This is a genomic window from Caulobacter sp. HJHS_5, assembly GCF_056683955.1.
Map to the genome: position 1 here is coordinate 169,784 of NZ_JBWZNC010000004.1, position 218,462 is coordinate 388,245.

General features: G+C 69.3%; 214 protein-coding genes, 1 tRNA gene, 1 other RNA gene and 1 pseudogene (2 of these 217 running past the window's edge). 100 read left to right on the forward strand and 117 right to left on the reverse strand.

Going from position 1 to position 218,462, the window contains the following annotated elements; translation table 11 throughout:
- Window positions 1-477, forward strand: partial view of an alpha/beta fold hydrolase gene (locus tag ACFLIT_RS09130; protein WP_479910907.1) — the 3' portion only. Its footprint begins 216 nt before the window's first position; only the last 477 of its 693 coding nucleotides appear in the window; its start codon lies off the left edge, out of view; the stop codon is at window positions 475-477.
- Between the two features lie 191 nt (window positions 478-668).
- Here the strand turns inward: ACFLIT_RS09130 and rpoH are convergent, their stop codons facing one another.
- Window positions 669-1,559, reverse strand: a complete 891-nt coding sequence (gene rpoH / locus ACFLIT_RS09135; protein WP_479910908.1) for an RNA polymerase sigma factor RpoH — start codon at window positions 1,557-1,559, stop codon at window positions 669-671.
- 159 nt (window positions 1,560-1,718) lie between these two features.
- Window positions 1,719-2,018, reverse strand: coding sequence for a hypothetical protein (locus ACFLIT_RS09140; RefSeq protein ID WP_479910909.1), 300 nt, complete (start codon window positions 2,016-2,018; stop codon window positions 1,719-1,721).
- 350 nt (window positions 2,019-2,368) lie between these two features.
- Here ACFLIT_RS09140 and ACFLIT_RS09145 point away from each other — a divergent pair, with 350 nt between their 5' ends.
- The 3 genes from ACFLIT_RS09145 (at window position 2,369) to rplL (ending at window position 4,714) form a co-directional block, all read left to right on the forward strand.
- Window positions 2,369-3,439 carry an NAD(P)-dependent alcohol dehydrogenase gene (locus ACFLIT_RS09145; RefSeq protein ID WP_479910910.1) on the forward strand — a complete coding sequence of 357 codons (1,071 nt, stop codon included), beginning with the start codon at window positions 2,369-2,371 and terminating at the stop codon, window positions 3,437-3,439.
- Window positions 3,440-3,754: 315 nt separating this feature from the next.
- Window positions 3,755-4,273 (forward strand): 50S ribosomal protein L10, encoded by a 519-nt coding sequence (gene rplJ, locus ACFLIT_RS09150; RefSeq protein ID WP_479910911.1) that lies wholly within the window; start codon window positions 3,755-3,757, stop codon window positions 4,271-4,273.
- A 54-nt stretch (window positions 4,274-4,327) separates the two neighbouring features.
- The gene (rplL, locus tag ACFLIT_RS09155) at window positions 4,328-4,714 is read left to right on the forward strand and encodes a 50S ribosomal protein L7/L12 (protein ID WP_479910912.1); all 387 of its coding nucleotides are present in this window, start codon (window positions 4,328-4,330) and stop codon (window positions 4,712-4,714) included.
- A 183-nt stretch (window positions 4,715-4,897) separates the two neighbouring features.
- Here rplL and ACFLIT_RS09160 read toward each other — a convergent pair whose 3' ends face one another.
- The 4 genes from ACFLIT_RS09160 to groES all read right to left on the reverse strand — a co-directional run bounded on the left by ACFLIT_RS09160 (window position 4,898) and on the right by groES (window position 9,418).
- The gene (locus ACFLIT_RS09160) at window positions 4,898-5,845 is read right to left on the reverse strand and encodes a hypothetical protein (RefSeq protein ID WP_479910913.1); all 948 of its coding nucleotides are present in this window, start codon (window positions 5,843-5,845) and stop codon (window positions 4,898-4,900) included.
- 395 nt (window positions 5,846-6,240) lie between these two features.
- On the reverse strand, window positions 6,241-7,137 hold the full coding sequence (locus ACFLIT_RS09165; protein WP_479910914.1) for a restriction endonuclease: 897 nt from the start codon (window positions 7,135-7,137) through the stop codon (window positions 6,241-6,243).
- 301 nt (window positions 7,138-7,438) lie between these two features.
- The gene (groL, locus tag ACFLIT_RS09170) at window positions 7,439-9,076 is read right to left on the reverse strand and encodes a chaperonin GroEL (protein ID WP_479910915.1); all 1,638 of its coding nucleotides are present in this window, start codon (window positions 9,074-9,076) and stop codon (window positions 7,439-7,441) included.
- Window positions 9,077-9,130: 54 nt separating this feature from the next.
- A complete protein-coding gene (gene groES, locus ACFLIT_RS09175; protein ID WP_479910916.1) occupies window positions 9,131-9,418 on the reverse strand; it encodes a co-chaperone GroES in 288 nt (95 codons plus the stop codon).
- 241 nt (window positions 9,419-9,659) lie between these two features.
- On the opposite strand from groES, the gene ACFLIT_RS09180 reads away from it, so the two are divergent.
- From ACFLIT_RS09180 to ACFLIT_RS09190, 3 genes are read left to right on the forward strand one after another with little or no spacing between them, the layout of a single operon-like run.
- Window positions 9,660-10,085 (forward strand): DUF4345 family protein, encoded by a 426-nt coding sequence (locus ACFLIT_RS09180; protein ID WP_479910917.1) that lies wholly within the window; start codon window positions 9,660-9,662, stop codon window positions 10,083-10,085.
- Window positions 10,085-10,678 carry a GNAT family N-acetyltransferase gene (locus tag ACFLIT_RS09185; RefSeq protein WP_479910918.1) on the forward strand — a complete coding sequence of 198 codons (594 nt, stop codon included), beginning with the start codon at window positions 10,085-10,087 and terminating at the stop codon, window positions 10,676-10,678. Before ACFLIT_RS09180 ends, ACFLIT_RS09185 begins: the two co-directional genes overlap by 1 nt.
- 58 nt (window positions 10,679-10,736) lie before the next feature.
- Window positions 10,737-11,441: a glutathione S-transferase N-terminal domain-containing protein gene (locus ACFLIT_RS09190; protein WP_479910919.1), complete on the forward strand. Its 705-nt coding sequence runs from the start codon at window positions 10,737-10,739 to the stop codon at window positions 11,439-11,441.
- 3 nt (window positions 11,442-11,444) lie between these two features.
- Here ACFLIT_RS09190 and tadA read toward each other — a convergent pair whose 3' ends face one another.
- On the reverse strand, window positions 11,445-11,906 hold the full coding sequence (tadA, locus tag ACFLIT_RS09195; RefSeq protein WP_479910920.1) for a tRNA adenosine(34) deaminase TadA: 462 nt from the start codon (window positions 11,904-11,906) through the stop codon (window positions 11,445-11,447).
- Window positions 11,907-11,976: 70 nt separating this feature from the next.
- Here tadA and ACFLIT_RS09200 point away from each other — a divergent pair, with 70 nt between their 5' ends.
- The 3 genes from ACFLIT_RS09200 (at window position 11,977) to ACFLIT_RS09210 (ending at window position 15,177) form a co-directional block, all read left to right on the forward strand.
- Entirely contained in the window at window positions 11,977-13,548 is a 1,572-nt protein-coding gene (locus tag ACFLIT_RS09200) for a pseudouridine synthase (protein WP_479910921.1), read from the forward strand.
- A gap of 17 nt (window positions 13,549-13,565) precedes the next feature.
- The gene (gene rsmD / locus ACFLIT_RS09205) at window positions 13,566-14,129 is read left to right on the forward strand and encodes a 16S rRNA (guanine(966)-N(2))-methyltransferase RsmD (RefSeq protein ID WP_479910922.1); all 564 of its coding nucleotides are present in this window, start codon (window positions 13,566-13,568) and stop codon (window positions 14,127-14,129) included.
- 73 nt (window positions 14,130-14,202) lie between these two features.
- Window positions 14,203-15,177 carry a S1C family serine protease gene (locus ACFLIT_RS09210; protein WP_479910923.1) on the forward strand — a complete coding sequence of 325 codons (975 nt, stop codon included), beginning with the start codon at window positions 14,203-14,205 and terminating at the stop codon, window positions 15,175-15,177.
- A 10-nt stretch (window positions 15,178-15,187) separates the two neighbouring features.
- On the opposite strand, the gene ACFLIT_RS09215 is transcribed toward ACFLIT_RS09210, so the two are convergent.
- Complete coding sequence (locus ACFLIT_RS09215) at window positions 15,188-15,565, reverse strand: VOC family protein (protein WP_479910924.1); 378 nt, start codon at window positions 15,563-15,565, stop codon at window positions 15,188-15,190.
- Between the two features lie 139 nt (window positions 15,566-15,704).
- Here ACFLIT_RS09215 and ACFLIT_RS09220 point away from each other — a divergent pair, with 139 nt between their 5' ends.
- Complete coding sequence (locus ACFLIT_RS09220) at window positions 15,705-18,116, forward strand: TonB-dependent receptor plug domain-containing protein (protein WP_479910925.1); 2,412 nt, start codon at window positions 15,705-15,707, stop codon at window positions 18,114-18,116.
- 169 nt (window positions 18,117-18,285) lie between these two features.
- Here ACFLIT_RS09220 and ACFLIT_RS09225 read toward each other — a convergent pair whose 3' ends face one another.
- The 9 genes from ACFLIT_RS09225 to ACFLIT_RS09265 all read right to left on the reverse strand — a co-directional run bounded on the left by ACFLIT_RS09225 (window position 18,286) and on the right by ACFLIT_RS09265 (window position 27,624).
- A complete protein-coding gene (locus ACFLIT_RS09225) occupies window positions 18,286-18,561 on the reverse strand; it encodes a YjhX family toxin (RefSeq protein WP_479910926.1) in 276 nt (91 codons plus the stop codon).
- A 318-nt stretch (window positions 18,562-18,879) separates the two neighbouring features.
- The gene (locus ACFLIT_RS09230; RefSeq protein ID WP_479910927.1) at window positions 18,880-19,176 is read right to left on the reverse strand and encodes a GIY-YIG nuclease family protein; all 297 of its coding nucleotides are present in this window, start codon (window positions 19,174-19,176) and stop codon (window positions 18,880-18,882) included.
- A gap of 76 nt (window positions 19,177-19,252) precedes the next feature.
- Entirely contained in the window at window positions 19,253-20,230 is a 978-nt protein-coding gene (locus tag ACFLIT_RS09235) for a hypothetical protein (protein WP_479910928.1), read from the reverse strand.
- A gap of 244 nt (window positions 20,231-20,474) precedes the next feature.
- Window positions 20,475-22,331 (reverse strand): DNA mismatch repair endonuclease MutL, encoded by a 1,857-nt coding sequence (gene mutL / locus ACFLIT_RS09240; RefSeq protein ID WP_479910929.1) that lies wholly within the window; start codon window positions 22,329-22,331, stop codon window positions 20,475-20,477.
- Window positions 22,332-22,541: 210 nt separating this feature from the next.
- Complete coding sequence (locus ACFLIT_RS09245; protein WP_479910930.1) at window positions 22,542-23,117, reverse strand: DUF3035 domain-containing protein; 576 nt, start codon at window positions 23,115-23,117, stop codon at window positions 22,542-22,544.
- A 98-nt stretch (window positions 23,118-23,215) separates the two neighbouring features.
- The gene (lspA, locus tag ACFLIT_RS09250; protein ID WP_479910931.1) at window positions 23,216-23,719 is read right to left on the reverse strand and encodes a signal peptidase II; all 504 of its coding nucleotides are present in this window, start codon (window positions 23,717-23,719) and stop codon (window positions 23,216-23,218) included.
- A 61-nt stretch (window positions 23,720-23,780) separates the two neighbouring features.
- Entirely contained in the window at window positions 23,781-26,630 is a 2,850-nt protein-coding gene (ileS, locus tag ACFLIT_RS09255; RefSeq protein ID WP_479910932.1) for an isoleucine--tRNA ligase, read from the reverse strand.
- Window positions 26,631-26,782: 152 nt separating this feature from the next.
- A complete protein-coding gene (locus tag ACFLIT_RS09260) occupies window positions 26,783-27,100 on the reverse strand; it encodes a hypothetical protein (protein ID WP_479910933.1) in 318 nt (105 codons plus the stop codon).
- The gene (locus tag ACFLIT_RS09265) at window positions 27,097-27,624 is read right to left on the reverse strand and encodes a hypothetical protein (protein WP_479910934.1); all 528 of its coding nucleotides are present in this window, start codon (window positions 27,622-27,624) and stop codon (window positions 27,097-27,099) included. Before ACFLIT_RS09265 ends, ACFLIT_RS09260 begins: the two co-directional genes overlap by 4 nt.
- 117 nt (window positions 27,625-27,741) lie before the next feature.
- Here ACFLIT_RS09265 and ACFLIT_RS09270 point away from each other — a divergent pair, with 117 nt between their 5' ends.
- Entirely contained in the window at window positions 27,742-28,797 is a 1,056-nt protein-coding gene (locus ACFLIT_RS09270; protein ID WP_479910935.1) for a winged helix-turn-helix domain-containing protein, read from the forward strand.
- Between the two features lie 160 nt (window positions 28,798-28,957).
- On the opposite strand, the gene ACFLIT_RS09275 is transcribed toward ACFLIT_RS09270, so the two are convergent.
- The 4 genes and pseudogenes from ACFLIT_RS09275 to ACFLIT_RS09290 all read right to left on the reverse strand — a co-directional run.
- Window positions 28,958-29,896, reverse strand: coding sequence for a DUF481 domain-containing protein (locus ACFLIT_RS09275; RefSeq protein WP_479910936.1), 939 nt, complete (start codon window positions 29,894-29,896; stop codon window positions 28,958-28,960).
- A gap of 287 nt (window positions 29,897-30,183) precedes the next feature.
- Entirely contained in the window at window positions 30,184-31,113 is a 930-nt protein-coding gene (locus tag ACFLIT_RS09280; RefSeq protein WP_479910937.1) for a bifunctional riboflavin kinase/FAD synthetase, read from the reverse strand.
- The gene (locus ACFLIT_RS09285; protein WP_479911159.1) at window positions 31,110-31,529 is read right to left on the reverse strand and encodes a MaoC family dehydratase; all 420 of its coding nucleotides are present in this window, start codon (window positions 31,527-31,529) and stop codon (window positions 31,110-31,112) included. Before ACFLIT_RS09285 ends, ACFLIT_RS09280 begins: the two co-directional genes overlap by 4 nt.
- Before the next feature lie 18 nt (window positions 31,530-31,547).
- Window positions 31,548-32,432 (reverse strand): annotated as a pseudogene (locus ACFLIT_RS09290) (TIGR01459 family HAD-type hydrolase); the annotation flags it as partial.
- 259 nt (window positions 32,433-32,691) lie between these two features.
- Between ACFLIT_RS09290 and ACFLIT_RS09295 the strand changes: the two are divergent.
- Window positions 32,692-33,225, forward strand: a complete 534-nt coding sequence (locus tag ACFLIT_RS09295; RefSeq protein WP_479910938.1) for a porin family protein — start codon at window positions 32,692-32,694, stop codon at window positions 33,223-33,225.
- Window positions 33,226-33,449: 224 nt separating this feature from the next.
- Entirely contained in the window at window positions 33,450-33,842 is a 393-nt protein-coding gene (locus tag ACFLIT_RS09300; RefSeq protein WP_479910939.1) for an endonuclease domain-containing protein, read from the forward strand.
- A gap of 49 nt (window positions 33,843-33,891) precedes the next feature.
- Here the strand turns inward: ACFLIT_RS09300 and tipF are convergent, their stop codons facing one another.
- A complete protein-coding gene (tipF, locus tag ACFLIT_RS09305) occupies window positions 33,892-35,160 on the reverse strand; it encodes a flagella assembly cyclic-di-GMP phosphodiesterase TipF (protein WP_479910940.1) in 1,269 nt (422 codons plus the stop codon).
- A 226-nt stretch (window positions 35,161-35,386) separates the two neighbouring features.
- Window positions 35,387-36,265, reverse strand: coding sequence for a 3-hydroxybutyryl-CoA dehydrogenase (locus ACFLIT_RS09310; protein ID WP_479910941.1), 879 nt, complete (start codon window positions 36,263-36,265; stop codon window positions 35,387-35,389).
- Window positions 36,266-36,425: 160 nt separating this feature from the next.
- Between ACFLIT_RS09310 and ACFLIT_RS09315 the strand changes: the two genes are divergently transcribed.
- Window positions 36,426-38,288 carry a CHASE3 domain-containing protein gene (locus ACFLIT_RS09315; RefSeq protein ID WP_479910942.1) on the forward strand — a complete coding sequence of 621 codons (1,863 nt, stop codon included), beginning with the start codon at window positions 36,426-36,428 and terminating at the stop codon, window positions 38,286-38,288.
- A gap of 13 nt (window positions 38,289-38,301) precedes the next feature.
- Here the strand turns inward: ACFLIT_RS09315 and ACFLIT_RS09320 are convergent, their stop codons facing one another.
- The 3 genes from ACFLIT_RS09320 to ACFLIT_RS09330 all read right to left on the reverse strand — a co-directional run bounded on the left by ACFLIT_RS09320 (window position 38,302) and on the right by ACFLIT_RS09330 (window position 41,192).
- Window positions 38,302-39,363, reverse strand: a complete 1,062-nt coding sequence (locus tag ACFLIT_RS09320) for a hypothetical protein (RefSeq protein ID WP_479910943.1) — start codon at window positions 39,361-39,363, stop codon at window positions 38,302-38,304.
- 147 nt (window positions 39,364-39,510) lie between these two features.
- Window positions 39,511-40,443 carry an electron transfer flavoprotein subunit alpha/FixB family protein gene (locus tag ACFLIT_RS09325; RefSeq protein ID WP_479910944.1) on the reverse strand — a complete coding sequence of 311 codons (933 nt, stop codon included), beginning with the start codon at window positions 40,441-40,443 and terminating at the stop codon, window positions 39,511-39,513.
- 2 nt (window positions 40,444-40,445) lie between these two features.
- Complete coding sequence (locus tag ACFLIT_RS09330; RefSeq protein WP_479910945.1) at window positions 40,446-41,192, reverse strand: electron transfer flavoprotein subunit beta/FixA family protein; 747 nt, start codon at window positions 41,190-41,192, stop codon at window positions 40,446-40,448.
- A gap of 144 nt (window positions 41,193-41,336) precedes the next feature.
- Between ACFLIT_RS09330 and ACFLIT_RS09335 the strand changes: the two genes are divergently transcribed.
- The 3 genes from ACFLIT_RS09335 to fdhD are packed head-to-tail and all read left to right on the forward strand — an operon-like array spanning window position 41,337 to window position 44,764.
- Window positions 41,337-41,609: a hypothetical protein gene (locus ACFLIT_RS09335; protein ID WP_479910946.1), complete on the forward strand. Its 273-nt coding sequence runs from the start codon at window positions 41,337-41,339 to the stop codon at window positions 41,607-41,609.
- Between the two features lie 24 nt (window positions 41,610-41,633).
- Window positions 41,634-43,961: an FdhF/YdeP family oxidoreductase gene (locus ACFLIT_RS09340; protein ID WP_479910947.1), complete on the forward strand. Its 2,328-nt coding sequence runs from the start codon at window positions 41,634-41,636 to the stop codon at window positions 43,959-43,961.
- Complete coding sequence (gene fdhD / locus ACFLIT_RS09345) at window positions 43,958-44,764, forward strand: formate dehydrogenase accessory sulfurtransferase FdhD (RefSeq protein ID WP_479910948.1); 807 nt, start codon at window positions 43,958-43,960, stop codon at window positions 44,762-44,764. The genes ACFLIT_RS09340 and fdhD overlap by 4 nt, the downstream gene beginning before the upstream one ends.
- Window positions 44,765-44,779: 15 nt before the next feature.
- Here fdhD and ACFLIT_RS09350 read toward each other — a convergent pair whose 3' ends face one another.
- Window positions 44,780-45,334, reverse strand: coding sequence for a cob(I)yrinic acid a,c-diamide adenosyltransferase (locus tag ACFLIT_RS09350; RefSeq protein ID WP_479910949.1), 555 nt, complete (start codon window positions 45,332-45,334; stop codon window positions 44,780-44,782).
- 126 nt (window positions 45,335-45,460) lie between these two features.
- Complete coding sequence (locus ACFLIT_RS09355) at window positions 45,461-45,658, reverse strand: twin transmembrane helix small protein (RefSeq protein WP_479910950.1); 198 nt, start codon at window positions 45,656-45,658, stop codon at window positions 45,461-45,463.
- Window positions 45,659-46,041: 383 nt separating this feature from the next.
- Between ACFLIT_RS09355 and ACFLIT_RS09360 the strand changes: the two genes are divergently transcribed.
- Window positions 46,042-46,692, forward strand: coding sequence for a TetR/AcrR family transcriptional regulator (locus ACFLIT_RS09360; RefSeq protein WP_479910951.1), 651 nt, complete (start codon window positions 46,042-46,044; stop codon window positions 46,690-46,692).
- 125 nt (window positions 46,693-46,817) lie between these two features.
- Here the strand turns inward: ACFLIT_RS09360 and ACFLIT_RS09365 are convergent, their stop codons facing one another.
- Window positions 46,818-47,927, reverse strand: coding sequence for an aromatic ring-hydroxylating oxygenase subunit alpha (locus ACFLIT_RS09365; RefSeq protein ID WP_479910952.1), 1,110 nt, complete (start codon window positions 47,925-47,927; stop codon window positions 46,818-46,820).
- A gap of 107 nt (window positions 47,928-48,034) precedes the next feature.
- Here ACFLIT_RS09365 and ACFLIT_RS09370 point away from each other — a divergent pair, with 107 nt between their 5' ends.
- Both ACFLIT_RS09370 and ACFLIT_RS09375 read left to right on the forward strand, forming a co-directional pair.
- On the forward strand, window positions 48,035-48,754 hold the full coding sequence (locus tag ACFLIT_RS09370) for an extensin-like domain-containing protein (RefSeq protein WP_479910953.1): 720 nt from the start codon (window positions 48,035-48,037) through the stop codon (window positions 48,752-48,754).
- Window positions 48,755-48,795: 41 nt separating this feature from the next.
- A complete protein-coding gene (locus ACFLIT_RS09375; protein ID WP_479910954.1) occupies window positions 48,796-49,971 on the forward strand; it encodes an MFS transporter in 1,176 nt (391 codons plus the stop codon).
- Between the two features lie 25 nt (window positions 49,972-49,996).
- Here the strand turns inward: ACFLIT_RS09375 and ACFLIT_RS09380 are convergent, their stop codons facing one another.
- The 3 genes from ACFLIT_RS09380 to ACFLIT_RS09390 all read right to left on the reverse strand — a co-directional run bounded on the left by ACFLIT_RS09380 (window position 49,997) and on the right by ACFLIT_RS09390 (window position 52,657).
- Window positions 49,997-50,215 (reverse strand): hypothetical protein, encoded by a 219-nt coding sequence (locus ACFLIT_RS09380; protein ID WP_479910955.1) that lies wholly within the window; start codon window positions 50,213-50,215, stop codon window positions 49,997-49,999.
- A 247-nt stretch (window positions 50,216-50,462) separates the two neighbouring features.
- Complete coding sequence (locus tag ACFLIT_RS09385) at window positions 50,463-50,891, reverse strand: hypothetical protein (RefSeq protein ID WP_479910956.1); 429 nt, start codon at window positions 50,889-50,891, stop codon at window positions 50,463-50,465.
- 260 nt (window positions 50,892-51,151) lie between these two features.
- Window positions 51,152-52,657, reverse strand: coding sequence for a malonate--CoA ligase (locus ACFLIT_RS09390; protein WP_479910957.1), 1,506 nt, complete (start codon window positions 52,655-52,657; stop codon window positions 51,152-51,154).
- A 122-nt stretch (window positions 52,658-52,779) separates the two neighbouring features.
- On the opposite strand from ACFLIT_RS09390, the gene ACFLIT_RS09395 reads away from it, so the two are divergent.
- The 3 genes from ACFLIT_RS09395 to ACFLIT_RS09405 are packed head-to-tail and all read left to right on the forward strand — an operon-like array spanning window position 52,780 to window position 54,719.
- Window positions 52,780-54,114 (forward strand): SLC13 family permease, encoded by a 1,335-nt coding sequence (locus ACFLIT_RS09395; RefSeq protein WP_479910958.1) that lies wholly within the window; start codon window positions 52,780-52,782, stop codon window positions 54,112-54,114.
- A gap of 51 nt (window positions 54,115-54,165) precedes the next feature.
- Complete coding sequence (locus tag ACFLIT_RS09400; RefSeq protein WP_479910959.1) at window positions 54,166-54,411, forward strand: type II toxin-antitoxin system ParD family antitoxin; 246 nt, start codon at window positions 54,166-54,168, stop codon at window positions 54,409-54,411.
- Window positions 54,408-54,719: a type II toxin-antitoxin system RelE/ParE family toxin gene (locus ACFLIT_RS09405; protein ID WP_479910960.1), complete on the forward strand. Its 312-nt coding sequence runs from the start codon at window positions 54,408-54,410 to the stop codon at window positions 54,717-54,719. Before ACFLIT_RS09400 ends, ACFLIT_RS09405 begins: the two co-directional genes overlap by 4 nt.
- Before the next feature lie 66 nt (window positions 54,720-54,785).
- Here the strand turns inward: ACFLIT_RS09405 and typA are convergent, their stop codons facing one another.
- The 8 genes from typA to trmD form a co-directional block, all read right to left on the reverse strand.
- The gene (gene typA / locus ACFLIT_RS09410) at window positions 54,786-56,615 is read right to left on the reverse strand and encodes a translational GTPase TypA (RefSeq protein WP_479910961.1); all 1,830 of its coding nucleotides are present in this window, start codon (window positions 56,613-56,615) and stop codon (window positions 54,786-54,788) included.
- A gap of 240 nt (window positions 56,616-56,855) precedes the next feature.
- Window positions 56,856-57,908 carry a 3-isopropylmalate dehydrogenase gene (gene leuB, locus ACFLIT_RS09415; protein WP_479910962.1) on the reverse strand — a complete coding sequence of 351 codons (1,053 nt, stop codon included), beginning with the start codon at window positions 57,906-57,908 and terminating at the stop codon, window positions 56,856-56,858.
- A gap of 122 nt (window positions 57,909-58,030) precedes the next feature.
- Complete coding sequence (locus ACFLIT_RS09420; protein WP_479910963.1) at window positions 58,031-58,336, reverse strand: putative quinol monooxygenase; 306 nt, start codon at window positions 58,334-58,336, stop codon at window positions 58,031-58,033.
- A complete protein-coding gene (gene leuD / locus ACFLIT_RS09425) occupies window positions 58,336-58,947 on the reverse strand; it encodes a 3-isopropylmalate dehydratase small subunit (RefSeq protein WP_479910964.1) in 612 nt (203 codons plus the stop codon). The genes ACFLIT_RS09420 and leuD overlap by 1 nt, the downstream gene beginning before the upstream one ends.
- Window positions 58,947-60,362 (reverse strand): 3-isopropylmalate dehydratase large subunit, encoded by a 1,416-nt coding sequence (gene leuC / locus ACFLIT_RS09430; RefSeq protein WP_479911160.1) that lies wholly within the window; start codon window positions 60,360-60,362, stop codon window positions 58,947-58,949. The genes leuD and leuC overlap by 1 nt, the downstream gene beginning before the upstream one ends.
- A gap of 96 nt (window positions 60,363-60,458) precedes the next feature.
- Window positions 60,459-60,851 (reverse strand): hypothetical protein, encoded by a 393-nt coding sequence (locus ACFLIT_RS09435; protein ID WP_479910965.1) that lies wholly within the window; start codon window positions 60,849-60,851, stop codon window positions 60,459-60,461.
- 124 nt (window positions 60,852-60,975) lie between these two features.
- A complete protein-coding gene (gene rplS, locus ACFLIT_RS09440; RefSeq protein ID WP_479910966.1) occupies window positions 60,976-61,380 on the reverse strand; it encodes a 50S ribosomal protein L19 in 405 nt (134 codons plus the stop codon).
- A 6-nt stretch (window positions 61,381-61,386) separates the two neighbouring features.
- On the reverse strand, window positions 61,387-62,112 hold the full coding sequence (trmD, locus tag ACFLIT_RS09445; protein WP_479910967.1) for a tRNA (guanosine(37)-N1)-methyltransferase TrmD: 726 nt from the start codon (window positions 62,110-62,112) through the stop codon (window positions 61,387-61,389).
- A 107-nt stretch (window positions 62,113-62,219) separates the two neighbouring features.
- On the opposite strand from trmD, the gene ACFLIT_RS09450 reads away from it, so the two are divergent.
- The 5 genes from ACFLIT_RS09450 to ACFLIT_RS09470 all read left to right on the forward strand — a co-directional run bounded on the left by ACFLIT_RS09450 (window position 62,220) and on the right by ACFLIT_RS09470 (window position 66,731).
- Window positions 62,220-63,080 (forward strand): pirin family protein, encoded by an 861-nt coding sequence (locus ACFLIT_RS09450; RefSeq protein WP_479910968.1) that lies wholly within the window; start codon window positions 62,220-62,222, stop codon window positions 63,078-63,080.
- A 35-nt stretch (window positions 63,081-63,115) separates the two neighbouring features.
- Window positions 63,116-64,696, forward strand: a complete 1,581-nt coding sequence (locus ACFLIT_RS09455) for a lysine--tRNA ligase (RefSeq protein ID WP_479910969.1) — start codon at window positions 63,116-63,118, stop codon at window positions 64,694-64,696.
- A 5-nt stretch (window positions 64,697-64,701) separates the two neighbouring features.
- Window positions 64,702-65,145, forward strand: coding sequence for a GFA family protein (locus tag ACFLIT_RS09460; protein WP_479910970.1), 444 nt, complete (start codon window positions 64,702-64,704; stop codon window positions 65,143-65,145).
- A 77-nt stretch (window positions 65,146-65,222) separates the two neighbouring features.
- On the forward strand, window positions 65,223-66,143 hold the full coding sequence (locus ACFLIT_RS09465; protein WP_479910971.1) for a dienelactone hydrolase family protein: 921 nt from the start codon (window positions 65,223-65,225) through the stop codon (window positions 66,141-66,143).
- Between the two features lie 102 nt (window positions 66,144-66,245).
- The gene (locus tag ACFLIT_RS09470) at window positions 66,246-66,731 is read left to right on the forward strand and encodes a nuclear transport factor 2 family protein (protein WP_479910972.1); all 486 of its coding nucleotides are present in this window, start codon (window positions 66,246-66,248) and stop codon (window positions 66,729-66,731) included.
- Window positions 66,732-66,878: 147 nt separating this feature from the next.
- On the opposite strand, the gene ACFLIT_RS09475 is transcribed toward ACFLIT_RS09470, so the two are convergent.
- Window positions 66,879-68,174 carry an ammonium transporter gene (locus ACFLIT_RS09475; RefSeq protein WP_479910973.1) on the reverse strand — a complete coding sequence of 432 codons (1,296 nt, stop codon included), beginning with the start codon at window positions 68,172-68,174 and terminating at the stop codon, window positions 66,879-66,881.
- A gap of 403 nt (window positions 68,175-68,577) precedes the next feature.
- Here ACFLIT_RS09475 and ACFLIT_RS09480 point away from each other — a divergent pair, with 403 nt between their 5' ends.
- Entirely contained in the window at window positions 68,578-69,099 is a 522-nt protein-coding gene (locus ACFLIT_RS09480) for an SH3 domain-containing protein (RefSeq protein WP_479910974.1), read from the forward strand.
- A 61-nt stretch (window positions 69,100-69,160) separates the two neighbouring features.
- Here ACFLIT_RS09480 and ACFLIT_RS09485 read toward each other — a convergent pair whose 3' ends face one another.
- Both ACFLIT_RS09485 and ACFLIT_RS09490 read right to left on the reverse strand, forming a co-directional pair.
- Window positions 69,161-69,748 carry a glutathione binding-like protein gene (locus tag ACFLIT_RS09485; protein WP_479910975.1) on the reverse strand — a complete coding sequence of 196 codons (588 nt, stop codon included), beginning with the start codon at window positions 69,746-69,748 and terminating at the stop codon, window positions 69,161-69,163.
- Between the two features lie 11 nt (window positions 69,749-69,759).
- Entirely contained in the window at window positions 69,760-70,527 is a 768-nt protein-coding gene (locus tag ACFLIT_RS09490; protein WP_479910976.1) for an SDR family oxidoreductase, read from the reverse strand.
- 226 nt (window positions 70,528-70,753) lie between these two features.
- On the opposite strand from ACFLIT_RS09490, the gene ACFLIT_RS09495 reads away from it, so the two are divergent.
- On the forward strand, window positions 70,754-71,635 hold the full coding sequence (locus ACFLIT_RS09495; protein ID WP_479910977.1) for a pepsin/retropepsin-like aspartic protease family protein: 882 nt from the start codon (window positions 70,754-70,756) through the stop codon (window positions 71,633-71,635).
- 9 nt (window positions 71,636-71,644) lie between these two features.
- Here the strand turns inward: ACFLIT_RS09495 and ACFLIT_RS09500 are convergent, their stop codons facing one another.
- Genes ACFLIT_RS09500 through ACFLIT_RS09510 form a run of 3 tightly spaced genes read right to left on the reverse strand, consistent with a single transcriptional unit; the run spans window position 71,645 to window position 74,554 of the window.
- Window positions 71,645-72,610 carry a formylglycine-generating enzyme family protein gene (locus tag ACFLIT_RS09500; RefSeq protein WP_479910978.1) on the reverse strand — a complete coding sequence of 322 codons (966 nt, stop codon included), beginning with the start codon at window positions 72,608-72,610 and terminating at the stop codon, window positions 71,645-71,647.
- Entirely contained in the window at window positions 72,610-73,323 is a 714-nt protein-coding gene (locus tag ACFLIT_RS09505; protein WP_479910979.1) for a 3-keto-disaccharide hydrolase, read from the reverse strand. The genes ACFLIT_RS09500 and ACFLIT_RS09505 overlap by 1 nt, the downstream gene beginning before the upstream one ends.
- Window positions 73,324-73,354: 31 nt before the next feature.
- Window positions 73,355-74,554 (reverse strand): esterase, encoded by a 1,200-nt coding sequence (locus ACFLIT_RS09510; protein WP_479910980.1) that lies wholly within the window; start codon window positions 74,552-74,554, stop codon window positions 73,355-73,357.
- Window positions 74,555-74,795: 241 nt separating this feature from the next.
- Here ACFLIT_RS09510 and ACFLIT_RS09515 point away from each other — a divergent pair, with 241 nt between their 5' ends.
- Window positions 74,796-75,350: an SH3 domain-containing protein gene (locus ACFLIT_RS09515; RefSeq protein ID WP_479910981.1), complete on the forward strand. Its 555-nt coding sequence runs from the start codon at window positions 74,796-74,798 to the stop codon at window positions 75,348-75,350.
- A gap of 175 nt (window positions 75,351-75,525) precedes the next feature.
- Here the strand turns inward: ACFLIT_RS09515 and ACFLIT_RS09520 are convergent, their stop codons facing one another.
- The 7 genes from ACFLIT_RS09520 to ACFLIT_RS09550 all read right to left on the reverse strand — a co-directional run bounded on the left by ACFLIT_RS09520 (window position 75,526) and on the right by ACFLIT_RS09550 (window position 86,633).
- Window positions 75,526-76,524, reverse strand: coding sequence for a FecR family protein (locus ACFLIT_RS09520; protein ID WP_479910982.1), 999 nt, complete (start codon window positions 76,522-76,524; stop codon window positions 75,526-75,528).
- Window positions 76,521-77,021 carry an RNA polymerase sigma factor gene (locus ACFLIT_RS09525; RefSeq protein ID WP_479910983.1) on the reverse strand — a complete coding sequence of 167 codons (501 nt, stop codon included), beginning with the start codon at window positions 77,019-77,021 and terminating at the stop codon, window positions 76,521-76,523. The genes ACFLIT_RS09520 and ACFLIT_RS09525 overlap by 4 nt, the downstream gene beginning before the upstream one ends.
- A 105-nt stretch (window positions 77,022-77,126) precedes the next feature.
- On the reverse strand, window positions 77,127-79,886 hold the full coding sequence (locus tag ACFLIT_RS09530) for a TonB-dependent receptor domain-containing protein (RefSeq protein WP_479910984.1): 2,760 nt from the start codon (window positions 79,884-79,886) through the stop codon (window positions 77,127-77,129).
- A 351-nt stretch (window positions 79,887-80,237) separates the two neighbouring features.
- Window positions 80,238-81,764 (reverse strand): sulfatase, encoded by a 1,527-nt coding sequence (locus tag ACFLIT_RS09535; protein ID WP_479910985.1) that lies wholly within the window; start codon window positions 81,762-81,764, stop codon window positions 80,238-80,240.
- 88 nt (window positions 81,765-81,852) lie between these two features.
- Window positions 81,853-84,507 (reverse strand): TonB-dependent receptor plug domain-containing protein, encoded by a 2,655-nt coding sequence (locus tag ACFLIT_RS09540; protein ID WP_479910986.1) that lies wholly within the window; start codon window positions 84,505-84,507, stop codon window positions 81,853-81,855.
- Between the two features lie 348 nt (window positions 84,508-84,855).
- Complete coding sequence (locus tag ACFLIT_RS09545) at window positions 84,856-85,389, reverse strand: 2,4'-dihydroxyacetophenone dioxygenase family protein (RefSeq protein ID WP_479910987.1); 534 nt, start codon at window positions 85,387-85,389, stop codon at window positions 84,856-84,858.
- On the reverse strand, window positions 85,386-86,633 hold the full coding sequence (locus ACFLIT_RS09550) for an MFS transporter (RefSeq protein WP_479910988.1): 1,248 nt from the start codon (window positions 86,631-86,633) through the stop codon (window positions 85,386-85,388). The genes ACFLIT_RS09545 and ACFLIT_RS09550 overlap by 4 nt, the downstream gene beginning before the upstream one ends.
- Window positions 86,634-86,822: 189 nt before the next feature.
- Between ACFLIT_RS09550 and ACFLIT_RS09555 the strand changes: the two genes are divergently transcribed.
- Genes ACFLIT_RS09555 through ACFLIT_RS09565 form a run of 3 tightly spaced genes read left to right on the forward strand, consistent with a single transcriptional unit; the run spans window position 86,823 to window position 89,375 of the window.
- Window positions 86,823-87,725, forward strand: a complete 903-nt coding sequence (locus ACFLIT_RS09555) for a hypothetical protein (RefSeq protein WP_479910989.1) — start codon at window positions 86,823-86,825, stop codon at window positions 87,723-87,725.
- Window positions 87,726-87,757: 32 nt separating this feature from the next.
- On the forward strand, window positions 87,758-88,390 hold the full coding sequence (locus tag ACFLIT_RS09560; RefSeq protein ID WP_479910990.1) for a sigma-70 family RNA polymerase sigma factor: 633 nt from the start codon (window positions 87,758-87,760) through the stop codon (window positions 88,388-88,390).
- Window positions 88,383-89,375 (forward strand): ankyrin repeat domain-containing protein, encoded by a 993-nt coding sequence (locus tag ACFLIT_RS09565; protein ID WP_479910991.1) that lies wholly within the window; start codon window positions 88,383-88,385, stop codon window positions 89,373-89,375. Before ACFLIT_RS09560 ends, ACFLIT_RS09565 begins: the two co-directional genes overlap by 8 nt.
- A gap of 6 nt (window positions 89,376-89,381) precedes the next feature.
- Here the strand turns inward: ACFLIT_RS09565 and ACFLIT_RS09570 are convergent, their stop codons facing one another.
- Genes ACFLIT_RS09570 through ACFLIT_RS09580 form a run of 3 tightly spaced genes read right to left on the reverse strand, consistent with a single transcriptional unit; the run spans window position 89,382 to window position 93,623 of the window.
- Window positions 89,382-90,479, reverse strand: coding sequence for a sensor histidine kinase (locus ACFLIT_RS09570; protein WP_479910992.1), 1,098 nt, complete (start codon window positions 90,477-90,479; stop codon window positions 89,382-89,384).
- Window positions 90,472-91,161, reverse strand: coding sequence for a response regulator transcription factor (locus tag ACFLIT_RS09575; protein ID WP_479910993.1), 690 nt, complete (start codon window positions 91,159-91,161; stop codon window positions 90,472-90,474). The genes ACFLIT_RS09570 and ACFLIT_RS09575 overlap by 8 nt, the downstream gene beginning before the upstream one ends.
- 50 nt (window positions 91,162-91,211) lie before the next feature.
- Window positions 91,212-93,623, reverse strand: a complete 2,412-nt coding sequence (locus ACFLIT_RS09580; RefSeq protein ID WP_479910994.1) for a hypothetical protein — start codon at window positions 93,621-93,623, stop codon at window positions 91,212-91,214.
- Window positions 93,624-93,785: 162 nt separating this feature from the next.
- On the opposite strand from ACFLIT_RS09580, the gene ACFLIT_RS09585 reads away from it, so the two are divergent.
- Genes ACFLIT_RS09585 through ACFLIT_RS09595 form a run of 3 tightly spaced genes read left to right on the forward strand, consistent with a single transcriptional unit; the run spans window position 93,786 to window position 96,543 of the window.
- Window positions 93,786-94,253 (forward strand): MerR family transcriptional regulator, encoded by a 468-nt coding sequence (locus ACFLIT_RS09585; RefSeq protein ID WP_479910995.1) that lies wholly within the window; start codon window positions 93,786-93,788, stop codon window positions 94,251-94,253.
- A 38-nt stretch (window positions 94,254-94,291) separates the two neighbouring features.
- The gene (locus ACFLIT_RS09590) at window positions 94,292-96,073 is read left to right on the forward strand and encodes an acyl-CoA dehydrogenase C-terminal domain-containing protein (protein WP_479910996.1); all 1,782 of its coding nucleotides are present in this window, start codon (window positions 94,292-94,294) and stop codon (window positions 96,071-96,073) included.
- Window positions 96,073-96,543 (forward strand): OsmC family protein, encoded by a 471-nt coding sequence (locus ACFLIT_RS09595; RefSeq protein WP_479910997.1) that lies wholly within the window; start codon window positions 96,073-96,075, stop codon window positions 96,541-96,543. Before ACFLIT_RS09590 ends, ACFLIT_RS09595 begins: the two co-directional genes overlap by 1 nt.
- 2 nt (window positions 96,544-96,545) lie before the next feature.
- On the opposite strand, the gene ACFLIT_RS09600 is transcribed toward ACFLIT_RS09595, so the two are convergent.
- A complete protein-coding gene (locus tag ACFLIT_RS09600; protein ID WP_479910998.1) occupies window positions 96,546-97,445 on the reverse strand; it encodes a phytanoyl-CoA dioxygenase family protein in 900 nt (299 codons plus the stop codon).
- Window positions 97,446-97,558: 113 nt separating this feature from the next.
- Here ACFLIT_RS09600 and ACFLIT_RS09605 point away from each other — a divergent pair, with 113 nt between their 5' ends.
- A complete protein-coding gene (locus ACFLIT_RS09605) occupies window positions 97,559-98,764 on the forward strand; it encodes an acetyl-CoA C-acetyltransferase (protein ID WP_479910999.1) in 1,206 nt (401 codons plus the stop codon).
- 186 nt (window positions 98,765-98,950) lie between these two features.
- Complete coding sequence (locus tag ACFLIT_RS09610) at window positions 98,951-101,158, forward strand: 3-hydroxyacyl-CoA dehydrogenase NAD-binding domain-containing protein (RefSeq protein ID WP_479911000.1); 2,208 nt, start codon at window positions 98,951-98,953, stop codon at window positions 101,156-101,158.
- Window positions 101,159-101,287: 129 nt separating this feature from the next.
- Here the strand turns inward: ACFLIT_RS09610 and ACFLIT_RS09615 are convergent, their stop codons facing one another.
- Window positions 101,288-101,779 (reverse strand): tryptophan-rich sensory protein, encoded by a 492-nt coding sequence (locus tag ACFLIT_RS09615; protein ID WP_479911001.1) that lies wholly within the window; start codon window positions 101,777-101,779, stop codon window positions 101,288-101,290.
- Between the two features lie 99 nt (window positions 101,780-101,878).
- On the opposite strand from ACFLIT_RS09615, the gene ACFLIT_RS09620 reads away from it, so the two are divergent.
- Window positions 101,879-102,541: a retropepsin-like aspartic protease family protein gene (locus tag ACFLIT_RS09620; RefSeq protein ID WP_479911002.1), complete on the forward strand. Its 663-nt coding sequence runs from the start codon at window positions 101,879-101,881 to the stop codon at window positions 102,539-102,541.
- A gap of 23 nt (window positions 102,542-102,564) precedes the next feature.
- Here ACFLIT_RS09620 and ACFLIT_RS09625 read toward each other — a convergent pair whose 3' ends face one another.
- The gene (locus ACFLIT_RS09625; RefSeq protein ID WP_479911003.1) at window positions 102,565-103,128 is read right to left on the reverse strand and encodes a DsrE family protein; all 564 of its coding nucleotides are present in this window, start codon (window positions 103,126-103,128) and stop codon (window positions 102,565-102,567) included.
- Between the two features lie 52 nt (window positions 103,129-103,180).
- Window positions 103,181-103,375, reverse strand: coding sequence for a hypothetical protein (locus ACFLIT_RS09630; protein WP_479911004.1), 195 nt, complete (start codon window positions 103,373-103,375; stop codon window positions 103,181-103,183).
- A 196-nt stretch (window positions 103,376-103,571) separates the two neighbouring features.
- Here ACFLIT_RS09630 and ACFLIT_RS09635 point away from each other — a divergent pair, with 196 nt between their 5' ends.
- Complete coding sequence (locus ACFLIT_RS09635) at window positions 103,572-104,141, forward strand: cytochrome b (RefSeq protein WP_479911005.1); 570 nt, start codon at window positions 103,572-103,574, stop codon at window positions 104,139-104,141.
- Window positions 104,142-104,169: 28 nt separating this feature from the next.
- Window positions 104,170-104,373: a DUF2188 domain-containing protein gene (locus ACFLIT_RS09640; RefSeq protein ID WP_479911006.1), complete on the forward strand. Its 204-nt coding sequence runs from the start codon at window positions 104,170-104,172 to the stop codon at window positions 104,371-104,373.
- A 65-nt stretch (window positions 104,374-104,438) separates the two neighbouring features.
- Here ACFLIT_RS09640 and ACFLIT_RS09645 read toward each other — a convergent pair whose 3' ends face one another.
- A complete protein-coding gene (locus ACFLIT_RS09645) occupies window positions 104,439-106,184 on the reverse strand; it encodes an ATP-binding protein (RefSeq protein WP_479911007.1) in 1,746 nt (581 codons plus the stop codon).
- Between the two features lie 174 nt (window positions 106,185-106,358).
- Here ACFLIT_RS09645 and ACFLIT_RS09650 point away from each other — a divergent pair, with 174 nt between their 5' ends.
- Window positions 106,359-107,465, forward strand: coding sequence for an SMP-30/gluconolactonase/LRE family protein (locus ACFLIT_RS09650; protein WP_479911008.1), 1,107 nt, complete (start codon window positions 106,359-106,361; stop codon window positions 107,463-107,465).
- Window positions 107,466-107,474: 9 nt separating this feature from the next.
- On the opposite strand, the gene ACFLIT_RS09655 is transcribed toward ACFLIT_RS09650, so the two are convergent.
- The 3 genes from ACFLIT_RS09655 to ACFLIT_RS09665 are packed head-to-tail and all read right to left on the reverse strand — an operon-like array spanning window position 107,475 to window position 110,056.
- The gene (locus tag ACFLIT_RS09655; protein WP_479911009.1) at window positions 107,475-107,888 is read right to left on the reverse strand and encodes a very short patch repair endonuclease; all 414 of its coding nucleotides are present in this window, start codon (window positions 107,886-107,888) and stop codon (window positions 107,475-107,477) included.
- 14 nt (window positions 107,889-107,902) lie between these two features.
- Entirely contained in the window at window positions 107,903-108,889 is a 987-nt protein-coding gene (cysK, locus tag ACFLIT_RS09660) for a cysteine synthase A (protein WP_479911010.1), read from the reverse strand.
- Between the two features lie 51 nt (window positions 108,890-108,940).
- Window positions 108,941-110,056 (reverse strand): DNA cytosine methyltransferase, encoded by a 1,116-nt coding sequence (locus tag ACFLIT_RS09665; RefSeq protein WP_479911011.1) that lies wholly within the window; start codon window positions 110,054-110,056, stop codon window positions 108,941-108,943.
- A gap of 40 nt (window positions 110,057-110,096) precedes the next feature.
- Between ACFLIT_RS09665 and ACFLIT_RS09670 the strand changes: the two genes are divergently transcribed.
- Window positions 110,097-110,531, forward strand: a complete 435-nt coding sequence (locus ACFLIT_RS09670; protein WP_479911012.1) for a COG3650 family protein — start codon at window positions 110,097-110,099, stop codon at window positions 110,529-110,531.
- Here ACFLIT_RS09670 and ACFLIT_RS09675 read toward each other — a convergent pair.
- From ACFLIT_RS09675 to ACFLIT_RS09685, 3 genes are all read right to left on the reverse strand, one after another.
- Entirely contained in the window at window positions 110,528-110,662 is a 135-nt protein-coding gene (locus tag ACFLIT_RS09675; RefSeq protein ID WP_479911013.1) for a hypothetical protein, read from the reverse strand. The two genes, ACFLIT_RS09670 and ACFLIT_RS09675, sit on opposite strands and share 4 nt — an antisense overlap.
- A gap of 121 nt (window positions 110,663-110,783) precedes the next feature.
- Entirely contained in the window at window positions 110,784-111,200 is a 417-nt protein-coding gene (locus ACFLIT_RS09680) for a hypothetical protein (protein WP_479911014.1), read from the reverse strand.
- Between the two features lie 22 nt (window positions 111,201-111,222).
- Window positions 111,223-112,047, reverse strand: a complete 825-nt coding sequence (locus ACFLIT_RS09685; protein WP_479911015.1) for a tetratricopeptide repeat protein — start codon at window positions 112,045-112,047, stop codon at window positions 111,223-111,225.
- 72 nt (window positions 112,048-112,119) lie between these two features.
- On the opposite strand from ACFLIT_RS09685, the gene ACFLIT_RS09690 reads away from it, so the two are divergent.
- Window positions 112,120-113,523 (forward strand): leucyl aminopeptidase family protein, encoded by a 1,404-nt coding sequence (locus ACFLIT_RS09690; RefSeq protein ID WP_479911016.1) that lies wholly within the window; start codon window positions 112,120-112,122, stop codon window positions 113,521-113,523.
- Window positions 113,524-113,582: 59 nt separating this feature from the next.
- Here ACFLIT_RS09690 and ACFLIT_RS09695 read toward each other — a convergent pair whose 3' ends face one another.
- Window positions 113,583-114,248 (reverse strand): c-type cytochrome, encoded by a 666-nt coding sequence (locus tag ACFLIT_RS09695; protein WP_479911017.1) that lies wholly within the window; start codon window positions 114,246-114,248, stop codon window positions 113,583-113,585.
- A 157-nt stretch (window positions 114,249-114,405) separates the two neighbouring features.
- Here ACFLIT_RS09695 and ACFLIT_RS09700 point away from each other — a divergent pair, with 157 nt between their 5' ends.
- Window positions 114,406-115,152 carry a 3-deoxy-manno-octulosonate cytidylyltransferase gene (locus ACFLIT_RS09700; protein WP_479911018.1) on the forward strand — a complete coding sequence of 249 codons (747 nt, stop codon included), beginning with the start codon at window positions 114,406-114,408 and terminating at the stop codon, window positions 115,150-115,152.
- On the forward strand, window positions 115,152-115,991 hold the full coding sequence (locus tag ACFLIT_RS09705) for a prephenate dehydratase (RefSeq protein WP_479911019.1): 840 nt from the start codon (window positions 115,152-115,154) through the stop codon (window positions 115,989-115,991). Before ACFLIT_RS09700 ends, ACFLIT_RS09705 begins: the two co-directional genes overlap by 1 nt.
- Window positions 115,992-116,233: 242 nt before the next feature.
- Here ACFLIT_RS09705 and ACFLIT_RS09710 read toward each other — a convergent pair whose 3' ends face one another.
- Entirely contained in the window at window positions 116,234-116,818 is a 585-nt protein-coding gene (locus ACFLIT_RS09710; RefSeq protein ID WP_479911020.1) for a hypothetical protein, read from the reverse strand.
- A gap of 621 nt (window positions 116,819-117,439) precedes the next feature.
- Between ACFLIT_RS09710 and ACFLIT_RS09715 the strand changes: the two genes are divergently transcribed.
- The gene (locus ACFLIT_RS09715; RefSeq protein WP_479911021.1) at window positions 117,440-117,901 is read left to right on the forward strand and encodes a hypothetical protein; all 462 of its coding nucleotides are present in this window, start codon (window positions 117,440-117,442) and stop codon (window positions 117,899-117,901) included.
- Window positions 117,902-118,254: 353 nt separating this feature from the next.
- Window positions 118,255-118,593 (forward strand): hypothetical protein, encoded by a 339-nt coding sequence (locus ACFLIT_RS09720; RefSeq protein ID WP_479911022.1) that lies wholly within the window; start codon window positions 118,255-118,257, stop codon window positions 118,591-118,593.
- A 281-nt stretch (window positions 118,594-118,874) separates the two neighbouring features.
- Here the strand turns inward: ACFLIT_RS09720 and nudC are convergent, their stop codons facing one another.
- On the reverse strand, window positions 118,875-119,786 hold the full coding sequence (gene nudC / locus ACFLIT_RS09725) for an NAD(+) diphosphatase (protein WP_479911023.1): 912 nt from the start codon (window positions 119,784-119,786) through the stop codon (window positions 118,875-118,877).
- A 91-nt stretch (window positions 119,787-119,877) separates the two neighbouring features.
- Between nudC and ffs the strand changes: the two genes are divergently transcribed.
- From ffs to ACFLIT_RS09760, 7 genes are all read left to right on the forward strand, one after another.
- Window positions 119,878-119,970, forward strand: an RNA gene (gene ffs, locus ACFLIT_RS09730) — signal recognition particle sRNA small type.
- A gap of 61 nt (window positions 119,971-120,031) precedes the next feature.
- Window positions 120,032-121,933: a DNA polymerase III subunit gamma/tau gene (locus ACFLIT_RS09735; RefSeq protein WP_479911024.1), complete on the forward strand. Its 1,902-nt coding sequence runs from the start codon at window positions 120,032-120,034 to the stop codon at window positions 121,931-121,933.
- A 9-nt stretch (window positions 121,934-121,942) separates the two neighbouring features.
- Window positions 121,943-122,272: a YbaB/EbfC family nucleoid-associated protein gene (locus ACFLIT_RS09740; RefSeq protein ID WP_479911025.1), complete on the forward strand. Its 330-nt coding sequence runs from the start codon at window positions 121,943-121,945 to the stop codon at window positions 122,270-122,272.
- A gap of 1 nt (window position 122,273) precedes the next feature.
- Complete coding sequence (gene recR / locus ACFLIT_RS09745; RefSeq protein ID WP_479911026.1) at window positions 122,274-122,876, forward strand: recombination mediator RecR; 603 nt, start codon at window positions 122,274-122,276, stop codon at window positions 122,874-122,876.
- A gap of 147 nt (window positions 122,877-123,023) precedes the next feature.
- A complete protein-coding gene (locus tag ACFLIT_RS09750) occupies window positions 123,024-124,301 on the forward strand; it encodes a DNA recombination protein RmuC (RefSeq protein WP_479911027.1) in 1,278 nt (425 codons plus the stop codon).
- 17 nt (window positions 124,302-124,318) lie between these two features.
- Window positions 124,319-124,840 (forward strand): peptide deformylase, encoded by a 522-nt coding sequence (gene def, locus ACFLIT_RS09755; protein WP_479911028.1) that lies wholly within the window; start codon window positions 124,319-124,321, stop codon window positions 124,838-124,840.
- The gene (locus tag ACFLIT_RS09760) at window positions 124,837-124,971 is read left to right on the forward strand and encodes a hypothetical protein (protein ID WP_479911029.1); all 135 of its coding nucleotides are present in this window, start codon (window positions 124,837-124,839) and stop codon (window positions 124,969-124,971) included. Before def ends, ACFLIT_RS09760 begins: the two co-directional genes overlap by 4 nt.
- Window positions 124,972-124,982: 11 nt before the next feature.
- Here ACFLIT_RS09760 and ACFLIT_RS09765 read toward each other — a convergent pair whose 3' ends face one another.
- Complete coding sequence (locus ACFLIT_RS09765) at window positions 124,983-125,375, reverse strand: cell surface protein (protein ID WP_479911030.1); 393 nt, start codon at window positions 125,373-125,375, stop codon at window positions 124,983-124,985.
- Window positions 125,376-125,467: 92 nt separating this feature from the next.
- Between ACFLIT_RS09765 and fmt the strand changes: the two genes are divergently transcribed.
- Together fmt and truA are read left to right on the forward strand one after the other, a co-directional pair.
- The gene (gene fmt / locus ACFLIT_RS09770; protein WP_479911161.1) at window positions 125,468-126,385 is read left to right on the forward strand and encodes a methionyl-tRNA formyltransferase; all 918 of its coding nucleotides are present in this window, start codon (window positions 125,468-125,470) and stop codon (window positions 126,383-126,385) included.
- The gene (gene truA / locus ACFLIT_RS09775) at window positions 126,385-127,140 is read left to right on the forward strand and encodes a tRNA pseudouridine(38-40) synthase TruA (RefSeq protein ID WP_479911031.1); all 756 of its coding nucleotides are present in this window, start codon (window positions 126,385-126,387) and stop codon (window positions 127,138-127,140) included. Before fmt ends, truA begins: the two co-directional genes overlap by 1 nt.
- Here truA and dapE read toward each other — a convergent pair.
- Window positions 127,116-128,276: a succinyl-diaminopimelate desuccinylase gene (gene dapE / locus ACFLIT_RS09780; RefSeq protein ID WP_479911032.1), complete on the reverse strand. Its 1,161-nt coding sequence runs from the start codon at window positions 128,274-128,276 to the stop codon at window positions 127,116-127,118. The two genes, truA and dapE, sit on opposite strands and share 25 nt — an antisense overlap.
- Before the next feature lie 46 nt (window positions 128,277-128,322).
- On the opposite strand from dapE, the gene ACFLIT_RS09785 reads away from it, so the two are divergent.
- Window positions 128,323-128,805, forward strand: coding sequence for a cupin domain-containing protein (locus tag ACFLIT_RS09785; protein ID WP_479911033.1), 483 nt, complete (start codon window positions 128,323-128,325; stop codon window positions 128,803-128,805).
- Between the two features lie 3 nt (window positions 128,806-128,808).
- On the opposite strand, the gene thpR is transcribed toward ACFLIT_RS09785, so the two are convergent.
- Window positions 128,809-129,342, reverse strand: a complete 534-nt coding sequence (gene thpR / locus ACFLIT_RS09790) for an RNA 2',3'-cyclic phosphodiesterase (RefSeq protein ID WP_479911034.1) — start codon at window positions 129,340-129,342, stop codon at window positions 128,809-128,811.
- 64 nt (window positions 129,343-129,406) lie between these two features.
- On the opposite strand from thpR, the gene ACFLIT_RS09795 reads away from it, so the two are divergent.
- Window positions 129,407-130,243 carry a TIGR01459 family HAD-type hydrolase gene (locus ACFLIT_RS09795; RefSeq protein ID WP_479911035.1) on the forward strand — a complete coding sequence of 279 codons (837 nt, stop codon included), beginning with the start codon at window positions 129,407-129,409 and terminating at the stop codon, window positions 130,241-130,243.
- A 131-nt stretch (window positions 130,244-130,374) separates the two neighbouring features.
- Here the strand turns inward: ACFLIT_RS09795 and ACFLIT_RS09800 are convergent, their stop codons facing one another.
- From ACFLIT_RS09800 to ACFLIT_RS09820, 5 genes are all read right to left on the reverse strand, one after another.
- Window positions 130,375-131,046, reverse strand: coding sequence for a winged helix-turn-helix transcriptional regulator (locus tag ACFLIT_RS09800; protein ID WP_479911036.1), 672 nt, complete (start codon window positions 131,044-131,046; stop codon window positions 130,375-130,377).
- 58 nt (window positions 131,047-131,104) lie between these two features.
- Window positions 131,105-131,593, reverse strand: a complete 489-nt coding sequence (locus ACFLIT_RS09805) for a transcriptional repressor (RefSeq protein WP_479911037.1) — start codon at window positions 131,591-131,593, stop codon at window positions 131,105-131,107.
- A 35-nt stretch (window positions 131,594-131,628) separates the two neighbouring features.
- Window positions 131,629-131,811 carry a hypothetical protein gene (locus ACFLIT_RS09810; protein ID WP_479911038.1) on the reverse strand — a complete coding sequence of 61 codons (183 nt, stop codon included), beginning with the start codon at window positions 131,809-131,811 and terminating at the stop codon, window positions 131,629-131,631.
- A gap of 86 nt (window positions 131,812-131,897) precedes the next feature.
- The gene (locus ACFLIT_RS09815; RefSeq protein ID WP_479911039.1) at window positions 131,898-132,950 is read right to left on the reverse strand and encodes a 1,9-bis(guanidino)-5-aza-nonane synthase; all 1,053 of its coding nucleotides are present in this window, start codon (window positions 132,948-132,950) and stop codon (window positions 131,898-131,900) included.
- A 227-nt stretch (window positions 132,951-133,177) separates the two neighbouring features.
- On the reverse strand, window positions 133,178-134,452 hold the full coding sequence (locus ACFLIT_RS09820; protein ID WP_479911040.1) for a type III PLP-dependent enzyme: 1,275 nt from the start codon (window positions 134,450-134,452) through the stop codon (window positions 133,178-133,180).
- A 461-nt stretch (window positions 134,453-134,913) separates the two neighbouring features.
- On the opposite strand from ACFLIT_RS09820, the gene phnC reads away from it, so the two are divergent.
- The 6 genes from phnC to ACFLIT_RS09850 are packed head-to-tail and all read left to right on the forward strand — an operon-like array spanning window position 134,914 to window position 140,626.
- Window positions 134,914-135,705 (forward strand): phosphonate ABC transporter ATP-binding protein, encoded by a 792-nt coding sequence (phnC, locus tag ACFLIT_RS09825; protein WP_479911041.1) that lies wholly within the window; start codon window positions 134,914-134,916, stop codon window positions 135,703-135,705.
- Complete coding sequence (gene phnD, locus ACFLIT_RS09830) at window positions 135,702-136,649, forward strand: phosphate/phosphite/phosphonate ABC transporter substrate-binding protein (RefSeq protein WP_479911042.1); 948 nt, start codon at window positions 135,702-135,704, stop codon at window positions 136,647-136,649. The genes phnC and phnD overlap by 4 nt, the downstream gene beginning before the upstream one ends.
- Window position 136,650: 1 nt before the next feature.
- Entirely contained in the window at window positions 136,651-137,463 is an 813-nt protein-coding gene (phnE, locus tag ACFLIT_RS09835; protein WP_479911043.1) for a phosphonate ABC transporter, permease protein PhnE, read from the forward strand.
- A gap of 48 nt (window positions 137,464-137,511) precedes the next feature.
- Window positions 137,512-138,252 carry a glycosyltransferase family 2 protein gene (locus ACFLIT_RS09840; protein ID WP_479911044.1) on the forward strand — a complete coding sequence of 247 codons (741 nt, stop codon included), beginning with the start codon at window positions 137,512-137,514 and terminating at the stop codon, window positions 138,250-138,252.
- Entirely contained in the window at window positions 138,249-139,952 is a 1,704-nt protein-coding gene (locus ACFLIT_RS09845) for an ArnT family glycosyltransferase (RefSeq protein ID WP_479911045.1), read from the forward strand. Before ACFLIT_RS09840 ends, ACFLIT_RS09845 begins: the two co-directional genes overlap by 4 nt.
- On the forward strand, window positions 139,949-140,626 hold the full coding sequence (locus tag ACFLIT_RS09850; protein ID WP_479911046.1) for a TVP38/TMEM64 family protein: 678 nt from the start codon (window positions 139,949-139,951) through the stop codon (window positions 140,624-140,626). Before ACFLIT_RS09845 ends, ACFLIT_RS09850 begins: the two co-directional genes overlap by 4 nt.
- Window positions 140,627-140,646: 20 nt before the next feature.
- Here the strand turns inward: ACFLIT_RS09850 and ACFLIT_RS09855 are convergent, their stop codons facing one another.
- Window positions 140,647-142,647 carry a TonB-dependent receptor plug domain-containing protein gene (locus tag ACFLIT_RS09855; RefSeq protein WP_479911047.1) on the reverse strand — a complete coding sequence of 667 codons (2,001 nt, stop codon included), beginning with the start codon at window positions 142,645-142,647 and terminating at the stop codon, window positions 140,647-140,649.
- A gap of 105 nt (window positions 142,648-142,752) precedes the next feature.
- On the opposite strand from ACFLIT_RS09855, the gene ACFLIT_RS09860 reads away from it, so the two are divergent.
- Genes ACFLIT_RS09860 through ACFLIT_RS09870 form a run of 3 tightly spaced genes read left to right on the forward strand, consistent with a single transcriptional unit; the run spans window position 142,753 to window position 145,052 of the window.
- A complete protein-coding gene (locus tag ACFLIT_RS09860) occupies window positions 142,753-143,058 on the forward strand; it encodes a PepSY domain-containing protein (protein WP_479911048.1) in 306 nt (101 codons plus the stop codon).
- Window positions 143,059-143,718: a response regulator transcription factor gene (locus ACFLIT_RS09865; protein WP_479911049.1), complete on the forward strand. Its 660-nt coding sequence runs from the start codon at window positions 143,059-143,061 to the stop codon at window positions 143,716-143,718. It begins immediately after the preceding gene.
- A gap of 41 nt (window positions 143,719-143,759) precedes the next feature.
- Window positions 143,760-145,052 carry an ATP-binding protein gene (locus ACFLIT_RS09870; protein WP_479911050.1) on the forward strand — a complete coding sequence of 431 codons (1,293 nt, stop codon included), beginning with the start codon at window positions 143,760-143,762 and terminating at the stop codon, window positions 145,050-145,052.
- Here ACFLIT_RS09870 and ACFLIT_RS09875 read toward each other — a convergent pair.
- Both ACFLIT_RS09875 and ACFLIT_RS09880 read right to left on the reverse strand, forming a co-directional pair.
- Window positions 145,049-146,146, reverse strand: coding sequence for a glycosyltransferase family 4 protein (locus ACFLIT_RS09875; protein ID WP_479911051.1), 1,098 nt, complete (start codon window positions 146,144-146,146; stop codon window positions 145,049-145,051). The two genes, ACFLIT_RS09870 and ACFLIT_RS09875, sit on opposite strands and share 4 nt — an antisense overlap.
- Window positions 146,146-147,015, reverse strand: a complete 870-nt coding sequence (locus ACFLIT_RS09880; protein ID WP_479911052.1) for a UDP-2,3-diacylglucosamine diphosphatase — start codon at window positions 147,013-147,015, stop codon at window positions 146,146-146,148. Before ACFLIT_RS09880 ends, ACFLIT_RS09875 begins: the two co-directional genes overlap by 1 nt.
- 130 nt (window positions 147,016-147,145) lie before the next feature.
- Here ACFLIT_RS09880 and ACFLIT_RS09885 point away from each other — a divergent pair, with 130 nt between their 5' ends.
- From ACFLIT_RS09885 to ACFLIT_RS09895, 3 genes are all read left to right on the forward strand, one after another.
- Window positions 147,146-147,781 (forward strand): TetR/AcrR family transcriptional regulator, encoded by a 636-nt coding sequence (locus tag ACFLIT_RS09885; protein WP_479911053.1) that lies wholly within the window; start codon window positions 147,146-147,148, stop codon window positions 147,779-147,781.
- 98 nt (window positions 147,782-147,879) lie between these two features.
- A complete protein-coding gene (locus tag ACFLIT_RS09890) occupies window positions 147,880-150,132 on the forward strand; it encodes a S8 family peptidase (protein WP_479911054.1) in 2,253 nt (750 codons plus the stop codon).
- An 87-nt stretch (window positions 150,133-150,219) separates the two neighbouring features.
- Window positions 150,220-152,490, forward strand: coding sequence for a S8 family peptidase (locus tag ACFLIT_RS09895; RefSeq protein ID WP_479911055.1), 2,271 nt, complete (start codon window positions 150,220-150,222; stop codon window positions 152,488-152,490).
- 10 nt (window positions 152,491-152,500) lie between these two features.
- On the opposite strand, the gene mnmC2 is transcribed toward ACFLIT_RS09895, so the two are convergent.
- The 4 genes from mnmC2 to ACFLIT_RS09915 all read right to left on the reverse strand — a co-directional run bounded on the left by mnmC2 (window position 152,501) and on the right by ACFLIT_RS09915 (window position 156,786).
- Window positions 152,501-154,267, reverse strand: a complete 1,767-nt coding sequence (gene mnmC2, locus ACFLIT_RS09900) for a tRNA (5-methylaminomethyl-2-thiouridine)(34)-methyltransferase MnmC2 (protein WP_479911056.1) — start codon at window positions 154,265-154,267, stop codon at window positions 152,501-152,503.
- Window positions 154,248-154,568: a hypothetical protein gene (locus ACFLIT_RS09905; RefSeq protein WP_479911057.1), complete on the reverse strand. Its 321-nt coding sequence runs from the start codon at window positions 154,566-154,568 to the stop codon at window positions 154,248-154,250. Before ACFLIT_RS09905 ends, mnmC2 begins: the two co-directional genes overlap by 20 nt.
- A 4-nt stretch (window positions 154,569-154,572) precedes the next feature.
- Window positions 154,573-155,439: a flagellar motor stator protein MotA gene (motA, locus tag ACFLIT_RS09910; protein ID WP_479911058.1), complete on the reverse strand. Its 867-nt coding sequence runs from the start codon at window positions 155,437-155,439 to the stop codon at window positions 154,573-154,575.
- 81 nt (window positions 155,440-155,520) lie between these two features.
- Window positions 155,521-156,786 (reverse strand): FG-GAP repeat domain-containing protein, encoded by a 1,266-nt coding sequence (locus tag ACFLIT_RS09915; protein ID WP_479911059.1) that lies wholly within the window; start codon window positions 156,784-156,786, stop codon window positions 155,521-155,523.
- A gap of 321 nt (window positions 156,787-157,107) precedes the next feature.
- Here ACFLIT_RS09915 and ACFLIT_RS09920 point away from each other — a divergent pair, with 321 nt between their 5' ends.
- The gene (locus ACFLIT_RS09920) at window positions 157,108-157,626 is read left to right on the forward strand and encodes a response regulator (RefSeq protein WP_479911060.1); all 519 of its coding nucleotides are present in this window, start codon (window positions 157,108-157,110) and stop codon (window positions 157,624-157,626) included.
- Window positions 157,627-157,635: 9 nt separating this feature from the next.
- On the opposite strand, the gene ACFLIT_RS09925 is transcribed toward ACFLIT_RS09920, so the two are convergent.
- Entirely contained in the window at window positions 157,636-158,991 is a 1,356-nt protein-coding gene (locus tag ACFLIT_RS09925) for a lytic murein transglycosylase (RefSeq protein WP_479911162.1), read from the reverse strand.
- 188 nt (window positions 158,992-159,179) lie between these two features.
- Between ACFLIT_RS09925 and ykgO the strand changes: the two genes are divergently transcribed.
- The 4 genes from ykgO to ACFLIT_RS09945 all read left to right on the forward strand — a co-directional run bounded on the left by ykgO (window position 159,180) and on the right by ACFLIT_RS09945 (window position 160,950).
- Window positions 159,180-159,305, forward strand: a complete 126-nt coding sequence (ykgO, locus tag ACFLIT_RS09930; RefSeq protein ID WP_479911061.1) for a type B 50S ribosomal protein L36 — start codon at window positions 159,180-159,182, stop codon at window positions 159,303-159,305.
- A 159-nt stretch (window positions 159,306-159,464) separates the two neighbouring features.
- Complete coding sequence (gene gapR / locus ACFLIT_RS09935; RefSeq protein ID WP_479911062.1) at window positions 159,465-159,731, forward strand: nucleoid-associated protein GapR; 267 nt, start codon at window positions 159,465-159,467, stop codon at window positions 159,729-159,731.
- Between the two features lie 44 nt (window positions 159,732-159,775).
- Window positions 159,776-160,099 (forward strand): hypothetical protein, encoded by a 324-nt coding sequence (locus ACFLIT_RS09940; RefSeq protein ID WP_479911163.1) that lies wholly within the window; start codon window positions 159,776-159,778, stop codon window positions 160,097-160,099.
- A gap of 164 nt (window positions 160,100-160,263) precedes the next feature.
- Window positions 160,264-160,950: a peptidoglycan DD-metalloendopeptidase family protein gene (locus ACFLIT_RS09945; RefSeq protein ID WP_479911063.1), complete on the forward strand. Its 687-nt coding sequence runs from the start codon at window positions 160,264-160,266 to the stop codon at window positions 160,948-160,950.
- Here the strand turns inward: ACFLIT_RS09945 and ACFLIT_RS09950 are convergent.
- From ACFLIT_RS09950 to ACFLIT_RS09960, 3 genes are all read right to left on the reverse strand, one after another.
- Window positions 160,925-162,313, reverse strand: a complete 1,389-nt coding sequence (locus tag ACFLIT_RS09950; protein ID WP_479911064.1) for a pyridoxal-phosphate dependent enzyme — start codon at window positions 162,311-162,313, stop codon at window positions 160,925-160,927. The genes ACFLIT_RS09945 and ACFLIT_RS09950 overlap by 26 nt on opposite strands.
- A gap of 43 nt (window positions 162,314-162,356) precedes the next feature.
- Window positions 162,357-162,611, reverse strand: coding sequence for a hypothetical protein (locus tag ACFLIT_RS09955; RefSeq protein WP_479911065.1), 255 nt, complete (start codon window positions 162,609-162,611; stop codon window positions 162,357-162,359).
- Window positions 162,612-162,763: 152 nt separating this feature from the next.
- Window positions 162,764-163,408 carry a COQ9 family protein gene (locus ACFLIT_RS09960; protein ID WP_479911066.1) on the reverse strand — a complete coding sequence of 215 codons (645 nt, stop codon included), beginning with the start codon at window positions 163,406-163,408 and terminating at the stop codon, window positions 162,764-162,766.
- A 175-nt stretch (window positions 163,409-163,583) separates the two neighbouring features.
- On the opposite strand from ACFLIT_RS09960, the gene rpsU reads away from it, so the two are divergent.
- Window positions 163,584-163,820, forward strand: a complete 237-nt coding sequence (gene rpsU, locus ACFLIT_RS09965; RefSeq protein WP_479911164.1) for a 30S ribosomal protein S21 — start codon at window positions 163,584-163,586, stop codon at window positions 163,818-163,820.
- Between the two features lie 82 nt (window positions 163,821-163,902).
- Here rpsU and ACFLIT_RS09970 read toward each other — a convergent pair whose 3' ends face one another.
- From ACFLIT_RS09970 to ACFLIT_RS10000, 7 genes are all read right to left on the reverse strand, one after another.
- A complete protein-coding gene (locus tag ACFLIT_RS09970) occupies window positions 163,903-164,841 on the reverse strand; it encodes a M23 family metallopeptidase (RefSeq protein WP_479911067.1) in 939 nt (312 codons plus the stop codon).
- Between the two features lie 208 nt (window positions 164,842-165,049).
- Window positions 165,050-166,465 carry an NAD(P)(+) transhydrogenase (Re/Si-specific) subunit beta gene (locus ACFLIT_RS09975; RefSeq protein ID WP_479911068.1) on the reverse strand — a complete coding sequence of 472 codons (1,416 nt, stop codon included), beginning with the start codon at window positions 166,463-166,465 and terminating at the stop codon, window positions 165,050-165,052.
- Between the two features lie 22 nt (window positions 166,466-166,487).
- On the reverse strand, window positions 166,488-166,808 hold the full coding sequence (locus ACFLIT_RS09980) for a proton-translocating transhydrogenase family protein (protein ID WP_479911069.1): 321 nt from the start codon (window positions 166,806-166,808) through the stop codon (window positions 166,488-166,490).
- An 11-nt stretch (window positions 166,809-166,819) separates the two neighbouring features.
- On the reverse strand, window positions 166,820-167,947 hold the full coding sequence (locus ACFLIT_RS09985) for a Re/Si-specific NAD(P)(+) transhydrogenase subunit alpha (protein ID WP_479911070.1): 1,128 nt from the start codon (window positions 167,945-167,947) through the stop codon (window positions 166,820-166,822).
- Window positions 167,948-168,022: 75 nt separating this feature from the next.
- On the reverse strand, window positions 168,023-168,253 hold the full coding sequence (locus tag ACFLIT_RS09990) for an aa3-type cytochrome c oxidase subunit IV (RefSeq protein WP_479911071.1): 231 nt from the start codon (window positions 168,251-168,253) through the stop codon (window positions 168,023-168,025).
- 28 nt (window positions 168,254-168,281) lie between these two features.
- Entirely contained in the window at window positions 168,282-169,274 is a 993-nt protein-coding gene (locus tag ACFLIT_RS09995) for a glycosyltransferase family 9 protein (protein WP_479911072.1), read from the reverse strand.
- On the reverse strand, window positions 169,274-171,067 hold the full coding sequence (locus ACFLIT_RS10000) for a M3 family oligoendopeptidase (RefSeq protein ID WP_479911073.1): 1,794 nt from the start codon (window positions 171,065-171,067) through the stop codon (window positions 169,274-169,276). Before ACFLIT_RS10000 ends, ACFLIT_RS09995 begins: the two co-directional genes overlap by 1 nt.
- A 91-nt stretch (window positions 171,068-171,158) precedes the next feature.
- On the opposite strand from ACFLIT_RS10000, the gene ACFLIT_RS10005 reads away from it, so the two are divergent.
- The 3 genes from ACFLIT_RS10005 to ACFLIT_RS10015 all read left to right on the forward strand — a co-directional run bounded on the left by ACFLIT_RS10005 (window position 171,159) and on the right by ACFLIT_RS10015 (window position 174,350).
- Window positions 171,159-171,566: an META domain-containing protein gene (locus ACFLIT_RS10005; protein WP_479911074.1), complete on the forward strand. Its 408-nt coding sequence runs from the start codon at window positions 171,159-171,161 to the stop codon at window positions 171,564-171,566.
- A gap of 111 nt (window positions 171,567-171,677) precedes the next feature.
- The gene (locus ACFLIT_RS10010) at window positions 171,678-173,156 is read left to right on the forward strand and encodes a sigma-54-dependent transcriptional regulator (protein WP_479911075.1); all 1,479 of its coding nucleotides are present in this window, start codon (window positions 171,678-171,680) and stop codon (window positions 173,154-173,156) included.
- Between the two features lie 27 nt (window positions 173,157-173,183).
- A complete protein-coding gene (locus ACFLIT_RS10015) occupies window positions 173,184-174,350 on the forward strand; it encodes a cystathionine gamma-synthase (RefSeq protein WP_479911076.1) in 1,167 nt (388 codons plus the stop codon).
- Between the two features lie 159 nt (window positions 174,351-174,509).
- Here the strand turns inward: ACFLIT_RS10015 and ACFLIT_RS10020 are convergent, their stop codons facing one another.
- A complete protein-coding gene (locus ACFLIT_RS10020) occupies window positions 174,510-175,484 on the reverse strand; it encodes a mechanosensitive ion channel family protein (RefSeq protein WP_479911077.1) in 975 nt (324 codons plus the stop codon).
- Window positions 175,485-175,633: 149 nt separating this feature from the next.
- On the opposite strand from ACFLIT_RS10020, the gene ACFLIT_RS10025 reads away from it, so the two are divergent.
- Both ACFLIT_RS10025 and ACFLIT_RS10030 read left to right on the forward strand, forming a co-directional pair.
- Window positions 175,634-176,794, forward strand: coding sequence for a DegT/DnrJ/EryC1/StrS family aminotransferase (locus ACFLIT_RS10025; RefSeq protein ID WP_479911078.1), 1,161 nt, complete (start codon window positions 175,634-175,636; stop codon window positions 176,792-176,794).
- A gap of 138 nt (window positions 176,795-176,932) precedes the next feature.
- Window positions 176,933-177,715, forward strand: coding sequence for a site-2 protease family protein (locus tag ACFLIT_RS10030; protein ID WP_479911079.1), 783 nt, complete (start codon window positions 176,933-176,935; stop codon window positions 177,713-177,715).
- Here ACFLIT_RS10030 and ACFLIT_RS10035 read toward each other — a convergent pair.
- Genes ACFLIT_RS10035 through ACFLIT_RS10045 form a run of 3 tightly spaced genes read right to left on the reverse strand, consistent with a single transcriptional unit; the run spans window position 177,712 to window position 180,654 of the window.
- Entirely contained in the window at window positions 177,712-179,316 is a 1,605-nt protein-coding gene (locus tag ACFLIT_RS10035) for a cisplatin damage response ATP-dependent DNA ligase (protein ID WP_479911080.1), read from the reverse strand. The two genes, ACFLIT_RS10030 and ACFLIT_RS10035, sit on opposite strands and share 4 nt — an antisense overlap.
- A gap of 18 nt (window positions 179,317-179,334) precedes the next feature.
- Window positions 179,335-179,586: a hypothetical protein gene (locus ACFLIT_RS10040; RefSeq protein ID WP_479911081.1), complete on the reverse strand. Its 252-nt coding sequence runs from the start codon at window positions 179,584-179,586 to the stop codon at window positions 179,335-179,337.
- A gap of 6 nt (window positions 179,587-179,592) precedes the next feature.
- Window positions 179,593-180,654: a ligase-associated DNA damage response exonuclease gene (locus ACFLIT_RS10045; RefSeq protein WP_479911082.1), complete on the reverse strand. Its 1,062-nt coding sequence runs from the start codon at window positions 180,652-180,654 to the stop codon at window positions 179,593-179,595.
- A 692-nt stretch (window positions 180,655-181,346) separates the two neighbouring features.
- On the opposite strand from ACFLIT_RS10045, the gene rlmN reads away from it, so the two are divergent.
- From rlmN to ACFLIT_RS10060, 3 genes are all read left to right on the forward strand, one after another.
- Entirely contained in the window at window positions 181,347-182,543 is a 1,197-nt protein-coding gene (gene rlmN / locus ACFLIT_RS10050) for a dual-specificity RNA methyltransferase RlmN (RefSeq protein ID WP_479911083.1), read from the forward strand.
- Between the two features lie 64 nt (window positions 182,544-182,607).
- Entirely contained in the window at window positions 182,608-183,036 is a 429-nt protein-coding gene (locus ACFLIT_RS10055; protein ID WP_479911084.1) for a DUF350 domain-containing protein, read from the forward strand.
- A 62-nt stretch (window positions 183,037-183,098) separates the two neighbouring features.
- A complete protein-coding gene (locus ACFLIT_RS10060) occupies window positions 183,099-183,932 on the forward strand; it encodes a S1 family peptidase (protein ID WP_479911085.1) in 834 nt (277 codons plus the stop codon).
- Here ACFLIT_RS10060 and ACFLIT_RS10065 read toward each other — a convergent pair whose 3' ends face one another.
- Genes ACFLIT_RS10065 through ACFLIT_RS10075 form a run of 3 tightly spaced genes read right to left on the reverse strand, consistent with a single transcriptional unit; the run spans window position 183,933 to window position 188,761 of the window.
- Complete coding sequence (locus ACFLIT_RS10065; RefSeq protein WP_479911086.1) at window positions 183,933-185,642, reverse strand: AmpG family muropeptide MFS transporter; 1,710 nt, start codon at window positions 185,640-185,642, stop codon at window positions 183,933-183,935.
- 16 nt (window positions 185,643-185,658) lie between these two features.
- Window positions 185,659-187,167: a response regulator gene (locus ACFLIT_RS10070; RefSeq protein ID WP_479911087.1), complete on the reverse strand. Its 1,509-nt coding sequence runs from the start codon at window positions 187,165-187,167 to the stop codon at window positions 185,659-185,661.
- Window positions 187,168-187,210: 43 nt separating this feature from the next.
- Entirely contained in the window at window positions 187,211-188,761 is a 1,551-nt protein-coding gene (locus ACFLIT_RS10075) for a YifB family Mg chelatase-like AAA ATPase (RefSeq protein WP_479911088.1), read from the reverse strand.
- Between the two features lie 253 nt (window positions 188,762-189,014).
- Between ACFLIT_RS10075 and ACFLIT_RS10080 the strand changes: the two genes are divergently transcribed.
- A complete protein-coding gene (locus ACFLIT_RS10080) occupies window positions 189,015-190,769 on the forward strand; it encodes a tannase/feruloyl esterase family alpha/beta hydrolase (RefSeq protein WP_479911165.1) in 1,755 nt (584 codons plus the stop codon).
- A gap of 13 nt (window positions 190,770-190,782) precedes the next feature.
- On the opposite strand, the gene gshB is transcribed toward ACFLIT_RS10080, so the two are convergent.
- The 6 genes from gshB to rdgB form a co-directional block, all read right to left on the reverse strand.
- Window positions 190,783-191,733 carry a glutathione synthase gene (gene gshB, locus ACFLIT_RS10085; RefSeq protein ID WP_479911089.1) on the reverse strand — a complete coding sequence of 317 codons (951 nt, stop codon included), beginning with the start codon at window positions 191,731-191,733 and terminating at the stop codon, window positions 190,783-190,785.
- Between the two features lie 66 nt (window positions 191,734-191,799).
- Entirely contained in the window at window positions 191,800-192,615 is an 816-nt protein-coding gene (locus ACFLIT_RS10090) for a transglutaminase family protein (protein WP_479911090.1), read from the reverse strand.
- A 9-nt stretch (window positions 192,616-192,624) separates the two neighbouring features.
- The gene (locus tag ACFLIT_RS10095; protein ID WP_479911091.1) at window positions 192,625-193,029 is read right to left on the reverse strand and encodes a YraN family protein; all 405 of its coding nucleotides are present in this window, start codon (window positions 193,027-193,029) and stop codon (window positions 192,625-192,627) included.
- Window positions 193,026-193,895, reverse strand: a complete 870-nt coding sequence (gene rsmI, locus ACFLIT_RS10100; protein ID WP_479911092.1) for a 16S rRNA (cytidine(1402)-2'-O)-methyltransferase — start codon at window positions 193,893-193,895, stop codon at window positions 193,026-193,028. Before rsmI ends, ACFLIT_RS10095 begins: the two co-directional genes overlap by 4 nt.
- 26 nt (window positions 193,896-193,921) lie before the next feature.
- Window positions 193,922-195,070, reverse strand: a complete 1,149-nt coding sequence (gene hemW, locus ACFLIT_RS10105; protein WP_479911093.1) for a radical SAM family heme chaperone HemW — start codon at window positions 195,068-195,070, stop codon at window positions 193,922-193,924.
- Window positions 195,063-195,665, reverse strand: a complete 603-nt coding sequence (gene rdgB / locus ACFLIT_RS10110) for an RdgB/HAM1 family non-canonical purine NTP pyrophosphatase (RefSeq protein ID WP_479911094.1) — start codon at window positions 195,663-195,665, stop codon at window positions 195,063-195,065. Before rdgB ends, hemW begins: the two co-directional genes overlap by 8 nt.
- Window positions 195,666-195,680: 15 nt before the next feature.
- On the opposite strand from rdgB, the gene ACFLIT_RS10115 reads away from it, so the two are divergent.
- The 3 genes from ACFLIT_RS10115 (at window position 195,681) to ACFLIT_RS10125 (ending at window position 197,610) form a co-directional block, all read left to right on the forward strand.
- Complete coding sequence (locus ACFLIT_RS10115) at window positions 195,681-196,748, forward strand: NAD(P)H-dependent flavin oxidoreductase (RefSeq protein ID WP_479911095.1); 1,068 nt, start codon at window positions 195,681-195,683, stop codon at window positions 196,746-196,748.
- Window positions 196,749-196,825: 77 nt separating this feature from the next.
- Window positions 196,826-197,350, forward strand: coding sequence for a DUF2975 domain-containing protein (locus tag ACFLIT_RS10120; RefSeq protein WP_479911096.1), 525 nt, complete (start codon window positions 196,826-196,828; stop codon window positions 197,348-197,350).
- Window positions 197,351-197,364: 14 nt separating this feature from the next.
- Window positions 197,365-197,610 carry a helix-turn-helix domain-containing protein gene (locus ACFLIT_RS10125; protein ID WP_479911097.1) on the forward strand — a complete coding sequence of 82 codons (246 nt, stop codon included), beginning with the start codon at window positions 197,365-197,367 and terminating at the stop codon, window positions 197,608-197,610.
- Here ACFLIT_RS10125 and rph read toward each other — a convergent pair.
- On the reverse strand, window positions 197,607-198,320 hold the full coding sequence (gene rph, locus ACFLIT_RS10130; protein ID WP_479911098.1) for a ribonuclease PH: 714 nt from the start codon (window positions 198,318-198,320) through the stop codon (window positions 197,607-197,609). The genes ACFLIT_RS10125 and rph overlap by 4 nt on opposite strands.
- A 98-nt stretch (window positions 198,321-198,418) precedes the next feature.
- Here rph and hrcA point away from each other — a divergent pair, with 98 nt between their 5' ends.
- The 7 genes from hrcA to ACFLIT_RS10165 all read left to right on the forward strand — a co-directional run bounded on the left by hrcA (window position 198,419) and on the right by ACFLIT_RS10165 (window position 206,563).
- Window positions 198,419-199,516, forward strand: a complete 1,098-nt coding sequence (gene hrcA / locus ACFLIT_RS10135) for a heat-inducible transcriptional repressor HrcA (RefSeq protein ID WP_479911099.1) — start codon at window positions 198,419-198,421, stop codon at window positions 199,514-199,516.
- 10 nt (window positions 199,517-199,526) lie between these two features.
- Window positions 199,527-200,165, forward strand: a complete 639-nt coding sequence (gene grpE / locus ACFLIT_RS10140) for a nucleotide exchange factor GrpE (protein WP_479911100.1) — start codon at window positions 199,527-199,529, stop codon at window positions 200,163-200,165.
- A 144-nt stretch (window positions 200,166-200,309) separates the two neighbouring features.
- Complete coding sequence (dnaN, locus tag ACFLIT_RS10145; protein WP_479911101.1) at window positions 200,310-201,428, forward strand: DNA polymerase III subunit beta; 1,119 nt, start codon at window positions 200,310-200,312, stop codon at window positions 201,426-201,428.
- 74 nt (window positions 201,429-201,502) lie between these two features.
- A complete protein-coding gene (locus ACFLIT_RS10150) occupies window positions 201,503-202,696 on the forward strand; it encodes a hypothetical protein (RefSeq protein ID WP_479911102.1) in 1,194 nt (397 codons plus the stop codon).
- A gap of 20 nt (window positions 202,697-202,716) precedes the next feature.
- On the forward strand, window positions 202,717-203,859 hold the full coding sequence (gene recF, locus ACFLIT_RS10155) for a DNA replication/repair protein RecF (RefSeq protein ID WP_479911103.1): 1,143 nt from the start codon (window positions 202,717-202,719) through the stop codon (window positions 203,857-203,859).
- Window positions 203,856-206,297 carry a DNA topoisomerase (ATP-hydrolyzing) subunit B gene (gene gyrB / locus ACFLIT_RS10160; RefSeq protein WP_479911166.1) on the forward strand — a complete coding sequence of 814 codons (2,442 nt, stop codon included), beginning with the start codon at window positions 203,856-203,858 and terminating at the stop codon, window positions 206,295-206,297. The genes recF and gyrB overlap by 4 nt, the downstream gene beginning before the upstream one ends.
- An 11-nt stretch (window positions 206,298-206,308) precedes the next feature.
- Window positions 206,309-206,563: a hypothetical protein gene (locus ACFLIT_RS10165; protein WP_479911104.1), complete on the forward strand. Its 255-nt coding sequence runs from the start codon at window positions 206,309-206,311 to the stop codon at window positions 206,561-206,563.
- Here ACFLIT_RS10165 and recQ read toward each other — a convergent pair.
- The 3 genes from recQ to ACFLIT_RS10180 are packed head-to-tail and all read right to left on the reverse strand — an operon-like array spanning window position 206,560 to window position 209,416.
- Window positions 206,560-208,404 carry a DNA helicase RecQ gene (gene recQ / locus ACFLIT_RS10170; protein WP_479911105.1) on the reverse strand — a complete coding sequence of 615 codons (1,845 nt, stop codon included), beginning with the start codon at window positions 208,402-208,404 and terminating at the stop codon, window positions 206,560-206,562. The two genes, ACFLIT_RS10165 and recQ, sit on opposite strands and share 4 nt — an antisense overlap.
- A gap of 45 nt (window positions 208,405-208,449) precedes the next feature.
- Window positions 208,450-208,926, reverse strand: a complete 477-nt coding sequence (gene greA / locus ACFLIT_RS10175; RefSeq protein ID WP_479911106.1) for a transcription elongation factor GreA — start codon at window positions 208,924-208,926, stop codon at window positions 208,450-208,452.
- Window positions 208,927-208,957: 31 nt separating this feature from the next.
- Window positions 208,958-209,416, reverse strand: coding sequence for a MarR family winged helix-turn-helix transcriptional regulator (locus tag ACFLIT_RS10180; protein WP_479911107.1), 459 nt, complete (start codon window positions 209,414-209,416; stop codon window positions 208,958-208,960).
- A 68-nt stretch (window positions 209,417-209,484) separates the two neighbouring features.
- Between ACFLIT_RS10180 and ACFLIT_RS10185 the strand changes: the two genes are divergently transcribed.
- Entirely contained in the window at window positions 209,485-211,266 is a 1,782-nt protein-coding gene (locus ACFLIT_RS10185) for a chloride channel protein (RefSeq protein ID WP_479911108.1), read from the forward strand.
- Between the two features lie 59 nt (window positions 211,267-211,325).
- On the opposite strand, the gene ACFLIT_RS10190 is transcribed toward ACFLIT_RS10185, so the two are convergent.
- The 4 genes from ACFLIT_RS10190 to ACFLIT_RS10205 all read right to left on the reverse strand — a co-directional run bounded on the left by ACFLIT_RS10190 (window position 211,326) and on the right by ACFLIT_RS10205 (window position 216,881).
- Window positions 211,326-211,400 (reverse strand) — tRNA-Gly (locus tag ACFLIT_RS10190).
- 89 nt (window positions 211,401-211,489) lie between these two features.
- Window positions 211,490-212,368: an N-carbamoylputrescine amidase gene (gene aguB, locus ACFLIT_RS10195; protein ID WP_479911109.1), complete on the reverse strand. Its 879-nt coding sequence runs from the start codon at window positions 212,366-212,368 to the stop codon at window positions 211,490-211,492.
- On the reverse strand, window positions 212,368-213,360 hold the full coding sequence (locus ACFLIT_RS10200; protein WP_479911110.1) for an agmatine deiminase family protein: 993 nt from the start codon (window positions 213,358-213,360) through the stop codon (window positions 212,368-212,370). Before ACFLIT_RS10200 ends, aguB begins: the two co-directional genes overlap by 1 nt.
- Window positions 213,361-213,485: 125 nt before the next feature.
- Window positions 213,486-216,881 carry a TonB-dependent receptor gene (locus ACFLIT_RS10205; RefSeq protein WP_479911111.1) on the reverse strand — a complete coding sequence of 1,132 codons (3,396 nt, stop codon included), beginning with the start codon at window positions 216,879-216,881 and terminating at the stop codon, window positions 213,486-213,488.
- A gap of 314 nt (window positions 216,882-217,195) precedes the next feature.
- On the opposite strand from ACFLIT_RS10205, the gene ACFLIT_RS10210 reads away from it, so the two are divergent.
- A protein-coding gene (locus tag ACFLIT_RS10210) for an ArnT family glycosyltransferase (RefSeq protein ID WP_479911112.1) crosses the window boundary here: on the forward strand, window positions 217,196-218,462 show its 5' portion. 317 nt of this gene lie beyond the right edge of the window; 1,267 of the gene's 1,584 nt are visible here — the first part of the coding sequence; it begins with the start codon at window positions 217,196-217,198; its stop codon lies off the right edge, out of view.

The window sequence follows — 218,462 nt, forward strand, 5'->3', positions numbered from 1 at the left end:
CGCCAGTCGCCGGACCGGGTGACCAAACTCGCCCTGCTCGACACCGCCGCCCGCCCGGAACCGCCGGAAGGCCCGGCCAAGCGGCGCGCGCTCATCGCCCGCGCCCGCGATGGCGACTTCGAAGGAGTGCTGCAGGAGATGATGCCGAACCTCGTCGCCCCCGCGCACAAGGGCGACTCAGCGTTGATCGGCCGGCTCGTCGACATGGGTCTGGCCATCGGCGCCGAAGGCTTCGCCCGCCAGCAGGAGGCGATCATCAGTCGGCCGGACAGTCGCCCGTCCCTGCCGCGGATCGCCGTCCCGACGCTGGTGCTCGTCGGCGCGCAGGACGCCGTGACGCCGCCGGATCGCGCCGAGGAGATGGCGGCGGCGATCCCCGGCGCGAACCTCGTCGTCATCGACGACTGCGGACACATCTCGACGCTGGAGCAGCCGAACGCCGTCAACCGCACCCTGGTCGAATGGATCAAGGACTGAGCGCCCACGCACCCAACCTCGTCATCCTGAGCGGGCCGCTGGGCGGCCCAGTCGAAGGACGCACGGCGGCGATGCAATGCGTCCTTCGACACGCGGCCTGCGGCCGCTGCTCAGGATGACAGGCGCTTTGGCGAATAGAAAAAGGGCGCGGATTGCTCCGCGCCCTTCGCCGTTCGATGTGTCGCTGAAGCCTAGGCTTCGACGAGGTTCTGCTCCAGCGCGGCGGCCTTCATCGCCTTCTGCAGCTTTTCGAAGGCCCGGACCTCGATCTGGCGGACCCGCTCGCGGCTGACGCCGTACTCGGAGGCCAGTTCTTCCAGGGTGGTCGGATCGTCCTTCAGCCGCCGCTCGGTGAGGATGTGACGCTCGCGGTCGGAGAGTTCGGACATGGCTTCCTCGAGGAGGCTCATGCGCACCGACTTCTCCTCGCTTTCCGCGAAGGCGGTCTCCTGGCTCACCTGGTTGTCGTCGGCCAGCCAATCCTGCCACTCGCTCTCGCCGTCCGTGCGCAGGGGCGCGTTCAGCGAAGCGTCCGGTCCAGAGAGCCGGCGGTTCATGCTGATCACTTCGTCGTCGAGCACGCCGAGCTTGGTGGCGATGTGGCTGACCTGTTCCGGACGCAGGTCGCCCTCGCCGAAGGCGCTGATCTCGGCCTTCGCCTTGCGCAGGTTGAAGAACAGCTTCTTCTGGGCGGCGGTGGTGCCCATCTTCACCAGACTCCACGAGCGCAGGATGTATTCCTGGATCGAGGCGCGGATCCACCACATGGCGTAGGTCGCCAGGCGGAAACCCTTGTCCGGTTCGAACTTCTTCACGGCCTGCATCAGGCCGACGTTGCCTTCCGAGATCACTTCGCCGATCGGCAGGCCGTAGCCGCGATAGCCCATGGCGATCTTGGCCACGAGGCGAAGGTGCGAAGTCACCATGCGGTGGGCGGCCTCGGAATCTTGATGCTCCTTCCAGCGCTGGGCGAGCATGAACTCCTCGTCCTTCGCCAGCATCGGAAACTTGCGAATCTCGGTGAGGTAGCGCGACAGGCCGCCGTCCGGCGACATCACGGAAAGAGTGGTAGCGTTGGCCATGACTTTACTCCCCACACCTACTTGGACGCGCCGAATGCAGCGTCCTTCCCCAATCGGACAACGAACTAGATAGGAAGCCGATGCGTCCGGTTTAAGGCCATGACGCAATTGTAATCCTGGGCTCGACCCCAGAATTGCTACAACCGCTGTTGCCGTGCGTCAGCCCGGCAGGCGTCCGAAGCCGGCCTCGCCGCGCAGGCCGGCGGCCTTGCGGAGGGCGATGGGCGCGACCGCTTTCCAGTATCCGGCGTCCTCGTCGCGAGCGAGACCGGCGCGTTCGGCGGCGCGCAGACGGCGAGCGGCGGCGATGGCCAGCATCCGGGCGTGCTCGCCGCGGGTGGTCGGCTGCAGGATCCACAGTGGGCGGGGCTGCGGAACCGGGGCCTCGGTCACGGGATGGATGAAGGCTTCGACCAGGGCCCAGGTGCGGGCCTTCGGCGAGATCTTGGACACGTACATCAGCACGCTCGCGAAGTCGGAGCGACGAGCGCTTCGGCGCCCGCCCCTCCAGTCGAGGTGAAAATCGCCTTCGCGATCATGGTTAAAATGGGCGCCCGCACAAAACGTTCAACAGCCTGTGGATAAAATGCGGAATTCATAAGGCGATTCAGCGCTTGGACTTGGGCGACACAGACATTGAACGGCGCCGCCACGCCAAATCCGGTCGCAGGCCGGCGAACCTCGATCAGTCCGTCGATGAGCGCCGCTCACCGCCAAATGAGTTGGGGGCGAGGCGGACCGCGCCATATGATGGCGGCGCCGACCGCGGGTCGCGCCTCTCCCTTGCCCAAGCCTTCCGGAGCCTCGTCATGAGCAACGCAGCCGGCTACGCCGCCCAGAGCGCGACGTCCCCCCTCACCTATTTCGACCTGCAACGGCGCGAGCCCGGCCCTGACGACGTCGAGATCGACATCCTGTTCTGCGGCGTCTGCCACTCGGACCTGCACTATGTGCGCGGCGAATGGGGGCCGGTGCCCTACCCGGCCGCGCCGGGGCACGAGATCGTCGGCCGGGTGACCCGCGTCGGCTCGGCGGTGACCAAGCTGAAGGTCGGCGACATGGCCGGCGTCGGCTGCATCGTCGACAGCTGCCTCAGCTGCAGCGCCTGCCAGGAGAACCTGGAGAACTACTGCGAAACCGGGATGATCGGCACCTACGGCGGCGTCGAGAAGCAGACCGGCCTGCCGACCCAGGGCGGCTACACCTCGAAGATCGTGGTGCGCGACCACCACGTGCTGAAGGTTCCGGAGGGCCTCGACCCCGCCGCCGCCGCGCCACTGCTTTGCGCTGGCATCACCACCTATTCGCCGCTGCGCCACTGGAAGGTGGGGCCGGGCCACAAGGTGGGCGTCGTCGGCCTCGGCGGCCTCGGCCACATGGCCGTGAAGCTGGCCGCGGCCATGGGCGCGGAAGTCACCCTCTTCACCACCTCGCCGGACAAGGTGGAGGACGGCAAGGCGCTGGGGGCGACGAACGTCGTCATTTCCAAGGATCCGGAGCAGATGAAGGCGGTGGCCAACAGCCTGGACTTCATCGTCAACACCGTGGCCGCCAGCCACGACCTCGACCCCTTCATAGCCGCCCTAAAGCGCGACGGGGTGCTGACCCTGGTCGGCGTGCCCTCCACCCCGCACCCGACGCCCGGGATCATGGGCCTGATCGCCCGCCGCAAGAGCATCGCCGGCTCGATGATCGGCGGCATCGCCGAGACCCAGGAGATGCTCGACTTCTGTGCCGAGAAGGGCATCGGCGCCGAGATCGAGGTGATCCCGATCCAGGAGATCAACACCGCCTTCGAGCGCATGCTGAACGGCAAGGTGAAGTACCGCTTCGTCATCGACATGCAGTCGCTGAAGGACGAGGCCGCCAAGGCGGCCTAGGCTTTCGGGCGCGGAGCCTTGAGTTCCGCGCCCCTTTCCTCTATACGCGCGCCTTCTTCGTCGGGTCCGCCCGGCTGAGAGACCTGTCCAAGAACTACGGGGTCCGGAGGTCATCCGGGCCATAAGTGAGGAAGAGCCCTTTCTCGCCGCAGGGAGATGGGGAAGCGAGCAGCTCCCACGAGACGCCCAGCGCGCCCTCGGGGACGGACGCATTCCTTCGGACAGCACCGACCGGCCCGGCTCCGCGAGCGATCGCGGCGCAAGGCCAACGGCGTTTCGGGCAGTCCGAAGCGCCGAACTTCTATGGAGACCGCAATGGACCGCGCTCAAAAGGCCGAGTCGATCGAGACGCTGAAAGGCGTCTTCGCCGACGCCGGCGCCGTGGTCGTGACCCACTACATGGGTCTGACCGTTGCGGAAATGACGGACCTGCGTGGCCGCCTTCGTAAGGAAGGCGCCACCCTGAAGGTGGTCAAGAACACCCTCGCCACCAAGGCGCTGGACGGCTCGGCGGGCGAAAAGGGCGACGCCCTGTTCGTCGGCCCCGTCGCCATCGCCTACGGCCCCGACCCCGTGTCGGCCGCCAAGGTGGCTGTCGCCTACGCCAAGGAGAACGACAAGTTCACCGTGGTCGGCGGCATCCTGGGTCAATCGACCGTTCTGGACGAATCGGCGGTGAAGTCGCTCGCGACCCTGCCCTCGCTCGACCAGATCCGCGGCCAGCTCATCGGACTGCTGCAAGCCCCCGCGACCAAGGTCGCCGGCGTGCTGCAGGCCCCGGCGGGCCAACTGGCTCGCGTCTTCAACGCCTACGCGACCAAAGACGCCGCCTAAGCCCACCCGTCATTTTCCGACACATCCAACCCTATTCCTCCGAAGGAAAACTCAATGTCCAAGCTCGACAAGATCGTTGAAGACCTGTCCGCCCTGACCGTGCTGGAAGCCGCCGAGCTCTCCAAGCTGCTCGAAGAAAAGTGGGGCGTCTCCGCCGCCGCTCCGGTGGCCTTCGCCGCCGCCCCGGCCGCCGGTGGCGCTGCTCCGGCCGAAGCCGCCGAAGAGCAAACCGAGTTCACCGTCGTTCTGACCGCCGGCGGCGACAAGAAGATCAACGTGATCAAGGAAGTCCGCGGCGTTCGCCCGGACCTCGGCCTGAAGGAAGCCAAGGACCTCGTCGAAGGCGCCCCGGCGACCGTGAAGGAAAACGTCTCGAAGCAAGAAGCCGAAGAGATCAAGAAGAAGCTCGAAGAAGCCGGCGCCACCGTCCAGATCAAGTAATTGGACCGCGCCCCTGGCGCGGACCGATTATCCCGGCGCAGGCCGGGATCCAGACGAGGGACTGTCGATTTCGACGTCTTTTCGGAAGCGGCCTCGGGGAAAACCCCGGGGCCGTTTTCTTTTGGGCGCCGTCCAGCGCGCTCCGCCCCATCCGCGACGGAGGACGGAGAGTCGGCGGGGCGACTAGATCGGCGGACGGGACGCATAGGGATTGGGCGGCGGCTTGCAGAGCACCGGCGATCCGCCCGGCTCCCCCGGCTCGACGAACATCACCTTGAGGGTCTTAACCTCCGGCGGCGGCCCGTTCTCCGCCCTCAGGCGCCGGCGGCGGCGCGTCGACGGCGCCCAGGGATCGCGCGGCGCGGACGGCGCGGCGGGCGAGGCCGACCGTTCGAGATCGAGGAGGCGCCGGGCCATGCCGGGATTGCGGGCGAAGACGGCGAGCGGCAGGCCGACGCCCCGCACATCGACGCCCCGCGCATCGGGCACGCCGGCGGCGATCTCGGCCTGGGCCCAGGGCTCGAGGGCCAGGCGCGGCCAATCAGGGGCGAGGCCGAGGTCGGCGCAGAGCCGATCGACGACCTCGCTGAACGGCCGGTCGACCAGATCGCCGAACAAATCCTCGTCGGCCAGCCGCTCGCGCGCCTCGCGGACGCAGCCCTGCACGGCCGCGACGGCTGCGGCGTCGTCCGCCTCATTCGGCAGGGCGGCCTCGAAATGATCCTCGGCGATGCGCTGGGCCAGACGCTCGGCCCGGGCGCGACGCGCCTCGGTCTCGGCGCGGCGATCCTCCACGCCCCGCAGCGCCACGCCCTGGGCCTGGGCCGCCCTTTCGCGGGTGAGCTGCGACCACAGGGCGACCGACCGGCGCACGGTGCGCGCCGCGCGGTCGAAGGCCAGGGCGGGATCGCCGGAGAACACCACCGGCGCGGCGACCGCCGGCGCCGGCGGCGCGACATAGGCGGGCGGCGCAGCGGCCGCATCGGCCACGGTGTTGGCGGCGGCGAGGGCCTGACGCCCGGTAGCCTCGGCGACCTCCATGGCCAGCTCGGCCAGGCGCTCAAGGAACGCGATCTGGCGGTCGATGGGGGCCGGGGCGTCAGACGCGAGGGTGGCGGGCGGGGCGGGCATCTAGAACTAATCGTGAACGATCTGCCGCGGTCGGTCTAGACGTAGGTCGGGCTCGCTAGCGTCCTAACCGTGAATAAAAGCGAGTTCTCCACGACAAAATATCGGCGGCACCAAAGGTCGCCTTAGCGCCAGCAGCGAACTTAGGCACTTGAGAATCGAAAAAGGGCGGCACCTCCCGGCCCGCCCTTCCCGTACACTTACTCAGTAGCTCCAGTCGCCTGGGCGGACTTCGTTAGAAGTCCATGTCGCCTATGCCGCCGCCCGGCATGGCCAGGGCGGGGGAGCCTTCTTGAGGGCTTCGAGGATGGCGGCTTCGCTGGTGATCAGCAGGCCCTACATGGAGGCGGCGTCTTGCATGGCGGTGCGGACGCCGTTGGCTAGACCGACAGTGCCCGCTATTCGCCGAAAAAGCCCTCATCGATCGTCTTCAACTCGATGACATCTCGCACCACAACGCCGACCGAATTCCGAGCCATAAGCTCCGCGAGCCGGTCGCCATCGATCAGAACCACGTGAGTCGCTGAAAGCCGTGCGTGCTCGACTGCCTGTTTGCTGAAGCTCGAGGCGGTGACGAAGACGCCCTTGGTCGCCCGCTTGATGTTCAGGGCGCCGATGAAGCTGTTGATGGCGTCGGGGCCAATGTTGGAGCCTTCTTTGTAGCGCTTGGCTTGGATGTAGACGCGATCAAGGCCGAGGGGGTCTTGGTTGACCACGCCATCCACTCCGCCGTCGCCGCTCCCCCCCAGGGCCTCGGCCATCTCTTCACGGCCCTGGCCGTAGCCCATGCGAAGCAGCAGGGTGATGATCAAGGCTTCGAAGTCGCCCGGAGCCATTTGGCGAATGCGGTCGAGGATGTCGGCGCGAAGGCTGGCTTCCAGTTCGCGGCGCGCCTTGTCGATGCGCTCTTCCGGCGTTGAAGCGGCTTCGGCGGCCGGCGCAGCACCGCCCTTGTGAGGCACCAGCTCGGTCACGGCCCCCAGCCGCCACGCATTAAACTCGGGATATCGGCCAAGAACCGTGTTGTTGATCACGGTAGGGTTGGTCTTGAGGAGCTCAATGCCGTCAACCGTCGCACGAAACTGCCCGTGCTTGGTGGGCTCCAGTAGGCCAGCGCGGGTCATGTACTGCTTTGCCCAGTGGAGGCGGTTGTGGAACGTTCCTTGGCGGCCGCTGGGGAGGCGTTCGGCGAGTTGCTCATCGTTGAGCATCAGGTCCGCCGCGATGAGGGGCATGACTTCCATCATGCCGACCGGGCCGTTGGCGTCGGCGGTTCGACGCAGCAGCGGCAACATCAGGGACTCGTAATCGGGAACTGCCATTCGACTTCCTTGAGAGGCCCGACGATCCAATCAGGCGCCATTGAACTCTACAATGGGTGGATTGCTCAGACTGCGCAGACAAAAGCTTGGGTCCCGGCCTTCGCCGGGATGAGCGGTGGTTTGGGTGGGAGCGCCCCCTCCGTCGCGGCGCGGAACGCCGCGCCACCTCCCCCGCTGCGCAGGGGAGGAGATCACCAAACGAAAAAGGGCGGAGCCTCGCGGCCCCGCCCTTCCCGTACGCTTACTCAGTAGCCCGTGCGGACGACGGACTTCGTTAGAAGTCCATGTCGCCCATGCCGCCGCCCGGCATGGCCGGCGGGGGGGAGGCTTTCTTGGGGGCTTCGACGATGGCGGCTTCGGTGGTGATCAGCAGGCCCGACACCGAGGCGGCGTCTTGCAGGGCGGTGCGGACGACCTTGGCCGGGTCGATGACGCCGGCCTGCACCAGGTCGACGTATTCTTCGGTCTGGGCGTTGAAGCCGAAGGTGGCCGAGGCGTTTTCGAGCACCTTGCCGACGACGATCGAGCCTTCCACGCCGGCGTTCTCCGAGATCTGACGGATCGGAGCCTGCAGGGCGCGGCGGATGATGTTGACGCCGGCGGTCTGGTCTTCGTTATCGCCCGTCAGGCCTTCGAGGGCCTTGGAGGCCTTCAGCAGGGCGATGCCGCCGCCCGGAACGATGCCTTCCTCCACGGCCGCGCGGGTCGCGTTGAGGGCGTCGTCGACGCGGTCCTTCTTTTCCTTCACTTCGACTTCGGTGGCGCCGCCGACGCGGATGACCGCCACGCCGCCGGCCAGCTTGGCTAGGCGCTCTTGCAGCTTTTCCTTGTCGTAGTCCGAGGTGGTGTCCTCGATCTGGCGCTTGATCTGGCCGATGCGGCCTTCGATGCCTTCCTTCTCACCCGAACCGTCGACGATGGTGGTGTCGTCCTTGGTGATGGTGACCTTCTTGGCGCGGCCGAGCATGTCGAGCGACACGTTCTCGAGCTTGATGCCGAGGTCTTCCGAGATGACCTGGCCGCCGGTGAGGATGGCGATGTCTTCCAGCATGGCCTTGCGGCGGTCGCCGAAGCCCGGAGCCTTGACGGCGGCGACGCGCAGGCCGCCGCGCAGCTTGTTGACCACCAGGGTGGCCAGGGCTTCGCCTTCGATGTCTTCCGCGATGATCAGCAGCGGGCGGCCGGATTGGACCACGGCTTCCAGCACCGGCAGCATCGGCTGCAGCGAGGAGAGCTTCTTTTCGAAGAGCAGGATCTGCGGGTCTTCGAGGACGGCTTCCATCTTGTCGGCGTTGGTCACGAAGTAGGGCGACAGGTAGCCGCGGTCGAACTGCATGCCCTCGACGACGTCGAGTTCGGTTTCGGCGGTCTTGGCTTCCTCGACGGTGATGACGCCTTCGTTGCCGACCTTGGCCATGGCCTCGGCGATCATCTGACCGACTTCGTCGTCGCCGTTGGCCGAGATGGCGCCGACCTGGCGGATCTCGTCGTTGGTGGTGACCTTCTTGGCCGAGGCCTGGATCTCGGCGACGACGGCCTTCACGGCCTTGTCGATGCCGCGCTTCAGGTCCATCGGGTTGCGGCCCGAGGACACCGACTTCAGGCCCTCGACGGCGATGGCCTGGGCCAGGACGGTGGCGGTGGTGGTGCCGTCGCCGGCCTTGTCGTTGGTCTTGGAGGCGACTTCGCGGATCAGCTGGGCGCCGAGGTTCTCGAACTTGTCAGCCAGTTCGATTTCCTTGGCGACGGAGACGCCGTCCTTGGTCGAGCGCGGGGCGCCGAAGGACTTTTCGATGACGACGTTGCGGCCCTTGGGGCCGAGGGTGACCTTCACCGCATTGGCGAGGATGTTGACGCCGCGCAGCATCTTGTCGCGCGCGTCGGAGGAGAAATAGACGTCTTTGGCGGCCATGGGGCCCTCTCTAAATTAGGGTGTTTCGGAAGCGGTCGCTGAAGGCGGGTCGAGTTACTCGACGACGCCCAGGATGTCGCTTTCCTTCATGATCAGCAGGTCTTCGCCTTCGAGCTTGACCTCGGTGCCGGACCACTTGCCGAACAGGATGCGATCGCCGGCCTTCACGTCGAGGGGCTGGAGCTTGCCGCTGTCATCGCGGGCGCCCGGGCCGACGGAGACCACGAGGCCTTCCTGCGGCTTTTCCTTGACGGTGTCGGGGATGATGATCCCGCCCTTGGTCTTCTGTTCTTCCTCGACGCGCTTCACGAGGACGCGGTCGCCAAGAGGACGAAACGCCATGGTTCTCTTCTCCATTGGGAGCGGTTGAAATAGGGTCCGCATGACGCGCGGAGCGGGGCTTGTTAGCAATCCCCACACCCGAGTGCCAAGCGTGCGCGGGAGGTAGGGGCGGCCTCCTGGCGAGTCAAGCGCGGCGGCCCATACTATCCACGGCGACGTACGCAATTTGATGACGGGCCGCCATGGTGCTGCCAGAACTTCGGCCCATCCCACGAAGGCCGCGCTTGACGCGGACACATGCTTGCAGGCCATTCGGACCATGTTCGCCCTGACCACCGTGAACCTATCGCTGCTGCTCGCCGTCATCGCCTGCGTCATCGGCGGGACGCTGGGCGGGCTGGTGCTGGCGGGCCGCGCGCCCAAGCCGCTGGGGCCGATCGTCGAGGCCGGCGGATCGACCGCGCGGATGCTGGGCGGGGCGGTGATCGCCACCCACGGCGTGGTGGCGGCGATGCTGGGCTACGATCCGCGCATCGGCGCCTGCATGGCCCTGACGCTGACCTTCGCCTGGCTGGGGGCGGCGGGCGGCCGGGTGCTGATCGGCCGTCGCCTGAAGCTGCCGCTCGACCGGCAGACCCTGGTTTTCGAAGTCCTGATGGCCATCGTCCTGGCGATGCCGCTATGGACCATCACCCACGCAATCAGCCGCACTGGAGTCCGCGTTTGATGAACCTCGAACACCGCGAGCTGGAGGGCGCCTGGGTGCGCCTCGAGCCGATCACCGACGCCCACAAGGAGGCGCTGCGCGGCGCCCTGGACTGCGATCCGGCCAGCTGGGAGATCATGCCGCTGAACGGCTGCGGCGAGGGGTTCGACGACTTCTGGGCCGGGCTGACCGGCGAGCAGGCCAAGGGCGGGCGGCTGGCCTACGCCATCGTGCGCCGCGAGGACGGGGCGGTGGTAGGCACCACCAGCTATCTGAACATCCAGCGGCTGCACCAGAACCTGGAGGTGGGCTCCACCTTCCTGCGGCCGGAGGCGCGCTCGACGCCGATCAATCCGGAGAGCAAGCGGCTGCTGCTGGCCCACGCCTTCGACAGCGGGGCGGTGCGCATCCAGTTCAACGTCGACGTCCGCAACGCCCGCAGCCAGGCGGCGGTGGAAAAGCTGGGCGCCGAGAAGGAAGGCGTGCTGCGGCAGAACAAGATCACCTGGACCGGCCACCTGCGGGACACGGCGGTGTTCTCGATCATCGACAGGGACTGGCCGGCGGTGCGCCAGCGGTTGGACTACCGGCTGAGCGAGGATTTCGTCGGGTGAGGCGTTGGCGGCGCGAACCGCCACCCTATCTGTGGCGGACCTGCAGGGAGCCCACGCCATGACCGACCTTTCCGCCTTTCCGATCACCCAGCGCTGGCCGGCCAGGCATCCGGACCGCATTCAGTACTACGGCCTGCCGACGCCCAACGGCGTGAAGGTGTCGATCCTGCTGGAAGAACTGGGCGAGCCCTACGAGGCGCACCTCGTGGACATCGGCAAGAACGAGAGCTGGACGCCGGAATTCCTGTCGCTGAATTCCAACGGCAAGATTCCGGCGATCATCGATCCGAACGGTCCGGGCGGAAAGCCGATGGGGCTGTTCGAGAGCGGGGCGATCCTGCTCTATCTCGCCGACAAGTATGGCCGCTTCATCCCCTCCGACCCGGCCAGGCGCTGGGAGACCATCGCCTGGGTGTTCTGGCAGATGGGCGGGCCGGGGCCGATGTTCGGGCAGGTCGGCTTCTTCCATAGGTTCGCGGGCAAGGACTTCGAGGACAAGCGGCCGCGCGACCGCTACGTCGCCGAGAGCAAGCGGCTGCTGGGCGTGCTGAACGACCGGCTGGAAGGCCGCGAGTGGATCATGGGCGAGGAATACACTATCGCCGACATCAGCCTGCTGGGCTGGGTGCGCAACCTGATCGGCTTCTACGAGGCGGGCGAGCTGGTCGGCTTCAGCGACTTCAAGAATGTCGGCGCCTGGCTGGAACGCGGCCTCGCGCGCCCGGCGGTGCAGCGGGCGGTGAATATTCCGGCGCGGCCCTGATCCCTACTTCCCTCGCCGCGCCTTGAAGAAGGCTCGCAGCAGGCCGGCGCTTTCGTCGGCCATGACGCCGCCTTGGACGGTCGGGCGCCAGTGGATGGTCGGCTGGTCGAACAGCTTGGGGCCGTGGGCCACGGCCCCGCCCTTGGGATCGTCGGCGCCGTAGACCACGCGGCCGATGCGGGCGTGGCTGATGGCGCCGGCGCACATGGCGCAGGGCTCCAGGGTGACGAACAGGGTGAGGTCCGTGAGGCGGTAATTGCCGAGCCTGGCGGCGGCCTGGCGGATGGCGGCGATCTCGGCGTGCGCCGTCGGGTCGTGGGCGCCGATAGGACCGTTGCCGGCGGCGGCGACGATCTCGCCCGTGGCCGGATCTACGATCACGGCGCCGACCGGCGTCTCGCCGCGCGCGGCGGCGGCGAGGGCCTCGGCCAGGGCGGCGCGCATGTAGCTGTCGTCGGATTGCATCGGAGCCGGATCAGGGGTCTAAGGAGCGCGCCCGTCGGGAGACGGCACGGCCACATGAGGGAGTTCAGCCATGGCTGAATACGACGCCTTGGAGCGGGATGAAAATGCGGGTGACGGCGACCGGGTCGCCAAGGCCCTGGCGCGGGCGGGAGTCGCCTCGCGGCGCGAGGTGGAGCGGCTGATCGAAGCCGGCCGCGTGGCGCTGAACGGAACCGTCCTGACCACCCCGGCGGTGAAGATCGCCCCCGGCGACATCCTGACCGTCGACGGCGAGGTGGTGGGCGACGCCGAGCCGACGCGACTGTTCCGCTATCACAAGCCGGTCGGGCTGGTGACCAGCCACAACGACCCGCAGGGCCGCCCGACGGTGTTCGCCGCCTTGCCCGAGGGCCTGCCCCGGCTGATCTCGGTCGGCCGCCTCGACCTCAACTCCGAAGGCCTGCTGCTGCTGACCAACGACGGCGCCCTGTCGCGGGCGCTGGAGCTGCCGTCGTCCGACTGGCCGCGCGTCTATCGCGCCCGGGCGTTCGGCGACGCGACGCAATCGAAGCTGGATCGCCTGAAGGCCGGCGTGACGGTCGAGGGCGTGAAGTACGGCCCCATCGACGCCAGGCTCGACAAGGCCAAGGACGGGACGCAAGGGCGCAACGTCTGGATCACCGTGACCCTGACCGAAGGCAAGAACCGCGAGGTGCGGCGCGTGCTGGAGAGCCTGGGCCTGAAGGTGAACCGCCTGCTGCGCCTGGCCTACGGCCCGTTCGCGCTGGGCGACCTGGCGGTCGGCGCCATCGAGGAGGTCGGGCCTCGGGTGATCCGCGAGCAGCTGGTCGGGCTGGTCGAGGAGCAGGACATGCCCAAGGGCGACCGGCCGCAGTTCGTCAGCGCCCAGGGCAAGACCGGCGGCCGCCGCGCCCCGACGCCGCCGAAGACCGGAGCCGCCGGCGTGGTCCGCCGCCGCGCGCCGCCGGGCGCCGAGAGCATCGGCCCCGAGGAAAAGCCGAAGACCGAATACAAGGCGGGCTGGGCCAGGCCGAAGAGCCGCCCCAATCCGCATGGGCCGTCCAAGCGGACAAGCTACGTGGAGCGGGCCAAGACCGAGGGCAAGACCTTCAGCGATCCGGGACGGGGCGAGAAGCCTCGCGGCGCGCGCAAGGGCAGGGTGTTCGCCCGCGCCGACGACGTGCTGCCCGGCCAGACGCCGCGCGGCCCGGTGCGGGCCTCCGCCACCCTCGACCGTCCGCCGCCCGCGAAGGCGGACAAGCCCGCGAAGCGCAATCCGAAGGCGCACGGCCCGCGCCCGTCGCGTCCGCCGGAAAGGCCGGACAAGGCGCCTTCCAGCGCGCCCTTCGCCAAGACCTTCGCACGCCCGGCCAGGGATGAGCGCGCGCCCCGCAAGGACGCGGGCGTCCGCTTCGACCCGGCCGACACCCCCTACGAGCGCGCGCGCAAGGAGTTCGGCGACCGCAGACCCGCATCGGCTCGCCCCTCAGGCGACCGCCCTTCCGATGGCCCGCCGCGTGGTGACGGACCGCGTCCGCCGCGCCCGCAAGGCGCTCGCCCCTCCGGCGGACAGGGACGCCCCGGATCGGATCGACCCCGGCCGGACCGGAAAGGCCCGCCCCGCGGCCCGAAGCCGCGCTGAGCCGGGCGGGCTGAACCATGCGCATCGTAGGCGGTGATTTTCGCGGCCGGGCCCTGGTCGCTCCACCCGGCATGGGCACCCGTCCGACAGCGGACCGGGTGCGCCAGGCCCTGTTCGACGTGCTGGCCCATGCGCCGTGGTCGCAGCCCTTCGCGGGCCTCAGGGTGATGGACCTGTTCGCGGGCTCGGGCGCGCTGGGGCTTGAGGCGGTCTCGCGCGGCGCGGCCTTCTGCCTGTTCGTGGAGACCGACGCCGAGGCGCGCGGGGCGATCCGCGACAACATCGAGGCCCTGGGCCTGTTCGGCAGGACCCGCATCCACCGCCGCGACGCCATCGACCTGGGCCCGAAGCCGGCCGCCGACGGCGCGCCCTTCGACCTGGCCTTCCTCGACCCGCCCTACGCCAAGGGCCTGGGGGAGAGGGCGCTGGCGGGCCTGAAGGAGGGCGGCTGGCTGGCGCCGGGCGCGATCTGCGTGCTGGAGCGGGCCAAGGACGAGCCGGCGGTGGAGATTCCAGAGTTCGAGGTGATCGACGAGCGGGCCTGGGGCCCGGCGGGGGTGCTGTTTCTGCGCACAAGCTAACCCTCCTCGAAGGGAGAGCTTGCGCGGCGTTCGAACACCTCCAACCTTAGAAGGGTTCGACAGGAGACTCGCGTTGGCCACACCTTTTGACGGCTTCGAAGTCGCCGCGGCCCTCAGGCCCTCGGCGCGCGGATACGAATTCGATCTCGCCCGCGCCCTCGACGCCGTGGTGGCCCTGGAGGCCCAGATTCCGTCCGACGCCATGACCGCCTCGATCCTGGGGACCGAGCGCATCGGCAACGCCGTGGTGATCGGCGCCGACGGTCTGCTGCTGACCATCGGCTATCTGATCACCGAGGCCGAGACCGTGACCCTGACGCTCAACGACGGCCGCACGGTGCAGGCCCACGCCCTGGGCGTCGATCAGGCGACCGGCTTCGGCCTGGTGCAGGCGCTGGAGCCGCTGGGCGTCGATCCCCTGCCGCTCGGCGACAGCCGTCCGCTGGACTCGCAGATGGCGGTGATCATCGCCGGGGCCGGCGGCCGGGCCCACGCCGCGGCCGGCCGCGTGCTGACCCGCATGCAGTTCGCCGGCTATTGGGAATATCTGCTCGACGACGCGATCATCACCGAGCCGGCCCATCCGCACTGGAGCGGCGCGGCCCTGATCGGCGCCGAGGGCGAGTTGCTGGGCATCGGGTCGCTGAGCCTGGAGAGCGTGACGCCCGAGGGCCCGCGCCCGATCAATATGTTCGTGCCGATCCAACACCTGCCGCCGATCCTCGACGACCTGTCGCGCGGGGTCGCCAGCGAGGCGCCGCGCCCGTGGCTGGGCGTCTTCGCCCACGACATGAGCGGCCGCATCGTCATCGGCGGGATCAGCCCCAAGAGCCCGGCCGAGCGAGCCGAGCTGAAGGCCGGCGACCTGATCCTGGCCTTGGCCGACAGGCCGGTGGCCGATCTCGCCGACCTCTACACCCGCATGTGGGCGCTGGGGCCGGCCGGGGTGACCATCCCGCTGACGCTGGAGCGGGACGGCGACGTGTTCGACGTCGAGGTGCGTTCGGCCGACCGGATGAAGCAGCTGCGCAAGCCGCGATTCAACTGACGACCTCGAGCTATTTCGCCGCGTAGGTGACGACCTCGATCTTGTGGCCGTCGGGGTCGCGGACGAAGGCGGCGTAATAGTGCGCGTCGTAGGCGGATCGCACAGCCGGCGCGCCGTCGTCGGCGCCGCCATGCGCCAAGGCGGCGGCGTGGAAGCGATCGACCATGGTTCGTGTCTCGACGGCGAAGGCGATGTGCGAGCCGTTGCCGACCGTCGCCGGCGCGCCGTCGATCGGGACCTGGACGCTGAAGTGGAAGGTCCCGCTGCCGTACCCCAGGCCCTCGTCCTCGGCGGCCATGAGCGCGAGGCCGACGAGAGGCAGAACGGCGTCGTAGAAGCGTTTGGAGCGGGCTACGTCGTCGGTTCCGACCGAGACATGGTGGATCATGGCCGCCTCCGGCTGACTTCGCTCGATAACGGCGACGGCTGCGCTTTGCTCCCTCCTACTCGCCCTATCGAACGACGCCATTGCTTCGATGCCGCGCCCCAGTTATGTGACGTAATAACATAACATCAAGGAGGGGTTGATGCGCTGCTTTGGAATGATGGCCGCCGCCGTCGGGTTGATCTGGTCTTCCGGCGCGGGCGCGCAACCCGCCGCCCCCGGAACCGAGGACGAAGCATCGTCGCGGCGCACCTCGGAGGTCGAAAGCGTGGTCGTCACCGGATCGATGATCCGCAGCCTTCCTCGCGAATATGTCGCCAGCCCGGTGTTCACCTACACGAAGGCGGACGTCGTCCGCTCCGGCGCCAATGCGATGTCGGAGTACATCCTCACTATTCCGCAGAATTTCGCCTCGGATATCAGCGACTTCGGCACCGCCGCGACCAGCATCGGCTCCACCCTGAGCACCGCCACCTCGTACAACCAGTTCGATGCGTTCGCGGCCTTCGCCCTGCGGGGGCTCGCCTCCGACGCCACCCTGACGCTGGTGAACGGCCGGCGCATGCCTTCGGTGGGCATGGTCGAGGCCTCGACCGTTTCGGTCATTCCCTCGGCGTTGATCGAACGGATCGACATCATTTCGGACGGCGCGTCGGCGACCTACGGCGCGGATGCGGTCGCCGGGGTCGTCAACCTCGTCACCCGCAAGATCGCCGACGGCGTCGAAATGCGCGCCCGCGCCGGGGTGATGACCGAGACCGGCGCCAAGAGTTGGGACGGCAGCGTGTTGAGCGGGACGAGCTGGGAGGGCGGCAGCCTTTACGGCATGGCCAGCTACCAGCGCCGCGACGAGTTCGTGACCGATCCGGTGATTTCAGGCCGCACGCCGCTGCAGATCAGTCAGTTGCCCCAGGAGGATCTCAGCGGCCTCTACGCTGGCGCGCGTCAGGACGTCGGGCCCCTCACCTTCTCCATCGACGGATCACATTTCCGGCGCGACCGCTCCGCCCGGCTCGACTACCCCAACACGCCGGCCAGCAGCCGCGACTATCAAAGCCTCACGACGGGCTATTCGCTCAACGGCGCGATGCACTGGGACAACGGCGGCGAACGTCAGGTCGATGTGAACCTGGACTACGGGCAAACCAAGTCCGGAAGCGACCTCACCTACGGCAGCGGCAGGACGACGGGCTACAACCACCGGAACCGGTTGTTCGTCGCCGAAGCCACCGGCCAGACGGCCGTGGCGTCGCTGCCGGCCGGTCCGATCATTCTCGCGGCCGGCGCGCAGTATCGCCGAGAGACCCTGCGAACGGACGCAGCCATCTTCTTCCACCTGGCCGGCGGCGAGCGAACGGCCAAGTCGGTGTTCGGCGAGCTCAGCGTGCCGGTCGTCAGCCCCGATATGAACGTTCCGTTCGTTCGCGGCCTGAGCTTGTCGGCGGCCACCCGATACGAGGATCTTGGCTTCGACACCGCCCTGGCGCCGAAGGGGGGCGCCCGCTGGCAGATCAATGAGTCCGTCGCCCTGCGCGGCACCTACGCCCGGTCGTTCCTCGTACCACGGTTCCGCGACACCATCGGCATCGCCGAGCAGGTTTCCTTCTGGAGTCAGCCGTTCGCCTTTCTGCCGCCAGGAAGCCAGAACCCGGCCCTGCCCGCCGGCGACGCCCTGGCCATCTATCGCGCCGGCGCCAATCCGGGCCTGGACACGCAAAAGGCCGACACCTTCACCGTCGGGATCGATCTGACGCCGACCTCGCTGCCCGGCCTCTCGATCAAGGCCGGCTACTACCGCATCGAGATCAAGGGCCGCGTCGTCACGCCCAGCCAAGACGATGCGGCGAGCTTGCGCGACCTTCAGCGGTTCAACATCGTCAATCCCACAGCGGCGCAGATCGACGCCGTGGTGAACAATCCGACGACCTTCCGCTGGTTTTCGGCCAACGTCCCCTTCGTCAACGGCGGAGACACCGTCGTCTACAACGCCGCCAGCGAAATCCCCAGCGGCTTGCTGTCCCAGGTCCAGGCCATCCTCGACATCCGCCCGCAGAACTTCGCGGTGGAGTTCACCGACGGCCTCGATCTCGACGCCGCCTACAGCACCGAACTGTTCGGCGGCGATGCGCGCCTGCAACTGACCGGGCAGTACATCTTCAACCTCGACCTGAGGGCCGGCGACGGCGCGCCGGTGTCCCGCCTCGATGGATACGCCCAGCCGTCGAACCTGCGGCTGAACGGCAGCGCGGTCTGGGGGCGGGACGGCGTCTCGGTCGGAACGGTCGTGAACTATGTCGATGGCTTCACCGACAATCGCCCCGGCGTGACCCCCAGCAAGATCGGCTCCTACACGACCGCCTCGCTCTTCCTCGGCCTGGACCTCGGCCGCATGAGCGCGCGGGCGGCGTTCGCCGACACCGAGGCGCAGCTGGTCATCGCCAACGTTTTCGACAACCGGCCGCCGACGATCGCGAACGGCTACCTTGGCTTCGACCCGTACAACAATCCGCCCAACCCGCGCACCGCCAGCCTTGTGTTGACCAAGCGCTTCTAGAGCCTTTTAGGGCCAGATGGAATCATCTGGCCCGTTGAAAAAGGCTCTACTTCCTGATGTTTAGAGTGCGCCCGGGCGGGTTAACCGCATACACTTAACCCTGGCGCGCTCTAGGGATCGACCCGCGCGACGAAAGCCCCTCCCCCATCGCTGGGGGAGGGGTTCCGGATCACCAGGCCCGCGCCGAGACGCGGTTGTCGAGCTGGGCGCGAAGGCAGTGGAGGCCTTCGCGGGTGATGCGATAGGGACCGCCGTTGCGGCTGGCGATCAGGCCGCGCGCCTTCAGCTTCTTGAAGACGGCGAGGGTGCAGTCGGTGAGGCGCCAGCCATCGTGGCTGAGGCATTCGGCGTCGAGGACGCGGCCCTCGGGGTCGCGGATCAGCAGAATGCGCCCGCCCTGGGCGAGCGCGTGCAGCGTGCGCTGCTGCGGCTTGGAGATGTTCAAGGAAAGGTCCGTAGGTCGAGGCGTGCAGACACGCGCCGCGCTTAGGCGGCGCAGGCTCGTCCGGGCTCGAAAAGGGACCTCAGCAGTCCCTAGGCCCGCAGCCTCTTGGCAATGGGCGACATACGGCGCTCTCTCAGCGTGTTGAGGGGGAAGGATAGCACGGGCGGCGGTTGATGTCGTGCTGAGAACTCGCACAGTCGAACCGCCCTGCGTGCTTCGACACGCGAGCTACTCAGCATGACGAAGACTTTGGGAGCCACTGAGGGCGTCATCCTGAGTAGGCCGCGCGAGCGGCCGTGTCGAAGGACGCAGGGCCGGTCAGCTTCGCCTTCGAAAATAAGCGCTGCGCGACAACCTGGGCAGATCGTCGAACCGCCCCTGGATCAAGGCCTCCTTCTTCGCCCGCGACCACCCCTTGATCCGTCGCTCGGCGTCGATGGCGTCGTAGAGGCTCTGGAATTCGTCGGCCCACACCATGTCGACAGGCAGGCGGGTCGCCGTGTAGCCCGGCGTCTCCCCGGCGAGATGCTGACCGTAGCGTTGCTCAATGTCCGTCGTGCAGCCGGTGTAGTAGCTGCCGTCAGCGCAACGCAGGATGTAGACCCAGCTAGGCATCGGCGAGGCCTTGCGTCCTTCGACACGCGCCTTCGGCGCTACTCAGGATGACGAACGTAAGGGGGCTGACTTTCCCTTACTTAATCTCCGAAATCGGCATTTCGTAGATGTTGAACGGCTTGGTCGCCGTGTTGTCCTCGCGCTTGGAGAACTGGGTGACGACGACATAGAGCTTGTCGGCGGCCTTGAAGGCGGTGGCGGGGGCGACGAAGCGGTCGTCTTTCAGATGGCCGACCACCGTGCCCGAGGCGAAGTCAGGCGCGAGATCCACGGCGACGACCTCGGTGGTTTCCTGCAACACGGCGTAGAGGCGCTGGCCGTCGAGGACCAGGCCGTCGGCGCGGCCGAGCACGGCGCCCTTGAGGTCGACCGGGGTGACCGCCTTGCTGGCCACGTCGACCTTCCAGAGCAGGCCCTTGTTCATCTGCACGATCAGCAGGGTCTTGCCGTCCGGCGTGGCGACGATGCCGTTGATGTTGGGGCCTTCGGCGTAGGTGATGGCCGGATCGAGCTTCAGCCAGGGCTCCAGGGCGCCGATCGCATCGCCGGAGCGGGAGACGCGCCACAGGATCGGGCGCAGGGTGTCGGTGACGTAGGCGGCGTCGGTGGTGAAGACGAGGTCGTTGAGCAGGCCGGCGGGGGCCTTGGGCGTGGTGAGGGTCTTCACCGTCTCGCCGGTCTTGGCATCCACGATGTGCAGGTTGCCGAGCGCGCCGCCGGCGATCCACAGGCGCTTGGCCTCGTCGAGCTTCATGCCGAGGATGGCGGGGAACTCGGTGGTTCCGGCCGGGACCAGCTTGCCGCCGGGGACAAGGATGGTCGCCGAGTTGTCGCTGAGCTTGACCTTGGCCACCGCGCCGTCGACGGCGCTGGCGGTGTAGTAGACGCCTTCGTCGGCGTCATAGGCGATGCCCTCCGGATAGGTGATGCTGTCGGGCAGCGGACGGGCGGCGAGCACCGAGGCGGCCTCGGCCGGCGCGTCGGCGGGCGCCTTGGGGCCGCAGCTGACGATGGCCACGCTGGCGGCGGCCAGCAGCAGGGTCCGGTAGATCATGGCGTCGCCTCCCAAGCGTGATTTGCGGCGGAGGGTGGCCCAAGGGGGCGCGAGGGTCAAACCGTCGCAAGGCGATGGACACGGTTTGAAACCGTGAAGCCCGCCATCCACCCTCGCTCGTCATCCTGAGCAGGGCGCGCGAGCGGCCGTGTCGAAGGACGCACGGCGGCGATGCAATGCGTCCTTCGACACGCGGCGCGCCGCCGCTGCTCAGGATGACGCAGGTGGGGGGGCGCGAAGAGCCCTACCGCCGGCCGAACAGCTTCTCGATGTCCGACAGCTTGAGCTCGACGTAGGTCGGGCGGCCGTGGTTGCACTGGCCGGAGTGGGGGGTAGCCTCCATTTCGCGCAGGAGGGCGTTCATCTCGGGCGCGGTGAGGCGGCGGCCGGCGCGGACGCTGCCGTGGCAGGCCATGGTGGAGCAGACGGCTTCGAGCCGTTCGCCGAGGGCCAGGGCGGCGCCGTTTTCGGCGAGGTCGTCGGCGATGTCGCGGATCAGGCCGGCGGCGTCGGTGGCGCCCAGCAGGGCCGGGGTTTCGCGAACCAGGACGGCGCCAGGGCCGAAGGCTTCGACGACGAGGCCCAGGGCGGCGAGCTCCTCGGCCTTGCCCATGACGCGGTCGGCCTCGGCGGGATCGAGCTCGACCACCTCGGGCAGCAGCAGGGTCTGGCGGGCGACGCCGCCGGCGGCCATCTCGGCCTTCATCCGCTCGTAGACCAGGCGTTCGTGAGCGGCGTGCTGGTCGACGACGATCATGCCGTCGCGGGTCTGGGCGACGATGTAGGTCTCGTGCACCTGGGCGCGGGCGGCGCCGAGGGGGAAGTCGACGGGATCGATGACCTGGGCGGCCGGAGCGGGCTCGGCCGTCTCGTAGACGCCGGTCTCGGGATCGAAGGCGGGCTCGACGCGGGCGGTGGCCTGGGCGAGGCCGGGAAGGACGCCGGTGCTGGGGCGGGGCGTCCAGCCGCCGGCCTGCCAGGCGGAGAAGCCGGCGGCGGAGGGCGGCGGCGTATAGCCGGGGGTGTGAGTTCGGGCCTGGAAGCCGCTGAGGGCCTGGGCGGCGGTGGTGGTGGCGGCGCGGTGGCCGGCGGCGGCGAGGCTGTGGCGCAGGCCGCCGACGATGAGGCCGCGCACCAGGGCCGGATCGCGGAAGCGGACCTCGGCCTTGGCGGGGTGGACGTTGACGTCCACGAAGGCGGCGTCGAGATCGACATAAAGGGCGGCGCTGGGATGGCGGTCGCGCGCCAGGTAGTCGGCGTAGGCGGCGCGCAAGGCGCCCTGGAGCAGGCGGTCGCGCACCGGGCGGCCATTGACGAACAGGTACTGGTGGGCGGCGTTGCCGCGATTGTAGGTGGGCAGGCCCGCGAAGCCGGAGAGGCGCACGCCGTCGCGCTCGTGCTCGATGGCCAGGGCGTTGTCGTGGAAATCGTGGCCGAGGATGGCGGACAGGCGGGCGAGGCGGCCGTCGGGGCCGGGGGGCTCGGCGGGCAGTCGCAGGGCGCGGCGGCCGTCGATATCCAGCGAGAAGCCGACGGCCTCGTGGGCCATGGCCTGACGCTTGACCTCCTCGGCGATGGCCATGGCCTCGGCCCGCTCGGACTTCATGAACTTCAGGCGGGCGGGCGTGGCGTAGAAGAGGTCGCGCACCTCCACCCGGGCGCCGTGCGGACCGGGAAAGCCGGTGGGGGCCGGGGCGCCCATGGCGCCGCCCTCGACGAGCAGGACGTGAGCGTCGGCGGCTCCCTTGGCGCGGGAGGCGATCGAGAGGCGCGAGACCGAGCCGATCGACGGCAGGGCCTCGCCGCGAAAGCCCAGGCTGGCGATGCGCAGCAGGTCGTAGTCGCCGTCGGCGTCGGGGGCGAGCTTGGAGGTGGCGTGACGTTCGACCGCCAGGAGCAGTTGGTCGGGGGTCAGGCCGCAGCCGTCGTCGGCGACCAGGATGCGCGAGAGGCCGCCGCCGTGGATTTCGATCTCGACGCGGGTCGCCCCGGCGTCGAGGGCGTTTTCGACCAGCTCCTTGACCGCGCTGGCCGGCCGCTCGACCACCTCGCCGGCGGCGATGCGGTTGACGATCTCGGGCGGGAGACGGCGGATGGGCATGGGACGGCGAGGTTAGCGCGATTCCGAGCGCGGCGACGCACTGCGACGAAACCCCGCCCTTCGAGGCTCGCAAGCTCGCACCCCAGGGTGAGGTTTCGAGTGCAACGTCGCAATAGACCTCATTCTGAGGCGCCGCGAAGCGGCCTCGAAGCTTGTCCTGAGCGCCGCCGCAGGCGGCGTCGAAGGGGACGAGGGCGGCTCCTCAGAGAATCAGAGACCCGGCAGCTTGATCTTGCCGCCGCTCTTGCGGGCGATGGTGATCTGCTGGTCGCCGGTGAGCGCCGCGGTGTTGGCGGCGGCGGTGGACGGATCGAGCGGGTTGGCTTCGTTGGCGGCGGTGGTGCTGGCCTGGGCGGCGGCGCTGGCGGCCTGGCCCTTGCGCCAGAACATCACGGTGTCGGCGAACGACTTGTCCTTGTGCGACAGGTCGCCGTTCTCGTCGTCGACGATGAAGCGGACCAGCGGATCGGCCTTGTCGCCGCCGGCGCGGGCGACCAGCATCTTCTCGCCGTCCGAACGGTTGGCGGCGGCGGCCTGGCCCGTGAGGGCGGCGCGGGCGGCGCTTTCCGGCTGCAGCTCCTGCGGGCGCGGCTCGCCGGGGGCCGGCGGGCGGAGGGCGAAATCGGGCGGCACCACCAGCGGGGCCTTGGAGACCACGCGGAACTCGTCGGGAGTCACCTTCTGCATGCCCAGCGCCTTCGAGGCGCTCTGGCAGCCGGCGGTCACGAGGCCCAGGGCGGCGACCGTGAGGATCAGGGAACCCTTGGCCAAGGCGTTCGAAGTCATCGTGTGCGTTGCTCCAGCAGACCGCCCCCGGCCGCTTCAGGGGGCGATGGATAACCTTTTCGCATCAGGGCGCCAACGGGCTTGAAGGTCGCGCCCGATCAAGCTTTCGGGACGGCCGCCTTGCGCTCGCTCTGCACGGTGTCGATCAGGAGCAGGATCACGCCCACGGTGATGCCGCTGTCGGCGACGTTGAACACCCAGGGGAAGAACGGCAGCAGGGGCGAGACGTCGATGAAATCGGCCACCGCCGCCAGGCGGATGCGGTCGATCATGTTGCCGATGGCGCCGCCCATGATCAGGCCGATGGCCACGGCCAGCAGCGGCCGGTCGACCTTCAGGGCCCAGCGCCCGAGCAGGACGGCGACCAGGGCCGAGAAGACGGTGAGCGCCCAGCGGCCGACCTCGGCCCCGTCGCGCAGCAGGCCGAAGCTGAAGCCGGTGTTCCAGACCATGGAGAAGCGGATCGGGCCGACGGGAATCGAGCCCTGCTGCAGCTTCAGGCCTTCCAGCACCCACCACTTCGACAGCTGGTCGAGGATGAGGGTGACGGCGGCGATGGCGTAGGCCGTGACGGTCAGTTTAGGCAGGGGCTTGGCCGCCACTTTTCTCTCCTCGGGCTGTCAGAAAAAGCCTGGGTCCCCGCCTGCGCGGGGATGAGCGTGTTTAATGGGAAGCATCCCACGCCTGCACGGCGTCCTCGCAGCGTTCGCAGAGCATGGCGGGCGCCTTGACCTCCGGCAGGATGCGCCAGCAGCGGGCGCACTTCTCACCTTCGGCCAGGAACGGCCGGACGGAAAGCTCGCCGACGCTCAGGGTCGCGCCGCTGGTGCGGAACACCTCGGCCGCGTCGAGCCCCTCGAAGGCCGCGACCTGGTCGGCCGAGGCGGCGACCTGCGGGGCGGCCTCCAGGGCAGAGCCGATCCGCTTCTCGCGGCGTTCGATCTCGAGGGCGCCGGTGACCGCGCGGACGACCTCGTCGACCTTGGCCCAGCGGGCGGCCTCGGCGGGGTTCTCCCACTCGGCGGGGGTCACGGGCATCACCCGCAGGCCGACCGGGCCGGCCTCGGGGAAGCGGGTGGTCCAGGCCTCTTCGGCGGTGAAGGCCGCGAGCGGCGCGAGCCAGGCGGTGAGGCGGTCGAAGGCCGCGTCCATCACCGTGCGCACGGCGCGGCGGCGCAGGCCGTCCGGGCGGTCGCAGTAGAGGGCGTCGCGGCGGACGTCGAAGTAGAGGGCCGAAAGATCGGCCGAGCAGAAGTCGCCGCAGAGCCTGAACACGCTCTGAAAGTCGTAGGTCTCGTAAGCGGCGCGGACGTCGCGGTCGAGCTCCCACAGACGGTGCAGGACGAAGCGCTCCAGCGGCGGCATGTCGGCGTAGGCGACGGCCTCGCCGGGCTCGAAGCCGGCCAGGGCGCCGAGCAGGTAACGCAGGGTGTTGCGCAGCTTGCGATAGCCGTCGATCACCGTCTGCAGGATGGTTTTGCCGATGCGCTGGTCGTCGGCGTAGTCGACCATGGCGACCCACAGGCGCAGGATCTCGGCCCCGCTCTCCTTGATGATCGTCTGGGGCTCGATGGTGTTGCCCTTCGACTTCGACATCTTCTCGCCCTGCTCGTCCAGGGTGAAGCCGTGGGTCAGGACGCCGTCGTAGGGCGCGCGGCCGCGCGTGCCGCAGCCTTCCAGCAGGGACGACTGGAACCAGCCGCGATGCTGGTCGGAGCCTTCGAGATAGAGATCGGCCGGCCACTTGGTCGGGTGCTGGGTCGGGTCACGATCCTCAAGCGTGAAGGCGTGGGTCGAGCCGCTGTCGAACCAGACGTCGAGGATGTCCTCGACCTTCTCGAACCGGTCGGGGTCGTAGCCATTGCCGAGGAACTCGGCGTCGGGGCGCACGAACCAGGCGTCGGCGCCGCCCTCGCGGATCGCGGCCAGGATGCGGGCGTTGACCGCCTCGTCCTTCAGCGGCTCGCCCGTGGTCTTGTCGACATACATGGCCAGCGGGGTGCCCCAGGCGCGCTGGCGGCTGATCAGCCAGTCGGGACGGTTCTCGACCATGGAGCCGATGCGGTTGCGGCCGGCGTCCGGATAGAAGGCGGTGTCGGCGATGGCCTTCAGCGCGCGGCTGCGCAGGGTGCTCCCGTCGCCCAGCGGCTGGTCCATGCGGATGAACCACTGCGGAGTGTTGCGGAAGATCACTGGCGCCTTGGAGCGCCAGCTGTGCGGATAGGAGTGCTCCATCCGGCCGCGGGCCAGGAGGTTTCCGGCCTCGATCAGCTTTTCCATCACCGCGCCGTTGGCGGGCCCGAACTTGCCGGTCTTCTTGCCCTCGGTCTCCAGCACCTTGAGGCCGGCGAACAGCGGGACGTGCGGATAGTAGGCGCCGTCCGGGTCGACGGTATCGGGGATGTCCTCGCGGCTGCGGCCGGTGTCGAGCCACACCTGATAGTCGTCGGCGCCGTGGCCGGGGGCGGTGTGGACGAAGCCCGTGCCGGCGTCGTCGGTGACGTGGTCGCCGGCCAGCATGGGGACGTCGAAACCGTAGCCTGGGTCGAGGGCGGCGAGCGGGTGGCTGAGGGTGAAGGCGGAGATGTCGACCGTCTCCCCCTCGCTCCAGCGGGCGACGCCGGCGGCCTTCATGACGCCTTCGGCCAGCTTCTCGGCGACGACGACGCGCTCGCCGACCTTGGCCCAGGGCGCGTAGCCGAGGTCTTCGGCCAGGGCCTCGACGCTGTAGGCGCGGTAGTCGATCTTCGGATTGTAGCTGACCGCGCGGTTGGCGGGGATGGTCCAGGGCGTGGTCGTCCAGATGACCACCGAGAGACCAGGCTGGCCCTGAACCGGGAACTTCACCCAGATCGTCGGCGAGGTGTGGTTCTGGTACTCGACCTCGGCGTCGGCCAGGGCGGTGCGCTCGACCGGGCTCCACATCACCGGCTTGGAGCCGCGATAGAGCTGGCCGCTCATCAGGAACTTGTGGAACTCGCCGACGATGGTCGCCTCGCTGGCGAAGTCCATGGTGGCGTAGCGGTGGTCCCAGTCGCCGAGCACGCCGAGGCGCTTGAACTCGCCCCGCTGCACATCGATCCAGTTAGCGGCGTAGGCGCGGCATTCGGCGCGGAACTCGGCCGTCGGCACCTCGTCCTTGCGCTTGCCCTTGGCGCGGTAGGCTTCCTCGATCTTCCACTCGATCGGCAGGCCGTGGCAGTCCCAGCCCGGCACGTAGTCGACGTCGTAGCCGAGCAGGAAGCGCGAGCGGACGACGAAGTCCTTGAGCAGCTTGTTCAGCGCGTGGCCGATGTGGATCGCGCCGTTGGCGTAGGGCGGGCCGTCGTGCAGCACGAACAGGGGGGCGCCGGCGTCCTGGCGGGCGCGGCGCATGCGTTCGTAGAGGCCGGTCTGCGACCAGTGCTCGAGGATTTGCGGCTCCTTCTGCGGCAGGCCGGCGCGCATCGGGAACGGGGTGTCGGGAAGGAAGACGGTCTCGCGATAGTCGCGCGGGGCGGCGTCGTCAGCCATGAGTCAGGTCTCGGATCGTTCGGAAAGGGACAGGGTGCGGGCGAGATTCCCGGCGCGCCGGCGAGGCGTCACGCCGGGCGGGTAATTCGCGCGAGAGGTCCGAACGAAGTCATGGCGCGGTCGATAGCAGAGCCGTGGCTTGGGGGGAACGGCTATCCCGACCGCACCGCCACCGGCCACTCCGCCGCCAGCCGATCCAGCAGGGCGTCGGCGGCCGACGAGCCGCCGGTGGGGGCGACGACGTAGAGCGTCGCGCGCTCTTCGCGGGGGTGGGACCAGCGCCACTGCTTGTAGGCGACGTGGGCGCCGCCCTCGCGGTCGAGGCTGCCGCCGAGGGCCGAGGGGCCGGAGCCGTCGCGCCAGCGCCAGCCATCGCGGGCGGCGGCCTCGGCCAGCAGGGCGCGGAAGCGCGGCCAGTCGGTCTCGGCAAGAGCGAGTTCCGCCGTCGCCAGCAGGCGGGCGGCGCTCATGGCCGCTTCGCCGCGATGGAGAACAGCCAGGAGGAGATCAGCCATGGGGCGATGAAGATGGCGGTCAGCACGCCTTCAGGCGGAACCCCGACCACGACGGCGACGATGGCCGCGACGGCCTGGGCGAGCGCGGTCGCCAGCATGACCCGCGCCATGCCCGCCGAGCGCAGCCGGACGAGCGCCCCGCCGCCGAGGCCGATGGCGAGAACGCCGACAAACACCAGATTGGCCGGGTTGTCCTCGTTGTCGATGATGCCCACGGCGAGGCTGGCCCAGACGATGACGAAGGCCGTCCCCAGCGCCAGGCCCGCGCCGGCGAGGTGGGCTATGTCGCGGCTGGCCCGGGCGGTCAGCTCGAAGGCGACGCAGGCCAGGCCCAGCATGGTCGCGAGCACCGCGAAGTCGAACGGACCCCAGTCCCACTCCGGACTGACCTGGGTCATGACCGCGGGGATGGCGAGCAGCAGGGCCGCGCCGCCCCAGGCCGCCGCCCGCCAGAGATTGAAGTTGATCGCGTGCGCCATGGCCTTGCTCCCTTGCGTTGCTCCCTGGCGTGAGAGAGCTTCAGCATGTCGGCGCGCCGGGTGAGCGGCATGAGCGGCGGCTGATTTTTCGGTGAAAGCGTGGGATATCGCTGAAAGATGGCTTCCGGCCCTCTCCGCTTCGATCGCTTCGAGCTCGACGCCGACAATCGCCAGCTGCGCCGCGAAGGCGCGCCGGTGGAGCTGAGCGCCCGCTATTTCGACGCCCTGATCCTGCTGGCCAGCACGCCCGGACAACTGGTCAGCAAGGACCGGTTTATGGCCGAGGTCTGGCGCGGCGTGCCGGTGACCGACGAAGCCCTGACCCAGTGCATCCGCTCGCTGCGCAAGGCGCTGGGCGACGCCGCCGCCCGCCCCCGCTTCATCGAGACCGTGCCGAAGCACGGCTATCGCTTCATCGCGCCCTTGGCGGATGCGCCCGTCGAGGCGCCGCCGGCGCCGAACGCCGACGCCGTCGACCCGAGGATTCTCTGGCGACGCCGACGCTGGATCGGCGCCCTCGGCGCGCTGGGCGGCGCCGGCGCCGGCGCCATCGGGGGCGTGATCTACGGTTTCGCGGCCGCCGCCTCGTCCGACGTGGGGGCGGCCTCGACCTTCCTGGTGCTGGTGGTGCTAACGACGGTGGTCGGCCTGGTGGGCGGGGCCGGCGTCAGCTTCGGCATGGCGGCGGCGGGCTACACCGAGAGCCGCCCTTCCCCGGCCGTCGCCGTGATGGCCGGGCTCGGCGGACTGCTGGTCGGCGCCCTGTTCCAACTGCTCGGCGGCGACGCCTTCGAGCTGCTGTTCGGCCACGCGCCGCGCGGCATCACCGGCCCCCTGGAGGGAGCGCTGCTGGGGTTCTTCATCGGGCTTGGCGCCTGGCTCGGAGGGCTGCGGACCTCGGACCCGCCGCTACGCCTGAGCATGACGGCGGCCGGGGTGACCGGCGCGCTCGGCGGGGTGCTGATCAACCTCGGAAACGGCCGGCTGATGGGCGGCAGCCTGGAGCGCCTGGCCGCCGCCTTCCCCGGCTCGCACCTGCGGCTCGACGCCATCGGCGGATTGTTCGGCGAGACGGGCCTGGGCCCGATCAGCCTGGCGGTGACCGGCGGGCTGGAGGGCGCGCTGTTCGGGTCCTGCGTGGTCGGGGCGATGATCGTGGCGCGGCGGATTTAGGGGTCAACAATACACCCGCTCTTCCCGGCGAAGGCCGGGATCCAAGCTGAAGATCCGAACTCGCTTCGGACCTGGAACGCCTCAACGCTTCGAGACCGAGCTCTTCCGGCGAGTCGGCTTGGGCCCCGCCTTCGCCGGGGTGAGCGGAGGATGGGAGTCCTTAGAACGCATACACCAGCGACAACCGCGTCAGAGTATCGAGCTGCTCGCGCGGCGGGGGCGGGGCGGATTCGTAGCGGACGTTGAGCGAGCCGCGCCAGGAGAGGTGGCCGATCAGCTTGGTGGTGACCGCGAAGGCCGATTCCACCGTGTTGCTGCGGCTGTCGAGATAGGCCGAGGAGATGTTGGTGAACACGCTGTCGGAGGACAGCTTCCACTCGTAGCGGGCGCCGAGGCGCGCGCCCAGGGTGGATTCATCGCCGCCGGGGACGATGACGCCCATGTCGTTGAGCGCGCCGTCGGCGTAGCGCGTCTGGCGGGCGGCGACGCCGACATCCATGTCGAGGGTCATCGGGCCGCCCTGCAGGAAGCGGTAGCCGACACCGATCGACTCGCTGAAGCGGCGGTCGAGCCCGGCGAAGGGGTCGCGCTCCCACCCGACCAGGACGTTGGAATAGGTCCGCTCGGTGAACTTGAAGTCGCCCTGGTAACCGGCGCTGTAGCGCTCGGTGGTCTGCACGCCGGCGGCGGTCTTGGAGTCGACCAGCGCGGTCAGGCGGTGGCGCCGGGTGATCGTCTCCTTGTTGAGGTTCAGGCCGACGGTGATCCCGCTCTCGTCGGTGTTGCCGGTGGCCAGGGAGCCGCCGGCCTCGCCCTGCCCTGTCCAACCTTCCCGAAAGCGATAGCTGCCTAGCCGGGCCCTGCGCATCTTCTCGGCGTCGTCGCGGATGAAGGTGACCAGGGCGTCGATCTCGTCGCGGGCGTCGGGGTTGGTCTTGCGGGCGATCTCGGCGACGACGTTGAGCTTGGCCGGATCGTCGCCGGCCGCCTCGATCATGTCGCGCACGGCCGGCGGAATGGGCGCGGCCAGGGCGTGGCCTCCCATGGCGGCGAGGGCTGGAAGAGAGAACGCAAGAAGCGCTCCGAGCGATCGAGCCATGGCGATCTCCGGGGTGCGTAGGGACAAAGGGCGAGCGCCGGTTACAGCAGCGCGCGCCCGCAATTCCAAGCCCGGTCGGGCGAGAATATGGCGGGCGGGAAGCGTTTTTGCTTGGCGAGGCGGCAGGGGGGCGCGGTCGGCCGGGTCTTCTATTCCGTCATGGCCGGGCCTGTCCCGGCCATCCATGACCACCGCCGTTGGGGCGCGCTTGAGCGCGCGACTGAGCGTCGCCACGCATGGATCGCCGGGACAGGCCCGGCGATGACGGACAGTAGGGGCTAATCGCCTCAGGCGCCCAGGATCGCCCGGGCGTTCGCTTCGTCTGTCTTGATGGCGTCGATCAGGGCCGGGAGGCCGTCGAACTTGGCTTCCAGGCGGAGGAAGGCGACGAGTTCGGTTTCGATGACCTGGCCGTAGAGATCCTCGTCGAAATCGAAGAGGAAGACCTCCAGGCGGGCGTCGACGAGGCCGGTGGTCGGGTTGCAGCCGATATTGGCGACGCCCGGCAGGACCCGGCCGTCCGGCAGCCTGGTGCGGGTGGCGTAGACCCCCAGGCGGGGGGCGACGTAGTCCTCCAGCGCGACATTGGCGGTGGGATAGCCGAGCGTGCGGCCGAGTTGGCGGCCGCGGCGGACGACGCCTTCGATGGCGAAAGGCCGACCGAGCACCTGGGCGGCGCCGGCCGGATCGCCGTCGCGCAGGAAGTCGCGCACTTCGCTGGAGGAGACCTTCTCGCCGTGCGGCCCGAGCAGGGCCGGGGCGGTGGAGACGCCGAAGCCGAGCCGGGCGCCGTAGTCGGCCATGGCCTCGGGGCTGCCGGTGCGGCCCTTGCCGAACGAGATGTCGAAGCCGACGGCCACGTGGCGGACGCCGAGGCCCTTGGCCAGGACCTCGGTCGCGAAACCCTCGTCGGTGAGGTTGGCCATCTCGAAGTCGAAGGGCAGCAGATAGAGGCGTTCGACGCCGAGGGCGGCCAGGGCGCGCGCCTGCTGATCCAGGCTCATAAGCCGGAACGGCGGGTCGGTGGGGCGGAAGATGCGGCGCGGATGGGGATCGAAGGTGACCACGCCCAGCGGCGCGCCGAGGCGTTTGGCGGCCTCGGCCGCGAGGGCGATCACCTTCTGGTGGCCGAGGTGCACGCCGTCGAAATTGCCGAGCGCCACGGCGGCGCCCTTGTCGGCCTCGGTGAGGCCGCGCCAGTCGCAGTAGATTTTCAAGCGGGTGTTCCGCGGCGGGGGACCATCACCGTCGCCTCGCCGTCGACGGCCATCTTGCGGCCGAGCTTGCAGGTGGTGGCCAGGGTGGCGTGGGCCTTCTTCTCGTCGAGGGCGACGACCTCGATACGCACGGTGACGTCGTCGCCGATGCGCACGGGGCGCAGGAAGCGGAGATTCTGCGACAGGTAGACCGAGCCCTTGCCGGGAAGGCGGCTGGCCATCAGGGCCGAGATGTAGGCGCCCGAGAGCATGCCGTGGGCGATGCGGCTCTTGAACACGGTGGTCGCCGCGAAGGCCTCGTCGACGTGGATCGGATTGTAGTCGCCGCTGACCTTGGCGAAGAGGTCGATGTCGACCGCCTCGACGTGGCGCACGGTTTCGGCCGACCAGCCGATCTCCAGGTCCTCGAAGGCCAGTTCGCCGGTCTGTTCGCCCCAGGCGAGGTCGGCGCTGGCCCAACGGGCGTGAACGCCGTGCTCGGCGAGGGCCTTGCCCAACGACTCGTCGGTGAGCCGGCCGTCGACCAGGGCCGAGGCGGCGTGGATGCCCTTGGCGATGAACAGGACATCGAGCGCCTGGTTGTTGGCGCCGAGCACGTCAGTGCCGAGGCCGTCGCCGATGCACAGCACGCGCGAGCGCTTCACCGGCCCGCCGCGCAAGGCCTCGGCCTCCGCCACGGCCAGGTCGTAGATGGCGGGATAGGGCTTGCCGGCCATGATTACCTCGCCGCCCATGTCGGTGTAGAGGTCGGCCAGGGCGCCGGCGCAGTAGATCAGCACGTCGCCCTTCTGGACCACGCGGTCGGGGTTGGCGCAGATCATCGGCAGCTTGCGGTCGGCCGCCTGCTGCAGGCGCTCGCGGTAGTGTTCCGGGGTTTCGACGTCGTCGTTCTCAAGGCCGGAGACCGCCAGGAACGACGCCTTGTCCGCCGTGGCGAAGTCGAGGCCGAGGTCGGCGAACAGGGGATCGTCGCGCTGGGGGCCGAGGCGCCAGGCCGGACCGGGCGACCGCTCGGCCAGCAGGGCGCGGGTCGCGTCGCCCGAGGTGACGAAGGCGCTCCACGCCTCGCGCGGCACGCCGAGGCCGTCGAGCTGGGCGACCACATCGGCGGAAGGGCGCGGCGAGTTGGAGATCAGCACCACCGGACCGCGGCGCTGGCGGAACTTGACCAGCGCCTCGCAGGCGGCGGGGAAGCTTTCGCGCCCGTTGTGGATCACGCCCCAGACGTCGCACAGCAGGACGTCGTAGCGGTCGGCGATGTCGGAGAGGCCTGCGATCAGGGCGGGCGGCGCGGGGGCCGCTTCGGGCGCTTCGGTCATGGCGCGGGGCTAAACCCACGGGCCTTGGGGGTCAACGGCTCGCTGCATCGCGGCATGCTCGCGGCATCCTCGCGCGAACGGGCGGCGCGCCCGCGTTAGTCACTGATTTGGGCGATTCAAGGGCGGGAAGCGTCGCCGTTGCCAAACTGTCACATCTGCCTCGGAGCGAGCATTCGCTGCATTGCAGCAGGGCAGAAACGACCATACCTCCCGCTCTCCCCGCCGAGTTGGGCGGGCAGATTAAAAGGCTTTAAGTCCCATGAAACTCTCGATGCTCGTCGGCGCCGCCGCCCTCTCCGCCGCCGCCCTGGCCGCCCTGCCGGCCGCCGCGCAGACGCAAACCTCGTTCTACGGCAACGTCGGCTACACCGCGATCGACGCGGAAGACGTGACCCTCGGCGCCCTGACCGGCCGCGTCGGCGCCCAGTTCCACCCGAACTTCGCCGTGGAAGCCGAAGCCGGCTTCGGCGTGAAGGACGACAGCGCCAACGTCGGCGGCGTCAACGTCAAGGGCGAACTGAAGCACAGCGTCGCCCTCTACGGCGTCGGCATCCTGCCGATCAACGACAAGTTCGACCTGCTGGGCCGCGTCGGCTACGGCAGCTCGAAGCTGGAAGCCTCGGCCCTCGGCACGAAGGTCGAAGGCAGCCAGGAATCCTGGAACTACGGCGTCGGCGCCCAGTACTCGTTCGACGGCGCCAACGGCGTCCGCGTCGACTACACCCGCTATGACTTCGACGGCGACTTCGACAAGGCCGACACCTGGGCCGTGTCCTACGTCCGCAAGTTCTAAGACCGGTTTAGTACCCCGCGCCCTTCGGGGGGCGGTTAGTAAGCGTAGAGTAGCGTAAGCGTACGGAAGCGCCTCCCGGGAGACCGGGGGGCGTTTTTCGCGTTTGGGCTTCCTTTAAGCATCCCTCCCCCTTGATGGGGGAGGGGCAGGGGGGTGGGGGTGACTGCTGCGCCAGCCACGCCAACGACCTAGCCAGAGGTGTTCGGATCGCCGAAGCTTTCGTCATGTCATTTCCGGTAAGGCCTCTGCATTCCCCTGGAGCCATCCGCCGCGCTCGCCGATTGCGGCGCGACATGACCCTTAGCGAACGCAATCTCTGGCGCGAGCTTCGTAAACTCGAACTCCACATCCGGCGGCAGGCGCCTATAGGCCGCTACATCGCCGATTTCGCACAACACGAAGCCCGCCTTGTGATCGAGGTCGATGGCATAGGGCATGAGTTGGACGAAGCTCAACTCTACGACGCCGAACGCGACGCGTGGCTGACCACTCAGGGCTATCGAGTGCTTCGGGTCAGCGACGGCGACGCCCTAACGGAGCCGGTTATGGTCGCACGGATGGTGGCGGAGGAGATTCTGGAGAGGTTGGGAAACCGCCTGGAGGCGGACACGCCGTAGTCACCCCCATCCCTGCCCTTCCCCATCGAGGGGGAAGGGTTCTGTTTTACTACCCCCTGCCCCCAGCCGCCCGTCGGCGGATGGCGTCGCGCATGAAGGTCGCGGGCGGATCGGCTTCCGCCAGGACGGCGTCGCGGATGGCGCGGGGTTCGCCGAACAGGTGGCCCTGGCCGTAGCCGATGTCGAGTTCGAGGACATCGACGACCTGGCGCTCGCTCTCGACCTTCTCGGCGATGATTTCGATGCCGTAGCGGCGGGTGAGGTTGGCGAAGTCGGGGGCCTGGAGGTCGGGCAGGGTGCGGATGATCAGGCGGCCGTCCACCTCCTCCAGCTGGTCGAGCAGCATGGCGGCGCCGACCTTGACGAACTTCACGTCGGCGCGGGCCAGGTCCTGGAAGTCGAGGTCGAGGTCATGGACCTTGTCCAGCGAGAAACGGAAGCCGAGGTCGGCCAGGCGCGCCATGTGGCGGGCCTCGACCGAGCCGCGCTGGTCGAAGGCGCTCTGGCCGAGCTCGAAGATCAGGGCGCCGGCCATGTCGCGGTTGGCCTGCAGGAATTCGAGGAACTGCGGGAAGAACACCTCGTCGCCGAGGCTGGCCAGGGAGATGTTGCAGAAGATGCCGACCTTGCGGTCCTGCTTGGCGAGGCGGCGGACGATCTGCACGCAGCGGAACAGCAGCAGGTTGTCGATGGCGGCCACGAGGCCTTCCGGCTCGGCCACCGCCAGGTATTCGGCCGGCATCATCACGCGGCCGCTCTCGTCGCGCAGGCGCGAGAAGCTTTCGTAGAAGACGGTGCGGCGCTGCGGCAGGCCGACGACGGGCTGCAGGTAGAGGTCGACGCGGTTCTCGGCCAGGGCGTCGCGGACCGTCTCCAGCAGGATGTGAGACTGCGGCGAGCGAGCGCGCGCGGGGCCGTGGGCGGCGGCCATCTGATCGGTGAGGCGCGCTTCGAGCCGCTCGCCCATGCGGGCGACCATGTCCTCCAGCATGTGGACCTCGTCGGTGAGCTCCTCGTTGCGGCGGAGGTTCTCGACGGTGACGGTGTCGACCACCTCGGAGAGACGGGCGTCGATGCGTTCGAGCTGGGTGAGCAGCAGGCCGTGGGCCTGGCGGACGGCGTCGATCTCGGCCCGCAGCCGGGCGCTTTCCAGAAAGCGTCCGACGACGCCGTGCAGGGCGAAGGCCAGGCCGAGGCAGGCGATGAGGGCCGAAAGGCCCGCGCCCCAGCCCCCGCCGTTGCGCCAGAGGCCCAAGGCGACGATCAAGGACAGGCAGAGATAGGCGCCCGTGAGCAGCCCCAGAGTCAGCTTGCGCATCGTCCCGTCGGGTTCCGAATCGTTCGACAGTATCGGCTGCGCTTGGCGGAACCGCCAAACGGTTAAACGGGGGTGTGACGAAGCACCCTATATTCTCCTCCACTGCGAAGCGGGGGAGGTGGCGCGGCGCGCCAGCGCCGTGACGGAGGGGGCGTGGCCGATGCCTTAGCGCCCCCTCCACCGGCTACGCCGGTCCCCCTCCCCCGCAGGCGGGGGAGGAGAAAAATCAGCGCGTCGGAACGGGGGTCTCGCCGCGATAGTCGTAGAAGCCGCGGCCGGACTTCTTACCGAGCCAGCCGGCCTCGACATATTTCACCAGCAGCGGGCACGGACGGTACTTGCTGTCGGCCAGGCCGTCGTGGAGCACGTTCATGATCGACAGCAGGGTGTCGAGGCCGATGAAGTCGCCGAGCTCCAGCGGGCCCATCGGATGGTTGGCGCCGAGCTTCATGGCGGTGTCGATCGAGGAGACGGTGCCGACGCCCTCGTAGAGGGTGTAGACCGCCTCGTTGATCATCGGGGCCAGGATGCGATTGACGATGAAGGCCGGGAAATCCTCGGCGTTGGCGGTGGTCTTGCCCAGGGACTCGGCGAAGGTGACGGCGGTTTCGTAAGTCGGCTTGTCGGTGGCGATGCCGCGGATGATCTCCACCAGCTTCATGATCGGTACGGGATTCATGAAGTGGAGGCCGATGAACTTTTCCGGGCGGTCGGTGACCGAGGCCAGGCGGGTGATCGAGATCGACGAGGTGTTGGAAGCGAGGATCGTCTCCGGCTTCAGATGCTCGGTGAGGCCGCGGAAGATCGACTTCTTGACCTCCTCGTTCTCGGTCGCGGCCTCGATGGCGATGTCGCACTGGCCGATCTCGGCGATGTCGGCGGCGCCCTTGATGCGGCCGAGGGCGGCGGTCATCGCGGCCTGGTCGATGGCTTCCTTCGCCACCTGACGGCCAAGATTCTTTTCGATGTTGGAAAGGCCCGCCTGGATTCGGTCGGCCGCCACGTCGTGCAGACGAACCTCGTAGCCGGCGAGGGCCGCCACATGCGCGATGCCCGCACCCATCTGGCCGGAGCCGATGATGCCCACCGTTTGGATCTTCGCCATGCCCCTGAAGCCCTGCTGCGCTGCAATAAGAGCGCGTTATAGCACGCAGTGCGGCGCTGTCGCCTACCGCGACGTCCGGTCGAGCCGCGAAGCGAAACCATGACAAGCCGCCGCCAGGGCGCCACAGTGCGCCGCCTACCGCCCCGCTTCAGGCCCTAGCGTGATCGACCTCCGCCGCCTTCCCGCCGGATCGGCCGCCCTGCTCGTGGGCGGGGTGATCGCCGTGTTCGCCCTGGCGGCCGTGTTCGCCACGCGCGGCTATGAGGCGCGGCTGCAGGGCGTGCGCCATTCGGTGGACGTGCAGCGGCGACTGACCACCGTGCTTTCAGCCATGCAGGACGCCGAGACCGGTCAGCGGGGTTTCCTGCTCACCGGCGAGGCGGGCTACCTCGGTCCCTATAATTCGGCGGTCGCGCGGGTGGAGGCCGAGGTCACCGGCCTGGAGGCCGAGGTGATCGACAATCCCGACCAAGTGCGGGCGGTGCGGATGCTGCGGCCGATGATCCAGGGCAAGCTGGCCGCACTGAACAGCACCATCGCCCAGGCCCAGGCGCGCGACGCCGACTCGGCCCTGCAGATGGTGCGCAGCGACTACGGCCGCGAGCGGATGGACGCCATCCGCCGGGTGATCGGGGCCATGTCCGAGCGCGAGACGGCCACGCTGGTGGAGCGGACGGCGGCGAGCCGGAGGTTCAGCTACGGCCTGTTCGGCCTTCTGTCGCTGCTGGCGATGGGCACCCTGGTCAGCCTGCTGGTCTGGCTGAACCAGGCCCGGCGAAACGAGGAGGCGCTGCAGGCGGCGCACGACACCCTGGTCTCGACCAACGACCAGTTGCAGCGCGAGGCGCAGGAGCGGGCCCACGCCGAGGCCCAGGTGCGCCAGCTGCAGAAGATGGAGGCGCTGGGCCAGCTGACCGGCGGGGTGGCCCACGACTTCAACAACATGCTGGCGGTGATCATCGGCAACATCGACATGGCGCGGCGCCATATCGGGGACCGCGCGAAGCTGGAGGCCCGGCTCGGCGGCGCCCTGGAGGGCGCGACCAAGGCCGCCACCCTGACCCGCCGCCTATTGGCCTTCTCGCGCCAGCAGCCGCTGGAGCCGAAGGCGGTGGACCTCAACGCCCTGGTCTCCGGCATGTCGGACATGCTGCTGCGCACGCTCGGCGCGGAAGTGCAGATCGAGACGGTGCTGGCCGGCGGCCTGTGGCCCGCCTACGCCGACCCGACGCAGCTGGAAAGCGCCCTGCTCAACCTGGCGGTCAACGCCCGCGACGCCATGCCGAACGGCGGCCGGCTGACCGTGGAGACCGCCAACGCGCACCTCGACGAGGCCTATGCGGCCCAGCATCCGGGCGTGGCGCCGGGACACTATGTGATGGTCAGCGTGACCGACACCGGCCAGGGCATGACCCCGGAGGTGCTGGCCAAGGCCTTCGACCCCTTCTTCACCACCAAGCCGGCGGGCAAGGGCACGGGGCTGGGCCTCTCGCAGATCTACGGCTTCGCCCGGCAGACCGGCGGCCAGGCGCGCATCTACTCCGAGGTCGGCCTGGGCACGACGGTGAAACTCTACATGCCGCGCGACAAGCGCGGCGAGGCCCCGGCGGGGCCGTCGGCGCTGGCCGAGGGCGAAGTGACCCCGGTGGGGGCGCCGGGGCGGATCATCCTGGTGGTGGAGGACGAGGACGCCCTGCGCGCCGTCAGCGTCGAGACCCTGCGCGACCTCGGCTACACGGTGCGGCATGCCCACGACGGCCCGGCGGCCCTGGCGATGCTGCGCGAGATCGGAACGATCGACCTTCTGTTCACCGACATCATCATGCCGGGCATGAACGGCCGCGAGCTGGCCGAGGCGGCGGCGAAACAGCAGCCCGGCCTGAAGGTGCTCTACACCACCGGCTACACGCGCGACGCCGTGGTTCACAACGGCGTGGTCGACGCCGGCGTCTCCCTGCTCAGCAAGCCGTTCACCGTCGAGCAGCTGGCGACGCGCGTCTATGCGGCGCTGAAGGACGGCTGACGGCCGTCAGCGCCTAGCGAACCGCCGAGAGCCGGGTCGCGGCGCCGGCGCGCAGGGTCGGCGGCAGGGCCTGGGTCAACAACGCCGCCTTCTCCGGAGCCAGTTCGGACAGACGCCCGAACACCGTCCGGGCATCGAACAGGTGCGCCGGGGCGCGATGGCGCAAGGCGAACATGGCGGCGGTCTCGATCCCGACGTGGTCCTCCGGCTGGGCCAAGGTCGGGGGCGGCGGCGCGCACAGGTCGTCGAGGCTGACCTCCGACCGGCAAAGCTCGCGCAGGCGCTCGCCAATGGCGCCGTTGTAGCCGGGCTCGGCCCCGCGGTTGATGTCGACGACGGCGTGGGCGTGGGTCAGACCATGCAGCGCGGCGGCGCCCCACATGTAGGCGATCAGGAAGTAGGTCTCTTCCGGCGACATGGCCTGAAGCATGGCGCGGTGACGGTGCTTGGGCTTGGTCAGGCCGGCTCGCCAGCCGGTCGGCCAGGGCAGGCGCTCGAAGACGGGCGCCATCGCCGGATCGTTGCGATTGCGCCAGACCACCCGCAGCCAGTTGCCGAAGAAGGAACGGCCGGCCTCGCCCTGGTGGACGCAGGAGCGCCAGACATCGAGCGGCGCCCGGTCGATATGGACGAGCCGCATGTCCAGCCGCTGACGGCCGACCCATCCGAGACGCAGCGGCGCGCGCACACAGCCGAGCACGGCCTGGCGTCCCTGGGCGCGGGCGTGGGCGATCAGGTGGTCTATGTAGCGGGCCATGCGGGGATGCGACTCGGTCGGCCGCAGACACCATCGGTCATGGGCGAGGTCCGCCGAGAAGCGCGGCACGCCGCCGGACGGGCGCAGCAGCGGCGCGTACTCCGCGAAATAGGGTTCGGCGAGGGCCGGGTGGCGCAGACTGGCGATCTGGCCGGGCGTATCCTTGGCGATGTCGGCGCGGGTCAGGCTCGCCAGGCCGTCGTGCAGCGGCTCATAGAAGCAGCAGGTCGACGGGTCGGCCCGGAACCGCGACCAGACGTAGGTCGAGCCGCTCCGCCACAGGCTGCTGAGGAAGACAGGCGGTCGATAGTCGGTCACGTGGCGGCGGCGCCCCTGAAATCGTCACAACCCATGTGACGATCTCACGGTGTCGCCCGAACGTCGCGAACCGATTGCCGTGACGTGTCTCAATGTATCAGCGGCGCCCGTTCCGGCCGCAGCTTGGCCACGATTTGACGACCTGCGTCAGCCCAGCGCCGACATCAGCTCCGGCACGGCGGTCTTGTAGTCGGCGACCCAGCCGTAGTCGGCGACCTGGAAGATGGGGGCTTCCGGATCCTTGTTGATGGCGACGATGACCTTGCTGTCCTTCATCCCCGCCAGGTGCTGGATGGCGCCCGAGATGCCGATGGCGATGTAGAGCTCGGGGGCGACCACCTTGCCGGTCTGGCCGACCTGATAGTCGTTGGGGGCGTAGCCGGCGTCCACGGCCGCGCGGGAAGCTCCTACGGCGGCGCCTAGCTTGTCGGCCAGGGGATCGATGACGGCGTTGAACTCCTCGGCCGAGCCGAGGGCGCGACCGCCGGAGACCACGATCTTGGCGGCGCCGAGTTCCGGACGGTCCGACTTGACCTTCTCCTCGCCGACGAAGCGGCTGTGGGCCGAGCCGGCCCCGGCGTCGACCGCCTCGATGGCCGCCGAGCCGCCGCCTTCCGCCGCCTTGAACGCCGTCGGACGGACGGTGATCACCTGCTTGCCTTGCGCCGACTTGACGGTCTCCAGCGCGTTGCCGGCGTAGATCGGGCGCACGAAGGTATCGGGGGCGACGACCTCGACGATGTCCGACACCTGGCTGACGTCCAGCCTGGCGGCGATGCGCGGGGCGACGTTCTTGCCCTGCGAGGTCGAGGGGACAAGCACCACGTCGTAAGATGCGGCGAGCGGGACGATCAGGGCCTCATAGGCCTCGGCGAGGCCCTGGCCGAGGGCCGGGCTGGAGGCGGTGAGCACCTTGCGCACGCCAGAGAGCGCGGCGGCGGCCTTGGCGGCGGCGTCGACGTTGTCGCCCGCCACGAGGATGTCGATGTCCCCACCAATGGCCTTGGCGGCGGTCAGGGTCTTGGCGGTCGTATCTTTCAGTTCGCCGGCTTCATGGTCGGCGACGAGGAGGATGGCCATGATCAGAGCACTCCCGCGGACTTGAGCTTGCCGACCAGATCGGCGGCGCTTTCGACCTTCACCCCGGCCGAACGCTTCGGCGGCTCGGTGACCTTCACCACGGCGAGCTTGGGCGCGACATCGACGCCGAGGTCGGCGATCGGCTTGATCTCCAGCGGCTTCTTCTTGGCCTTCATGATGTTGGGCAAGCTGGCGTAGCGGGGCTCGTTGAGGCGCAGATCCACGGTGACCACCGCCGGCAGGTCGACTTCGAGGGTCTGCAGGCCGCCGTCGACTTCACGGGTGACGACAGCCTTGCCGCCCGCCACCTCGACCTTCGAGGCGAAGGTCGCCTGGGGCCAGCCGAGCAGGGCCGCCAGCATCTGGCCGACGGCGTTGTTGTCGCCGTCGATGGCCTGTTTGCCCATCACGATCAGGTCGGGCTTTTCCGCCTCGGCCACGGCCTTCAGCGCCTTGGCGACGGCCAGCGGCTCGAGGTCGGCATCACTCTGCAGCAGCAGGGCCCGGTCGGCCCCGATGGCCATGGCGGTGCGCAGGGTCTCCTGCGCCTGGCTCGGGCCGATCGAGACGGCGAGCACATCCTCGGCGACGCCCTTCTCGCGAAGGCGCACGGCCTCCTCGACGGCGATCTCGCAGAACGGATTGATGCTCATCTTGACGTTGGCGAGCTCGACCCCGCTCTGGTCGGGCTTCACCCGCGCCTTGACGTTGTAGTCGATGACCCGCTTGACCGGGACCAGCACCTTCATCGCGCGCTCTCGCCTCTTGTTATCCGGCCTGCGGGAATAGCGCCTCTTGAACGCATTGCAAGTTTCCGCAAGGAGAGCGTCAGCCGCATTTCAGCCGCCCCCGACGTCTAGACGCACACTGCGTCCCTGGAGTTCCCGCCCCGCATGAGCCGCGCCATCAACCGCCTGAAGCTGGTGTTCATCGGCATCTTCGCCGTCGCGGGCATCGCGATCTGGACCTACCACCTGATGTGGGTCTGGCCCGGCCAGCGCTGCGAGGCGCACGGCGGCTGGTGGGACTGGCATACCCGCACCTGCGCGACGCCGGTGCCGCTGCAGATGCTGACCGGGCGCCCGGGCGCCCAGAAGATCACGCCGCAGAACCCCGAGGTGCAGCAGGCGCCGTCGCAACTCGCGCCGGGCCAGACGCCGAGGTAGCCTGCGACCTCGACGGAGGTACGGATGGAAGACAAGCGTCCGGAGGGCATCCACGATTACGAACTGCCGGCCGGCGGCTGGGGCGCGCTGCGCGGCGTCGCCGAGGCGCTGAAGGAGCAGCAGGCCGCGGCGCGGGCCGGCCAGGCGCTGATGCGCCAGAACAAGCCTGATGGTTTCGATTGCCCGAGCTGCGCCTGGCCCGATCCCGACCACACCTCGGCCTTCGAGTTCTGCGAGAACGGGGCCAAGGCGGTGGCCTGGGAGGCGACGACGCGCAACGTCGGGCCCGAGTTCTTCGCCGCCCACACCGTGGCCGACCTTTGGAGCCGCTCGGACCATTGGCTGGAGGACCAGGGGCGGGTCACCGAGCCGCTGCGCTACGACCCGGCGAGCGACCGCTTCGAGGCGGTGAGCTGGGCCGAGGCGATGGCGGGGATCGGCGCGGGCCTAGGCGCCCTGCCCGACCCGAACCAGGCGGAATTCTACACCTCCGGCCGCTGTTCGAACGAGGCGGCGTTCCTGTTCCAGCTGTTCGTGCGGCTGTTCGGGACCAACAACTTCCCCGACTGCTCGAACATGTGCCACGAGGCGACCTCGGTGGGGCTGCCGAAGTCGATCGGCATCGGCAAGGGGACGGTGAGCCTCGATGACTTCGATCAGGCCGACCTGATCCTCTCCATCGGCCACAACCCGGGCACCAACCACCCGCGGATGATGAGCACCCTGCGCAATTTCTCCAAGCGCGGCGGCCGGATCATCGTGTTGAACCCGCTGAAGGAGCGGGCGCTGGAACGCTTCGCCTCGCCGCAGTCGCCGGTCGAGATGACGACCCTGACCTCGACGCCCATCGCCGACACCTATCTGCAGGTGAAGATCGGCGGCGACGCCGCGGCGCTGAAGGGGATCGGCAAGGCGCTGCTCGATCTGGACGCCGTCGACCACGCCTTCATCGCCGAGCACACCGCCGGGTTCGAAGCCTTCGCCGACGACCTGCGGGCCGCCGACTGGGCCGAGATCGAGGCGGGAAGCGGCCTGGCGCGGGCGGAGCTGGAAGACGTGGCGCGCGCCTACGCGGCCTCGAAGGCGACCATCGTCTGCTACGGCATGGGCGTGACCCAGCACCGCACCGGGGTGCAGAACGTGCAGCAGATCGCCAACCTGCTGCTGATGCGGGGAAACATGGGCCGACCGGGCGCCGGCATCTGTCCGTTGCGCGGCCACAGCAACGTGCAGGGCGACCGCACGGTCGGCATCTGGGAGCGACCGAGCGCGGCCTTCCTGGACCGGCTGGGCGAGGTGTTCGGCTTCGAGCCGCCCCGCGAGCACGGCCATTCGGTGGTCGAGAGCATCGCCGCCATGCGCGAGGGGCGCTCCAAGGCGGTGGTCTGCCTGGGCGGCAACCTGGCGGTGGCCTCGTCCGATCCGGCGGCCTGCGCCGAGGCGTTCCGCAACACCGACCTGGCGGTGCACATCACCACCAAGCTGAACCGCACCCACCTGCTGCTGGCCGGGCAGGTCTACATCCTGCCGTGCCTGGGGCGCACCGACATCGACGTGCAGGCCGAGGGCGTGCAGGCGGTGACCGTCGAGGACTCCATGTCGATGGTGCACGCCTCGCGCGGTTTCCTGAAGCCGCCGGGTCCGAACGTGCGCTCGGAGGCCTGGATCGTGGCGGAGATGGCCAAGGCGACGCTGGGCTCGAAAGGCGGCGTCGACTGGGACGGACTGGTCGCCGACTACGACCGCATCCGCGACAAGATCGAGGCGGTGTTCCCGGCCTTCGCCGACTACAACGCCCGCATCCGTAAGCCCGGCGGCTTCCACCTGACCAATTCGGCGGCCCTTCGCCAGTGGAACACCGCCAACGGCCGCGCCAACTTCCTGGTGCACGAAGGGTTCGGCGAGGCGGCTGCCGAGGACCCGCAGGTGCTGCGCCTGACCACCGTGCGGGCGCACGACCAGTACAACACCACGATCTACAACCTGAACGACCGCTATCGCGGCGTGTTCGGCCGGCGCGACGTGCTGTTCATGAACCGGGGGGAAATGCGCCGACTCGGCTTCGCGGAGGGCGATCTGGTCGATGTGGCGACCGCCCTGGAGTTCGCCCGCGACGACCGGGTCGTGCAGGGCCTGACCCTGGTGGCGCAGTCGATGCCGAACGGCTGCTGCGCTTCCTACTTCCCCGAGATCCAGCCGCTGGTGGCGCTGGAGCATCACGATCCGCAGAGCTTCACGCCGGGCTACAAATCCATCCCGGTGACGGTGCGTAAGGCGACGGCCTCGAACCGAGGGGCGGAACTGGCGGTGCGGCGCGAAGGCGTGGTCGGGCGCGCGCCGACCGCGCCATGAGGCCCTTCTCGCGGACCTCGCGCCCGGTCGCCCCGCTGAAGTGGCGGGCCGGCGGCGCGGCGGCGGAGGGGGAGCGCCTGGCGCCCGAGGAGGCGCCGGTGGCCATCGTCCACGACGGGACGACCAGCGCCGTGCTGATGGCGACGCCCGCCGACATCGAGGACCTGGCGATCGGCTTCACCCTGACCGAGGGGATCGCGGACAGCCTGGCCGACATCCTCGAGATCGAGGCCGTGGAGGTCGAGCAAGGGATCGAGGCGCGGGTCTGGCTGGCGCGCGATCCGGGCCAGCGGCTGGTCGCGAGACGGCGGCGAATGGTCGGGCCGACGGGCTGCGGCCTGTGCGGCGTCGAGAGCCTGGCCGAGGCGGTGCGGCCGGTCGCTTCGGTGGGGGCCGGTCCGCGGCTGGCGGCCGGCGAATTGCTGACGGCGATGGCGGCGATGGCCGAGGCCCAGACGGTGGGCGCGGCGACCCGGGCGGTGCACGCGGCGGGCTATTGGCGCGCGGGCGACCTCCTGGCCGTGCGCGAGGACGTGGGGCGCCACAACGCCCTCGACAAGCTGATCGGCGACCTGGCGCGTCAGGCCCTCCCGGCCGACGGCGTGGTGCTGCTGACCAGCCGGGTGTCGGTGGAGATGGTGCAGAAGACCGCCGCCTTCGGAGCGACGATGCTCTGCGCGGTCTCGGCGCCGACGGCCCTCGCCATCGATGTGGCCGAGGCGGGGGGGATCACCCTGGCGGCGGTCTGCCGGCCCGACGGCTTCGAGGTGTTCGCCCACCCGGGGCGGATCGCCTTCGACTGAAGCCGAAAGCCTGGACTAGCGCGTCGCGCCCGGGACCCAGAGCACGTCCCCCGCCCCGTTGGCGTTGGCGGCGCGGGCGGCGACGAACAGGAGGTCGGAGAGGCGGTTGAGGTATTTCAGGCTTTCGGCCTCGACCGGTTCCACGGCGGCCAGGGCGACGCAGGTGCGCTCGGCGCGGCGGCAGACGGTCCGGGCCAGATGCAGGTGCGCCGCTGCGGGCGAGCCGCCGGGCAGGACGAAAGAGGTCAGGGGCGCGAGCTCTTCGTTGAGCCTGTCGATGTCGGCTTCGAGCGCCGCGACCTGGCCGGCGGTGACGCGCAGGGCGCCGGTTCGTTCGGGCGTCGAGAGGTCGGCGCCGAGATCGAACAGCTCGTTCTGTACGCGAGCGATCGTGGCGTCGAGCGAGTGGCCCACGGAATGAAGGCGCACGAGGCCGAGACAGGCGTTGAGCTCATCGACGTCGCCGTTGGCGGCGATGCGCAGGCCGGCCTTGCTGACCGGCTCGCCGGTCGCCAGGCGCGTGGTTCCTTGGTCGCCCGTGCGTGTGTAGATGCGGTTGAGGACGACCACGACCGGGCTCCTTCACCGGCCTCGATACACCGGGCGGGGCGCCCCGGAATCTGCCGGAAGACTGAATTTCAACTGCTTAGCGCCCGTTTAATGCGCACAATCGCACGGAGCTTTGCCCAGCAAGACCTAATGACTCCGCCACCAGAACGCTGCAACCAGGATGATTACTGCTACAGCTTGCAATGCAACTCTGAGACGCATTAGCTTGTTCGAATTGGAGCGACCGAAGTCGCCTCCGCGGAACAGCGCATACAGGCCGACAAACAGCGTCACGGTCACCGCGAGCAGCGAGGCTGGGATGAGGATTTTGAACAGCGTGTCCATCACCGCACTCTACGCAGTTTGAAAGATGGGCGCCATGGAAAGGCCTCGAAGCTGCGCTATATCATATCGGCGCTTGGGGTTGGTTAGGCGTTGTCCGAACCGACTTCGAGGCGTATGCGCCCCGACGGGCGTCTTTCATAATTCGCTCGGCGCACCATCTGATTGTGCGCACGACCAATTAGTTTCGGTGCGCGCTGCGCCCCGTCTCGCCGGACAGGATCGACACCTCACCGCGGGTCGTCCGGCGTATCTTAAACAGCGGGGAGGCAGGAGAGACCCTTGGCTTCGAGCTCCCCCTCGGCGCCGTTCGTATTTCTTTCCCTCGTTCGGAAAGCTCAGACGGCTCCCACTTCATTCACCGCCACGCGAGGCTTCGCCCGTCGATGATCGCTGAATCGAAGTCCGATTACCCGACCTCCGCCGCCGCCCCCGCGAAACGCGGCGTCCGCGCCCAGGCCAAGCAGCGCACCCGCGAGCGCGTGCTGGCCGCGGCCCGCGGCCTGTTCACAGAGCTGGGCTACGAGGGCGCCACCATCCGCCACATCGCCCAGGCGGCCGGCATGTCGACCGGCGCGGTGTTCGCCAGCTTCCCCGACAAGGACGCCTTGTTCGAGGAGATCATCCTCAGCGACGACGCCAAGGCCATCGAGGCCATGCGCGCCGCGACCGCCAAGGCGGCGAACGTCGAGGACGCCCTGCTCGGCGCCTTCGCGGTGTCGTACGACTACCATCTGCAGCAGTTGCCGCTGCTGCAGGCGCGCATCGGCTGTTCGTGGACCCGCAGCCCGGAAACCGAGATGCGTATGCGTGAGGCGCGCGCGCCGATCCGCCAGGTGGTGCTCGACGCCCTGGCCGAAGGCATCCGCCGCGGCCAGCTGTCGTCGAAGATCGACACGCCGCTGGTCGCCCAGATGCTGCAGGATATCGCGACGGCCAACTACCGCTTCGCCATCTACGACGGCTGGGGCGCGGAAGAGCTGGAGAAGCGGATGGGCGACCAGATTCGCCTGCTGCTTTCCGGCATCAAGGCGTAAAAACCCGCTCATCCCGGCGAAGGCCGGGACCCAAGCTGAGGTTCTGGGAAGAACACGACGGCGGAGCGGCATGGCGCCGCCCAACATCTTGGACCCCGGCCTTCGCCGGGGAGAGCGGTGGTGCTTTAAGACCGCCACCTGAGCGTCGCCGCTTCCACCGGGTTGTTGAACGGCCGGCCTTCGCGCCGGCTGTTGGCCCATTCGCGCTTGAGCTGCTGGTACCATTTGGCCTGGCGGTCGGCGTCGTCGATCCAGATCAGCGCCGGGTCGTACTTCAGCCCCTCGTTCTGCAGGTTCACCATGCCGGCGTCCTGCCGCAGGAAGGCGCGCGCGCCGGCCTGAATGAAGGGCTTGATGAAGGCGAACACCGGATGGTCGGACCAGATCAGCTGGGTGATCCGGGTGTTCTTGTCGTCGATGGGCGTCAGGCAGGTGAGCGCCAGCACCTGGCGCTTGCCGATGACGATGTGCTCCCAGCGCAGGCCCGGCAGGCGGAAGGTGATCTCGGTGAGCGGCTCGCCGCCGAGGATGGCGTAGGCGCGGCTATTCTTCGAGGGCTGGTGGCGGACCATGGCGAAGCCGGCCTCGCGCGGCTCGAACTTCTTCGACTTCTCGTGCTGCGAATGGGACGAGCGCCACCACCACTGGGCGTGGACGTAGGGGCCGTGGGCCGGGTCCATCAGACCGACCACGGCATGGTCGATGTGGGATTCGAAGACCATGCGGTCGACCAGCTTGGGCGCGCCGCCCACCACCCCGGGGAAGGTCGGCGGCGGCTCCGGCGGATCGCCGGCGAAGCGCGGGTCGGACGAGACCCAGACGAACACCATCCCCTGGCTTTCCGCCGCGGGATAACGGCGCACGCGAATGCGGCCGACGTCCATGTCCTGATCGTCGACCAGGGACGGCACGGTCATGCAGACGCCGTCGGTGCGGAAGCGCCAGCCGTGATAGGGGCACTCCACGCGCTCGTCGCCGTTGGGCTCGCGCACCAGCTTGCCGGCCGACAGCGGCGCGGCGCGGTGGGGGCAGATGTCGCGCATGGCGAAGACCTGGCCCTTGCGGTCGCGGCCGAGCAGCACCGGTTCGCCGAGCAGTTCCCAGCGCTTGAGCTTGGCGGTGACCTCGCGGGCGAGCGCGACGAAATACCAGGCGTCGAGAACGAACCCCTGGCCGAACTTCTGCGGCGGGGCCTTCTCAGGCTTCGGAATGGTCGCGGCGTCGCCTTCGGGCATGCACCCTAGATAGCGAGTCGCCGCGCGGCCGTCACTTCAGGGCTGAACCGGAGTTGCGCCTGGGCCGTTGGCCTGCGGTGATCCTACCGCCCTTCTTCAAGCGAATGATGCGCCGACCTTCGCCTGAGACGATGGGGCTGGCGGAGGCCGCGGTCTTCGTCCTCGACGTCGCCTTCATGGCGATGATGCTGGCCTTCGCGGTCGACCGCTACGCGCCGCCGCAGGACCTGGCGTGGAAGCCATTCTCGCTCGACGAGCCGCTGGGGTTGGCGACGGCCGCCAAGCTGGCCCGGGTGCGGGACGATCCCGCCGCCTGTCGCGCGGCCCTGACCGACGGCGGCGTGACGTTCCGGGAGGCGGAGCGACGCGAGACGGGCTTTTGTTCGACGGCCAATACGGTGCGTCTTGGCGCAGGCTCGCGCCTCGCCCCCGCCGGCCCGACCATGACCTGTCCGCTCGCCCTCACCTACGCCCTGTGGTCGCGGCAGGTGGCCCAGCCGGCGGCGCGCGCCCTGCTCGAGGCCGAGATCGTCACGGTCGATCACTTCGGGACCTACGCCTGCCGCACGATCTATGGCCGCGCGGGCGCGCGGCCGAGCCAGCACGCCACCGCCGGCGCCCTCGATGTCGCCGGCTTCCATCTGTCGGACGGCCGCCGGATCACCGTGGCGCGGAACTTCCGCGATCCCGGCCCCGAGGGCCGCTTTCTGCGCGCCGCGCGTGGCGGGGCCTGCCGCCTGTTCGGCGCGACCCTGAGCCCCGACTACAACGCCGCCCACGCCGACCACCTGCACCTGGACATGAGTCGTTACAGCCTCTGCCGCTGAAGCTTGTGGACTTTGCGCGCCCCATCGGCGAGGAGGCGCGAATGACTCGCAATTCCATCCCGCGCACCGTCTGGGTCCTCGGCTTCGTCAGCCTGCTGATGGATGTCTCGTCGGAGATGATCCAGACGCTGCTGCCGATCTACATGGTGGTGAGCCTGGGCGCCTCGGCGGCGCTGATCGGGCTGGTGGAGGGGTTCTCGGCGGCGGTCGCCACGGCGGTGAAGTTCGGCGCGGGGTTCGTATCGGACCGGGTCTCGCGCCCGAAATGGCTGGCGGTCGCCGGCTACGGCCTGGCGGCGCTGTCGAAGCCGATCTTTCCCCTGGCCGCCTCGGTGGAAGGGGTGCTGATCGCCAAGGGCGTCGACCGCATCGGCAAGGGCGTCCGCACCGCGCCGCGCGACGCCCTGGTGGCGGCGGTGACGCCGAAGGAGATTCGGGGCCGCGCCTACGGCCTGCGCAAATCGCTCGACACCGTCGGCGGCTTCGTGGGGCCGCTGCTGGCGATCGGGCTGATGGCCCTGCTGGCGGACGACATCAAACAGGTGTTCTGGCTGGCCTCGATCCCGGCGTTCGCCGCCATCGCCCTGCTGGTGTTCGGGGTCTCCGACCCGCCCCGCGGCGAGGACGCGGGCAAGACGCCGCCGTCGCTGAAGGGCGCCATTAAACTCGACGCCGCGACCTGGACGATGATCGTGCTGACGGCGGTGATCGGCCTGGCCCGCTTCAGCGAGTCCTTTCTGGTGATGAAGGGTCTGGATGTCGGGGTGCCCGAGACCTACGCCCCGGCGGCGATCATCCTGCTGCACGTCGTCTTCGGCCTGGCCGCCTTCCCGGTGGGGGCCTTGTCCGACCGCATCGGCCGCAGTTCGTTGCTGCTGGTCAGCCTGGTGTTCCTGGCGGCGGCCGACGTGGTGCTGGCGGCCTCGAGCGCCCCGATCGCCTATTACGTCGGCGTCGCCCTGTGGGGCCTGCACATGGGCTTCTCGCAGGGCCTGCTGATGACCCTGATCGCCGACGCCGCGCCGGCGCATCTGCGCGGCTCCGCCTTCGGCCTGTTCAGCCTGATCTCGGGCCTGATCGCCCTGGTCGGGAACATCGCCGCCGGCCTTCTGTGGGACAGCTACGGGCCGCAGGCGACCTTCGCGGTCGGGGCCGCGTTGAGCGTCCTCTGCGCCGGCGGGGTCGCCGGATGGATGGCGCGCCGTCGCCGGGCCTAGCCGCCCCGGCGCGGCGCCTGACGCCCTACCCGCCCGCTCGCCGCAGCGGCGGGCTGTGCAGTTCATGCAGCGTCGGCTCCGATTGCCCATGGTACGAACCGATGGTCCGCGTGGGCTGGGCCAGCGCCGCCAGCGCGACAGGGCCGGGGGCGTGCGCATGGGCTTCAAGACGGTCGCACATCTCGACCATGCGCTTGCAGTCCGCCCCGTCCGAGCGGCCGCCGGCGGCAAAGCCGTGGGCCAACATTCGCAGAATTGTGGAGATCTCACCGATCGATACGGGGACCGCAGTCATCAACAAACGTTCCGCGGCGCTATACTTCGAATTCGAGCTGGCTCGTGGATCACTCTCCAATGATTGCCAAATCGTAAATGCGGCGTTAATATTGTTTAACATGGCACGCCCCTCCCGAGTTCTTGCCTCGACGCGGAAAGTGTTCCAGCAAATTGTAACTTTCTTCTATAGGTTGCGCCCAAATTGGGTCACACCGCTATGCGTGTGACGCTCCATCGTCCAGCTCGTCGAACTGGCTTATGCGACGCGGCGCGGCCTGAAATTCCGCGACGATGCCGCGGCAGAATTCGAGGTTGCGATCCTTGTGAATGGCGTCGCTTGGGATCCGGAAGCCGTCCGGGCCTTCGATGATCTTTCCGGCCGCCGCGAGCTCCCTCAACTTCCTGCGGACGGTCTCGCGCGGCATGGCCAGGGATTCCGCCACGGCGCGGGCGCTGATGTGGCGCTGCAGCCCCTCCGGCAACGGCCCCGCCCCCATGTCCCGCAGCAATTGCTTGTCGCGCAAAGTCCAGCCGGCGCTGGCGCTGACGACACTCAGAAAGACCGCGACCTTCTCGAAGTCGTCCTGCGGGTAGCACTCGCGCATGTGCGACATCAGGCGGAGGAGCGATTGGATCGCGGCCACCCCCTTGGCGCGGTCGCTGGGACGCACCGGCGCCTGAACGGGACCATGACTTTCAACCATACCACGACACCCGATCTGGACCGTTGTCGACGGGGACGAAGTCATCCGCAGGACAAATCGAAGTCGAAATGGCGCTCAGCACACACAGCCCAGGCTTGGTCACTGGGGGCAAGCCAAGCCGATTCGGCGCGAACCCCGCAAGCCCTCGCCCCTGGCGCGATTTGTCGCACGCCCCGGCGGCGTGGGAAGCCGGCCACGGCCTAGTCGTAAAGGCCCTTGTAACGCTCGCGCAGGGCGGCCTTCTGGACCTTGCCCATGGTGTTGCGCGGCAGGTCGTCGACGAAGATCACGCGCTTGGGGCGTTTGAAGCCCGCGAGGCGCCCGGCCAGGGTCTTGAGCAGGGCCGCCTCCTCCAGCCGGGCGCCCGGCGCGACGGCGACGACGGCGGTGACGCCCTCGCCGAGGTCGGGGTGCGGCAGGCCGATGACGGCGGACTCGATGACGCCGTCGAGCGCGTCGATCTCGCCCTCGACCTCCTTCGGATAGACATTGAAGCCGCCTGAGATGATCAGGTCCTTGCCGCGGCCGACGATCTGCACGTAACCCGCATCGTCGATGATCCCGAGATCGCCGGTGACGAAGTAGCCGTCGGCGCGGAACTCGGCGGCGGTCTTCTCGGGCATGCGCCAGTAGCCGGCGAAGACGTTGGGGCCCTTCACCTCGATCATGCCGATCTCGCCTCGCGGCATGGGGCGACCGGTCTCGGGGTCGGTGATGCGCAGGGAAACGTCGGGCAGCGGCGGGCCGACCGTGCCGGCGACGCGGGCGCCGTCATAGGGATTGGAGGTGTTCATCCCGGTCTCGGTCATGCCGTAGCGCTCGAGGATGGCCGTGCCAGTGGCGGCGGACCACTGGTGGTGGGTCTCGGCCAGCAGGGGCGCGGAGCCGGAGACGAACAGGCGACAGTTGCTGACCCTGTCCGCGGTCAGCCGCTCGTCCTGCAGAAGCCGGACGTAGAAGGTCGGCACGCCCATCATCACCGTGGCCTCGGGCAGAAGGCGGAGGATGGCCTCGGGGTCGAACTTCGGCAGGTAGATCAGCGAGGCGCCAGCCATCAGCGGCACGTTGAGCGCCACGAACAGGCCGTGGATGTGGAAGATCGGCAGGGCGTGCAGCAGAACGTCGTCTTCGGTGAAGCGCCAGGCCTCGACCAGGGTGCGGGCGTTGGACGCCAGGTTGGCGTGGGTGAGCATCGCCCCCTTCGAGCGGCCGGTGGTGCCCGAGGTGTAGAGGATGGCGGCGAGGTCCGAAGCCTCGCGGGCGACGGTGCGGAAGCTCGGCGACTGGTCGGCGGCGAGATCGGCCAGGCTGCCCTGGCCCAGCGCGTCGAGCGTGACGACCTCGGCGCCGGCGCCGAGGCCGAGAACGCCCTCGCGCATCCGGGGATCGCAGACGATCACGGCCGGCTCGGCGTCGCCGATGAAGTAGGCCAGCTCGTTGAGGGTATAGGCGGTGTTGAGCGGCAGGTAGACGGCGCCGGCGCGCAGGCAGCCGAGATAGAGCAGCACCGTCTCCGGGCTCTTGTCGATCTGCACCGCCACCCGGTCGCCCGGCTTCACGCCGAGGAGGACGAGGGCGTTGGCGAAGCGCGCCGAGCCCGCCTCAAGGTCGCCGTAGGTCAGGCTGCGGCCGTCGGGAGTGCGCAGGAACACCTTGCCGTCGTCGGGAGCGGCCTGGCGGAAGAGGGCGTAGAGATTGTCGGACATCGCGGCCCCCGTCGTGAACTGCGCGGATTTGCTATGGCGCGCGCTGTTGCGTCAATCGCCGCACACTGCGTAGCGTGGCCGCAAAGGTCGCGAACACAGCGGCCGGGTCAGGGGCGGGACGCTTGAACATCCAGATTCTTTCCGTCGTCGCTCTGGTGGTGGTGTTCCTGCTGGCGACGGTGCTGCCGCTGAACATGGGCGCCCTGGCCCTGGCGGCGACCTTCTTCGTGGGCGTGCTGGGCCTCGGCCTGACCACCAAGCAGATCTTCGCGGGTTTTCCGGGCGACCTGTTCGTGACCCTGGTGGGCGTGACCTACCTGTTCGCCATCGCCCAGAAGAACGGCACGGTCGACTGGCTGGTGGAGCGCGCGGTGCGGCTGGTGCGCGGCCATGTGGTGGCCATTCCGTGGGTGATGTTCCTGATCGCCGCGGCCCTGACCGCGTTCGGGGCGCTGGGGCCGGCGGCGGTGGCCATCCTGGCGCCGGTCGCCCTCACCTTCGCGGCCCAGTACCGGATCAACCCCGTGATGATGGGGCTGATGGTGATCCACGGCGCCCAGGCGGGCGGCTTCTCGCCGATCAGCGTCTATGGCGGCATCGTCAACGGCCTGGTCGCCAAGGCTGGGCTGGCTTCCGGCGCGACACAGATCTTCCTGGCCAGCTTCGCGTTCAATCTGGCCATCGCCGCGCTGCTGTTCGTGATCTTCGGCGGGCTGAAGCTGCACAATCCGAAGGGCGCGGCGCCGGCGACCGAGCCGCATCCCGACCTCGCCTCGCGCTCGCTGAGCGGCCACGGCGGCACGCCGGCCACCGCGAGCGTGACCCACCCCGCCGAGGCGGCGCCGGACGGCCGCACGCCGCTTGATCTGCACCGCGCCGTCACCCTGGCGGGCCTGACCGCCCTCGGCGTCGGCGCCATCGCTTTCAACCTCAACGTCGGGCTGTTGGCGATGGTGGTGGCGGTGGCGCTTTCGCTGCTGTCGCCCAAGGGGCAGAAAGGAGCCATCGACAAGGTCAGTTGGTCGACCGTGCTGTTGATCTGCGGCGTGGTGACCTACGTCGAGGTGATGCAGACCGCCGGGGCGGTGACCAGCGTCGGCCAAGGCATCTCCAGCATTGGCTCGCCCCTGCTGGCGGCCCTGATGCTGTGCTTCACCGGGGCCATCGTCTCGGCCTTCGCGTCCTCGACCGCTCTGCTGGGCATGGTGATCCCGCTGGCCATGCCGTTCCTGATGCAAGGCCGGGTCAGCGCGGTCGGCGTGATCGCCGCCATCGCCATCTGCACCACCATCGTGGACACCAGCCCTTTCTCGACCAACGGCGCCCTGGTGGTGGCCAACGCCCCCGAGGCCGACCGCGAGCGGGTGCTGCGGCTGCTGCTGATCTACAGCGGGGTGATCGTGGCCGTGGGGCCGATCGTGGCCTGGCTGGTGCTGGTGGTTCCGGGGGGGGTGTGAGGGGTTGATAATAGTTATCGGCGGGCGCAGATTTTTAGCTGGAGGTGCTCCATGGCCAGTAGCGTCGATCTGGGCAACCAACTTGAAGGCGTCGTAACCGACCTTGTGAAGTCGGGCCGCTACAATTCACGCAGCGAAGTGATGCGTGAAGGGGTTCGGCTCGTGCAAGAACGCGAAGCCCGACTGGCCGCGTTGGACGCATCGATCCAGCGTGGCTTAGCAGATGGCGAGGCCGGACGGATATTCGAAATGGACGACATCGCCGCCGAGTTTCGCGCGCTCTATCCTGATCGATGAGGGTGGTCTGGGCCGCCGAGGCGCGGTCGGATCTGAGGCGGATCACGTCCTACGTCGCGCAGGAAAGTCCCATCGCGGCCGGCCGTCTGGTCGATAGGATATTGGCTGGCGCCGAAACTCTTGGTCAGACGCCTTACGCCTTCGCCCGCGTCAGTCGCTATCCGGCACAGGACCTTCGTCGGCGTGTCGTCGGCTCATACGCCATCTTCTACGCCGTGGAGCCGACCAGGGTGCTCATCGTCCATATCCTGCATGGAGCACAGAACTACGAAGCCCTGCTCTTCCCTGGCGGCGAACCCAACGGCTAGCGGCCAAACGAGAAAGGGCCCCGCCTTGCGGCGGAGCCCCCTCAGATTTCGGCGATCCCGAAAGACCTAGTCTTCCTTGGCGCGGCGCTTGCGGAACGACGGGTTCAGGACCTGCTTGCGCAGGCGGATCGACTTCGGGGTGACTTCCACCAGCTCGTCTTCCTCGATGTAGGCGATGGCCTGTTCGAGCGTCGGGCGGCGCGGCGGGGTCAGGCGCACGGCTTCGTCCTTGCCCGAGGCGCGGACGTTGGTCAGCTGCTTGGCCTTCATCGGATTGACGTCGAGGTCGTCGGCGCGGCTGTTCTCGCCGATGATCATGCCCTGGTAGGTCTTCTCGCCGGCGCCGACGAACATCACCCCGCGCTCCTCGAGGTTCCACAGGGCGTAGGCGGCGGTCTCGCCGTCGGAGTTCGAAACCAGCACGCCCTTCTGACGGCCTTCGATGGCGCCCTTGTGCGGCTCGTAGTGGCTGAACACGCGGTTGAGCACGCCCGAGCCGCGGGTGTCGGTGAGGAACTCGCCCTGGTAGCCGATCAGCGAGCGCGACGGCGACAGGAGGTTGATTCGGGTCTTGCCGGCGCCCGACGGCCCCATGTCCTTCAGCTCGGCCTTACGCATCGAGAGCTTCTCGATGACGATGCCCGAGAACTCGTCGTCGACGTCGATGACGACTTCCTCGATCGGCTCCATGCGCTCGCCGTTCTCGCCGGTCTGGTAGACCACGCGCGGACGCGAGATCGAGACCTCGAAGCCTTCGCGGCGCATGTTCTCGATCAGCACGCCGAGCTGCAGTTCGCCGCGGCCGGCGACTTCATAGGCGTCGCTGTCCTTGTTCTCGGTGATGCGGATTGCGACGTTGGACTCGGCTTCCTTGAGCAGGCGGTCGCGGATCACGCGGCTCTGCACCTTGTCGCCTTCGCGGCCGGCCAGGGGGCTGTCGTTGACGCCCACGGTCATCGAGATGGTCGGCGGGTCGATCGGTTGGGCGGGCAGCGCCTCGGTGACTTCCATGGCGCACAGGGTGTCGGCCACGGTGGCCTTGCTCATGCCGGCGATGGCGACGATGTCGCCCGCCTCGGCGAAGTCGACCGGCTGGCGCTTCAGGCCGCGGAAGGCCAGCACCTTGGTGATGCGGCCGCGCTCGATTTCCTTGCCGTCACGGTCAAGGGCGTGGATCGCCATGCCGGGGACGGCCTTGCCGCTTTCCAGGCGCCCGGTCAGCAGGCGCCCCAGGAACGGGTCGCTTTCGATCAGCACGTTGAGAATCTGGAACGGCTGGTCGACCTTGGCTTCCTGCTTCGGCGGCGGCACGTGGTCGACGATCAGGTCGAACAGCGGGGCAAGATTGTCGTTCGGTTGGTTGAGGTCGAGCGTCGCCCAGCCGGCGCGGCCCGAAGCGTAGATGTGCGGGAAGTCCAGCTGTTCGTCGGTCGCGCCGATGGCGGCGAACAGGTCGAAGGCTTCGTTGTGCACGCGGTCCGGGTCGGCGTGGGCGCGGTCGACCTTGTTGATGCAGAGGATCGGGCGCAGGCCCATCTTCAGCGCCTTGGTCAGCACGAACTTGGTCTGCGGCATGACGCCTTCCTCGGCGTCGACCAGCAGCACGCAGCCGTCCACCATGCCGAGGATACGCTCCACCTCTCCGCCGAAGTCGGCGTGGCCGGGGGTGTCGATGATATTGATGCGGGTCTCGCCGGCCTTGCCGTTCCAGAGCACGGAGGTGCACTTGGCCAGGATGGTGATGCCGCGCTCCCGCTCCTGATCGTTGGAGTCCATGGCGCGCTCGGTCGTCGCCTCGTTGGTTCGGAACACGCCGGACTGGGCGAGGAGCTGGTCGACGAGGGTGGTCTTACCGTGGTCGACGTGGGCGATGATGGCGACGTTGCGCATGGACATTGGGTGCGGACTTCGGATTCTTGGCTTTTTCGGGAGGCGGGGGGCTTCTACGCGAGACCACGCCAAAACGCCACCCCACCATGTTGCGGTGCGGTGAAGCAGGGGACGGAGCGCATCCGAAGAACCTTCGTCATGCTGAGCTGCGCGCCGCGCAAGTCGAAGCACGCAGGGCGGCGCTGCGGTGCGTCCTTCGACTGGTCCGCATGGGCGGACCGCTCAGGATGACGAGGGCAATACGCTCTACAACGCCGCGATCACCGCGTCGCCCATCTGGGCCGTGCCGAGCACGCCGCCGAGGTCGCGGGTGCGGGCGCCGCCGTCGAGCGCCGCTTTCACGGCGGCCAGCAGCTTGTCGGCCTCCTCGACGCGGCCGAGCGACCAGCGCAGGGCCATCTCGAACGATAGGATGGCGGCCAGCGGATTGGCCACGCCCTGGCCGGCGATATCCGGCGCGGAGCCGTGGATCGGCTCGTAGAGGCCCGGCGCGCCCGGGGCGCCGAGGGCGGCCGACGGCAGCATGCCGAGCGAGCCGGTGAGCATGGCGGCGGCGTCCGACAGGATGTCGCCGAACAGGTTGTCGGTGACGATGACGTCAAACTGCTTGGGCGCGCGGACCAGCTGCATGGCGCAGTTGTCGGCCAGGATGTGCTCCAGCTGCACGTCGGCGTATTCGCGCTTGTGCAGGTCGGTGACGACCTCCCGCCAGAACAGGCCGCTTTCCATGACGTTCGACTTCTCGGCCGAGGCGACGCGGTTGGTGCGGCCGCGCGCCAGCTCGAAGGCGACACGGGCGACGCGCTCGATCTCGCTGGTGGTGTAGGTCTGGGTGTCGAAGCCGCGACGCTCGCCGCTGGGCAGGGTCTCGATGCCGCGCGGCTCGCCGAAGTAGACGCCGCTCGTCAGCTCGCGGACGATCATGATGTCGAGGCCGGCGACCAGCTCGGGCTTCAGGCTCGAGGCGCTGGCGAGCGCATCGAAGCAATAGGCCGGGCGCAGGTTGGCGAAGACGTCCATCACCTTGCGCAGGGTCAGGAGCCCGGCTTCCGGGCGCTTGTCGCGGGCGACGCCGGCCCACTGCGGGCCGCCGACCGCGCCCATCAGCACGGCGTCGGCGGCGAGGGCCGCATCGCGGGTGTCGTCGGGCAGCGGCGTGCCGAGCGCGTCATAGGCCGCGCCGCCGTAGATCGCCTCGTCGATGGTCAGGTTCGGGGTCAGGGCCGCGGCGACCTTGCGCACTTCGGCGCAGACCTCGGGGCCGATCCCGTCGCCGGGCAGCAGGAGAAGCGTGGACATTGTTGTGTTCCTCAGAGCGTCACCCTCGTCCTTCGACAAGCTCAGGATGAGGGTGATTGCAGGCGCAGCGTTTCATTCGAATTCCTCACCCTGAGCCTGTCGAAGGGCGAGGAATTCGCAGTTCAGATCTGGCGATAGTCGCTGACGTCGTACTGGCGCATGTCGCGGCCGCCGACGCCGAATTCGGCGAGTTGGTCGCGCCAGTGGGCCATGTGCGGGCTGGCGCGGTGGAAGGCGAGCGCCTCCTCGCTTTCGAAGTGCTCGAAGATGTGGATCAGGCCGTGGTCGCTGGGGCTTTCCGACTGCGCATAGGCGATGCAGCCCGGCTCGGCCCGGCTGGCGGCGACCATGGCGACGATGTGCGGCCGGAAAGCGTCGAGCTTGTCGGCGGGAACGCGGATGACGCCGGCGAGGACGACGGTTCCCACTACGCCCGCTCCAGCCAGGGCTCGGCGACGGCCATGCGCTGCTCGAAACGGTCGATGTCGGAGGCGCGCTGCAGGGTCTCGCCGATGGCGTCGAGGCCTTTCAGCAGCTTTTCCTTGCGGGTCGGGTCGATCTCGAAGCTGAAGCGCTTGCCCGACGGCGAGACCACCACCTGCTCGGCGAGGTCGACGGTGAAGACGTGGTTGCCGCCGAGGGCCTCGGCCATCAGCTCGCGCACCTGCGCCTCGGGCAGCACCACCGGCAGCAGGCCGTTGGAGAAGCAGTTGTTGTAGAAGATGTCGGCGTAGCTGGGGGCGATAATCGCCTTGAAGCCGTAGTCCATCAGCGCCCAGGGCGCATGCTCGCGCGACGAGCCGCAGCCGAAGTTATCGCCCGCGATGAGCACGGACGAGCCCTTGTACTCCGGCTTGTTGAGGATGAAGTCCGGCTTCGGATTTCCCGCCTCGTCGAAGCGGAAGTCGAACAGCAGGCCCTTGCCGAGGCCCTCGCGCTCCACGGTCTTGAGGAACTGCTTGGGGATCAGCTGGTCGGTGTCGATGTTGGCGACGTCGAGCGGGACGGCGCGGCCGTCGAGGCGAACGAACGGGTCCATCAGAAGCGATCCGTGATGTGGCCGGCGATGGCGCTGGCGACGGCGAGCGCCGGGCTCATCAAGTGGGTGCGGCCGCCCCGGCCCTGGCGGCCTTCGAAGTTGCGGTTCGAGGTCGAGGCGCAGCGCTGGCCCGGCTCCAGGCGGTCGGGGTTCATGGCCAGGCACATCGAGCAGCCCGGCTCGCGCCAGTCGAAGCCGGCGGCGATGAAGACGTCGTCCAGGCCTTCCAGCTCGGCCTGGGCCTTCACCAGGCCCGAGCCCGGCACGACCATGGCGCTGACGTGGCCGGCGACCTTCTTGCCTTCGTCGAGGGCCTGCTGAGCCACGGCGGCGGCGGCGCGCAGATCCTCGATGCGGCTGTTGGTGCACGAGCCGATGAACACCCGGTCGATGCGGGCGTCGGCGATCTTCTGGCCGGCGGTCAGGCCCATGTAGTCCAGGGCGCGCTGCACCTGGGCCTTCTTCTCGGGATCGTCGAAGGCGGCCGGGTCCGGCACGACGCCGTCGATGCCAACGACGTCTTCCGGCGAGGTGCCCCAGGTGACCTGCGGAACCAGGGCGGACGCGTTGATGCGGATTTCGCGGTCGAAGACGGCGTCGTCGTCGGTGAAGAAGCTGCGCCAGTAGCTGGTCGCCATTTCCCAGGCCGCGCCCTTGGGGGCCGCCGGCTTGCCCATCAGGTAGTCGAAGGTGGTCTGATCCGGCGCGACGAGGCCGGCCCGGGCCCCGCCTTCGATGGTCAGGTTGCAGAGGGTCATGCGGCCCTCCATCGACAGGTCGCGGATGGCGTCGCCCGCGTACTCGATGCAGTAGCCGGTGCCGCCGGCGGTGCCGATCGCGCCGATGACGGCCAGGGCGTAGTCCTTGGCGCCGACGCCGGGACGCGGCTTGCCCTCGATCAGGACGCGAAAGTTCTTGGCCTTCTGCTGGCGCAGGGTCTGGGTCGCCAGCACGTGCTCGACCTCGGAGGTGCCGATGCCGTGGGCCAGGGCGCCGAAAGCCCCGTGGGTGGAGGTGTGGCTGTCGCCGCAGACGATGGTCATGCCCGGCTGGGTGCGGCCCTGCTCGGGGCCGACCACGTGAACGATGCCGTTACGCACGTCGCCCATCGGGAAGAACTCGATGCCGGCGTCCTCCACATTGCGGGCCAAGGTCTTCAACTGAAGTCTCGACTCGTCGTCGGCCACGGCGTCGACGCCGAGCCCCTGACCCTGGGTCGGGATATTGTGATCGGCCACCGCGAGGGTGCGGTCGGGGCGGCGCACCTTGCGGTTATGCGCGCGAAGCCCGGCGAACGCCTGGGGCGAGGTGACTTCGTGGATCAGGTGGAGATCGATGTAGAGCACCGCCTCGCCGCCATCTTGAGCGACGACGTGAGCGTCCCAGATCTTGTCGTAGAGGGTCTTGCCGGCCATGGGCGGGGACATAGGTCCGCACATGCCCCTTCGTCTAGGGGCAGGGGGCGATTTGGGGTATGAACTTGCGGAGCGGCCACAGGTCGCCCGGGGAACTCAGAGCGCGGCGACCAGGCGGACGGGGTAGCGCCAGAGGATCTTCCGCACCCGGCCGTCACGCAGTTGGAGGGTGATGACGCCGGCGTCGTCGCGGTAGGTGACGCCCGCCGGGCCCTTCAGCACCGGGCCGTCGCAAAGAATGGAGGGGAAGCGCTGGTTCCGCTCGGCACTGGCGCGCTCCCACAGCACATAGCTCGGCTCGAACTGCCGGCGCAGAACCCCGTCGGCCTCGCGCCAGGGCATGCCGACCTCGACGCCGAACTTCTTGCCTTCCGCGACCCCGCCCGTGCGCTGGTTGACCACCGCCCAGGCGCGCTGATTGCCGGGCCACAGGACGAAGACGGCGACCGCCGCGACGACGCAGGCGAAGATCGTCGCGATCGCGACCAATGCCCTGCGCTTTGGCCCGTCCTCTTCGGTCATGAAGGGAGTTTCGCCGACCTGCGGTTTTTGGCAACGAAAAAGGCCCGGCGTCGCCGCCGGGCCTTGTCCAACTCGAAGCTCGCGGGAGCTCTTATTCTTCGCCGGCCGGAGCGGCTTCTTCCTTCGCCGCGCCCATCGAGCGCTCGGCGATACGGGCCGACTTACCGCGACGGTCGCGCAGATAGTAGAGCTTGGCGCGACGGACGACGCCGCGACGCTTCACTTCGATGCTTTCGATCATCGGCGACATGATCGGGAAGCAACGCTCCACGCCCTCGCCGAAGCTGATCTTGCGCACCGTGAAATTGGCGTGGATGCCGGCGCCGGCCATGGCGATGCAGACGCCTTCGTAGGCCTGCACGCGCTCACGATCGCCTTCCTTGATGCGCACATTGACGCGGAGGGTGTCGCCGGGGCGGAATTCCGGGGTCTTGCGAAGGGCGCCCAGGCGAGCGGCTTCTTCGGCTTCCAGCTGCTTGATGATGTTCGCGGCCATGGTCTTCTAGTCTCCGTCGGGCTTGAAACGCCCCTTGGTTGTCAGTTGACGATTGGCGTCCCAAAGGTCGGGTCGCCGCTCGCGGGTTGTGGTCTCACGCATTTCGCGCCGCCATGCCGCGACCTTCTTGTGGTCGCCGCTCAGCAGCACCTCGGGGATGTCCAGCCCTTCGAAGCTCCGCGGTCTCGTGTACTGCGGATGCTCGAGAAGCCCGTCCTCGAAACTCTCTTCACTCAGCGAGCCTGCCTCGCCCAGAACCCCCGGGACCAGACGCACGCACGCCTCGATCGCCACCATCGCCGCCGCCTCGCCACCGGCGAGAACCGCGTCCCCGACGGAGACCTCCTCGAACCCGCGGGCGTCGAGCACCCGCTGATCCACCCCCTCGAAACGGCCGCACAGGACGATGACGCCCGGCCCGGCCGCCCACTCACGAACACGCGCCTGGGTCAGGGGCCGACCCCGGGCGCTCATGTACAAAAGCGGCCGTTCCCGCCGGTCCACGCTGTCCAGCGCGTCGGCGATCACGTCCGCTCGAAGTACCTGTCCAGGACCGCCACCCGCGGGGGTGTCGTCGAGGAAGCCGCGCTTATCTTTGGAAAAGCCGCGAATGTCCAGCGTTTCCAGCGTCCAAAGCCCACGCTCGCGCCAGGCCGTGCCGATCAGGCTGACGCCGAGCGGGCCGGGAAAGGCCTCGGGAAACATGGTCAGGACGGTGGCGTCGAAGGACATGCGGGGGCTATTACGCCAACAGGCCGCCACGACAAACTGCGTCATCCTGAGCTGCGCGTTAGCGCAAGTCAGCATGACGCTTATCGTGGGCGTAGAGGAAGACTTCGATGAACAGCCGTTCCGTCCGCGCCGTCCACGCCGCCCATCGCGACGACATCGGCGATCTGGTCACCCGCCGCCCCCTGCCCGGCCCGCGGATCGGCCAGCTGGACCCGTTCCTGTTCCTCAACCACCACGGCCCGCAGACCTATGCGCCGAACAATCGCGGACTGCCGTTCGGCCCGCACCCGCACCGCGGCTTCGAGACGGTGACCTTCATCCTGGAGGGCGAGCTCGCTCACCTCGACAGCGGGGGCCATGAGAGCGTGATCCGCGCCGGCGGGGTGCAGTGGATGACCGCCGGCTCGGGCCTGGTGCACGCCGAGGTCTCGCCGGAGAGCTTCAAGCGGGCGGGCGGGCCGCTGGAGATCCTGCAACTGTGGGTGAACCTGCCGAGCCGGCTGAAGATGACCCCGCCGGCCTATGTCGGGCTGCAGGCCGAGGCCATTCCCAAGATGGACCTGAACGGCGGCCAGGCGACGGCGGAGCTGATCTCGGGCTGGCTCGACGGCGAGATCGGGCCGATCACCTCCCTGACCGGGGTCGAGATGTCGGTGGTGCGCTTCGAGGCCGGCGGCGTCGCGCGCCTCCCCGCCCCGGCCGACCGCAGCGTGTTCTTCTACGTGGTCAGCGGCCGGGTGGCCGTGGGCGAGACGCCGGTCGAGCACTGGAAGCTGGTCGAGTTCGAGGCCGACGGCGACGAGATCCAGGTCTCGGCGATCAGCGACGCGGTGATCCTCTTCGGCCACGCCGACGCCATCGGCGAGCCGGTGTTCAGCCATGGGCCGTTCGTCATGAACACCCGCGAGGAGATCGTGCAGGCGATCGAGGACTACAACGCGGGCAAGTTTGGGGACGTGCGGCTTTAGTTGACCCAAGGCGGACAGGTTTTATACCGCGCCGCATGTCTTTCTCCGCCACCTCCCCCCTCGCGACTGACGCCAAGTCCTGGCCGTTCGAGCAGGCGCGCGCGCTGCTGAAACGCTTGGACCGGCTGGGGCGGCTGGATGGCCGGGCGATCATCTTCGAGACCGGCTACGGCCCGTCCGGCCTACCGCACATGGGCACCTTCGGCGAGGTGGCGCGCACGACCATGGTGCGCACCGCCTTCCGCGCCCTGACCGACGACCGGTATCCCACACGGCTGATCTCGTTCAGCGACGACATGGACGGCCTGCGCAAGGTTCCGGACAACGTGCCGAACAAGGAGATGCTGGCCGAGGACCTCGGCAAGCCGCTGACGGTGGTGCGCGATCCCTTCGGCACGCACGACAGCTTCGGCGCCCACAACAACGCCCGGCTGCGCGCCTTCCTCGACGGCTTCGGCTTCGACTACGAGTTCGTCTCGGCCACCGACTGCTACAGGTCCGGCCGGTTTGACGAGACCCTGCTGATCGCGCTGGAGCGGTTCGACGCCATCCAGGCGGTGATGCTGCCGACGCTGGGCGAGGAGCGCCGCGCCTCCTATTCGCCGTTCCTGCCGATCAGCCCGACGACGGGCCGGGTGCTGCAGGTCCCGACCCTGGAGCGCAACGTCGAACGCGGGACCATCGTCTTCCAGGACGAGGACGGCTCGAAAGTCGAGGTTCCGGTGACCGGCGGCCACGTGAAGATGCAGTGGAAGCCGGACTGGGCGATGCGCTGGACCGCCCTGCAGGTCGACTACGAAATGAGCGGCAAGGACCTGATCGACAGCGTCAAGGCCTCGGCGCAGATATGCCGGGCGCTGGGCGGAACGCCGCCGGAAGGCTTCAACTACGAGCTGTTCCTCGACGAGAACAATCAGAAGATCAGCAAATCCAAGGGCAACGGCCTGACCATGGAGGACTGGCTGCGCTACGGCGCGCCGGAGAGCCTCGCCTACTACATGTTCCAGAGCCCGAAGAGCGCCAAGAAGCTGTTCTTCGACGTGATCCCGAAGGCGACCGACGAATATCTGCAGCAGCTCGACGCCTATGCCGGGCAGGAGCCGAACAAGCAGATCGACAACCCGATCTGGCACGTGCACGGGGCCAATCCGCCGGCCCAGGGCTCGCCGGTGACGTTCAGCCTGCTGCTGAACCTGGTCTCGGCCGCCGACGCGGGGACCAAGGACGTGCTGTGGGGCTTTCTTTCCCGCTACATCCCCGGCGCGACGCCGGAGACCCAGCCCTTCCTCGACCGCCTGGCGGGCTATGCGATCCACTATTACGAGGACTTCGTCCGGCCGAACAAAGCCTTCCGCGCCCCGACGGACCAGGAGCGTGCAGCCCTGGTCGACTTCCTGGGCCGCCTGAAGGCCCTGCCGAAAGACGCCGACGCCGAGGCGATCCAGAACGAGACCTTCGCGGTGGGCAAGGAACACGGCTTCGAGCCCCTGCGCGCCTGGTTCTCGGCGCTCTACGAAGTGCTGCTCGGTCAGAGCCAGGGGCCGAGGTTCGGCTCGTTCGCGGCGATCTTCGGGCTGGACCGGACGATCGCGCTCATCGAAGAGAAGCTGGGGTAGGACGCATGGTCTGGACAGGACGCTGCCGCTGCGGACAGACGACCTTCGAGGCCTCGGCCCCGCCGTTGATCACCATGGCCTGCCACTGCCGGGGCTGCCAGCAGATGACCGCCAGCGCCTTCTCGCTGAGCGCCGCCATCCCCGCGGACGCCTTCAAGGTGACGGCGGGCGAGCCGGTGATCGGCGGCCTGCACGGCGCCTCGCGCCACTATTTCTGCGGCCATTGCCTGAGTTGGATGTTCACCCGGCCCGAGGGCGTCGATTTCTTCGTCAATGTGCGCTCGGCCCTGTTCGAGCCGCCGGCCTGGTCGACGCCCTTCGTCGAGACCGTCACGTCCGAAAAGTTGCCCTGGGCGACAACGCCCGCCAAGCACGCCTATGAACACTTCCCGCCGATGGAAGATTTCCCCCGCCTGCTGGCCGAATACGCCGCCCAGCGCGAGGCCTAGGTTCGCGACGTTCTGTTTCCGCGTCGTCATTCACCAACCGCCGGTCGGTGTTACGGTCCCGCCCGGGAGGACCTTCCATGACCGAAAAAATCAAGATTCCGGCCGAGGCCGTCGAGCTCTACACGCGCGCCATTCACGGTGAGATCAGCCGTCGCCAGTTCGTCGACGGGGTGAAGAAGTTCGCCATCGCCGGGCTGACCGCCAACGCCATCATCGAAGCGCTGATGCCGAAGTACGCCGAGGCCCAGCAGATCCGGCCGGACGACGACCGCATCAAGGCCGAGTGGATCACCGTGCCCTCGCCGAACGGCAACGGCTCGATCAAGGGCTATCTGGTTCGCCCGTTCAGCGCCAATTCGCGCAGCGCCGAGCCGGCCAAGCTGCCGGGCGTGGTGGTGGTGCACGAGAACCGGGGCCTGAACCCGCACACCATGGACGTGGCGCGCCGGTTCGCGCTGGAGAACTTCATGGCCTTCGCGCCCGACGCCCTGACCTCGCTGGGCGGCTATCCCGGCGACGACTTCAAGGGCGGCCAGATGTTCGGCCAGATCGACAACGCCAAGAAGCTGGAGGACATGCTCGCGGCCGCCCGCTACCTGAAGGCGCGGCCCGACTGCTCGGGCAAGATCGCCGCCACCGGCTTCTGCTACGGCGGCGGCGTGGCCAACGCCCTGGCCGGGAAGATGGGCGCGGAACTGGCGGCCGCGGCGCCGTTCTACGGCGGGGCGACCCCGGCGGCCGACGTGGCGAACATCAAGGCCGCCGTGCTGGTGCACCACGGCGCGCTCGACGCCAACGCGGTGCGCAACTGGCCGGCGCAGGAAGCCGCGCTGAAGGGCGCCGGCGTCACCTACGAAGGCCACATCTATCCGAACTCGGTGCACGGCTTCTTCAACGACGCCACGCCCGAGCGCTACAACAAGGTCACCGCCGCCGAGGCGTGGGACCGGACCATCAACTGGTTCAACAAGTATACGCGACCGCCGGCGGCCGCCTGAGCCCGCGGAAGTTTTCCCTGGCCTCGGCTTGAGAAAACGTTTTCATAGGACAACCGGTCGGCCCGAAGCAGGCCGACCGGACCCCTGGGAGAAACCTCGCCAATGAACAAGACCGCCATCGCCGCCGTGGCCGCCCTCGGGCTCGGCCTCGCCGCCTGCTCGCCGCAGGCTTCGGCCCCGAAGACCGAGGCCCCGGCCGTCGCGGCGGCGCCCGCCCCGACCTCGCAGGCCGACATGGAAGCCGCCATCGCCCGCCACGTGGCGGCGGTGAAGGCCGCCGACCTGCCCGGCGTGATGGCCGACTACGCCGACGACGCCATCCTGGTGGCGCCGCCCGGCACCGCGAGCGAGCCGGGCACCCTGGTCGGCAAGGCGAACGTCCAGAAGTTCTTCGAGTGGCTCTACACCCCAGAGGTGCTGCCCGCCGCCCAAAGCATGGTGACGACCAACGAGATCGTGGGTCCCAACACCCTGCTGTTCCGCTGGACCCAGTTTCCCGGCACGCCGAAGGAGGTGAAGGGCTACGACATCTTCGTCTTCCGCGACGGCAAGATCATCTTCCAGACCACGGCGCCGATGCCGAAGTAGGGTCGCTTGTTCTGACGTCCAAATAACACCGCTTCCCTCGGCCTTGCGCCGAGGGCCCCTCTCGGCGGCGGCGTTGAGCCCATCCCAGCAACTCAACACTGGCGGACGCAGGGGTCCTCGGCGCAAGGCCGAGGAAGGCGGGTGTTTCTAGGTCGGGTAGGCGCGCTCGCCGTGGTGGGCGACGTCGAGGCCGTCCTCGATGTCCTCCGGGCGGGCGCGGAGGCCGACGGTGAATTTGCAGACCAGGGCGATGACGGTGGTGGCGGCGGCCGACCACGCGCAGACCACCGCGACGGCCAGGGCCTGGACGCCGAGTTGCGAGCCCGAGCCCATGCCCTCGGCGTAGCCCGCGCCGCCGGCCAGGGGATGGGCCAGCAGGGCAACCATCAGGGAGCCGAGAATGCCGCCGACGCCGTGGACGGCGAAGACGTCGAGACTGTCGTCGATCTTGAGCCGGTGCTTGGTGAGTTCGACGGCCTGGAAGCAGACCACGCTGCCGAGGATGCCGAGCAGGACGCCCGCCGCCGGGCTGACGAAGCCGGACGCCGGGGTGACGGTGGCCAGGCCGGCGATGACGCCGGTGACCGCGCCGACCATGCTCGCCCGCTTGAACTTCAATCGCTCGAGCAAGGCCCAGGTGAGGCCGGCGGCGGCGGCCGAGAGGTGGGTGGTGACCAGGGCCGAGCCGGCCGTGGCGTTGGCGGCCAGGGCGCTGCCGCCGTTGAAACCGTACCAGCCGACCCACAGCAGGCCGGCGCCGATCATGGTCATTCCGGGGTTGTGCGGCGGGTGCAGGTCGCGCGGATAGCCGTCGCGGGCGCCGAGGAAGCCGACGATGACCAGTGCCGAGACCCCGGCCGTGGCGTGGACGACGATGCCGCCCGCGAAGTCCATGACATGCATCCGGGCCAGCCAGCCGCCGCCCCACACCCAGTGGCAGACGGGGGCGTAGACCAGCAGCAGCCAGAGGGCGGAGAACACCAGCACGGCGCTGAAGCGGATGCGCTCCACATAGGCGCCGATGATCAGGGCCGGCGTGATGACCGCGAAGGCCATCTGAAAGCCGAAGAACACCGGCTCCGGCAGCGCGCCGACCAGTTCGCCCGCCGCGCCGGCGCGGCCGAATTCGGCCAGGTTTCCGATGAAGGCGCCGGCTCCGCTGAACGCCAGGCTGTAGCCGCCGAACAGCCAGACGATCGAGGCCAGGCAGGCGACGGCGACGCAATGCATCATCACCGACAGCACGTTCTTGGAGCGGACGAGGCCGGCGTAGAACAGGGCGAGGCCCGGCAGGGTCATCAGCAGGACCAAGGCGGTGGCCGCCAGTATCCAGGCGGTGTCGGCGCCGTTGGCGGCCGGCGGCCCCGACGCCTGGGCGAATGCCGCCCTGGCGATGAAAGACGCGGCCAAGCCGCCGCCGATCGCCGTCGTGATGCTGCGCATTCCGCCCCTCGCCCCACAGAGCCGCCCGTTTATTGAGCGCTAGCTGCATAGAAGTCGGGCAATCCAGTCAGAAGCGGTGGGGAAGCGGATTCTCGGGGCCAGGCCGTGAAAAGCAACGGAACGCCTAGTTTTCGGTCACCATTCGCTCAAGAGATGGGCATATTGCTGGAATATTGCCGCCCTGGCGCGGATTCCAGCCCTTCGGTCACCTCGAACGCCGACCCGCGAAGTTCCAGCGCCGCACGCGGAAACGCCAGGCGTCGCCGCTCGACCCTGCCCCGAAACGGCCACGCTTCATGAACAGAACCTGACAACAGCATTCGCGAAACCGTTCAGATTACCCGCGCTAGAACGGTCTCATCGCAAACGGGCCCCGGCCCCAAGACCGAGAGGGACAAGGACAATGACCGCTCAAATGAAGAAGACCACGCCCAAGATGCCTGGCAAGATCGCCCTGGCCGCCCTGATCTCCACCCTGGCCATCGGCGGGGCCGCGACGAGCGCCAACGCCGCCGTGACCACCTGCAACTCCTCCGGCGGACGCCAGGAAGCCGGCGCCCTGATCGGCGGCCTGATCGGCGGCGTGGTCGGCAACCAGGTGGCCAAGAACGAGCGCGGCCTGGGCACCGTGGCCGGCGCCGGCCTGGGCGCCGCGGCCGGTTCGATGATCGGCTGCAACCAGCAGGACAAGCGCGCCGCAGAGGAGCGGGCCCGCTACGGCTACTCCGGCAAGGACGCCTGGGTCGCCCACGCCAACGTCAACATCCGGGCGCAACCGAACACCCGCTCGGCCCGCGTCGGCGGCCTGATGGCCGGCCAGCGCTTCCAGTCGATGGGCGTGACCCGCGATGGGCAATGGGTGATCGTCGGCCAGAACGGCCGCCATGTCGGCTTCGTCTCGCGCGGCTACGCCTCGCCGGTCTAAGCGGCGCTTCAAGTAACAGTCCCGATGCGGGCGGCGGAGCGATCCGCCGCCCGTTTTCGCGTCAGAGCAGGCCTTCGTGCGCCATGGCCGCCCGCACGGCGGGTCGGGCCTTGATGCGTTCCCGCAGGGCGATCAGCGGCGCGGGCGTGTCGACGGCGAACCGCTCGGCCCACAAGAGCATGACGAACAGATAGAAGTCCGCGACGCTCGGCCGATCCCCGAACAGGTAGTCGTCGCTCAGGTTCGCCGACAGCGGCTGGAGCAGCCGGCCGACCGTGGCCGCCGCCTGCGCCTTGGCTTCCGCCGTGCCCTGATGCCACATCGGCTTGAACGCCCTGTGGATCTCGGTGGTGATGTAGGTGAGCGCCTCGAGCACGCGCGTGCGTCCCAAGACCCCATCGACGGCCAGCATGGGAGCCTGGCCCGCGATCCAGTCGAGAACCGCGACGTTCTCGGTCAGCAGTTCACCGTCGTCGAGGCGCAGCGCCGGGACATAGCCCTTGGGATTGACCTGGCGAAAGTCGGCGCCGGCTTCCGTCCGGCAGGTCCGCAGGTCCACCCGCTCGGTGACGAAAGGCATCCCCGCCTCACGCAGGGCGATGTGGTCGGCCAGGCTGCAGGCCAGGGGCGCATAGTAGAGTTTCATCATTGGGCGGTTCCTCAGGCGGCTTTACCGGCGGCCTGGGCCGCCTCTTGCAGCCAGGCGTCGAGCGTCGCCTTGCCCAGGCGCGGCTCCGGGCCGGGGACCAGGGTCGTGTCATCCAGCAGGGCGCCGAAGTAGAGCGTCCCCGGGTCGGCGACGACCTTGCGGCGATCCCCCACCGCGTCGAGGTAGCGGCGGGCGAAGGCGTCGAGCCGGATCGGCTGGGGGCCGGCGATCTCGACCGTGCGGTTCAGCGGCGAGCCCAGGGCCAGGTCGACCAGGGCCTCGGCCACGTCGTCGGCGGAAACCGGCTGCACGAGCGCGGAGGCCAGCCGCACCTCGTCGCCCACCGTGCCGGACTGGATGATGCCGGTGACGAACGGGAAGAACTGCGTCGACCGCAGCAGGGTGTAAGGGATCGGCGAGGCTTCGATCATCGCCTCCTGCGCCAGCTTGGCGCGGAAGTAGCCACTGGTCTGCAGACGCTCGGTCCCGACGACCGACAAGGCCAGGTGATGCCGGACGCCGGCGGCGATCTCGGCGGCGAGCAGATTGCGGCCGGAGGTCTGGAAGAAGGTCATCGCCGGCTCGTCCTCGAACGACGGCGAGTTGGCCACGTCGACCACGACCTGCGCGCCAGCCAGGGCCTCGGCCAGCCCCTCGCCGGTCAGGGTGTCGACGCCCGTGTTCGGGGCGGAGGCCAGCGCTTCATGACCCAGGGCGGTGAGCCCGGCGACCACGCGCGACCCGATCCGCCCCGTGCCGCCGATGACGACGATTTTCATAGCTGTGCCTCCGACGCCGATCCTCTCGCCCGGACGATCCCGGCGCGCCGGCGTTGGAGACAGGACGAGACGGCCTTCTCGGATGTGACATGGCCGGTGTTTTTCGGTCCGCCCGACGCATTACGAAAGCTTCACCCGCATTACCAAAGCTTCACCCCTGACCAGCTCCCGGCGCCTGTAGATCCGGGTCTGGCGCGCCAGCCCGCGCCGTATCGACGAGGGACTGGTGATGCGGAAAATCCTGGCCGGGGTCGCGGCGGCGGCGGCGATGCTGGCGATGGCGGATGCGGCTTCGGCGCAGCCGACCTCGCCCGCCCCGGAGGCGACCATCAAGCTGCAACCCTGGCGCAATCGCTGGGTCGTGGAAGCGCAGTTCGCGGGCGAGACGCGGAAGTATCTGTTCGATACCGGCGCCGGCCTGACCCTGGTGTCTCCGGCGGCGGCGCGGAAGGCGGGCTGCGAGCCCTGGGGCCGGCTGACAGGCTATCGGATGATGGGCGAACGCGGCGACGGCCCGGCCTGCTACGGCCTCAGCCTGGTCATCGGCGGCAAGACGCTGACGCCGCCGGTGCTGAGCCTGATCGACATGGGCGAACTTAATCCGCGCGACGCCGAATTGGACGGCATCGTGGGCCTGAACCTGTTCGAAGGCCGGACCGTGACCATCGATTTCGCGGGAGGGGTCATCACGCTGGAGAGCGAAGCCAGCCGGGCGGCGCGCATCGCGACCATGCGGCCGATCCCGATCCGCCTGAAGCGCGAGGTCAACGGCCTGGCCCTGGCGGCCAGCGTTTCGGTGCCGACCGCCAAGGGGCCGCTGCTGATGGAGCTGGACAGCGGCAACGGCGGGACGGTGCTGGTCTCCAAGCCGGTGGCTCGCGAGGTCGGGCTCGACCCAGCCATCGAGGGCAAGCAACACGCCGACTTCGTCGTGGCCGGCGACATTCGGGCGACCACCGATGACGCCTTCACGCCCGACATGATCATGGACGGCAACCTCGGCATGCCGTTTCTGCGCAATTGGGTGCTCACCCTCGACCTGAAGGAAGGCCTGGCCTGGATCGGGCCGCCGCCGGCCCCGCCCGCAAAGGCGATTCCTCTCGCCTGAGGTCGCGCCTCAGTTCGCGTCCTTCACCACCCGGAAGCCGACATCGAAGCCGTCGCCGGGGCCGCCGCCGTGGGTGGCGCAGATGGCGTTCTTCACGTCGGCCGCGAAGCCGCCGCCCTTGAGCACGTGTTCGCCTCCGCCTCGGGCCGGCGTGGGATCCGGGAAGGTCTTGGCGTTGTAGCCGTCGGCGGTCCATTCCCAGACATTGCCGAGCATGTCGTAGACGCCCCAGGCGTTGCCGCGCTTGGAGCCGACGGCCAGGGGCGAGACCTTCTTGCCGTCGTTGGGCGCGGCGGTGGGGGCGGGGCCGCTGGCGGGCGGCGCGCCGGCCGGACGGCGGAACATGGCGGCCCGCGACGCGCCGAAGGCCCCGGCGCCGATGTTGGCCTGCTCGGCGACGTCGGCCCATAGCTGCTGGCCCGGTCCGCCCGCGCGGCAGGCGTATTCCCATTCGAATTCGGTCGGCAGGCGATAGGCCTTGGTGCGCTCAAGCGCGTTCAGCCGGGAGACGAAGCGGTTGGCGTCGGCCCAGGTGACGCTGTCGACAGGATGGTTCGCCGCGTCGCCATCGACCCTGTCGCCCTGGAACACCGAAGGGTTGGTCCCCATCACCCGCCGCCACTGAGCCTGGGTCACCTCGTACTTGCCGATGTAGTAGGGCTTGGAGATGGCGACCTTGAAGCCGTCGCTGCGCGCCTCGGCGGTCAGCCTGCCGCAGAGTGCATAGTCGTCGGCCGTCCAGCGGTTGCGGGGATCCTGCACTCGACCGGCAGGCGCGGCCGCCGGCGCGGCGATCGGCGGCGGCGGGGTCGGGCAGCCGGGATGGAAGACGCCGACCTGCATCTCGCCCGGCTGGATCAGCACCAGCTCCATGCCGATGCTGTTGACGGCGGTCGCCGGCGCCTGGGCGAAGGCGGTGGATGCGAAAGCCGCCAGGGCGATGGCGGCGAGGCCCGCCCCGATCCTGATCGTCATCACGGAAGCTCCTTGATGGCGAGGTTGCGGAAGCGGATCTCCGCGCCCGGCTTCCAGGAGATGACGTCGAAGGCCGCGGCGTTGGGCGGATCGTAGACCGAAGTCCAGTGCAGTTGCAGGCCGATCCGGCCGTCGCCCTCGCCGGCCAGCTTGTCGTTGCGGACCTGCTGCACCTCCCAGATTTTCACGTCGTTGATCCAGAGCGCCATGCGCGGGACGTCGCCGCCGTCCATCAGGAACCGGATGGCGTTGAACTGCTCGGGCTTCCAGACGGTGTTGACGTCGACGAGCGGCTGGGCGCGCGTGGTGACCGACATCAGCTCGCCGAGCAGATTGCCCGTGCCGGCCAGCTGGGCCAGTTCGACCTGATAGGCCGAGCCGCCCTCGGAAGAGCGGAAGAACAGGCCGCTGTTCGAAGCCCAGGGCGCCAGCACCTCGGTGTAGAATTCGAAGTTGCGATACTTTTTGTCGGTCAGCAGCAGGCCGCCCTGGCCATAGGGCGCCTGCTTGAGCACGAGCTCGCCGCCTTCCACGGCTGCGATCGGGGTCGAGCCGTGGTGGTTGATCCGGCTCCAGTGCCAGCCCTGGGTCGTCTTGCCGTCGAACAGCGGCCTGAAGCCCGGCGGCGGGGCGGCCTGGGCGCCGGGCGCCCAGATAACCGATGATGCGAGCAGGAGGGCGTACAGTCCCGATCGAAGACGCCTTCGAACCATGTGCGCGTCCCTCCGCCCACACCACCCTAGGTCATTTGAAAAGCTGCGGGGCGAAATCGTTGAGATAGTCGCGCCAGACCCGCCAGTCGTGGCCGCCGGCCGTCTCCTTGGTGGCCAGCTTGACGTTGTTGTCCTGCAGGTACTTCACCGTGGTGGTGATCGCGGGGGTGAGGAAATCGACCTTGCCCCAGGCCCAGTAGTGGACCTTCCAGGCGCTGGTCTTGGCGAAGTTGGCCCTGGTGTCGGCGTAGAGGGTCGCCGGATCGTTCGACACCGCGCCCGAGAAGACGCCGACGTATTTGAACTGCTCCGGATGGTGCATGCTGATGTTGATGGTCTGGCGGCCGCCCGCCGACAGGCCGGCGATGGCGCGGTTATCGGCGCCCGGTTTCACCCTGTAGGTCTTCTCCACCCAGGGTAGCAGTTCGGTTTCGAACTCGGTCACATAGCCCGGCGGGGTGCGCGTCACCGCCGTGTTGGTCGGGGTGAACAGGTGCTGCGGCGCGACGATGATCATCGGCTTGGCCTTGCCCTCGGCGATCAGGTTATCGAGGATGTCGTTGGCCCGGCCGGTGGTCATCCAGCTGTTCTCGTTGTCGCCCGCGCCGTGGAACAGGTAGAGCACCGGATAGGTCGTCGTGGACTTCTCGTAGCCCGGCGGGGTGTAGACCCAGACCGCCCGCTCCTGCCCGCCGTACATCGGCGAGGCGTAGCGCTGCAGGCCCAGCGTGCCGTGCGGCACGGCGCGGGTTTCGGAATAATCGCCCGGCACCACCAGCATCGAGTTCTGAGTCAGGCGCTGAGGCGACATGACGGTGTTACGGATATCCAGCGTCTGCACGCCGTCGACCACGAAGAAGTAGCGATAGGCGCCGGGGCGGATCGGCTCGGTGGTCGTGCCCGACCAGACGCCGTCGGCGCCCTTGGTGAAGACGATCTGTGGCGTCGGCCCGACGCCCATGTCGCCGACCGGCGGCGGGATGGCGTTGGCCTGGGTGATGAACTCGCCGCCGAGGGCGACGGTCCTGGCGTCCGGCGCCTTGATGCGGAAGGTGACGCGGCGGTCGGCGGCGACCTCCGGCGAGACGATCACCTGGCCTTGCGGCTGGCCGCCGGGGCCGGCCGGCGGGGCGTTGGCGGCGGGCGCCGGCGCCTGGGCCAGGGCGGCGCTCGCCGTCGAAGCCGCCAGCAAGGCCGCGCCCATCAGCGCGGACACTGCACGAGAAACCATCGATTCCCTCCCTCGGGGCATGTGTCAGCCGGTTGAGCCCGGCGATTGGCGTGGGAGTTTACCGGCAAAACATATCTCAGCAATAAGGCATATTTATGCATGAGTTATCTGCGGATGGCCGTCCGGACGCCGCCGTTTCCTGAACGAAACTTGTCAGTCGCGGCCACGACGGCGTTCAGGCGCGCTCCCTTACAAAGGTCCTCATCAACCCGGGCCCCGCCCGAGCAGAGGAGGTACTAAGATGCGTAATCACACCAAGTCGAAGGCGTCCGTGCTCGCCGTGGCCGCCCTGGTTTCCAGCCTGACCGTCGGCGGCGCGACCGTCGCCACGACCGGCGTCGCTAATGCGGGCGTCACCTCGTGTAACTCGACCGGCGGCCGCCAGGAGGCCGGCGCACTGATCGGCGCGCTGATCGGCGGCGTGGTCGGCAACCAGGTGGCCAAGAACGAGCGCGGTCTCGGCACGGCGCTGGGTCTCGGCCTGGGCGCCGCCGCCGGCTCGGCGATCGGCTGCAAGCAGCAGGACGACCGCGCCGAGCGCGAGCAAGCCTACTATCGCGACGCCTACCGCGCCTCGAACACCTTCGTGGCCCGCAGCAACGTCAACATCCGCTCCGGCCCGAGCGTCCGCGCCGCCCGCGTCGGCGCCCTGGGCTACGGCGAAACCTTCCAGTCGCTGGGCTCCACCCGCGACGGACAGTGGGTCCTGGTGGGCCGCAACGGGTACCGGGTCGGCTATGTCGCGGCCGATTACGTGGCCCCCGCGGGCTACCAACGCGCCGGCTACCTTCGCTAGCGCGGGGACCGTCAGTAAGCGTATCCTTAAATGACTGCGAGGCGGCCGGCGGGGAAACTCGCCGGCCGCTTTCGCATGCGGCCAGAAAAGAGCCCTCCGGCTTTCACCGGAGGGCTGAGGCGGCCCATCTCTGGGCAAGGGGAGCGTCCCGAAGCAAGGGTCGCTCAGAGGGCGGTCAGCGGGCAGTGAGCTCGTAGCCGTCGCCGGCGCGGCGCACGCGGGCGAGGGAGAGCTCGTCCACCGCGTCGAGGAAGGACTGCCGATCGGTGCTGCGGATCACCGCGCTCATCCGCAGGCGCTGCACGCGCGTTTCCGGGATGACGATCTTGCTGGTGGAATAGCGGTTCAGCTCGTCGGCGATGTCCTGCAGCGTCGCCTCGTCGAAGGTCAGCTGCCGGTCGGTCCACGACACGTCCGGCGTGGTGTCGATCCGCGCCAGGCCCCAGCCGCGGCCGTTGGTGGTCAGGCGATAGCCGGCCGTCATGTCGACCGACGGGATGGTCTGCCCACGCTCCAGCGATTTTACCCGCAGACGCCCCTCGACCAGCGTCACCGACAGGCCGCTGGGCCGCAGGTAGACGTTGAAGTCGGTGCCCAGCGCCGTCACCGACTTGCCGGCCGCCAGCACCGAGAACGGCCGCGAGGCGTCCTTCACCACCTGGAACCGGGCGCGCCCCTTCACCAGCTCGACATAGCGGCCGTCGCGCACCTGCCAGGACCGCAGGGTGGTGTCGGTATCGAGGATCGCCAGGGTGCCGTCGGCGAGCCGGACGCGCGACAGCTGACCCACAGGCGTCGAGAACGCGGCGGCGTGATCGCGCGCCCGCTCATAGACGAAGCGGTTGTAGGCCGACGGCGCCCAGGCGGCGCCGACGATCGCCAGGCCGGCCACGGAGGCGGCCAGCGAGCCGAACATCACCCGGCGAGTCTGCTGGCGGCGCAGGTCGCGGCGGGCGGCTTCGCGCATGAACAGCATCGACGGATCGTCCCGCAACGCGCCGAGGTCCGACCAGTCGTCGGCGACCGCTTCGAAGGCCGCGCGGTGCTCGGGATCGGCGTCGAGCCAGGCGTGCAGGGCGTCGAGTTCCCTGGGGCTCGCCTCGCCGGACCGCAGCCGCGCGAAGTGCTCGATGGCCTGGTCGGCGACATGGGGTTGGAAAGGAGACGGGCTCATTGGTCGTCCACCCGGCCGTGCAGGGCCTTCAGCGCGCGGATCATGTGTTTCTCGACGGCGCTCTTGGAGATGCCCAGCGCGCTGGCGATGCGGGGATAGGTCATATCCTCGAACCTGTGCAGCACGAAGATCTGGCGGGTGCGCGGCGGCAGGCCCTGCAGGGCGGTCATGGCGGCGTTCAGCCGCTCGCGGCCGAGCAGCACGCGCTCGGGCGAGATCGGCTCGTCCTGTTCGTCGGAGGCGGCGATGACGCCCTGCGCCCACTGCCGCTCCTTGCGGTAGCGGCGCATGAGGACATTGGCGGCGACGACGAAGACATAGCGGTCCATGTCCTCCACGGCGGCGTCGCTGCGGCGGCTCTGCAGCCGGACGAAGACTTCCTGCACCAGGTCCTCGACCTCATGCGGCGCGGCGCGACGGCGGAAGTAGCGGCGCAGGGCCGGTTCAAGCCTGGCGGCGTCGTAGGTCGGGGGCGTTGAGCGCCTGAAGGTGATCATGGTCGGTGTCTCACCGGCGCCCCGATTGGCCTTACGCATACCAAGAGCCCGCGAGGCCGGAACACCTCACCGCCCCGCGACGGATTTCGCATCGCGCCCGCCATCTCAGAACGCCACCCGCAAGGTCAGGTCGATGGTGCGCCCGAAGGGCGAGGCCAGGGTGGCGTTGTAGCCGGCGGCGGAGTCGAAGAACGGGGGCGCCTGGTCGAACAGGTTGGCGACCCGCGCCTGCAGCGTGACGCCCCTTCGCCACGATGGGATGTCGTAGGCGGCGGTGACGTCGACGGTGACGAAGCGGTCGACCGTCTGCGCGGGGGTGACCGCGGTGTTGAGATAGCTGTCGATGACGTTGGCGAAGGCGGTCAACGACCACGGACCGCGATCCCAGGCGGCGGTGTAGCGCACCTTCCACCTGACAGCCTCCTGCGTGCCCAGACGCGAGGCGAAGCCGCTGCCGGGGGTGATCTCCTGGTCGTAGCGAAGCTGGCGATTGGCGTTGACGGCGAACCGCCAGACGGACCGTTCGGTGTCCAGTCGCCAGCCCGCCTCCAGGTCGAGCCCCTCGAAGATGCGGGTCCCGAGGTTGAGCGTGGCGCGCGTGATGTAGTCGTAGTTGGTGGTGGTGATCGGCGAGGCGGGCGGCGCCTGGGCGATGGCCGCCGCGATCTCGGCCTGGCTCGGGAAGAAGATCCCCCGGCCGGCGAAGGCCGGGTTGATGATGATGTCGGCGACCGGGATCTTGTAGACGAGGTTCGAATATCGCGCGTGATACCAGGTCGCGCCGAGACGCAGGCCCGCCAGCGGCCCATCGACCGGCGTGTAGTCGAAGCCGAACGAGCGGGTGTCGGCGACCTCGGGCTGCAGGTCGGGCGAGCCGCCGCTGACGATGTAGGTGTTGATGTTGTTCATCGGCGTGCCCGCGAAGGGGCCGTAGCCGATGCTCTGATTGAAGCTGACGTTGTATTGCGGCTGACCGAACGGCTGGGTCAGCAGCCCCAGGACCGGAGCGGCGAAGTTCGAGCCGTAGCTGGCGCGCAGGTCCAGCCCGGCGACCGGGGAATAGATCAGGCCGTACTTGGGATTAAATCGCCCGCCATAGCTGTCGTAATAGTCGTAGCGACCCGAGAGCGAGAGGGTCAGGCCCTCGACCAGCGGACGCCGGTTGTCCTCCCCGATCAGCGGGACATTGAATTCCGCGAAGGCCGCGGCGACCGAGCGGGCGAGGTCGTCGCGCCGGACGACGGCGAAGTAGCCGCTTTCCGGCCGGGGCGATCCGGCGGTCTGCAGCTGGCGAAGCTGTTCGAAACGGACGATGCCGCCGACCGCCGCGCGTGCGACGCCGCCGGGCAATTCGGCGACCGGCCCATCGGCCTTGAACTTCAGCTCGTGCATCCGCTGCTGACCCCAGTTGCGCTGGCCCGCGCCGGTGTCGAGGCGGGCCAGGGTCGCCGGGTTGTTGTCCGCCGCCTGGCCGAACAGGTTGAGGGCCGTCGCCGGATCGGGGTCGTTGACCGCGGCGATGATGTTGTTGGCGTCGAACTCGGTGCTCTGGTTGTAGTCCCGCGTGGCCGACGAGACGAGCGACAGCGCGCCTTTCCAATCGGCCGAGAAATCGAGATCGAGTCCCGCGACGGCGGTCAGCACCGACGACGAGCCCGGCTGAACGACGGTGGGACCGAACAGGCCGACGCCGCTGCGGGTGACCAGCACCCGGTCGGCGGCGAGCAGGGCCGGCGGAATGTTGGCGGCGTTGAAGAACGGATTGCCGCGCGGGACGACCACGCTGATCGAAGGCCGGGCCACCGTCGCGTGGGCCGAGAATCGTCCGACGTTGAGTTCGCCCCAGATCTTGGCCCGATCCGTCAGGGTGTGGTGGGCGGTGATGAGCAACGCGTGCCGCTCGCCGTCGGGGATCAGGGTCGTCGCCGCCTGCACGCCGCAGGCGCGGGCCGACGCCGCCGTGGCGAAACTCGGCCCCGGGCCATAGGTCGGCCCGGTCAGGGCGCCGTTCGGCGAAAGACCCCGGACGTTGGCGGTGGGACAGACCGTGCTTCGCAGGTCGCGCCCGCCGCGCGAGCGCTGGTCCCCGCCGCGCGCCAGCGCCGGAATCTCGATGTTCAGGGGCGAGCGGTTGCTGGAATACTCATAGGCGGCCAACAGCCCGCCGCCCTCCCAGAGGCGACCGCCGATAAGGCCGAGGTCGCGCTTCTCGTAGCGGCTGTCCGGCGCGAAGCTGTAGGTGGCGCTGGCCTCGAAGCCGTCGAACGGCTCGCGGTAGACGAAGTTGACCACCCCGGCGACGGCGTCGGAGCCATAAATCGGCGAGGCGCCGTCGGCGACGATCTCCACCCTCTGGATCGCGATGGGTGGAACGGTCGAGGGATCCGGGAACGTCCCCTCGGTGCCCGTGGCGGCGACGCGATGGCCGTTGAGCAGGGTCAGGGTCGCGTAGGCGCCGAGGTTGTGCAGGTTGGGAATGAAGCCCTGGGTTCGGAAGCGGTTGGGCGTCGACTGCTCGGCGTTGGTCCCGAAGTTGCCGAGCTGAGGCACGGTGGCCATCAGCTCCTTCACATTGGTCGGCGCCACGGCCCGGATGGTGTCGCGCGAGACGGCGATCAGGGCCGAACCGGCCGGTGGCGCGCCCCGCACCAGGGTGCCGGTGATCACCACGGGCGGCACGGAGACGGGAAGCTGGGCGGTGGGCGGCACGGCTGTCCGACGCGCGGCTGGAGCGGGCGGCGCCGCGACTTCGGGCGAGGCCGGTCGCTGCCGCGGCGCGCGAACCAGGACAAAGCCGCGTCCGACACGCCTGTACTGGAAGGCCGAACCTTCCAGCAGCCGGGCCAGGGCGACCGCCGGTTCCATCCGGCCGGCGACGCCCGGCGACGGGGCCGAGAGCTCGGCGGACTGTCGAAAGAGAATGGCTTGGCCGCTCTGGTCACCGAAGGCCTTGAGGGCGGAGGCCAGAGGTTGCGGCGGGATCGAAAAATCTCGTTCGGCCGCAAGGGCTGCGGTCGAGATGCTGGCGACGACAGCCGCACCCGCGATGGATGCAATACGTGGGCCTAGCCCGCCGTATGCCATTCCGACTCCCTAACTCGCCGGCCTGAGGCCGGACTTTTTTGTATTAGAGTCAGGGCCGCTCGAACACCTCACCCCTTCGGTGAGATTTTAAGCGAAAGGCGGCCGCCGCCAGAGGGCGACGGCCGCCGATGCTTATCGCCGCGGGTAGGCCGCGGCCTGGCGGCCGCCTGGCACGAACTTGTAGAGTTCCTGCTCGCCCGGCACCTTTTCGGCAGGCGCGGGCGGTGGCTCACCAGGGAGCATCTTCTTAAGTTTGGCCACGATCGCCGCGTTCTGAGGGAGACTCGCCACGTTTGTGTATTCGCCCGGGTCTGTCTTCAAGTCGTAGAGCTCGGCCCCATTCTCACCGTTCTTGCCGTTTTCGCTGTAACGCCAGTTCTCGTAGCGAACGCTTTGATTGAAACCGACTTGTGACCGCGCGGGATAGTTCCAGCTGGCCAGGGTCGGATTTTCGATCAGCGGCTTCAGGCTGTGCCCCTCAACGCCCCTGGGCGCGGGCAAGCCGGCGAGGTCAGAGAGAGTCGGGTAGAGATCAAGCAGTTCAACCAGCTTCGGCGATTTCTTGCCGTTCCCCTTGGCTTTGGGCGAATAGATAACCAGGGGAACTCGGGTAGAATCGCGCCAAAGCACGGACTTTTCCCAGTGGCCGTGTTCACCGAGGTTGAAGCCGTGGTCACTGGTGAACACCACGATGGTCTTATCCGCGACGCCGGATTTCTCAAGCCCGTCCAGGATGCGGCCGACCTGAGCATCCATGTAGGTCATCGAGGCGTAGTAGGCCTGCACGAACTGCCGCTGTTCATCGACGCTGAGGCCGTAGTTTCGTTCGTTGCGCTTCACGCCGCTGGTGTCGGCATGGGTTTCCGGCGCCCAACGGACGTCGGGGTACATGTCGAAGTACTCCTTCGGCGCGATGTCCGGCACGTGCGGCCGATAGAAGCCGGCGGCGATGAAGAACGGCTTGTCCTTGTGCTGGTTGATCAGCTCGATCGCCTTGGTCGCCACCAGCTCGTCGGTGTGAGGCTTGCCTGAAGTGTCGGCGTACCAGGCCATGGCGATCCCGGGATTGGCCTTGGCGGGATTGATCAGCTTGCCGTCCCACTCGTCGTCTTTGTCGACGCCGATCGGCTTGTAGGCTTCCGTCCACGAGAGCTTGTCGTTGTGGGGGTCGTACTCCGGCGGAAGGCCGATGGTGCCCGGCACGCCCTGGTGATGCAGCTTACCAACCGCGGCCGTATAGTATCCATTGTCGCGGAAATGCTGGGGCATCGTCGTGAGCGTCGGATCCGCCGCGCGAAGCGTGGTGTTTAGATCGAAGACCTTTACCGTATTGGGTCGACGCCCGGAAAGAAACGAAGCCCGGCTTGGGCCGCAAAGCGGGTATTGGCACTGCGCCTCATCGAAGCGGACGCCTCGCGCGGCGAGCGCATCGACGTTGGGCATCTTCACGACGTCGCCGTTGAAGGCCGTGCCGACGCGGAGGTCATCGGCGATGATGAAGAGCACGTTCATGCGCTCGGCGGGTTTGGCGGTCTGGGCCTGGGCCTCGGCCGGCCGTTCGAGCGAGGCCCCCGAAATCGCCGCCAGCGCCACGGCGGAGCCGAGCAGAACCTTCTTGAGCCCGCGCCCCAGGCGGGCGCCGATAGTCTTGTACGACATGGTTCCTCCACGATGCGGCGGCGGCCGCCAACACTTAAGTTCAACCTTATGAAATGGAGGGCGGACCGAAGTCCGCCCCCTTCTCGGCTTAGAACGTCTTCTGCACCCCGAACTGGAAGAAGCGGCCGAGGGTCGATCCGGCGGTTCCGCCGGAAGAGTTCTGGAACGGCGCGTTGTCGTCCAAGGCGTTGTCGATGTTCAGGGTGAGCATCGTCGTCGGGTCCAGGTTGTACCGGAAGTACAGGTTCACCGGCTGGAACGAGTCGACCTTGGTCTGATTGCGCACGCCGGTGACGGTGTAGCCGGACAGGTAGTTCACCGTGGCGGTCGCGGTGAACTCGCCGATGTCGACGCCGAGCACACCCTGCAGGGTCGTCTTGGAGCGGTCAGTCACCAGCGTGTCGGTGAATGGCAAACCGGGCAGGGTCTGAAGGTCGCGGCTGAGGTAGCGGGTGCCGTTGATCGAGCCGTAGATCGCCCCCCAGTCCATCGGCTGGCGATAGGCCACCCGGAAGTCGACCCCTGAGGTCTTGAAGCCGCCGAGGTTCCGCTTGCGCTGGTCGTTCAGCAGATAGGGATCGTTGCCGGCGCCATACAGCGCCTCGATGCTGGTCACGGCGCCGGAGAAAATGCCGATGCCCTGTCCGAGAGCCTGCGACTGTGCGAGCGTGGGACGATAGGTGTAGCAAAGCCCTTCGAACGTCGCGGGATCCGCCAACTGCTGCGTCAGAGGCACGGGCTGACAGCCCGGCTGAATCAGGTCCTCCATCTCGACGTTCCAATAGCTCAGGCTCGTCGAAAGATTGGGCAGGAAGCCTGGGTTGTAGTCGGCGCCGACCGAGAAAGTCTCCGCGGTGACCGGCTTGATGCCGGGACGCCCGCCGCCTTGGACGGTGATCGAAGGGCGGTTGCGGTCGCTGATGGGATCGCCCGCACGCAGGGTGTTGGAGGTCGCCCCGACGATGACCACGGAGTCGATGCCGCCGACGGTCGTGTCGTTGAAGCCAGGAGCGACGAACGACGTACCCCAGTTGCCGCGCAGCCGCAGATCGCTGTTGACCTTCCAGTTGAGCCCGATCTTCGGGTCCGTCGTCGAGCCGAGCGCCTCGTAGTCGTTGTAGCGCACCGAAGCGTTCAGACTGAGCTCCTGCATGAGCGGCACGCCTTGATCCGGGCTGACGATCGGCGCCACGACTTCGCCGAACACGGAGCTGATGTCGCGTTTGCGGGAGGTCTTGGCGATCGGAGTGTTGAGCGCCTCTGGACCGAAGATGGCGTAGTCGTCCTTGGTCAGCCGCTGAAACTGCGCGCCGACGGCGACGCGCAGGTCGCCCGCGGGCAGGGTGAACAGCGGGCCGTCGGCGATCGCCCGCACCTGGGAAATCGTCTGGCGGACACGGTTAAAGGTGCCGAAGTCGGTGATGCTGCGCAGCACCGACGGATTGGTCGCGGTCAGGTCATAGGGGTTGAGCGCCGTCGCGGTGGTCAGGCCCGCGCCTCGCAGGGCGGCCGCTTCGAGGCCCGAATTGATCTGCGGCGCGAACTGCTTGAAGTCGCTCCGCCCGTAGTCGGCAAGGGCGTTCAGCTGCCAGTCGTCGTTGATGTCCCAGACGATGCTCGGCGTCACGTGGTACTGCTTCATGTTCAGCCAGCTGGTCATGTATTCGCCCAGCACCGGCGCCCAGCTGAACGCCACCGTATGCTGCGTTTCCGTTCCGATCGGCCGGAAGAACGGGTTGGTGTTGTTGATGACGGCCCCGGAATTCGCCAGTTGGTTGGCGGGCGTCGACGTGCGGCGGGAGGTGCCGAAGGCCTTCACCTTGAACTCGAGCGAATCCGAGAGCTGCTGCGACACCGAGAGGTAGCCGCTGTTCTGCCGCTCGGCGCCGTTCAGCACGCCGGCCTGCGAGGTGTCGCAGAGGTTCACCGTCCCGGGCGCGCGGCCCGGCAGGGCGTAGGTCTGGCTGCCGATGATGATGTTGCCGGGGTCGCAGACCCGCGAGCGGAAATCGTCGCCGCCGTAGGGCCGCAGATCCTGGCGCGGGAACTCGCGCTCGTTGGCGTACAACGGGTTGTTCTGGCGCGTCTCGACGCTGAACACGAGGGCGCCGCCGTCCCAGTCGCGACCGGCCAGCACGCCGAGGTTATAGGTGCGATAGTTGCTGTCAGCGCCCGCGCCGACCTGGGCGTTGACGCGCACGCCGTCGAAGCGGTTACGGGTGATGAAGTTCAGCACGCCGCCCACGGCGTCCGAGCCGTAGGTGGCCGATCCGCCGTCGAGCACCACTTCCACCCGCTCGATCGCACCGGTCGGCAGGGCGCTGATGTCGGGGAAGCTCTGCTGGATCGAACCGCCCACCAGGTTGTGGCTGTCGACCATGACGAGGGTGGTGCCGTTCTGCAGCGGCGGCAGGTTCCGAAGATTGGGTCGGTAGCCGGAGACGCCCTGGCCCGAGCTGGTGGTGCGCGGCACGCCGTTGAAGCCGGCCATCTGCGGAATGGCGGCCAGGATCTGGTTGGGCTGGGTCGCGCCGAGACGCTCAATGTCCTGGGTCCCGACGGTGCTCACCGCGCTGCCGATCGGGGCGACGCCGCGGATCAGGGTGCCGGTGACGACGACTTCCTCGACGGCCGCGCTCTCGGGCTCCGGGGCCGCCTGGGCGAGGGCGGCCTGCGAAACGCCGCACATCAGCGACGCCAGGATGACGCTGCGCGCCAGGGTGTGGATCTTATTCGAGCTCATACATGCCCCCTTCGTGGTCTGGACCTAGACTTCGGTCGCGAAGACGAGAGGCTGGGGGCGGCGAATGACGATCACGGGTCGGCCGACGTTCGGCCAACCCTCCTCCCCGAGTCCTCGTTCTGTCGACGAGCGTTTTGGGGGGATTGAGTCACCGCGCCGCCGACACCTCACTTCGAGTTCGAAAAATCTTCGCAATCCCGTTCAAAGCGCGGGGCCTCGACGGCCGCGCTTCGAGGATCGGCTATAGAATTCTATTCCTATGGGCTCACTAGGTTTTGTCTGTACTCAGCCCCAGGTTTTCTGAGGCGGGCGAAATGGCGGGGAGCTTTAGACGCGCCCGCGCGGACTTTAGAGGAACAGCTTCTCGTTGATCGGGACGCCGTGCGCGCGGCAGTGGCTCTCGTAGTGATCGATGAACCACCAGACGTCGGCGGTCTGCACCAGCACGGCCTTGTCGTCGTAGAACTCGATGGGGCCTTCCATCCAGCCGAACAGCTTGACGCCGTCGGGATGCTCGGTGACCAGGGTGTGGCTTTCGCCCGGAGTCTCCAGGATGAGGCCGCCCTGGGTCGCGATCCAGTCGTACTCCAGATAGCGGACGCTGCCCTCCAGCACGACCATGGTGATCGCGCCGCGATGCAGATGGGTGCCGATCACGCCCGGCCCCTTCACCCAGAGGATGTTGGAGAACAGGTTGCGGCGCACGTCGAAGGCCAGGTGCTTGATGGCCGCCGTCTCGCCGAACGGGACCCAGGGACTGTCGACGTCGCTCTGCACATCGATGTAGCGGCCGCCGGGCGAGCGACGGGCGACGATGTCGGCGTAGGGGAAGGCGACGTCGACGATGGCCTTCTTGGAGGACGGCGGGGCTTTCATGCTCATGAGGCTCTCCGGGCGAGGACCACGGGCGCGGTCTCCTGCAGGCGCATGGCGACGAAGCCGCTGATGACCGCCAGCACGACCAGCATCCACAGGAAGGTTTCGGGGCCGAAGGCGTCGTTGAGAACCCCGGCGACGGGCGGGCCGAAGACGCCGCCGATGATTTCGCACGAGCCCATGGTCAGGCCGAGCACGGCGGCGTGATGGCGGGCGTCGACCGTCTCCGACGGGATGGTGGCCATGAAGATCGGGAAGACGCCGTTGACCGCCCAGCCGACGAAGAAGATCGCTCCGAGCACGAAGGGTGAGCCGGTGAAGTACATCGCCGCCAGCGGGCCGATGACCGAGAGGAACGGCAGGACGACCATCACCGGCTTGCGGCCGATGCGGTCCGACAGGCCGGAAATGACGATGCTGTAGAGGGCCGCAGCGATGCCCAGCGCGCCGACCAGCCAGCTCATGGTCGTGGCGTCGAAGCCGCGCGTCTTCGAAAGATAGAGCGGCAGGAAGGCCCAGGTGATGACGAAGTGGCCGACCAGCAGGATGCCGACGACGACGGAAATCCAGATGTTGCGGATCTTCAGGGCGTCCCAGATGGTCATCCTGTCGTGGGCGCCGTCCTCCTTCGGCAAGGCGGCCGGCTCCTTGAGCAGGACCCACATCAGCACGGCGCTGATGATGCCGGGCACACCGGCCAGGTAGAAGGCCTCGCGCCAGCCGAAGGCGGTGGCGAAGGCGACCAGGACGACGGGCGCGACGAAGCTGCCGAGCAGGTTCGAGCCCAGGTTCTGCGCCACGCCCTGGGCGAGGCCGCGATGCTTCGGGTCGACCTCGCTGGCCACCATCGCATGGCTGATCGGCATGACCCCGCCTTCGGCCGCCCCCATCAGCAGGCGCGAGCCCAGCAGGAGGGCGAAGCTGGAGGCGAGGCCGGTGAGGAAGGAGCAGAGCGAAAAGGCCAGGGTGGCGGCGATCAGCAGCCCCTTGCGGCGACCCAGGGTGTCGGACAGCTTGCCGATGCCGAAGGCGGCGAGGGCCCAGCTGAAGCTGAGGCCGCCGGCGATCAGGCCGATCTGTGTCTGCGTCAGGCCGAGGTCGGGCTGCACGAACGGCATCAGGGCGTTCAGCGCCTGCCGGTCGAAGAACACGATCCCGAAGTTCAGACTGAGCAGGACGACCAGGAGGAGCTGATAACCCTTCGAATTGGTCGTCCAATTGCCGCGCGGCATGGCTGCGCCAGGCGTCATCTTGCGTCCCTCCCGCACCGTCTTTTCGCGGCGCCTTTGCTTATGGCGCATAACGGATGGCGCGAAGTCAATCGGACGAACCGCGTTCGCTCTCAGCCCTTGCGCGGCGTCACCAGAAAAATACGGTCCCTCCAACCCCGTCCGCCGACGCCCCGCGTAGAGCCTCATGTAAGGCCCAAGGAGGCGGACATGACGAAGACGGAAACTCAGAAAACTCACCCCGCCCGGCGGGCGGTGCTGGCGGCGGCGGTCGGGGTGCTGGGTCTGGCGGCGACAGCCCGGGCGCAGGCCCCGCAGACCGAGCTGATCGACCTGAAGGTGATCGACCGTGAGACCGGCGAGGCGGCGCGGGTGTGGCGGCACGCCGGACGCCTGTACGTCGCCGGCAATCCAGGTGCGCGCTACAGCCTGCGCGTGACCAACAACACCGGCGGGCGCGTGCTGGCGGTGATGTCGGTGGACGGCGTCAACATCCTGACCGGCGAGACGGCGGCCTACGGCCAGCGGGGCTATGTGTTCGCCCCCTACGAGACCTATTCGATCAACGGCTGGCGCAAGTCCGACAGCGAGATCGCCGCCTTCAACTTCTCCACCCAGGCGGGATCCTACGCCGCGCGGACGGGTCGGCCGAACGACGTGGGGGTGATCGGCGTCGCGGTGTTCCGCGAGCAGGCGGTCGCGGCGATACCGGTCAGTCCGGCGGTGACGCGCGAGGAGCGCTATCGCGCGCCGCCGGCCCTTGCGATTCCGCCGGTCGAGCGACGGGTGGCGCAGCCGGCCCCGCCGGTGCTGTCGGCGCCTGGCGCGGCGCGGGTGCAGGCCGAAGCCGCTCAATCGGCCGCGCGGGATCTCTCGATGGCCAAGCTGGGCACGGGCCACGGCGCGCGCGAATGGTCGACGATCAACACCGTGTCCTTCACCCGCGCGACCCGCGAGCCGCAGTACGTCTATCGGCTGGAGTACGACTCCCGCGAGCGGCTGATGGCGAGCGGGGTGATCCCCCGGCCTCGGCCGCTGCCGGCGCCGCGCGGGCCCCGCCCCTTCCCCGCCAGCCCGGGCGGCTATGTGCCGGACCCGCCGCGCGGAGGTTAGAAAAACGCCGACGACGGGGCTCGCGCCGGGCGGTGAAGGCGGTAAGCTCCACCCTGATGCGGGGGCTGGCCGAGCAGGGTGGAGCCGTGGAGGACGGCGATCTGTTGCACGCCCACGCGGCGGGCGACGCGAGCGCCTTCGCGCGGCTCTACGACCGCCACGACCAGGCCGTCTTCGTCTTCATCCGGCGGCTGCTGGGGCCGGCGCACGCGGAGGCGGCGGAGGACCTGCACCAGGAAACCTGGATCACCGTCTCGAAGAACGCGGCGATGTTCGATCCGACGCGGGCGCGGTTCGCCGCCTGGCTGTTCACCATCGCCCGCCACAAGACCTTCGACCACTTCCGCCGCCAGAAGGTCGCCATCCTGGCCGGGCCGGCCGATCCGCCGTTCGAGGAGGCGGCGCTGGAGATCGCCGACCCGGTCGCCACGCCCCTGGAGCAGGTGCAGTCGCGCGAGACCGCCCGGGCGATCGTGGCGGCCGTCGAGGCGCTGCCGCTGGAGCAGCGCGGGGTGTTCGTGATGTTCGCCGACGGCGGCATGTCGCTGGAGGAGATCGCCGAGGCCACCGGGGTGACGATGGAGACCGCCAAGAGCCGGTTGCGTTACGCCCGCGTCAAGCTGAGACAGTCCCTTGCCGGTGAAAGGGCGGCCCTCGATGTCTGATCCCAACACGCCGCACGATCCGGTCGACAAGGCCTACGCCGAGGCCGAGGCGGCGCTGCGCGATGACGCCGAGCGCGCCGCCCGCCGTGCGCGGGTGCTGGCCGCCGTCGCCCGCGCCAACGAACCGGGGGCCGAGGCCGAACCGGTCGCCTCCCCCCTGCCGCCGCCCCGCAAGGGCGCCTGGCGGCCGGCGCCGTGGCTGATGGCCGCCGGTGTCGTCGGCGTCACCGTGCTGGTGACGATGCGGATGACTCCGCCGGCGGTCGTCCGCCAGCCCGAACTGCCGTCGCAGGCTGAGGCGCCCTTGCCCCAGCCGCCGGCCGCGCCGACGGCTGAAAGGCCGGGGCCGACGTCCGTCCCAGTCGCGCCCGCCGCGGCGGCGCCCGCGTCGCCGCGATCCCGCACCGAGGCTTCGGCGGATGTCGTCCCGCCGCCTCCCTCGCCGATCCCGCCGGTCGAGAAGCGCGTTGAGCAGCCCGATCCGTTCCCGGCCGCCGCCATGGCGCCGCCCCCGCCCTTGGCCATTCCGCCGATGGAGCGGCGTGTCGAGGCTCCGGCGCCTCCGCCGCCTCTCCCGATCCCAGCGGCGCCGGTCGAGCGACGCGTGGCGCAGCCGGCCCCGCCGGTTGTCGGCGAAGCCATAGCCCGCGACAGCCGCGCCGCATCGCAAGTCGTCGTCACCGGCTCGTCGATTCGGGGCGTCGCCCCCGCCGAGGCCGCGCGGCTTCGCGCCGCCGCCGCCGACGGCCGCCTCGACGAGATCACCGCCCTGCTCGGCGCCGGCGTCGCCGTCGATACGCCCGACGGGGCCGGCGAAACCGCCCTGATGAAGGCCGTTCAGACCGGGCGGGTCGCCGCGATCACCCTGCTGCGGCGGAACGGGGCCGATCTCGACCGACGCAACCGCGCGGGCGTCTCGGCCAGGGATATGGCGGCGGCGTCAGGCAATGCGGCGGTCCGCCGGGCGATGGGGGTCGCGCCCTAAAAGGCTCTAGGCGCCCACCGCCGCGGGCAAGCGCACCAGGACGCGGAGACCGCCCGCCGCGCGCGGGGCGAGCGCGAGCGATCCGTCATGGGCCAGGACGATGCTCTTCACGATGGCGAGCCCAAGGCCAACGCCGGCGTCGTCGGCCCTGATCCGCCCAGCGCCGCGCTGAAACGGCTCGACGAGCCTTGTCACAAGACCGGGCGGCAAGGCCTCGCCGGTGCTCTCGACCACAAGCTCCACGATTTCAGGATGGGCGAGAGTCGTCAGCCGCACCGAGCCCTGCGACGGCAGGTTGTGAACGATGGCGTTGTGCAGGAGGTTGGTCGTCATCTGCAGCAGCAGGGGATGCGAGCCCAGGGTCGTCGCCCCCTGGCCCGTGGTTTCGACGGCGACCCCGCGCCGTTCGGCGAGCGGCAACAGGGTCTCGACCGCCTCTTCCGCCAGCAATGACAGATCGACTGGCGCGCGCGGGAAGGCCCGCTGGTCGGCGCGGCTGAGCAGGAGCAGAGCTTCCGTCAGATTGATGGCCCGGCCGTTGACGGCGTGGAGCCGCTCGATGAGTTGGCCGAGGTCGATCGTCGGATCGCTGCGGGCCAGATCCAGCAGGGCCTGGCTGGTGGCGAGCGGCGTGCGCAGCTCGTGCGAGGCGTTGGCGGCGAAGCGCCGCTGCTCGGCGACCTGAGCCTCGAGCCGCGCCAGCATCGCGTCGAAGCTGTCGGCCAGTTCGCGAAACTCGTCCTTACCGCCCTCCAAGCCGACACGGTGCGAGAGCGAGCCGCCCGCCACAAGGCGCGTGGCGTGGGTGATGCGGGACAGGGGCCTCAGCATCCGGCCGGACAGAAGCCAGCCGCCGACGAAACCGAAGGCCAGAAGCAAGCTCAGGACGATAAGCACCGCCGCCCCGAAGACAACCGGACCGAAGTTCTGGGGATTGAAGGCCCGCAGCAGATCGGAGGCGCCCGGCGCCAGGACGTGCAGCGGCATGCGGCGCAGCAGGAACAGCCAGACGACGCCGAGCAGAAGGGTGCAGGCGACCAGCAGGAAACCCACGTAGCTGAGGGTCAGTTTCAGGCGAACGCTTAGCCCCGGCGGCCTAACCACGACCGCGCCCCTCCTCGTCCGCGGCCGTGGCGATGCGGTAGCCGACGCCGGGGACGGTGGCGATCAGCCACGGCTCGCCGAGCCGCTTGCGCAGGGCCGAGACAGTGATGCGCACGGCGTTGGTGAAGGGATCGGCGCTGTCATCCCAGGCCTGGGCCAGCAAATTCTCGGCGCTGATGACGCCCCCCTCGGCGGCGACCAGCACCTCCAGCACCGCGAACTGCTTGCGGGTGAGGGCGACGTAGCGGCCGTCGCGATAAACCTCGCGGCGGAAGGGATCGAGGCGCAGGCCGGCGATCTCCCGAAGCGGCGGTCGCCTATGAGCGCGGCGGCGATCGAGGGCCCGCAGCCTGAGCACGAGTTCGCGCAGGTCAAAGGGCTTGGTCAGATAGTCGTCGGCGCCGAGTTCGAAGCCGGACGCCTTGTCCTCCAAGCGGTCGGCGGCCGTGAGCATCAGGATGGCCGTGCCGACGCCGGAGGCGACGATGCTGCGGGCGACCTCATCCCCCGACGGACCGGGGACGTCGCGGTCGAGGACGGCGATGTCGTAGGCGTTGAGGCCGAGGAGCTCGAGCGCCGCGTCGCCGTCGCCGGCGACATCGGCGGCGATGGCCTCCAGGCGCAGCCCGTCGCGGATGGCCTCCGCCAGATAGGGTTCGTCCTCGACGATCAGTACGCGCATGCCGCCTCGACGCTAAGGCAGCGACTGTATCGTCAGCGTATGGAAGCCGCCTAGCCGCCGACGCCGCCGCCGCCCTTGCGGAAGGTGAGGCTGATGGTGCGGCCGATCGGATCGATGAGGTCCTGCTGGAAGCCAAGGGGCGTGACGCCGAAGGCCTCGCGAACCCTGGGCTTGGAATCGAACAGGTTCCTGACTTCGAAGCGCAGCGAGGCGCCCTCGAGCCAACGATGCTTGGAAACGAGGTCGAACCGTTGACCAAGGTCAGCGAACAGCCGGACGTCGACCGTCATCAAAGCGGGAAACTTCACGCTCGCGCCGTTGAACGCCGTGGCGCGGGTGGCGCTTCGCCAGTTGCCGGAGACGAAGGCTCCGAGACCGTTGTTGGCGTAGAACAGGCGGCCTTCGATATCGTGGCGCGGACGGCCGCCGGCCAGATCGACCGCATCGCCGCCCAGGTAATCGAGCTTCAGCCCGCCGCGAACAGCCATCTCGTCGACGAGGGTTATGGTGTCGGTGACCGAAAAGCCGACGCGGCCACCGGGCCCGCCGCCCTCCGCGAACAGGGTGCGCTCCCGGCCCGGACCGGGACCGCCCGCCACGGCGCCGGGGGCTACGAACTCCATCGGCGCCATGAAGTCCGCCTGATCGCCCTCGGGGGGACCGGCGCCCGGCTCCGGCGTCAGCAGTTCCCGTCCGGCGGCGGCGGCGCGGCGGCGGAAGGCCTCCATCGCCTTGGCGGACGGCGGGCTTGGGGCCAGCCGCCGCGAGAAGTCGAGGCCCAGGCGAACGACCTCGCGCCGACCGCCATCGACGTTCATCGGCCGGAAATCGGCGCTGACCAGGCGGCCGCCCGCGTCGCGGACGAAGCGCTCGGGATAAGCGGCCTGCAGCATCGGCGTGGGACCGAAGGGGGTGAAGATCGGATTGGACGACCGCGCCCGGACATAGTCGGCGCGGAGGCGCAGGTCCTTTTGCTCGAAGGGCTTCCAGTTCAGCCCGAGCTTCACGACGTCGCGGCGGTCGATCGTCAGGCGAGGATCGCCGCCGGTAAGCGCCGTGGCCAGCACGGTCTGGCCGTTGGTGAAGTCGAAGACGCGGGTGGCCGGCGTTTCCAGCAGCGGATCGCCGAGTTGCTGCACGGTGGGCGCGCCCTCCTCTCGGGTCCAGTTGAGGCTGAGCGCGAGCGGCTTGGCCGGAGCCCAGTTCAGGCCGGCGCCGAGGATGGTAAGAGCGTCGAAGTCGGAAAGCCGTTTCACCTGCGCGTTGGTGTTGAGCGTCAGGTCGCCGAGGCCCGCGGCGCCGCGATTTCGACGCAGCAGCGGCAGGTCGAGGCTGAGTGTCAGGTCGCTCTGAGCGCGGGCGCGGCCGCCGGCGACCTCGACGCCATTCCGTCGGCGCTCGGCGTCAAGGTCGAACGCACCGAGGCCAAGGCCGAAGGCCATGGTGGCGTCGCCCGCCGGAAGGCGGAACACCGAGCCGTTGATGACCAGGTCGAGGTCGCCCGAGCGCAGTCGGGTCGCCGCCCGATCGCGCGGGCCGCCGCCATCACGGTCGCTGGCGGTCAGATGGCGCGAAATGTCGGCGGCGCCGGTCACCGACCACCGCCATCGGGCGACATCGCCGTTGAGGAGGACGAGACCGGCGTGGGCGCTGTGGCTGGTCGTGTCGCGCGCCAGCGGCCGCTGGCCGGTTTCGCCAAGCCCGATCAGGGCTCGGCTATCGCCGGAGGCCAGTTCCAGGGCGCCGGTGGCCGCCAGGGCGCCGAACTGGCGGTTGTGGGTGACGCCGGCTCGAACATCGCGCTTCGAAGCGACCAGCGAGCGCGCGGCCTCGCCGCCGGGCCGTTCGAGCACGAGGTCGCGCTCGTTCTCGGTCAGGCCGGAGTTGGCGTCGACGTGCAGGTTGACGGCGGTGCGATAACCTTCGGCGATCGTCAGCCGGGTGACGTCGGCCGTACCGGCCCGATAGCCGCCCTCGGTGGCCGCCCCGCCGCGCCCGAGCCAGGCCATCGAGCGAAAATACTCTTCCAGCACGATGTTCACCACGCGCTGGGCGGCGGGATAGCCGTATTTAAGGGCGACCTCCTCGGGCAAGATCTCGACACGGCTGATCGAGTCCGGCGGCAGGTCCCGCAGCTCCCCGAAACCCGATATCCGCTGGCCGTTGAGCAGCACCACCGGCGGCTCGCCGCCGCGCCCGCGCGCGCTGCCGGTCTGGGGCGCGATGGCGTCGAGCAGTTCGGCGATGTCGAGCGCGCCCGTCGCCTTCACATCCGGCTTGGTCAACACGTTCTCCGGCGGGACCACGCCGACGACGGAGCCCCTCGGCCGGTCGCTGATCACCACGCCGGCCACCGGCTGCGCGGCCTCGGCCTGCGCCTGCCGGCCAAGATCCTGGGCGGCGACGACGACGGGCGCCGGCAGCATCGCGGCGGCCGCGAGAAGGAAGGGCTTGAGGTTCACCGCGGTCAGCTCCCTGTTGAACAGGGCGCCACTCGGCCGGACCCGGCGTTGCGCGGGCGTATGAGGATTTCGATATGCGGACGATAAGCACCCGGCCGAAGCCAAGTTGACGTTGACGTAAACGGGAGATAACGTCGGTTCCGACCCCGCAGGGAGAGCTCCATGGCCGAAGCGCTGCGTCCCACCTTTTCGATCCGGCAGTTGTGCCGCGAATTCGAAGTCACGCCGCGGGCGCTGCGGTTCTACGAGGACAAGGGCCTGCTGGCCCCCGCCCGGGCCGGGCAGAACCGGGTCTATTCGCACCGCGATCGCGGGCGGCTGAAGCTGATCCTGCAGGGCAAGCGCATCGGCCTGTCGCTGACCGAGATCGGCGACCTGCTGGACCTCTACGATCACGACGACGGCGGTGCGATGCAGATGGCGGAAGCCCTGCCCGCTTTTCGCCGCAAGCTGGCCGACCTGCATCAGCAGCGCCTCGACATCGAGGAGGCGATCATCATGCTGACCCAGACCTGTGAGCGCATGGAGACGCGGCTTGCGGACGTGCGCCCCGATCTGCTGCCCCAGGCCGCCGACTACGAGCAGGTGCTGCGCGCCCGGCTCGACGGAGTGCTTGCGCACGCCAAATAAGTGACGACTTAAGTTCCCTTCACCCTGGAGACCCGCCCATGGCCTACCAAGCCCCGGTCCGCGACTACGCCTTCCTGCTGCGTGACGTGTTGAGGATCGAGAGCCACGCCAACCTGCCCGGCTTCGCCGAGGCGCCCATGGATCTGGTCGAGCAAATCCTCGACGGCGCGGCGCAGTTCACCGGCGAGGTGCTGGCCCCGCTGAACAAGGTAGGCGACGAGCATGGGTGCAAGTGGAACCCCGACAACACGGTGACGACGCCGCCGGGCTTCAAGGCGGCCTACGACCAGATGGTCGAGAACGGCTGGCCGCTGCTGGGCGTCGATCCGAAATGGGGCGGCCAGGGCCTGCCCTATGTGGTCAACCTGGCGGTCAGCGAGATGCTGAGCTCGTCGAACATGGCCTTCGCCATGTATCCGGGCCTGACGCACGGCGCCTATAAGGCGATCGAGGCGGCGGCGTCGGAAGAGCTGAAGGCGCTCTACCTGCCGAAGATGGCCTCGGGAGAGTGGTCGGGCACCATGAACCTGACCGAGCCGCACTGCGGCACCGACCTGGGCATGCTGCGCACGAAAGCTGTGCCCAGCGACGACGGAACCTATCGCATCAGCGGCCAGAAGATCTGGATCAGCGGCGGCGAGCAGGACTTCACCAACAACATCGTCCACCTGGTGCTGGCTCGCATCGAGGGCGCGCCGGCGGGCGTGAAGGGCATCAGCCTGTTCATCGTGCCCAGGCACATTCCCGACGCCGACGGCGAGCCGGGCGAGCGCAACACCGTGAAATGCGCCGGGCTCGAGGAAAAGATGGGCATCCACGGCAACGCCACCTGCGTGATGGCCTATGACGACGCCAAGGGCTGGCTGGTCGGCGAGGCCAACTCGGGCCTGAAGCTGATGTTCGTGATGATGAACGAGGCGCGTCTCGGCGTCGGGCTGCAGGGCGTCGCCCAGGCCGAGGCGGCCTACCAGGCGGCGGTCGCCTTCGCCAAGGACCGGCTGCAGGGCCGCTCGCTGACCGGGCCGAAGAATCCGGAAGGCCCGGCCGATCCGATCATCGTGCATCCCGACGTGCGGCGAATGCTGCTGGAATCCAAGGCGATCATCGAGGGCGGTCGCGCCTTCCTGTTCTGGACCGGCCTCAACGCCGACCTGCAGGCCAACCATCCCGACGAGGCGGTGCGCCAAAAGGCGGGCGACTACATGGCGCTGATGACGCCAGTACTTAAGGCATACCTTACAGACCGAGGCTTCGACATCTGTTCGATGGCCATGCAGACCCACGGCGGCTCGGGCTTCACCGAGCATTTCCCGGCCAGCCAGTACCTGCGCGACAGCCGCATCGCCATGATCTACGAGGGCGCCAACGGGGTGCAGGCCCTGGATCTGGTGGGCCGCAAGCTGGCGGCCAACGGCGGGCGGGCGATCATGACCTTCTTCGCCGAGGTCGACGGCTTCGTCGGCGAGAACGCCGGGGCCGACGAGCAGCTGAAGCCGTTCATCGAAGGCCTGGCCGACGCCAAGGCCAAGCTGCAGGACGCCACCCTTTGGCTGATGCAGAACGGCATCGCCAATCCCGACAACGCCGGCGCCGCCTCGACGCCCTACCTGCATCTCTTCGGGGTGACGGGACTGGCCTATATGTGGGCCCTGATGGCCAAGGCCGCCCTGGCCGGCGACCAGAGCGAGCGTTTCATCCAGACCAAGCTGGTCACAGGTCGCTGCTTCCTGGAGCGCGTGCTGCCCGATGCGGCGGCGCACCTGGCCAAGGCTAAGGCCGGCTCGGCGACGCTGATGGCCCTGCCGGCGGAGGCGTTCTAATGGCCCGTCATGGCGCGGTGGTGTCCTGGACGCTGCGGGAGGGCGACGATTTCGCGGCGGGGGCCTACAGCCGCGCGCACAGCCTGGCCTTCGACGGCGGCGCGGTGGTGGCCGGCTCGTCCTCGCCCAGCGTCGTGCCGCAATGGTCTGACGCGGCGGCGGTCGATCCGGAGGAACTGCTGATCGCCAGCGTCTCCAGCTGCCACATGCTGTGGTTCCTCGACCTGGCGCGCCGGGATGGCTGGGTGGTGGAGAGCTACCTCGACGCCGCCGAGGGCGTGATGGGCAAGATCGACGGCAAGACGGCGCTGGCGAAGGTCATACTTAAGCCAAAACTTATTTTCCAGGGCGAAACTCCTTCGGACGAGCGGATCGCCAGCCTGCACCACCGGGCGCACGAGCTCTGTTTCATCGCCAATTCGGTGAAGGCCGAGGTGACGGTGGAGTTGGCCGAGGAGGTCGTGGCGTGACTTCAGGCCTGGTTGACGCTGTTGGCCTTGATCGTCGCCGCGCCCCGAGCGTCGAGATCACGGCGGGTGGCGGCCAGGCTGAGCGGCCCCTTCAAAGTGGCGTTGACCGTGTCGATCCCCGTCCCCCCGGCGCCGGGCTTGCGTCCGATCAGGTAGCGCAGGCTCAGGCGCTCGTTATCGGCGGCGTCGGGCTGGGTGCCGTGCAGGGTGCAAGCGTGCCACATGGCGGCGTAACCGGCCGGGCCGGTGAGCAAGTGCTGGCGCGTCTGAACCTCGCCGCCACGGCCGTCGCGATAGAGCCAGCCGTCGCCGGACTTGGTGAGGTCGTGCGGGAACAGGCTGCCGCCCAGGCGGTGACTGTCCTCCAACAGGAACAGCGGGGCGTCATGAACCCCGACGTCGTGCAGATAGACGTAGAGGGTGACGAAGTCGGCCTCGCGGTCGGGGTAGTCGATCAGATCCTGGTGGAAGTCGATGCCGTAGAAATAGGTGACGTCGCGATACTCGGGGCGGACATAGGCGCCGAGGTTGTTGACCGGGTTGCCGTGGATGCGCGCCTTCAGCCAATCGGGCACGACGCTGGCCGGCACCCCGCAGATCAGCTTCTTGAGCACGATTTCGTAGCCGTCGCCGAGCAAGGCGGTGAGGGCCGAGACGACGGCCGGGTTCTGTTCGACGAAGGCGAGATCGGCCTCGTGGGCCTCCAGCAGGTTGCGCCCGGGGCGCGGATTGACGCCGACGTACTGAGGGTCGGCGTCGAACTCGGCCTCGCTGAGGAACAGGCTCGCGCCGTAATTGCGCGACGACTTAATCTTGGACAGCAAGGCCTGCGCCGCCGCCGCGTCGAGGCGCGGAAACGTGTGGTGGCCGTGGTCGATGAAATCGCCGATCGCCGGGTGCATGCTGGGGCCTCGCCCTCGGGCTCGCGTGCGAGCCCGGTCTCCAACTCGATATTGCCCGCATCCGACACCATCTTGGTTAACAACGAACAAGCCGTCTCACGGGAGGTCCGCCGATGACCGAAGCCTACATCTACGACGCGGTGCGAACGCCGCGCGGCAAGGGCAAGAAGGACGGCGCGCTGCACGAGATCACCGCCCTGTCCCTGGCGACCCAGGTGCTGGAGCAGCTGCGCGACCGGAGCAGCCTCGACACCGCCGTCGTCGACGACGTGATCCTGGGCTGCGTGATGCCGGTGGGCGAACAGGGCGCCGACATCGCCCGCACGGCCGTGCTGACCGCCAACTACGCCGAGACCACCGCCGGGGTGCAGATCAACCGCTTCTGCGCCTCGGGCCTGGAGGCCTGCAACATGGCCGCCGCCAAGGTGATGGTCGGCGAGGCCGACATGGTGATCGGCGGCGGCGTCGAGAGCATGAGCCGGGTGCCGATGTCGTCCGACGGCGGGGCCTGGCCGGTCGATCCGGCCAGCGCCTTCGACCACTATTTCGCGCCCCAGGGCATCAGCGCCGACCTGATCGCCACCCTGCACGGCTTTTCCCGCGCCGACGTCGACGCCTATGCGGTGGAAAGCCAGAGGCGCGCGGCCGCCGCCTGGGCCGACAAGCGCTTCGCCCGCTCGATCATTCCGGTGAAGGACCAGGCGGGGGCGATCATCCTCGACCACGACGAGCACATGCGGCCGGAAACGACCCTGCAAAGCCTCGGCGCGCTGAACGCCTCCTTCGCCACGCCCGGCGAGATGGGCTTCGATTCCGTGGTGATGCAACGCTATCCGCAGGTGGAGCGGATGGACCACGTGCACCACGCGGGCAATTCCTCGGGCATCGTCGACGGCGCGGCCGGCGTGCTGATCGGCAGCAAGGCGGCCGGCGACGCGGCGGGACTGAAGCCCCGGGCGCGGGTGAAGGGCATGGCCTCGATCGGCTCGGAGCCCTCGATCATGCTGACCGGCCCGTCGTTCGTGACCGAGAAGCTGCTGAAGAAGCTCGGGATGAGCGTCGGCGACATCGATCTCTATGAGCTGAACGAGGCCTTCGCGGCGGTGGTGCTGCGCTACCAGCAGGTTCTCGGCATTCCGTCCGACAAGCTGAACGTCAACGGCGGCGCCATCGCCATGGGCCACCCGCTCGGCGCGACCGGGGCGATGATCCTGGGGACGATGGTCGACGAGCTGGAGCGTTCGGACAAGGAAACCGCCCTCGTCACCCTGTGCGTCGGCGCTGGCATGGGCACGGCCATGGTCATCGAGCGGGTGTGATGTCCGCTTCCACCCCGCTCATCCCGGCGAAGGCCGGGACCCATGCTGACTCGCAAGGTCGATCGCGGCGCCGCAACCGCGCCGCCCGATCTGTCGACTCGGCTTGGACCCCGGCCTTCGCCGGGGAGAGCGGATTTTCCTGAATTTCCAACGGTCCGTCCGGACCCCAGAGCGAGCAGAACCGCCATGGAAAACTTCAAGACCGACCTCGACGCCGACGGCATCCTGCTCGTCACGCTCGACGCGCCCGGCAAGAGCATGAACACCCTCACCGCCAAGGGCATCGCCGAGCTTTCGGAGATCATCGAGCGGATCACGACCGACGCCGCCGTGAAGGGCGCGGTGATCTGCTCGGGCAAGGCCAGCGGCTTCTGCGCCGGGGCCGACCTCGACGAGATGGGCGCCATGACCGGCGGTGTGCTCGGCAAGGGCCTCGACGGCCTGACCGACGCCGAACTGAAGGCCGCCGAGGCCGCCGCCTTCGGGCTTTCGGCGGTCTATCGCCGGCTGGAGACCTGCGGCAAGCCGGTGGCCGTGGCCATCGAGGGCCTGTGCTTCGGCGGCGGGTTCGAGCTGGCGCTGGCCTGCCATTACCGCGTCGTGGCCGACGGGCCCAAGGTGCAGCTGGCCCTGCCCGAGGCCAAGGTCGGCCTGCTGCCCGGCGGGGGCGGCACCCAGCGCCTGACCCGCCTGCTCGGGGTGATGGCCGCCGCGCCCTATCTGCTCGAGGGCAAGTCGATGAAGCCGCAGGAGGCGCTCGGCCTCAAGGCGATCCACGAGGTCTGCGCCCTGGGCCAGGCGGTGGACAAGGCCAAGGCCTGGGTGCGCACCGGCCCCCGCGCCGTCGCGCCGTGGGACGAGAAGGATTTCAAGATTCCCGGCGGCGGCCCCTATCACCCGGCCGGCTTCCAGATCTTCGTTATGGGCATCGCCATGCTGCGCAAGCAGACCTACGGCAACTATCCCGCCCAGCTGAACATCCTGCGCTGCGTCTACGAAGGCCTGCAGGTTCCCATCGACGCCGCCCTGCGCATCGAGAGCCGCTACTTCCTGAAGACCATCGCCACGCCCCAGGCCGCCGGCATGCTGCGCACCCTGTTCGGCTCCATGCAGGCCATCGGCAAGGGCTCCGGCCGCCCGAAGGACGAGCCGAAGGCCGATGTGAAGAAGGTGGCCGTGCTCGGCGCCGGGATGATGGGCGCGGGCATCGCCTATGTGCAGGCCATGGCCGGCATCGAGACCGTGCTAATCGACCAGACGCAGGAGGCGGCCGACAAGGGCAAGGCCCACGTGAAGGACCTGGTGCAGAAGCGGGTCGGGCGCGGCCAGATGACGGCCGAGGCGGGGGAGGCGACCCTGGCGCTCGTCAACGCCACTACGGATTACGAAGCGATCCAGGGATCGGACCTGGTCATCGAGGCGGTGTTCGAAAACCGGGAGGTGAAGGCGGAGGTTACCAAGAAGGCCGAGGCCATGCTGGCGCCCGGCGCCGTGTTCGGCTCCAACACCAGCACCTTGCCGATCACGGGGCTCGCGGAAGCCTCGGTCCGCCCGGACGACTTCATCGGCATCCACTTCTTCTCGCCGGTCGACAAGATGATGCTGGTCGAGATCATCCGCGGGGCCAAGACCAGCGACCACGCGGCGGCCGTGGCCATCGACTACAGCCTGAAGATCAAGAAGACCCCGATCGTGGTGAACGACAGCCGGGGCTTCTACACCTCGCGCTGCTTCGTCACCTTCGTGCAGGAAGGCATGGAGATGCTGACCGAGGGCATCGCCCCGGCGACCATCGACAATGTGGGGCGAATGAGCGGCATGCCGCGCGGCCCCCTGGAAATGAGCGACGACATCGCGCTGGACCTCGCCCACAAGATCACCGAGGCGACCAAGAAGGACCTGGGCGAGGCCTATGTGGCCCGGCCGCTGGACGCCGTGGTCGAGAAGATGGTCGTGGAGCTCGGCCGCTATGGCCGCAAGAACGGCAAGGGCTTCTACGACTACCCGGAAGGCGGCGGGCCGAAACGCTTGTGGCCCGGCCTTTCCGACCTCGCGCCGGTCACCCAGAAGGACGCCGAGCCGCCGTTCGTGGCCGAGCTGAAGACCCGCCTGCTCTACCGCCAGGCCATCGAGGCCGCCCGCTGCATGCAGGAGGGCGTGGTCACCGACCCGCGCGACGCCGACGTCGGCTCCATCCTGGCCTGGGGCTTCGCGCCCTGGACCGGCGGGGTGATCAGCTACATCGACGGCATCGGGCTGGCGAAGTTCGTCGCCGAGGCCGACCGGCTGGCGGCGACCTACGGCCCGAGGTTCGAGCCGCCGCAACTGCTGCGCGACATGGCGGCCAAGGGCGAGCGGTTCTACCCGGAAACGGCCGGGGTGAAGGCGGCTTAAGCTCCTTTCCCCCTCGAAGGGGGAAAGGCCGGGATTGGGGGTGACTGCGGACGTTCCGACCGCCGTGGCCTCGCCGGACAGTCTGCACCCCCATCCCTGACCCTTCCCCCTTCAACAGGGGGAAGGGAACTACCGCGACGGCGTCGCCGCCAGCGACGCCAGCCCCGCGAATCCCGACGGGGCGGCCACGCTGGCCGCCTTTTGATCGACGTCCGCCGCCGCGCGGGCGTAGGCGGCGGTCAGGCCCGCCGTGGCGGTGGCGGCCAGCACCTGCTCGGTCTTGCCGGTCGGCCGCCAGAAGGTCAGGGCCAGGTTCGAGGCCTGCAGCACGCCCCATAGGCCGAGCGCCCGCGTCCGCGCCCGGCTGTCCGGCGCGTTCCACACGCGCAGCGCCGCCAGGGTGGTGACCGAGAACACCGCCGGCCACATCGCCTTGACCATCGGATGCCGCACCGGCTCGCCCCCGGGCGCCACGGCCGGCGCCCGCCGCGCCGACAGCGCGGCCGTGACCCCGATCAGCAGGGCCGCTATCCCCGCGCCGAGCGCGACATGCCCCACGCTGCGCCCCTCGGCGTTGAGGGACTCGACGGCTTTGTCCTGGGCCTTGTCGGCGAGGGTCATGGGGGTTTCTCCGCTGTATCAGCGGAATGGCGCGCGGAGACTTGGGTTCCAGCGGCTGCCCCCTTGCCACCGACGCCCGCCCCGCGCATTCCCTTCTGCATGCCCGTCGCCGTCACGCCTGAATGGCAGAAGATCGCCCTCTACGCCGCCGTCGCGGCGGTGGTGCTGTTCGGGCTGTTTCGGATTCCGAAGGTCGGGGCGGTGATCCGAGGAGCGTTCAGCCTGGCGTTGCTGGGGCTGTTCATTTTCGTGGTGCTGCGGCAGGCGCCGTTCGAGCCGGCGCTGGCGGGGATCGCCGACAAGCTGGGGCTTTCCGGCCAGGCGGTGGCCGGGCGCGAGGTGCGCATCCGGATGAGCCCGGACGGGCATTTCTGGGCGGCGGCGAGCGTGAACGGCCTGCCCCGGCGGATGCTGATCGACAGCGGGGCGACGGTGACGGCCCTGTCGCGGGAGACAGCCGACGCGGCGGGCGTGGAGGCTGAGATGCGCGTCATGCCGATGATGCTGCGCACCGCCAACGGCGTGGTGCAGGCGCAGACCGCCACCATCGACCGGCTGGATCTGGGCGCGCCGACGATCACGACCGCGCGCGGCTCGATGTCCGCCGGCGAGGCGGCCATCGCGGCGCGCGGACTGAAGGCGGTGATCAGCCCCGCCCTCGGCCCGGTCGACATCCTCGGCATGAACTTCCTCACCCAGCTGGAGAGCTGGCGGGTGGAGGGGCGGGTGCTGATCCTCACGCCGAAGACGCCGGCGGGTTGAGGGGCGAGCCCCCTACGGGCCGGCTAGCGATCGACCTTCACATAGCCTTGCAACTGCAGGTCGATCAGAGTGACCGTGGCCGAAAGGTTGAGGTGGGCCGGGGGGCGGATGTCGGCGGCGACATAGTTCTGCTCGCGGGCCGAGACGCCGCAGACGACGAACTTGACGCCGGCCGCCTCAAGCTCGCGCAGAATGGCGGCGTTGGGGTTGCCCTGGCCGCCCGCGCGGCGGCGATAAACGTCGTCGGTGGTGACGGTGACGATGGTCGGGCCGTGGAAGATCGCGGTGGCCTGGATATTCTGCGCGGGCACGCCGTAGCTGCGATAGGTGTTGATCAGGCGGGCGGCGGCGATCAGGGCGGGGCTGACCTCGTCGGGCCGGCTTGGCATGCTCTTGATGTCGAGCGCCAGCTTGTAGACACGGGCCGGATCGGGCTTGTCGGTGGCGCCGGCGACGTCGGGAATGACCCCCGCGGAGGGTACGGGCAAAACCGGCTGCGCCTCGGCGACAGCGGGCGTGAGGCAACCGAGAGCCAGCGCGAGAAGCGGACCGCGGGCCATGCGGGCGGAAGTCAGAAACCGGGTCACAGGGCGCCTCCAGGGAATGACCCCGGCAGCCTAGCGGATCGCCGGACGGGCGCTAGGCCCCTGCCCCCACCGGCTCCGCTTCACGCATAAGAGCGCGGAGTTCGCGGCGGATCGAGGCGCCGGCGAAGGCGGGATCGATGCCCCAATAGCCTTCGCGCTTCAGCGCCTTGCCGACGCCGGTGACGGTGGTGAACTTGCCTGAGCGCGCCAACTGGTACGCGCGTTCTATGAGGGGCGTCTGCGGCATGGGGCCGCCTTTCGCATGAGGTCTCGCGGCGGCTGTCTCCCGCCGAGGCCGAAAACAGTAAATAGCCGCGCCTTGGCGAACGCAAGCGGAGCCGCAGACACGGACGAGCACGTCTAGCCCAGGCGCCTCGCCACTCGCCCTTGTGCGAACGCGTCGCATTCGCCAGAAAGCTCGGCTGTCCTCGAGGAGCTTCGCCGTGCCCGCCCCTTCCGCCCCCCATCGCTACTCCAACGTCGCCATCGCGCTGCACTGGATCATCGCTGTGCTGGTGCTGGCGCAGATCGCCCTGATCTGGGGCGTGGACGCCAAGGGGCCGTCGGCGCGGCTGTGGGGCGATATCCACAAGGCCGACGGCATCGCCATAATGCTGCTGACCCTGGCGCGGCTGGGCTGGCGGCTGGGGCACAGGCCGCCGGCGTTGCCGGAGGAGACCCCGGCGTGGCAGGCCTGGGCGGCGCGGGGCACGCAGTTCGGCTTCTACGCCCTGCTGCTGATCTTCCCGATCACCGGCTGGATCGCCTCGTCGATGTTCGCCCGCCATATCGACATGTGGGGACTGTTCGACTGGCCGTTGCTGCCGATCCGGGGAACGCGGCCCGAGGCCCTGGCGGTGATGGATATCCATCGCCTGGGCGCCAAGGCGCTGTACGTGCTTCTGGCGCTGCATGTGCTGGGCGCGCTGAAGCATCAGTTCGCCGAGAAGAACGGCGTGTTACGCGCAATGCTGCCGTTGGTTCCCGCGCCGGGAAAAAAGTTAAATCCCTAAAAGGAGTTAGGGTGTGCTACTGGGACGGATGCGAAATCCTCCCGACAGGCTCATCTTCACCGTCACGCGCGACCGCGACCAGTGGGCGGTGGAGCACCTGGGCGAACATTCCGAACACAGCCGCGACCGCAACGAGGCGCTCGCCGCCGCCAATCGCATGGCCCGCAAGGCCATCGACGCGGGTCAGGCCTGCCAGGTGCGGGTCAGCGGCCAAGTCGGCTACTTCACCTAGGCTCTACTTTCTAATGTTTAGAGCGCGCCCGGGCGGGTCAACCGCGCACACTTAACCCTGGCGCCCTAGCCCACCAGCTTGGCGATGGCCGTGAACAGCTCGGCCAGTTCGATGGGCTTGGCCACCACCTCGTCCATGCCGGCGGCGCGGTAGTCGGCCTGCTGATGCGCCATGACGTTGGCGGTGAGGGCGACGATGGGCGTGCGGCGCCCTTCAGGACCTTCCGCGTCGCGAATGGCGCGAGCGGCGGCGACGCCGTCCATCACCGGCATCTGCACGTCCATCAGGATCAGGTCGAAGGGCCGGCCGGCCTCGACGGCGGCGCGCCAGGCGTCGACGGCCTGGACGCCGTCGCCCACGAAGGCGACATCGGCGGCCAGGGACTCCAGCAGGGTCTTCAGCACCAGCTGGTTCATCGGATTGTCCTCGGCGGCGAGGATGCGCAGCGGGCGGTCCTCGATGGCGGAGGGCACGCCCGGATCGATGGGCAGGGCGGCGGGCTCCGGGCCGGCGGCGCGGGGGAGCGGCAGGCGGACGGTGAATTCCGAGCCGTGGTCGACCTCGCTGCGCACAGTGATGGAGCCGCCCATCAGCTCGACCAACTCGCGGGCGATCGACAGGCCCAGGCCTGAGCCGCCGAACCGGCGGGTGGTGGAGGCCGCGCCCTGGACGAAGCGATCGAACAGGGTGGGCAGACGCTCGGGCGAAATGCCGGGGCCGGTGTCGGCGCAGACCACCTCCAGCGCGCCTCGGTCGACGGAAAGGCGCACGGCGACGGCGCCCTCGACCGTGAACTTCGCGGCGTTGGAGACCAGGTTGAACAGGATCTGGCGCAGCCGCACCAGGTCGCCGCGCCACAGGCCCTCGGCCTCGGGCTCGACATCGAGCACCAGGGCGACGCCCTTTTCCGCCGCCAGGGGCGCGAAGGCGGCGCAGGCGGTGCGGGCGAGTTCGGCCACGTCGACGGCGGCCTCCTCCAGTTCGAGGCGGCCGGCCTCGATGCGGGCGAAGTCGAGAATATCGTTGAGCAGGGCCGAGAGCACCTCGCCGCCCTGGCGCATGACGTCGAGCCGGGCCTGCTGGCGGGGCGGCAGGGGCTCGCGGGCCATCGCCTGGGCCATGCCCAGCACCCCGTTGAGGGGCGTGCGGATTTCGTGGCTCATGGTGGCGAGGAAGACCGACTTGGCCGCATTGGCGGTCTCGGCGGCCTGTTTGGCGCGTTCGAGCTCGGCCTGGGTCTCGACCAGGGCGCGGGCGGCCTTGACGTTGCGATAGGCCGAGATCGCCGCGTAGATCGCCAGGATCACCAGGCCGACGAAGGCCATCGCCTGGTGCGCGCCGGGAAAGCGCGGGGCCAGCAGGGGCGCGGCGATCATCGTCGCCGACACCGGGACGGCGAACATCACCAGGGCGAGGTTGGAGCGGAAGGCGAAGCTGATAGCGTTGAGCAGCAGGCTGCTCCAGATCAGCTGGGCCAGGAAGGCGCCGCCGCGCGTGGGGTCGAGCCAGTAGAACAGGCTGAGCAACAACCAGCTGGCGCAACCGCCAAGCGCCGAGGCCATGTAGGCCAGACGACGGCGATCGCTGACCGGCTCGCCGCGCGTGAACGGTCCGGTGACGGCCCACATCCAGCCCTCGCAAACGAGGATGGCCGCGCCCCAGATCGCGGCCCGGCTGACATCGAGGGTGAGGACGACCAGGGCGACGACAACGGCGGCGGCGACCAGCCGCGCGGGACCCAGACGCCGCGAGTCGGCGGCGACCAGGTCGAGCTGGGAGAGCGACAGGGGGAAGCGGGACAGCGGCGGCACGGCGCCATTTGGGCGATGAGGCCGAAAAAATCCCTTAACTACAACGAATACCGACGGTCGCCGAAGGTTCTCGCAGATTGAGGGTCTGAAATAATCGGGTCGCAGCTAGACGCTAGGACTCCCACCGACCCCAATTGTATACTGGGCGAAAATAAGAGGGAGGCGATACGCCACATGACGACCCTAGACCGCCGTAAGCTGCTCGGCCTCGCCGGGACCGCGGCCCTGACTTCCGCCGTCGCGAAGTCGGCCTTCGCTCAAGCCCCGGCTCAGCCGGCTCCGGGCGGCCCGCCCGCCGGCGCCGCCCCCGGCGCTCCGGCTGGCCCGCCGCGCCCGCCGCGCCCGCCTTACGACCCGAACGCGCCGCTGAAGGTGGAGATCGGCCGCCTGAAGGCGCTGGACCCGTCGTTCAACGTCCTGGCCGACGACGGCGCCGTGGTCGAACGTATCGCCAATGTGGAAGGCAACGCCGAGGGCCCGTGCTGGGTGCCCGAGAACGGCGGCTATCTGATCCATTCCGACCCGCCCAAGAACATCATGTGGAAGTGGGACCCGAAGGACTACAGCCACACCATCTTCAAGAAGCCGTCGGGCTTCTTCGGAGCCGACCCGGACAACGTGTTCCGGGAAGCCGGCTCGAACGGCATCCACTACTGGAAGGGCTTCCTGATCTACGCCGACAGCGGCAACCGCACGGTGATGAAGCTCAACCTGAAGACCATGAAGACCGAGGTCCTGGCGGACCGCTTTGGCGACAAGCGTCTGAACAGCCCGAACGACATCGCCATCGCCAAGGACGGCACGATCTTCTTCACCGACCCGCCCTACGGCCTGAACGGCGTGGCGAACTCGAAGTACGTTGAGCTCGATTTCCACGGCGTGTTCCGCCTGGGCACCGACGGCGAGATCACCGTGGTCGACAAGTCGCCGCTGATCAACGGCATCGGCCTGTCGCCCGATGGGACCAAGCTCTACACCTGCGGCGGCCGCGCCAACCGCGCGGTGTTCGACGTCGACTCCCGCAACCGCACCTCCAACAAGCGCAACTTCGGCGTCGAGAACGAAACCGGCGGCGACGGCATGAAGGTCGACGCCCAGGGCAACCTGTGGTGCTCGGGCGGCCCTGGCCTGATCATCTTCAACCCCGCCGGCAAGCGCATAGGCGTGATGGAGACCAACCTCGGCGCCTCGAACTGCTACTTCGGCACCGACGGCTACATCTACATCACCATGGGCCACTCGGTCGGCCGGGTGAAGGTGAAGGTGAAGGGCCTGCCGTAGACCCAGGCCTCAAGCCTGAACGAGAAGCGCGGCGAGCCTGGCCTCCAGGCTCGCCGTTTCCTTGAGATCGCACTCCCAGATCGTCTCGACCCGCCAGCCGGCCGCCCGCAGGGCCTCCTGGCTGCGGGCGTCGCGCTCGACATTGCGGCCGACCTTGGCGGTCCAGTACTCCCGGTTGGCCTTGGGAACCCGCGAGCCGCGCGCGCAGTCGTGGCCATGCCAGAAGCAGCCGTGCACGAAGATCGCCAGGCGGCGCCCGGGCAGGACGATGTCGGGCTTGCCCGGCAGGTCCTTGCGATGCAGCCGATACCGCGCGCCCAGGCGGGTGAGCGCCTTGCGGACCTTCATCTCCGGCCCGGTATCCTTGCCCTTCACCCGCGCCATGACCCGCGAGCGCGTGGCGGGATCGAAGACGTCGGTCATGGGCGGAGAGCCCGTCAGAGCCCCTCGAACAGCGCCGTCGACAGGTAGCGTTCGGCGAAGCTGGGGATGATGGCGACGATCAGCTTGCCTTCCCATTCCGGCTGCAGGGCCAGGTCGAAGGCGGCGGCGAGGGCCGCGCCGGAGGAGATGCCGACCGGGATGCCTTCCACCGAGGCGGCCTTGCGGGCCATATTGAAGCTGTCGTCGTTGGAGACCTGGATGATCTCGTCGATGACGCCGCGGTCGAGCACGCCCGGCACGAAGCCGGCGCCGATGCCCTGGATCTTGTGCGGGCCGGGCGCGCCGCCGGAGAGCACGGCCGAGGCCTCGGGCTCGACGGCGACCATCTTCAGCGACGGCTTGCGCGCCTTCAGCACCTGACCGATGCCGGTGATGGTGCCGCCGGTGCCGACGCCGGAGACGACGGCGTCGACGCGGCCCTCGGTGTCGTTCCAGATTTCCTCGGCGGTGGAGACCTTGTGGACCTGCGGGTTGGCCAGGTTCTCGAACTGCTGCGGCATCACCGAGCCGGGGATTTCGGCCAGCAGTTCCTGGGCGCGGGCGACGGCGCCGCGCATGCCCTTCTCGGCCGGGGTCAGCTCCAGCCTGGCGCCGAGCAGCACCAGCATCTTGCGGCGCTCGATCGACATGCTCTCTGGCATGACCAGGATCAGCGGATAGCCCTTGGCGGCGGCCACGAAGGCCAGCGCGATGCCGGTGTTGCCGCTGGTCGGCTCGATGATGGTTCCGCCCGGCTTCAGGATGCCGTTGAGCTCCAGGGCCTCGACCATGGCGGCGCCGATCCGGTCCTTCACCGAATTGATCGGGTTGAAGAACTCCAGCTTGGCGACGACCTCGGCCTTGGCGCCGAGCTCGGCCGAGAGGCGCGGCAGGCGCACCAGCGGGGTGTCGCCGATCAGGTCGATCACCGAGTCGTAGATCTTGCCCCGGCCTTTGCGGGCGTAGTTGTGAGCGTCGTAGGTGGGGGTCTTGGCGTCCATGGGGCGTCCCTCGTCTTGGCGCGCGACTTTAAGCCGAGCGTAGCGGTAGGACTAGGCCGCCGCTTCGGATTCCGCGTCGTTCAGGGCGTCCGCGAGAGGCGTCAGCAGCCGCTCGGACAGCCAGCGGACGACGGGCACGGCGACGCCGTCGCCAATCACGTGCAGGGCGGCGGTGGCGCGGGGCGGCAGGCGGTAGGTTTCGGGCAGGCCCATCAGGCGGGCGCCTTCGCGCGGGGTGATCAGGCGCGAGCGCACCTTGCCCTCCTCCGCGATGACCAGCATCTGACGCGACGAGCCGCCGCGCGGCGTGCGCAGGCAGCCCGCGAGGCCGTCGGTGCGAACCTCGGCGCGCTGGGCGTCGCCACGCATGCGTCGGAAGACGGCGCCGACGACGCGCTCGCCGGACTGCGAGAGGCGGGCGCGGTGGGCGGGGACCATGAGGCCCAGCAGGCGGTCGGTGTCCTCGGCCGGCCGACAGGGGGCGTCGAAATCCAGCACGGAAGCGAGGTCGGCGTTGCGCGTCGGCGGCGCGGCGAGGCGCCAGTCGATCCAATGGCGGCGCAGCGCGGCGGGCAGGCGCTCGCGCGCCTGACGGACGGCGCGGGTCGAGAACACGCTGTCGCCCATAAGGGACGGCGGCGCGGCCCCGCGCACGGCGACGACGAAGACGCGGGGCCGCGACTGCGGGGTGAAACGGGCGGCGTCGATCTCGAGGGCGCCGAAGCGGTAGCCCTGTTCGGACAGGGCCTGGCAGAGGGCGGTGAAGTCGGCGCCGCCGTTGGAGGTGAACAGGCCGACGACGTTCTCGACGACGACGATGCGCGGGGCGCGCCCCTCGGCGCCGAGCCCTTCGACCAGCTTCCAGAAGCCGAAGAAGGCGCTGGAGCGGCCGCCGGCCAAGCCCGCGCGCACGCCGGCGAGGCTGAAGTCCTGGCAGGGGCTGGAGGCCCAGGCCAAGTCGGCCTCGCCCGGAAGGTCGGCCGGCGTCAGGGCGAAGACATCGCCTTGGCGGAAGTGGTCGCCGCCGTGATTGTCGCGATAGGCGGCGGCCTTCAGCGGGTCGAAGTCGTTGGCGAAGGCGCAGGTCCAGGCGTCGCCGAAGCCCAGGCGGGCCATGCCGCCGCCGGCGAAAAACTCATAGAAGGTGCGCGCGCGTTGCGGGGCCATCGAATCGGCAGTTTAGTCGGGCGAGCCCTTGGAGTCGCCGATGCGCCTTGTCCTCGTCCCGTCCTTCCTGGCGATGCTCGCGCTCGCGGCCTGCGGGCCGTCCGCCGGCGGCTATGACAAGGCCCCGCCGGCCGACGCCCCGGCCGAGCCGCCGGCCCAGGCGCCAGGCGCCTGGAGCGGCGGGTTCGACCTGACGGGGACCGAGCCCTTCTGGGCGGTGCGGATCCGCCCCGACACCCTGTCGCTGACGAGGCCCGACCAGCCGGCGGTCACCGTGGCCAATCCCGGCGTCGAGGAAGACGGGACGAGCGCCCTCTGGACGACCAGCGCCTTCGCCGTGCGCCTGACGCCGGGCGAATGTTCGGACGGGATGAGCGACCGCGCCTATCCCTACGTCGCCGTGGTGACGACCGATCAGGGCGATTTGAAGGGTTGCGGCGCGCCGCCACGCGATACCAGCGAGCCCCGGCCTTAGCCGCGAGACATCTCCAGGCCCGGCAAGGTCGAGCGGGCCTCGGCGGCGTTGTCGCCATGCGGCACCGGCAAGGCCACGCCGAGGGCGATGGCGACGAGCAGGGCGGCGGCGATGAGGGCCTTGACGGCCATGGGGCGGCTCCTGACGGGGCGGGTTCCAGAAACAAACCTGCAGCGATGTCAGGTGGTTCCTAAGGCCGCGTCTGCAAGAGGCCGTACCTCCAAGCCCCCCGCCAAGGGTCGCGAGAAATTCTCAGCCCCGACTCAGTAAACCGCCGGCGCCGGGAATGGAGGCCAGGGCCTCGCCCAGCAGATCGGAGCCCGCGTGGGCCTCGACCCATTCGGCGGCGATGGGCAGCGCCTGCTGCAGATCGACGGATCCGACGCCGGATTTCGACAGTTGCTGCAGCATGGCCATGCCGTCGGCCATGGCGCCGCCGCCGGCGGCTTTCATCAGCCCGCCGAACAGGCCGGGCTTCGGCAGGGGCGGTCCGGACTGGCTGAGCGCCTCGGCGCCGGGCACCCCCTCGAACAGGGCGGCCACCTTGGCGGCGTCGCCGTGCTTGCGGATCAGGGCGAGGGCGCCGGCCAGGGCGGTGCGCACCTGGGCGGCGTCGAGGCGGGTGCGGGCGGCGATGGCCTCGGCGAGGCTGTCGATGGCGTCGGTCATGAGGAGAAAACGCTCGAGCCGGTTACTGGGCGCGCACCGCGTCCCACGAGCGCGTGGCCGGGCCGGTGTGGTTGGCGGCGCGCAGCAGGGCGAGGTTGGCGTTGGCCTGCTCCGGCGGCAGGTCGCGGCGCAGCAGGGGCTCGGCCTCGGCGATCCGGCCCGAGAGGCCCAGCACCATGGCGAGGTTCTGCCGCACCTGGACGTTGGCCGCCGGCATGGCGGCGGCGCGGCGCAGCAGGGTCTCGGCCTCGGCTAGTTGGTCGTGGCCGGCGAGATACATGGCGAGATTGGCGAGCGGGACCGGGGCGTCGGGGGCCAGGGCGACGGCGGCGCGGTGCGAGGCAAGCGCCTCGGCGTCGCGGCTGGTCTGCTCATAGGCGATGGCCATCAGCGACACCGGCCGCCAGTCCTTGGACGCCAATTGCATGGCGTGGGTCAGCGGCTCGATGGCGTAGAAGCCCTGGCCGCGTTCGACATGGGCGCGGGCGGCTTCCAGCAGGGCGTCCATGTTGTCCGGCGCCGTGATCAGCACCGCCTGGGCGGAGGCGGCGGCCTCCTCATAGCGGCCAAGGCCGCGAAGGGCCTGGGCGAGGTTGACCCCGGCCACGGCGTCGCGCGGGTCGATCTGCACCTGATTGGTCCAGAAGGCGGCGCGGGCCAGCGGGTCGAGGCGAGCGATCTCGGCGCGCTCCTGAGCGGTGGCCTTGGCCGGCGGAGCGGGCTGAGCCTGGGCCGCCGGAGCGGCGGCGGGAACCTTGGCGGGCTCCACGGGCTTCGAAGCAGCAAGGGCCGGAGTGGCGACGGCAAACGCCAGGACGGTTGCGGCGGCGAGCGTCATGCGACACATGGAAAGCATCCCTCAGGATCGACGCCCCCAGGGTGCCGCCTGCGGCTCAAGGAATCGTTAAGCATAATTTCCATGGCCGACACCCTTCATTCCCACCCGCACGACCCGCTGATCGACGCCGACGACGACGGGCTTCGCGACGTCGTCGCCTTGACGCCGGCCGGCCTGCCGGCCTTCGCGAAGGGCTCGAAGGCCTTCGTGCAGGGCGTGCTCGAGGACGCCGGATTCAAGGCCAAGGCGGGCGAGGCGGTGCTGATCCCCGGCCAGGACGGCAAGCTGAAGGGCGTGGTCTTCGGGCTCGGCGAGACGGCGGACGTCACCGCCTTGCGCGGACTGGCGGCCAAGCTGCCGGCCGGCGACTACCACCTGATGGCCGAGGGCCTGGATGCGACGGCGGCGGCGACGGCCTTCGCCCTGGGGAGCTATCGCTTCGACCGCTACAAGGCTCGCGGCGCCGACCGGGCGCGACTCTACGTGCCGGGCGCCGATGTCGACGAGGCGCGCAGCGTGGCCCACGCCTGCGCCCTGGCCCGCGATATGGTCAACACCCCCGCCAACGACCTTGGCCCGCGCCAGATCGAGACCATCGCCCGCGAAATCGCGCAGCAGTACGGGGCGGGCTTCTCGGCGATCGTCGGCGACGACCTGCTGAGCGAGAACTATCCGGCCGTGCATGCCGTGGGCCGGGCGGCGGTGGCCGAGCGCGCGCCGCGAATGATCGAGCTGCACTGGGGAACCGGCGGCCCGCTGATCGCCATCGTCGGCAAGGGCGTGGTGTTCGACACCGGCGGGCTGGACATCAAGCCGTCCGGCGGCATGCGGCTGATGAAGAAGGACATGGGCGGCGCCGCCCACGCCCTGGCCCTGGCACGCATGGTGATGGCGGCCAAGCTGCCGGTGCGCCTGGCGGTGCTGATCCCGGCGGTCGAGAACGCCATCGCCGGCGACGCCATGCGGCCGGGCGACGTGCTGCGGACGAGGAAGGGCCTCACCGTCGAGGTCGGCAACACCGACGCGGAGGGCCGGCTGATCCTGGCCGACGCCCTGGCGCGGGCGGGCGAACTCTCGCCCGACCTGACCATCGACCTGGCCACCCTGACCGGCGCCGCGCGCGTGGCGCTGGGGCCGCAGGTGATCCCGTTCTACACGGCCGACGACACCCTGGCGGTCGAGATGGCGGCGGCGGCGGCCGTGACGGCCGACCCGTTGTGGCGCCTGCCGCTGTGGGCGGGTTACGCCGAGGCCCTGGACAGCGACATCGCCGACCTGAAGAACGATCCGGACGCCTGGGCCCAGGCCGGCTCGGTGACCGCCGCCCTGTTCCTTCAGAAATTCGCGCCGACCCACGGCGTCTGGATTCACTTCGATATCTTCGCCTGGAACCCGAAGGGACGCCCCGGCTGGCCGAGCGGGGCCGAGGCCCAGGCGATCCGCGCGCTCTACGCCCTGATCAAGGGGCGTTACCGCCAGGCCTGAAAAGCGAAGGGCCCGCCGGCTTTCACCGGCGGGCCCTCGAAATCCAGTCCGATGCGATCTTACTGACCGCCGCCGGGCGAGGCCGGGGCGCCGGCGGCCGGCGCGCCTTCGACGGCGACCGGAGCGCCCTCGGGGGCGGCGCCTTCGGCCGGAGCGCCCTCAGCGGGAGCCGCGGCGGCCGCGGGGTTCGGGGCCGGGATCGGCAGGGTCGAACCCAGGGTGTGCAGATAGGCGATGACGTTGATGCGGTCAGCCTGGGTCTTCAGGCCGACGAAGGTCATCTTGGTGCCGGCCACGTCCTTCTGCGGAGCCTTGATGAAGGCGTCGAGCTTTTCGTAGGTCCACTGCGGGTTGGCGTTGCCGTAGTCGACCATGCCCGACGAATAGGCGAAGCCGCCATGGGTGCCCGGCTTGCGGCCGACCACGCCGAACAGGCCCGGACCGGTGCCGTTCGCGCCGCCGGCGTCGAAGTTGTGGCAGGAGATGCACTTGGCGGTGATCGCCTTGCCGGCGTTCACGTCGGCGGCCGGCAGGACCGTGCCCCAATCCGGCGGAACCTCGGCGGCGGCGCCGCCTTCGGCTTCTTCCTGCACCGCGATGGCGTAGCCCGGCTTTTCGAGCTCGTGCTGTTGGAAGAGCAGGGTGGAAATTTCCTTCAGACCGAAGATGGTCAGCCCGGCCGCCAGCACACCGCCAGCGATCTTGTTGAACGTCAGGTCGCTCATATCCGCCTTGAAGCCCTCTAATCGGACCGAGGCCCCTCCCCCGGTCGCACGGCGTCAAACCCTCGCCGTGTTGCGCTCGCGTCTCTTACACGCTACCGGCGCACGCGCAACCGGGCAGTTGGCCCGGCCACGACGCGGCTGCGAGGCCCATAGGGTAATGACCCCGATCATCCTGATTCCCGCGCGGATGGCGGCCACCCGCCTGCCGAACAAGCCATTGGCCGACATCGGCGGCCTGCCGATGATCGTGCGCGTGCTGCGCGCCGCCGAGGACGCGGGCGTCGCGCCCGTCGCCGTGGCGGCCGGCGACGCCGAGATCCTGGAGGCGGTGACCGCGGCCGGCGGCCGCGCCGTGCTGACCGATCCGGCCCTGCCCTCGGGCTCCGACCGCATCCTCGCCGCCCTGGCCGAACTCGACCCCGAGGGCCGCCACGACGCGGTGATCAACCTGCAGGGCGACATGCCGTTCGTGCAGGCCGAGGTGCTGACGGCGACCGCCGCCCTGCTGGACCAGGGCTGCGACATCGCCACGGTGGTGGCTCCCGAAATGTCGGCGGCCGACCGCGCCAATCCCGATGTGGTGAAGGCCGTGCTCTCCATGAATGAGAGCGGGCGCAGCGGCCGGGCGCTCTATTTCACCCGCTCGACGCTCTATGGCGATGCGCCGATCTGGCGGCACGTGGGGATTTACGGCTATCGCCGCGCGGCGCTGGAGGCCTTCAACGCGGCCCCGCCCTCACCGCTGGAGAAACGCGAGAAGCTGGAGCAGCTGCGCGCCCTCGAACTCGGACTTTCCATCCACGCCGCCGTGGTCGACGCGGCGCCGATCTCGGTCGACACCCCGGCCGATCTCGAAGCCGCCAGGGACGCCGCCAAAGACGCTGCAAGAAAGGCGATCGCATAATGAGCCGTATCGCCTTCCAGGGTGAACTCGGGGCCAACGGCCACGAGGCCTGCGCCACCTACTATCCGGACCATGAAGCCGTCCCCTGCGCCACCTTCGAGGAGGCGTTCGAGGCGGTGAAGAGCGGCGACTGCCAGCTGGGCATGATCGCCATCGAGAACTCGACCGCCGGCCGGGTGGCCGACGTGCACCACCTGTTGCCGAAGTCGGGCCTGAAGATCATCGGCGAGGTGTTCAAGCCGATCCGCTTCCAGCTGATGGCCAATCCGGGGACCAGGCTCGAGGACCTGAAGACGGTCGCGTCGATGTCCATCGCCCTGGCCCAATGCCGCAAGGTGCTGAAGGCCCTGGGGGTGAAGACCGAATCGGTGGGCGACACCGCCGGCGCCGCCAAGGCCCTGGCCGAGCGCCCCGACCCGACGCGGGCGGCGATCTCCCCGGCCCTGGCCGCCGAGATCTATGGCCTGAACATCCTCAAGCGCGACATTGAGGACGAGGCGAGCAACACCACGCGCTTCCTGGTGATGACCGCCGACCGCGATCCGCCGCGCCCGGCGCCGGATGTGAAATGCGTGACCAGCTTCGTGTTCCGCGTCCGCAACCTGCCGGCGGCGCTCTACAAGGCGATGGGCGGGTTCGCGACCAACGGCGTGAACATGACCAAGCTGGAAAGCTACATGGAGAACGCCGCCTTCACCGCGACCTTCTTCTACGCCGAGGTCGACGGACGGCCGGAAGACGAGGGTTTGGCGCGGGCGTTCGAGGAGCTGGAGTTCTTTTCGGACCACTTCGAGGTGCTGGGGACCTATCCGGCCGACGCGTATCGCGAGCGGGCTTAGGGAGCGTTCTCCCTTCCCCTGTTGAAGGGGGAAGGGCTGGGGATGGGGGTGCAGACTTTCAGGCAAGCGCCCGGCCTAGCCGCCTGAGAAGAGTCCTTTTCCCTCGGTCGCGGAACCTCAGCAGCCCCCCCAATCCCTGCCCGTTGGCTTCGCCTCCGCTGCGCGGTCCCCCCGGGGGGGGAAAGGGTTCACGCCCGCACCTTCCCACGCTGAGCATGAGAAGCGATTTAGCGCGCGAGCGATCAGTTCAAGCCGACGTGGCGTCGAGGCGGAGGGCGCGGGGGGCGGCGTCCGCAGAACGGCCGCCCGGGCTCCCACCCGTCTGCGGGCGGACCTGGCGCCGCCTCGGCGTCCTCGACGCCCAGCGCCTCGCGGATCAGGGCGATGACCTCCTCGGTGGGGCGCTTGAGGATTTCGGCGAATTCGTCGTCGGCGCGGCGGCCGAGGAGACGGCCGAAGCTTTCGGTCTCCCGACGCTCGCGCTCGGGGCGCAGGTTTTCGCGGCGCTCGGCTTGCGGCGTCGGGTCGCCCTCGGTCTTGATCGGGGGCTCAGCCTCCGTCGGATCGGCGGCGAACACGATGTCCAGGCTCTCGCCCTGCTCGGTGCGCCGCAGATCGCTGATGAGCTTGGCGCGCAAGGCCGCGATCAGCCGCAGAGCCCACGAGACCTTGGCCTGCCGACGGAGCGCCGTCTCGAAGGCGCCGATGGCCGCCAACGGGCCGGCGTCGGTGGAGGCCGCCTTGAAACCGCTATGTCCGACGGCCGTCATCAGCTTCACGGCCACTGTCGCGAGGTGCGCCACGGTCGCCAAATGCGCGCGCAACATCCGACGCGCCCGATCGAGGCGCGAGGTCGGCGGAGCGGCGCTGTCTGAACCGGCGGACATGGAACAAATATAGAACATACGACCGCAACTGTCGAGATTGTCGGTTCAGGCAACCGTGGAGAACCGGGCTGGACGGGTCAGTGGAATAGGGCTCGATCAGCGGGCCTAAGAAATACAAAGCGCTGTCGCAATGTCGCCTACGGGTGGTTAGTTGCCATTGAGCGGCTACCATCACCGGGCTCATGGAGATCGCATTGCAGGCCCGACGCACGACCAAACTTGTCATTGCTGTGCTCGTCATGGCGGCGGCGGTTCCAGTCGCTTGGTGGGCGAACCGCCAGATCAATGCAGATAGCTGCCTCGACGCCGGGCACGTGTTCGATTGGCAGAGCGGCCAATGCGACCTCGTTGCGACGCACTTACCTGGCCCAACGAAGTGGTACGACCGTCTGCTCTGAGCCGATCGTCCGCTAGGGGTGGGTAGCGGACATTTGCTTCGGCCCGCATAACTGTCAGATGGATGCGTTATCCCCCAAGCCGTTCAAGGAAGCTGCACGTCGAGCCTTTCCGTCCAGTATGGCCTCTTTGGCGAATGAAGCTGCGTCGGAGTTATCGCCGTACGTGGACGACACCTATCGTCAGCGATCCGAGGCGGTCGATGTCACGGGGCAGATGATCGCCATCCCCCAGCGGCTGCATTTCGCTGGCTTGTCCGTCGCTGCTGCCGGACTGAGCAACCTTAGCCCGGCGTCCCGCTGCCTCGTCACCCGCGCAACAGATGGCCGCCTACGTCAGCAGGCTATCCGGTCGTTGATCGACCAGCCAAGTCGGTGGGTTGCGCCCTTTGTCGTCCTGCTGCTCGGCGAATATGTCGTCGAGATCGCCGAAGACATTCGAGACGCCCTCCCGGTTCTCGATCAGTCGATTTACGCCAATCTCGCCCGCGAGAACCGGCAGACCATGCGGAAGCTCCGTGCGAAGGCGACCAGTTATTGGAACGCCTATTACCGGCACCAATACATCCAAAAACGGGACTATCCTGCCCTCCAAGCGCTCCGTGAAATCGAGGCGTGGGCGGCGTGACGAACTCTCCAAAGGGTTGGCTGGCGACCGTCATCTAAGGGTGTATATCAGACGTTATGCTAGCCTCACTGAAAGCTGTGCACTCTCTGCGCGCCACTCGGTAAGCTGCGCAGGTTGACCCTTGGTCAACCCGGGTGCGGATTACAAGGCTCCAACTCGGAGGTTCCATGATGGCGCGAGGCGGCACTCTTCTGTTTTTCAGCTTGCCTTTGTTGGGCCTCGGCGGCTGCGCGTCGATATCTCGCGACTATCTAGTCTCGCGCTGCGCTTATTCCGAACCCGCGCCAACGGTCGACCCCACCGGCCTAGCGCGTCGACCGATGTCAAAGGCCACCGCTGAAGCTCAGAGGGCGATGACCTGGAGCTACGACGCCGATCACGACGGCGCGTTCGACAAGATCGAATGGGCGCGGATGGAATGGGAGAGCTTCTGGTTGGGCAAGGGCGACGAGGTGTACGGAGTTCCGGCGACAGAAAGGACCTCGCGCATCGGGTATCTGGCGGCCTTCTGCGGAGGCGCATGGACGACGACTTGCACCGACGAAGGCACGCGCTGGTTCGCGCGCAGGGACCGCAATTGCGATGGTGTCGTCACCTACGCGGAGGCAGATGTCCTTCAGTGGTTTCGAAGCAATGACCGGAACAGGAACGGCAAGGTTAGCGCCAGGGAGATTGTCGGAGACCGCGACTGACATCGGTCGGGCGAACTGATCGAGCCCCTTATGCGTCTTCGAGCAGCCCGAAAAGCGGACGCTCCCAACGTCGCCTAAGGGTCGAGATCTGCCGTAAAGTTGGAAAGCAGTGCGTCCTTCGACTGGCGCTACGCGCCGCTCAGGATGACGAAGGTTTTGTCGAGGACCTTGCCGGCGCCCGACGTGGATCGGCGGCGGAAGGTAGGCAACCTACTTCCCGGCCCTCCAACGTCGCTCGCTGGGCTCCCCCTTCCGCCACCGAGCAGGATCAGAAACGAGGCTCAGCCCTCCTCCACCCACGCCTTCAGCAGTTGGTGGGCGATGGCCAGCGGCGGCGGGGCGAAGGCGTCTTCGATTTCGCCGCGCAGGAGGGCGGCGGCCTCGGCGCGGGTGAACCAGCGGACGGCTTCGAGCTCGGTCTGGTCGGGCGCGGCCTGGTCGTCGGCGACCTCGGCGAGGAAGCCGACCATCATCTGCGAGGGGAAGGGCCAGGGCTGGCTGGAGTGGTAGCGGACGCGGACGGCGGTGAGGCCGGCTTCCTCCTTGATCTCGCGGGCGGCCGCTTCCTCCAGGCTCTCGCCGGGCTCGACGAAGCCGGCCAGGGCCGACCACATGCCGGGCCGCCAGCTGGCCTGCCGCCCGAGCAGGCAGCGGTCGCCGAAGGTGGGCAGCATGATCGCCACCGGGTCGGTGCGCGGGAAGTGCTCGGCGCGGCAGGCGGGGCAGACCCGCTTCCAGCCCGCCTCGGCCGAGCGCGTGGGCTGGCCGCAGTTGGCGCACCAGCGATGGCGGCGGCGCCATTCGAACAGCGAGCGGGCGCAGGCGGCGACGGCGGCGTCGTTGCGCGGCAGGCGCAGGGCAAGCGGGCGCAGTTCCTCGAACCGGCCATGGCCGGCGAGCGGCCCGGCGGCGGGATCGAGGTCATTGTCGATATCGACCGCGAAGCCGGCCGCCTTGCCCTCGACGCCCAGGAACAGCAGCTTGTCGGGATCGGTCTCGATGGTGGTGGCGAAGGCGACTGGCAGGCCGACAATGCCCTTGTCGTCCGCCAGGATCTGGCCCTTCCACAGGGCCAGGCACCAGGAGGCGGGGTCCATCAGGCGGGCGGCCAGCCAGTCGGGATCGACGCGGCGGGCGGCGGCGCGGTCGAGCGGCGAGCCGGCGAAGGTGTTCTGAAACGCGATGGAGGACATGCGGCCGATTCTACCCCCGGCCCGTGACGCTCGCCACCAAGTCGTCCCTCGGGCTTGCCAGGGAGGGCCGAAATCCCGATATAGGCCTCGGAGATCGGCGACGGGCGAGCGCCTCGCCAACCCGGTCAGGTCCGAGAGGAAGCAGCCGCAACGAGTCACGCCTCGGGTCGTCTGCCGGTCTCCACCTCTCTACATTCTGCGCTAAAGTGACTCGGCCCCTCCCTTCGGAGCGGCAGGAAACCCGTATGTCCGACACCGATCTCACGCTCGACGGCGATCCGCCCTGGGACGAAGACAAGCCCGAGCGCGACGAGAACACCGACGACATGTTCGGCGCGCCGCCGCCCGCCGCAGTTCCCGCGTCTGCGCCTGCGCGGCCAACGCCCCAAGTTGCTGAAGACGCGCCCTCCGGCGAGGAGAGCGCCGCCTATACGGTGCTGGCCCGCAAGTATCGCCCGCGAAAGTTCGAGGACCTGATCGGCCAGGAGGCCATGGTCCGCACCCTGACCAACGCCTTCGCCACGGGCCGCATCGCCCACGGCTTCATGCTGACCGGCGTGCGCGGGGTGGGCAAGACGACGACCGCGCGCCTCTTGGCCCGCGCCCTCAACTACGAGACCGACACGGTCAAGACGCCCAGCGTCGACCTGAAGGAAGAGGGCTACCACTGCCGGGCGATCATCGAGGGCCGGCACATGGACGTGCTGGAGCTGGACGCCGCCAGCCGCACCAAGGTGGACGAGATGCGCGAGCTGCTGGACGGGGTGCGCTACGCCCCCTCCGAGGCGCGCTACAAGGTCTACATCATCGACGAAGTGCACATGCTCTCGACGGCGGCGTTCAACGCCCTGTTGAAGACGCTGGAAGAGCCGCCGCCGCACGCCAAGTTCATCTTCGCCACCACCGAGATCCGCAAGGTGCCGGTGACGATCCTCTCCCGCTGCCAGCGATTCGACCTGCGCCGGGTGGAGCCCGAGGTGCTGATTGAGAACCTCAATCGCATCGCCGAGGTGGAGGGCGCGCGGGTGGAGCGCGAGGGCCTGGCCCTGATCGCCCGCGCCGCCGAGGGCTCGGTGCGCGACGCCCAGTCGCTGCTCGACCAGGCCATCGTCCAGACCGAGCGCGGCCAGACCGTCACCGCCGCCGTGGTGCGCGACATGATGGGCCTGGCCGACCGCAGCGAGACCATCGCCCTGTTCGAGACGGTGATGAGCGGCCAGCCGGGGCCGGCGCTGGAGAAGTTCCGCATGCTCTGGGGCATGGGGGCCGATCCGGCGGTGGTGATGCTCGACCTCCTGGACCACTGCCACGGCGCCTCGGTGGCCAAGGCGCTGGGGCCGGACGCCCTGACGATGCCGAAGGACCAGGCCCAGCGCCTGGCCGGCATCGGGGCGCACACCTCGGCCGGCGTGCTTTCCCGCCTCTGGCAGATGTTGCTGAAGGCCCACGACGAGGTGCGGCGCGCGCCGGACGCGGCGGCGGCAGCGGAGATGGCCCTGATCCGCCTGACCTATGTGGCCGACCTGCCCGGCCCGGAGGAGGCGCTGAAGGCGCTGCAGGACGGCCAGCCGATTGGCGGCGGCAATTCCGGCGGCGGCGCCCCGGCTCCGGCGGGCGGCGGCGGGGCGACCGCGCGGGCGACCTCGCGCATGGTGGCCCCCGCCCCGGCCGTGCAGCACGCGCCGCCGGTGCTGAACAGCTTCGACGACGTGCTGAACCTGGTGGCCGCGCGCCGCGACATCGGGCTGAAGATGGACCTCGACCGCTTCGTGCGGCCGGTCAGCTTCCGCGTTGGGGCCATCGAGTTCGAACCGGTGCAGGGCACGCCCTCGGACCTGACCCGGCGCCTGGCCCTGCGCCTGAAGGAATGGACCGGCCAGACCTGGCTGATCGCCACGGTCGGCGGCGGCGGCGCCGAGAGCGCCTGGGAGCGCGAGAAGCGCGAGCGCCGAGAGCAGCGGGCCGAGATCGAGGCCGATCCCTTCGTCCGCTCGGTGATGGACGCCTTCCCCGGCGCCGAGATCGTCGAGGTGCGCATCGCCCCGCCGGTGGTCCCCGCCGACTATGCGGCCGAGGACGAGGCGGCGATCTCGGCCGAGGCCGACGCCGAGCAGGGCGTCGAGAACAACAACTCCAGTGAGGACTAGCGTAGCGCGATGAAAGATATCGGCTCGATCATGAAACAGGCCCAGGCCATGCAGCAGAAGCTGGCCGACGCCCAGGCGAAGCTCGCCGAACTGTCCGTCGAGGGCACGAGCGGCGGCGGCATGGTCACCGTCACCCTCAAGGGCGGCGGCGCGCTCTCAGGCGTGGTGATCGACGACAGCCTGCTGACGTCCGGCGAGGGCGAGGTGGTCGCCGACCTGATCGTGGCGGCCCATGCCGACGCCAAGCGCAAGCTGGACGCCAAGCAGGCCGAGATGATGCGCGAGGCCGCCGGCCCCATGGCCGGGATGATGGGCGGCATGCCGGGGCTGCCGTTCTAACTTGGGCGCGACCGCGGGCCCTGAGATCGAGCGACTGATCGCCCTGCTCGGCAAGCTGCCGGGCCTGGGGCCGCGTTCGGCGCGCCGCGCGGCGCTGGCCCTGCTGAAGAAGCGCGAGCAACTGCTCGGGCCGCTGGCCGACGCCATGGCCACGGCCCGCGACCGGGTGCTGACCTGCACGACCTGCGGCGCGCTGGACACCTCCGATCCCTGCGCCGTCTGCTCGGACGCCCAGCGCGACGCCAGCCTGCTGTGCGTGGTCGAGGAGGTCGGCGCGATGTGGGCCATGGAGCGGGCGGGCGCCTTCAAGGGCCGCTACCATGTGCTCGGCGGCCTGCTCTCGGCGCTCGACGGGCGGGGGCCGGAGGCCCTGAGGGTCAACGACCTGCTGGCGCGGTCCGGCGACGGGATCGTCCGCGAGGTGGTGCTCGCCCTGCCGGCCACCGTCGACGGCCAGACGACGGCGCACTACCTGGCCGAACGGCTGGGCGCCTCGGGCGTAACGGTGACCATGCTGGCGCGCGGCGTGCCGGTCGGCGGCGACCTCGACTGGCTGGACGACGGGACGATCGCCCAGGCGATGCGGGCGAGAAGGCCGGCTTAGGCGTGTGAAATCCTCGTCCTTCGACAAGCTCAGGATGAGGATTTCAGTTTAGACGCAGCGTCAGCACTCCCCTCATCCTGAGCTTGTCGAAGGACGAGGGGACGCACTCAGCTTTCCCCCTGGCCCGACTCCCGCTAAGAACGGAGCATGAACGCTGTCTCGCCTGAGCTGATCGCCGTCGTCATCGCCGCCCTGGCCGCGGGGGTCGCCCTCGTCTGGGCGATGATGGAGCGCAAGCGCGCGGGCGCCGCCGAGGCGCGGGCGTGGGAGCTGCAGAGCCGCTGCACCGAGTCCGAGACCCGCCTGCGGATGATCGACGCGCAGGCCGAGACCCAGGCCGAACTGATGCGGGTGCAGGCCGAGCAGTCGGCCCAGGCCGCCGCCGCCGCCCTGATCGCCCGTACCGACGAGACGTTCCGCAGCCGCGAGCAGCTGTCGCACGCCCGGCTGGAGGCGCAGCTGAAGCCGGTGGCCGAGACCCTGGCCAAGTTCGAGGCCCAGGTGCAGGCCATCGAGAAGACCCGCGCCGAGGACACCGGCGGGCTGAAGGCGCAGATCGCCGCCCTGATGCAGGCCTCGCAGAGCACCCAGGACGAGGCGCGCAAGCTTTCCGCCGCCCTGCGCCGGGGCGCCGGCGTGCAGGGCCGCTGGGGCGAGCAGACTCTGCGCAACGTGCTGGAGGCCGCCGGGCTGAACAGCCGCTTCGACTTCGAGGAGCAGTTCAGCGTCGATACCGAGGAGGGCCGTCGCCGGCCCGACGTGAAGGTGCGGCTGCCCGGCGGCGGCGTCTTCGTGATCGACGCCAAGTGCTCGCTGAACGCGTTTCTCGATGCGCAGGACGCGGTGGAGGATTCTGTTCGCGAGGCCGCGCTGGCGCGCCACGCCGCCAGCGTGAAGACCCACATGAGCGGCCTTTCGGCCAAGGCCTACTGGGACCAGTTCGCCGCCGAGGGTTCGCCCGACTTCGTGGCCATGTTCGTGCCGGGCGACAGCTTCCTGGCCGCCGCCTTGGACCGCGCGCCGGACCTGATGAGCGAGGCCATGGCCCGCAAGGTGCTGCTGGTGACCCCGACCACCCTCTTCGCCCTCTGCAAGGCGGTGTCCTACGGCTGGCGGGTGGAGGACCAGGCCAAGAGCGCCGCCAAGGTCGCCGACCTGGGGCGCGAGCTCTACAAGCGGATCAGCGTGATGGGCGCGCACGCCGGCTCGGTGGGCAAGGCGCTGACGGCGGCGGTCGAGCGCTACAACCAGTTCGTCGGCTCGCTGGAGAGCCAGGTCCTGACCCAGGCGCGGCGGTTCGAGGACCTGGCCGTGGATCACCAGGGCAAGGAGATCGAAGAGGTGAAGCAGGTCGAGGCGACGCCGCGTTCGCTATCGAAACTGGCCGCGACGGATTCGCCGGCCAGCTTGACGGCCGCCGAGTAGGCTCTTACCTGCCGCATATGGCCGTTCGCCGAATTCTTACCGTGGACAACGCCGCCGATCTGGCGGTGCTGAAGCAGGTCTCGACCCCCGTCGAAGGCGTGGACGACGATCTGCGCGCCCTGATGGATGACATGCTGGCCACCATGTACGACGCGCCGGGCATCGGCCTGGCGGCGGTGCAGGTGGGCGTGCCCAAGCGCGTGATCGTGATGGACCTGGCCCGCGAGGGCGAGGAGCCGGCGCCGCTCTATTTCGTGAACCCGGAAATCCTGACGACCTCGGAAGATGTCCTGCCCTACGAGGAAGGCTGCCTTTCGGTGCCGGAAGTCTTCGACGAGGTGGAGCGCCCGGCGAAGGTGACGCTGCGCTACCTGAACTATCAGGGCGAGGCGGTCGAGGAAGAGGCCGAGGGCCTCTACGCGGTCTGCATCCAGCATGAGATGGACCACCTCGAGGGCGTGCTGTTCATCGACCACCTGTCGCGGCTGAAGCGCGACCGGGCCATCGCCAAGGTCAAGAAGGCGGCTCGGGCCGCATGACCGGACGCCGGCTGACCTTCGCGGCCCTGATCGCGCTGGTGTTCGCCGGCTTCATCGCCGTTGTGGTGATCGCGCCGGCCATCGGCGTCGACTGCCTGGACGGCGGCGCGGCGGAGAACTGCGAGTACTAAGGCTTTCGCCCTCAGCTCGTCTTTGGATTCCCATCGATCTCGTCGCGGGCTTCCTTGCCCGCCTTGCGCGCCTCGCCGGCGGCCTCGTGGCCGGCCTGTTTGGCGTTGTCGCCGAGTTCCCTGGCCCCGCGACGAAGATCGACGCTGGCGTCCTTGGCCGCGTCGCCCGCCTCGGAGGCGGTCTGCTTCAGCTCCGAGGCCGCGTCCTTGGTCGCGTCCTTGATGGCCGCGCCGGCCTCCTTCACGTCCGGGTCGTTCTTGATGTCGGTGGCGGCCTGCTTGACCTCCCCGCCGATGGCCTGGGCGCCTTCCTTGATCTGGGAAGCGTCCTCGCGCGAGCAGGCGGCGGCGGACAGGCCGAGCACGATGAGGGCGCCGGCGAGGGCGATCGAAGGGGCGCGCATGGCGAAGCTCTCCAGTTCGCCTGAAGAAACGGGAATCGGCCAAGCTGGGTTCCGTGGTGGCGCCGACGGGTGCGGACCGCTACATGCCGACCATGCGAATCGCCTTCCTCGGCACCCCCGACTTCGCCGTCGCCAGCCTGGCCGCCCTGCTCGACGCGGGGCATGAGATCGCCTGCGTCTATTCGCGGGAACCGAAGCCGCGCGGCCGGGGCCAGGAGTTGCGGCCCTCGCCGGTGCACGCCTTCGCCGAGCACCACGGCCTGCCGGTGCGCACACCGAAATCGCTTAAGGCCCCGGAGGAGATCGAGGCCTTCAGGGCGCTGAACCTGGACGCCGCCGTGGTGGTCGCCTTCGGCCAGATCCTGGTGAAGGAGGTGCTGGAGGCGCCGCGCCTCGGCTGCTTCAACCTGCACGCCTCGCTGCTGCCGCGCTGGCGCGGGGCGGCGCCGATCCAACGGGCGATCATGGCCGGCGACCGGACGACGGGCGTGCAGGTGATGCAGATGAGCGTCGGGCTCGACGAAGGCGACATCCTGGCCGGCGAGACCGTGCGCATCGATGCGCTGGAAACGGCCGGTACGCTGCACGACCGGCTGGCCGCCGTCGGCGCCATGCTTCTGCCCAAGGCGCTGGATCTTATCGCCAACGGCGGCGCCTTCCCGACGCCGCAGCCGGCCGAAGGCGTGACCTATGCAAAGAAGATTACACCCGCCGAGGCGCGCATCGACTGGTCGTCGAGCGCGGTGGAGATCGACCGCCAGATCCGCGGCCTCTCGCCCTTCCCCGGCGCCTGGTTCGTCGGCCCGGACGGCAAGCGGGTGAAGGCCCTGCTCTCCCGCGTCGAGGACGGGACCGGAACGCCCGGCGAGACGCTGGACGAGACTCTGCTGATCGCCTGTGGAGACGGCGCGGTGCGGCTGCTGGCGGCGCAGCGGGAAGGCAAGTCGGCGCAGGACGCGGCGACCTTCCTGCGCGGCTATCCGATACCGGCCGGGACAAGGTTCGCCTGATGCCCCGCTACCGCCTTGTGGTCGAGTACGACGGCCGGCCCTATCGCGGCTTCCAGGCCCAGGCCGAGCTGCCCAGCGTGCAAACCGCCATCGAGCGCGCCGTCGAGGCCTTCAGCGGCGAGAACATACGCCTGGCGGCGGCCGGTCGCACCGACACCGGGGTGCACGCTACCGGCCAGGTGGTGCACATCGACCTGACGCGGCCCTGGCGGCCGCAGGTGGTGCGCGACGCCCTGAACGCCCACCTGGGCCAGGAGCCCATCGCCATCCTCTCCGCCGAGATCGCCGGCGAGGGCTGGCACGCCCGGTTCAGCGCCACCGAGCGGCGCTACATCTACCGCATCCTCAACCGCATCCCGCCGCCGGCCCTCGACAAGGGCCAGGTGTGGCACGTGAAGAAGCCGCTGGACGTCGAGGCGATGCACGCGGCGGCCCAAGCGCTGGTGGGGCTGCACGACTTCACGACCTTCCGCGATGTGCAGTGCCAGTCGAAGTCGCCGATCAAGACGCTGGATGTGGCGCAGGTCAGCCGCCACGGCGAGGAGGTGGTGCTGCATTTCGCCGCCCGCTCGTTCCTGCACCGGCAGGTGCGCTCGATGACCGGTTCGCTGGTCGAGGTCGGGGCCGGACGCTGGTCGCACGACGACCTCGTCGCCGCCCTGGAAGCCAGGGACCGCAAGGCCTGCGGCACGGTGGCGCCGGCCGACGGCCTGTGCCTCGTCGGCGTGCGCTACGACGGCGAGGTTTCGAAGTAGCGCTCGATCAGCGTCTGATAGACCTTGGCCAGGGCGCGCACCTCGGCCGTGGAGACCCGTTCGTCCACCGCGTGCATGGTCGCGCCGACCAGGCCGAGCTCGACCACCGGACAGAGGGCGCGGATGAAGCGGGCGTCGGAGGTGCCGCCGGTGGTCGAAAGATCCGGCGTGCGGCCGGTGGCGGCCTGCACGGCTTCGGAGACCAGGGCGGTGAACGGCCCCTCGCGGGTGAGGAAGGCCTCGCCACTGATCTGACTCTCGACGCTGACGGTCCCGGCGAAGCCGTCGCCCGCCGCCTCGGCCTCGGCCGCGAACCAGGCCGCCAGCTCGGCGCCGGTGTGGGCGGGATTGAAGCGGATATTCACACGAGCGGTGGCGCGCGCGGGGATCAGGTTGGTGGCCGGGTTGCCGACATCGACGGTGGTGACCTCGAGGTTCGAGGGCTGGAAGCCTTCGTAGCCCTCGTCGAGCACGCGGCCCTGCAGGCGGCCGAGCAAGGCGATCATCGGGCCGACGGGGTTGGCGGCGCGGTGGGGATAGGCGACGTGGCCCTGGCGGCCCTCGACCGTGAACCAGGCGTTGATCGAGCCGCGACGGCCGATCTTGACCATGTCGCCCAGCTCGGCGGCCGACGACGGCTCGCCGACGATACAGTGGTCGATCACCTCGCCCTCGGCGGCCAGGGCTTCGACGACGCGCTTGGTGCCGTCGACGGCGACCCCCTCCTCGTCGCCGGTGATCAGGAACGACAGGCTGCCCTTCGGCTCGCCGGACGCAAGCACTTCCGAGACGGCGGCGATCCAGGCGGCGATGCCGCCCTTCATGTCCACCGCGCCGCGTCCAAACAGAACGTCTTCGCTGACTTCGGCGGCGAAGGGATCGTGGGACCAGGCGTCGGCGTCGCCCACCGGCACCACGTCGGTGTGGCCCGCGAAGCAGAGGTTGGGGCTGGCCGCGCCGCGACGGGCGTAGAGATTCTCGATCTCGCCGAACTTCATGCGGCGGCAGGAGAAGCCCAGGCCTTCCAGCGCGCGCTGCACGAGATCCATGGCCCCGGCGTCGGCGGGGGTGACGCTCGGGCGGCGGATCAGGTCGCGCGTCAGTTCGACCGCATCGATGGGGGTGACGGAAGCCATGTCGGCTACCTAAGCTTCACGGGCATACAGAGCAACCGAGGCCGACATGCCCAAGATCGACATCGACGCCGCCCCGACCCGCATCGGAACGGGCTACCCTCCGCCCTATGACGAGCCCTGCAAGGGTCGGCGGCGATGGAAACTGGGCGACGCCGCGGGCCTGACCCAGTTCGGCGTGAACCTGCTGCGCCTGCCGGCCGGGCAATGGTCGAGCCAAAGGCACTGGCACACGGCCGAGGACGAGTTCGTCTGGGTGCTGGAGGGCGAGGTCATCCTCGTCACCGACGCGGGCGAGGTGATCATGCGGGCCGGGGATTGCGCGGGTTTCAAGGCCGGCGAGCCGGACGCCCATCACTTCCAAAACCGCTCGGATCGCGAAGCCGTGCTCCTGGAGGTCGGCTCACGACGCCCCGGAGAGGATGGCGGCCATTTCCCCGACATCGACCTGGCCCTTCCGCAGGGCGCGACGGGTTACGTGCACAAGGACGGGAGCTCTTACGCGGGCACGCGGACCCTGCGCTCGACCTGAAGGTTAAAGAAGGTACTCCCGCTCCAGCCGGTAGCGCGACCCCTCGTGGGTCTGGTGGCTGGAGTAGAGGCCGAAGCGGTCGACCTTGAACGGCGGCGACTTCAGCCAGGAATGGCGCTGCAGCCAGTCGGCGACGGCGGCCGGGTCCGGATGATTGAGGTAGGCCAGGGTGACGTGCGGGCGGTACTTGCGGGTCTCAGGCTTCAGCCCCGCCTTGCGGGCGGCGCTCTCGCAGCGGCCTTGCAGGATGCGCAGGGGCTCGCTCTCGGCGACCCCCGCCCAGACGGCGTGGATGTCCCGCCCCTCGCCGAACGCTCCGGTGCTTTCCAGCTGCAGCTCGAACGGCTTGCCGCGCACGGCCGAGAGAGCGCTGTCGAAGTCGTCGGCGGTCGGCTCGGGCAGGTCGCCGGCGAAGCGGAGGGTGATGTGGAAGGCTTCCACCGGTCGCCAGCGCGCGCCGTCGAGCCCGGCCTGGCGGCCGGAAAGGTCCTCGCCCAGTTCGTAGGGGATGGCGATGGCGGCGAACAGGCGGATCATGCGGCGAGCATAGAGGCAGGGCGGCGCGTTGACAGCAAGCGCCGGCGGCCTTAGCGGCCCGGCCATGCAAGCTATCCAGGCCCTCGCCGATATCGAAGACCGCTACGACGCCCTGCTGTGCGACGTGTGGGGCGTCATCCATGACGGCGCTCACGCCTTCGAGGGCGCGGCGGACGCCTTGGCGGGGTTCGCGGCCCGGCGCGGACCGGTACTCCTGATTTCGAACTCCTCACAGACGCACGATGTCGCCGAGCGCCTGCTGGACCGCGTGGGCGTGCCGCGCGCGGCCTGGACGCAGGTGATCACCTCGGGTGACGCGACCCGCGACCTGCTCGCCGCGCGCCGGGAAGACGGAAAGGCCTGGGCGGTGGGCCAGCCGACCGACGGAGCGATCTATCGCGATCTCGGCCTGACGTTCACCGACGACCTGACCGAGGCGGCCTTCATCTCCTGCACCGGCCTGCGGGACGATGTGAACGACCATCCGGAAGATTATCGAAGCCTGTTCGCCCCGGCCGCCGCGCGGGGCGTGCCGATGATCTGCGCCAACCCCGACATCCAGGCCATCGCGGCGGGGGTGAAGGTGTGGTGCGGCGGCTCGTTGGCGCGGGTCTACGCCGATCTCGGCGGCGAGGCAGCCATGGCCGGCAAGCCCTATCCGGCGATCTACGACCTCGCGTTCCGGGCGCTGGGCGACATCGACCGCAGGCGCGTCCTGGTGATCGGCGACGGCGCGCCGACCGACCTCAAGGGCGCCAACGCCCAGGGGCTGGACAGCCTGTTCATCGCCGGCGGGCTGCATGGCGACGCCTTCGCGGGCGATGACCTGGCGGCCGAGGCCGAGGCGTTCCTGGCCGAGGCCGGGGTCGCGGCGAGCTATGTGATGACAGCGCTGACCTAGGGGCCACCCTCGTCCTTCGAGGCCCGCTTCGCGGGCCTCAGGATGAGGGCTACTTGAGGCTCTGCGCTTCATTCGAAATCCTCCTGCTGAGGTGCGAGCGCAGCGAGCCTCGAAGCACGGGGATTTCGCCCCTAATCCGCGTCGGCCATCCAGGCCGGCTGCGGCTTGGCGGCGGCGGGAACGAAGGCGAGCAGGCGCTGGAAGGCCTTGCGGTCGCCTTTCCAGACGACCGCCCCGGATTTGACCGCGGCGTCGAGATCGCGGTCCTGGAAGACCAGGCGGTGGAAGACCTCGGGCGTGGCGGCGATCGTCGCGTCGGCTGCGCCTTTCTCCCAGGCCTCGACCCGCAGGCGCTGGCGGCCGAGGCGCACGTGGAAGGCGCGGCCCGCAAGATCGACCTTGAGGTCGAAGCGCGCGCCCTCGACCGGATGCGAGGCGGCGCGCAGGGCGAAGATCGCGGCGGCGGCGCTGACCTTGTCGTCGGTCGACGGCGCCAGCGCCGCCCAGGCCCCGAGCGCGGCCAGGGCCGGCTCCAGCTCACGGCCCCAGGGGGTCAGTTCATAGGTCCAGAGATTGGCCGCGCCGGGCAGCTGGCGGTGGGCGAGCACCCCGGCCGTGGTCAGGTCGGCGAGCCGCTGGCTGAGCACATTGGGGCTGACCCCGCGCAGATCGGCCTGCAGTTCGCCGAAGCGCCGGGGTCCGAACAGCAGCTCGCGGGCGACCAGCAGCGCCCAGCGCTCGCCCACCCGCTCCAGCGCCTGGGCGACCAGACATCCGTCATCGTAGCTGCGCTTGCCCGCCATGGCCGCCTCCCGACTTCGTAATCGGGACTATTCGCTAGCGAAGCCGAACCGGCAAGCCTCAGGCTTGGCAATCCGCGCACTTGCCGTGCGCCTCGATGGTTACGTGGGAGACAGCGTAGCCGGCCAGAGCCCCGGCGTCGGCGATGCCCTTGGCGGCCGAAGGATCGACCTCGCGGGTCGCGCCGCAGCAATCGCAGATCAGGAACGCGGCGTCGTGGCCCGCCTCGCCCATGCGGCAGGCGACATAGGCGTTGAGGCTCTCGATGCGGTGCGCGAAGCCCTGCTTTTCGAGGAACTCAAGCGCGCGGTAGACGGTCGGCGGCTTGGCCGGCTTGCCGTCGGCGCCGAAGGCCGCGATCAGGTCGTAGGCCTTGGCCGGCTGCCCGGTCTCCAGCAGCAGTTCGAGCACGCGGCGGCGCGGCGGCGTCAGCTTCTGCTCGGCCGCGACGCAGCGCGCCTCGGCGGCGGCGAGCTCATGCGCGACCGCATGAGCGGCCAGCCCGTGCTCATGGGCGTGATCGTGATCGCAATGCGCGGTGTGGGCCATGCCTTAGAGGTATGGCGCCAGCGCGAGACTCGCAACTAATCGGCCTTTGGGTTGATGCCCGCGACGCTGTCGCGGGGGTCCGGACCATCGGGACCGGCGGAGTTCTTCTCGCGCTCGGCGGTTTTATCGCGCGCCTTGTCGGAGACCAGCCCATCGCGGTCGCCGAGCGGCTGCGCATCGTTAGCCTCGCGGCCCTTGGAGTTAAGATCGTCGGTCATCGGCATCCTCCTGACCCCAGAAGGAAAACGCCCGGCGGAAGGGTGTTCCCGCCGGGCGCCGATCGCATTGCAGATTTGGACTCGGCTTACTTGCCGAACAGCTTGGCCCAGCGCGGCTTGGTGCGGCTCTTCCAGGCTCCGCGGTGATAGGCGTCCGAGCCGATCAGCGGCACCACGGTGGTGGCCTCGGCGAAGACCATCTGTTCGAAGGTGGTCTGCACCTTGCCCCAGGAAGCGGCTTCCTTGAGCGTCGAGGAGGAGCAGGCGCCGTCGCGCACGTCGGCCACGGTGATCTGCACGGCGTATTTGTGCATCTCGGCCTCGACGCCGAGGATTTCGGCGCAGACCACGGTGTCCTGCGCGAAGTTCTTCGGCACGCCGCCGCCGACCATGAACAGGCCGGTCGAGCCCGCCGCGATCTTGATGTCGGTCAGTTCGCGGAAGTCGGCGATGGCGTCGAGCATCATGTAGGGCTGGCCGGCGGCGGCCCGCTCCTTCTGGTGCTTCACCAGGCCGAAGCCGGCGGAACTGTCGACGAAGGCCGGGCAGAAGATCGGCACGCCTTCCTCATAGGCGGTCTGGATCAGACTGCCGGGCTTCTTGGCGTTGCCTTCCGAGAGCCACTTGCCCATTTCCCAGATGAACTCGCGCGAGGAATAGCCGCGCGGCTCGAGACGGTTGGCGATCTCCAGGATGGTGTGGTCGCAGGCCTGGAGCTCTTCCTCGTCGATATAGGTGTCGTAGATGCGGTCGATGTAGTTGTCGCGCAGCACATTGTCGTCGACGGGGCCGGCGGCCTGGTAGTGCTTGAAGCCGAGGGCTTCGAAGAAATCCATGTCGACGATCGAGGCGCCGGTGGCGACCACCGCGTCGATCATCCCGAACTTCACCATGTCGCGGTAGACGTGCATGCAGCCGCCGGCCGAGGTCGATCCGGCGAGGATCAGCCAGGGCGAGCAGGCCTTGTCTTCCAGGGCCATGTTGAAGATGTCGGCCGCGCGGGCGGTGTCGCGCGAGCTGAACGACATCTTGCGCATGCTGTCGATGATCGGGCGGGCGTCGAACGAGGTGATGTCGACGTGCTCGACGGTGTTCTGCAGCAATTCGGCCTTGGCGTTCGGAGGAACGGGAGCGTTCATCGGTCGGGTTTCCCTGAAAGTTGAGCGCCCGTCCTGCAGAAATCCTCCGGCCCGGACGGAGCGACGGGCCGCAAGGTCCCCGGTCTAACCGGGAGATTCGATGGATTTGCGGCAGCCCTGAAACGCGGGACGCCGCCGCTCAAACGCGCCGCGACGGCATTAGTGCAGCAAAAGGAGGAAAGCCAGCCCCCGCCGCGGGGTTCGACACGGCGGAGGCCGGGATTCTCTTAGCGGCGACGCTTCTTCTGGCCCGCCCGTCCCTTGGGACGCGAAAGCCGGACGACCTTGCGGGCGTTCTCCTCGGCGGTGGTGCGCACCGTGGGGATCGAGCGCTTGGCCAGGCCGTACATCGAAGCCATCGGGGCGTCTTCCACCACCACGGTCTCGGTCTCGCCGAAGCCGTTGAAGCGGGTCGACATGGCCACGCCGTAAGCGCCGAGCATGCCGATCTCGATGTAGTCGCCTTCCTGCACGTCTTCCGGCAGCCAGAAGGGGCCCTGCATGGCGTCGACGCTGTCGCAGGTCGGGCCGTAGAACTTGAAGGGCTTCAGCGCGCCTTCGACTTCCACGGCGTCGCCGCCTTCCGAGCGATAGAGCTTCACCGGGAAGGGCCACTTCATGTGCGCGGCGTCGAACAGCGAGCCGTAGGACCCGTCGTTCAGATACAGCGCCTCGCCCTTGCGCAGCTCGACCTTGGTGAGGATCGAGGAGGCTTCCGCCACCAGCGCCCGACCGGGTTCGCACCACAGCTCGGTGGTGTCGTGCACCATCATCTCGGCGAAGCCGCGGTCGATGCTGTCGAGGTATTCGGACAGGTCCGGCGGGGCCATGCCCGGGTAGATCGACGGAAAGCCGCCGCCGACGTCGACGACATCGGCCAGCACGCCGGCGCGCACCAGGGCGCGCGAGGCCTGGGCCATGGCGGCCTGGTAGGCCGTCGGCCGCATGCACTGGCTGCCGACGTGGAACGACACGCCCATCAGATCCTGAGTGGCGCGGCGGGCGGCCAGCATCAGGCTGGGCGCCTCATAGGACGGCACGCCGAACTTGCCCGACAGCGAGTAGGCCGCGCCTTCCGCCTCGACGCCCATGCGGACGATGAGGTTCAGATCCTTGGCCTGGCCGGTGGCGTCGATGATCTTGGCCAGTTCGTCATGGGTGTCGAACGAGAACGTCCGCACGCCGTGATCGAAGTAGGCGGCGCTGATCGCCCTGCGGCTCTTCACCGGATGCATGAAGGCCATGCGCGAGCCCGGGGCGTATTCCGCCACCAGCTCGATCTCGGCGACCGAGGCCACGTCAAAGGAATTGACGCCGGCGTCCGCGAGCTCGCGGATCACCCACGGCGAAGGATTGGCCTTCACCGCGTAGAAAACGTCACCCTTAAATTCGTTCTGGAACCAGCGCGCCGCTACCGCCACCGCGCCCGGTCGCACGAGTGCGACAGGACGTTCCGGCGACCGCTCACGGACCAGGTCCAGGGGTTTATGGTACGTGTGCAATTCACGTAGCCCCCGATAGCAGTTGAACCCAGGCCGGCGTTAGCAGCGCAGATGGACACGGGGTCCGCCGGAACGCGCGGAAATAGGGATATCGATCGGGCTTGTAAAGGGCTGATTTCCGCCCTCGGCGAGGGGTTTCGCGACAGTTCCGCGAAACGGGATCAATTCACGCCCTTACTGGACCTCGACTCGGGCGTTCAGGAGCAGATCGAGCGATGATCTGCAGAGCGGAAGTCTCCGCGAACCAAAGAGTCGCAGGGTTGCTGAAGGTGAATCAAGCGTTAGCGAGGGGACCTTTCAAACGGCCCGGAACCGCCTTCGGATAGGCCGGGCGCGAAACTCCTACGAAGGAAGTCCCGGCGAACGGCCGCATGGGGCGGCAACCCGGTCGCGCCGGCCTAAAAATGTTTTCCACAGCCCTTCCATCAAGGGGTTGCCTGTGTGGTAGGACTCGCCTCCGCATGACGAGCGAAGCCGTTCTTTCGATCCGTGGGGTCGCCAAGACCTTTGGCAAGCGGCGCGCCCTGGACGGCGTCTCGCTGGACGTCGCGCGCGGCGAGATGATCGCCCTGATCGGCCCCTCCGGCTCCGGCAAATCCACCCTGCTGCGCTCGATCGACGGCCTGCAGACCATCGACGACGGCGGCTCGATCGACGCCTTCGGCGGCAAGGTGCAGGCCAAGGGCAAGGTCTCCGACAAGGTGCGCGAGGCGCGCATCCGCATCGGCTTCATCGCCCAGTCGTTCAACCTGGTGGGCCGGCTGACGCTGTTCACCAACGTCGCCCTCGGCTCGCTGGGCCGCATCCCGTTCGCGAAGGGCCTGCTGGGCCTGTGGCCGCGCGAGACCAAGGAGGCCGCCATGGCCGCCCTGGCGCGGGTGGGCGTGGCCGACTACGCCGCCCAGCGGGCCAACACCCTGTCCGGCGGCCAGCAGCAGCGCGGCGCCATCGCCCGCGCCCTGGTGCAGAAGGCCAAGATCATCCTCGCCGACGAGCCGGTGGCCAGCCTCGACCCCGTCTCGGCCCGCAAGGTGATGGAGATCCTGCGCGACCTGAACCTCACCGACGGCCTGACGGTGATCGTCACCCTGCATCAGGTCGACTACGCCCTACGGTATTGCGACCGCGTGGTCGCCCTGAAGGCCGGCAAGAAGGTCTACGACGGACCGGCCGGCGGCCTCGACAAGTCCAAGCTTATCGACATCTACGGCCCGGAATTCGAAGACGTGTTCTGGGAAGGAGCCCCCAAATGATCCTTCAAGCTCCCTTCAGGCGCACCTTGATGCTCCTCGCGGCGGCGAGCCTCGCCCTCGCCGCCTGCGGTGAAAAGAAGGCGGCCGGCGACGCCGCCGGCCAGGAGCTGAACTTCTCCGTCCAGCCCGCCGAGGGCGCCGATCTGGCCACCCAGCACTGGACGCCGCTGATCAACGACCTGAACCGCAAGACCGGACTGAAGGTGAAGCTGTACCTGTCGCCGAACTACACGGTGCTGGTGCAGGCCATGCAGCACAACCAGACCCAGATCGCCTGGTTCTCCGCCCTGCCGGCCGTGGAAGCGACCAACCGCGCCAACGCCGAAGTGTTCGCCCGCACCGTCGATGAGCAGGGCCGCACCACCTACACCTCGGTGATCCTGGCGCGGAAGGGCGCGGGCCTCACCGTCGACAAGCTGATGAAGTGCGACAAGACGCTGAACTTCGGGATCGGCGACGCCAAGTCGACCTCCGGCACGCTCGCGCCCAAGACCTTCCTGTTCGACCCGAAGGGCGTGACGCCGGAACAGTGCTTCAAGCAGGTGCGCAGCGCCAACCACCAGGCCAACATGCTGGCCGTGGCCAACGGCCTGGTCGATGCGGCGACCAACAATTCGACGGGCCTGACCTTCTACCGCACGGGGACGCCCGAGGCGCAGGCCGCCTTCGCCAAGACCGAGGTGATCTGGGAGAGCCCGACCCTGCCGGAGAGCGCCATGCTCTATCGCAAGGACCTCGATCCGGCGGTGAAGGAGAAGCTGCGCCAGTTCTTCCTGACCTACGGCACGGCGCCGGGACCGGAAGGCGACAAGGAGCGCGAGAACCTGAAGCTGCTGAAGTACTCGAAGTTCGAGGCCGCCGACGACACCTACCTCGCCCCCATCCGCGCGATGATGGAAGCCCAGGAAAAGGCCGACAAGGCCGCCGCCGAGAAGGCCAGGTAGCTTGAGCGTCGCAGCCGCCGGATCGGCGCCGTCGCTGGCGCCTCCGATCAAGCCGCTCGGCCAGAGGCTGATCGACTACGCCCTGTTCGGCGGCCTGCTGCTGCTGCTGATCATCAGCTTCCGCGCCGTGGAGATGGCGCGGCTGCCGAAGCTGTTCACCGACGCCGGCAATATGAAGGAGATCGGGACGGCGCTGATCCATCCCGACTTCACCTATTTCAAGACCTATGTCGCCCAGATGTGGCTGACCATTCAGATGGCCATCTGGGGCACCGCCCTGGCGGTGGTGATCGCCGTGCCGTTCGGCCTGCTCGCCTCGCGCAATATCGCCCCGCCGTGGATTCAGCAGCCGATCCGCCGCCTGATGGACCTGCTGCGCTCGATCCCCGACCTGGTGCTGGGCACACTCTTTCTGGTCGCCGTCGGCCTGGGCCCGCTGGCCGGGGTCATGGCCCTGGCGCTGAACACCGGCGGCGTGCTGGCCAAGCTGTTCTCGGAAGCCGTCGAGAGCATCGACAAGGGCCCGGTCGAGGGCGTGCGCGCCACCGGCGCGGAGCCGATGCAGGAAATCGTCTGGGGCGTGATCCCGCAGGTGGCCCCGCTGTGGACCAGCTACGCCCTCTACCGCTTCGAATCGAACTCGCGCTCGGCCACGGTGTTGGGCCTGATCGGCGCCGGCGGCATCGGCCAGCTGCTGTTCGACAGCCTCAACGGCTTCAACTACAGCCAGGTGGCGGCGATCGCCCTGGTGATCGTCGTCGCCGTGACCTTGATCGACCTGCTGAGTCAGGCCATCCGCTCGCGATTGCTGTAGGCTGCGGGGCTGACTCGCCCCGTTTCGGGGTTCGGGAGACTTTCATCGATGACGGACGTGAAGGCTTCGGTCGTCGTCGCCGTGCTCAACGAGGCCGAGAACGTCGCCGCCGTGTGCGACGAGATTCTCAGCAAGATGGCGCCGGCCGCGCCCTTCGAGATCGTCTGGGTGGACGACGGCTCGACCGACGACACCGCGGCCATCCTGCAGGGCATCGCCGACCGCGATCCGCGCGTGCGCCTCGTCCGCCACGACCGCCGCTGCGGCAAGAGCCAGGCGGTTCGCACCGGCGTGGTCGCCGCCCGCGCCGAATGGATCGCCACCCTCGACGGCGACGGTCAGAACGATCCCGGCGATCTGCCCGGCATGCTGCAGGCGGCCTGGACCGCCCCCGGCGCCCCGCCGCTGGTGGCCGGCATCCGCGTGCGCCGCAACGATCCGGTCTCGCGCCTGGTGGCCACCCGCATCGCCAACGGCCTGCGCTCGCGCGTGCTGGGCGACCATTGCCCGGACACCGGCTGCGGCGTGAAGGTGTTCCGCCGCGAGGACTTCCTGATGCTGCCGTGCTTCGAGGGCATGCACCGGTTCCTGCCGGCGCTGTTCGCCCGCTATGGCCACCCGTTGATCAACTATGAGGTCCAGCACCGGGCGCGGATGCTGGGCGTCTCGAAATACACCAATTGGGGCCGCGCCCTGGTGGGCGTCTGGGACCTGACGGGGGTGATCTGGCTGACCCGCCGCACCCAGGCGCCGCACGCGGTCACCGAAATCCGGCGGCCCGCGGAATGACCCTCCAGCAGGACATCGGGGGCGCTCGGGCTGGTGACCGCCTTTCGCTGCGCGACCTCGCGCTGCTGTTCCTCGTCGCGCTGGCGCTGTTCCTGCCCGGGTTCACCCAGCTGCCGCCGACCGACCGCGACGAGTCCCGCTACCTGGTGACCAGCGAGCGCATGGCCGAGACCGGCGACGTCATCGACCTACGATATCAGGAGTTGCCGCGCTATCTGCAGCCGGCGGGCATCTACTGGCTGCAGTCGGCGGCCACGACCCTGCTCGACAGCCCCGCGCACACCAAGGTCTGGGTCTATCGCCTGCCTTCGCTGCTCGCGGCCCTGGCGGCCGTGCTGATGACCGGCTTCGCGGGCGCCCGGGTGTTCGGAAGGACGGCGGGCCTGGCGGCGGCGCTGCTTCTGGCCGGCTGTTTCTCGCTGAACTTCGAGGCGCGGATCGCCAAGACCGACGCCGCCCTGCTGGCGGCGATCACCGCCGCGCAGCTGACCATGATGCGCGCCTATCTGGCGGGGCGGCGCGACAAGCCGGATCCCGGCCTGCTGAACGCCGTCGCTTTCTGGGCGGCGATGGGCGTCGGACTGATGATCAAGGGGCCGGTGATCGTGCTGGTCTCGGGAAGCACCTTCGCCGCCCTGGCGATCTGGGACCGCAATGTGCGCTGGGCCAAGGCCCTGCGCCCGGCGTGGGGCTGGCTGATCACCCTGGCCGTCGCCCTGCCCTGGTACGTGGCGATCGGGGTGAAGACCGACGGCGACTTCTATCAGCGCGCCCTGATGAAGAACTTCCTCGGCAAGGCCGGCGACAGCGAGCAGGGCCACAAGGGTCCGTTCGGCTATCATTTCGCCCTCTTGCTGGTGACCCTGTGGCCGGGATCGCTGCTGTTGTTCCGCGCCGTCGGCTTCGCCTGGCGCGAGCGGATCTCACCGCCGGTCCGCTTCCTGCTGTGCTGGATCATCCCAAGCTGGATTCTGTTCGAGCTGGTGGCGACCAAACTGCCGCACTACGTGCTGCCGACCTTCCCGGCCCTGGCGCTGCTGGCCGCCGCCGCCCTGTTCGCGCCGCCGATAAGCCAAGGGGGCGCCAAGCCCTTCCGCTTCGGCAGAATCGCTTTCTGGGTGCTGGCGGCCGTCTGGCTCGCGGTCAGCTTCGTCCTGACCTTCCTGGCGCCGATCGGTTTGATGCAGACCGAGCACCGGACCAGCGTCGTCGCCTTCGTCCTGGCCGCACTGGCCTTCGTCGCGGTCGTCGCGGCCCTGTGGCTGCTGGCGAGGCGCAAGCCGCTGGCGGCCGTGGGGGCGATGACGCTCGCGGCCTGCGTGACCTGGAACAACCTGTTCGGCTTCATCGTGCCGCAACTCGAGACGCTGTGGATGAGCCCGCGCATCGCCGCGGCCGCCCGCGCGGCGCGCGGCTGCGAGAGCGGCAAGCTGATCACCACGCCCTATAGCGAGCCCAGCCTCGTGTTCCTCTACGGGCGCGACCGCACCGTGCTGTCGCCAGACGGCCCGGACGCCGCCAGGCAACTGGCCGCCGACGCCGCCTGCGGGGTGGCCCTGATCGGCGATGACGATCAGGCGGCCTTCCTCGGGGCCGCCCACGCTCGAGGCCTGACGGTGCGGCCCATCGACCGGATCACCGGCCGGAACTATTCCAACGGCGACGACCAGACCCTGACGCTCTACAAAGCCGGCCCATGACCGCCGCTCCCTCCCGCAAGCTCGAGCGCCTGCCGCGCATCGCCGGCTTTGCGATCCTGGGGATTGTCACCCTCGCGGGCTTCGCCGCGCCGTTCCTGCCGCCGCACGTGACCCAGGGCCTCACCCTGTGGCTGCAGGCCGCCCACGCCAACCCCTGGGCCCCGCTGGTCGCCATGCTGGGCTTCGCGGCCCTGGCCACCCTGGGGGCGCCGCAGATCGTGCTGATTACCGCCGTGGTCGCCGCCTTCGGACCCTGGTGGGGCCTGCTCTATTCGTGGGGCGGCAAGATGATGGCCTGCACCATCGGCTTCATGATCGGCCGCCGTTTCGGAACCCGCATCGTGGCGGCCTATTCCGGCCCGAAGCTGCAGGACTTCATGCAACGGCTGACCCGGCACGGCTTCTGGGCCAGCGCCCTGATCCGCATGGTGCCGACCATCCCCTCGGTGCTGATCAATATCGCCGCCGGCGCGACGCCGATCCGCACCGCCGACTTCCTGGCGGGCACGGCGATCGGCAGCGTGCCGAAGATGGCGCTGATGGCCTTCGGCGGCGCGGCCGCGCTGGAGGCCGTGCGTCACCCCAGTTGGGGCGCGGTGGCGGCCCTGGTCGCGGTGCTGGCGCTGTGGGCCGTTCTGGCCTTCGCCTCGAAGCGCTGGCTGGGCAAGTCCTAGACGGCGACGAAGACCTACCGTCAGAACGTGCGCCGCACCTGCAGCGCCACGACGCGGTAGGGTTCGATCGTCCGCACGTCGTCGCGAGTCAGGACGCCGGCGCCGCGAGGGCCACGATAAATCTCGCGCGCCAGGGTCTCGCCGCCGATCAGGGCGTTATAGACATCCAGGCGGACGGCCAGCCTGTCGCCGGCTTTCCATTCGACGAAGACATCGGCCTCGGCGGCGCTCTTCACGCGCACCAGTTGGTCGGTGCGGAACTGGAATTCGGTCTGGGCGCACTCGTATTCGCCGCCGAGGCTCCAGCGCCCGCCCGGCATGTCCCAGATGAAGGCCATGTCGCAGAATCGCCCCGCCTCTGACGACAGGCGGCGCGTCCGGCCCGTCGCGGGATCGATGACCTGCGACGTCGCCCAGCCCATCTTGCCGTCAAGACGCGCGCCGGCCAGGCCGAAACGGTCGAGCGGCAGGGTGAGGGCCGCGACCAGGCGCTGGCGCTCGCCCACCCCGATATCGCCGAGGGCGTTGAAGCCGCCGACCGAGAGCTGGTCGTTGACGTTGTCGATGCGGCTGGCCAGCGCCGTGAGGCTGAACACGCCGCGCGTCCAGAAACGCCGTTCATAGACCGCCTCCAGCACCCAGGCCCGGCTCGGCTGCAGGTTGGGATTGCCGGCGTTGATCTGGCCGAGGTCGAGCTGGGCGGAGGAGACGAAGTCCCCGAAATCCAGCTGGTCGACCTCGCGTTCCAGGCGGACCCGCCATTGCCGGCCCTCGGCGGGCGACCAGGTAACCAGCACGCGCGGCTTGGCGAAGAAAAAGGACGTGGAGGTCGAGGCGTCGCCCGACTGCGAAATCTCCGAGACCTCGAGCCGCGCCCCGGCGTCGACGGACAGACCCGGACGGCCCTGCCACGTGACGGTGCCGAACGCCTCGGCGCGCTTTTCCTCCACCTTCACGGCCGCCGACGGCAGGGGGATGGCTACGCCGTTCTCGGCGTAGCGGGTTTCGCTGTCGAGGAAGTTATAGGCCGTCTCGCCGCCGGCCTCGAAGGTCCAGGCGTCGCCGCGCTTCACGCGCCCCACGGCGCGGACGATGCTCTCGCCCGCCAAGGCGCTTTCGCCGAAGGTTTCCAGATCCCCGTCCTGGAGGGTCGCCTCGGTTTCATCCTCTTTTGAAAGCGTCTGCAGGGCCGTGAGGGCGAGGTCGACGCCCGAGGCCAGGCGGCGATCGAGGCGGCCGCCGAGTTCGAGACTGCGCTCGTCCTCGTCGTTCTCGGTCACCTGGTCGGACCCGCCGCCGGAGACGGCGGTCGTGCGGGTCGCGCCCTGGCTTCGCTCGCTGGAGACCAGGGCGTTGACGCGGTACTTGCCGCTCGCGGTCGGTCGCTGCAGGGCGGCGCGCAGCGAGCCCGAGGCGACGTCCTCGGTCTGGTCAATTGCGAAGGCCTGCAAGGCGCCGCCCACCGGCTGAATCGCGCGGTCGCCCTCCCCCGCCCCGCGACCACGCTCGCGCGCGACCTGGGCCGAGACCTCGGTTTCGCTGAGGCCGAGGCGATGGGTCCACTGCAGACCCGCGCTTCCGCCCACGGAGCCGTCGCTATAGGCCCGGCCGCCGACTTCCACCACGCGATCCGTCTGGGCCTGGGCCTGAAGCACGATGTTGGCCACCACGGGATGGCCCTGCATCTCGACCCCGCCGGCCCCGCCTCGGATCAGCTCGATGCGGGCGACATTGGCGGGACGCAGGCGGCGCAGCACATCCTCAAGGCTGTCGGTCTTGGTCACCGGGCGCGCGCCGTTGACCAGCACATTGCCGCCGGCGGCGGCGAGCCCGCGCTGACCGTCATCGCCCTCATCGAGGACAAAGCCGGGAACGCGGGCGATCATGTCGAGGGCGGTGACCGGCCGCCAGGCCTGGAAGAAGGCGGGCTCGTAGACCAGCACCTCCTGAGCGGCGGCGGCGCTGGCGAGGAAAAGCCCGGCGGCGAGCGCCAGCCCCGGCAGACCAGATCTGTACGACATGCCGCCTCCCCGCGAATTCGTGAGCGAGGATGTCGCCGCCGACCTGACAGACGCCCGGCGGCGGGCGTCAGCGAAATATCAGCCGAACATGGTTAGGCTTGGCCCATGCTCCGCCCTCTCGCCATCGTCGCGATGTTCAGCCTGCTCGCGGCCGCCGAGCCGGCCGCCGCCGACGGCCGCGCCGATCAGCAGGCCGCGCGCCGCGCCCTGGAGCGCAAGGAAATCCTACCCCTGCCCCGCATCCTCACCACGGTCGGCCGGCGCGTGCCCGGGGACGTCCTCAAGGTCGAGCTCGAGCGGCGTGGAGAGCGCTTCATCTATGAGGTGCGGGTGCTGAGGCGCGACGGCCGGGTGATCGAGGTCGATGTCGACGCCCGCACCGGCGCGGTGCTTCGCGAGGACGACGACTGAATGCGCGCCCTGGTCGTCGAGGATGATCCGGTGGTCGGGCCGGATGTCGTGCGGGCGTTGAACGACGCCGGCTTCGCGGCCGAGCTCGCGCGCGACGGGCTGGACGCCTGGCGGCGGGCCGGCGACGAGGATTTCGCGGTGGTGGTGCTGGACCTCGGCCTGCCGCGGCTCGACGGCCTGTCGGTGCTGCGCCGCTGGCGCGGCGAGGGGCTGGGCTTCCCGGTTCTGATCCTCTCCGCGCGGGGCGACTGGACGGAGAAGGTCGAGGGCATCGAGGCCGGGGCGGACGACTATCTGGCCAAGCCGTTCCAGGTGGGCGAGCTGACCACGCGGGTCCGGGCGCTGGTGCGGCGCAGCGCCGGCCTCGCCTCGCCAGTGCTGCAGGTCGGCGACCTGACCATCGACGGGCGGCGGATGACGGTGACCCAGGGCGGCGCCCCGGTGCGCCTTTCGCCCCTGGAGTTTCGCCTGATCGAGTATCTGGGCCATCACGCCGACCGCGCGGTCTCGGCCGGAGAGCTGGCCGAGCAGCTCTATGGCGGCGACGCGGCCGACACCAACGCCGTCGAGGCGCTGATCGTACGGTTGCGGCGCAAGATCGGGACGCGGGCCATCGAGACCCAGCGCGGGTTCGGGTACCGTCTCTCGGCGCAGCCGTGAGGGCCCCGTCGCTACGGCTGCGGCTGCTGCTGGGGGGCAGCGTGGCCATACTCGCCGCCCTGGCCGTCGCCTGGCTGGCGATGACCTGGCTGTTCGGCCGCCACGTGGAGCGACGTGAAGCGGAAGCCCTGACGCGGGTCGGAGTGATGCTGGCCGGCGCCCTGCACGCGCCGGCCGATCCCCTGACCCTCGAGGCCGAGCCCTCGGACCCCCGCTTCGAGACTCCGTCGAGCGGCCTCTACTGGCAGGTCTCGTCGGCGTCCGGCGTGCTGCGGTCGCGCTCGCTGTGGGACCAGGGCCTGCCGGACAGCGACACCTCGCCGAGCGAATGGCGCATCGGCAAGGTGGACGGCCCGTTCGGCCGGCCCCTGCTGGTGGTGGCGCGGCGGATCGAGCTCGCCGGACGGCCGGTGCGGATCGCCGTGGCCACCGATACGACGCCCCTGGCCGCGGCGCAGGCCGAGTTCGCGCTCGAGCTGGCGGGGTTCATGGCGGTGCTGTGGCTGGTGCTGTTCGCCGCCGCCTTCGTGCAGGTGCGGCTCGGCCTTCGCCCGCTCAGCGCCATTCCCGAGGACCTGGCGCGGATGAAGCGCTCGGTCACCGAACGCCTTTCCGAGGCGCGGGCCAGCGAACTGGCGCCGCTGGTGACCGCCATCAACGCCCTGGCCGACTCCCGCCAGGCCGACATCGAACGGGCCCGCCGCCGCGCCGCCGACCTGGCCCACAGCCTGAAGACCCCCCTGGCCGCCCTGGCGGCGCAGAGCCGGCGCGCGCGCGAACAGGGCGCGGCCGAAGCCGCCGACGGTCTGGATCGCGCCGTCGAGATGATGGCCGCCGCCCTGGAGGCCGAACTGGCTCGGTCGCGGGCGGCGGCGGCCCGCGAGCGCGGCGCCGGCGAGCGGGCGAAACCGGCCGCGGTGGCCGAGCGCCTGTTCTCCGTGCTTGAGCGGACCGACGACGGCGCCCGCCTGGTTTTCACCCAGGACGTCCCGAACACCCTGACCGCCCCCCTCTCGGAATCGGTGCTGATGGAGATCCTTGGCCCGCTGCTGGAGAACGCGGCCCGCCACGCCCGCCGGCGGGTGCGGCTGAGCGGCGTGGGTCTCGCGGGCGACGGCTTTAGCCTGGATGTGGAGGACGACGGCCCGGGCCTGCTGATCGACCGCGCGGAGGCGGCCCTGATGCGCGGCGGCCGGCTCGATGAAGCCGGCGCCGGCCACGGCCTGGGCCTCTCCATCGCCCGCGACCTCGTGGAAGCGACGAACGGGACGCTTGGGCTTTCGCGCTCGGACCTCGGCGGCTTGCGGGTGTCGCTGACCTGGGAAAACCCCTAGGCGGCGGCCTTGGGCTTGCGGCGCAAGCGGGCGAGGCGGCGCAGACGCCGCCAGAAGCGGGTCTTCTCCGGGTCGGGATAGGGCTCGAGGTTCTTGAGGAATTCCTCGGCGCAGGCGCGCCAGGAGAACTTCTCGGCGAAGGCGCGAACCACCGCCCGGTCGCACTTCAGAGCCTCCAGGCAGGCCTCGGCGAGGCCGGTCTCCTGGTCGGGGGCGAGAGCGCCGGCGTTGGAGCCCGGGATAATGTCGGCCGGACCGGGCGCGTTGAAGCCGGCGACCGGCACGCCGGCGGCCATGGCTTCGAGAATCACCAAGCCGAAGGTGTCGGTCAGGGAGGGGAAGCAGAAGACGTCGGCGCAGGCGAAGTAGCGGGCCAGTTCCTCGCCGAACTTGGCGCCGAGGAACTTGGTCTCGGGATATTTCTCGGCCAGCTCCTCGCGGGCCGGGCCGTCGCCGATGACCACCTTGGTGCCCGGCAGGTCGAGGCTGGCGAAGGCTTCGATGTTCTTCTCGACGGCGACGCGGCCGACGTTGAGGAAGATCGGGCGGGCGAGCCCCTCGAAGAGGTCGGGCTCGTCCGGACGCTTCGGGCGGAACTGCTCGGTGTCGACGCCGCGCGACCAGGCGGAGATGTTGCGGAAGCCGTGGCGGATCAGTTCGTCGCGCATGGTCGGGGTGGCGACCATCAGCCGGCCCGACGGCTTGTGGAACCAGCGCATGTAGGAATAGCCGGCGGCCAGGGGCAGCGGCAGGCGGGCCGAGACATATTCCGGGAAACGCGTGTGGTAGCTGGTGGTGAAGGGCAGCTTCCACTCGGTGCAGATGCGCCGGGCGGCCAGGCCTATGGGCCCTTCGGTGGCGATGTGGATCGCCTCGGGCTCGAACAGCTTGAAACGCTCCTGCACCGGCTCATAGGCCCCGAGCGCGAGCTTGATCTCGGGGTAGGTGGGCAGCGGGAAGGTGGGGAACTGGTCGGGGCTGACCACGTCCACCGTGTGACCCATGGCGCGAAGTTCGGCCACGACGCGGGTCAGGGTGCGCACGACGCCGTTGACCTGAGGTTCCCAGGCGTCTGTGGCCAACAAAATCCGCATCAGGCGAGCGCAGGCTCCGGTCTAGGCGCGGCGGCGCCGGGCAGCCCCAGGGCGCCGAGGTCCAGCGGGGCTTCCGGCGCGTCGGCGCGGCGCGCGCGGTCGATCACCGACCACGAGCGCATCTTGGACCATTCGAGGATTTCGAGACGACCATCAGCGTGCTCCACGAGGGCGGTGCAGCTTTCGACCCAGTCGCCATCGTTGATATAGAGCACGCCATCGATTTCGCGCATCTCGGCCTTGTGGATATGACCGCAGATCACGCCGTCGACGCCGCGTCGACGGGCCTCTTCAGCCACCGAAGCTTCGAAATTCTCGATGAACTGCAAAGCGTTCTTCACCTTGACCTTCAGGAAGGCCGAGAGGCTCCAATAGCCAAACCCCATCCGGCGACGCACGCGATTGACCACCGTGTTCGCCGCCAGAATCGTCCTATAGGCCCAATCCCCGACGAAGGCGAGCCACCGGGCGTGCTGCACCACGCCGTCGAATTCGTCGCCGTGCAGCACCAGGAATTTCCGGCCGTCCGCGGTCTCGTGAACAGCGTCGCGCATCACCTCGACACCGCCGAAATGGGTGCCCAGGAAGTGGCGCGCGCCTTCGTCGTGATTGCCGGGAATGTACATCACCTGCACGCCCTTGCGGGCCATGCGCAGCACCTTCTGCACCACGTCGTTGTGGCTCTGCGGCCAGTGCCAGCCGCTCTTGAGTTTCCACCCGTCGACGATGTCGCCGACCAGATAGAGCTTCTCGCATTCGATGTGGCGGATGAAATCGAGCAGAATTTCCGCCTGGCATCCGCGCGTGCCCAGATGGATGTCGGAGATGAAGACGCTGCGATAGGTGCGAAGGTCGAGTCCGGCGTTCATTGACGTGCCCCAATGCCAAATTGCGCGAGTTGCCGCGCTTTTGACCTGATTTCTTGCGCTTTTCGTGAAATCGGGGGGTTGCGCAACCGCTCTTGTTGCGACGCAATATCGCAGTCGCTAGATCAAGCTCATGTCCGTTAAGCCAAGGCCTGCAAAGGATACGCCCAAGTCGCTCAAGACGCGCGCCCGCATCCTGGCGCGCGCGACGGAGCTGTTCGCCACCATCGGCTATCACGAAGCGGGCAACGCCGTGATCGCCGAGGCGGCGGGCCTGACGCGTGGCGCGATGCTGTATCATTTCCCCACGCGGGAAGCCCTCGTCGAGGGCGTGGTCGAACACATCCAGCGCGAGGCCGACCGGCTGCTGGAGTCGGCCGCCCGCACGCGGCCCGCCGGGGCGGATGTCGCCGAGCATGCGATCGACACCTATTGGGAACTGCTGCACGAGACGCCGCTGGTCGCCTTGCGCGAACTGCAGGCCGTGGCCCGCACCGACGCCACCGTCGCCGAACGCATCGCCGGAGCCCTGTCGGCCTTCGACCGCACCGGGTTCGGAGAGCCGTTGTCGGGCCTGTCCAACGCCGCGGCGGCCGCCCGCCTGCAGACCGGCCGCGACCTCGCCCGCTTCCTGCTTGAAGGCCTGGCCCAGGGAGGCATGACCTTCGACGACGAAGTCCGCACGGCGCAGCTGCTGGCTGTCGTCAAACGCGCCGTCCGCATTCTCAACCGCAAGGGTGAGGCAGCCGATCTTTGGCCCGACGGCTAAAAAGCCGCACCTATAGTTAAGGTTCTTTTCGCGGCCAGATTGTATAGGTCGTGGAAAATCGCGGATTTTTCCGCCAAAGAATCAAAACTGTCGGTCGCATGTTTCGTCTGCCCACCCTGACCTCGCTGGCCCTGGCCTGTGGATTGCTCGCCGCGTGTGGCGGCGGAGGGGGCGGCGGCGGCGGCCCGACGATCCCCACGCCGCCGACCAATCCGCCGCCGCCCCCGCCGACGACGAACCCAAGCCTGCCGCTCAATCCGCCGTCGGTCTCCAGCGACGAATATCGCCGCAACTACGCCCTCGCGGCGGTGCGGGCGGACGCGCCCTATGCGCTTGGCGCCACCGGCAAGGGCGTGACGGTGGCCATCATCGACACAGGCTTCGCCCCCCAGGCCGCCGACATGCAAGGCGCCTACAGCGCCGCCTCCAAGGATCTCTACGCCAGCCGCGACCAACTGGGCGGGGTGGACAGCCACGGCGCCCGCGTGGCGGGGGTGCTGGCCTCGCGCTTCAACGGCCAGGGCACGATCGGCGCGGCCTATGAGTCGACGGTGCTCGGCATCCGGGCCGACAACACCGTGGGTCCGAGCTGCACCAACAGCTGCACCTTCACCATGCACGACCTGGCCACCGCCATCGACTATGCGGTCGCGAACGGGGCGAAAATCGTCAACATGTCGCTCGCCGACGTGCGCACCGACCCGATGCAGAGCGCCGAGTTCGAGGCCGCACTCAGCCGCGCCATCAACGCCGGCGTGGTGTTCACCGTCGCGGCCGGCAACGCCGGCGAGGCCGATCCGGCCGCCCACGCCCGCTACGCCGTCGACAGCCGCTTCCTCGGCGCCTTCCTGGCCATCGGCGCGATGGCCCCCGATGGGGGGATGGCCAGCTTCTCCAACCGCGCGGGCGTGACCGCCGCCGGCTACATCGCGGCGCCGGGCCAGGACGTGGTCACCGACTGCGACGCCGGTAACAACTGCGCCTCCGCCAGCGGCACCTCCTTCGCCTCGCCGATCGTGGCGGGCGGCGTCGCGATGCTCCTGCAGTATTTCCCGAACCTTTCGGGTCGTGACGCGGTGTCGATCCTCTTGCGGACGGCGGACGACAAGGGCGACGCCGGGGTGGATTCGGTGTGGGGCAATGGCGCGCTCAACCTCGCCAAGGCCTTCGCCCCGGTGGGCGCCCAGACCATGGCCCTGCCCGGCGGGGCCAGCCTCGACCTGCCCACGGCCGCGACGCCCGGCAGCATGCTCGGCGCGGCCTTCGGCGACGCCGTCCTCGCCAGCGGCGGCCTGACCACCGTCATCCACGACGACTACAACCGCCTGTTCAGCGTCGACCTCGCCCAAGGCTATCGAAGCGGCCAGCGCCCGAGCACCATCGTCAGCGCCGCCCCTCCGGTGAACGATGCCGTCCAGACCCTCGCCCTGCCGAGCGGCGGCCAGCTGACCCTGGCGGCCGAGGCGGCCATGTTCCCCTACGCCGAGGGCGACGCCTCGCCGGTGCGCACCTTCCTGCGGCCCGAGGCTCCGTCCTCGGCCAGCGCCTCGGTGCAGGTCGGCGCCTTCGGCCTCACCGCCTGGCGCGGCCGGGGCCAGGTCAGCCCGCCCCAGGGCCTCGGCGGCCGCAACGCCTTCCAGACCCTGGCCCAGTCGAACAGCACCGTCGCCGGCGTCTGGCGCACCGGATCGTTGGCCTTCAGCGGCGAGGGCGGCTGGTCCGAGCGGCGCACGCCCCTGTCGATGACCCCGGTCGAAGGCTCCAGCTACGCCTCGGCCACCGCCGCCTACCAGGGCCCGGACTTCACGCTCAGCCTGTCAGCCGGTCGCCTGGCCGAGCCGCGCGGGGCCCTCGGCTCCGAGCTCGATCCCAACTCGCCGCTCGGCCTGACCGCCCGCACCCGCTTCGCCGCCGCCGGCCTCGACCGTCCGCTCGGGCCGCTGTGGCTGCGGGCCGAGGCCTCGGTGGGCCGCACCGAGGGCGGCGGCCGGCTGGTCAATGTCGAGAATGCGGTCGCCTCGTCCTGGCGGCTGGCGCTCAGCGGAACCTGCGACGAGGCCCTGCCCTGCGCCCGGTTCGGATTCGAACTGGCCCAGCCGCTGCGCGTCGAGCGCGGCCTGTTCCGCGCCATCCTGGCCGACATGCCGGCATCTTACGACGATCCGATCACCTTCTCGGAGCGTCGCATCTCGGCCGCCCCGACCAGTCGCGAGCTGGACCTGCGGTTCAATGTCGAGCGCCCGCTCGGCCTCGGCGCCCTGCGCCTCGAAGCCGCCGCCGCCTTCAACCCCGCCCACCAGCGATCCCAGGCCGACCTCGGCGTCTCCGCCATGTGGCGCGGACGTTTTTAGGAGCGGTTCGCCCTATCGTTTAACCGATCCCGGTCTATACCTAGGGTGCTTGACGCGCGGCGCCGGCAGTGTGGGTCGGGGGGCTCTGTGATCGTTCGTTCTGGTTCCGGCGCTGTCCTGCGCCTCGCCCTGCTGGCCGCCGCCGGCGCCTTCGTCACCGCCTGCGGCGGAGGCGGAGGCGGAGGGGGCGGTCCGGCCTTGCCGACGCCGACCACCCCCACCACGCCGACGCCCCCTCCGCCGCCGACGAACCCGAGCCTGCCGCTCAACCCGCCGTCGGTCTCCAGCAGCGAATACCGGCGCAACTACGCCCTCGCCGCGGTGCACGCCGACGCCGCCTACGCCCTGGGCGCCACCGGCAAGGGGATCACCGTGGCGGTGATCGACACCGGCTACGACCCGTCAGGCGCCGACATGCAGGGCGCCTACAGCGCGGCCTCGACGGACATCATCGCCAGCCGCGCCGCGCCGACCGGGTCCGACCGGCATGGCGTGCGGGTCGCGGGCATGATCGGCTCACGGTTCAACGGCAGCGGGACCATCGGCGTCGCCTATGAATCGACCGTCCTGTCGGTGCGCGCCGATCAGGTCCCGGACGCCGGATGCACCGAGGACTGCGACGGCTTTCTGGCCGGCGATTCCTCGCGCGCCATCGACTACGCCGTCGCCAACGGCGCCCGGGTGATCAATCTGTCGTTCGGCGGCGAGGACGCTTCTCCCTCCACGTTCCGCTCCGCCGTGCAACGGGCCATCGCGGCCGGCGTGGTGTTCACCGCCTCGGCGGGCAATGAGGGCGATGCGCTCGACCACTGGCCGGCGCACCTGGCGGCGGAAAGCGGTTTCATCGGGTCGATGCTCGCGGTGGGCGCCACCGGGCCGAACGGCGACATGGCCAGCTTCTCCAACAAGGCGGGCGGCTCGGCCGCTGGTTACATCACCGCCCCGGGCGAGGACGTGATCACGGACTGTGACGCCAGCCAGAGCTGCTGGCGGGTGAGCGGCACCTCGTTCTCGTCGCCTGTCGTGGCCGGGGCCCTGGCCCTGCTCCTGCAGTATTTCCCGAACCTTTCGGGTCGTGACGCGGTGTCGATCCTCTTGCGGACGGCGGACGACAAGGGCGACGCCGGGGTGGATTCGGTGTGGGGCAATGGCGCGCTCAACCTCGCCAAGGCCTTCGCCCCGGTGGGCGCCCAGACCATGGCCCTGCCCGGCGGGGCCAGCCTCGACCTGCCCACGGCCGCGACGCCCGGCAGCATGCTCGGCGCGGCCTTCGGCGACGCCGTCCTCGCCAGCGGCGGCCTGACCACCGTCATCCACGACGACTACAACCGCCTGTTCAGCGTCGACCTCGCCCAAGGCTATCGAAGCGGCCAGCGCCCGAGCACCATCGTCAGCGCCGCCCCTCCGGTGAACGATGCCGTCCAGACCCTCGCCCTGCCGAGCGGCGGCCAGCTGACCCTGGCGGCCGAGGCGGCCATGTTCCCCTACGCCGAGGGCGACGCCTCGCCGGTGCGCACCTTCCTGCGGCCCGAGGCTCCGTCCTCGGCCAGCGCCTCGGTGCAGGTCGGCGCCTTCGGCCTCACCGCCTGGCGCGGCCGGGGCCAGGTCAGCCCGCCCCAGGGCCTCGGCGGCCGCAACGCCTTCCAGACCCTGGCCCAGTCGAACAGCACCGTCGCCGGCGTCTGGCGCACCGGATCGTTGGCCTTCAGCGGCGAGGGCGGCTGGTCCGAGCGGCGCACGCCCCTGTCGATGACCCCGGTCGAAGGCTCCAGCTACGCCTCGGCCACCGCCGCCTACCAGGGCCCGGACTTCACGCTCAGCCTGTCAGCCGGTCGCCTGGCCGAGCCGCGCGGGGCCCTCGGCTCCGAGCTCGATCCCAACTCGCCGCTCGGCCTGACCGCCCGCACCCGCTTCGCCGCCGCCGGCCTCGACCGTCCGCTCGGGCCGCTGTGGCTGCGGGCCGAGGCCTCGGTGGGCCGCACCGAGGGCGGCGGCCGGCTGGTCAATGTCGAGAATGCGGTCGCCTCGTCCTGGCGGCTGGCGCTCAGCGGAACCTGCGACGAGGCCCTGCCCTGCGCCCGGTTCGGATTCGAACTGGCCCAGCCGCTGCGCGTCGAGCGCGGCCTGTTCCGCGCCATCCTGGCCGACATGCCGGCATCTTACGACGATCCGATCACCTTCTCGGAGCGTCGCATCTCGGCCGCCCCGACCAGTCGCGAGCTGGACCTGCGGTTCAATGTCGAGCGCCCGCTCGGCCTCGGCGCCCTGCGCCTCGAAGCCGCCGCCGCCTTCAACCCCGCCCACCAGCGATCCCAGGCCGACCTCGGCGTCTCCGCCATGTGGCGGGCGTCGTTCTAGGAAGGCTTGGCTAGAGTCTCGTCGGATCGACGGCGGCCGCCAGATCGAACGGCAGCGGCGAAGGCCGGCCAAGCGCCAGGGCGGCCACATGCTCGGCCAACAGGGGCGCGGTGCAGAAGCCGCGCGCGCCGAGGCCGCCGAGCACGAACAGGCCATCGCCGAGCGCGCCCGCCAGGGGCCGGTGGTCCGGCGTGGTCGCCCGCAGGCGCGCGCGCCCCTCGAGCGGCAGGATCGCCAGGCGTGAGGCCAGGGTCGGCAGGCCCTCGGAGACCAGCAGAAGATTGCGCTCGTGGTCGATGTCGCGGACGTCCGTCGTCCGGTCGTCGCGGTCGAAGGTGGCGCCGAACAACACCCCGTCGCCGGTGGGGATCGCATAGCCGCCGAACGCCGCGGGCGCCGTGGTCAAGCCCTCGGCCCAGCTGGCCTGGCCGCGAACCGGGCGGATCGGGGCTGAGGGCCAGAGGCCCTGGAGATCGGCGCCGGTGGCCAGAACCACCGCGTCGACCTCGGCGACGACCTCGCCGTCGGCGCCCAGGAGGCGCCAGCCCGTCTCGCCGCGCTGCAAGCCGGCGACGGCGGCGACCTCGGGCTCGCCCGCCCAGGCGGCGAGCGCCCTGGAGGGCGAGATCACCAGACCGTTCTCGAAGCGGAGGCCGCCGACCGTCGGCTCGCCCATCCGGCTCGAGGCGTCCTCGGCGGAAAGACGGACGACAGAGCCCGCGTCGAAGGGACCGTTGGCCACTACCTTGTCGAAGCGCGACGCGTCGCGCGGTTCCGCCTCAAGCTGGGTCGCGCCGCGGGCGATGACGGCGTCTGTGGCGTTGTAGAGGGCTGCCGCCCGCTCGAACGCCTGGGCGAACAGCCGGGCGCGGCCGCCGCCGCTGGCGTCCAGCGCCGGGGTGACCAGGGCGGCGGGGTTGCCCGAGGCGCCGGCCCCACGTCCCGCGACATCGAACAATCGGGCCTCGCCGCCGAGCGAGCGGATGGCGCGCATCAGACTGGCCCCGGCGACGCCGGCGCCGACGACGGCGAGGCTCGGCGGTGGAGCGTCCACGGCCGCGCCGGGAAGGACAGCCTCCAGCCGTTCGCGCTTGCGACCGAAGCCGGGCCGCTTGTCGACCTGGAAGCCGGCCGCCGTCAGGCCGCGCCGCACGCCGCCGGCGACGGTGAAGGTGGCGGCGCGGGCGCCCGGGGCGGACCGCTCGGCGACTCCGGCCATCACCGCCTCGCTCCACATCGCGGGATTGAGAGCGGGCGAAAAGCCGTCGAGGAACCAGGCGTCGGCCCGCCCGGTCCAGGCGGCCAGCGCCTCCTCCACCGGCAGGACGGCCAGGTCGATCACCGCGTCGAAGCCGGCGGGCTGCAGCCGATGGAAGCCGGGCGCGCGGCCGGGCCAGGCGGCGAGCATGGCCTCGGCGGCCGGGGCGATCTGCGGCCAGCGACCGAGCGCCCGGGCGGCGTCCTCCCGAGCCAGAGGGTGGGCTTCGATGGTGAAGACGTTGAGCACCGCGCCCGGCGGCCGGGTCTCGCGCCACATCGTCAGCAGAGCGGCGATGTTCAGACCGGTTCCGAAGCCGAGTTCGCCGACGGTGAAGGCGCGCCGTCCCGCCCAAGCGTCCGGCAGGCCGCAGCCGGCGAGATAGACCGCGCGGGATTCCGCCAGGCCGTCATCGCTTGAGAAGTAGACGTCGCCATACAGCCGCGAGGCGGGCAGGCCGTCCTCGCGCCAATCGATGGGGCTGGTGTCGGGGCCGCCCCTAGTGGCCGGCGGGCGCATGGGCGGCCGGGGCTGGAGCCGCCTTCGTGGCCGGAGCCGGCGCTGCGTGGGTGTCGGCTGGAACCGCATCGGCCATCGCGGGGGGCGCGCCGGTGGCGTCGGCGGTCGAAGCCGGAACGGCCTCGGCCGGAGCATTGGCGGCGGCGGCGGCGTCTTCGGCGGCGCGGCGGTTCTGCTCCTCCGCCGTCATGATCTGGGCGGTGGGATGCTCCTCGCTCGCAGCGTCCGTCGCGTGCTCCTCCTTCTTGCCGCAGGCGGCGAGGGCGAGGACGACGAGGGCGGCGACGATGGCGCGGCGCATGGTCTTATTCGTTCGGGATGTTGTTCAGCGCCTCTTCCAGCTCCGCGAAGCTGGGCTGGGCGGTGGAGGGCACGTCGCCGCGGCCGATCTCGACCGAGATCTGGGCGGCGTTGCCGTGCAGGTGGGCGACCAGCACCGACTGGATGATCTTGTAGAAGGCGGCGTCCTCGTTGACGACGCCGGTGAGGCGGGCGGCCAGCGGGCCGACGAGGCCATAGGCCAGGAACACGCCCATGAACGTGCCGACCAGGGCGCCGCCGATCATGCCGCCGAGCACGGCGGGCGGCTCGGTGATCGACCCCATGGTCTTGATGACGCCCAGCACGGCGGCGACGATGCCGAGGGCCGGCAGGGCGTCGGCCAGCGACTGCAGGGCGTGAGCCGGCTCGAGCGCCTCGTGGTGATGCTTCTCGAGCTGCTTTTCCATGGCGTCCTCGACCTGGTGAGGGTCTTCGAGGCTCATGGTCATCATGCGCAGGGTGTCGCAGATGAAGTCCACGGCGAAGTGGTCCTTCATGATCTTCGGGTAGCGGCCGAAGATGGCGCTGTCGTGCGGCTTTTCGATGTGGCTTTCCAGGGCGATGACGCCCTTGGACTTCATGGTCTTGGTCAGGCTGAACAGCAGGCTCAGAAGGTCGCGGTAGTCCGACGCCTTCCACTTCGGGCCGGCGAAGGCCTTGGCCAGGCCGGCGCCCGACGCCTTGATGACGTGCAGCGAGTTCGAGATCAGGAAGGCCGCGATGCCGGCGCCGCCGATGGCCATCAGCTCGTGCGGGGCCGCGTGGGTGATCACGCCCATCTGGCCGCCGGAGATGATGTAGGAGCCGAACACCAGGCCGAAGAGCAGCACGATGCCGATGATCTGGAACATGGCCCGCAGCCTCCCCGGAAGAATATCAGGGGCAAGATCGCGGTTAATGCTTAATGGGCGGTGGACGCGACCTGCGACGTCTTAGCGCCAGCTGGGATTCCTGGTCAGGAGCAGCCGCACCTGGCTGCCCCAACCGCCGACGACGACGTCGGTCTTGCCGTCGCCGTCGAGATCGCCCGAACCCATGCTCCAGTTGCGGCCGACCATGGTCGGCGGCAGGGTCGACTCGGTGACGTCGGTGAAGTGACCCTTGCCGTCGTTCTTCCAGGCCCGCAGGGGGCGCGGGCCGAGGCCCGGCACGGCGATGGAGCCGACCAGCAGGTCCGGCGCGCCGTCATGGTTGAAGTCGACCACCTTGGCCGCCCAGCTCGACCACTGGTGGGCCGGGAAGCGCGTCGCCGTCTCGTCCTTCCAGCGGCCGGCGCCGTCATTGATCAACAGCCGGGTCTGCGGGTCCTTGTCCCAGCGTCCCGCATTGCTGCTGAGGTTGAAGAAGGCGAAGTCCAGGTGGCCGTCGCCGTTGGCGTCGAAGACATGCACCTCGCGGGTCTCCAGCGGGACCTTCAGCTCCATGCGATCGGAGACGTCGGTGAACTTGCCCTTGCCATCGTTGAACAGCAGCACGTTCGGCGGGTCCTGGTTGGCCAGCACCATGTCGAGGTCGCCGTCCTTGTCGAGGTCGGCGAGCGCGATGCCCTGGGTGTTGCGCGCCGAGGCCGGGACATTGGCGCTGGCGTCGATGAAGTGGCCCGGGTTCTTCGGATCGTTGAGGAACAGGGAGATGTGCGGGTTCGGAATCGGGCCGGGATTGAGCCGCGGCGGCTCGTCGGTATTGCCGATAATGATGTCCGGCAGGCCGTCGCCGTTGACGTCGCCGATCTCCAGCGCGTTGCCCTGGCTCTGGCGGGGCAGCCGGTCGCTGACCTCGCGGAAGTTCGCCTTGCCGTCGCCGAGGAAGATCTGGTTCCGCTGATCCTCCTCGGAGGCGAAGACCACGTCGACGTGGCCGTCGCGGTCGAGGTCGGCGAAACGAACGTGTTCGTTGTCGTGCTCCAACCAACCGAAGACGCCCTGTTTCCAGGTCAGCTTGCCGGTCCCGTCATTGAGATACAGGCGGCTTAGCCCCATCTCCACGGCGACGACGACATCCAGATCGCCGTCCTCGTCGACATCGGCCAGGGCGGCGTCGAGGCCGTGCAGATCGGGCGCCGGCGGGACATTGGTCGCCGTCGCATCGCGGTAGGCGGGAAGAGGCGCCGGGGGCTGGGCCGGTTGCGAATGGGCGCTCCCGGCGACGAACAGGCCCGCCAGCAGCCCGGCCCCGGTAAGCGAACGATTGAAAGCCATGGCTTCACCCTCCCTCGCCGTTGTTCGGCCGCGGCCGCCCGGCGTTGTGCAGCATATGGATGAAGGGTCTCGCCACAACCGAGGCGCGTCAAGGCGGCCGGCCACAACCGCCTCAGCAACTCAAAACGACTTGTCGGCAAATAGCCGGGCCCTTAAGAGAAATCCGCAGTTATCAGGCACGCATATCGGCAACATGAGAAAGCCGTTTCGTATTTGAGAATGCAGATTTTGACACGTATCGCCAAAATACCCGTCTGTCCTTCCCTGCGCCCGGCGCGAGTGGAAGCAGGCGCGCAGTGCACCGCCGTTCGTCAGTAGACCATGACGTCGCGCTTCGATTCCCTGAACATCCTGATTATCGACGACAATCCGCAGATGCGGACGATCCTCAGCACGGTGCTGATGGCGGTCGGCGTTGGGCGGCTACACCACGCCGAGAATGGCCGGGACGGGTTGGAGATGGTCAAATCCCATCCCATCGACGTGGTCTACGTCGATCTCGAAATGCCGATCATGGACGGATTGAAGTTCATCGCCGCGGTCCGCGAACTGGAAACCGAGGCGCGCTATCTGCCGGTGATCATGGTCACGGGCCACAGCTTCGGACCCAGCGTGTTCGCCGCGCGCGACGCCGGCATGACCGAATTCCTGGCCAAGCCCGTGACCGGGCAATCCGTCGTGCAACGCCTGGAGCGGGCGATCTTCCATCCGCGGCCGTTCATCCGCTCGCCCAACTTTATCGGGCCGGACCGGCGGCGGCGCACCGACGCCAGCCATGCCGTGCTTGCGCGACGCAGGACCGACAAGAAGCCCGAGGACGCGGGCGTTCTCGAGCTCTAGGCGCCAAGCCTAGCCAGGAGTCGCCGAAGCGACGTTGGCCGCTTCGAGGCTGAGGCGCTTAACGAGATCGAGCGACAGATAGCCGTCGGGCGGCGTCCCCCTCGCCTTCTGCCAGTCCCGCAGCGCCTTGCGTGTGCCCGCGCCGATGACGCCGTCGGGGGCTCCCGGGTCGAAGCCCAGCCGCGCGAGGGCGCCTTGGGCGGCCATGCGATCGGCCAGCGACAGGGGCTGCTCCACCGGCCAGGCCGCGACCAGCACGCCGCCGCCGCTGAAGCGGTCGGCCAGCAGGCCGATGCCCAGGGCGTAGGCGGTGGAGTTATTGTATTTGCGGATCGCGAAGTGGTTGGGCAACGCCAGGAAGGCCGGCCCCTTGGCTCCGGCGGGCAGCAGCAGTTGGGCGGGCGCGGCCGCGTCCGCCGCCGTCCAGGGCAGGCCGTCCGCCCGCTTGACGCCCCGCGCCTGCCAGGCGGCCCACGGTTCGCGCGGGCCTTCAACGAAGCTGTAGTCGAAACCGGCCGGGAGGATGACCTCCCTGGCCCAGCCTTCGCCACGCCGCCAGCCGCCCTTGGCCAGAAGGTTGGCCGCCGAGGCCAGGCTGTCGGCGTTGGAGCCCCAGATGTCGCGCTTGCCGTCGCCGTCCTCATCGACCGCGGTCGGATCGAAGTTCGAGGGGATGAACTGGGTCTGGCCCATGGCGCCGGCCCACGACCCCTTCATCTGGGCGCGGGTGGCCTCGCCCGAGGCGATGATCTTCAGGGCCGCGATCAGTTCGGTTTCGGCGAAGGCGCGGCGTCGACCGTCGGCGGCCAGGGTGGCGAGGGAGCGGATGACGTCGCTATTGCCCTGGATCTTGCCGAACGCCGATTCCATGGCCCAGACGGCCAGCAGCACGTCGCGCGGCACCCCGAAGCGTTGCTCGACATCGGGCAGGAAGGTCAGTTCATCGCGATAACGGCGGCCGAGCGCCACGCGATCGTCGCTGATCACGCCCTTGATGTAGTCGCCGACCGGGCGGGAGAACTCGGGCTGGCGACGGTCGAGGCTGACCACCGCCGGGTCGGGCGTCAGACCGGCGAGCTCACGCTGCACGACCGGAACCGGAACGCCGGCGGCCACCGCCTTGTCGGCGAACTGGGCGCGCCAGTTGTCGAAGGTCATGTCGCCGGAACTGACCGAGGGCGAGACAGGCGGTGGGGCGGACGGCGTCGCGGCCGTGGGCGGCGCCGACGCCGACGCCGACTGAGATTCGAGGATCGAGCTGATCGTCGGCGCCTGGACGATGGCCGAGGGCGCGATCGCCGGCGGCGTCATCGACGGGTCGGCGCAGCCGGCGAGCAGCAGAACGATAAAGACGCGGCGGTCCATGCGACGGGGCATGATGGGGAGGCTAAGGCGCATCCCAAGGCGGTTCAATGACGCAAACCGTTTCTCGGGCGGGCTCCGCGCATTGACTCCCCGGCGTCTCGAAGCTATTGACCCCGCCTTTCCGGAACACCCGGACGTCCAAAACCCGCAAGACTCGGGGGCCGGCCGTTCGCGCAACGAGACATGTCATGAAGGTCCGCAGCTCCCTGAAGTCCCTCAAGAGCCGTCACCGCGACTGCAAGCTGGTGCGTCGCAAGGGCCGCATCTTCGTGATCAACAAGACCGACCCGCGCTTCAAGGCCAAGCAAGGCTGAGCGGCGCGGCGCGGGTTCGCGCCGCATCGAGTCTTCCACAGAATACATGCAGCGCCGCGTTCGGGATTTCCGTGCGCGGCGTTTGTGCGTCTTGGCGTCCGTCGTGCGCGCCGCTAAGCCCTTCCGACCTTCGTTACCCTTACCCGAGAGTCTACGACCATGGCCGACGACGCCTCCTCCATCGAAGTGCTGAACGGCACGGCCCAGACCCAGCTCAAGACCATCATCGAGCGGATCGAACGCCTCGAGGAAGACAAGGCCGCGATCATGGCCGACCAGAAGGAAATCTACGCCGAAGCCAAGGGCAACGGCTTTGACGTGAAGGTGATCCGCAAGGTCGTTCGCCTGCGCAAGCAGGACAAGGCCAAGCGCCAGGAGGAAGAGGCCATCCTCGACCTCTATCTGTCGGCCATCGGCGGGCTTTGATCCGCAAGCCTCCGAAATCCCCAGGATCAGGGGCGAAAGACAAGATTGACCCGCGGGCGGCCGCCCGCGAGCAGGCCAAGCGTTCGGCCCTCAATGCGCTGAAGCGCGCCAAACGCGCCGCCGACACGGCGGGCGTGAAACTCTCCGACTGGGAAGACGAGTTCATCGGCTCGGTTTCCCAGCGGATCGAGACCTACGGCCGCGCCTTCGCCGATCCCGAGAAGGGCTCGCCCGGCCAGGCGCTGAGCGGCAACCAGGCGATCAAACTTAAGGAAATCGCCGCCAAGGCCAAGGGCGAGAAGCGGCAATGGAATCGACGTAACAGCTTCGGCCGAAAGAGCGATGAATCGGCGGATAGTGACGATTAATCAACATCGTTAAAGGCCGCGCTTGAATTGACCTAAAGGATCGGCTCGCCTTTATCTGAACAAGATTGGAATTCGCCTCAGAAGCGACCATCCGCCACATTACATCGACTGAAAAGATTCCCCAGTTGAGCGGACCGACGATCCAGGCTTTACAGGTCGCCCGCATGACTCCTTTGAACTTCATCTCTCGCAAGGCCGTTGTTCTCGGCGGGATGCTGACCCTGGCGATCGGCGCGCCGGCGCTCGCCGTGGGGGTGGCCAGCCATGCCAAGGTCGTGGCGCCCTACGTCGAATTCCTACGCGGCGCGGCCCCTAAGGCGCCGCCGACCCAGCAGATCACGATATGGGACGGGGCGGACCTCGACGGCGACGGCGCGGCGGACGTGGCCAACCCCACGGGCCAGGCGCCGCGTGGGCATGACGCCTTCGGCGACGGCTACTTCGGCGCCTCGCGCGACGGGGGCGAGCGCCGCCACGCCGGCGTCGACTACACGGCCCAGGCGGGCCAGCCGGTCGGCGCTCCGATCTCCGGATTCGTGAGCAAGATCGGCTATGCCTATGCCGACGACGCCCGCCTCCGGTTCGTCGAGATCGACAATCCCGCCCTGGGGATCACCGCCCGCGCCTTCTACGTCGACCCCAAGGTCGAGGTCGGCCAGGCCCTGCGCCTGGGCTCGCCCATCGGCGCCGCCCAGGACCTGCAGCCGCGCTACGCCGGCATCACCGAGCACGTGCATCTGGAAATCGCCAATCACGCCGGCCGCAAGCTGGACGCCGCGATGCTGCTGCACGCGCGATTGGAGACCGTGCCCGTCCTGGCCGCGGTCAATCGTACAGCCGTAGGTGATTGATCAGGTCGACGCGCGTCACCACGCCGACGAACCGATCACCATCCACCACCACCGCCACCTCGCCGCGATCGAACACCCGGGTGAGCTTGGCCAGGTCGTCGCCGGCCTGCAGGGTCTTCACCTTCTCGGTCATGGCCTCGCGCACAGGCCGTTTGAAGCGGTGCTCGCGGTCGTCGTGCTCGACGGCGGCCAGGAGGTCGCTCTCATCCAGCAAGCCGACCAGGCGGCCTTCCTCGACCACCGGAAGTTGGCTGACGTCGCTTGAACGCATGCGGTTGTAGGCGGTCAGCAGGGTGTCGTCCGGCCCCACCGCCACGACCCCGCCCTCGGCGTAGGGCCTGGCGATCAGATCGATGACCCGGCCCGTAAGGCGGCGATCCTCGAAGCCCTGGGCGGCGATCCAGAGGTCGTTGAACATCTTGGTCAGGTATTTTCCGCCGGTGTCGCAGGCGAGGGTCACCACCCGCTTCGGCTCGGTCTGCTCGCGACAGTAGCGCAGGGCGGCGGCCAGGAGGCAGCCGGTGGAGGAGCCGGCGAGAACGCCTTCTCGCCGCAGCAGCTCGCGCGCGGTGTCGACGCTTTCGCGGTCGCTGATCGTATAGGCCTGGGACACCAGGCTCATGTCGGCGTTGCTGGGGATGAAATCCTCTCCGATGCCCTCGACGATCCACGAGCCCGCCTCGCCGATATGGCCGGTGGCGACATAGTCGGCGAGGATCGAACCCTCGGGGTCGGCCAGCACCATCTTCGTCTTCGGACTGGCGACCGCCAGGAAGCGGCCGAGGCCGGTCAGGGTGCCGCCGGAGCCGACGCCGACCACCACGGCGTCGAGATCGCCCTGCATCTGCTCGAGAATCTCCGGTCCGGTCGTGGTCTCGTGCGCCCGCGGATTGGCCGGGTTCTCGAACTGATTGACGTAGAAGCCGCCGGTCTCGTCGGCCACCCGCTGGGCGAGGTCCTGGTAGTAGTCCGGGTGACCCTTGCCGACATCGGAGCGGGTAAGGCGCACGTCGACGCCCATGGCGCGCAGGTGCAGGATCTTCTCCCGCGCCATCTTGTCCGGCACCACGAGGATCAGGCGATAACCCTTGGTCGCGGCCACCTGGGCGAGACCGAGACCGGTGTTGCCCGCCGTCGCCTCGACGATGGTCCCGCCCGGCTTCAGGCGGCCGTCCGCCTCCGCCGCCTCGATCATCGAGCGGGCGACCCGATCCTTGATCGAGCCGCCGGGGTTCTGGTTCTCGAGCTTCAGGAACAGGCGGCAGGGACCGACGTCGAAGGCGGTGAGTTCGACCATCGGCGTGTGTCCGATCAGCGCCAGGGCGGAGCCGACGGCTTCAGGCGTGGCGGAGGGCTGGGTCATGGTCGCATCGTCCGCCCGCGCGGGCGAGACGGCAAGCCTGACCTCAGGCGCGCCCCCGGGCGAGGCGACGATGGTCGCCGACCGCGTGGGCGCTCCAGGCGTCGTAGAATCGGCGGGTCAGTTCATCGGTCTCGAACATCACGCGCTTGAGGGCGGCGCCGGTGTCCAGATCGGGGTCGCTGCGCACCATGATGAAGGGAAAGCCGTTATCCGACAGGAAGCCCTGGATAAAGGTGCTGAGGCGCACGTCCTCGTCCGGCGTGGCGATGCGGATATCTGTCGAAGCGGCGTGATCCAAGGGCGGACCTCCCGAGACTGTAACCGAGACCTTAACGCCTCCTATCGCAAACGCGAAAGGGGATTTTGCAGTTGCGAGATGACCTGCAAGAATCGTGACGCTCTGCGTGCACAGTGCGCCAAAGCGTGTCTGGTTCAGTTTGAAACGACGGCCTAGCCGCCGAAACGCAGCCGGCCCAGGGCGCCGGCGAAGGTCTTGCCGATCTCCGAGGGCTTGGGCAAGCCGGCCTTCCACTTCTCGAAGGCCATGACGTTGTCGATCCGGGCGTCGAGGTGCTGGGTGGCGGCGGCGCGGCCCTGGGTCTGCTCGATGGCCAGGGCGGAGGCGAGGATGCCTGAGAGGATGGCCCGCTTGGAGTAGTGGTTCTCGTCGGTGGCGACATCGCCGGCCCAGCGCCAGATCAGGTCGGCGCCGGCCCAGGTCAGGCGGGCCGCCAGGGGCAGGTTGGGCGGCAGGGCCAGGAAGCCGGTGGCGCGGCGCGCGGCCTCGCCGTCGGCGGCGTGGGCGTCGAGCCAGGCCAGGACGCCGGCGCGAATCTTCTGGCGGATCTTGAGGCCCTTGGGATCGAGGGCGGCGAGCGCGGCGGCGGTGGTCGCGTTGTGGCGCTGGGACAGCAGGGCCGCCAGATCGCGCGGCCCATGCGGCAGCAGCAGCTCGGCGTCGGCCTTCGACAGACCGATACGCAGGGCGGCGCGATCGACCAACTCCTGCCCCCAACCGAGGGCGGAGGCGAGCGGAAGGGCGGCTTCGAGCAGGCGCTGCTCGGTTTCGTCGGCCCAGGACGCTGCGGTTTCCATGGCTCAGCGATATACCCGCAACAGGGCTTGTGAATAGGGCCTGTCGCGCATGGACAAGGCCGGCCGCCTCTGCTATCTGCCCGCCCTCAGTCCGACGGCCTCGGCCCCGGGCACGCAATAATTTTGTCCGGCAGCGTCATGAGCGGCGTCTGTCGGGGCCGATGGAGAGACCCCCCTGGTCCAGATTTTCGTCCGCGACAACAACGTCGATCAGGCGCTGAAGGCCCTGAAGAAGAAGATGCAGCGCGAAGGCAGCTTCCGCGAGATGAAGCGCCACGTGGCTTACGAAAAGCCCTCGGAGAAGCGCGCGCGTCAAAAGGCCGAGGCGGTCCGCCGCGCCCGCAAGCTGGCCCGCAAGCGCGCCCAGCGCGAGGGCCTGCTGCCGATGCCGAAGAAGCCGGCTTCGCGTTAAGCGACGTCCGATCTTTCGAGATTGAAAAAGGCCGCGCCGGCGATCCGGCGCGGCCTTTTTGTTTTGCCTTGGGGCGGCCCGGTCAGTCGGCCACGACGGGCGGCTGGGCAGGCGGCGCGGCGATAGAGGGGGCGGCCGCCTCGTCCGGAGGCTCGGGAGGCGCCTCCAGGGGGATGCCGCGGGCCGCGGCGGCGGCGGCCACGGCGGCGGGCGAAGGATCGCCCCTCGGCGGCAGAACGGCATGAACGCGGCCCTCGTTGCGGGCGCCGGCCGCCGCATCGCCATCCGGGGTTCTGGCGCCCTTCGCAGCCTTGGCCGGCATCATCCTGGCGAGGGTGGCGGGCGAGACGACCGCCAGGCGCACGCGGCGCGAGAAGCGGGCGGCGGCGCTGAGCGGCAGCTCGTCGGCGCTGGCGAAGGTCTTGCCCATGAACAGGGCCGGGTTGAGCGGCTTGCCTTCGCTGCGGATCTCGAAATGCAGGTGCTCGCCGGTGGAGCGGCCGGTGTTGCCGACAAGGCCGACCGCCTGACCGGCGGCCAGGGTCACGCCGGGCCTGACGCCCTTCCCGATCGATCCGAGGTGGCCGTAGAGCGACGTCAGCCCTTCGGCATGCTGCACCTCGACGAAGCGGCCATAGGTGCTGGAACTGCCGGCGCGCAGGACGACGCCCGCCAGGGTGGCCCCCACGGGCAAGCCCTCGGGCGCCGCGATGTCGACGCCTTCATGCATGCGGCCGCGCGGCTCCCAAGGCAGACGTCGCAGGCCGAACGGGGAGTTGATCTCGTATCCCGGGGTCGGCGCCTGGAACGCAAACGCCGGCGCGGCGATTTCAGTAAGAGGCCGCAAGACCGGCGTCGGGGCCGCCAGCATCGGCTGGTCGGCCAGGAAGCGCGGCCCGCCGGTGAGGATCGGATGCGCCAGGGCTTGCGACAGAGCCGAGGCGACGACGACGGCGCCGGCCAGCAGCATGAAGGATTGTCGGGCGCGCACGTCGTGCGTGGGCAGGCTCAGGCTGAGCAAACAGGACCTCGTAGGCTTTCGGCCCCAGCGTGATCGGCCCCGACGAGGTGAGACGGGCCGGCTGCGACACAGGTTCGTTAACCGCCAATGGCCCCGCAAAGCGGGCGAAAAGAGGGCCGTTAACGTGTCGCCGCCGTAGCATGGCACGAGTCATGCGCTTGAAAAGCTTGGCCATTCGGCCGGCGCCCGAAGACGCCGGCCGGATTGATCAGAGGGCCTTGATGATGCCTTCGACCATCTTCTTGGCGTCGGCGAACAACATCATGGTGTTGTCGCGGAAGAACAGTTCGTTCTCGACCCCGGCGTAGCCCGAGCCCATCGAGCGTTTGATGAACAGCACGGTGCGGGCCTTTTCGACGTCGAGGATCGGCATGCCGAAGATCGCGCTCGAGGGGTCGGTCTTGGCGGCCGGGTTGGTCACGTCGTTGGCGCCGATGACGAAGGCCACGTCGGCGGTCGAGAACTCGGAGTTGATGTCCTCCAGCTCGAACACCTCGTCGTAAGGCACGTTCGCCTCAGCGAGGAGCACGTTCATGTGGCCCGGCATGCGGCCGGCGACGGGGTGGATGGCGTACTTCACCTCCACGCCCTCTTCCTTCAGCTTGTCGGCCATTTCGCGCAGGGCGTGCTGGGCCTGGGCGACGGCCATGCCGTAGCCCGGGACGATGATGACCTTCGAGGCGTTCTTCATGATGAAGGCGGCGTCGTCGGCCGAGCCCTGCTTCACCGGGCGGGTCTCCTTGGCGCCGCCGGTCGCGGCGGTCGTGTCAGCGCCGAAGCCGCCGAGGATCACCGAGATGAAGCTGCGGTTCATCCCCTTGCACATGATGTAGCTGAGGATCGCGCCCGAGGAGCCGACGAGGGCGCCGGTGATGATCAGGGTGACGTTCTCGAGCGTGAAGCCCAGCGCCGCCGCCGCCCAGCCGGAGTAGCTGTTCAGCATCGAGACGACCACGGGCATGTCGGCCCCGCCGATCGGGATGATCAGGGTGATGCCGATGATCAGCGACAGCGCGAAGATGCCCCAGAACGCCCAGATCGCCTGGCCGCCCGACATCACCAGGATGACGATCAGGGCGACGATGCCGAGCGCGATCAGAATGTTGAGCAGGTGACGGGCGGGCAGCAGGATCGAGGCGCCGCTCATGTTGCCGTTGAGCTTGGCGAAGGCGATCACCGAGCCGGTGAAGGTGATGGCGCCGATGGCCAGACCCAGGCTCAGTTCGATGATGCTGTTGAGGTGGATATGACCGTCCTCGCCCAGGATGCCGTAGGCGGCCGGGGTGTAGATGGCGGCGACCGCCACCAGACAGGCGGCCATGCCGACCAGGCTGTGGAAGGCGGCCACGAGTTGCGGCATCGAGGTCATCGCCACCTTGCGGGCGATGAGCGCGCCGACGCCGCCGCCGACGGCGACGCCGACGACGATCAGGCCGAGGGTCACGGCGTCGAGCGCGCCCTGCCCGAGCAGGGTCAGCAGGGTCGTGCCGACCGCGATGACCATGCCGATGATGCCCATGGTATTGCCACGGCGGCTGGTCACGGGACTCGAGAGCCCGCGCAGCGCCAGGATGAACAGCACACCGGAGACGATGTAGGCGATAGCAGCCAGATTGGCGTTCATTGGAAGAGCCCCCGCGCCGCCGTTATTTCTGCTTTTTCTTGTACATGGCCAGCATCCGGGCCGTGACCAGGAAGCCGCCGAAGATATTCACCGCCGCAAAACCCGCAGCGACCGCACCGGCGATCTTCGAGGTCCAGATGCTGGGGGTGATCGCCTCGCCGGGGGCGCCGTGCGCCGCGGCCGCCAGCAGGGCGCCGACGATGATCACCGAGGAGATGGCGTTGGTGACGGCCATCAGCGGGGTGTGCAGGGCGGGCGTGACGCTCCACACCACATAGTAGCCGACGAAGATGGCGAGCACGAAGATCGCCAGTCGGAACACGGTCGGGTCGACAGCTTCCATATCTATCGCTCCTACTGAAGGGCCGGATGGACGACAGCGCCGTCCTTGGCCACGACGGCGGCCTTGAGGATCTCGTCGTCCCAGTCAGGGGTCAGAGCCCCTTCCTTGACCAGGAGCGCGGCGAGATTGACGAGATTGCGCGAGTAGAGGGCCGAGGCGTCGGCGGCCACGGCGCTGGGCAGGTTGGTGAAGCCGATGATCTTCACGCCGCCTTCGGTGACGACCGTCTGATCCGGCTTGGCGCCGGCGACGTTGCCGCCCTGCTCCACGGCCAGATCGATCAGCACGCTGCCCGGCTTCATCGAGGCGACCTGCTCGGCGGTGACCAGCACCGGCGCGGGACGACCCGGGATCAGGGCGGTGGTGACGACGATGTCCTGCTTGGCGATGTGCGTCGACATCAGCGCCGCCTGCTTCTCGCGGTATTCGGCGCTCATTTCCTTGGCGTAGCCGCCGGCGGTCTGGGCCTGTTTGAACTCCTCGTCCTCGACGGCCAGGAACTTGGCGCCGAGGCTTTCGACCTGTTCCTTGGTGGCGGGACGGACGTCGGTGGCGGTGACGACCGCGCCAAGACGGCGGGCGGTGGCGATGGCCTGCAGGCCGGCGACGCCCACCCCCATGATGAAGATCTTGGCGGCGGCGACGGTGCCGGCGGCGGTCATCATCATCGGCAGGGCGCGGCCGTACGCCTCGGCGCCCTCGATCACGGCGCGATAGCCGGCGAGGTTGGCCTGCGACGACAGGCTGTCCATCGACTGGGCGCGGGTGATGCGCGGGATGAACTCCATGGCGATGGCGTCCACGCCCTGGGCGGCCAGCGCGGCGATGGCCGCCTTCTCGCGATAGGGCGCGAGTTGGGCGACCAGCAGCGCGCCCTTCTTCAGCAGCTTGGCTTCCTCAGGCCCCGGGCCGCGCACCATGACGGCGAGGTCGGCCTTGGACAGGGCGTCCTTGGCGGTCTTGGCGATGGTCGCGCCGGCCGCGGCGTAGTCGGCGTCCGGATACGAGGAGGCGAGGCCGGCGCCGGCCTCCACCACCACGGTAAGCCCCATGGCGGCGAGCTTCTTGACGCTCTCAGGCGTGGCCGCCACGCGGCTTTCGCCCGGCGCTCGCTCACGAATGACAGCGACGACGGCCATGATTCCCCCGGAATCCGTTAGATTGACTGCTGTATACAGCCCTCCGACTTGGTTAGCGGAGGGCGCCTGAAAGCACTAGTGCGCGGCGGACTTTTTTTCGCGCAGAACCAAAATCCCGATCACCAACACGACAAGGCCGCTGATCAGGCCGCCGAGGAAGCCGGCCTTGGTGCAGAACCAAAGCGTGGCCATCAGCAGCGCCACGACCATGGCCAGCGAGCCCCACTTGGTCATCTTGATGAACCCGTGGAAGGTGGATTCCTGCTCCTGGATGTCCATTTCGCCGCGGTGATAATCGGAAGCCATGCTCGCCTCGCCCTAAGTCACGGTTCGATTAGCGAGGCTCGGCTGAGCGCGCAAGCGCTTCGTCCCCGATGAGACGCGATGCGGCGGCCAAAACCGCCTCCACGGCCACACCTTTCATGCCGTCCGACGGCGTTTCCGGCGTGATCGCGGTAAGCCATTGCGAATAGTCGAGCGCCTGGCTGGGACCGAACAGGCCGATAGTCGGGCGCTGCAGCGACGCCGCCATGTTCATCGGGCCGGAGTCGACCCCGATGAAGAGATCCGCCGCCGCCATCAGATGGGCGGCGGCGTCGAGTTTGAAGGCGCTGACGTCGATCTGCCCCGGCTTCAACAAACCCGCCACCGCTTCGGCGCGCTCGGGATCGCCGAGCCAGAAGACCGTGCCGCCGAGCCGCGACTTCAGGGCCTGGGCGAGGGCGGCGAACCGGTCGAGCGGCCACAGGCGGTCGGGATCGGTGGTTCCGACGCCGAACACCACCCAGGGACGCGGCAGGTCGGCGAAGGCGGTGATGGCGTCCGCGCCGGTGCGCGGCAATGGCAGGAGCGGTTCTCGGCTGACGACCGGCAGCCCGTGCGCCGTCTCGAAAGCGGCGAGCTTGGCGATGCGGTGGTCGGGTTGCATGGCCTTCGGCAGCTTGGGGCCGGTCAGCACCCACGCCTGCTCGTGGCCGAGGCCGAAGCCCGGGCGCTCGGGCACGCCGGCCAGGAACGCGCCGAGGGGGCCGGGCCAAGTCTTCTCCAGCGTCCAGAGCGCGCGCGGGCGATACCGGCGGCACAGGCGATAGAGCTCGCGCGCCTCGGCGAGCCGCCGCCAGGTCCCCTTCTGATTGATGACGTAGACGATCTCGGAGACGCTCGGCTCGGCGCTGAGCAAATCCTTGGCGCGAGTGCTCGGCCGGGTGATCAGCACCACCGGGCCGCCGGCCTGTTCGGCGATGCCGCGGATCGTCGGCAGATGCCACATCAGGTCGCCCACCCCCCGGTCGGGGGCGAAAACCAGGGTCGGCGCCGCCAGCTCCATCAATCGACGAGCGCTTCGAACTGGTCGACCAGACGCTCCAGCCGGGCGCAGCCCGCGGCCCAGAACGCCTTCTCCCGCGCGTCGAGCCCGAAGGGGGCCAGGGCCTCGACATAGGTCTGGGCCCCGCCGCCGGCGAGCAGGGCCTGGTATTTCGGGGTGAAGCCCGCCGGATCCTCGCGCCGCTTCTCCATCAGGGCCTCGACCAGCAGATTCCCGAAGGCGTAGGCGTAGACATAGAAGGGCGAGTGCACGAAGTGGCCGACATAGGCCCAGTAGTATTCGTAGCCGGGGTTCAGCTTCACGGCCGGGCCGAGGCTCTCGGCCATCACCTCGCGCCAGAGGCCGCCGATCTGGTCGGCCGACAGCTCGCCGGCCTGACGGGCCGCGTGGAAGCGGGCCTCGAAACGGTGGAAGGCGATCTGGCGGACGACGGTATTCAGCCCGTCCTCGATCTTCCCCGCCAGAAGCGCGCGACGGTCGGCCGGTGTCGCTTCGGCCAGCAGCCGTTCGAACACCAGGCCTTCGCCGAAGATCGAGGCGGTCTCGGCCAGGGTCAGGGGCGTATCGGCGAGCAGGGTGCCGAGCGGCGCCGCCAGGGTCTGGTGCACGGCGTGGCCCAGTTCGTGGGCCAGGGTCAGCACATCGCGCCGCTCGCCCATGAAGTTGAGGAAGACGTAGGGGTGGCGGTCGGCGGTGACCGGGTGAGAATAGGCGCCCGACTGCTTGCCGGGGCGCGGCCGCGCGTCGATCCAGCCCTGGGTAAAGAAGCCCCGCGCCGTCTCCGCGAAAGCGGGCGACAGGGCCTCGAAACTGTCCAGCACCATGCTCTTGGCTTCGTCCCAGCCGTAGAGGCGCGGCGAGGCGGCGTCGAGCGGGGCGTTGCGGTCCCAGTAGTCGAGAGACCGGCGGCGCATGACCTTGGCCTTGAGCGCGTAGTAGCGGTGCGACAGACGCGGATAGGCCTCGACGACCGCGGCCTCCATGGCCTCGACAGCGGCGGCGTCGACCTCGTTGGCGAGGTGGCGGGCCTGGGCCGGGGTCTCGTACTTGCGCCAGCGATCCTCGACCTGCTTCTCGAAAGCCAGGGTGTTGAGGCAGAGGCCTAGGACCGACGCGCGCTCCTCCAGCGCCTTGGCCAGCCCTTGCGCGGCGCCCTTGCGGCGGCCGACCTCGGAGTCGGAGAGGCGGTGAAGGGCGTCCGGCAGGGTCAGCGTCTCGCGGCCGACCTTGACGGTCAGCCGGGCGAGGGTCTCGTCATAGAGCCGGCTCCAGTTGGCGGTGGCCGGGGCGCGATCGACGATCATCCGCTCGGCCTCGGCCGACAGCTCATGCGGCCGCGAAAGGCGCACGCGGCGCAGCCAGGGCGACCAGCGCCGCGCGGCGGGATGGGCGTCGAGGGCGGCGGCGATCTCGCCGTCTTCCAACTGGTTGAGCTCCAGGGTGAAGAACAGGCTCTCGGCCCCGATTTGGGAAGCGCGGGCCCGCAGATCGGCCTCGAACTTGGCCCAGGCCGCGTCGTCGCGCGCCGTCGAGGCCGCGAGGGAGGCGTAGGCGCCGACGCCCCACAGCTTGTTGAGCGCCAGCTCATAGAGCTCGACGCCCCGGTCGATCCGCTCGCCGAGAGTCTTCGGCTCGGCGCGGGCCGAGACGAAGCGGCCCTCCAGCGCCTTCAGCTCGGCGTTGAAGGCGACGGCGGAGGCAAGGTCGGTCTCGATGCGGGGATCGTCGCGGCCGACATAGAGATCGTCGAGCCGCCACTCAGGCAGGGTGTCGGGCTTGAAGGGCGCGTTCATGGCCTTGGCGATATGGACCCGCGGCGGTGAGGCGACAAGCGCCCGCCGCGCCGCTATCCAGCGGAAGCAGCCGGGCGGAAAGGAAAGGACCGTGCGCCGTTTCCTCGTCCTCGCGACCTTCCTGGCGGCCTTCGCGGGCCTGGCCTTCCTCGGCCTCTCGACCTTCGGCTTCGCCGCCGACTGGCGCGTGGCGTCGCCGACCCTGGCCCCGAACCCGACCTATCTGACCTTCCGCAAGGGCGACTACCGTGTGGAGGCGGCCTGCGGCCGGCTGGAAGGCCGCTATCGGCGGCGCCTGCGTCCCGCCGGAGAGATCACGATGACGCGTCCAGTGGGCAGCGCCGCCTGTGACAAGCCGCTGGCGCAATTGAGAACCGCCCTGCCGCGAGCGACCCGCTATCGCCTGCACGATCAGCAGTTGCTTCTCACCCTGGCCGACGGGCGCACCCTGGTGCTGGTGCGGGCCGACGACGATCTCCCCGATCGACCGCCCCGTTAACTCCCGACTCACGTCTCCGAAACCGCGCCTTTACCCCCCGGCTGTATTGAAGCGGGACAACGAGCGCGCCCAACCGCGGCGCGACCGACAGAATTTCGGTGAGCTTACGAGATGACCAAGACCGTTCTCGTCGTCGACGACGATCCCACCCAGCGCCGCCTGATCCAGTCGGTTCTGGAGCGTGATGGGTTCGCCGTGGCGCATGCCGAGAACGGCGACCTGGCCATCCAGCGCCTGGTCGCCGGCCAGCCCGCCGACGTGATCCTGCTCGATCTCGTCATGCCCGGCATCAGCGGCCAGGACGCCCTGAAGGAGATGCGCGCGCGGGGCTTCACCCAGCCGGTGATCGTGCTGACCGCCTCGGGCGGGGTCGACACCGTGGTCAAGGCGATGCAGGCCGGGGCCTGCGACTTCTTCGTCAAGCCCGCCTCGCCCGAGCGCATCATCGTCTCGATCCGCAACGCCCTGTCGATGGGCGACCTGAAGGGCGAGGTCGATCGCCTGAAGAAGCAGGTCTCCGGTCGCACCACCTTCGGCGACCTGATCGGCGACGGCCCGGCCATGACCCTGGTCAAGCGCCTGGGCGAACGGGCGGCCAAGTCCTCGATCCCGATCCTGATCACCGGGGAAAGCGGCGTCGGCAAGGAGCTGATCGCCCGCGCGGTGCACGGCTCGTCCGACCGCGCCGGCAAGCCGTTCGTGGCGGTGAACTGCGGGGCGATCCCCGAGAACCTCGTGGAATCGATCCTGTTCGGCCACGAAAAGGGCAGCTTCACCGGCGCCTCGGACAAGCATCTGGGCAAGTTCCAGGAGGCCAACGGCGGCACCCTGTTCCTCGACGAAGTCGGCGAACTGCCGCTCGACATCCAGGTGAAGCTGCTGCGCGCCCTGCAGGAGGGCGAGGTCGATCCGATCGGCGCCAAGCGGGCCGTGAAGGTGGACGTGCGCATCGTTTCCGCCACCAACCGCGACCTGGCCCAGGCCGCCGCCGCCGGCGCCTTCCGCGAGGACCTCTACTACCGCCTCAACGTCTTCCCCATCGAGGCGCCGAGCCTGCGTGAGCGCAAGGAAGACATCCCCGCCCTGATCGACGCCTTCATCCGCCGCTTCAATGTGGAAGAGGGCAAGCGCGTGGTCGGCGTCTCGTCGGACACCATGGCCCACCTTGTCGCCTTCGACTGGCCCGGCAATGTCCGTCAGCTGGAGAACGCGGTCTATCGCGCCATCGTGCTGGCCGACGCGCCCTACCTGGCTCCGCACGACTTCCCGGCGATCTCGGGCGTGAAGGTCGCGCCCGCCGCCGTCGAGGTTCCGGAGATGATCGGCGAGGCCGCCGCCCCGACCATCTCGATCCCCGCCGCCCGCGAGCTGCAGGCCGCCCTGCCCCAGGACACCCCGGTGCGGGTGCTGGACGGCCGCGGCCATCTGCGCACGCTGGAAGACATCGAACGCGACCTGATCCAGCTGGCCATCGAGATCTACGCGGGTCACATGAGCGAGGTGGCCCGTCGCCTCGGCATCGGCCGCTCGACCCTCTATCGCAAGGTTCGCGAGCAAGGCCTGGAAGACCAGATCAAGCAGGTCGGCTAAGCTGACGCCTCCTTTCGGAGGCTCAGCATGTCAGATCGCACGAACCGCCTGGCCTTCGCCACGCGCGCCATCCACGGCGGCCAGAGCCACGATCCGACGACGGGCGCGGTGATGACGCCGATCTACGCCACCTCGACCTTTGCCCAGGACAGCCCGGGCGTGCACAAGGGCTTCGAGTACGCCCGCAGCCAGAATCCGACTCGCTTCGCCTTCGAGCGCTGCGTGGCCGATCTGGAGAGCGGCGCGGCGGCCTTCGCGGCCTCGTCCGGCCTGTCGTCCATCGCCACCGTGCTGGAACTGCTGAAAAGCGGCGACCACGTGATCGCCACCGACGACATCTATGGCGGCTCGTTCCGACTGTTCGAGCGCGTGCGGCGGCAGTCGGCGGGCCTGGACTTCAGCTTCGTCGACCTTTCCGATACCGCCGCCATCGAGGCGGCGATCAGGCCGAACACCCGGATGATCTGGGTCGAGACGCCCACCAATCCCATGCTGAAGCTGGTCGACCTGGCGGCCGTCGCCGGGATCGCCAAGCGGCGCGGCCTGATCAGCGTGGCCGACAACACCTTCGCCAGCCCTTATGTCCAGAGGCCGCTGGAGTTCGGCATCGACATCGTCGTCCACTCGGTGACGAAGTACCTGAACGGCCATTCGGACATGGTCGGCGGCGTGATCGTGGTCGGCGGCGACGCCGAGCTCGCGACGCAGCTGAAGTTCCTGCAGAACGCGACAGGCGCGATCCTTTCGCCGTTCGACAGCTTCCTGGCCCTGCGCGGCCTTAAGACCCTGCCCCTGCGGATGCAGCGCCATTGCGACAGCGCCCTGGCGATCGCCCGCTGGCTGGAGGCGCGGCCGGACGTGCGGCGCGTGATCTACCCCGGCCTCGCAAGCCACCCGCAGCACGACCTCGCCCAGCGCCAAATGACCGGCGGCTTCGGGGGCGTTATCAGCGTCGACTTCGACATGGATCTGGCCGGCGCCCGCCGATTCCTGGAGCGGACGCAGCTGTTCACCCTGGCCGAGAGCCTGGGCGGGGTCGAAAGCCTGATCGAGCATCCGGCGATCATGACCCACGCCTCCATCCCGGCCGAGCAGCGGGCGGCGCTGGGCATCTCCGACAGCTTCGTGCGGCTGTCGGTCGGCATCGAGGACACGGACGACCTGATCGCCGATCTGGAGCAGGCGCTGCGCTGACCCCCTTCCCCCTCGAAGGGGGAAGGGTCGGGGATGGGGGTGCTGGCAATGACTTGCCGGGCACGCTCAACAGGCCGAGCCCTCCGCGCCCGCTCGGCTGCTCAGCGGCTACACCCCCACCCCTGCCCCTCCCCCTTCGAGGGGGAGGGAACGGCTTTTCTAGCCGCCCTTCGCCTCCGGGTTCAGCTTCTGCTCGAGCTTTTCGTCGTGCCGGTGGTGCAGCTTCAGGCCGAGCCTCAAACGGCGACGCTCAGCCCGTTCGGCCGGCTTCGGGCGCGGCGTCGGCGGGGTGAGCGGCGGCAGTTCGGCGTCCGGATGGGTGGCCAGGACGTGGGCGGCGCGGATGATGTCGGACTTCAGGGCGCCCTCGTCCTCGCGGACGGTCCAGACGCGCACGGCCAGCTCGATATTGTCGTGCGCCTGGCTGACAACCTCGAACAGCGGCGGCGGCTGCTTGCGCACGCGAGGGTCGCCGGCGATACGCGCCCTCAGGCCGGCGATCACCATCTCGGCGTCGACGGCGAAGGGCAGCTTGAACACCGCGTCGGCCCGCCGTTTGGGGTACTGGCTGTAATTGACGATGACGTCGCCGAAGACCTTCGAGTTCGGCACGATGAGTCGCAGGTTCTCCGGGGTCGCCAGTTCGGTGACGAAGAGGTCGAGGGAGCGGACCGTGCCCTTGCGGGTGGAAGTCTCGATGAAGTCGCCGACGCGGTAGGGCCGGAAAATCAAGATCATCACCCCCGCCGCCACGTTGGACAGCGCGCCCTGCAGGGCGAGGCCGACCGCCAGGGAGGCGGCGCCGAGCACGGCGAGGATGGAGGTGGCCTGAACGCCCAGCTTCTGCAGCACCGCCACGCCGCCGACGATGACGATGACATAGCGCGCCAGGGAGCCGAGGAAGCTCTGCAGGGTGGTGTCGACATCGCGCCCGCGATGCAGGCGCCCGACCGCCAGGCGCACCAGCCTGGAGACCCAGCCGGCCGCCCAGAAGGTGACGATCAGGATGACGACGGCGACACAGAGGTTCACCGCCAGGTCGCCGGCCGCGTCGACGAACTTGGTGACCACGCCGTGATCGTAGCGAAGATTGGAGAGCAGCCGTTCGTCGGCCGCCTTGGTCAGGTCCTGCATGTCGTTTCGATGTCTCGCGCCGCCCGCGGGGTCAACGGGGGCGGTGCAGTGAAGTTCCTCGAACGAGGTTCGCACGAAGCTCTTGGCGAAACAGCCCGTTACAGGGTTTGTCTCGAATTCGGCCCCGACACGCATTAAGGCGCGCGCCCATGAGCATGATCCCGTTTATCGACCTCGCCGCCCAGCAGGCCCGCATCAAGGACCGCATCGACGCGGCGATCCAGAAGGTGCTGGCGCACGGCGGCTATGTGATGGGCCAGGAGGTCCGCGATTTCGAGGCCAGGCTGGCGGAGTTCGGCCAGGCCAAGCTTTCGCTGAGCTGCGCCAACGGCACCGACGCCATCGTCCTGCCGCTGATGGCCTGGGGCGTCGGCAAGGGCGACGCGGTGTTCTGCCCGTCCTTCACCTTCACGGCCACCGCCGAGGTGATCCCGTGGACCGAGGCCGAGCCGGTGTTCATCGACATCCTGCCCGACACCTACAACATGGACCCGGCCCACCTGGAGGCCGCCATCAAGGCCGTGCGGGCCGAGGGCCGGCTGACGCCGAAGGTGGTGATCGCGGTCGACCTGTTCGGCCAGCCCGCCGACTACCCGGCCATCAAGGCCATCTGCGAACGCGAGGGCCTGCGCCTGATCGCCGACAGCGCCCAGGGCTTCGGCTGCACCCTGAACGGCAAGCATCCCATCGCCTGGGCGGACGCGGCCACCACCAGCTTCTTCCCGGCCAAGCCGCTGGGTTGCTACGGCGACGGCGGGGCCGTGCTGACCCACGACGAGACCGACTGGCAGATCATGGACAGCTTCCGGGTGCACGGCAAAGCCGTGGCGCCGGACCTGAAGGGCGAGGTGTTCGCCTATGACCCGCGCTATCTCAACGCCCGCATCGGCATGAACTCGCGGCTGGACACGATCCAGGCCGCCATCCTGCTGGAGAAGCTGGCGATCTTCGCCGAGGAGATCGAACTGCGGCAGGTGGTGGCCCAGCGCTACGCGGACGGGCTGAAGGGCGTGATCGCCACCCCGAAGGTGATCGACGGCGGCGTCTCCGTCTGGGCGCAATACGTCATCGAGCACGAGGCGCGCGACGCCCTGGCCGCCCACCTGAAGACCCAGGGCGTGCCGAGCGCCGTCTACTATCCCGTGCCGCTGCACCTGCAGGCGCCCTACGCCAGGTTCGGCCGGGGCCCCGGCGGCCTGCCGGTGTCCGAGGCCAAGGCCGGCGTGGTCATCGCCCTGCCGATGCACCCCTATCTGGACGAGGCGACGCAGGCGCGGGTGATCGACGCGGTGAACGGCTTCAACGGGTAAACGCGATCCCTCTGGAGGGGCAGAGGTGAGGATGATTTCTGAGGTTCAGCCCACCGCCCCCCGCAAGTTGACCCGCCGTATCACCCCCATCCCTGCCCTTCCCCCATCAAGGGGGAAGGGTTCATAGCCGGGCAAGCCATGACCGCCGAGATCGTTCGTCCCGAGGCGCCGCGTCCGGGCCTCAGCCGCAACGGCCTGATCCTGATCGGCGTCACCCTGGCGCTCGGCGCCGTGCTGGCGGCGGTTCCGGCCGCGCCGCGCGTCTTCGTCTTCCTGTTCGTGATCAGCGCCTGGGTGCTGAGCGTCGCGGTCCATGAGTTCTGCCATGCCCTCGCCGCCTGGCGCGCGGGCGACCACTCCGTCAACGAGCGCGGCTACCTCGCCTTCGATCCGCTGAAATACGCCGACATCGGCACCAGCATCGTGCTGCCGGTCCTGATCCTGGCTCTCGGCGGCATCGGCTTTCCGGGCGGCGCCGTCTATCTGCGCGACGACCTGATGCGGACGCGGGCGGGCCGCGCCTTCGCCTCCCTGGCCGGGCCGCTCGGCACCCTCGCCTGCCTGGTCGCCCTGGCGGTCGGGTTTCATTTCGCCATGGCGTTCGGTTTCCGCCAGTTCGGCGCGGCGCTCGCGTTCCTGGCCTTCCTGCAGGCGACGGCCCTGTTCATCAACCTGCTGCCGATCCCGGGCCTCGACGGCTTCGGCGTGATCCGCCCCTATCTGCCGGCCGGCGCCCAGCCGCTGGTCAATAAGGCCGGCGCGCTCGTCGGGGTGGCGCTCCTACTGCTGGTGATGTTCGTCCCCGGCGTTTCCGACACGATCTTCGCCGTCGGCCTCGCCCTCACCGACCTCGCCTTCGTCCCGCGCATCGCCATCGCCGCCGGCTACCAGGGCTTCACCTTCTGGCAGGCGTTCAACTAGTCCAGCATCCGCTCCAGCGTGGCCAACTCGTCGGCCTCGCGGGCCGGCTTGTCCCAGCGGATGCGGCTGATGCGAGGGAAGCGCATGGCGACGCCGCTCTTGTGGCGGGTCGAGCGCTGCAGGCCTTCGAAGGCGACTTCCAGAACCAGGCCGAAGTCATGGTTGGCCCGCACCGAGCGCACGGGGCCGAAGCGCTCCAGCGTGTTGTCGCGCACGAACTTGTCGAGCTGCTTCAGCTCCTCGTCGGTGAAGCCGAAGTAGGCCTTGCCCACGGGGGTCAATGACCGGTCGCCGTTGGCGTCCTCCCGCCAAACGCCGAAGGTGTAGTCGGAATAGAAGCTCGAGCGCTTGCCGTGGCCGCGCTGAGCGTACATCAGCACCGCGTCGATCAGGTGGGGGTCGCGCTTCCACTTGAACCACGGGCCTTTCGGGCGGCCGGGCTCGTAGACGCTGTCCCACCGCTTGAGCATCAGCCCCTCGGCGAGCCGCGGATCGCCCGCCGGCGGTCCGGCGCGCAGGGCGGCGAGCTCGGCCCAGGTTTCGAACGGCTGCAGGGCCGAGAGGTCAATGCGGGGGCTAGCGGCGGCGGCCACGAAGGCCTCCAGGCGCTTGCGCCGCTCGGCGAACGGCAGTCCGCGCAGGTCGGTCTCGCCGTCGAGCAGCAGGTCGTAGGCGCGAATGCCGACGGGATAGGCCGACAGCATCTTTGCATCCACGGTCTTGCGGTTCAGCCGCTGCTGCAGGTCTCCGAAACTGGCCAGCGCGCCGTCGCGGATGACGACCAGTTCGCCATCGAGCGCGCCTTCGAAGGTCATGGCCTCCAACACGTCGGGGAATGTCCCCGAGATGTCGTCGCCGGTGCGGGTGTAGAGCCGCCGCTGGCCGCGCTCGCTGACCGCCTGGATGCGGATGCCGTCCCATTTCCACTCGGCGGCGTAGGACGCGGGGTCGAGCCTGGCGAAGTCGACGGCCTCGTCGATGGCCTGGGCCAGCATCACCGGTCGGAAGCGGCCCGGCGCGTCCGGCGACGGCCGTTCGGCGCGGCCTTCCAGCCAGGCGAAGAGGTCGCCGTAGGGTGGCTTCACCGCGTGCCACACCTCCTCGATCTCGCCGATCGGCACGCCCCCGAGATCGGCGCAGGCCTGTTTGGCCAGGCGGCTGGAGACCCCGACGCGCAGGCCGCCGGTCATCAGCTTGAGCAGGGCCCAGCGGCCGTCCGGATCGAGGGCGTCGAGCCAGGTTTCGATCAGGCGCTGCACCTCGGCACGGCTGGCCGAATGCAGGGCGTCGACGACTTCGGACAGTTCGGGCTCTCGATTGGCGCCCGGGCGCGCGGGCCAGACCAGGGCGACGGTCTCGGCCAGGTCGCCGACGTAGTCGTAGGACCAACGGAACAGGACGGCGTCCATCCGTTCCTCGACGGCCTTGCGGATGAAGGCCGGCTTGGCGGCGTTGAAGCGGAGGTCGCCGGTCAGCGCCGCCAGCGCCCAGCCGCGATCCGGATCCGGCGTCGTCGCCAGATGGTCGCGGATCAGGGTCAGCTTGGCGTTGCGCGAAGCGGTCAGCGAAAGCCGGTCGAGCAGGTGGGCGAAGGCGCGCATCTGGCTCGACTATAGCGGTTAGTGACCGCCTTCGCCGATCATCCCGCCTTCGCGTTCGTCGGCGCGGTCGCCGTTGATCGACTCGATGCTCAGCGAGGGATCGGCCTCGCGTTCGGGCTTGGAGTCGCCCTCGACGCCGCCGGGGGTGATCGGGCTGTCGGGGCTGGGCGGGCCGCCCTCGTCTGCGCCGCCGCCGGGAAAGGGCGCGACGCCGGCGTCGGGCGCGCCGGTGCGGGGATCACGGTCGGGGGGCGTGCGAGGATCATCCATGCCGGTTCAATCCGCCGGAGCCGCAAGGGGTTCCGATGGCGGTTCCGGCTCCCAGTCCTCTTCCTCCTCGTCTTCGTAGCCGACCAGGGCCAGGGCCTTCGCGGGCAGGCCGCGCAGTTCGCACCAGCGCAGCAGGGCCTCCTCGCGGCCGTGGGTGATCCACACCTCGCCCGGGGCCAGCTCGTCGAGCGTCATGGTCAGCTCGTCCCAGTCGGCGTGGTCGGAAAGGATCAGCGGCAGTTCGACGCCCTTCTGCCGGGCGCGGGCCCGCACCCGCATCCAGCCCGAGGCGAAGGCGGCGACCGGCTCGGGGAAGCGGCGGCTCCAACGGTCCAGCAAGGCGCTCGGCGGGGCGACGATGATCTCGCCGGCGAAGGCGTCCTTGTTGCGGGCGACGGTGGCGGGGGCGAGCGGGCCGAGGTCGACGCCATGGGCCTGGTAGAGGCGGTTCAGCCGCTCCAAGGCGCCGTGGACATAGATGGTGCGATCCGAACCAGCCTCGCGCAGCAGCTTGATCACCCGCTGGGCCTTGCCGAGCGCATAGGCCCCGACGATGTGGCTGCGCTCGGGAAACTGGGCGACCGACTTCAGAAGCTTGGCGATCTCCTCGCCGTCGGGCGGGTGACGAAACACCGGCAAGCCGAAGGTGGCCTCGGTGATGAAGACATCGCAGGGCACGGGCTCGAAGGCCAGGCAGGTCGGATCGCGCCGCCGTTTGTAGTCGCCCGAGACCACCATGGTCAGGCCCTTCCAGCGCACCACCGCCTGGGCCGAGCCGAGCACGTGGCCGGCCGGGACGAGGCTGACCTCCACCCCGTCGCGCGTGACGCTCTCGCCATAGGCCAGCGGTTGGCGGCGGCCGGCGAAGTCCAGGCCATAACGCTCGCCCATGATCGCCAGGGTCTCGGGGGTGGCGGTGACGACGCCGTGGCCGGCGCGGGCGTGGTCGGCGTGGCCATGGGTGACCACCGCCCGGTCCACCGGCCGCACGGGGTCGATGTAGAAGTCGCCGGGCGGGCAATAGAGGCCGGCGGGCCGGGGGCAGAGCAGGTCTTGCGGCTTCAGCATGCCGGCTTAACGCGCCGGCGCCGGGATCGGGTTGTCAACATCGCGACGGCTTCGGAGCCATGACCGACGACCGCATCTGTCGCGACGATTACATGGGCGTAATTTTGTGACCCGACCGACACTTCCTTAAATCGAGGTCATGACCGAGACGTAACGAGCTTTCTGTACTTCGCGGGACTACATCCTTGCTCATCGGACACGGCGACGTGGCCACCACAATCGCCCAAGCGGCTTGCAAGGATGAATACCATGACCCGGCTTTCGAACCTCTCGACGTTCGCCACCCTGACCCTCGGCCTGCTGCCGATGATCGCCCTCGTGATCGTCCCGAACCTGTCGGCCGCCGTCGGCCTCTGAGTTCGCGCGTGATCCCCGTTGTCGAGCGACCGGCTCCCCACCCCGCCGGTTCGCCAACTTGAGCCCCGGCCCCTCGCGGACCGGGGCTTTTTCTGGTCGGCGCGGCCGCAGCCAACCCGCTTTCCTCGGCCTTGTGCCGAGGACCCCTGTGTCCGCCAGCGCTGAGGTCGCTGGAATCGCTCAGCATCGCCGCCAAGAGGGGCCCTCGGCACAAGGCCGAGGGAGGCGGGAGATTGGAGATGGCGAGAAGAGCGCGCGAACCGTCGCATCCTCTCGGTTTGGGGCCGAGGCCCCTTATCTGCTAAGGGCTTGTCTTTAGACCGGACGCCAGCGCCTTGAACGTCACCCTCGATCTTTCCCGTTCGCCCTCGACGCCTCTGGCCCCGCCACGCGTGAACCTGTCGGGCCTGACGCGGACCGGGCTGGCGAGCGCCCTGGTCGAGGCCGGCCTTGTCGAACAGAAGCAGGCGCGGATGCGGGCCGGCCAGATCTGGGGCTGGATCCACAACTACGGCGTCACCGACTTCGGCCAGATGAGCAATGTGGCCAAGGATTTGCGCGGCAGGCTGGACGAGACGTTCACGCTCGCGCGCCCTGAGATCGTCGAGCGCCAGGTTTCGAAGGACGGCACCCGCAAGTACCTGCTGCGCACCGCGCCGGGCATCGAGATCGAGAGCGTCTACATCCCCGACGTCGGCCGCTCGGGGGCGCTGTGCGTCTCCAGCCAGGTGGGCTGCACGCTGAACTGCACCTTCTGCCACACCGGCACCCAGCCCCTGGTGCGCAACCTCACCGCCGCCGAGATCGTGGCCCAGGTGCAGGTCTGCCGCGACGACCTCGGGGAATGGCCCTCGGACCGGCCGGACCGCCTGCTGTCGAACATCGTGTTCATGGGCATGGGCGAGCCGCTCTACAACTTGAACAACGTCTCCGACGCCATCGACATCATCTCCGACGGCGAAGGCATCGGCCTGTCGCGCCGGCGGATCACCGTCTCGACCAGCGGCGTCGTCCCGGAGCTGACCAATCTCGGCGACCGCACCCAGGCGATGCTGGCGATCAGCCTCCACGCCACCAACGACGAGTTGCGCGACACCCTGGTGCCGCTGAACAAGAAGTATCCCATCGAGCAATTGATGGCGGGTATCCGCGCCTATCCGGGCCTGAGCAACGCCCGGCGGGTGACCTTCGAATATGTGATGCTGAAGGGCGTCAACGACAGCCCGGCCGAGGCCCGCGCCCTGGTGCAGCTGCTCAAGGGCATCCCGGCGAAGATCAACCTGATCCCGTTCAACCCCTGGCCGGGCAGCCCCTACGAGTGCTCGAGCTGGAGCACGATCGAGACCTTCGCGGCCATCCTCAACAAGGCCGGCTATGCGAGCCCGATCCGCACCCCCCGCGGGCGGGACATCCTGGCCGCCTGCGGCCAGCTGAAAAGCGAGAGCGAGAAGCTGCGCGCCAGCGCCCGTCGCAAGCTCGCGATCGAGCCGACCCTGGAGCCCGGGCCGGCCGACGCCGCCGTGGACGGCTGAGGCCTCGCGCCCGGCCCCGCGGCCGTGCTAACCCTCGCCTAGTCCTTTCGTCATTCCAGCGCTCATGCCGTCGCAACTGCAGTCGCCCGAAGTCCAGGCCTTCGCCACCGGCTTTCCGGTCACCCTGCTGCATGCGGCGGTGACCCTGACGGTGCTGATCCTCGGCACGGTGGTCTACGCCTTCCTCACGCCTCACAAGGAGGTGCAGCTGATCCGCGAGGGCAACTCGGCCGCCTCCCTGTCGCTGGGCGGGGTGATGGTGGGCCTGGCCATTCCGCTGGCGGTGTCGCTCAGCGCCTCGACCTCGGTGATCGAGATCGTGATCTGGGGCTGCGCCACCGTGGCGGTGCAGCTGCTGGTCTTCCGGATCATGGACATGCTGCTGAAGGGCCTGCCCCAGCGCATCCAGGACGGTGAGGTTTCGGCGGCGGTGATGCTGGTCGGGGCGAAACTGGCGACGGCCCTGATCGTCGCGGCGGCGGTCTCCGGCTAGCCATGCGACAGGCGAAAGTGGAAGCCGGTTTCGCCGCCCGTCGCATGGCCGAAGGGTAAGTCATGCATTTTCCCAGGCTTCCGGACTGGGCGATCTATTCGGCGGTAGTGGCGGCCCTGCTGATCGCCGCCATCGGCCGGCGGGAGAGCGCCGACGCCCCCGCCCCTCCTCCGCCGACGCCGGGTGAGGAGGGCGTGCCGTTGGGCCCCGCCTCGCCGTTCGATCCGCAGGTGGTGGTCGAGGTGGCGGGAGAGGTTCGCCCCTCCACCGGCACGGCCTTCTCGGTGGGCGACGACGGCGCCTGGATGACGGCGCGGCACGTGGTCGACGGTTGTCCCTCGGCCGCCATCGTTGTGGCCGATGGGCGCGGGGTGCAGGCGCGGGTGCGGGTCGATCCGCGCGGCGACGCGGCGGTGCTGACCACCGAGGGCGGGTCGCCGGCCCTACCGCTGGCGCTCTCCGCGCCGCTGCGCCGGGGCGACCGCGCCTTCCACCCCGGCTTCCCGCAAGGCCATCCGGGCGAGGCGACCTCGCGCCTGCTGGGCCGCGAGACCCTGGTCGTGCATGGGCGCGGCGCGCGGTCCGAGCCGGTGCTGGTCTGGGCCGAGGTCGGCCGCACCGACAGCCTGAAGGGGACACTCGCCGGGCTTTCCGGCGCCCCGGCGCTGGACGCCGCCGGGCGGGTGATCGGGGTCACCGTCGCCGAGGCCCCGCGCCGAGGCCGCATCTACACCACCGCCCCCGAGACCATGGCCGAGGCCCTCGCCGCCAGCGGCCGCCGCGGCCCCAGCGCCCTGCCGACCGGCGAACCGATCACCACCGACAACTACGGCCGCGTCGCCGACGGCCTGCGCCGCGACCTGCGGGTGGCGCAGGTGGTGTGCCTGCTGGCCTGATCAGCCCTCGGCCGTCGCCGGGTCGGGATTCGGCGGTTGGCGCGCGGCGACGATGAAGCTGAGCACGACGCCGGCGATGCCGATCACGGCCGAGTAGAAGAAGAAGGTGACGTAGCCGGCCCCCATGGCGGCGGGGGCGACGCCGATCTTCGCGCCGGCGGTGAGGCTCTCGGCGGGCAGGCCGGCGAACATCGGCTTGAACAGGGCGGCGGGACCGCCGGCCTCGGCCGACTTGGCGGCGGCCTCGACGATGCGGCCCGACTGGCTGGCGATGATCTTGCCCGGCAGGGCGTAGAGCGAGCTGAACAGGGCGTATTGGGTGGCCGTGAAGCCGGAGCCCGTGAGGCTGGACATGTAGGCGATCAGGGTGGTGCCGGAGACGCCGCCCAACGCGTTGTCGACGCCGATGGCGACATAGAGCGCCGGCACGCTGTGGCCCTGGGCCGCCAGCCAGGCGAACACCAGATTGCTGAGCGGGCCGGCGAAGGCGCCGATGACCAGGGTGCGCATCAGGCCGAGTTGGCCGACCATCCAGCCGCCGAGGGCCACACCGCCCATGGAGGCGGCGACGCCGAACACCTTCCGCACCTCGGCGATCTCGGGCTTGGTGAAGCCGAGGTCGAGATAGAAGGGGTTCATGATGTTGAGCACGAAGTCGGAGACCCGGTAGACGCAGATCAGCGCCAGGATCAGGCCGGCCGCGCCGGCGTAGCGCCGAAAGAAATCCCGCAACGGATCGCCCAGCGCCGCGCCGAGATAGACCCCCGGCCGCGTGCGACGCCCCGGAGCCGGCAGGGCGGCGAGGACGATCAGGGCGCCGCCCGCCAGCACGCCGGCCAGTTGCACGAAGATCGACCAGTCCTGCCCCTTCCAGGCGCCCGCAAGGGCTTCGCCCGAGCCCGCCTGACCCAGGGCGGCGAGCAGGTTGGAGATCACCGACGCGTCGCCCGCCAGGCCCGATCCCAGGATCAGGGCGCCGGCCACGATCAGCAGGCCGCGCACGATCCATTCGATGGTCTCGCGGCCGGGACTGGCGACGACGCCCTCGGCGTGGATCGGCCGCAGGCGGTGCTCCGTCTCGCGCGGGGCGAAGATCACGCTGATCACGCCGATCAGCATCATGGCGGCCATGACGGCGTAGGCGACGTTCCAGTTGTAGGCGGTGGCCAGCAGCAGGGGGATGGCTCCGGAGATGATCATCGAACCGCGATAGCCCCAGGCGTTGGCGGCCGCCGTGGCGCCGAGTTCCTCACGCTCGGAGACCTCGATGCGCCAGGCGTCGATGACGATGTCCTGCGTGGCCGAAACGAAGCCGACGAACACCGCGAAGGCGGCCATCAGGCCAAGATTGGTCATCGGGTTGACGCTGGAGATCAGCCATAGGCCGAGCATCACCAGCGCCTGGGTGACCAGCATCCACGAGCGGCGGTGGCCGAGGAGCCGGGTCAGGCCCGGCACGGCGGTGCGGTCGATCAGCGGCGCCCAGAGGAACTTGAAGCTGTAGGACAGGGTGGCGAGGCTGAAGAAGCCGATCACCTCCAGCGACAGGCCCGCCTCCCGCAGCCAGGCCGAGAGGGTGTCGAACACCAGCATGAACGGCAGGCCGGAGCTGAAACCGAGCCCGAGGATGCACAGCGACTTGCGGTTGGCGAAAGCCTTGAGGCCGGCGAGGCCGCCGCGCTTGGGCGCCTTCGCCTCGGTCTGCGTCATCGTGGTCCCCTGAGTCTCAGGAGGCGACCTTGGCCTTCCGAGCGGGCCGCGTCCAGCGGATGAGGACCGAGCGCAGGGCGTCGGGCGTCAAGGGCTTGACCAGGAAGTCGTTCATGCCGGCCGCCAGGCAGGCGCGGCGGTCGTCGTCGAAGGCGTCGGCGGTCAGGGCGACGACGGGCGTTCGCACGCCGCGCGTCCGCAGGGCGCGGGTGGCGTCGACGCCGTTCAGCCCCGGCATGCGCACGTCCATCAGGACGAGGTCGTAGACCTGGGCCGAGAGGGCGGCGAGCGCCTCCTCCCCGCTGCCGGCGCGGTCGACCTTCGCGCCTTCACGCTCAAGCAGGGTGCGGGCCAGCAGGGCGTTGATCGGGTTGTCCTCGGCCAGCAGCACGCGGACGCCGCGCGCCGAGGCGTCCGCGACGCGGTCGTCGTCCTTGGCCGGCGCGGCGGACGCGGCGATCGGCTCCGAGAGGGCGTGGCGCACTTGTTCGGCCAGGGAGGCGCGGCGCAGGGGCTTGATCAGATAGCCGGCGAACCCGGTCGCGCGCCGGCGGGCGATCTGGCCGCGTTCCTCCGGCTTCAGCAGAACGATGGCCCGGCGGCCGGCCGGCGCGCGGAGGGGGCGGCCCCTGCCGGCGAGGGCCTGGTCGATCAGCAGCACGGCCTCGGCCGGGGCCTGGGCGACAGCCTCCTCGAGCGAGGCGAAGACGAGGGCCCGGCCGCCGCTCGCCGCCACCTGGCGAGCCGCCGCGCGGCGGACGACGACGCTGGGCGAGGCGATGGCGACGGTGAGGTCCGCCAGCGACCGGTCGCCGCCGCGCGGGGCCGGCAGGGCGGCTTCGAGCCAGAACGCCGCGCCGCCGACCTCGCCGTCCCAGGTCGCGTCGCCGACGCCCACGGCGCCGTTCATGGCCTCGGCGAGACGCGAGACGATGGCGAGGCCGAGGCCGGCGCCGCCGTGCTTCCAGTCCTCACTGGGATTGGCCTGTTCGAACGGCATGAAGATGCGTTCGCGGGCTTCCGCCGCCACGCCCGGACCGGTGTCGCACACCGAGAAGCGGACGCGGCCGCCCTTGGCCCTGTCGCAGGCGAGCAGCAGGCCGCCGGTCTGGGCGTATTTCACGGCGTTGCCCGCGAAGTTGAGCAGCACCTGGCGCAGGCGCGCTTCGTCGCCGACGATCTCGCGGATGCCCGGCTCGACCGTCCAGGCGATCTCCAGGCCCTTCTCGTGAGCGCGCGGGCTCATCAGCTCGGCCACCTGGCGCAGCAGATCCTCGGCGGCGAACGGAGCGGGATGCACCTCGATGCGGCCCTCGCCGAGGCGGGCGAAATCCAGCACGTCGTTAACGAGCCCCAGCAAGTGCTCGCCGCTGTCGCGCAGGGCGGAGACATAGGACCGCTGTTCGGCTGTCAGTCGCGTGCCGTCCAGCAGGCGCGCCATGCCCAGCACGCCGTTGAGCGGCGTGCGGAACTCGTGGCTCAGGGTAGCCAGTTGGGCGGCGGTGACGGAGCGTTCGCGCGACATGGCGGTAAGCTTACCGGCCGGGGCTTAAGAGACGGTCAAACGCCTACCAGCCGGTCAGGGAGCCTTCTCCGAAGCCGGCTTCGGCGCCGACCACCGTGCGCCGGTAGGCCAGGGCCTCGGCGATATGAAGGCGGCGGACAGCGTCGGAGCCTTCCAGGTCGGCTATGGTGCGGGCCAGGCGCAGGGTGCGGGCCCAGCCGCGAGCCGAGAGACCGCCGGCCTCCGCGGCGCGGGTCAGCAGGGCGCGGCCGGCGTCGTCGAGCGCCGCGATGGTTTCAAGGAAGCCGCCGTCGGCGCGGGCGTTGATCATCGGCGCGCCCTCGACGCCGATGGTGCGCTCGGCCTGAGCCCCACGGGCCATGGCGACGCGGCGGGCGGCCTCGGCCGTGCCCTCCTGAGGCGGCGGCAGGGCGAGATCGGCGGCGGTGACCGGCGGCACGTCGACGGCGAGATCGATGCGGTCCATCAGCGGGCCGGACACCCGCCCCTGATAGTCGCGCTGGCAGCGGGGCGCCTTGCCGCAGGCGCCCTTGCCCGAACCGCCGTGGCCGCAGCGGCAAGGGTTCATCGCCGCCACCAGCTGCACGCGGGCCGGATAGCGCACATGGGCGGCGGCGCGGGCGACCGTCACCTCGCCGGTCTCCAGCGGCGCGCGCAGGCTGTCGAGGGCCTGGGGGCTGAATTCCGGCAGTTCGTCGAGGAACAGCACGCCGTTGTGGGCCAACGACACCTCGCCGGGCTTGGCGCGCGGGCCGCCGCCGGTGAGCGCCGCCATGGTGGCCGAATGGTGCGGACTGCGGAACGGGCGGGCGCGGGTCAGCGCGCCCTTGGCGATCAGACCCGCCACCGAATGGACCATCGAGGTCTCCAGCAGCTCCTGAGCCGACAGCGGCGGCAGAAGGCCGGGCAGGCGTTGCGCCAGCATCGACTTGCCGGAGCCCGGGGGGCCGCAGAACAGCAGGTTGTGACCGCCGGCCGCGGCGATCTCCAGCGCGCGCTTGGCCGCCTCCTGGCCTTTGACGTCGCGCATGTCCGGGCCGCCCGTGGCTTCCAGAAGCTGGCCCGGCTTCGGATGACCCATGATCTGGGTCCCGCGAAAATGATTGATCAGGGCGATCAGCGAGGCCGGCGCCAGGATCGGCGCCTCGCCCGCCCAGGCCGCCTCCGGCCCGCAGGACTCGGGGCAGATCAGGCCGAGCCCCATGGCCCCCGCCGCCACGGCGGCCGGCAGACAACCGGCCACAGGCATGATGCGGCCGTCGAGCGCCAGTTCGCCCACCGCGGCCCAGCCGTCGAGCGCGCCGGCCGGGATGATGCCCATGCCCACCATCACCGCCAGGGCGATCGGCAAATCGTAGTGGCTGCCTTCCTTCGGCAGGTCGGCCGGACCGAGGCTGGCGACGATGCGCTTGGCCGGCAAGGCGAGACCGAGGCCGGTAAAGGCGGCGCGCACGCGCTCGCGGCTCTCGGCCACCGCCTTGTCGGCGAGACCGACGACGACGAACTGCACCTGGCCGCCGGTGAACTGCACCTCGACCTCGACGCGACGCGCCTCGACCCCTTCGAACGCGACCGTGACGACGCGCGCGACCATGAAATAAGCCTCCCGCCAGCCCTTGTTAAAGCCCGCACTTATCCACAAGCCGAGCACGCCACGCGGCCCAGATCAAGAACAAAAAAGGAACTTTATAAGAAAATGAAAGGAGTCAGACAGTTCGGTGACTCTCTTGAGACTGTGCTCAAGCTCCAAACAGGCGCTCACCCTTGCGCGGCGCGGCGCTTGCGGCAAGCTTCGCTTTGACTAGCGACGGCCATGGCCGAGGTGATGGGGTGATTCCGTGCATCAGATGAGATTCGCGCCGCTGGCGGCGGCCGTCCTGGTGATCGGCTGCGCCTCCGCCAAGGCGCAGCCCGTCCCGACGGCGGCGACGGACCGTGGGTCGCTCACCGCCTGCGCGGCCCTGAAGGACGCGGCCCTCCCCGTCGCCGGGACCATCGTCTCGGCCGAGCCTCGAGCCGCCGGCCCGATCAAGGGCGGCCCCGGCCAGGGGCCGGGCGACGCGCCGGCCCATTGCGAGGTCGTCGGCCGCCTGCTGGAGCGCGCGGGCGCCAATGGCCAGACCTATGTCATCAAGTTTCAGCTGCGCCTGCCGGACGCCTGGAACGGCCGCTTCTTCTTCCAGGGCGGCGGCGGCTCGAACGGCGCCATCGGCAACGCCATCGGCCCGCTGATGGGGGCCCAGCCGAGCAACGCGGTCAGCCAGGGCTACGCCGTGGTCAGCCAGGACTCCGGCCACGACAACGACGTCAACCGCGACCCGGCGCGGCAGGGCGAGGTGACCTTCGGCTGGGACGCCCAGGCGCGGGCCGACTACGGCGGGGCCTCGATCCCGCCGGTGGCGGCGACCGCCAAGGCCCTGATCGCCCGCTACTACGGCCGCGCGCCGCAGTTCAGCTATTACGTCGGCGGCTCCAAGGGCGGGCAGGAAGGCTTCATGGCCGTGCAGCGCTACGCGACGCTGTTCGACGGGGTGCTGGCCGGCTACCCGGGTTTCCGCCTGGCCGACGCCGGCGGCGTGGGCCAGATGTGGGACGCCCAGGCCATGGCCGAGGCGGCGCGGGCCATGGGCGCGACGGCGGCCGACGGCCAACCCCTGCTCAACAAGGCCTTCACCGACGACGACCTGCTGCTGGTCTCCGGCGCGGTGCTGAAAGCCTGCGACGGGTTGGACGGCCTGGAAGATGGGATCGTCGAGGCCTTCCCCGCCTGCGACACGGCACGGGTCGCCCCGGCGCTGGCGACGGTCACCTGCACGGGCGCCAAGGCCGCCGATTGCCTGGCGCCGGCCCAGGTCACCGCCCTGCGCAAGATGTTCGACGGCGCCAGGGGGCCGGACGGCCGCCTGCTCTACGCTGACTGGCCGTGGGACGCCGGCATCGCCTACCGCACCGCGCAGAGAAGCGTCAGCGGCGGCTGGCGGATGTGGAAGCTCGGCCCCTACGCCTCGCCGACCAACAACGGCCTGGCCGTGGTGCTGGGCGGCAAGTCGGCCTCGGCGGTGTTCACCTCGCCGCCGACGGCGGTGGCCGACGACCCCGGCGCCCTCACCCGCTACAGCCTCGGCGTCGACGTGGCCGAGAACGCCCGCAAGGGCCGCGTGAAGTGGGGGGCGCTGAACCAGAGCTCGGTCGACTTCATGAACGCCGACAGCGGCGATCTTTCGGAGTTCAGCCGGCGCGGCGGCAAGCTGCTGATCTATCACGGGGTCAGCGATCCGGTGTTCTCGATCAACGACACCATCGCCTGGTGGGAGAAGGTGAACGCCATGGATCGCGGCCAGGCGGCCCGGTTCGTGCGCCTGTTCCCGGTGCCGGGCATGAACCACGGCCAGGGCGGGCCGGCGACCGACCAGTTCGACGCCTTCGGCGCCCTGGTCGCCTGGCGCGAGCGCGACGTGGCGCCGACGCAGTTCACGGCGACGGCCCGGCCCGGCGCGCCCTGGCCCGGCCGCACCCGCCTGCTCTGCGCCTGGCCGCAGCAACCGCGCTATCAGGGCGGCGACACCGAGAGCGCGGCGTCGTTCCGCTGCGTCAATCCTTAAAGCGTAGCGAGCCTTAGCGCCCGGAGCGGATCGCCTCGATCCGCTCCCACATTGTCGCCGTGACGTCCGGCCCGCCGAAACGTTTCAGCTGCTGGGCGCCGGTCGGCGAGGTGACGTTGATCTCGGTCATGTAGTCGCCGATCACGTCGATGCCGACGAACAGCAGGCCCCGGCGGCGCAGTTCCGGGCCGATGATCGCGCAGAGTTCGCGGTCGCGGGCGGTGAGCTCCACCGCCTCGGCTCGCCCGCCGCGCGCGAGGTTGGAACGCACCTGGCCCTCGGCCGGCACGCGGTTGATGGCGCCCACCGGCTCGCCGTCGACCAGCAGCACGCGCTTGTCGCCCTTGCTGACCGCCGGGATGAACTTCTGGGCGATGACCTGCTCGCGGCCGATCATGGCGTGGAGTTCGAGCAGGGCGTCGAGGTTGGGGTCGTCGGCCTTCAGCCGGATCACGCCCGAGCCGCCGCCGCCGTAGAGCGGCTTCAGCACCATGTCGCCGTGGCGGGCGCGGAAGTCGTAGATCGCCTCGACGTCGCTGGTGATCAGGGTCGGCGGCTGCACGCCCGGGAAGTCGGTGACGAACAGCTTTTCGGGCGCGTTGCGCACCTCGGCCGGGTTGTTCACCACCAGGACCTTCGGGTGGACCTTCTCGAGGAAGTGGGTGGCCGTGATGTAGGCCATGTCGAACGGCGGGTCCTGCCGCATCAGCACGACGTCGACCTCCTCGGACAGGTCGAGGGTGCGGACCTCGCCAAAGGTGACGTGGGCGCCCTTCACCGCCTGGACATCGACCTGACGGGCGCGGGCGAAGACGCGGCCTTCGTCGAGGGTCAGCTTGTCGGGCGTGTAGACATAGAGCCGATGCCCGCGCTCCTGGGCGGTGAGCATCATCAGGAAGGTGGTGTCGGTCTCGATGTTGACCCGCTCGATCGGATCCATCTGAACGGCGACGCGCAGGGACATGGGCTAGCTCCAGCTTCCGGACCGAGGACTTAGGCCGTCGAGGCCTCCGGCGCCAGAGCCGCGGCGCTAGTTCAGCTGCAACCGCACCCGCTCGCGGGCCGCGCGGGCGGCGATGGCGGCGCCGCCGTCGAGGAGCTGGGCCTGGGCGAGGGCCTGCAGGGCGCCGGCCAGCGCCCCCTGCCCTTCGCGGGCGGCGGCGACGTCGAGCCAGGGGCGGTGGTCGGTGGGGTCGAGCAGGGCGCGGCGCAAGGCCGAGCGTTCGGCGCGAGCGTAGTCCCTGGCCGCCTGGGCGCGGGCGAAGATGATGTTCTGCAGGCGGATCAGCACGGCGCGGTCGCTGGCCGGGGTCATCAAGCGGTCGAGGCGGGCCGCGACGTCCGGGGTCAGGCCGGTGCGAAGGGCGCGGCGAGAGAGTTCCGACGGCAGCACGATGCGGCCTTCGCTGAAGGGATCGAGCGCCAGCGGCCCTTCCTCCGTCTCGATGCGCAGCAGGAAGTGGCCCGGGAAGTCGACGCCGTTGACCTGCAGACCGCAGGTGCGGGCGGCGTGCAGATAGTAGATGCCGAGCGCGGCGGGCAGACCCTTGCGGCGGGCGCAAACGCCGAGCACGTCGGCGTTCTCCGGATGGTTCTGGGTCATCAGGTCGCCGGAGAGGCCGAGGTCGCCGCTCATCGCCTCGGCCAGCGCTTCCTCGGGAGACTCGATGGTCAGGCGTTCGCGCAGGTGACGCACGCCCTCCTCCGCCAGGTGACGGGCGGACTGGGCGTCGCGGCTGTCGTCGTCGTGGATGGCGCAAGCGAGCGCCGCCTCGAACAGGGGAAAGGCGTCGTCCCCGGCCTTGCCGGCCTTTCGGAGCACTTCCTCGGCGTCTTCTCGAGTCATCGTACGCGCTCAACGACCCAAATCAGGCCAAGCGTCGGGAACATGACGCGGCAGGCGCCCCGGCGCCAAGGCCATAAGGTCGAGACGGATGGACGCGTTGCGCAGGGCCGGCCGCGAAGCCGCCACATGAAGGCCCGCCCGGCGCAGGCGCTCTCGCTGGGTGAAGGACACTGCTTCCAGCGCCTCCTCGACAGTGCGCCGACGCTTGACCTCGACCACGGCGAGCACGCCGCCGCCCAGGCCGCGCTTGTGGGCCAGAAGGTCGATCTCGCCCGGCGGCGTCGCGAGGCGAAAGCCGAGGATGCGGTAACCCTTCAACATCAGGACGAGCGCGGCGATGGCTTCGCCGCGTCGGCCGGAGAGGCGCGCCGCCCGGCCCCGCGCCTGGCGGACCTCGAACTTCGCCGGGCTCACTTCGCCCCCTTCAGCGCGAGGGCGCGCCTATAGAGGTCCTTGCGGGACAGACCGAGTTGGGCCGAGACCTCGGCGGCGGCCTCGCCCGGCGGCAGGCGGCGCAGGGCTTCGGCGAGGGCCGCGTCGGCGTCGGCCTCGGTGGCGACGGCCTCGGCGCCGCCGCCGACCAACACCACGATCTCGCCGCGCGGCTCCTCCAGGGCCGGATCGGCCATCAGGGCGCTGAGCCGCCCGCGCACGCAGGTCTCGTGCAGCTTGGTCAGTTCGCGGGCCACGGCGGCCGGGCGGTCGCCGAACACGGCGGCCATGTCGGTGAGGCAGGCGCGCAGGCGCGGACCGGTCTCGTAGAAGATCAGGGTGCAGCGCTGGTCGCGCAGGGCCTCCAGCGCCGTGCGCCGGGCGGCGGATTTCGGCGGCAGGAAGCCGGCGAACAGAAAACGGTCGGTGGGCAGACCCGCGAGCGTGAGGGCCGCCAGGGCCGCCGAAGCGCCGGGGATCGGATAGACGGTCGCGCCAGCCGCCAGGGCCTCGCCGACGAGGCGGTATCCGGGATCGGAAACGAGCGGCGTGCCGGCGTCGGACACCAGGGCCACGCGACCGCCCTCGGCCAGCAGGGCCAGGGCCTTGGGGCCGGCGCGATCTGCGGAGTGCTCATCGTAGCGGGCCAGCGGCTTGGAGAGGCCGTAGGCGCTGAGCAGCTTGGCCGTGACGCGAGTGTCTTCCGCGAGAAGGAGATCGCAGCCGTGCAGAACGTCGAGCGCGCGCAAGGTGATGTCGCGCAGATTGCCGATAGGCGTGGCCACCACATAGAGCCCCGGCGCCAGGGGCGCGTCGGACAGCGACGGAGGCGGCGGACGGTCGGCCATGCGTTTAGGTAGCCTGCGCCGCCGGATCAGACCAGCGAGGCCGTAAGACGGTCGAGCAGCAGGCGGCCGGCGCGGGTGGCGCGCAGGCGGACAGGATCGCCGACGACCAAGCCTGTCTCGACGAGGTCGCGCACGCGGGGATCGTCCGGCGTCAGGCCCAAGGCGGCGACCTCGGCGAAGGTCACGCCGGCGTCGATGCGCAGGCCGAGCAGCAGCCGCTCCTCAGCGATGTCCACGGCGGTCAGTCGCTCTCCGCTCCCGAAGCCCGGACCGCCCGCCTCGATGGCGGCGATGTAGTCGGCGATGCGCGCGGGGGCCAGGGTGGCGAGGCGACCTTGCCCGTCGGCGATACGGCCGTGCGCGCCGGGGCCGACGCCGAGGTAATCGACGCCCGTCCAATAGGCGAGGTTGTGCCGCGAGCGCGACGCGGCGTCGCGGGCGTGGTTGGACACCTCGTAGGCGTCGAAGCCCGCCGCTTCGAGGACAGCCTGTGTAGCGTCGAACAGGTCGCCGGCCAGGGTCTCGCCCGGCGGAACGAGCGCGCCGCGTCCGACCGCGCGGTCGAACGGCGTGCCGGCTTCGATGGTCAGTTGATAGGGCGAGACGTGGCCGGCGCCCCAGCCAATGGCCTCGGCGAGTTCGGCTTTCCAGGCCCGCACGGTCTGGCCGGGACGGGCGTAGATCAGGTCGATGGACAGACGCGGGAAGGTCGCCGCCGCCAGGGCGGCGGCGCGGCGGGCCTCCTCGGCGCCATGGTTGCGGCCGAGCGCCTTGAGAGCGGCGTCATCGAGCGCCTGCACGCCCAGAGAGAGGCGTTCCACCCCGGCGGCCGCGAAGGCGGCGAAGCGGCCGGCCTCGGCGTCGGTGGGGTTGGCTTCAAGGCCAATCTCCAGATCGTCGACCGGAGACCACAGGCGCCTGGCGGCGTCGATGACGGCGGCGACCTGGGCCGGGTCCATCAGCGACGGCGTGCCGCCGCCGAAGAAGATCGAGGTCAGGCGGCGCGGGCCGGTGAGGGCGCGCTGGATTTCGAGGTCGGCGACGATGGCCGCCGCCAGCCGCGCTTGCTCTTCCGTGCGGCCGCGATCGCGCACCACGGCGAAGTCGCAATAGGGGCAGATGCGCGCGCAGTACGGCCAATGGACGTAGACCGCGAGCGGAGAAAGTTCAGTCAACCAGCGCCGCCTTAAGGGCCGCGAAGGCGCGGGCGCGATGGCTAATCGCATCCTTGGCCGCCGGCTCCATCTCGCCGAAGGTCAGGTCGGCGCCGGCGGGGATGAACATCGGATCGTAGCCGAAGCCCCGATCGCCGCGCGGCGGCATGCAGAGCGTGCCGTCGATGTGCCCTTCCACGACCACCGCCGGCCCGTCCGGCCAAGCGACGGCGAGGGCGCAAACGAACCAGGCGTTGAGGTCCTCCGACCCCGACTCGACCCAGCGCTCCTCGACCTTCTTCATCGCCTCGCGGAAATCCTTCGAAGGACCGGCCCAGCGGGCGGAATAGACGCCGGGCGCGCCGCCGAGGGCATCGACGCAGAAGCCGGAATCATCGGCCAGGGCGACGCCGCCGCCGACCCGCGCGGCGTGGCGGGCCTTGAGCAGGGCGTTGCCGGTGAAGGTGGCCTCGGTCTCTTCCGGCTCGGGCACCCCCGCCTCGGCGGCGGTGATCACCGTGAACCTGCCCTCCAGCAGCGCCGCCAGCTCCCGCGCCTTGCCGGGATTGTGAGTGGCGGCGATGATGCGTTCGCCGGGGTGCAGGCGCAGGGCCACGAGGAAACTCCATTCATGTCTTTGCTGGCGAAATTGGGCGTCGCCCTGCCCATCGTGCAAGCCCCGATGGCGGGAACCTCCACGCCCGAACTCGCGGCCGCCGTGTGCGCCGCCGGCGCCCTCGGGTCAATCTCGGTCGGCGCGACCGACGCGGCCGGCGCCCAGAAAATGATCAGCGAGCTGAAGGCGCGGACCGACCGGGCCTTCAATGTCAACCTGTTCGTCCATGCCCGCGCCGAGGCCGAACCGGTATCGGCGGCGGCGTGGCTGGAAGCGTTGCGGCCGCAGTTCGAGCGCCAAGGCGCGGCGCCGCCGACCGAGCTGCGCGAAATCTATCGCAGCTTCATCGACGACGACGCGATGCTGGCCGTGCTGCTGGACCTGGCGCCCGCCGTGGTCAGCTTCCACTTCGGCCTGCCCGGCGCCGACAGGATCGCGGCTCTGAAGGCGAAAGGCTGCCTCCTCTTCTCGACCGCCACCAGCCTCGCCGAGGCCGAGGCCGCGCGGGCGGCGGGGATCGACGCCGTGGTCGCCCAAGGCTGGGAGGCCGGCGGCCATCGCGGCGTGTTCGACCCGAACGCCCCGGATGACCGTCTGGGGACGATGGCCCTCACCCGCCTGCTCGTGCAGCGCTCCGGCCTGCCCGTGATCGCCGCCGGTGGGATCATGGATGGCGCCGGGATCGCCGCGGCGCTCGATCTCGGGGCCATGGCCGCCCAGCTCGGCACCGCCTTCGTCGCCTGCCCGGAGAGCGCCGCCGACGCCGCCTATCGCGCCGCCCTGGCCAGCGACGCGGCCCTGCACACCACCGTGACCGACGCCATCTCCGGCCGCCCCGCCCGCTGCCTCGTCAACCGCTTCACCGCCTGGGCCGAGGCCCACGCCGACCTGCCCCGCGCCGGCTACCCGATGACCTACGACGCCGGAAAGGCGCTGAACGCGGCGGCCAAGCTGAAGGGCGAAGGCAGCTACGGCGCGCAGTGGGCGGGCCAGGGCGCGCCGCTGTCGCGAGTGATGCCGGCGAGCGAACTGGTGGCGGTGCTGGCGGAGGAAATACGCGCGGTTCAGATTGCCAAATCTTAATATCGAAAAACGATAATTCGCTGGATTCGGCGACCGCGCGCTCCTAAGCGTGCGGCATCGGCAAGGTGTGAAGGTCCATGCGCGCTCTCGGCCCAGGCTCGCTCTCGAGCTTCCTGAAGATCATCCTCGACGTGGTCTACGTCTGCCTGTGGGTGGGCCTCGGCGGCGTGGGCATCGGCATCCTGGTGGCCCTGCTGTTCAGCTTCGACCCGACCTTCATGGGCCACATCCATCTCGACAGCGATGACGGCGACCTCAGCGGCAAGGGGCCATTGCTGGCCTGGGTGCTGTTCTGCGCCGGGGCCTACCTCGGGATCATCCTCGCCATCGTGCAGCGCCTGCGGAAGGTGTTCCTCACCCTCACCGCCGGCGATCCCTTCCACCCCGACAACGTCGTGCGCCTGCGCCTGATCGGCCTGCTGCTCGGGGGGCTGGAGATCTCGCGCTACGTGTTCAAGGCGGCGTCGCGTTTCCTCGATCAGGACAACGAGGGGCGCGGCTTCAGCCTGACCGCCTGGTTCGCGGTGCTGGTGGTGCTGGTGATGTCCGAAGTCTTCCGCGAGGGCGCGCGCCTTCGCCGCGAAGCCGAACTGACGATCTGAGGCGGAGCAAGCCGATGTCCATCCGCGTCAACCTCGATCGCGTGCTGCTCGAACGCCGCATGTCGCTGACCGAACTCTCCGACCGGGTCGGCGTGACCCTGGCCAATCTGTCGATCCTGAAGACCGGCAAGGCCCGCGCCATCCGCTTCACGACGCTCGACCTGCTGTGCCGCGAACTGCAGTGCCAGCCCGGCGACCTGCTGGTGTTCGACGCCAGCCCTGGGGATGGCGACGAGGACGTCGAGGGGCCGGAGACCTAGCCGACCGCCGCTCGCTGCAGGGCGAACAGCTCGCCGACGCCCTTTTCGGCCAGGCCGTAGAGCGCTTCGAACTCGGCGCGGGTGAAGCCGCGCTTTTCGCCGGTGGCCTGGATTTCGACGATGTCGCCGCTGTCGGTCAGCACGAAATTGGAGTCGGCCTCGGCCGCCGAGTCCTCCTCGTAGTCCAGGTCGAGCACCGGCGTATCGGCGTGCACGCCGCAGGAGACGGCCGCGACCTGGCCGAGGATCGGATCGGCCTTCAGGACGCCTTCCTTCAGCAGGTAGCCCGTGGCCAGGCGCAGGGCGACCCAGGCGCCGGTGATGGCGGCGGTGCGGGTGCCGCCGTCGGCCTGGATGACGTCGCAATCGAGGGTCAGCTGGCGTTCGCCCAGCGCCTTGAGGTCGACCACGGCGCGGAGCGAGCGGCCGATCAGGCGCTGGATTTCCTGGGTGCGGCCCGACTGCTTGCCGGCCGCGGCCTCGCGCCGGCCGCGCGTGTGGGTGGCGCGAGGCAGCATGCCGTATTCCGCCGTCACCCAGCCCTGGCCCTTGCCGCGCAGCCAGCCCGGCAGGCTTTCCTCGACCGTGCAGGTGATCAGCACCTTGGTGTGGCCGAACGAGATCAGGCACGAGCCCTCGGCGTAGCGATTGACGGCGGTCTCGAGGACCACGGCGCGAAGCTGATCGGGGGCGCGGCCGGAATGACGCATGAAATCGTTCCTTGTGGAGTGCGGCTTGCGCCGTCGAAGTCGCTGCTTATCCTGCAGGCCGCCCCAAAGGTCACGCCCTTCCCCATGTCCCCGCGAACATGAGCCCGATCACCCTGGGCGGCCCACTGTCGGCCGCCGCGCCTTCCGCCTCGTTGACCGAGCTCGACGGCCGGGCGCGCGACATCTTTCGCCGGATCGTCGAGCAGTACCTGGAGACCGGCGAGCCGGTCGGCTCGCGCACCCTCTCGCGGGGCGGCGTCGCCCTGTCGCCGGCCTCGATCCGCAACACCATGCAGGACCTCACCGTCCTGGGCCTGCTCGGGGCGCCGCACACCAGCGCCGGCCGTCTGCCGACCCACGCGGGCCTGCGCCTGTTCGTCGACGGGCTTCTTGAGGTCGGCGATATCGCCGAGGACGATCGGAAGGCGATCGAGGCGCGCCTGTTCGCCAAGGGGCGGTCGTTCGACGAGGCGCTGAACGAGGCCAGCGCCATTCTCTCGGGCCTGGCCGGAGGCGCGGGCATCGTCGTCGCCCCCGTCCGCGAGGGCGGGGTCAAGCATGTGGAGTTCGTCTCGCTGGGCGCCGACCAGACCCTGGCGGTCATGGTGTTCGACGACGGCGTGGTCGAGAATCGGCTGATGAAGCGCGAGGCGGGGGTGACGCCCGCCGCCCTGAGCGAGGCCTCCAACTTTCTCAACGCCCGCCTGCGCGGCCGCACGCTTTTGGAAGCCGGAGCCGAGGCGCGGGCCGAGCTCGAGCTGGCGCGCAAGGAACTGGATGTGGCGGCCGCCCGACTGGTCGAGGACGGCCTAGCCGCCTGGAGCGGCGGCGAGGGCGCCAATGGAGCCGATCGGGCCCTGATCGTGCGCGGCCGCGCCAACCTGCTGAGCGATCCTTCGGCGGCCGAGGACCTGGAGCGCGTGCGTCGGCTGTTCGACGATCTGGAGCAGAAGGAACAACTGATCGGCCTGCTCGACAACGTCGGGGCGGCCCAGGGCGTGCGCATCTTCATCGGCGCGGAAACACGCCTGTTTTCGCTTTCGGGTTCCGCCGTGATCGCGGCGCCCTATATGTCGGGCCGACAACGCGTGTTGGGTTCGATCGGCGTGATCGGCCCGGCGAGACTGAACTACGCCCGAGTGATCCCATTGGTGGACTACACCGCCAAGGTGCTCGGCCGAATGATGGACGGATGAGGCAAGACCGATGACCGACGACCAAACGCCGGCCAACCAAGATATCGAAGCGGACCTGGACGCCGCCGAACTGGAAGCCCTGCGCGCCGAGGTCGCCGCGCTTAAAGAGCAGACCCTGCGCTACGCCGCCGAGGCGGAGAACACCAAGCGCCGGGCCGAACGCGAGGCGAACGACGCCCGCGCCTATGCGATCCAGAAGTTCGCCCGCGATCTGCTGGGCGCCGCCGACGCCATGGAGCGCGCCCTGGCCGCCGCCCCGAAGGACACCGGCCCGGAAGACGCCCCTGGGGCCCTGACCGCCCTGGCGACCGGCGTGGAGATGATCGAGAAGACCCTGCAGCAGGCGTTCGAGCGCAACGGCCTGAAGAAGGTGGCCCCGCCGAAGGGCTCGAAGTTCGACCCTCACCTGCACCAGGCGATGATGGAGCAGCCGTCGACGGAAGTGGCCGCCGGCGGCGTGATCCAAACCCTGCAGACGGGCTACGAACTGTTCGGCCGCATCGTACGCCCGGCGATGGTGGTGGTCGCCGCCAAGGGCTCGACGGGCGAGGCGCCAGCGGCTGCGGCTCCCGAGCCGACGGCCGCCGCCAACCCCTACGCCGGCCAGACGGGCGACGACTCCGCGCACGAGGTCGACACCAAGGCCTGATCGTTCTGCGACGCTCCACAGCCAAGCTGAAACCGGCTGTGGCGCGACGCGCTGATTTCGCTAATCTGGCGGCCCTTTCGGCGGACAGCCGGAAGCTGCTGACGATTCGCCACGGCCTAGACACGCTACGGAACGACGACGCGCATGAAGATCACCATCGAACGGGCGGCGCTGCTGAAGGCGCTGGGACACGTGCAGAGCGTGGTCGAGCGGCGCAACACCATCCCGATCCTGTCCAACGTGCTGCTGTCGGCGACGCGCGATCAGGTGACCTTCTCGGCCACCGACCTGGACATGGAGATCATCGACGAGGGCCTGGCCCAGGTCGACACCCCCGGCCAGATCACCGCCCCGGCCAACACCCTCTACGAGATCGTGCGCAAGCTGCCCGAGGGGGCGGACGTGCAGCTGGTCTACAGCGGCGAGGACCCGCGCCTGCAGGTCGTGGCCGGCCGCTCGCGCTTCAACCTGCCGGTGCTGCCGGCGGGCGACTTCCCGGTGATGTCTTCGGAGGGTCTCTCAGGCTTCAGCATCGAGCCGACGGATCTGGCCCGGCTGATCGACAAGACCCGCTTCGCCATCTCCACCGAGGAGACGCGCTATTACCTCAACGGCCTCTACCTCCACACCGTGACCGAGGGCGGCGAGACCAAGCTGCGCGCCGTGGCCACCGACGGCCACCGCCTGGCTCTGGCGGAGATGCCCGCGCCTGAAGGCGCGGCGGGGGCTCCAGGCGTGATCATCCCTCGGAAGACCGTGCAGGAGGCCCGCCGCCTGATCGAGGACGCGGCCGGCGCCATCGACCTGCAGGTCTCGCCGCAGAAGGTGCGCTTCGAGTTCGGCCAGGCGACCGCCCTCACCTCGAAGGTGATCGACGGCTCGTTCCCCGACTATCTGCGCGTGATCCCCCGCGACAATCCCAAGTCGATGCTGGTCGACAACGAGCTGTTCGCCAAGGCGGTAGACCGCGTCGCCACCATTTCGGCCGAGAAGTCGCGCTCGGTGAAGATGGCCGTCGAGCCGGGCCGCCTGCTGCTGACCGTGCGCAACATGGAAGCCGGCCAGGGCGTGGAGGAGCTGGAGATCGACTACGACGGCGACAGCTTCGAAATCGGCTTCAACGCCCGCTACCTGCTGGACGTCACCGGCCAGATCCGCGGCGAGAACGCCGAGTTCCGCTTCGCCGACCCCGCCAGCCCGACCCTGGTCCTCGACCCGGCCGACGCGGCGGTGAAGTACGTGCTGATGCCGTTGCGGGTTTGACCGACCTAGTGCCCCCGTCCTGCTTGGACCTCGGGCGCCCCTTGCGGGTTGCCGCGAGTTTGCCCGGTAAGCAGATGTTTGACGGCGACGCGCCTCCAGCCTGCGTCGAAGTGCAGTATGTCGGCGAGGGCGGCGAGCCGGACCTCGTTGTCCTTCCGGTAGGAACCACCGGACACCTGAAGGCCGCCCTAGCCCACGACCTGCCTGAGAGGCTGCGGCGGCGCATCGCCGCCGGCCAGACCGGGCTCGTGCTCGACGGCTCGACCGAGGGTTGGGAAGCCGATACCGAGACGGTTGAGGGCCTCCACGGCACCCTCTCGCGCTGGGGCGTCTCGCCGCTCAACTGTGTCTACATGACTCAGAACCGGCGGTACCGCGAGGCCTATCTCTCCCATCTCCGCGAGCTCGGCCTCGGCCCGCCCATCGAGGTGATCTTCCACGACTACTACATCTGGTATCTTCTCAAACGAGAGGCGGTGAACGGCCAGCGGACGTTCGAGGCACGCTTGGCAGCCTTTGAAGCGCGGGCGACCACGCGCCCACGCCGCTTCATCTCGCTCAACCTCTCACCACGCCCTGCGAAGATCGTTTTCCTGCTTAGCCTTCTGCGCGACGGGCTATGGGATGACGGCTTCATCTCTTTCGGCGGCTTTGGCGGCGAGAGCGCAGTCAACCGGCGCCCCAAGTACGGATATTTGAAGCGGCACCTGCCCGGGTTCAACGATTTGATCGGCGAGGTCCATCCGCACCTCGACGCTCTCGACGCCAAGGGGCGTGTGCTCCTGGACGATGCGCCTACGAATTTCCATCAGCACAAGCTGAGCACTCAGCTTGCCCCCCCCCTCGACGAGTATGCCCAATCCTGGTTCACGGTGGTGACCGAAACCGAAATGTGGGCACAACCGACGCGCATCACTGAAAAGCCGCTGAAGCCGCTGCTGAACTTCCAGCCATTTCTGACCTTAGGGAATCCGGGAGCGTTGAAGATGATCCGCGAACTCGGGTTCGCGACCTTCGAAACGGTTTTCAACGAAGGCTATGACGAGGAGCTCGACCCACGCCGCCGCTTCAACGCGGTCTATGCTGAGTTCCGCCGTCTGCTTTCACTCGAAGAGATGGAGTGGGCGCGGATCGAACAGAGGCTTGCTGAGGTGCTGATCCACAACGCCCGTTGGGGGCTGACCGGAGCCGCCGAACGCTGGCGGCGCGAGGGCGAAGTGGCGCTGCTCGATTCTATCTTTGCGGGCGTCAGCCGTCGCCCGGCCTGACCGCGCGTTGTCCGTGGCAGATGTCCGCCTTCTTCACCCTCGCCCTGACCGACTTCCGCTCCTACGCCGCCGCGCGCCTGCCGGCGGAGGGGCGAAGCGTGTACCTGTTCGGGCCGAACGGGGCGGGCAAGACCAACCTCCTGGAAGCCATCAGCCTGCTCAGCCCCGGCAAGGGTCTGCGCGGCGCGAGCCTGCCTGAGATCGGGCGGCGGATGCCCGGCGAGGCGGTCGGGCGAGCCTGGGCCGTCTCGGCCGTGATCGGCGATCCGGACGGCGAGGTGCAGATCGGCACGGGGACCGAGACGCCGGGCGCTTCCCGGCGCATCGTGCGGATCGACGGCGAACCGGTTCCCCCAAGCCGCATGGCGGATCACGTCCGCCCCCTGTGGCTGACGCCGCAGCAGGATCGGCTGTTCCTGGAGGCGCCCGGCGAGCGGCGGAAGTTCTTCGACCGACTGACCTTCGCCGCCGAGCCGGCCCACGCGGCCCACGCCGCCGCCTATGACAAGGCCTTGCGCGAGCGCATGCGGCTTCTCACCGATGAAGGCCCGCCGCCCGACCCCCTGTGGCTGGAGGCGCTGGAGGCTCGCATGGCCGAGGCGGGCGCGCGGATGGCCGCCGCCCGGGCGCGGACCCTGACCGCGCTGCAGGGCGAGATCGACAACCGCGGCGACCGCCCCTTCCCCCAGGCGATCCTGAGCCTGAGCGGCGAGTGGGAACAGATGGCGCTGGCGGGCGACGACGAAGCCGAAATCGAGGCTCGCCTGGTCGCCGCCCTGGCCGCCGCGCGGCCCCGTGACGCCGCCGCCGGACGGGGCCTGACCGGCCCGCACAGGGGCGATCTTTCCGTGCTCCACGCCGAGAAGGACCGGCCCGCCGCCGAATGCTCCACCGGCGAGCAGAAAGCCTTGATTCTGAACCTCGTTTTGGCCCAGGCGGCGCGACTTTCGCGTGCCATTTCCGGCCCGAATCCTATAGTGTTGCTAGACGAGGTCGCCGCGCACCTCGACCCGCTGCGGCGGGCCGCGCTCGGCGACGAGATCAGCGCGCTCAGGCTGCAGGCCTTTCTTACCGGCACCGACGAGTCGCTGTTCGATTCCCTCAAGGGCCGGGCCCTCGGCGTTCGCGTGGACGCATCGGGCCTGGTGGTCATGGACGACTGATTTTGAGCGACGAAAACGCGATTCCCGAGGCCGCCCAGGCGTCCGAATACGGCGCCGAATCCATCAAGGTTCTCAAGGGCCTGGACGCGGTGCGCAAGCGCCCCGGCATGTATATCGGCGACACCGACGACGGCTCGGGCCTGCACCACATGGTCTATGAGGTGGTCGACAACGCCATCGACGAGGCCTTGGCCGGCTACGCCACCCGCGTGGGCGTGACCCTGAACGCCGACGGCTCGGCGACCATCACCGACGATGGTCGCGGCATCCCGACCGCCATCCACGAGGGCGAGGGCGTCAGCGCGGCCGAGGTCATCATGACCCAGTTGCACGCCGGCGGTAAGTTCGACCAGAACAGCTACAAGGTCTCCGGCGGCCTGCACGGCGTGGGCGTGTCGGTGGTGAACGCGCTCAGCGACTGGCTGCAACTGAAGATCTTCCGCGACGGCCAGCAGCACGAGATGCGCTTCGAGCGCGGCGACGCCGTCGTCGCCCTGAAGGTGACCGGCGAGGCGCCGAACCGCACGGAAGGCCCGCGCGCCGGCACGGTGCTGACCGGCACCGAAGTGACGTTCATGCCGTCGCTCGAGACCTTCAGCCACATCAACTTCGACCGGAAGACGCTGGAGCACCGCCTGCGCGAGCTCGCCTTCCTGAACAGCGGCGTTCACATCGTCTTCCGCGACCTGCGCGACGCCGAGCCCTACGAGGAAATCCTGCATTACGACGGCGGCGTCGAAGCCTTCGTGCGCCACCTGGACAAGGCCAAGAAGCCGCTGATCAGCGCGCCGATCGTGGTGCGCGGCGCCAACAGCAAGGTCGAGCTCGACCTGGCCCTATGGTGGAACGACAGCTACCACGAGCAGATGCTGTGCTTCACCAACAACATCCCGCAGCGGGATGGGGGCACGCACCTTTCGGCCTTCCGCGCCGCCCTGACGCGGATCATCTCGAACTACGCCGAAAGCTCGGGCGCCTCGAAGCGCGAGAAGGTCAGCGTCAGCGGCGAAGACGCCCGCGAAGGCCTGACCTGCGTGCTGTCGGTGAAGGTGCCGGATCCGAAGTTCTCCAGCCAGACCAAGGACAAGCTGGTCTCGTCCGAAGTGCGCCCCGCCGTCGAGGCCCTGGTCAGTGAAGGCTTGGCCACCTGGTTCGAGGAACATCCGGCCGAGGCCAAGGGAATCGTCCAGAAGATCGCCGAGGCCGCCGCCGCCCGCGAAGCCGCCCGCAAGGCGCGCGAGCTGACCCGCCGCAAGAGCGTGCTCGACATCAGCTCCCTGCCCGGCAAGCTCGCCGACTGCTCGGAGCGCGATCCGGCCAAGTCCGAACTGTTCATCGTCGAGGGCGACAGCGCCGGGGGCTCGGCCAAGCAGGCGCGCAACCGCGAGAACCAGGCGATCCTTCCGCTGCGCGGCAAGATCCTCAACGTGGAGCGCGCGCGCTTCGACAAGATGCTGTCCAGCGAGCAGGTCGGCACCCTGATCACCGCCCTGGGCGCCGGCATCGGCCGCGAGGACTTCAACGCCGAGAAGGTGCGCTACCACAAGATCGTGCTGATGACCGACGCCGACGTCGACGGCGCCCACATCCGCACCCTGCTGCTGACCTTCTTCTACCGGCAGATGCCGGAGTTGATCGAGCGCGGCTACATCTACATCGCCCAGCCGCCGCTCTACAAAGCCGCCAAGGGCAAGTCGTCCCGCTATCTGAAGGACGACGCCGAGATGGAGGCCTTCCTGATCGAGGAAGGGGTCGACGGCGCCGAACTCGACCTCTCCAGTGGTGAGCGTCTCACCGGCCGCGACCTCCTGGCCCTGGTGCAGACCGCCCGTCAGGCCCGCGCCAATATCGAACGCCTGGCCGCCCGCGTGCCGGCCTTCGCGGTCGAACAGGCGGCCCTGGCCGGCCTGCTGGGCGACAGCCCCGACCCGGTCGCCGCCGCCCAGCGTCTCGATCTCTACGCGGACGAGGGCGACGGGAACTGGACGGGGGAACGCGGCGAAGCCGGCTTCGTGTTCAGCCGGGTGAAGCGCGGCGTTTCCGAACGCATCGTGCTCGACGACCAGACCCTGCACGCCGCCGACGCCCGCCGCCTGGCCGAGCGCGCCGAGGCCCTGGCCGAAACCTTCTCCGGCCGCGCCGTGTTCCGCCGCAAGGACAAGTCGAGCCCCGTGCGCGGCCCGATCGACCTGGTCAACGCGGTGATGGACGCCGGCCGCAAGGGCCTGTCGATCCAACGCTACAAGGGTCTGGGCGAGATGAACCCCGACCAGCTGTGGGAGACCACCCTCGACGCCGAGGCGCGCACCCTGCTGCAGGTGAAGGTGGGCCACGCCGACGAGGCCGACGACATGTTCGCCCGCCTGATGGGCGAGATGGTCGAACCCCGCCGCGAGTTCATCCAGGCCAACGCCCTGGACGCCGAGGTGGACGTCTAGGACGCGCCGCCATGAGCGAAGAGCAACCGAAGGACGCCTGGGACATCAAGGCCGCGCACTGGCTCAGCGTCTGCATGATGCTGCTGTTCGGCATCGTGATGATGGGCTTCGGGATTTACAGCCTGCTGCACGGCGTCAAGGTCTTGGGCCAGGACAGCAACCCGGCCCAGGCCGGCACCGGCGTCGTGGTGGCGGGGTTCGGCCTGCTGCTGGCGCGCTGGGCGTTCAAGCGGGCGAAGGCCCGGCCCCAAGGCCTGAGCGGCTAGTTCTCCCGCACCAGCTTGAGCACCGCCTCGCCGTAGCGGGCGAGCTTGCCTTCGCCGACGCCATCGACGGCGCGCAGGGCGCTTTCCGTCCGGGGACGCGAGCCGGCGATGGCCGCAAGCGTCGCATCGTGAAAGATGACATAGGGCGGCACGTGCTGACGGCCGGCCTCCTCGCGCCGCCAGCCGCGCAGGGCTTCGAACAGATGGGCGTCGGCCGGGTCGACATAGGCGGTCGCCGCCTTGGCGCCCTTGCGGCCGCGCGCGCTCTTGCCGCCGACGGCGACGGCCTGCTCGCGCACCGAGACCCGCCGCTCGCCGCGATAGACGGCCCGCACGCCCTCGGCGTCGCCGAGCCCGATCAGAGGTCTGCCATCGTTGGGATCCTCTTTCAGGAGTCCCTCGAACAGCAGCTGGTCGACAAGGTCGCGCCAGGTGTTGGCGGCGGTGTCGGCGCCGATGGACCAGGTCGAGAGCGCCCGCTCCGAGTCCATCACGTCCTTGGTCTTGCCGGTAAGGTGGTCGACGAGACGGCCGCGCCCGAAGCGGCCGCCGAGACGGTGCGCGGCCGAGATCGCCTTCTGGGCCAGTTCGGTGGCGTCGGTCAGCTTGGGCGGCGCGAGGCAGAGGTCGCACTGGCCGCAGACCTGCACCGCCTCCTCGCCGAAGTAGCGGCGGACGGCGGCCGCCCGGCAGGTGGCGCCGTCGAGCATGGCGTAGAGCTGGCGCGCCTTGCGGGCCTGCACCGACTTCACCTCGGCGGAGGTGTCGCGGCTGTCGAGGCGCCGCAGCGCCCAGGCGAGATCGGCGGAGCCGTAGAGGGTGATGCCCTCCGCCGGCTGGCCGTCGCGGCCGGCGCGGCCGACCTCCTGCCAGTAGGCCTCGATGGACGCGGGAGGATCGGCATGGATGACGTAGCGGACGTCCGGCTTGTCGATGCCCATACCGAAGGCGATGGTCGCCACCATCACCCCCGCCTCGGCCTCCAGGAACTGCTCCAGCCGCTCGGCACGGACGTCCTTGTCGAGACCGGCGTGATAGGCGGTGGCGTCGACCCCATCCTTGCGCAGGGCCTCGGCCAGGGTCTCCGTGCCGTCGCGAGACCCGGCGTAGATCACCCCCGCCCGGCCCGGCCGCGCGGCGACCAGCTCGGCCACCCGCGCATGGCCCTTGCCGCGCTTGCGCTCGGCCGAGAGGGCGAGTTCGGGCCGCGCGAAGCTGTCGACGAACTCGGCGCAGCCTTCGAGGCGGAGCTCGCGGCGGATGTCCTCCCGCGTGCGGGCGTCGGCGGTGGCGGTGACGGCGAGGCGCGGCACGTCCGGCAGGGCGTCGGCGAGGCGGCCGAGCATGCGATACTCGGGCCGGAAGTCGTGGCCCCACTGGCTGACGCAGTGGGCTTCGTCGACAGCGATCAGGGCCAGGGGCGTGCGGGCCAGGCGGTCCAGCGTCGGCCCCGCCATCAGGGCTTCGGGCGAAAGGTAGAGCAGGTCGAGATCGCCCCCCTCGATGCGCCGCCACAGGGCCGAGCGGTCGTCCAGGGAAAGGCCGCTCTCCAGGCGGGCGGCGCGCACCCCGGCCTGCTGCAACGCCGCGACCTGGTCGGCCATCAGGGCGATCAGCGGCGAGACGACAAGGCCGAGGCCCGGGCGCACCAGGGCCGGGATCTGATAGCAGAGACTCTTGCCGCCGCCGGTCGGCAGCACCGCCAGGGCGCTGCGCCCGGCCAGCACCTCGCCGACCACCCCCGCCTGCAGCCCGCGGAAGTCCGCGTGGCCGAACGTGTCGCGAAGGATGGCGCGCGCCGCGTCGAGCGGATCGCTGTGAAGGGGGGCGATGGACGGCATGGAAGCTTGCTTATGCCGTGATGCGGGGCGACGGCGGAAGGCCTTCTAGTCGACCGCCACGATTTCCACCTCGCCGCCGGGCGTATTGGCCGTCTCACCCAGGCTTTTGCCGAGCAGGGCGCGGGCCAGGGGCGCGACGTAGGAGACGAGACCGGCGGTCGGATCGGCCTCGTCCTCGCCGACGATGCGATAGCTCTGGCGGCGGCCGTCCTCGCGCTCGAAGGTCACCCGGGCGCCGAAGCGCACCACCTCGCCGCCCTCGAAAGGCGTCAGCTCGGCCGTGCCGCGACGGGCCGACCAGTAGCGCAGGTCGCGGGTGGCGCGGGCCATGGCGGTGCGGTCGGTGGAGACGTCGCCGGCCAGGCGGGCGGCGTTGTAGGCCTCTCGCGCGGCTTCGAGTTCGGCCTCGATGGCGGCGAGGCCCTCCGGCGTGACGAGATTGCGGTTGGGCGAGATCGGCCGATCCGGCAGGTCGGCGGCGGTGGACTCAAGGTCCTCCTCGCGGGTGAAGGCGACGCTCATCGGGATCTTATGACAGGCGAGAGGGTCGGCGTCAGCCGTTGGAACGCGGTTCACGGCCGCCGCGTCGGTCGGCGCCCAAGCGGCTGAGCGCCCGGGTGAGGGCCGGCTCCAGGACTTCGAGTTCGGCCACATGCGCCTCGGTGAGCTCGTGCAGCAGGGCCTCGGCTCTCGGCGTCAGGGCCAGCTCGGTCCGGCGGCGATCGTCGGGGCTCGGCCGTTTGCTCAGAAGGTTCGCCTCCACCATGCGCGCCACCAGCTCGGCCGCCGTCGGCTGGGCGATCAGCAGCTGCTCGGCGAGGGAGCCGGCGGTCGGGGGCTGCGGCCCCTTGTGACCGGCGATGGACAACAGGGCCTGGTGCTGCTGCGCCGGCAGGCCGCGCCCGGCGGCGGCCTGTTCGCTGAAGGCGAGAAACCGCCGCAGTTCGAAGCGGAAGGCGGCGATCGCTCCATACTCTTCCCGCGAGAGGCCCTCCCGGCGCCGATTAGTCATTCGCCCTCGCACAATTCGCTATGTTGCATCGCAATACGATGTATATGGCGCGCTCGAAGGAGCAGCCCATGGCCCATAGCGCGAAAACCTCGACGATCCCACACGCCACGCCCGCGGCCGTCTTGGCCGACTTCAAGGCCGACCGACGGCTGCTGATGCTCATCGCCATGGCCGTGGTGGTGGGAGCGGGCGGCGTGCTGGCCGCCTGGGTCTTGCTGAAGTTGATCGCCGTGGTGACCAACCTCGTCTGGTTCGGCCGCCTGTCGGTGGAGGCGGTCTCCATGGGCGAGGCGGTGCGCGGCCCATGGATGGTCGCGGCCCCCGTCCTCGGCGGGTTGGCGATCGGGCTGATGGCCCGCTTCGGCTCCGAGAAGATTCGCGGCCACGGCATCCCGGAGGCCATCGAGGCCATATTGATCGGCGGCAGCCGCATGTCGCCCAAGGTGGCGGTGCTGAAGCCGCTGTCCTCGGCCATCTCGATCGGCACGGGCGGCCCCTTCGGCGCCGAGGGCCCGATCATCATGACCGGCGGGGCGATCGGCTCGCTGTTCGCCCAGTGCTTCCACCTCAGCGCGGCGGAGCGAAAGGCCCTGCTGGTGGCCGGGGCGGCGGCGGGGATGACGGCGATCTTCGGCACGCCGGCCGCGGCGGTGCTGCTCGCCGTGGAGCTGCTGCTGTTCGAATGGCGCCCGAGAAGCTTCATCCCGGTGTCGGCGGCGGTGATCGTCGCCGCCAGCCTGCGGCCGAGCCTGTTCGGTCATGGCGCACTGTTCCCGCTGGCCGTGGAGCCGGCGCTGGCATGGTGGCCCCTCCTGGCGGCCAGCGCGGTCGGGGTGGCGGCGGGCCTGTTGTCCGGCCTGCTGACCAAGCTGCTGTATCTGTTGGAAGACGGGTTCGAGCGCCTGCCGATCCATTGGATGTGGTGGCCGGCGCTGGGCGGCCTGGCGGTCGGACTTGGCGGCCTGATCGAGCCCCGCGCCCTGGGCGTCGGCTACGACGTGATCGGCGACCTGATGAGCGGGCAGCTAGCGGCCCGGGCGGTGCTGGTCCTGATGCTCGTGAAGGCGGCGATCTGGCTGGTGTCGCTGTCTTCCGGCACCTCGGGCGGCGTGCTGGCGCCGCTGCTGATCCTGGGCGGGGCGCTGGGCTGGCTGTGCGGCCTTGCCCTGCCCGGCCCCCACGGCCTCTGGGCCCTGCTCGGCATGGCGGCCATCCTCGGCGGTACGATGCGCGCGCCCCTGACCGGGGCCGTGTTCGCCCTGGAACTGACGGGAAACGCGGCGATCCTGCCCGGCGCCATCGCCGCCACCGTCGCCGCCTACGCCGTGACGGTGCTGCTGATGAAGCGCTCGATCCTGACGGAAAAGATCGCCCGGCGCGGCCAGCACATCACCCGCGAATACGCCGTCGACCCATTCGAACTGGCCCGGGTGTCCGACATCATGGTGCGCAAGGTGGACAGCCTGACCGCCGACATGACCGTGCCGCAGGCCATCGCCGTGCTGCAGCGCGGCGACCATCGCATCTATCCGGTGGTCGACGCCGGCGGCCGCCCCGTCGGTCTGATCTCCCGCGCCGACGCCCTGCAATGGACGGTGGAGGGCGGTCACGCCGGCGAGACCCTCGGCGAGCGCGTGTCGGACGCCGGCCTGCCCGTGGTCTATCCCGAGACCGTGGTCGCCCGCGCCATCGACGCCATGCTCGTCAACGAGCTCGGCCGCCTGCCCGTGACCGACCCGGCGACCGGCCGGCTCGTCGGCCTGATCACACGCAAGGATCTGCTGCGGGTCTGCGCCGGCGCCAACGAGGCCGAGGCCAGCCGCAAGGCCTACTTCGCGGTTCCACGTTGAGGCGGACTCCAGAAACGAAAAAGGCCGCCCGAGGAGGCGGCCTTTTCAGGTTTCGATATTGGAGCGGGCGAAGAGATTCGAACTCTCGACCCCAACCTTGGCAAGGTTGTGCTCTACCACTGAGCTACGCCCGCCCAAAATCGAGAGGCGGCTTATCGCTGAAAGCCGCCGGCATTGCAAGCGTCGGAATCGCGCTTTTCGCAACGCCTTGCGCGCGGTCGGCCTATGCCGGTCGCGGGCTGACCAGCGAGCCGTAGAGCTCGGGCCGGCGGTCGCGGAAAAAGCCCCAGGCGGCGCGGTGGGTGGCCAGGAAATCGAGGTCGAAAGCGGCCACCGTGACCCCCTCCTCATCCCGCGACAGGTCGCCCACGAGGTCACCGCGATGGTCGGCGATGAAGCTGGAGCCGTAGAAGCGCTGCCCGCCGTTCGGATAGCCTTCCCACGGCTCGAAGCCGATGCGGTTGGCCCCGACCACGGGGATGACGTTGGAAACGGCATGGCCCTGCATGGCGCGGCGCCACGGCGCGGCGGTGTCGAGGCTGGGGTCGTGCGGCTCGGAGCCGATGGCGGTCGGATAGAACAGCACCTCGGCGCCCATCAGGGCCATGGCGCGGGCGGCTTCGGGGTACCACTGGTCCCAGCAGATCCCGACGCCGAGGCGGCCGAACCTCGTGTCCCAGACCTTGAAGCCGGTGTCGCCGGGGCGGAAGTAGTACTTCTCCATATAGCCCGGACCGTCCGGGATATGGCTCTTGCGATAGACGCCCATGATCGAGCCGTCGGCGTCGACCATCACCAGGCTGTTGAAATAGTGCGGCCCCTCGCGTTCGAAGATCGAGATCGGCAACACCACGCCCAGTTCGGCGGCCAGGGGCGCCAGGGCGGTGACGCAGGGGTGCTCGCGCCAGGGCTTGGCCTCGGCGAACCAGCGCTCTTCCTGGGCGACGCAGAAGTACGGCCCCTGAAACAGCTCGGACGGCAGGATGGCCTGGGCGCCGCGGTCGGCCGCCAGGCGGATCAGGTCCTCGGTCTTTTTGATATTGGCTGCCAGATCCATCCCGTAGGCGGTCTGCAGGGCGGCGACAGTGATGCTGCGGACCATTACGCCGGCTCCTGCTGGGTGATGCAGTGGAACGAGCCGCCGCCGGTGAGGATGGCCTTGGACGGCAGGCCGATCACCTCGCGCTCGGGGAACAGGGCCTCCAGCGCCTCGATGGCGTAGCCGGCGGCCGCCTCGCTGTAGAGCGGCACGATCACCGCGTCATTGGCGATCAGGAAGTTCATGTGCGAGGCGGGGACCACATCGCCATCCTCATTGAGGATGCGGCCCGGCGAGGGGATGCGCATCACCTGCAGGGGCGAGCCTTGCGCGTCGGTCATGCCGGCCAGCAGGCGCGCGGTCTCGGCATAAATCTCAGCGTTGGGGTCGTCGCGCCCGAAGGCGACCGGGCAGGCCACCACGCCGGGGCCGACGAAGCGCGCGAGGTTGTCGACGTGGCCGTCGGTATGGTCCTCGGCCAGGCCGTCGCCGAGCCACAGCACCTTCCTGGCGCCGAGCGCGGCCTTGAGGGCGCTCTCCGCCGCCGCCTGGTCCCAGCCCGGATTGCGGTTCGGATTGAGCAGGCACTGTCGAGTAGTGAGGATCGTGCCGAGACCGTCGTGGTCCACCGCCCCGCCCTCGAGGATGAAGTCGTTGATTGTCAGCGGTGCGCCCGCGGCGGCGGCGATCTGCTCGGCCACGGCATCGTCGCCCTCCAGCTGGTACTTGCCGCCCCAGCCGTTGAACCTGAAGCCCATCGCGCGGCCGTCGTCGACGAAGATCGGGCCGGTGTCGCGCAGCCAGATGTCGCCGAACTGACCCCGGACGATCTCGACGCCCGAACCTTCCAGCAGGGCGCGGGCGGCGCCCTCGGCGGCGTCGCCGGCCACCAACAGGCGCACGCGCTCGTCACCGGGGCCGGCGAGGGCGCGCGCCAAGGCGGCTGCCTCGAACTGGGCGGCGTTGAGGTCTTCCTCCCACAGCTCCTCGTGGCTGGGGAAGCCGAGCCAGAGGGCCCGGTGCGGCGACCATTCAGCGGGGACGATCAAGGCCATGGGCTCCCTTAAGACGGAAAACACGGGGCGATGGAAGGGCCGGTCAGATAGTGGCTCGCCCACAAAAAGAAAGGGCGGCTCCTTTCAGAGCCGCCCCCTCTGGACGCTTTGTCGCTGGAGGCGACTTAGAACTGATACTTCAGGCCGACCTTGACCTGCCACAGCGAGGCGTTCGCCACACCGAACGGACGCAACGGCTGGTCGCGGTTGCGCACGCCCGCCGCCGGATCGGTACCCGCAGCGGTCTGCAGGCCGCTGTAGGTATAGGAGGTCGCGCCGGCGCAGCTGCCGCCCGGACCACCGCAGGTGAGGTTCACCACCGGCACGCCGCGGTAGAAGTCGTATTGCTCCAGACGACCCCACTTGTTGTTCAGCAGGTTGCCGAAGTTCTCGATGGTCACGAAGCCCAGGAGCTTGGCGCCGGTCGGGAAGAAGGCCGGGATTTCCTGGCTGATGTTCAGGTCGACCGTCGTCACCCGCGGGGTGCGGAAGCCGTTCCGCGGGGCGATGCGGCCGGCGTAGTCGATCAGGCCGGTGTTCTTGAGGAACTGGTTGAAGTTGGCCACATCGAAGCCCGGCGCATAGTTCACGCGCGGATCGCTGGTCGCCGTCACGTTGCCCGAGCTGTCGCGTTGCGGAACGTAGAGCAGGGCGTTCGACTTGGCCTGGCGGCCGCTATAGGTCGAGACGTAGTTGCCGAACTCGGTGTCCGTGCGGCTCGTCGACGAGGCGTCGAAGGTGTAGCTGAACGGCAGGCCCGTGCGGCTCTGGGCGAAGACGTTGATGGTCGTCTTGTTGTCGCCGAAGAACATGCGCTCGTAGGCCAGGGCCATCGACCACTTGTGGCGGATCTCGTAGTCCGAGGTGGCTTCTTCCGGGTTCTGGGCGTTAGACGTCGCGAACCGGGTGTAGCTCGAGTCGGCGATCGAGCTGGTCATCGGGTTACGGTCGGTGGCCTCGGTGTAGGTGTAGGCCGTGTTCATCTTCAGGCCGTCGAGCCAGCCTTCGCGCCAGCCCTTGCCCAGCGAGATGGCGGCCGAGTTGGTCGTGCCGCCGTCCTTCAGGTTGGTCAGCATCATGTCGAAGACGTTGGCGCCGATGGTGCCTTGGGTCGTCGGCCCGTAGACCGGACGGCCGTCAGGCGCCACGCCGATCTGCTGGGACCGCAGATTGTACCAGAACAGCGAGTTCTGGTTGGCCTGATGGATCAGGTCGAGCTGGACGCGCCAGCCGTCGCCGAGGCCCCAACGCGTCGCGTCGAGCTCGTAACCCGCCGTGAACGTGGTTTTCCAGGTGCTGGGGATCTTCAGCGCCGGGTCCAGCGAGTTCGTGTTGCCGTTGCCCGGAGTACCGGTGCAGCCGGCCGGCGCCGCCGCCAGGTCGGTGAGGGTGATGTTCGTGGTCGGGCAGACCGCGTTCACCTGCACCACGCCGCTGTTGCCGATCGGGTTCAGCAGCCACACGCCGAGGCCTTGCGAGGAGAAGCGGCCGAAGCCGGCGGCGAAATCGAGCCGGTCGGTCGGCGTCCACTTGGCGTAGACGCGCGGCAGCACGATCGACTTGCCGTCGAGGCTGCCCTGGTTGTTGAAGCCGTTACGCGAAACGAAGGCGGTGTTGAGGTCCGCCTTGTCGTCCTGCGTGTAGGTGTCGTAGCGCACGCCCGCCAGGATGGTGAGGTCCGGCGTCACCTGCAGGGTGTCTTCCGCATAGAGGCTGTAGAGGTTGAACGACCCGGCGGCGGCGTTGCGCGCCGCGCGGTTGGTCAGCGCCGGCTGGGTGCCGCCGTCCGGCTCAACCGCGGTCACGAAGAAGGTCGTGCCGTAGGTCGGGGTCGCGTTGCCCGCCATGTAGTCGGCGAAGCTGGCGAAGCTGTAGGCCGGCAGGTACTGGCGGCCGAAGATGTTCAGGATGTCCTGCTTCTCGATGCGGCCGCCGACGAGGAATTCATTGTCGGCCAGCGAATAGCGCGCACGGAACTCGGCGGTGTCAGTCTTGGTCGACAGATAGTTCGGCTGGCTGTTCAGCTCGGTGCCGAAGCGGATCTGCGGCGTGCCGGAGCCAGCGAGGACGCCCGCCATATCCGAAACGTTGACGGTGATTTCGCCCACGCCCGCCGGCGCGTTGGTCGTCCGGATAGTCTCGGTTTCCTTCTTGCCGAGGCGAAGCTCGGTGCTGAAGTTGTCGGACCAGCGCGAGTTGAGCTGCACCGTGTAGTTCGTGAGGTGCTCGTCCTTGGTGTACTGATAGCTGCTCAGGCCAAGGCGCGGCTGGCTCGTGCTGTCGCCGCCGGCGAACAGATCGCTGACCGAGCCGTTGAACGAGGCGCTCTTGGTGTCCTGCCAGGTGACGCTCAGGCGTTGATTGTCGGTGATGTCCCAGTCGATCTTGGCGAGAACCTTCTCGTCGGTGATCGGCGGGGTCGATTGCACCCAGTTGCCCGGATCGACGCCGTACTTGGCCTTGGTCGCGGCCTGGAACGCATCGATCGCCGCCGTGGTGATGCGCGGGATCACGGTGCCGCGGCCGGAGTCGGCCGGACCTTCGTCGAGGCCGAAATTGCCTTCGTACTTTTCATACGAGCCGAAGAAGTAGAGGCGATCCTTCAGGATCGGCCCGCCGAGGTTGACGCCCCAGGTCTTCTCTTCGAACTCGGCGACCACCCGCTGCTCGGCGCGGCTGCCCCGCGTCGGGCTGTTCGCGCGCGTGTCGTAGTAGTTGTACTTGCTGCCCCGCATGTCGTTCGAGGTCTTGTCGCCGTAGAGGGCGCCGTGGAACTCGTTGGTGCCGGACTTGGTGACCGCGTTGATCGAGCCGCCGATGAAGCCGTTGTTCACGACCGAGTACGGGGCGATCGACACCTGCATGCCGGCGACCGCTTCGGTCGAGATCGGCGAGCGCTGGGTCGGGTAGCCGTTGTTGTTCAGACCGAAGTCGTCGTTCTGGCGAATGCCGTCGACGGTGATCTGGTTGAAGCGGGTGTTGGTGCCCGCGAACGACAGGGCGTCCTGGTTGGTCGGGTCGATGGTGGCGAACGGGTCGAGACGCACGGCGTCCTTCAGGTCGCGGCCGATCGACGGCAGGTTGGCGATGTCGGCCGAGGTGAAGTTGGTGCCGAGGCCTTGGGTCGGGGGAGCGACGGCGGCGGCCATGACCACCACTTCCTCAACCGCGGCGGCGGCGCCGAGCGCCACATTGACTTGGGTCGGGTCGCCCAGGGCGACCGAACCGGCCGTCTGGGTGGCGGTCTCGCCCGAGGCCGAAGTCGCCTTGACCGTGTACGGGCCGCCGACCCGCAGGCCCCGGACCGTGAAGAAGCCGCTGTCGCCGGTCATGGTCGTGACCGAAGCGTTGGTCGGGCCGTAGGTGACCACGACGGTCGCGCCGGAGACGCCGACGCCGCTGGCGTCCGTCACCTGGCCGCGGATCGCGCCGGTGGTTTCCTGCGCGTACACGCCGTTGGCCGACGCCATGGCCAGCACCAGAAGCGCTGCGCCGCCGGCGAGCTTAATTCTCGAATTCATTTGATATCCCCATCAAAGAGGGCGACGGGCCGCATCGGACCCTAAGCACCTGCGGCACCCTCTAGCCCCCCTGCAAGACAGATTGGTGACAGATTCACAACAGGCCGCCCGAGTTTGGCCGCGCCGATGGCCAAATTGAAGGTCAGCTGGGCTGGAATCGGCGATTTTGGGGCGGACTCCGGAGGAAAACTGGGCATTTCCGGGGCAATTCCTCCGCCGGGATGCGAGCTTCGCGACGCCCCTCCCCTCGCCTTCGGCGTCGCCTTGTGGCTTAAAGGCCACGATTCTCAGTCGCACTGCGGGGACGGGCCAAGGTGACGCGTAAACAGGCGGCCAGCGGCGGCGCGATCGGGCCGCAGGACGACTCGCGGGCCCTGCGGATGGCGGCCGCGCTGGTGCTGGCGCTGACCGTCGTGCGCGTGCTGGCGCTGTTCCTCACCCCGCTCGACCTCTATCCCGACGAAGCCCAGTACTGGATGTGGTCGCGGGCCCTGGCCTTCGGTTACTTTTCCAAGCCGCCGCTCATCGCCTGGATCATCGCCGCGACCACCGGCATCGGCGGCGACGGCGAAGCCTGGGTGCGCCTGGGCGCCCCCTTGATTCAGGGCGCGGCCGCCATGGCGGTGTTCATGGCCGGCCGCCGACTGTTCGACGCCACGACCGGCCTTCTGGCCTGCGCCCTCTATGCGACCATGCCCGGCGTGCAGCTGTCGTCGGCCGTGATCGCCACCGATGCGCCGCTGATGCTTTGCGCCGCCCTCACCCTCTGGGCCTACGCCGCCCTGCTCACCGCCGAGGGCCGGGCGCGCCTGTGGCTGGCCGCCGCCGTCGGCGCGGCGGTCGGCTTCGCCTTCCTCGCCAAGTACGCGGCGGTCTATCTGCTGGGGGGACTGGGACTGCACTTCATCCTGTCCCGCCAGGCGCGCCGCGCCTGGACCTGGCAGGCCATGCTGCTGGCGGCGGTGGTCTTCGCCGTGGCGCTCGGCCCAAACATGGCCTGGAACGCCACCCACCAGTTCCACACCTTCGAGCACACCGCGGCCAACGCCAACTGGCATGCCGGCGACATGTTCAACATCGGCGAGATGTTCGACTTCCTGGCTTCGCAGCTGGCGGTGTTCGGTCCCGTGCCGTTCGTGACCCTGCTGGTCGGCTGCGGCCTCGCGATCCGGCGGCGCAAGCTGCCCGAACCTGACCTAATGCTGCTGTGCTTCGCCCTGCCAGCCCTGCTGTCGGTCACGCTGCAGGCGTTCCTGTCGCGGGCCAACGCCAACTGGGCGAGCATCGGCTACGTGGCCGGCGCCCTGCTGGTCGCTCACTGGCTGGTGCGCTGGCGCGCGGGAAAATGGACCGTCGCGGCCCTGGCCATCCAGGGCGTCATCGCCGTGGTCTTCCTGGCCTGCGTGCTGTCGCCGAGGTTCGGGGAGAGCATCGGTGCGGCCAACGCCTTCAAGCGCGCCAAGGGTTGGGAGGCCGTCACCCAGGCGGTGATCGAGCGGGCTCAGCTGGAGCACGCCAACACGCCGCTGAACGCCGTGGTCGTGGACGACCGGTTCCTGTTCAACGCCGCCGCCTACTATG

What these genes read in the sequence shown, in the direction of transcription:
- rpoH (WP_479910908.1), bottom strand. Translation starts at nt 1,559, where the DNA reads ATGGCCAACGCTACCACTCTTTCCGTGATGTCGCCGGACGGCGGCCTG.
- ACFLIT_RS09140 (WP_479910909.1), bottom strand. Translation starts at nt 2,018, where the DNA reads ATGTACGTGTCCAAGATCTCGCCGAAGGCCCGCACCTGGGCCCTGGTC.
- ACFLIT_RS09145 (WP_479910910.1), top strand. Translation starts at nt 2,369, where the DNA reads ATGAGCAACGCAGCCGGCTACGCCGCCCAGAGCGCGACGTCCCCCCTC.
- rplJ (WP_479910911.1), top strand. Translation starts at nt 3,755, where the DNA reads ATGGACCGCGCTCAAAAGGCCGAGTCGATCGAGACGCTGAAAGGCGTC.
- rplL (WP_479910912.1), top strand. Translation starts at nt 4,328, where the DNA reads ATGTCCAAGCTCGACAAGATCGTTGAAGACCTGTCCGCCCTGACCGTG.
- ACFLIT_RS09160 (WP_479910913.1), bottom strand. Translation starts at nt 5,845, where the DNA reads ATGCCCGCCCCGCCCGCCACCCTCGCGTCTGACGCCCCGGCCCCCATC.
- ACFLIT_RS09165 (WP_479910914.1), bottom strand. Translation starts at nt 7,137, where the DNA reads ATGTTGCCGCTGCTGCGTCGAACCGCCGACGCCAACGGCCCGGTCGGC.
- groL (WP_479910915.1), bottom strand. Translation starts at nt 9,076, where the DNA reads ATGGCCGCCAAAGACGTCTATTTCTCCTCCGACGCGCGCGACAAGATG.
- groES (WP_479910916.1), bottom strand. Translation starts at nt 9,418, where the DNA reads ATGGCGTTTCGTCCTCTTGGCGACCGCGTCCTCGTGAAGCGCGTCGAG.
- ACFLIT_RS09185 (WP_479910918.1), top strand. Translation starts at nt 10,085, where the DNA reads ATGAACCTCGAACACCGCGAGCTGGAGGGCGCCTGGGTGCGCCTCGAG.
- ACFLIT_RS09190 (WP_479910919.1), top strand. Translation starts at nt 10,737, where the DNA reads ATGACCGACCTTTCCGCCTTTCCGATCACCCAGCGCTGGCCGGCCAGG.
- tadA (WP_479910920.1), bottom strand. Translation starts at nt 11,906, where the DNA reads ATGCAATCCGACGACAGCTACATGCGCGCCGCCCTGGCCGAGGCCCTC.
- ACFLIT_RS09200 (WP_479910921.1), top strand. Translation starts at nt 11,977, where the DNA reads ATGGCTGAATACGACGCCTTGGAGCGGGATGAAAATGCGGGTGACGGC.
- rsmD (WP_479910922.1), top strand. Translation starts at nt 13,566, where the DNA reads ATGCGCATCGTAGGCGGTGATTTTCGCGGCCGGGCCCTGGTCGCTCCA.
- ACFLIT_RS09215 (WP_479910924.1), bottom strand. Translation starts at nt 15,565, where the DNA reads ATGATCCACCATGTCTCGGTCGGAACCGACGACGTAGCCCGCTCCAAA.
- ACFLIT_RS09220 (WP_479910925.1), top strand. Translation starts at nt 15,705, where the DNA reads ATGCGCTGCTTTGGAATGATGGCCGCCGCCGTCGGGTTGATCTGGTCT.
- ACFLIT_RS09230 (WP_479910927.1), bottom strand. Translation starts at nt 19,176, where the DNA reads ATGCCTAGCTGGGTCTACATCCTGCGTTGCGCTGACGGCAGCTACTAC.
- ACFLIT_RS09235 (WP_479910928.1), bottom strand. Translation starts at nt 20,230, where the DNA reads ATGATCTACCGGACCCTGCTGCTGGCCGCCGCCAGCGTGGCCATCGTC.
- mutL (WP_479910929.1), bottom strand. Translation starts at nt 22,331, where the DNA reads ATGCCCATCCGCCGTCTCCCGCCCGAGATCGTCAACCGCATCGCCGCC.
- ACFLIT_RS09245 (WP_479910930.1), bottom strand. Translation starts at nt 23,117, where the DNA reads ATGACTTCGAACGCCTTGGCCAAGGGTTCCCTGATCCTCACGGTCGCC.
- ileS (WP_479910932.1), bottom strand. Translation starts at nt 26,630, where the DNA reads ATGGCTGACGACGCCGCCCCGCGCGACTATCGCGAGACCGTCTTCCTT.
- ACFLIT_RS09260 (WP_479910933.1), bottom strand. Translation starts at nt 27,100, where the DNA reads ATGAGCGCCGCCCGCCTGCTGGCGACGGCGGAACTCGCTCTTGCCGAG.
- ACFLIT_RS09265 (WP_479910934.1), bottom strand. Translation starts at nt 27,624, where the DNA reads ATGGCGCACGCGATCAACTTCAATCTCTGGCGGGCGGCGGCCTGGGGC.
- ACFLIT_RS09270 (WP_479910935.1), top strand. Translation starts at nt 27,742, where the DNA reads ATGGCTTCCGGCCCTCTCCGCTTCGATCGCTTCGAGCTCGACGCCGAC.
- ACFLIT_RS09275 (WP_479910936.1), bottom strand. Translation starts at nt 29,896, where the DNA reads ATGGCTCGATCGCTCGGAGCGCTTCTTGCGTTCTCTCTTCCAGCCCTC.
- ACFLIT_RS09295 (WP_479910938.1), top strand. Translation starts at nt 32,692, where the DNA reads ATGAAACTCTCGATGCTCGTCGGCGCCGCCGCCCTCTCCGCCGCCGCC.
- ACFLIT_RS09300 (WP_479910939.1), top strand. Translation starts at nt 33,450, where the DNA reads ATGTCATTTCCGGTAAGGCCTCTGCATTCCCCTGGAGCCATCCGCCGC.
- tipF (WP_479910940.1), bottom strand. Translation starts at nt 35,160, where the DNA reads ATGCGCAAGCTGACTCTGGGGCTGCTCACGGGCGCCTATCTCTGCCTG.
- ACFLIT_RS09310 (WP_479910941.1), bottom strand. Translation starts at nt 36,265, where the DNA reads ATGGCGAAGATCCAAACGGTGGGCATCATCGGCTCCGGCCAGATGGGT.
- ACFLIT_RS09325 (WP_479910944.1), bottom strand. Translation starts at nt 40,443, where the DNA reads ATGGCCATCCTCCTCGTCGCCGACCATGAAGCCGGCGAACTGAAAGAT.
- ACFLIT_RS09330 (WP_479910945.1), bottom strand. Translation starts at nt 41,192, where the DNA reads ATGAAGGTGCTGGTCCCGGTCAAGCGGGTCATCGACTACAACGTCAAG.
- ACFLIT_RS09335 (WP_479910946.1), top strand. Translation starts at nt 41,337, where the DNA reads ATGAGCCGCGCCATCAACCGCCTGAAGCTGGTGTTCATCGGCATCTTC.
- ACFLIT_RS09340 (WP_479910947.1), top strand. Translation starts at nt 41,634, where the DNA reads ATGGAAGACAAGCGTCCGGAGGGCATCCACGATTACGAACTGCCGGCC.
- fdhD (WP_479910948.1), top strand. Translation starts at nt 43,958, where the DNA reads ATGAGGCCCTTCTCGCGGACCTCGCGCCCGGTCGCCCCGCTGAAGTGG.
- ACFLIT_RS09355 (WP_479910950.1), bottom strand. Translation starts at nt 45,658, where the DNA reads ATGGACACGCTGTTCAAAATCCTCATCCCAGCCTCGCTGCTCGCGGTG.
- ACFLIT_RS09360 (WP_479910951.1), top strand. Translation starts at nt 46,042, where the DNA reads ATGATCGCTGAATCGAAGTCCGATTACCCGACCTCCGCCGCCGCCCCC.
- ACFLIT_RS09365 (WP_479910952.1), bottom strand. Translation starts at nt 47,927, where the DNA reads ATGCCCGAAGGCGACGCCGCGACCATTCCGAAGCCTGAGAAGGCCCCG.
- ACFLIT_RS09370 (WP_479910953.1), top strand. Translation starts at nt 48,035, where the DNA reads ATGCGCCGACCTTCGCCTGAGACGATGGGGCTGGCGGAGGCCGCGGTC.
- ACFLIT_RS09375 (WP_479910954.1), top strand. Translation starts at nt 48,796, where the DNA reads ATGACTCGCAATTCCATCCCGCGCACCGTCTGGGTCCTCGGCTTCGTC.
- ACFLIT_RS09390 (WP_479910957.1), bottom strand. Translation starts at nt 52,657, where the DNA reads ATGTCCGACAATCTCTACGCCCTCTTCCGCCAGGCCGCTCCCGACGAC.
- ACFLIT_RS09400 (WP_479910959.1), top strand. Translation starts at nt 54,166, where the DNA reads ATGGCCAGTAGCGTCGATCTGGGCAACCAACTTGAAGGCGTCGTAACC.
- ACFLIT_RS09405 (WP_479910960.1), top strand. Translation starts at nt 54,408, where the DNA reads ATGAGGGTGGTCTGGGCCGCCGAGGCGCGGTCGGATCTGAGGCGGATC.
- typA (WP_479910961.1), bottom strand. Translation starts at nt 56,615, where the DNA reads ATGTCCATGCGCAACGTCGCCATCATCGCCCACGTCGACCACGGTAAG.
- leuB (WP_479910962.1), bottom strand. Translation starts at nt 57,908, where the DNA reads ATGTCCACGCTTCTCCTGCTGCCCGGCGACGGGATCGGCCCCGAGGTC.
- leuD (WP_479910964.1), bottom strand. Translation starts at nt 58,947, where the DNA reads ATGGACCCGTTCGTTCGCCTCGACGGCCGCGCCGTCCCGCTCGACGTC.
- leuC (WP_479911160.1), bottom strand. Translation starts at nt 60,362, where the DNA reads ATGGCCGGCAAGACCCTCTACGACAAGATCTGGGACGCTCACGTCGTC.
- rplS (WP_479910966.1), bottom strand. Translation starts at nt 61,380, where the DNA reads ATGGCCGCGAACATCATCAAGCAGCTGGAAGCCGAAGAAGCCGCTCGC.
- trmD (WP_479910967.1), bottom strand. Translation starts at nt 62,112, where the DNA reads ATGTCCTTCGACGCCACCGTCCTGACCATGTTTCCCGAGGCCTTTCCC.
- ACFLIT_RS09450 (WP_479910968.1), top strand. Translation starts at nt 62,220, where the DNA reads ATGAACAGCCGTTCCGTCCGCGCCGTCCACGCCGCCCATCGCGACGAC.
- ACFLIT_RS09455 (WP_479910969.1), top strand. Translation starts at nt 63,116, where the DNA reads ATGTCTTTCTCCGCCACCTCCCCCCTCGCGACTGACGCCAAGTCCTGG.
- ACFLIT_RS09460 (WP_479910970.1), top strand. Translation starts at nt 64,702, where the DNA reads ATGGTCTGGACAGGACGCTGCCGCTGCGGACAGACGACCTTCGAGGCC.
- ACFLIT_RS09465 (WP_479910971.1), top strand. Translation starts at nt 65,223, where the DNA reads ATGACCGAAAAAATCAAGATTCCGGCCGAGGCCGTCGAGCTCTACACG.
- ACFLIT_RS09470 (WP_479910972.1), top strand. Translation starts at nt 66,246, where the DNA reads ATGAACAAGACCGCCATCGCCGCCGTGGCCGCCCTCGGGCTCGGCCTC.
- ACFLIT_RS09475 (WP_479910973.1), bottom strand. Translation starts at nt 68,174, where the DNA reads ATGCGCAGCATCACGACGGCGATCGGCGGCGGCTTGGCCGCGTCTTTC.
- ACFLIT_RS09480 (WP_479910974.1), top strand. Translation starts at nt 68,578, where the DNA reads ATGACCGCTCAAATGAAGAAGACCACGCCCAAGATGCCTGGCAAGATC.
- ACFLIT_RS09485 (WP_479910975.1), bottom strand. Translation starts at nt 69,748, where the DNA reads ATGATGAAACTCTACTATGCGCCCCTGGCCTGCAGCCTGGCCGACCAC.
- ACFLIT_RS09490 (WP_479910976.1), bottom strand. Translation starts at nt 70,527, where the DNA reads ATGAAAATCGTCGTCATCGGCGGCACGGGGCGGATCGGGTCGCGCGTG.
- ACFLIT_RS09500 (WP_479910978.1), bottom strand. Translation starts at nt 72,610, where the DNA reads ATGACGATCAGGATCGGGGCGGGCCTCGCCGCCATCGCCCTGGCGGCT.
- ACFLIT_RS09505 (WP_479910979.1), bottom strand. Translation starts at nt 73,323, where the DNA reads ATGGTTCGAAGGCGTCTTCGATCGGGACTGTACGCCCTCCTGCTCGCA.
- ACFLIT_RS09510 (WP_479910980.1), bottom strand. Translation starts at nt 74,554, where the DNA reads ATGGTTTCTCGTGCAGTGTCCGCGCTGATGGGCGCGGCCTTGCTGGCG.
- ACFLIT_RS09515 (WP_479910981.1), top strand. Translation starts at nt 74,796, where the DNA reads ATGCGTAATCACACCAAGTCGAAGGCGTCCGTGCTCGCCGTGGCCGCC.
- ACFLIT_RS09520 (WP_479910982.1), bottom strand. Translation starts at nt 76,524, where the DNA reads ATGAGCCCGTCTCCTTTCCAACCCCATGTCGCCGACCAGGCCATCGAG.
- ACFLIT_RS09525 (WP_479910983.1), bottom strand. Translation starts at nt 77,021, where the DNA reads ATGATCACCTTCAGGCGCTCAACGCCCCCGACCTACGACGCCGCCAGG.
- ACFLIT_RS09530 (WP_479910984.1), bottom strand. Translation starts at nt 79,886, where the DNA reads ATGGAACCGGCGGTCGCCCTGGCCCGGCTGCTGGAAGGTTCGGCCTTC.
- ACFLIT_RS09535 (WP_479910985.1), bottom strand. Translation starts at nt 81,764, where the DNA reads ATGTCGTACAAGACTATCGGCGCCCGCCTGGGGCGCGGGCTCAAGAAG.
- ACFLIT_RS09540 (WP_479910986.1), bottom strand. Translation starts at nt 84,507, where the DNA reads ATGAGCTCGAATAAGATCCACACCCTGGCGCGCAGCGTCATCCTGGCG.
- ACFLIT_RS09545 (WP_479910987.1), bottom strand. Translation starts at nt 85,389, where the DNA reads ATGAGCATGAAAGCCCCGCCGTCCTCCAAGAAGGCCATCGTCGACGTC.
- ACFLIT_RS09550 (WP_479910988.1), bottom strand. Translation starts at nt 86,633, where the DNA reads ATGACGCCTGGCGCAGCCATGCCGCGCGGCAATTGGACGACCAATTCG.
- ACFLIT_RS09555 (WP_479910989.1), top strand. Translation starts at nt 86,823, where the DNA reads ATGACGAAGACGGAAACTCAGAAAACTCACCCCGCCCGGCGGGCGGTG.
- ACFLIT_RS09565 (WP_479910991.1), top strand. Translation starts at nt 88,383, where the DNA reads ATGTCTGATCCCAACACGCCGCACGATCCGGTCGACAAGGCCTACGCC.
- ACFLIT_RS09575 (WP_479910993.1), bottom strand. Translation starts at nt 91,161, where the DNA reads ATGCGCGTACTGATCGTCGAGGACGAACCCTATCTGGCGGAGGCCATC.
- ACFLIT_RS09585 (WP_479910995.1), top strand. Translation starts at nt 93,786, where the DNA reads ATGGCCGAAGCGCTGCGTCCCACCTTTTCGATCCGGCAGTTGTGCCGC.
- ACFLIT_RS09590 (WP_479910996.1), top strand. Translation starts at nt 94,292, where the DNA reads ATGGCCTACCAAGCCCCGGTCCGCGACTACGCCTTCCTGCTGCGTGAC.
- ACFLIT_RS09595 (WP_479910997.1), top strand. Translation starts at nt 96,073, where the DNA reads ATGGCCCGTCATGGCGCGGTGGTGTCCTGGACGCTGCGGGAGGGCGAC.
- ACFLIT_RS09600 (WP_479910998.1), bottom strand. Translation starts at nt 97,445, where the DNA reads ATGCACCCGGCGATCGGCGATTTCATCGACCACGGCCACCACACGTTT.
- ACFLIT_RS09605 (WP_479910999.1), top strand. Translation starts at nt 97,559, where the DNA reads ATGACCGAAGCCTACATCTACGACGCGGTGCGAACGCCGCGCGGCAAG.
- ACFLIT_RS09610 (WP_479911000.1), top strand. Translation starts at nt 98,951, where the DNA reads ATGGAAAACTTCAAGACCGACCTCGACGCCGACGGCATCCTGCTCGTC.
- ACFLIT_RS09615 (WP_479911001.1), bottom strand. Translation starts at nt 101,779, where the DNA reads ATGACCCTCGCCGACAAGGCCCAGGACAAAGCCGTCGAGTCCCTCAAC.
- ACFLIT_RS09620 (WP_479911002.1), top strand. Translation starts at nt 101,879, where the DNA reads ATGCCCGTCGCCGTCACGCCTGAATGGCAGAAGATCGCCCTCTACGCC.
- ACFLIT_RS09630 (WP_479911004.1), bottom strand. Translation starts at nt 103,375, where the DNA reads ATGCCGCAGACGCCCCTCATAGAACGCGCGTACCAGTTGGCGCGCTCA.
- ACFLIT_RS09640 (WP_479911006.1), top strand. Translation starts at nt 104,170, where the DNA reads ATGCGAAATCCTCCCGACAGGCTCATCTTCACCGTCACGCGCGACCGC.
- ACFLIT_RS09650 (WP_479911008.1), top strand. Translation starts at nt 106,359, where the DNA reads ATGACGACCCTAGACCGCCGTAAGCTGCTCGGCCTCGCCGGGACCGCG.
- ACFLIT_RS09655 (WP_479911009.1), bottom strand. Translation starts at nt 107,888, where the DNA reads ATGACCGACGTCTTCGATCCCGCCACGCGCTCGCGGGTCATGGCGCGG.
- cysK (WP_479911010.1), bottom strand. Translation starts at nt 108,889, where the DNA reads ATGGACGCCAAGACCCCCACCTACGACGCTCACAACTACGCCCGCAAA.
- ACFLIT_RS09665 (WP_479911011.1), bottom strand. Translation starts at nt 110,056, where the DNA reads ATGGCCCCGCAACGCGCGCGCACCTTCTATGAGTTTTTCGCCGGCGGC.
- ACFLIT_RS09670 (WP_479911012.1), top strand. Translation starts at nt 110,097, where the DNA reads ATGCGCCTTGTCCTCGTCCCGTCCTTCCTGGCGATGCTCGCGCTCGCG.
- ACFLIT_RS09675 (WP_479911013.1), bottom strand. Translation starts at nt 110,662, where the DNA reads ATGGCCGTCAAGGCCCTCATCGCCGCCGCCCTGCTCGTCGCCATCGCC.
- ACFLIT_RS09680 (WP_479911014.1), bottom strand. Translation starts at nt 111,200, where the DNA reads ATGACCGACGCCATCGACAGCCTCGCCGAGGCCATCGCCGCCCGCACC.
- ACFLIT_RS09685 (WP_479911015.1), bottom strand. Translation starts at nt 112,047, where the DNA reads ATGTGTCGCATGACGCTCGCCGCCGCAACCGTCCTGGCGTTTGCCGTC.
- ACFLIT_RS09690 (WP_479911016.1), top strand. Translation starts at nt 112,120, where the DNA reads ATGGCCGACACCCTTCATTCCCACCCGCACGACCCGCTGATCGACGCC.
- ACFLIT_RS09695 (WP_479911017.1), bottom strand. Translation starts at nt 114,248, where the DNA reads ATGAGCGACCTGACGTTCAACAAGATCGCTGGCGGTGTGCTGGCGGCC.
- ACFLIT_RS09700 (WP_479911018.1), top strand. Translation starts at nt 114,406, where the DNA reads ATGACCCCGATCATCCTGATTCCCGCGCGGATGGCGGCCACCCGCCTG.
- ACFLIT_RS09705 (WP_479911019.1), top strand. Translation starts at nt 115,152, where the DNA reads ATGAGCCGTATCGCCTTCCAGGGTGAACTCGGGGCCAACGGCCACGAG.
- ACFLIT_RS09710 (WP_479911020.1), bottom strand. Translation starts at nt 116,818, where the DNA reads ATGTTGCGCGCGCATTTGGCGACCGTGGCGCACCTCGCGACAGTGGCC.
- ACFLIT_RS09720 (WP_479911022.1), top strand. Translation starts at nt 118,255, where the DNA reads ATGACCTGGAGCTACGACGCCGATCACGACGGCGCGTTCGACAAGATC.
- nudC (WP_479911023.1), bottom strand. Translation starts at nt 119,786, where the DNA reads ATGTCCTCCATCGCGTTTCAGAACACCTTCGCCGGCTCGCCGCTCGAC.
- ACFLIT_RS09735 (WP_479911024.1), top strand. Translation starts at nt 120,032, where the DNA reads ATGTCCGACACCGATCTCACGCTCGACGGCGATCCGCCCTGGGACGAA.
- ACFLIT_RS09740 (WP_479911025.1), top strand. Translation starts at nt 121,943, where the DNA reads ATGAAAGATATCGGCTCGATCATGAAACAGGCCCAGGCCATGCAGCAG.
- ACFLIT_RS09750 (WP_479911027.1), top strand. Translation starts at nt 123,024, where the DNA reads ATGAACGCTGTCTCGCCTGAGCTGATCGCCGTCGTCATCGCCGCCCTG.
- def (WP_479911028.1), top strand. Translation starts at nt 124,319, where the DNA reads ATGGCCGTTCGCCGAATTCTTACCGTGGACAACGCCGCCGATCTGGCG.
- ACFLIT_RS09760 (WP_479911029.1), top strand. Translation starts at nt 124,837, where the DNA reads ATGACCGGACGCCGGCTGACCTTCGCGGCCCTGATCGCGCTGGTGTTC.
- ACFLIT_RS09765 (WP_479911030.1), bottom strand. Translation starts at nt 125,375, where the DNA reads ATGCGCGCCCCTTCGATCGCCCTCGCCGGCGCCCTCATCGTGCTCGGC.
- fmt (WP_479911161.1), top strand. Translation starts at nt 125,468, where the DNA reads ATGCGAATCGCCTTCCTCGGCACCCCCGACTTCGCCGTCGCCAGCCTG.
- truA (WP_479911031.1), top strand. Translation starts at nt 126,385, where the DNA reads ATGCCCCGCTACCGCCTTGTGGTCGAGTACGACGGCCGGCCCTATCGC.
- dapE (WP_479911032.1), bottom strand. Translation starts at nt 128,276, where the DNA reads ATGGCTTCCGTCACCCCCATCGATGCGGTCGAACTGACGCGCGACCTG.
- ACFLIT_RS09785 (WP_479911033.1), top strand. Translation starts at nt 128,323, where the DNA reads ATGCCCAAGATCGACATCGACGCCGCCCCGACCCGCATCGGAACGGGC.
- thpR (WP_479911034.1), bottom strand. Translation starts at nt 129,342, where the DNA reads ATGATCCGCCTGTTCGCCGCCATCGCCATCCCCTACGAACTGGGCGAG.
- ACFLIT_RS09795 (WP_479911035.1), top strand. Translation starts at nt 129,407, where the DNA reads ATGCAAGCTATCCAGGCCCTCGCCGATATCGAAGACCGCTACGACGCC.
- ACFLIT_RS09800 (WP_479911036.1), bottom strand. Translation starts at nt 131,046, where the DNA reads ATGGCGGGCAAGCGCAGCTACGATGACGGATGTCTGGTCGCCCAGGCG.
- ACFLIT_RS09805 (WP_479911037.1), bottom strand. Translation starts at nt 131,593, where the DNA reads ATGGCCCACACCGCGCATTGCGATCACGATCACGCCCATGAGCACGGG.
- ACFLIT_RS09810 (WP_479911038.1), bottom strand. Translation starts at nt 131,811, where the DNA reads ATGACCGACGATCTTAACTCCAAGGGCCGCGAGGCTAACGATGCGCAG.
- ACFLIT_RS09815 (WP_479911039.1), bottom strand. Translation starts at nt 132,950, where the DNA reads ATGAACGCTCCCGTTCCTCCGAACGCCAAGGCCGAATTGCTGCAGAAC.
- phnC (WP_479911041.1), top strand. Translation starts at nt 134,914, where the DNA reads ATGACGAGCGAAGCCGTTCTTTCGATCCGTGGGGTCGCCAAGACCTTT.
- phnD (WP_479911042.1), top strand. Translation starts at nt 135,702, where the DNA reads ATGATCCTTCAAGCTCCCTTCAGGCGCACCTTGATGCTCCTCGCGGCG.
- ACFLIT_RS09840 (WP_479911044.1), top strand. Translation starts at nt 137,512, where the DNA reads ATGACGGACGTGAAGGCTTCGGTCGTCGTCGCCGTGCTCAACGAGGCC.
- ACFLIT_RS09845 (WP_479911045.1), top strand. Translation starts at nt 138,249, where the DNA reads ATGACCCTCCAGCAGGACATCGGGGGCGCTCGGGCTGGTGACCGCCTT.
- ACFLIT_RS09850 (WP_479911046.1), top strand. Translation starts at nt 139,949, where the DNA reads ATGACCGCCGCTCCCTCCCGCAAGCTCGAGCGCCTGCCGCGCATCGCC.
- ACFLIT_RS09855 (WP_479911047.1), bottom strand. Translation starts at nt 142,647, where the DNA reads ATGTCGTACAGATCTGGTCTGCCGGGGCTGGCGCTCGCCGCCGGGCTT.
- ACFLIT_RS09860 (WP_479911048.1), top strand. Translation starts at nt 142,753, where the DNA reads ATGCTCCGCCCTCTCGCCATCGTCGCGATGTTCAGCCTGCTCGCGGCC.
- ACFLIT_RS09865 (WP_479911049.1), top strand. Translation starts at nt 143,059, where the DNA reads ATGCGCGCCCTGGTCGTCGAGGATGATCCGGTGGTCGGGCCGGATGTC.
- ACFLIT_RS09875 (WP_479911051.1), bottom strand. Translation starts at nt 146,146, where the DNA reads ATGCGGATTTTGTTGGCCACAGACGCCTGGGAACCTCAGGTCAACGGC.
- ACFLIT_RS09880 (WP_479911052.1), bottom strand. Translation starts at nt 147,015, where the DNA reads ATGAACGCCGGACTCGACCTTCGCACCTATCGCAGCGTCTTCATCTCC.
- ACFLIT_RS09885 (WP_479911053.1), top strand. Translation starts at nt 147,146, where the DNA reads ATGTCCGTTAAGCCAAGGCCTGCAAAGGATACGCCCAAGTCGCTCAAG.
- ACFLIT_RS09890 (WP_479911054.1), top strand. Translation starts at nt 147,880, where the DNA reads ATGTTTCGTCTGCCCACCCTGACCTCGCTGGCCCTGGCCTGTGGATTG.
- mnmC2 (WP_479911056.1), bottom strand. Translation starts at nt 154,267, where the DNA reads ATGCGCCCGCCGGCCACTAGGGGCGGCCCCGACACCAGCCCCATCGAT.
- ACFLIT_RS09905 (WP_479911057.1), bottom strand. Translation starts at nt 154,568, where the DNA reads ATGCGCCGCGCCATCGTCGCCGCCCTCGTCGTCCTCGCCCTCGCCGCC.
- motA (WP_479911058.1), bottom strand. Translation starts at nt 155,439, where the DNA reads ATGTTCCAGATCATCGGCATCGTGCTGCTCTTCGGCCTGGTGTTCGGC.
- ACFLIT_RS09915 (WP_479911059.1), bottom strand. Translation starts at nt 156,786, where the DNA reads ATGGCTTTCAATCGTTCGCTTACCGGGGCCGGGCTGCTGGCGGGCCTG.
- ACFLIT_RS09920 (WP_479911060.1), top strand. Translation starts at nt 157,108, where the DNA reads ATGACGTCGCGCTTCGATTCCCTGAACATCCTGATTATCGACGACAAT.
- ACFLIT_RS09925 (WP_479911162.1), bottom strand. Translation starts at nt 158,991, where the DNA reads ATGGACCGCCGCGTCTTTATCGTTCTGCTGCTCGCCGGCTGCGCCGAC.
- ykgO (WP_479911061.1), top strand. Translation starts at nt 159,180, where the DNA reads ATGAAGGTCCGCAGCTCCCTGAAGTCCCTCAAGAGCCGTCACCGCGAC.
- gapR (WP_479911062.1), top strand. Translation starts at nt 159,465, where the DNA reads ATGGCCGACGACGCCTCCTCCATCGAAGTGCTGAACGGCACGGCCCAG.
- ACFLIT_RS09945 (WP_479911063.1), top strand. Translation starts at nt 160,264, where the DNA reads ATGACTCCTTTGAACTTCATCTCTCGCAAGGCCGTTGTTCTCGGCGGG.
- ACFLIT_RS09950 (WP_479911064.1), bottom strand. Translation starts at nt 162,313, where the DNA reads ATGACCCAGCCCTCCGCCACGCCTGAAGCCGTCGGCTCCGCCCTGGCG.
- ACFLIT_RS09960 (WP_479911066.1), bottom strand. Translation starts at nt 163,408, where the DNA reads ATGGAAACCGCAGCGTCCTGGGCCGACGAAACCGAGCAGCGCCTGCTC.
- ACFLIT_RS09975 (WP_479911068.1), bottom strand. Translation starts at nt 166,465, where the DNA reads ATGAACGCCAATCTGGCTGCTATCGCCTACATCGTCTCCGGTGTGCTG.
- ACFLIT_RS09980 (WP_479911069.1), bottom strand. Translation starts at nt 166,808, where the DNA reads ATGGAAGCTGTCGACCCGACCGTGTTCCGACTGGCGATCTTCGTGCTC.
- ACFLIT_RS09985 (WP_479911070.1), bottom strand. Translation starts at nt 167,947, where the DNA reads ATGGCCGTCGTCGCTGTCATTCGTGAGCGAGCGCCGGGCGAAAGCCGC.
- ACFLIT_RS09990 (WP_479911071.1), bottom strand. Translation starts at nt 168,253, where the DNA reads ATGGCTTCCGATTATCACCGCGGCGAAATGGACATCCAGGAGCAGGAA.
- ACFLIT_RS09995 (WP_479911072.1), bottom strand. Translation starts at nt 169,274, where the DNA reads ATGGAGCTGGCGGCGCCGACCCTGGTTTTCGCCCCCGACCGGGGGGTG.
- ACFLIT_RS10000 (WP_479911073.1), bottom strand. Translation starts at nt 171,067, where the DNA reads ATGAACGCGCCCTTCAAGCCCGACACCCTGCCTGAGTGGCGGCTCGAC.
- ACFLIT_RS10010 (WP_479911075.1), top strand. Translation starts at nt 171,678, where the DNA reads ATGACCAAGACCGTTCTCGTCGTCGACGACGATCCCACCCAGCGCCGC.
- ACFLIT_RS10015 (WP_479911076.1), top strand. Translation starts at nt 173,184, where the DNA reads ATGTCAGATCGCACGAACCGCCTGGCCTTCGCCACGCGCGCCATCCAC.
- ACFLIT_RS10020 (WP_479911077.1), bottom strand. Translation starts at nt 175,484, where the DNA reads ATGCAGGACCTGACCAAGGCGGCCGACGAACGGCTGCTCTCCAATCTT.
- ACFLIT_RS10025 (WP_479911078.1), top strand. Translation starts at nt 175,634, where the DNA reads ATGAGCATGATCCCGTTTATCGACCTCGCCGCCCAGCAGGCCCGCATC.
- ACFLIT_RS10030 (WP_479911079.1), top strand. Translation starts at nt 176,933, where the DNA reads ATGACCGCCGAGATCGTTCGTCCCGAGGCGCCGCGTCCGGGCCTCAGC.
- ACFLIT_RS10035 (WP_479911080.1), bottom strand. Translation starts at nt 179,316, where the DNA reads ATGCGCGCCTTCGCCCACCTGCTCGACCGGCTTTCGCTGACCGCTTCG.
- ACFLIT_RS10040 (WP_479911081.1), bottom strand. Translation starts at nt 179,586, where the DNA reads ATGGATGATCCTCGCACGCCCCCCGACCGTGATCCCCGCACCGGCGCG.
- ACFLIT_RS10045 (WP_479911082.1), bottom strand. Translation starts at nt 180,654, where the DNA reads ATGCTGAAGCCGCAAGACCTGCTCTGCCCCCGGCCCGCCGGCCTCTAT.
- ACFLIT_RS10055 (WP_479911084.1), top strand. Translation starts at nt 182,608, where the DNA reads ATGCCGTCGCAACTGCAGTCGCCCGAAGTCCAGGCCTTCGCCACCGGC.
- ACFLIT_RS10060 (WP_479911085.1), top strand. Translation starts at nt 183,099, where the DNA reads ATGCATTTTCCCAGGCTTCCGGACTGGGCGATCTATTCGGCGGTAGTG.
- ACFLIT_RS10065 (WP_479911086.1), bottom strand. Translation starts at nt 185,642, where the DNA reads ATGACGCAGACCGAGGCGAAGGCGCCCAAGCGCGGCGGCCTCGCCGGC.
- ACFLIT_RS10070 (WP_479911087.1), bottom strand. Translation starts at nt 187,167, where the DNA reads ATGTCGCGCGAACGCTCCGTCACCGCCGCCCAACTGGCTACCCTGAGC.
- ACFLIT_RS10075 (WP_479911088.1), bottom strand. Translation starts at nt 188,761, where the DNA reads ATGGTCGCGCGCGTCGTCACGGTCGCGTTCGAAGGGGTCGAGGCGCGT.
- ACFLIT_RS10080 (WP_479911165.1), top strand. Translation starts at nt 189,015, where the DNA reads ATGAGATTCGCGCCGCTGGCGGCGGCCGTCCTGGTGATCGGCTGCGCC.
- gshB (WP_479911089.1), bottom strand. Translation starts at nt 191,733, where the DNA reads ATGTCCCTGCGCGTCGCCGTTCAGATGGATCCGATCGAGCGGGTCAAC.
- ACFLIT_RS10090 (WP_479911090.1), bottom strand. Translation starts at nt 192,615, where the DNA reads ATGACTCGAGAAGACGCCGAGGAAGTGCTCCGAAAGGCCGGCAAGGCC.
- rsmI (WP_479911092.1), bottom strand. Translation starts at nt 193,895, where the DNA reads ATGGCCGACCGTCCGCCGCCTCCGTCGCTGTCCGACGCGCCCCTGGCG.
- ACFLIT_RS10115 (WP_479911095.1), top strand. Translation starts at nt 195,681, where the DNA reads ATGTCTTTGCTGGCGAAATTGGGCGTCGCCCTGCCCATCGTGCAAGCC.
- ACFLIT_RS10120 (WP_479911096.1), top strand. Translation starts at nt 196,826, where the DNA reads ATGCGCGCTCTCGGCCCAGGCTCGCTCTCGAGCTTCCTGAAGATCATC.
- ACFLIT_RS10125 (WP_479911097.1), top strand. Translation starts at nt 197,365, where the DNA reads ATGTCCATCCGCGTCAACCTCGATCGCGTGCTGCTCGAACGCCGCATG.
- rph (WP_479911098.1), bottom strand. Translation starts at nt 198,320, where the DNA reads ATGCGTCATTCCGGCCGCGCCCCCGATCAGCTTCGCGCCGTGGTCCTC.
- hrcA (WP_479911099.1), top strand. Translation starts at nt 198,419, where the DNA reads ATGAGCCCGATCACCCTGGGCGGCCCACTGTCGGCCGCCGCGCCTTCC.
- grpE (WP_479911100.1), top strand. Translation starts at nt 199,527, where the DNA reads ATGACCGACGACCAAACGCCGGCCAACCAAGATATCGAAGCGGACCTG.
- dnaN (WP_479911101.1), top strand. Translation starts at nt 200,310, where the DNA reads ATGAAGATCACCATCGAACGGGCGGCGCTGCTGAAGGCGCTGGGACAC.
- ACFLIT_RS10150 (WP_479911102.1), top strand. Translation starts at nt 201,503, where the DNA reads ATGTTTGACGGCGACGCGCCTCCAGCCTGCGTCGAAGTGCAGTATGTC.
- recF (WP_479911103.1), top strand. Translation starts at nt 202,717, where the DNA reads ATGTCCGCCTTCTTCACCCTCGCCCTGACCGACTTCCGCTCCTACGCC.
- ACFLIT_RS10165 (WP_479911104.1), top strand. Translation starts at nt 206,309, where the DNA reads ATGAGCGAAGAGCAACCGAAGGACGCCTGGGACATCAAGGCCGCGCAC.
- recQ (WP_479911105.1), bottom strand. Translation starts at nt 208,404, where the DNA reads ATGCCGTCCATCGCCCCCCTTCACAGCGATCCGCTCGACGCGGCGCGC.
- greA (WP_479911106.1), bottom strand. Translation starts at nt 208,926, where the DNA reads ATGAGCGTCGCCTTCACCCGCGAGGAGGACCTTGAGTCCACCGCCGCC.
- ACFLIT_RS10180 (WP_479911107.1), bottom strand. Translation starts at nt 209,416, where the DNA reads ATGACTAATCGGCGCCGGGAGGGCCTCTCGCGGGAAGAGTATGGAGCG.
- ACFLIT_RS10185 (WP_479911108.1), top strand. Translation starts at nt 209,485, where the DNA reads ATGGCCCATAGCGCGAAAACCTCGACGATCCCACACGCCACGCCCGCG.
- aguB (WP_479911109.1), bottom strand. Translation starts at nt 212,368, where the DNA reads ATGGTCCGCAGCATCACTGTCGCCGCCCTGCAGACCGCCTACGGGATG.
- ACFLIT_RS10200 (WP_479911110.1), bottom strand. Translation starts at nt 213,360, where the DNA reads ATGGCCTTGATCGTCCCCGCTGAATGGTCGCCGCACCGGGCCCTCTGG.
- ACFLIT_RS10205 (WP_479911111.1), bottom strand. Translation starts at nt 216,881, where the DNA reads ATGAATTCGAGAATTAAGCTCGCCGGCGGCGCAGCGCTTCTGGTGCTG.